Here is a 197,328-nt window from a genome sequence, read left to right on the forward strand (position 1 = left end):
GCGGTTCTTCGCGAAGGTCGCAACAATCTCGAACACCACGCCGATGTAGGGCAGGAAGATCACGTATACCGCCGGGTGCGAATAAAACCAGAACAGGTTCTGGTAGATCAGGACATCACCGCCCTGCGAGGGATCGAAGAAGTGCGTGCCAAGGTACTTGTCGAAGGTGATCAGCGTGACGGCCGACCCCAGAACCGGCACGAAGATGAGCTGCAGCACGAAGGCACCGAGCGTACACCAGACGAAGATGTTCAGGTTGCTCCACTTCAGACCGGGGGCGCGCATGAAAGCCACCGTGGTGAGAAAGTTCACGCCGCCCAGTATCGAGGCGAAGCCCAGCACCAGCACGGTGAAGGTATAGAGCGCCGTGTTTCCGGTTGTGATCGTCGAGTAGGGCGGATAAGCGGTCCACATGATGTCCGGCGGGTCCGGCACCAGGAAAGTGAAGAGAGCGAGGATCACGCCCAGGTAGAACAGCCAGACCGAAAGCGCATTGATCCGCGGGAAGGCCACGTCCTTCGCACCGATCATCAGCGGGATGCAGTAGTTGGCGAAGAAGCCGGTCAGTGCCGGGATCTGGAAACCGAGGATCATCACGGCCCCGTGCGTGTAGAGCCACACGTTGTAGGTCGTAGGATCCGCCGTGATGGTTGGACCGAGCGTCGTGAGTTCGATGCGCATCAGCAGCGCTGCGATACCGGCCACGGCAAACGCGGCGATCGACCCGATCAGGTACAGGATGCCGACCCGCTTGTGGTCGGTCGTGAAGATCCATTCCTTGATGTTGACGCTCACTGTTGCTCTCCGTGAATTGGATCCGAGGTGGCAGCAGATGCCAGCCTGGTGGCTTGCTGCTCGAGCCAGGCGTCGAACTCGGCCGGTGGCAGGACGATGATCTTCCCCGACATGTACGAATGCATGACGCCGCAGAATTCCGCGCAGGTGACGATGTGCTCACCGGGTTCCTTCGGATAGAACCAGAGATAGGTCACCCGGCCGGGCATGGAGTCTTCCTTGACGCGGAAGTCCGGGATGAAGTGGCTGTGTATGGTGTCTCGGCTGGTCATGCGCAGGAGCACCGGCTTGCCCGCCGGGACGCGCAGCTCGTTCTGCGTGTGCACGCCGTTGGCGTAGGTGTAATCCCAACTGTACATCCCGGATTCGAGCTTCACCTCCAGGCGGTCTGCGGGCACGTCGCGATACTTGTTCCACAGCGTCCAGCCCTTGGCGCCCACGTAGAAATCGTCGGCGAGGAAGGCGAACGCAGGGATGACTGCCCAGCCGACCGCGGCGGCTACGCTCAAGCCGATGGCCGTGCCGGTCTGACCCGGCTTCTTCGCGCGGTACTTGAGGAGGAACCAGGCAATGATCAGCGCGAAGACGATGCCGATCACCGAAATGTCCACGAGCACCATGTGCCAGAGCCGATCCCAGCCGTCGGCCGGATCCTTGATCGGGCCGGTGGCAGTGGCAGGTTCGTTCGCTAGCACCCGCACGCTCAGAATGGTGGCCGTCACCCCCCATGTCGCGGCAATCGTCCGGATACGCCATCCGGGCGCGTTGTATTCAGATCGCATTCGCAGGTCTCCTGGCAAGTTTTCTGCGGTATCCGAGCAATCCTGCGCCCATCAGACCAAGCCCGAACAGCAGGGACCCGAGTCCCGCGAGCAGTGCGTAGTTGGGCTGATAGCGACCCTCGGAGTAGTTGTAGCTGAAGCATGCCCCCGTAATCATGTCGAACATGGCGGAGGCGGATCCGCTGATACGCCCCCAGTCCGCATCGATCAGGGCGAGCTCGATGGTCCTGGCATCCAGTTGCGTGCCGTAGATGTAGCGCGCCACGCGTCCCTCGGGGGTCAGGAACACCAGTACGTTGGGGTGCAGAAACGTCTTGTCGATACGCGACCAGAAGTACCGGAATCCGATGGTGCCGGCAAATCGCTGCTGTGCGTCGGGCGCCGCATCGTCCAGGACCGCGAATCGCCACCCTGCCCGTAACGAAGGGCTGAGTTCCCTCATGGTGTCCGCGAACTGCCGTGCCGCGAGGTCGGTGTCCTTCGGGTCGAAGGAGACGGTGAGAACCCGGTAGTGGCTGCCCGATTGAAAGCGCTCGAGCTGCGCGAGCGCCCCGGCGAGGTTCTGGTTCACGGTCGGACACGAACCGTCGCAGCCGTAGTAGGACAGAACCAGAATCAGGGGCTTGCCCAGCATATCGCCCAGAAAGAACCGCTTGCCGTCCTCGCCCAGCAGTGCGGTTTCACGCGCCAGCGGCTGACCGAGAAAGCGTGTTTCATCGATCTTCATGATCGCGGGATCGATGCTGGTGCGGACGTTGGCTTCGGGCGGTGTCCCGACCGCGTGGGCAAACCCCGCCAGCAGGAGGGTGAGCAACGCAGTCGGAAGGCGCATGACGTGAGACCAGTGCCTGGGTAGGTTGACGACGACTACCAGAAATAGACCTGGGTGACGACGAAGAACCAGATGATGTCGACGAAGTGCCAGTACAGCCCGGCCGTACGCCAGAAGCCGATTGAAGGATTCCCTGCCAGCGCCGACGGCAGCCCGGCCAGGAAGATCGACAGGCCCACGATCACGTGGCCACCGTGGAAGCCGGTGATCGAGAAGAAAGCCGTACCGAATACGTTGGTGGAGATGTTGAACCCCTCGTGCATGAGATGGTTCCACTCATAACCGGACATGCCCAGGAAGCTTGCGCCGAGCACGATCGTCAGGATCAGCCAGGTGCGGAACCCGGCCTTGTCGCCCTTGTGCAGCAGACTCTCCGCGTAGTGGATCGTGAAGGAAGACGACACGAGCGCCGCCGTCATCACCAGCGGCAGGCCCTTGGAAATGACGGGCGTGTTTTCCGGTGGCCAGTCAGGTGCGTGCAGCCGCATGAACCAGTACGACACGAAGAACGAGACGAAGATCATCGCCTCCGCGAGGATGAACCATCCCATCGCGCCGTAGGAAAGGCCTTCACCGTGCCCCATTGCCTCGCTGGTCCAGCCAGCCACCGAGGCGATCACGAGCACCACGCCCACACCGAGCGCGATGGTTGCCGCCAACGGCAGGTGGTAGACGAACCAGAAACCGAAGGCGAACACCAACGCGAGAATGCCCATGCTCACCGCAAAGGGCCAAACGCTCCACTCCCAGTGCTCTGCGTGTGGATCCGTGTCGCCGTGCACCGCGCCCGCAACTTTCGACATTCGACACGCCTCCTCGGATGCGCCACCCGGGTTCCTGCCAGGCGGCGGCCTTGTTATCTCGGGTAGCGGCAAGGCAGCGATGGGCGCCGCCTCAACACCCCGGGTTTATTCATCCCTTGGGCGATCCTAACAGCGCTTGCCACCGCTAGACAATGGTCGTGACGTCCATGGTCGTGACGTCCAGACCGGCAGCCCGACTAGCGGTGATATGCCGGCGAAAGCTCGCGCACCGCCTCGACCAGCACACGCACGTGCTCGGGGTCGATTTCCGGCGTCACGCCGTGACCGAGATTGAACACATGGCCGCTGCCCGGGCCGTAGGAGTCGAGCAGCGCAGCCACTTCCGCACGGATGCGCTCGGGCGGAGCGCGCAGGATCGCCGGGTCCATGTTGCCCTGCAGCGCAACGCGACCACCGGTCTGACGGCGCGCGGCACCAAGGTCGGCGGTCCAGTCGAGACCGACGCAATCACAACCGCTGGCGACGATGTCCTCGATCCAGCCACCGCCGCCCTTCGTGAACAGGATCACCGGTACATCACGGCCGGCTCCGGCACGCAGGCCCGCGATGATCTGCGTCATGTACTGCAGTGAAAATTCGCGGTACGCCGCGTGCCCGAGCACGCCTCCCCAAGTATCGAACAGTTGCACGACCTGCGCGCCGGCACGGATCTGCGCATCGAGATAGGCGATGACCGCGCGCGCCAGCAACGCCAGCAACCGGTGCATGGACTGCGGATCGGTGAAAGCCAGCGTCTTGATGCGCGCGAAATCGCGCGTCGAACCGCCTTCCACCATATAGGTCGCGAGCGTCCACGGGCTGCCCGAGAAGCCGATCAGCGGAACGCGCCCGTCGAGTGCGCGCGAAATCGTACGCACCGCGTCGATCACGTAGCCGACGTCGCGCTCCGCATCGAGTTCGGGCAGTGCGGCAATGTCGGCGGCACTGCGTACCGGGCGATGGAAACGCGGCCCTTCACCCGCCTCGAAATACAGCCCGAGGCCGAGTGCGTCGGGCACGGTGAGAATATCGGAAAACAGGATCGCCGCATCGAGGTCGAAGCGCTCGAGTGGCTGCAGCGTCACCTCGCACGCAAGCTCCGGACTGCGGAACAATTCGACGATGCCCCCGGCGTGCGCCCGTGTCGCGCGGTACTCCGGCAGGTAGCGGCCCGCCTGGCGCATGATCCAGACCGGCGTGCGGTCCACTGGCTGGCGGCGCAGCACGCGCAGCAGCCGATCGTTCCTGAGTTCTGCCATGGTCACCTCGATCTGGCTGGAGGACGCGATTGCGGGAGAAAGGCCATCGTGACAACGGCCTCCCGATGCAACGGGAGCGCGATTCTAGCGATGCTCGGCGGAGCTCACAAATCGCCATCCGCTCTCAACGCGAACGCCCGGCACGAATCTCGCGCTGCACGGCATCGACTCGACGCACCCAGGGCGCCTGGCCGCCGAGCTGCGCCGTGATTTCGCGGGCGGCACGCTGCGCGCTCACTTGGTCCGGATAATCGCCATGCACCAATGCGTACCAGCGGCGACCCTGGCTCAGCTTGCTGTAGCGGCGCAGCGGCAACGACTGGCGCGCTGCGAAACGCTGCAGCTTCTGCAGATCGTCGGCGGCCATGAGCTGCAGCAGGTAATGCGAACCGTCGAGCGACAGCAGGTACTCTTCGTCTGTGTCCGCAGACGCTGCCGCGGGTGGCGCAGCGACCACCGCCGGTGCGACTGCCGTTCGCGGTGCGCCGGCACCCGCCTGCGGTGGTGCGCCGACGGGTGCAGTTGGCGCTGATTCCGGCTCTGGCCCTGGCTCCGGTTCTGGCTCTGGAGCGGGTACTGGCGCCGGTGCCGACGTCCGTGACGCCGCCACGTCGGCGCCGGCAGGCTCTGCAGACTCCGGCGCAGCGACCTGCGCCGCAGCCTCCTGCTTCACACCGACATCTGCAATCGGGGGCGCGTCCCCGCGTACGGTCGCTGCTGCATCGGTCGTGATTTCGCGGACACCCCCGCTGCGCGATTGTTCCGCCATCGCGTCGTCCTTGCCGAACAGGTTCCAGACATAGAGTCCGCCGAGAAGCAGCAGCGTGACCACGACCACGCCCAGATGCCACAGCGGCAGCGACGCCAGCGGTCGCTGCTCGACTTCGAGTTCGTCGATCAGCAGCTGGCGCGCCAGTGCATCGATGCGCCCCGGCATTCCGCCCGACAGACGATGGATATCCTCGAGCTCGGCGGCGTTGAACGGTGGCTCGGACTCCAGACCCGCGGTCTTCAGACGGTAGTGCAGGTAGGCGTGGGATTCGTCACGCTCGAGCGGCGCGAGTTCGATCAGGTGAACCATGACCGTGGCCGGCAGCGCGGCACGCAACGTCGTCGACCACGACTCTTCGGCGAAAAGGATCAGGCGCAGGCGCCCCGAAGTCTGCGCGAGCAGTGGTGCCAGCAGCGCCAGCGCATCCGCATGCAGGTGCTGCGCGTCGTCGAACACCAGCCAGCACAGCACACCCTCGCCGCGACACTGTTCGCAGAACGACGCAAGGCGCTGCAGGCCGTGCGCAAGGTCCGGGTCCGCGACCATGGGCAGGCCGAAGCCGGCGAGCACGCGGCGCAGCAACTGCTCGGGACCGTCGAGCAGCGCCGTCTCGACCACCGCGCAGCGTGTGTCGGCGCCGCACTGCGCAACAAAATGCGCCAACGTGGCTGACTTGCCCGCTCCGGCAGCACCGGCGACCAGCAGCACGCTGTCACCAAAACGCGCAAGGTGCTGCAATTGTTCAACGATTTCCTGGCGACCGCCGCCGGGGTAGAAAAGCCCCTGCACGCCGCCCTCGGCAAAAGGATCCCGGTCGAGTCCGTAGTGCAGGTACCAGTCGGCGTCTTCCATGCTGCCGCTTCGTGTCAGGACCGTGCGCCGCGCACGACGTCGCTCACCACCCCGACCAGCACCTCGAACGGGAAATCCGCCGACACCACTGCTTCTCCCAGCGCACGCAGCAGCACCAGACGCAGCTTGCCCGCCGCCACCTTCTTGTCGACGGCCATCAACGCCAGGAATTCCTCGACATCGAGTCCTGCAGGCGCCTCCACCGGCAAGCCGGCCGCCTGCAGCAGCTCCCTCACCGCCGCCACATCCGCACGCGGGATCCAGCCGAGTCGTGCCGACATCTCGCTCGCCATCACCATGCCGATCGCAACCGCCTCGCCGTGCAGCAGGCTCGTGTACCCGGTCGCCGTCTCGATCGCGTGTCCGAAGGTATGACCGAAGTTCAGCAGCGCGCGCGCCCCCTGCTCACGCTCATCGGCTGCGACGACGCGTGCCTTGGCGGCACACGAACGACGAACCGCCTCCACCAGTGCTGCCTTGTCGCGCGCTCGCAACGCAGCCATCGCGCCGCGCTGCCAATCGAGGAACGGGCGGTCGCCGATCAGTCCGTACTTGATCACCTCGGCGAGTCCGGCCGCCAGTTCACGTTCAGGCAATGTTGCCAGCGTGTCGATGTCGGCAATCACGCCGCACGGCTGATGGAACGCACCGATCATGTTCTTGCCACGTGCATGATTGATTCCGGTCTTGCCTCCCACGGACGAATCCACCTGCGCGAGCAGGGTGGTCGGCAACTGCATGAACGGCACGCCGCGCTGATACGTCGCCGCCGCGAAACCCGTGATATCGCCGATCACGCCACCGCCGAGCGCGATCAGCGTGGTGTGGCGATCGCAGCGCGCTTCGAGCAGCGCATCCCAGATCGACGCCAGCGCCGCGAGATTCTTGTGCTGTTCACCGTCGGGCAGGATCTTCACCAGCGCCAGTCGTTCACCGAGCGCGGCGCGCACACGCTCCAGATACAGCGGCGCGACGGTCGTGTTGCTGATCAGCGCGATCCGCCCCTGCGGCACGTGACGCAACAGCAGCGTGGCGTCGGCAAGCAGGCCCGAGCCGATATAGATGGGATAACTGCGCGCGCCCAGGCCGACTTCGAGGATTTCTGCAGGCATGTGTGTCGCTGGCGCCCCTGATCGTGCTGCGCGCCGATGCGGTGCGCCGGAGGCGTCCAGCTTAACGGTGAAAGCGTCGCCTCACCAGCACACCGGCCAGCGCGCGCAGCGCGGCCATCACTCGTCGCGCACACCCAGGAATTCGAGTATTTCACGCACTACCGAGCGGGCGCCGCGGCCGTCGGTGCGCACGACCAGATCGGCAACCTCGCGATACAGCGGATCGCGCACTGCAAGCAATGCGCTCAGCACCGTCTCGCGGTCGCCGGCACGCAGCAGCGGTCGCTTGCGATCGCGTCGCGTGCGCGCGAGCTGCTGGCGCACCGAGGTTTCCAGATAGACCACGCTGCCCATTGCGGCGAGCAGGCGACGATTTTCCTCACGCATCACCGCACCACCGCCCGTGGCGATCACCGCAGAGCGCGCCCCGGTCAGTTCACGGATGATCGCGGTTTCGCGATCACGGAAGCCCTGCTCGCCCTCGACGTCGAAGATCCACGCAATCGTGGCGCCCGAACGCTCCTCGACCAGGGTGTCAGTATCGTGAAAGCCCACGCCGAGTGCATCGGCCAGGGAACGGCCGATGGTGCTCTTGCCGGCCCCCATGGGGCCGACGAGCACCACCGTACCCGGATACGCCATCGACGGGCGATCGATCAGTCGAGCAACTTCTCGCTGAGGATGCGCGGCGTGATGAAGATCAGCGTCTCGTTCTTGTTCGACTGGACCACGTCCTTGCGGAACAGCTTGCCGATGTACGGAATGTCTCCGAGCAGCGGCGTCTTGGTTTCGGCCGTGATCTCGTTGGTCTTGAACACGCCACCAAGCACCACCGTCTCACCGTTGCCGACCAGCACCTCGGTGTTCAGCTCCGTGGTATCGATGGTCGGGATCTGGGAGCCGAACTCGCCATTGATCAGCTCGCCGATCGAGTCCTGGTTGATCACCAGCTTCATCAGCACACGGCCGTCCGGGGTGATGTTCGGCGTCACGTCGAGCCTGAGCACCGCGTCCTTGAATTCGACCGTGGTCTCACCCGAGGCCGCCGACTTCAGGTACGGAATCTCCTTGCCCTGTTCGATCGTCGCCTGGCGCTTGTCGCCGGTGATCACCTTCGGCTGCGAGACGATCTCGCCACGGCCCGAGGCCTCCATTGCCGAGAGTTCGGCGTTCAGCAACAGGTTGTTGTTGGTGAAGCCGATCGCAATCGAACTCGTTCCCTGGCCGGTCACGCCGAGGTCGACCGCCAGCGCATCCGGAAACGTGAGCTCGGGGTTCGGGTCATCCAGCTGATCGAGGGTCTTCATGCTGCCACCCGCAGTAACCCTGTGCTGATTGCCCTGGTGCAAGCCCCCGCCACCCCACTGCACGCCGAGCTGGCGCGAGAAGTCGGCAGAAGCGACCACGATCCGCGCCTCGATCAGCACCTGGCGGATCGGCACGTCGATCAGCTTGATCAGCCGGCGCAGCTCCTCGAGCTTCTCGGCGGTTTCGGTGACCATCAGCGAGTTGGTCCGCTCGTCGACGATCACCTTGCCGCGTGGCGACAGGATGCTCGCTTCCCCCTGCCGGTCACGGTAACCCTCACGACCCTGCTGCGTTTGCGATGCGCCGGTGGCAACGTTCTGGTTGGTGCCGCGATTGCCGAACAGCTTGAACAGGTCCTGCGCGCTCGCGTACTTGATCCGGATGAATTCGGTCTGCAGCGGAGCGAGTTCCTCGATCTGACGGTTGGTCTCGATCTCCTGGCGCTCGCGCTCGGCGATCTCTGCCGCAGGCGCCACCATCAGCACGTTGCCGATGCGACGCTTGTCGAGCCCCTTCGTCTTGAGGATCAGATCGAGCGCCTGATCCCACGGCACATTCTGCAGGCGCAGCGTGATGCGCCCACCGACCGTGTCGCTCGCAACCAGGTTCAGCTCGGTGAAGTCGGCGATCAACTGCAGGACCGCACGCACCTCGATGTCCTGGAAGTTCAGCGACAGCTTCTCGCCGGTGAACTCGAAATCCTTCTTCTTCTCTTCGACTTCCTGGCGCGTCAGCGGCTTCACTGCCACGACATAGGTGGTATCGGCCTGATAGGCCAGGTAGTCGTACTCGCCGCCGACCTTGATGCCGACATTGGTCTGCGCGCCCGATTGCGCGACGTCGACCATCTGCACCGGCGTGGCGAAGTCGACGACGTCGTAGCGTCGCTGCAATTCGACCGGCACCGTCGTGTCGAAAAACGACACCTTGATCATATTGCCCTCGAGGCGCACATCGACGTCGGTGTGCGGATTGGCGAGCTGCAATTCGATGCGACCCTCGCCATTGGCACCACGGCGGAAATTGAAGTCGGTGATGCCTGACGCTGCCGCCTGCGTGCGCGCCGGTACGGCATGCGCTTCCCCGCCGCTACCGCTCTGCGCGAGGTACTGCGCCGGCTGATTGCCACCGACACTGACCACCAGCTCGTCACCACTGACCGTGGCCTCGTACGGCATTACCTGGACCAGGTTCACGATGACCCGTGTGCGCCCGCCAGCCTCGACGACCACCACGCTCTGCGCGTTGTCGAAGGCGAGCGTGTGTTTCTTCTGCGCGAGCCGGCTGGACACCCCCGGCAGATCGAGCGCGATGCGCGCCGGCTTGTCGATCGTGTAGGACTGCGGCGCGGGCGGCGTGCCGTCGAACTTCATGCGGATCTCGAACTTGCCACCCGGCAGCGCGTTGAATCCGATATCGGTCATGGATACCGGCGCGGCCAGCGCGGAAAGCGCAGGCAGCAACAACGCCAGCAGCAGTGCGACGGGGGCCTGCCACCAGCCGCGGACCGTAGCGGTAACGCGAGGCGATCTGAGTTTTACGCTGTCCATACTGTCTCCGCGCTCTACTGTTCTGTCAGCTTTATCGTTCGGGGGCGTTCGATCCATCCACCGACGCCATTGGGCACGATCTCGACCACCGAGACTTCGGTCGCTGCGACGGTGACGATCTTGCCGTGGTTCCTGCCCAGGTAATTGCCCGTCGTGACGCGATGGACTCCGCCTTCCTCGTCCCGGATCAGCACCCAGAGGGTCCCCTTCTGTTCCAGCGTGCCCACCATCGCCAGCCCCTCGATGTTGAAGCGCTCGAGGAACTCGCGTGCACGCAGCAGATCCGGTTTCACCACCTTGCCGGTCTGCAGCGTCGCCGTTTCCTTCGCGCTCAGCGGCACGTCGAATGGTGCACGCAGCGACTGCGCCGAATAGGTGAACGACTGGTACGGCTTGAACGCGGGAATGGGTTCGATCGCCCCCGCCGGGCGCGCCTGCACTTCGGCCATGTACGCGTCCAGATCGGAGAAATCCCCGCCGCAGCCGCCCAGCAGAGCGGCCCAGAACACAAGGCTTGCTGTTCGCTTGACGCCCATCATTCTTCGCCCTTGTAGCGGTACGTCCTGGCCTGGATCTGCATGGTCAACTGCCCCGCGTTGCCACCGGGGGCGATCGTGAAATCATGCAGGGTCACGATTCTCGGCAGCCCGGCCACACCGCTCGCGAAGCCTCCGAGATCGTGGTAGGCGCCCTTGACATTGATATTGATGGGAAGCTCCACGTAGAACTCGGCCGCACGCTCGCCCTCGAGGGCGATGCTGTTGAACGTGAGTCCGGCGTCGACGCCCTTCTCGGTGATGTCCTCGAGCAGTCCCGGCACCTCGGTGTCCTTCGGCAACTGGCTGAGCAGTGCACCGAACTGCTCCTCCATCTCGGCGAGTTGCGCGCGCAGCGCGTCGAGATTCGCCACCTGGAACGCCTTCATGCGGAACTCTTCGCGCAGCTGGGTCTCACTCTGGCGTGTCGCCTCGTACTGCGCCTGCATGTCCTTCAGGTGGTAGTTGTAGCCGAGGAAGCACACCAGTCCGAACGCCACCACCCACACGATGATCTTCACCGCCACCGGCCAGGCGCCGATGTTGTCCAGCGTGAGTTCGGACAGATTGACTTCCCTGAGCGCCTTCAGCGAATCAGCCAGTGCCATGTGCCTATTCTCCCGTCTCGCCCTGGCCTTCACCCTTGGCGGCACCCGGCGTGCTGACCTGGACCGTCAGTTCGAAATCGTTTGCCTGGTCACCAAACCGCGGATTCGCCGTCACGGCTTTCAACGCCGGGGCGCTGAACCACTCCGACGCATCGAGCCGTCGCATCAGGCTGGACACGCGGTTGTTCGATTCCGCCGTGCCGCGGATCGTGATGGTCTGCCCCTTGCGCTCCATACCACGGAAAAAGACCCCATCGGGCAGGGTCCGCACGATCTCGTCGAAGATGTGCACGATCAGCGGCCGCGTTCCCTGCAGATCCTGGATCACCTTCATGCGGTCGAGAAGCTGGTTGCGCCGCGTATGCAGGTCCTTGATCTCCGCGACCTGCTTGTCCAGTTCGCGGATATGCGAGCGCAGGTACTCGTTGCGCTCGTTCTGGTGGGTGATCCGGCCATCGATCACGATATGCCCGAGCACCGCCACCAGCACGCCGACGGCGACGACCGCGCCGAGCACGGCCAGGAACTCCTTGCGCAGCCGCTCGCGCCGCTGCTCGCGCCAGGGCAGGAGGTTGATCTTTGCCATCAGTCAAAGCTCCTCATCGCGAGCCCGCAGGCGATCATCATCGCCGGCGCATCGTTGGCGAGCGCCGCGGCGTTCACGCGCGAGGACACACCCATGCCGCGGAACGGATTGGCAACCGTGGTCGGCGTGCCGAGTCTGTCTTCGACCGCCTGCGCAAGACCCGTGAGTGCGGCCACGCCACCCGCGAGCACGACGTGGTCCACATCGTTGAACTGCGTCGAAGAAAAGAAGAATTGCAGCGATCGCGTCACCTGCTGGATCACGGCGTCACGGAAAGGTTCGAGCACTTCGTGATCATAGTCGGCAGGCAAGCCGCCCTGCTTCTTCGCGAGCCCGGCTTCCTGCACGCTGAGACCATACCGCCGCTGGATTTCCTCGGTGAGCTGCTTGCCGCCGAAGAGCTGTTCGCGTGTGTAGATCGTCTGCCCACCGCTCAGCACGCTGAGCGTGGTCATCGTCGCACCGATGTCGACGACCGCAACCGTGTAGTCCTCATCGAGGCCGAGCTGAGCTTCGAGCAGACCGAACGCACGCTCCATCGCGTAGATTTCCACGTCGACCACGCGCGGCTGCAATTCGGCGGCCTCGATCACCTCGACCCGCGAATCGACGTTTTCGCGGCGGCACGCGGCAAGCAACACCTCGACCTGCCCCGGACCGCGCTCGGACGAACCCTGCACCTCGAAATCGATCGCGACTTCGTCGAGCGGGTAAGGAATATATTGATCGGCTTCGACGCTGATCTGGGCTTCCATCGCGTCGTCGGACAGCCCTTCGCTCATCTCGATCACTTTCGTGATCACCGCCGACCCCGCGACAGCGACCGCGACATCACGCGTCTTCGTCTTCGCGCGCGCGACCACGTCGCGCAGGCACTGCGCTACCGTATCGACCTCGGCAATGTTCTTCTCGACCACCGAGTTCGGCGGCATCGGCTGCACCGCGTAACTCTCGACCGTGTAGCGGTCACCACTGCGGCTCAGCTCGATCAACTTCACCGAGGTCGAGCTGACATCGATCCCCAGAACCGGTGGCGTCTTCCGTCTGAATAGGCCTATCACGTTGTTTTTCCTGGTGAATCCTTTACCTTGCCGACCTTTGAAGGCCTCGTCGGGAGCAGGCAGGATTAAGCGTAGTAGAAAACTGTGATAAAAAAAGAAAATCCATATAATTGCCTGCGTCCCGCACCATCCGTGTTTCAGAACCCTTCGTGTCAGCACAACCATTCGCTTCGATTCTAGTCCGGTGCTGGCAGATCTCCAGGCCGCTGATCGTTCTTGCCGCTGCAGCAGTGATGGCGATCACGGGTTCGTTGCTCTACCTTGCGCCGCGGTTGCCGTCGATCGAGTCGCTGCGCGATTTCCGTTTCCAGGAGCCCCTGCGCGTCTACACCCGCGACGGAGCGCTGATCGGCGAGTTCGGCGAAATGCGCTCCACCCCGGTGCACTACGAACAAGTCCCGCAAGTCCTGTTGCAGGCCGTGCTCGCTGCCGAGGATGACCGCTTCCTGCACCACCGAGGTGTCGATCTGCAGAGCCTGGCCCGCGCTGCGTGGGAGCTGGCGACCACGCGCAGCATCCAGTCCGGTGGCAGCACGATCACGATGCAGGTGGCGCGCAACTATTTCCTGAGCCGTGAGCAGACGTTCGTGCGCAAGTTCAACGAGATCCTGCTCGCGATCCAGATCGAGCGCGAACTGAGCAAGCAGCAGATCCTCGAGCTCTACCTGAACAAGATTTTCCTCGGGCATCGTGCGTACGGGGTACAGGCCGCCGCACAGGTCTACTACGGGCGTCCCATCGACCAGCTCACGCTCGATGAGGCAGCGCTGATCGCCGGGCTGCCGAAGGCGCCCTCGGCGCTCAATCCGATCGACGACCCGCAGCGCTCGCGCGAACGACGCGACTGGGTCCTCGGGCGCATGCTCGCGCTCGGTTACATCGACGCCGAGGCGCACGCGGCGGCAGTGGCAGCACCGATCACCGCGCGCTACCACGGCGCCCGCATCGAACTGCCGGCCCAATACGCCGCCGAGATGGTGCGTGCCGAAATGATCGCGCGCTACGGGCTGCAGGCCTACAGCGACGGGTACGTGGTGCACACGACGATCGACGGTACGCTGCAGCGCCAGGCCCAGCAGGCCGTGCAGAACGGGCTGCTCGCCTACGACCGCCGCCACGGTTTCCGCGGCCCCGAACTGCGCCTTGCGGGCACCTCGACGCAGGAATGGTTGCCGCAGCTCGCGCGCCTGCGCGCGGTCGGCAGCCTGCAACCGGCCGTCGTGACACACGTTGGCGCACACCAGATCGAGGTGCTGACCACCAGCGAGACCATCAGCATCGGCTGGGAACGCGGCCTTGCGAACGCGCGCCGTTATATCGACCCGGATCGCCGTGGCCCGCCGCCGACAACCGCCAGCGAGCTGGTTGCGCCGGGCGATGTGGTACGCATCGTGGCGGACGAGGCCGGCTGGCGACTCGCCCAGTTACCGGCCGTGCAGGCGGCACTGGTATCGCTGGACATGAACGACGGCGCCGTGCGTGCACTGGTTGGCGGGCTCGACTTCGAGCAAAGCAAGTTCAACCGCGTCGCGCAGGCGCGGCGCCAGCCCGGGTCGAACATCAAGCCCTTCATCTACGCGGCGGCCATGGAAAACGGCTTTACCCCGGCGACCGTGATCAATGACGCACCGATAGTGTTCAACGACCCGGGACTGGCGAAGGTGTGGCGACCGGAAAACGATTCCGGCAAGTTCTACGGTCCCACGAGCCTGCGCACCGCACTGGTCAATTCACGCAACCTGGTATCGATCCGGCTGTTGCAGCAACTCGGCGTACAGCGAGCGATCGACTACCTCGTGCGACTCGGTTTCGAGCGTGCGGACCTGGTCCCCGATCTGTCGCTCGCGCTCGGCACGCCGAGCGTCACTCCGTTGCGTCTGGTCGCCGCGTACGCGGTCATCGCCAACGGCGGGTATCGCGTCGAACCGTACCTGATCGCCGAAGTACAACACGTCAATGGCGACGTGCTGTGGCATGCCGCGCCGGCACGCGCCTGCGCTGACTGCACGCCAGCCGCACCGGTCGAAGCCCGGGAAGCTGCCTCGCTGGAGGAACTGCTGAACGAAGACGCGACGAAGGCGCAACCGGCAACGGCGCGGCAGGTGATGGACCCGCGCGTGGCGTTCATGATCGACAGCATCCTGAAGGACGCCGTGAAACACGGTACCGGCAGGCGGGCGCTGGAACTGGCACGCGCCGACGTGGCCGGCAAGACCGGCACGACCAACGGCCCGACCGACGCCTGGTTTTCGGGTTATGCCGGGGAGCTCGTCACCACCGCATGGATCGGTTTCGACGAGAACACGCCACTGGGTCACCAGGAATTCGGCGGCTCGGCCGCGCTGCCGGTATGGGTGGACTTCATGCGCGAGGCCACGCACTCCATGCCGCTGCACGTGCGTCCACTGCCGGTCGGACTGGTGAATGTGCGCATCGACCCCGCAACGGGCCTGCTGGCGGCGCCGGGTCAGCGCGATGCGGTATTCGAACTGTTTCCGCTGGAGAACGTACCTTCGGTGACGCCCGACGGCGACAATTTCCTGCGCGACGAATACAACACGCTCGATATCTTCTGATCAGTCGAGCACCACCAGCGACGCCGGGTGACGCAGCGCCATCGTCCACGATGGATGGGCCACCGCGCTACGCCCGGATGCATCCCGCCACACGAGCCAGCCACGGAACTCCACCTCCCGACCACGCAGGCGCTGCAGGGCCGGCAGATCGAAATACCCCTGGTCGGCACGAGCGATTCGCAGCGCCACCCGATCCTCGATCTCCAGCCACCAGGCCGAGCGGCTGCGACCCAGCGCGCTGACGCGCCCGCGCAGCAGGCGAAAGCCGCTTTCACCGCTGCGCAACGCGGATACCGCGTGCGGAGCAAACTCGCCGCTGCCCCATAACCCGCTACCGGCACTGCGTGCACGCCGTTCGCTGGCACTCAGACACTCGAGTTGGCGCAGATCGGGAGGCAGCGCGATATGGCGCGCCAGTCCCGCCGCAAGCAGCGCGCCCTCGAGGCTGGCGCCATCGGCACGCCAGACGTGCGCGAGCGTGCGCCCGTACCGGTCGTGGCGCACCTCGCCGACCACCAGCATGATCCGGGAGCCGCCCAGGAAACGGCTTGCGAAACGCCGCGCGCTGACAGCCCCGGGCTCGGCGTGCCCGCTGCGGTCATGCAATTCGGGAGCGTTGACGCCGATCAGACGTACGCGCCGCCCGTCGGCAAGCCGCAGCGTATCGCCATCGACCACCGCTTCGACGCGCGCCGTCTCGGTCGCGGCAAAGGGTACGCAGGACGGGGAGGCGGTGTTGGCTGCCACCGCCCACGACAGCAGCGCGCCGACCAGTACGATCAGCGCGTGCGCAGGCAGGAGGGCAGATGCGGCGCGGAACCGGAGCATTCCGCTGCCGACGGGAATCAGCCGGGCTTGCGTGTACCGAAGCGCTTCTTGAAGCGGTCGATACGACCACCCGTGTCCAGCACCTTCTGCTTGCCGGAATAGAACGGATGGCACTTCGAGCACACGTCGATGTTCAGGTCCCGCACCAGCGTCGAACGGGTCGTGATCACATTGCCGCAACTGCAGCTTGCGGTCACCTTGTCGTATGCGGGATGGATGTCGGCTTTCATGGTGTCACCTTGTCGCGCCGGCGCCTGCCTCCGCCGGTACCGGAGGGGAATCGCCACGCTCGTGAAACGAAAAGAGCGCGGCATACTAAGCACTCGCCCCGTCGATGGCAAGGCAAGAACGAACGCCCTGTGGAAAAACCCCCGTACCCCTTGCTGGACGCGCCGGGCGGCTGCGCCTACGCTGCGCGCATGCCTGCCGATTCCGTCCTGCGCATCGCAGTACCGGCGCCGTTGCGCCAGTTGCTGGATTACCTGCCGCCCTCCGGCATCAACCCCGCGCTGCTCGCACCGGGCATGCGCGTGGTGGTGCCGCTGGGTGCGCGTCGCGTGCTTGGCGTGATCGCCTCGATCCGCGAACGCAGCGAACTCGAGCCCGCGAAGCTGCGTCGCGCTCTCGCACTGCCCGACCGGCAAGCGGTGCTGTCGGCCGAACTGCTGCAGTTGTGCCTGTTTGCTGCCCGCTACTACCACGCACCGCCGGGTGAGGCACTCGTGAACACGCTCCCGGTGGCGCTGCGCACGTTGCGCGCACCGGCTGCCCGCAGCGCACGGCGCTGGAGCCTCACCAGCGCTGCGCATGGCCTTGGCCCGGGCGCGCTGGCAAACGCGCCGCGACAGGCAGCAGCCGTCGAATTCCTGCGTGAACACCACCCAGCCAGCGATGCCGAACTGCGTGCAGCAGACATCGAGTCCACGACGATGCGCGCACTCGCCGCCAAGGCGCTGGTGGTGGCGACTCACGACGAAGCCATGCCGGGCGTGACTGCGACGGGGACGACTGGCCCCGTGGAAACACAGCCGCCACACGCCAACACCGCGCTGGCGCTAAATGCTGCGCAGCAGGCGGCAGTGGACGCACTGGAGACGACTCACGGACGCTACGCCTGCTGGCTGCTCGAGGGCGTGACCGGCAGCGGCAAGACCGAGGTCTACCTGCGCTTCATCGAGCGCGTACTCGCGGCACAACGCCAGGCGCTGGTGCTGGTTCCCGAGATCGGGCTCACGCCGCAGACGCGCCGGCGCTTCGAGGCGCGCTTCGGCAGCGGCGTTGCGGTGCTGCACTCCGGGCTCGGTGATCGCGAACGGTTCGCAACCTGGCAGCGCTGTGCCGAAGGCTCTGCACGCGTGCTGATCGGCACACGCTCGGCCCTGTTCAGCCCGTTGCCCGCGCTCGGCGCCATCATCGTCGACGAAGAACACGACGCATCGTTCAAGCAACACGAGGGTTTCCGCTATTCCGCGCGCGACCTGGCGATCGTGCGCGCCCGGCAGCAGCAGATCCCGATCGTACTCGGCTCGGCGACACCTTCGACCGAAAGCCTGGCCAATTGCGCTGCCGGCCGCTTCCGGCATCTGCTGCTGTCCGACCGCGCCGGCGCCGCCACGGCGCCGACACTGCGCCTGATCGACGTACGCGGGCAGACGCTCGATGGCGGCATGTGCCCCGAGCTGACGGCGCGCATCGCCGCCGAACTCACGACCGGGAACCAGGTGCTGGTATTCCTGAACCGCCGCGGCTGGGCGCCGCTGCTCAATTGCATCGACTGCGGGTGGATGGCCGAATGCCGTGACTGCGACGCCCGGCTGACGCTGCACCGCGCCGAGCGGCTGCTGTGCTGCCACCATTGCGAGCGGCGCTTGCCGGTGCCGGTAGTGTGTCCTCACTGTCGCAGTGCGCGCCTGCTGGCGCAGGGCGCCGGCACGGAACGCGCGGAGCACACGCTGCAACGCCTGTTTCCGTCGGTTCCGATCCGGCGCATCGATCGCAGCACGATGCAGGCTCGCGACGCGATGGAACGCCTGGGGCACGAAATCGATCGTGGCGAGCCGTGCATCCTCGTCGGCACCCAGATGCTCGCGAAGGGCCACCACTTTCCGCGTGTCACGCTGGTCGCGATCCTGGACCTGGATGGCGGCCTGTTCAGCCCGGATTTTCGCGCAGCCGAGCGTACCGGCCAGTTGCTGATCCAGGTTGCGGGACGCGCAGGACGCGCCGAACTCCCTGGCGAGGTGCTGGTACAGACCCTCCATCCGCAACATCCGTGGCTGACCCGTCTGCTCGAGGGTGGCTATCGGGCGTTCATCGACCCGCTGCTCGTCGAACGCCGCACACACGGACTCCCGCCGTACACGCATCTCGCGCTGATCGGCGCCGAAGGGCGTAACGAACAGGCGACGCTGCGCATGCTGCAGGAGATACGCGCAGACGTGTCGCGCACCCACCCCGGCGTCGATGCAATCGGCCCCCTGCCCGCGATGCGGCCACGCCGGGCCGGGCTGTACCGCCTGCAACTGCTGCTGAGGCATGCGCAACGCACACCGCTGCATGCAGCCCTGGACACCGCGTGCACACTGCTCGAGTCGCGCCGTTACGGCAGCGTCGCACGCTGGCACATCGACGTCGACCCGCAGGACGGGGCATGATGAACGGCGCCGGAAGTTTGGCAAGCAGGCGCGCGATCCTGATAATACGCACTCCCGCGTCACGGGGAGGTCTTCCGCCCGGAAGCCTGCTGACGCCCGCACGGTGCAGATCCACCCATGGCCCATGATTTTGCCAAACAGCGCGCCGCGCGCGACGGACGTTCCGGCAAGAGCACGTCCGCACCATGGACGTGGTTGCTGAGCGGTGTCGTGATCGGGGGTGCATTCAGCTTCCTCGCCTACCTGGCGATGCTGAAACCCCCGGCTCCGGCTCCGGCGCCCGCACCCGGACAGGCAGGCACCGGCGCTCCCACCGCTGCCGCATCACAGCCAGCGCAGGCGCCGGAAGAACCGGAAGAAGCAAAGCCGGCGCAGAAATCCGAGCCAGCCACCTCGGCACGACCTCAGTTCGACTTCTACGACATCCTGCGTGACAACCACGCTGCACCCACGACGACGCGAGGTGCTGCGACGGATGCCCGCAGCACGGATGGCGCGCAACCGGTCGAGGTTCCCGAGCCGGCACCGGCGCCTGCGGCGACAGCCCCGGTCACACCGACAGCGCCCCCCGCTCGAACGCCTGCGACCCCACCGCCCGCACCAGTCGAGACAGCACCTGCCAGCGCACAGCCGGCCGCGCTGGTGCTGCAGGCAGGCGCATTCAGCCGCGCGGCCGACGCCGACCGCCGGCGCGGCGAGCTACTGCTGCTCGGTTACGATGCAAAGGTCGAGACCGTGCGCCTCCCGGACGGGCAGACGCGCTACCGCGTCCAGGTCGGGCCGTTCACGGATCCACAGGGACTGGCCCACGCGCGTCGCGCCCTGCGCGACGTCGGCATCGAAACGCTGTGATACCGTCAGGAAGCACAACGTCCCCTTGAAATCCGGGAATCGTGGCAGCATATCGCGATGACGCATCCGATCCGGATGCATGCAGACCAGGCCCAGGGAGCACAGCGTGGAGCAATTCAGGGGAACCACCATTCTGTCGGTGCGTCGCCACGGCAAGGTCGTGATCGGGGGCGATGGCCAGGTCTCGCTGGGGCAGACGATCATGAAGTCCAACGCACGCAAGGTACGCCGTCTGCACGGTGGCAGCGTGATCGCCGGCTTCGCCGGCGGGACCGCCGATGCGTTCACGCTGTTCGAGCGCTTCGAAGCGCAACTCGAACGGCATCAGGGTCAGTTGGTACGCGCCGCGGTCGAACTGGCGAAGGCCTGGCGCACCGACCGCGCACTGCGTCGGCTCGAGGCGTTGCTGGCCGTGGCCGACGCCACCAGCTCGTTGATCATCAGCGGCAACGGTGACGTGATCGAACCCGAGGACAGCCTGATCGCGATCGGCTCCGGCGGACCCTACGCCCAGGCGGCTGCACGCGCGCTGCTCGCGCACAGCGACCTCCCTGCCCGCACGATCGTCGAAAGCGCACTCGGCATCGCCGCCGACATCTGCATCTACACGAACCACAACCGCACGATCGAAGAACTCGATGCCGCCGGCTGAACGCCAAGCGATCCGGCACGTGTGCACAGCCACGGTGATCCCGCCATGTCTGCCATGACACCTCGCGAAATCGTCCACGAACTCGACCGCCACATCGTCGGCCAACAGGCCGCGAAGCGCGCCGTGGCCGTGGCGCTGCGCAACCGCTGGCGCCGGATGCAGCTCGACCCGGCGCTCGCCGTCGAGATCACACCGAAGAACATTCTGATGATCGGACCCACCGGGGTCGGCAAGACCGAGATCGCCCGCCGCCTCGCACGGCTGGCAAATGCGCCGTTCCTGAAGATCGAGGCAACCAAGTTCACCGAGGTCGGCTACGTGGGCCGTGACGTCGAATCCATCGTGCGCGACCTCGTCGACGTGGCGATGAAGATGCATCGCGAGGCCGAGATCGAACGCGTACGCCCGCGCGCGCTCGACGCGGCCGAGGAACGCATCCTCGACGCGCTGCTGCCGCCGGCGCGCCAGACCCCCGGCGCCGAACGTGAACGTGACTCCGCAGCACGCCAGGTATTCCGCAAGAAACTGCGCGAAGGCGAGCTCGACGAGCGCGAGATCGATATCGATGTCGCTGCCACGCAGGTGGGAGTGGAGATCATGGCGCCGCCCGGGATGGAGGAGATGACGAACCAGTTGCAGGGCCTGTTCCAGAAGCTGTCGACGAGCCGCAGCAAGACGCGTCGGCTCAGCGTGCGCGCAGCGCTGAAGATGGTCGAGGACGAGGAAGCAGCGAAACTCGTCAACGAGGACGAACTGAAGCGCCACGCGCTCGACTCCGTCGAGCAGAACGGCATCGTGTTCATCGACGAGCTCGACAAGATCGCACGCCGCTCCGAATACCAGGGCGCCGACGTCTCGCGCGAAGGCGTGCAACGCGATTTGCTGCCGCTGATCGAAGGCTGCACGGTCAGCACCCGCCACGGCATGGTGCGCACGGACCACGTGCTGTTCATCGCGTCGGGGGCGTTTCATCTCGCCAAGCCGTCGGATCTGATCCCCGAACTGCAGGGCCGCCTGCCGATTCGCGTCGAACTCGACGCACTGGGGCCGGATGACTTCGAACGCATCCTGACCGAACCGCACGCCTCGCTCACCGAGCAGTACCGCGCACTGTTCGCCACCGAGAACCTGCACGTCGAGTTCAGCCCCGATGGCATCCGGCGCATCGCCGAAGTCGCGTGGGAAGTCAACGAACGCACGGAGAACATCGGCGCACGACGCCTGCACACGGTGATGGAGCGGCTGCTCGAGGACGCGTCCTTCAGTGCGGCCGACCGCGGCACCGGCGCGGCCGGCGAGAGGCTCGTCGTCGACGCTGCCTACGTCGATGCGCAGCTCGGTGAACTCGCGCGTGATGAGGATTTGAGCCGCTTTATCCTGTAAGCTAGCCGCCCACCCGGAACGTCAGAGACCCGCCGCCGGCATGAACGCGCAGACCAAGGTTCCCGTCTCCGTCCGCCTGCACCGCGCATCACGCATGCTGGAGCTTGGCTACGGCAACGACGAGACCTACAGCCTGAGCTGCGAGTTCCTGCGCGTGCAGTCCCCGTCGGCCGAGGTGCGCGGTCACGGGCCTGGACAGGAAACGCTGCAGAGCGGCAAGCGACTGGTGACCATCGAACGCATCGAAACCGTCGGCAACTACGCGTTGCAGTTCCATTTCTCCGATGGGCACGACTCCGGGATCTACTCGTGGGACTACCTGTACAGCCTGTGCCGCGACCAGCAGCGCCTGTGGGCCGACTACCTCGCACGCATGGCGCTCGCCGGCGCATCACGCGAGCCTGCCGGTCCGGTGCTGATCGCGAGACAGTAGGCCGGTTCGTCCACGGAGATCCTCATGAGCGAGCAACGCACCACGGATTTCGGCTACCGCCAGGTGCCCGAAGAGGAAAAGACACGCCTGGTAGGTGGCGTGTTCGACTCGGTAGCCACGCGCTACGACCTGATGAACGACCTGATGTCGGGCGGCATCCACCGCATCTGGAAGCGCGTGACGATCGAACTGAGTGGCGTACGCGAAGGCCATCGCGTGCTGGACGTCGCCGGCGGGACCGGTGATCTCAGCTCGCGCTTCGCGCGGATCGTCGGTCCCAACGGCCGGGTGGTGCTCTCGGACATCAACGAATCGATGCTGCGCGTCGGTCGCGACAAGCTGATCGACTCCGGAACCATCGCCAACCTCGAGTTTGTGCTCGCCGACGCCGAAAGGCTGCCGTTCGCCGAGCGCAGCTTCGACTGCGTCACGATCGCCTTCGGCCTGCGCAACGTCACCCACAAGGAACGTGCGCTCGAGTCGATGCTGCGCGTGCTGCGCCCCGGTGGGCGACTGCTGGTGCTGGAATTCTCCAAACCGACCAATGAACTGCTCGGCAAGCTCTACGACGCCTACTCGTTCGGCGTGCTGCCGCGACTCGGCAGGCTCGTCACCGGTGATGCGGACAGCTACCGCTATCTCGCCGAGTCGATCCGCATGCACCCCGACCAGGACGCGATGCGCGACATGATGGAAGACGCCGGCTTCGAGCGCTGCGACTACCACAACATGACCGGGGGCATCGTCGCGATCCATCGGGGCTTCAGGGCGGGCATGTGAGCGTTTCCACGCTGAACGTGGCTGCACTGGCGGCGCTCGAACGCGCGCTGGACGCTGCGCTGACGCTTGCTCCGGCGACGCGCGACGAGCTTGCAGGACTCTCCGGCAAGGTGTTCGGCGTGCGCGTCAGCGTGCCGGCGCTGAGCGTCTTCATCGCGCCCGACGACGCCGGAGTGCGCTTGCTCGCATACCACGAAGGCACGAACGCGTGCACCGTAAGCGGCGCAGGATCGGATTTCGTGGCGCTCGCAGGCGCTGCCGACAAGGCGGCCGCACTGGTCAACGGCAACCTGCGCATCGAGGGTGACAGCGGCGCACTGATCACACTCGCGCGGTTGCTCGCAGGAATCGAGATCGACTGGGAACGCCACCTTGCGCTGCTCATCGGTGATGTACCGGCACACCAGTTCGGACGCGCCGTGCGCGCATCGGCCCGCTGGGGGCGCGATGCCCACGCGGCGCTGCTGCGTCATGCCGGCGAGTTCATGCACGAGGAAGCACGCCTGGCGCCGTCGCGCGCCGAGACCGACGATTTCGCCACCGATGTGCAGACGCTCGCACAGCGCGCGGCACGTGTGGAAAACACCCTGCGGCGCATCGGACGGCGCATCGACGCACTCGCAGCACAGCGCCCGCCGCTCAGCGGATGAGTGCCGATGTCACGCCTGAGCCGACTCGCACGCATCATCCAGGTCTGCCGTCGTCACCGCCTCGACACCTTCCTCGACAGCGAGCAGTTGCCCGAGGGCTGGCAACGGTTCCTGCGCTGGCTTCCGGTGCGCTGGCGCCCTGAGCCTGTCGAACCACGCGCGCTGCGGTTGCGCCGCGCACTCGAGGAGCTCGGGCCGATCTTCATCAAGTTCGGCCAGTTGCTGTCGACCCGTCGCGACCTGATCCCGAGCGATCTTGCCGACGAACTGAGCCGGCTGCAGGACAATGTGCCGCCCTTTGCGGCGAGCGAGGCGCGCGCGATCGTCGAGCGTGCGCTCGGCAAGCCGGTGAACGAACTGTTCGCGTGCTTCGAGGCCGAGCCGCTCGCGTCGGCATCGGTCGCGCAGGTACACGCAGCCACGCTGTTCGATGGCCGCGAAGTCGTCGTGAAAGTGGTCCGTCCGGGCATCGAGCGCACGATCCGACAGGACGTGCGGCTCCTGTATGCGCTGGCACGCCTCGTGCGCCGCTTCCATCCGGACGGACGACGACTGCGCCCGCTCGATGTGGTGCGCGACTATGAACAGATCGTGCTCGACGAACTCGACCTGCAGCGCGAGGCTGCCAACACCTCGCAACTGCGGCGCAACTTCCTCGACTCGGACCTGCTGTACGTACCCGAAGTGCACTGGGACTACACGCGACGCAACGTGTTCGTGATGGAACGCATACACGGCATTCCGGTATCCGATATCGAGGCACTGCACCGTGCCGGTGTCGACATGAAGGAGCTTGCCGAGCGCGGCGTGCGCATCTTCTTCACACAGGTGTTTCGCGACAGCCTGTTTCATGCCGACATGCATCCGGGCAACATCTTCGTCGACGTCAGCAACCCTGCGAAGCCGCGCTACATCGGCATCGACTGCGCGATCATGGGCAGTCTCAGCGACTTCGACCAGTACTATCTCGCGCGCAACCTGCTTGGCATCTTCCAGCGCCGTTACCGCGAGGTGGCCGAACTGCACGTCGAGTGCGGCTGGGTGCCGCCACAGACACGCGTGCACGATTTCGAGGCGGCGATCCGCAGCGCCTGTGAACCGATCTTCGGCAAGCCACTGGGGGAGATCGGCTTTGCGCAGCTGCTGGTCTACCTGTTCCAGACTGCTCGGCGCTTCGACATGGAAATCCAGCCCTCGCTGGTGCTGCTGCAGAAAACCTTGCTGCACATCGAGGGGCTGGGGCGTCAGCTCTACCCCGATCTCGACCTGTGGGAAACCGCCAAGCCGTTCCTCGAGCAGTGGGTGAGCGAACGCTACTCGCCGCGCGGCCTGATCGAGCGGCTGCAAAAGCGTGCCCCGCACTGGCTGGAACTTCTGCCCGAAGGCCCGGAGCGCCTGCTCGAGTTGCTGCGTCGCGCCACATCGCCACCCGATGCACCGCGCGCGACGGTGGCTCCCGCAGCGTCACCACCGTGGCATCGCGGACAACTGCTGGCGGGCATCGCGGGCCTGCTGCTGGTGGAGCCGCGGTTCGCAAGCGTGGCCCCGCTCGACTGGCATCCGGCAGCCTGGGTGTTCGTGGCGCTGGCGATCTACGCACTCTCGCGCAGGAACATTTCATGAGCGCACGTGTAATCGTCACGCGAACGGCTCCGTGCCATAATCGCCAGCCATGATGCAGACACGCTTCGATCCGACCACGGCAGTGCGCTGGGACGAACGCGGGCTCGCTCCCGCGATCGTGCAGGATGTGCACAGCGGGCGGGTTCTGATGCTCGCCTGGATGAACGCCGAGTCGCTGCGCCTGACCATCGGCGAAGGCCGTGCGGTATTCTGGTCACGTTCGCGCGGCAAGCTCTGGCGCAAGGGCGAAAGCTCGGGGCATGTGCAGCGGCTGCACGATCTCCGTCTCGACTGCGATGGCGACACACTGCTGCTCAGCGTCGAGCAGGACGGTGGCATCGCCTGCCATACCGGGCGCACGAGCTGCTTTTACCGGCGCCTCGCTCCCGGTGGCTGGGAGGATGCAGATCCGGTACTGCGTGACCCGCAGGCAATCTACGGAGACGGCCATGAGTGACGTGCTGGATCGTCTCGACGCGGTGATCACCGAGCGCCTGCAGAGCGCGGACCCGACGACTTCCTACGTCGCCAGCCTGCACCATGGCGGGATCGACCGCATCCTGAAGAAAATCGCCGAGGAAAGCGGCGAGACCCTGCTGGCAGCGAAGAACCTCGCCGCCGGCGGTGACCGGCAGGCGCTCGTCGGCGAAACGGCAGATCTGTGGTTCCATTGCCTGATCATGCTGGCAGCGCTCGATCTGCGCAGCCGCGACGTGCTCGAGGAACTCGAACGTCGCTTCGATCTTTCCGGACTGGCCGAAAAGGCATCACGACGGCACCCGCTGCAAAGCAGCAACTCCGCAACCTAGAGGACGAAGTATATGGGCCTGGGCGGTATCAGCATCTGGCAACTGTTGATCATCCTGGTGATCATCGTACTGCTGTTCGGAACCAAGCGACTGGGGTCGCTGGGTTCCGACCTGGGATCGGCGATCCGCGGCTTCCGCAAGGCGATGCAGGACGAGCCGAAACCGGAGGACAAGCGCCTGACCGAGGACGAGGCGCACAAGTCCGACGTGATCCAGGGCGAGGCCCGGCGCACGGAAGAGAAGCACTGAGGCGCAGCCGGTGTTCGAGATCGGCTTTTCCGAACTGCTGCTGGTGGCAGTGATCGGCCTGCTGGTGCTCGGCCCCGAGCGACTGCCGACGGCGATACGCACGGCTTCGCTGTGGATCGGGCGCATCCGGCGTCAGTTTCACGAGATCAAGACCGAAGTCGAGCGCGAAATCGGCGCTGACGAGATACGCGCCCAGTTGCGCAACGAAGCGATCATGGACGAGCTGCGCCAGTCGCGCGACGCACTCCAGTCCTCGGTGCACGAACTCGGCTCCGACGTCACCGCAACGAGCACACCGCCAACCCTGCCGACGGCAACGACGACTGCGGCGAGCACGCCGGCGACCGACGGCGACGGCAAATCGGCATGAGCGCACGCCTGCCTCCTCCGTCGCCGTCCGACGACGCCGAGATGCCGCTGATCGCGCACCTGACCGAACTGCGTCAGCGCCTGATCCGCGCGCTGTTCGCCGTACTGCTGACATTCGCTTCGCTGGTGTATTTCGCCAAGGACATCTACCACTTCGTGTCCGAACCGCTGCGGCGCTTCCTCCCGGAAGGCTCGACGATGATCGCCACCGAGGTCGCCTCGCCGTTCCTGGCGCCTTTCAAGCTCACGCTGATCGTCGCCGCACTGCTCGCGATGCCGTATGTGCTGTACCAGGCCTGGGCCTTCATTGCACCGGGCATGTACAGGCACGAGAAGCGTTTCGCGCTGCCGCTGCTGGTGTCCAGCATCGTGCTGTTCTATTCGGGCGTTGCGTTCGCGTACTACTTGGTCTGCCCGATGGTGTTCGGCTTCTTCACCCATATCAGCCCCGAAGGCGTATCGGTGATGACGGACATCAACCATTACCTCGATTTCGTGCTGACCTTGTTCTTCGCTTTCGGCTTTGCGTTCGAGGTACCCGTGGCTACCGTGTTGCTGGTCTGGGCCGGCATCACGACGCCGCAGGCGTTGACGGACAAGCGGCCCTACGTGATCGTCGGCTGCTTCGTCGTCGGCATGCTGCTCACACCGCCCGACGTGTTTTCGCAAACGATGCTCGCGGTGCCGATGTGGGGACTGTTCGAGATCGGCATCGTCGCGAGTCGCCTGCTGCTCGCGGAGAAGGCACGTACGGCCGCTAGCTCTGCAGAAGAAAAGTGACCGGACCATCGTTGCACAGGCTGACCTGCATGTTGGCGCCGAACTCGCCGCAGACGACCGGTCGGTGACGCTCGCGCAAGACTTCCAGCATCCGCTCGTAAAGCCGGCGCGCCAGCTCCGGCTCTGCCGCCGTACTGAACCCGGGACGCAAGCCGCGCGTCGTATCCGCCGCCAGCGTGAACTGCGAGACAAGCAGCAGCCCGCCCGCGGCGGCACGCAGATCGAGATTCATGCGCCCGGCCGCATCGGGAAACACCCGGTAAGCCAGCAGCCGCGCCGCGAGCGCGTCGGCGCGCCCCTCGTCGTCGTTGCGCTCCACGCCAAGAAACACCAGCAAGCCGCGATCTATACGCGCGACCTCCGTGTCGTCGACTGCGACCGCAGCCCAGCACACCCGCTGGATCAGTGCCCGCATCTGCCGCCCTTCAGCCTGCGGATTCGATCGTGGCGATCTCGCGCGTGGCACGCACCAGCGCATCGATGATCCCGGGTTCCGCAGCCGAATGCCCGGCATCGCGCACGATGCGCAGTTGCGCCTTGGGCCACGCGGCGTGCAGCGCAAACGCGTTGTCGACCGGACAGATCATGTCGTAACGCCCGTGCACGACGTAGCCCGGAACGTCCGCGATGCGCCAGGCATCGCGCAGCAGTTGTCCGTCGTCCAGGAATCCGCCGTTGACGAAATAGTGCGACTCGATGCGCGCAAGGGAGAGCGCCACGTGCGGATCCGAAAAACGGTCGATCACGTCGTGGTTGGGTCGCAGTGTCGCGCACTGCGCTTCCCACAGCGCCCATGCCTTCGCCGCGGACATGCGCGCAATCTCGTTCGTACCGGTCAGCAGGCGATGGTACGCGTGGACCAGTTCATGGCGCTCAGCCGCAGGCACATGTTCGACGTATTCCTGCCAATGATCGGGGAAGACCCGACTGGCACCCTCCTGGTAGAACCAATCCAGGTCCTCGCGCCGGCACAGGAAGATGCCGCGCAGCACCAGCGCGATCACCCGCAGGGGAAACGCCTCGGCATACGCCAGGCCAAGCGTGCTGCCCCAGGAACCGCCGAACAGCACCCAGCGCTCGATGCCGAGAAAACTGCGGATCGATTCGATATCACGGATCAGCGCTGCCGTGTCGTTGCCGGCCAGCTCACCGTGCGGGGTCGAGGATCCCGCACCGCGCTGATCGAACAGCACGATGCGGTAACGCGCCGGATCGAAAAAACAGCGGTTCGATGCCTGACAGCCCGCGCCAGGACCACCATGCACGAACAGCACCGGGATACCATCAGGATTGCCGCTTTCCTCGAGATGAAGCTCGTGTGGCGGATCCACCGCCAGACGGTGCACCGCATACGGCCTGATTTCGGGATAGAGCGTCAACATGGCGACCGTTCCGCATGACGGCAAGGCTGGCCATTCTACGCTGGCGACCGCTGGCGCGCTCGTCGATGCGACCCGCGATCGAGCACATTTGCCATGCCCTCCTCTTCAGAGGCTATCGCAAAACCCCTTGAGCGTTCACATGATCTGCGCGTGGCGCCTCGTGATGTTTTGTGACAGCCTCTTCAGGCGAGCAGAGCGGCGATATGCCGCGCCTGGGTTCGCAGACGCTGTCTTTCGATACGGCGAAACAAGCGGCTCGGCGGGTCGCGCTCCGCCAGCAACGCTCCCCAGCGGCGCATCACCTCGAGGAACTGGAACAGCAGGAAAGTCTGCTCATCGGGCGGCAGCAGCCGCTGGTCATAATGCGCCGTGAACGCCGACCAGTCGTCGTGCGCACAACCGCACACACCGAGCAGGCGCGCTCCCGCCGGCGCGTAGCGATGTGCAAACAGATAGACGAGCATGCGATTCACGTCGACGACCAACGGGCTGGCACGCCGTGCGAGGAAGTCGATTCCGTAAGCCCGCTCACCGGCAAGCAGCAGGTTGTACGGAGTGAAGTCGCCGTGCACCGCGCCGTGCGCAACCGCCACACCGCGCAATGAGTCGACACGCTGCACGAGCAGTGCGAAACAGGTGTCGAAATCCCGTAGCCGCTGCCCGGCAGGAATGGCTGCGGCACGGTGTTCGACCCGCTGCAACGCAGCGTCCACATCGACCTGCTGCATCGCAATCGCGCCGCGCGAGTGAAACCACGCAAGCCAGCGTGCGCTGCGTGCGAGTACTGCCTCACGCGACAGGTGCAGGCGCGCCGGACCATAGAGCACGCGCTGCAGCTCCACGCCCTCTATCCACTCCATGAGCACGGCGGGGCGTGCCTCGAGCAGCGCAAACGGCGCCGCTACGCGCATGCTGCCGGCCTCGGCATGGTATCTGGCGAGTGCGGTATACGACCTGCGTGCATGACGCAGCGGAGCCTCGCGATCGAGGAACACCTTGACGGCAGCGTCGCACGGAAGCGCGGACGAGCGTATCCGGTAGATGCGCGCGCTGCGCCTGACACGCGGGCGCCCCAGCGCGACCCAATCGCCGGGCGCACCGGTCGTCCGGCAGTACTCGTCCATGACCTGGTGCAACAATGGATCCAAGCGATGCTCCTGCGGCCTCGCGTGGCCGGTGCAAGCCGGCAGCCGCAACGGCATCATTGTGCGTGCGCGCACCGCCGGCGCAAGCGCCGGCTGCGGGCTCGCTCAGACCGCTTCCCTGTGCCGCCCTGCACGCCGGCGGTCGACCTCCTTCAGCAGCTTCTTGCGCAGCCGCACGTTCTGCGGCGTGACCTCGACCAGTTCGTCGTCGTCGATGAAGTCCAGCGCCTGCTCGAGCGACATGCGGATCGGCGGCGTCAGCAGGATGTTCTCGTCGGAACCGGCAGCACGGATGTTGGTGAGCTGCTTGCCCTTGGTCGGGTTCACGGCGAGGTCGTTGTCGCGGCTGTGGATGCCGATCAGCTGGCCCTCGTAGACCTCGACGTTAGGCCCGATGAACAGCCGTCCGCGCTCCTGCAGGCTGAACAGCGCGTAGCCGAGCGCCTTGCCCGGGACCATCGAGACGAGCACGCCGTTCTGGCGCGCCGCGACCTCGCCGGCCTTCACCGGGCCGTAATGGTCGAAGATGCTGTTCAGCACGCCCGTGCCCGAGGTCATGGTCAGGAACTGGTTGCGAAAGCCGATGATCCCGCGCGAGGGAATCATGTACTCGAGGCGCACGCGTCCCTTGCCGTCCGGCACCATGTCGCGCAGCTCGCCGCGGCGCTTGCCGATCTCTTCCATGATCGCGCCCTGGTGGGTCTCCTCGCAGTCGATCAGCAGCGACTCGTAAGGCTCCTGCTCGATGCCGTCGATCACGCGCCGGATCACTTCGGGACGCGAAACGCCCATCTCGTAACCCTCACGGCGCATCTTCTCGATCAGCACCGAGAGGTGCAGCTCGCCGCGCCCGGAGACAACGAAGCGGTCCGGCGTGCTGCCGTCCTGCACGCGCAGCGCCACGTCGGACAGCAGCTCGCGCTCGAGGCGGTCACGGATGTTGCGGCTGGTCACGAACTGGCCTTCGCGGCCTGCGAACGGCGAGTCGTTGACCTGGAAGGTCATGCTCACGGTGGGCTGGTCGATGGTCAGCGCGGGCAGCGCCTCCGGCGTGGCCGGGTCGCACAGCGTCGAGGAGATCTTCAGGTTCTCGATGCCGGTGATGCTCACGATGTCGCCCGCCTCGCCCTCGGCGATCTCTGCCTTCTCGAGGCCCGTCTGGCCCAGCACCGCATTGATGCGGGCGTTGCGGCGTGTGCCATCGGCCTCGATCACCGCCACCTGCATGCCCGGGCGCGCCACGCCACGCTTCACGCGGCCGATGCCGATCACGCCGACATAGCTCGAATAGTCGAGCGCGCAGATCTGCATCTGGAACGGCCCGTCGATGTCCGCCGGCGGCGGCGGCACCCGCTCGATGATCAGGTCGAGCAGCGGCGCCATGTCCTCGGCGAGCTGGTCGGGTTCCGGACCCGCCACGCCGTTCAGCGCCGAAGCGTAGATCACCGGGAAGTCGAGCTGCTCCTCGGTCGCACCCAGACGATCGAACAGATCGAACACCTGGTCCATCACCCAGTGCGGGCGCGCACCCGGACGATCGACCTTGTTCACGACGACGATCGGGTTGAGGCCGGCCTCGAAGGCCTTGCGCGTCACGAAGCGCGTCTGCGGCATCGGACCGTCAACCGCGTCGACCAGCAGCAGCACGCTGTCGACCATCGACAGGATGCGCTCCACCTCGCCACCGAAGTCGGCGTGTCCGGGTGTATCGACGATGTTGATCCGGTAGCCCTTCCAGTCGATCGCGGTATTCTTCGCGAGGATCGTGATGCCGCGCTCGCGTTCCTGATCGCCGGAGTCCATGATGCGCTCCTTGCCGGCGTCGCGCCGTCCGAGGGTGCCGCATTGCTGGAACAGTCGGTCGACCAGCGTGGTCTTGCCATGATCGACGTGGGCGATGATGGCGATATTGCGCAAGCGTTCCCGCACTGGAGACCTCGACGGATGGAATGGCAAGGAAAAAGGGCCGCGCATTGTATCGCCAATCGCGCCAAGACGATGCGGTGATTAATGCCGACCGGGAACTGCGGTGGCACCCTGGCCGGCACCATGCACCCCAATTCATCCTCAAACTCAAACCCCGGGCGATGAGCCCACCGAGATTCGTACGGAGGAAACCATGTCGGAACAGACGCTGAGGCTGATCGAGGAAAACGAGGTGAAATGGATCGATCTGCGGTTCACCGACACCCGGGGCAAGGAGCAGCACCTCACGATTCCGGCCAGCGAGGCGAGCGAGGAATTCTTCGAGGAAGGCAAGATGTTCGACGGCAGCTCGATGGCGGGCTGGAAGGCGATCGACGCCTCCGACATGATGCTGATGCCCGATGACAGCAGCGCGGTCCTCGACCCGTTCTTCGAAGAATCCACGCTGATCGTGCGCTGCAACATCCTGGAGCCCGACACCCGCCAGGCGTATAACCGCGACCCGCGTTCGATCGCGACGCGTGCCGAGGAGTACATGCGCGCGACCGGCATCGCCGACAGCGCGCTGTTCGGTCCGGAACCCGAATTCTTCGTGTTCGACGACGTGAAGTGGCATGCGGACATCAGCGGCGCGATGTACGCGATCCATTCGGAGGAAGCGGCGTGGGCGTCCAGGCAGAACCTGGACGGCGGCAACACCGGGCACCGCCCCGGCGTCAAGGGGGGCTACTTTCCGGTGCCACCGGTGGATTCGCTGCACGACCTGCGCGCCGCGATGTGCCGCGCCATGGAAAAAATGGGCCTGCAGATCGAGGTGCATCACCACGAGGTAGGCACGGCAGGCCAGTGCGAGATCGGCGTCGGACCCGCCGCGATCGTGCGCAAGGCCGACGAGGTGCAGATCCTCAAGTACTGCGTGCACAACGTCGCCCACGCCTACGGCAAGACCGCGACCTTCATGCCGAAGCCGCTGGTAGGTGACAATGGCTCGGGCATGCATGTGAACCTGTCGCTCGCCAAGGGCGGCAAGAACCTGATGGCCGGCGATGGCTACGGAGGCCTGAGCGAAACCGCGCTGTACATGATCGGCGGCATCATCAAGCACGCACGCGCGGTGAATGCGTTCACGAACCCCGGAACCAACTCCTACAAGCGCCTGGTGCCGGGCTACGAAGCACCGGTGATGCTGGCCTACTCGGCGCGCAATCGCTCGGCATCGATCCGCATCCCCGCAGTATCGAGCGCCAAGGCACGACGCATCGAAGTACGCTTCCCGGACCCGAGCGCGAACCCGTACCTGGCCTTTGCCGCACTGCTGATGGCAGCACTCGACGGCATCCAGAACAAGATCCACCCGGGCGATGCGCTCGACAAGAATCTCTACGATCTGCCGCCGGAAGAGGCCGCACAGGTACCGACCGTGGCGCACAGTCTCGAAATGGCGCTGGCGGCCCTGAACGCCGATCGTACGTTCCTGACGGCCGGCGGCGTATTCGACGACGACATGATCGATGCCTACCTCGAAGTGCGTCAGGAGGATGTCAATCGCCTGCGCATGACCACGCACCCGGTCGAGTTCGACATGTACTACAGCGTCTGACGGAGTCCCGCCATGAACACCTGCCCCGCCGTCGTGCGACTGCTGCTGCTCGTGCTCGCGGCGGCGATCACCGTCCCCTCGTTTGGCGCCGACGGCGGCATCTATCGCAGCCGCGACGCCCAGGGCAACGTGATCTTCAGCGATCGCAAGGACGAGGCATCGGAACCGGTGCGGCTGCCACCGACCAACACCGTACCCGAAGTGTCAACGCCCGCGACGTCGCCAGACCCCGCCCGGGATCAGGATGTGCCGGCCACGCCTGCCTACGAAACACTCGCGATCACGGCCCCGCTCGACGGCGAGACGATCGTTCACCCGATCGGCTATGTCGCAGTCACCGTCGCCGTCGAACCGCCGCTGCAGGCGCGGCACAGCCTGCGCCTGCTGCTCGACGGCGAACCGGCCGGCATCCCGCAACACGGCTCGCTGGAGCTGAGCGGGCTCACGCGCGGGGAACACACACTGCACCTGCTCGTCGTCGATGATGACGGCGCCGTGGTGCAGGAATCCGCCGCCGTCACCGTGACCGTCGAGCGCCCGGGACGCCAGCCGGCAGCACGGCGTCGACCGGTTCGCCCGCCGAGCGATTGATGCTCGATGTAATCCTCTACCAGCCCGAGATTCCGCCAAACACCGGCAACGTGATCCGGCTGTGCGCGAACACCGGTTGCCGGCTCCATCTGATCGAACCGCTGGGTTTCACGCTCGACGATGCCCGCCTGCGCCGGGCCGGGCTGGATTACCACGAATGGGTCAGGCTGCGCACCTGGCAAAACCTCGACGCCTGGCGCGACGCGCACCCGCAGAGCCGCCTGTTCGCGTGCAGCACGCGTGGCAGCACACGCTACGATCAGGCAGACATCGGTATGGATGATGCGATTCTGTTCGGCCCCGAAACCCGCGGCCTGCCGCAGCATCTGCTCGACACGCTGGCACCGGAGCAGCTGCTACGCCTGCCGATGCGTCCCGGCAACCGCAGCCTGAACCTCTCGAACAGCGTCGCCGTGGTGGTATTCGAGGCATGGCGTCGCAACGGTTTCACCGGTAGCGACTGAAGGCTGCGACGCCAGTGCTCCGTCGGCTCAGTTGACCGCGGGTGCTGCGCCGCCCTGCTGCTCCTGCTCCTGCTGCATGAGTGCCTGCTGGTACAGCGCATCGAAGTTCACCGGTGCCAGCATGAGGGGAGGGAAGCTGCCGCGTACGACCAGGTTGTCGATCGCCTCGCGCGCGTACGGGAACAGGATGTTCGGGCACACCGTCGCCAGCACCTGGCGCAGTTGCGGCTCCGCAATGCCGTTGACGTAGAAGATGCCAGCCTGCTGCACCTCGGCGAGGAATGCCGTCTTTTCCTCGATCGCAGCCGTGATCGACAGCGTCAGTATCACTTCGAAATTGTTGTCGTCGATACGGGTCTGCTTCGTGTTCATCTCGAGGTTCACGCGCGGCTTCCACTGCTGGCGGAACACCTCATGGCCTTGCGGCGTCTCGAACGATACGTCCTTTATATAGATGCGCTGCAGCGCGAACTGCTGCTGGGCCTGTTCGGTCATCGACTCTTCCTCTCGGTGGTATGGTGCATCGTGCCTTTTCTTCACTCTTCATTCATCGCTGCGCGTTGCGGCAAGCAGCGGTTCGAGCAGTCCCTGGCGGTGCAGCTCGTCCATGTCGTCGAAACCACCGATGTGGCGGTTGCCGACCCAGATCTGCGGAACCGTGCGCCGGCCGGCGCGCCGCTCCATCTCTGCGCGCAGCGCCGCATCCGCACCGACGTCGATGTCTTCGTAGTCCACGCCAAGTCGCCCCAGCAGTTCGCGTGCGGCGATGCAGTACGGGCACGAGCGCGTCGTGTATATCGTCACATGAGCCATATGTTCAGGACCGCACCAGTGGCAATTGCTGGTTCTGCCACTCGGTGATGCCGCCACCGAGCTTGAATACCCTGCCAAAACCGCTCTGCCTCAATGCCTTCGACGCGTCGGTCGCCGACTGCCCGTACTTGCAGACCAGCACGAGCGGCTTGTCACGATGGCATTCGAGTTCGGCGATGCGCTCGGCGAACTTCGCCGCCGGCACGCTGATGCTGTCGACGATATGCCCCTGGCGAAAGTCTGCGGTCTCGCGCAGATCGACCACCACGCCTTCGTGCTGATTGACCAGCATGGTCAGTTGCGCCGGGGAAATGCTCGGGCCACCCCGACGCCGCTCATGGTTCATGAGCAGGAACATCAGCAGGATGACCAGGGTAAACAGATACCAGCGGGCGCCGACGAATTCGATGAACAGTTCCATGGAGACCCCGGCGAAGTGCGCTCCGTCGTGCGAAACGCCCCGTAAACGAAGCGCCGAAGTATACACGCCGACCCCATGCCGACCAAGCGCGAGCGTGCGGCCCGGCACCTATGGTGCCCCGTGCGCGCTTGATGCAAACTGCCGGGCACAACGCCATCACCTGCCCTCGTTGCAGTACCTCACGCACCATGAAGCATCCCGTACTCGCCTGGCAGCACCGCCTCCTGCCCGCCGTGCTGCTCGGCTTTGGCCTCGCGCTCGGCAGCGCCGTCAGCAACGCGCAGCTCGATGACGCCGATTCCACCGCCGATGAACCACAGCAGAGCGGCGAGCTGCCGCTCACGGAACTGCGCGTGTTCGTCGACGTGTTCGAGCAGATCCGCAAGTCCTACGTCGAAGAGGTGGACGACCGCACGCTGCTGGAGAACGCCATCAAGGGCATGCTGAACGGGCTCGACCCGCACTCGGCGTACCTCGACGAGCAAGCGTTCGAGGACCTGCGCGAGACCACGACCGGCGAATTCGGCGGTGTCGGGCTCGAAGTCGCCGGTGACGAAACCGGCTTCGTGCGCGTGATCACCCCGATCGACGACACCCCGGCACAGGCAGCAGGAATCGAGAGTGGTGACCTGATCGTCGAGATCGACGGCAAGAGCGTGAAGGGAATCGGCATCAACGAGGCGATCACGAAGATGCGGGGAGCCAAAGGCTCGAAAATCGCACTGACGCTGATGCGCGAAGGTCGCAGCGCCCCGCTCACGGTCACGCTGACGCGCGACCTGATCCGCGTGCAGAGCGTGCGCGGACGCTTTCTCGAACCCGGCTTTGCCTATCTGCGCATCGCGCAGTTCCAGAACGAGACCGGCGCCGATCTGCACGCGACGATCACGCGCCTGAAGAAGGAAGGCGTGGTGCGTGGCGCCATCCTGGACCTGCGCAACAATCCGGGTGGTGTGCTGCAGTCCTCGGTCGAAGTCGCCGACGCGTTCCTCGACGACGGCCTCATCGTCTATACGGAAGGCCGTGTCGACAACGCCCGTTCGCGTTTCAGCGCCAGCCCCGGTGACGACCTCGACGGGACCCCCCTCGTCGTGCTGATCAACGGCGGCTCTGCATCGGCCTCGGAGATCGTCGCCGGAGCGCTGCAGGACCAGCACCGCGCGATCATCGTCGGCACCGACAGCTTCGGCAAGGGATCGGTACAGACCGTACTGCCGCTCAGCGAGAAACGTGCGATCAAACTGACCACGGCGCGCTACTTCACGCCGTCCGGACGTTCGATCCAGGCACAGGGAATCACTCCCGATATCGTCGTCGAGCGAGCCCAGGTCACCGCGATTGCGGCTGCACCGCGCGTCAGCGAGGCCGACCTGGCGCGCCACCTGCGCAACGGCAACGGCAAGGAGGACAAGGGGCGCAGCGCGCGTGCCAGCGACCCCGCCGTCAGCGATCTGCGCGCGCAGGACAACCAGCTCTACGAGGCGCTGCACCTGCTGAAAGGCATCGTGCTCTCGCGCGGCGCACGTGACTCGGCGGCGAGAGAGCAGTCACGCGCGACCGGTTCGTCATCGCACGACCAATATGGATCACGAATCCCTGCCGGATGATTGACACGACTCGAAAGTTCGTGCGAACGTGACCTCCAGAATCGGAGCGCATCGCGAAAGACCAGGATCAGAAACGCGCTCGCAGATCGGTTACGGATGCAAGGCATGGACACGAATCGCAATGGCGAGTCCGGAACGGTACCCATTCGTACCGACAGGTTCTTCGCCGTCAACAGCGCCTGGTACTTCGCAACGCGCGAAGGCGCCTCGATCGGTCCTTTCGAAACCAAGCACGAGGCTGTCGGGGGGTTGCAGGACTTCCTCGATTTCATCCAGCTCGCCGAACCGCAGGTGCTGTCCACGTTCTACGCGTCGCTGCACTCCGCTGCCAGCAGACGCGCGCACTAGCGGCAACGCATCAGAGCCTCACCTCGACCCCATGCGCGGCCAGGTACGCCTTGGCCTCGCCGACCGTGAATTCCCCGAAATGGAAGATGCTGGCAGCAAGCACCGCGTCGGCATGCCCCTCGACGATGCCATCGACCAGATGTTGCAGGGTGCCGACTCCGCCTGAAGCGATCACCGGTACCGATACCGCGTCGCTGACCGCACGCGTCAGCGCCAGATCGAAACCGTCACGGGTACCGTCGCGATCCATGCTGGTGAGCAGGATCTCGCCGGCGCCCAGCGCGACCATGCGCCGCGCCCACTCGATCGCGTCGAGGCCGGTCGGGCGACGCCCGCCGTGCGTGAAGATCTCCCAGCGCAGCGGTTCCCCGTGAGCACTCACTTGCTTTGCATCGATTGCCACGACGATGCATTGCGAGCCGAAACGCGCTGCCGCTTCCTGCACGAATTCCGGGCGCCTGATCGCGGCGGTATTGATCCCGACCTTGTCGGCGCCGGCGTTCAGCAGGTTGCGGATATCGCCGAGTTCGCGGATCCCGCCGCCGACGGTGAGCGGAATGAATACCTCGCTCGCGATGCGTTCGACGACTGCGAGTGTGGTCCCGCGCTGCTCGTGGCTGGCGGTGATGTCGAGGAACGTGAGTTCGTCCGCGCCCTGTTCGTTGTAGCGGCGCGCGATTTCCACCGGATCGCCCGCGTCACGGATATCGACGAAGCGCACGCCCTTCACCACGCGCCCGCGGTCCACGTCGAGGCACGGGATGATCCGCTTGGCCAGTCCCATCTCAGTCAGCTCCTGTATTCGCATCGCACCACGCCTGGGCGCTCGCCAGATCCAGCGTACCCTCGTACAGCGCCCGCCCGCTGATCGCACCGACGATACCGCTGCCGCCCTCGCGCGCCAGCAGGCGGATGTCCTCGATCGTGGTCACGCCCCCCGAGGCGATCACCGGAATGCCGCCGGCTTCGGCCAGCCGGCGCGTGGCGCCGATGTTGAGCCCCTGCATCATGCCGTCGCGGTCGATATCGGTGTAGACGATCGCCGCCACCCCGGCAGCAGCGAAACGCCGTGCCAGATCGACCGCAGCGACACGCGACACCTCGGCCCAGCCGTCGGTCGCGACCATGCCGTCACGCGCATCGATACCGACGATCACACGCTGCGGGAAGTCGCGGCACAGCGCGGCGACGAAGTCCGGGTCGCGGACCGCGAGCGTACCGACGATCACCCAGCGCACGCCGGCCTCCAGGTAACTGGCTGCAATCTCACGCGAGCGGATACCGCCACCGATCTGTACCGGCAGGTCGGGAAACGCCCGGGTGATCGCGCGCACCGCGTCGCCGTTGACCGGCTCACCGGCAAAGGCGCCGTTCAGGTCGACGAGATGCAAGCGCCGCGCACCTTCACGCACCCAGCGCGCTGCCATCGCGACCGGGTCGTCGCCGAATACCGTCGAGTCGTCCATGCGCCCCTGGCGCAGGCGCACGCACTTGCCGTCCTTCAGGTCGATGGCGGGGATGATCAGCATGCGCTCTCCCTGGTGCGCCCGTCCCAGGCGACGAAGTTCGCGAGCAGTTGCAGGCCCGCCGTATGGCTTTTTTCCGGATGGAACTGCACCGCAAACAGATTCCCGCGCGCCAGTGCCGCCGCGAAATCCACTCCGTAGCGGCAGTTGCCTGCGACCATCGCGCGCTGCGTGGCCTCGACGTAGTAGCTGTGCACGAAATAGAACCGCGCGTGTTCCGGGATCCCGCGCCACAGCGGATGCGCTGCCTGGCGCACCCCGTTCCACCCCATGTGCGGCACCTTCAGCCGCTGGCCCTGTGCGTCGTGCAGTTCCTGCCCGAAGTGTCGCACACGCCCGGACAGGATACCCAGGCAACGGGTGCCGCCGTTCTCCTCGCTGCTGTCCATCAGAGCCTGCATGCCGGCGCAGATCGCGAGCAACGGCTTCTCGTCAGCAGCACGGCGCAACGGTTCGAGCAGACCCCGGCGCGCCAGCCCGTCCATGCAGTCACGGATCGCGCCCACACCCGGAAACACCACGCGCTCGGCGCCGTCGATCAGCGCCGGATCAGCGCTGACGACGATATCGGCGTCGGGCGCCACGCACGCCAGCGCCTTCGCGACCGAGTGCAGATTGCCCATGCCATAGTCGACCACCACGACTCGCTGCATCGAGGTGGCCTACAACAGTCCCTTGGTCGACGGCAGCGCACCGCCGGCACGAGGATCGGTGGCGACCGCCATGCGCAGCGCGCGACCGAAGGCCTTGAACACCGTCTCCGCCTGGTGGTGCGCGTTCAGCCCTCGCAGGTTGTCGATGTGCAGCGTCACCGCGGCGTGATTCACGAAGCCCTGGAAAAACTCGCGGCAGAGGTCGACGTCGAACTCGCCGATGCGCGCGCGCGTGAACGGCACGTCGAACGCGAGTCCGGGACGGCCCGACAGATCGACCACCACCCGCGACAACGCCTCGTCGAGCGGCACGTAGGCGTGCCCGTAGCGCACCAGCCCGGCCTTGTTGCCCAGCGCCCTTGCAAAGGCCTGCCCGAGCGTGATGCCCACGTCCTCCGCCGTGTGGTGGTCATCGATGTGCAGATCGCCTTCGGCCTGTACCGTGAGATCGAACAGGCCGTGACGCGCGATCTGGTCGAGCATGTGATCCAGAAACGGGATACCGGAAGCAAGATCGGCCCGCCCCGTACCGTCGAGGTTCACGCGCACGAAGATCTTCGTTTCCAGGGTATCGCGCTGGACTTCCGCACTGCGCTCGCTCATGTCGGCTGCTCCCGGGCCAGTGGCCGGCAAATGGAGGCGGGATTATAGGGAAGCTGCCCCGGCTTTTCAGCCGGACGATTCCGCTACAATCCAGCAGCACCAACCGGCCGGCACGGATCCACAATCTATGAAAGCGCTGCTGAAATGGTCTGCAATCGGCATTGCCACACTGCTCGTGGTCGGCGTCGGCGCCACCTTCGTACTGCGCGCGCTGGTCGACGAGGAGCGACTGCGCACCACGCTGCTGGAGCTGATCAATGCCCGCATCGACGGCGAACTGCGCATCGAAGGGCCGCTGCAGGTCGCCGTATGGCCCACGCTCTCGCTGGCGGCGAAGGATATTCATCTGGTCACGCCGCGCGGCGCCACCCAGGAGCTTGCCAGCGCACGCGAACTGCGCCTCGGCGTGGCGCTGCTGCCACTGCTCAGCGAGGAGCTGCAGGTGCACGAACTGCGCCTGGCCGGGCTGCGACTGGCCGCAGATTGCGATCGCAGCGGACGCTGCAACTGGGCCGCCCTCGGCGGAACAGGCGCCAACAGCAGCACAGCAGCAGGCACCAGCGCCGGTGATGCCGCCGCAGCCCCGCTTGCGCTCGGCATCGAACGCATCCACATCGACGATGCCGAGCTCGGCTACCGCGATGAACGCGACGGCACGCACGTCGAGGTCACGGGACTCACGCTGACCGGTGACGACATCAATTCGCACGGCGAACCGTTCCGGCTGCGCGGCGAAGCGACGATCCGCAGCGGCACCCCAGCGCGCGAGTTCGTGTTGAACGTGCAGACGGCAGCCAAGATGGACGGCCAGGCGCACACGGTCGCGCTCAGCGATGCACTGCTGCGACTGATTCCTGCGGGAGCGCCCGCGCTCGAACTCAAGCTGCCCGCGGCGCTGCTCGACCTCGACGCCAGCACGCTCAAGGCAGCGCAGCTCGGCCTGAGCGGGACGGGTCTCGATGCCAGCGCCTCGCTGGACGCGGGCTGGGGCACGCAGCAGGGCGCGCGGGCACGCGGCAAGCTCGAACTGCAGCGCCTCGACCTGCCCGCGCTGCTCGGCGCCCTCGGCAGCAGCCTGCCGCCGACGGTGAACGCCGCCGCGCTCACGAAAGTCACGCTGTCCGCCGACTACGCGTACGACTCGGCAAGCCTCGCGCTGGACACACTGGCACTCACCGCCGGCGAGTTCCACGCCAACGGGCGCGTGCGTCTGGGACTCGGCGAGAAGCTGCGCGTCGATGCGACGCTCGACAGCCCGCAACTCGACGTCGACTACTTCCTGCCGCCGGCAGAGCCAACCGCCGCCAAGCAGGCGAAATCGGCGGCCGACAGCGGCGACGGCGATCTGAGCGGCGTCGGCGCCCTGCTCGCGATCGACGGCAGCATCGAAGCACGCATCGGCCACCTGAAGCGCGCACCGCTCGAACTCGACACGCTGCAGGCACGGCTCGCACTCGGCCCCGGCAAGGCGCGACTCGAACGCCTGCAGGCCGGGCTGTACGGCGGCAAGCTGGACGCGAACGGGGAACTGGTCGCACAGGACGCTGGCGCCAGGATGAACGTGGCCGCCACGCTCGCCGGGGTAGACCTCGAACGGCTGCTCGCGCAGACGGCCGACACCCACCGCTTCAGCGGGCGTGTCGACGGTTCGCTGAAATTCGCTGCAAACGGTGCGAGCACGGCCGCGCTGCTCGCCTCGCTGGCCGGGCCGCTCGAGCTCACGATCGCCGATCCGGTGATCAAGGATCTCAGCGTCGAGGAAACGATCTGCAAGGCGGCAGCGACGATCAACCGGGAAAGCCTCAGCGCCCACTTCGAGCCGGTGACGCGCCTGCAGAGCGTCCGTACCACACTCGATTTCCACGACGGCGTGGGACAGTTCCGCGAACTCGGGCTGCTGCTGCCGAACATGCGCATGAACGGCCAGGGCAGCGTCGACCTGCCGCGCCAGCGCCTCGACGTGCACCTCGACGTGCGGGTCACGAACGACCTGGCCGAACGCGACCCGGCGTGCCGCATGAGCCGCAAGATGCTGGCGATCGACTGGCCGCTGCGCTGCGCCGGCTCCTTCGACGAGGAGCCGAAGAAATGGTGCGGCATCGACCAGGACGGCATCGCGAAGATCGCCGGTCAGATCGCGACCGAAAAGGTGCGGGAAAAGGTCGAGGACAAGCTGCGCGACAAGCTCAAGGGCAAGCTCGGCAACTTCCTGAACCGTGACTGACACCCTGCCCGACGCCGACACGGCGGCGCACTTCGCGGCGCGCCTGCTCGCCTGGCACGACACGCACGGCCGCCACGACCTGCCGTGGCAGCGCGACCTCGACCCCTACCGCGTGTGGATATCGGAGATCATGCTGCAGCAGACGCAGGTGAGCACCGTCATCCCGTACTACGGGCGCTTCATGCAACGCTTCCCCACCCTGCGCGCGCTGGCCGAAGCACCGGAGGACGAGTTGCTGCACCACTGGACCGGGCTCGGCTACTACGCGCGAGCGCGCAACCTGCATGCTGCCGCGCGCATCGTCTGCGAACGGCACGGCGGCGAGCTCCCGCAGACGGTCGACGAACTCGCGGCGCTGCCCGGCATCGGCCGCTCCACGGCGGGCGCCATCTGTGCGATCGCGCACGGCATGCGCACGCCGATCCTCGACGGCAACGTGAAGCGTGTGCTGCTGCGCCAGTTCGCGATCGCCGAGGATCCGGCATCCGCCGCAACGCAGCGCACGCTATGGACTCTGGCCGCGCGGCTCACGCCTGCCGCTCGCAGCGGCACCTACACGCAGGCGATCATGGACCTGGGCGCGACCGTATGCACTCGCACGCGCCCGGCGTGTGCGCTGTGCCCGCTGGCAAGCACCTGCCTCGCCCACCTGCACGACGATCCGGCACGCTTCCCGCTGCGCAAGCCCCGCCACCCCGCCCCCGAGCGTCACTGTCAATTGCTGCTGATCCGTGACGCCAGCGGTGCAGTGCTGCTCGAGAAGCGCCCGCCGCACGGCATCTGGGGCGGTTTGTGGAGCTTTCCGGAAGTCGCTGCGCACGAGGATCCCGCCCTCGCCTGCGACCGCATCGTGCGCGTCACGCCGCTCGCCACGCACCGCGGCACGCCGTTTCGCCACACCTTCAGCCATTTCCGCCTGGTAGCCACGCCGGTATTCCTGGACGTACCCGCCGTGCCCGCGCACGTGCTGGAAGACGATCGCCTGATCTGGTACAAGCCGGGCGGTGCGAACCTCGGTTTCGCGGCACCGGTCAAGCGCCTGCTCGATGCGTTGCACGAAGCCACCGATACCAGCCCATGGAGCGAGCAATGAGCCGTAGCGTGTTCTGCCGCAAGTACCAGCGCGAGATGGAAGGACTGGCGCAGCCGCCGTTCCCCGGGCCTCGCGGCCAGACGCTGTTCGAGACGGTGTCACGCCAGGCGTGGCAGGAGTGGATGACGTACCAGACGATGCTGGTCAACGAAAGGCGCCTGAACCTGATGGATCGCGGCACCCGTGCCTTCCTCGAAGAGGAGATGGAGAAGTTCTTCGACAACCGGGAAGTGGCGCGTGTCGAGGGCTATGTGTCACCTGCGCCGCAGCAGGGATGATCGGCACCGACGACGTCCTGCACCAATGCCTTCCTTGACGCCCGGCGCGGCCACCGAGTTAAATACGCGCCTCTTCCGCTGCCCAGATAGCTCAGTTGGTAGAGCAGAGGACTGAAAATCCTCGTGTCGCTGGTTCGATTCCGGCTCTGGGCACCACTCATTCACGCCCAACCGTTCCCGGTTGGGCGTTTTCGTTTGCGGGCGACCGCCGGTTACGGGCGACCGCCGGTCGCCCCTACGGGTGCCCATCGCCTTGGCGGTCAGCCTGCTCGTAGCGGACAATTTCAACCACCAGGTAGCGAACGGTTTTGGAGAGTTTGATGCACGGCGGGCTGCGTCCCTCGCTACGCCACTTTGCAAGGTCTTCATGCTGACGCTCCAGCGCAGGGCGAGTTCGGTTTCGGTGAAGGCAGGTTCGGTCAACATGGCAATCCTTTCGTCGTTGGCGTCGGTCATTACGGCGACGAACGCGAAGGAAGCCAAGCGGAACCCGCACACCACACGGGGTTCCGGGCCATCACCAGCAACGCCGAGCACACCCGAGGCGCCAACGAGCTGATCGACGTCCTGCGCACCTACATCACGTGAGGGCAGCATGCACACCGAGAACCCTTCCAACCGGATACACGTCCACGTCTTCGACAACGGCAACGAGGCCGCCGAGCGCAGCACCCGGGTGGTGATGTGGATCACCGCCATCACGATGGTGGTTGAAATTGCCGCCGGCTGGTGGTTCAACTCGATGGCCCTGCTGGCCGATGGCTGGCACATGAGTTCTCACGCGGTAGCCATCGGCCTTTCGGCTTTCGCCTACGCCACCGCCCGACGGTACGCCCAGGACCCCCGTTTTGCCTTTGGTACGTGGAAGATCGAGATTCTGGGCGGCTTTGCCAGTGCCATTTTCTTGCTGGGGGTGGCGGCAATGATGCTGGTCGGCTCGGTGGAGCGAATCGTCTCGCCACAACCCATCCAGTACCAGGAAGCCATCGTGATTGCGGTCCTCGGGTTGGTGGTGAATATCGTCTGCGCACGGATTCTCGGCAAGGCACACCACCCCGATCACGGGCATTCCCATGGACAGGACGGTCATGGAAGCCACGGCCACAGCCACGATCATCACCATGATCTCAACCTGGAATCGGCCTACCTGCACGTGATCGCCGATGCAGCCACTTCGGTGCTGGCCATCGCGGCACTGCTCGGTGGCTGGATTTTCGGTTGGTCATGGCTCGACCCTCTCATGGGCATCGTCGGCGCCGTGCTGGTCGCGGTCTGGGCGAAGGGACTGATCGCCGACACGGGCAAGGTGCTGCTCGACCGGGAAATGGATCACCCGGTGGTCAACGACATTCGGGAAGTGGTGGAAACGGGGCCAGAGGCGGGAGACACCCGGATCACCGACTTGCACGTCTGGCGCGTGGGGAAGAAGGCCTACTCGTGCGCGTTGACGGTAGTGACTCACGACCGTGCGCTGACTCCAGACGTCGTGCGCGAACGCCTTTCGGTACACGAGGAGATCGTGCATTCGACCATCGAGATTCACCACTGCACCGAGGTGTCGGCCACGGCGGTGGCGGTAATGACGTGAAGGCGTCGGCGATGCGGAACTGCACGGTCAGAGCCCTTGCGTCAGTTCGACCAGATCTTGCGGCAACACATCCATACCGAGGAGCGTTTGCCGGTCGGACGCCGTCATTCGCGGTGCGATTGCGGCAAACTCGATCCGCCAGTCTGCATAACGAGGGTGTGCGGCAAGGAAGCTTTCCGCACTGCTGCGCAGCCCGGAGATCGACCCGACCAGCCTCGGCTGCTATCCATGGCGGTTCCTCAGCGGAACTTAAGGTAAAACATTTTACGTTATCTGCTGGAATCTCATACCTATTTGAATATATTGATATTTCTTGTGATTGTTACACCCTGAACACCTTCATCACTTCGTCGCCCAGGTGGTTGATGACCTTCACCGCGATGCGCCCCGACGCGGGCTTGTCGAACGGGCGCGAGGTGTCCGAGTTCAACGAGGCCCACGCCTCGGCGTCGATCTCGGCCTTCAAGGTGGTTTTCAGCGCCTTGTAGGGGTCGTTCGCGCCGAGGAAGCAGGCGTGGCGGCGATGGAAGCGTCCATTTCCTTTTGGCGGGCGATGCGCTGCTGCCACCAGTCGGTGTGCGCCTGCTTCGCCGCGTCTGGCCACTTGGCGTCCGCCTCGCGCGGGATCTCCCATTCCTGCCATTCGAGAGTGGATGTGGGTCGGGCTTCAGCCCGACTGTCACTGTGGAGTGTCGGGTTAAAACCCGACCTACCCAGCGCGGCGTTCAGTTGTTTGCGCAGGGTTTCCAGCGTGGGCTGGAACTTGTCCCAGATGACGTCGATCTCGGCGTTGCGGGTCCAGATCACGATTGCGCCGCTCCATCGCCACGCGCACGGGTGCCTGCTCGGCCTTGGCCAGCACGGCCTGGTATTCCGCCGTGGGGATGTTCTTGCGGGTGGCTTCGTCGTGCTTGAGGGCTTCGACGCCGAGTGGAGTTTTGGTTTTCCTGGTGGCCATTTTCAGTTTCGTCTCGAAGTTGCAATTCAGGGCTGCGAAATTTCAGGTTCGCCGGCCAGAATGCGAAACAGCGGGATGTTTATGTAGTAGTTGGAGCGGCCGACCTTGCGCTTGCTCAGGAAGCCATCGGCGGTCAACACATCGAGATAACGGGTGGCGGTGAGGCGGCTGACCTTCAAGTCGCGTTGCAGGAACTCGATCTTGGTGTAGGGGTGGGAAAACAGGTTGTTGATCAGGTCCTGGCTGTAGAACTTGTGCCCGGCGCGGATGCGGTGCTTGTAGTCCATCATCGCGGCCTTGATGGCCTGGATGGTAAGGATGCCGTCGGCAGCCGTGCGCTCCACCGCGCCCAGCAGGTAGAGCACCCAGTCTTCCCAGCGATCCTGTTCGCGCACCGATTGCAGCAGGCGGTAGTAGTCGACCTTGCTGCCCACGATGGCGCGGCTGAGATACAGCACCGGAATGTCCAGCAAACCCTGCTTGACCAGATACAGCACGTTGACGATGCGCCCGGTGCGGCCGTTGCCGTCGTAGAACGGGTGGATGCTCTCGAACTGGTGGTGGATCAGCGCCATCTTGATGAGCGGGTCGGCATCGAGCAGGGCGTCGTCGTTGATGAAACGCTCCAGGTCGGACATCAGGCCAGCCAAGGCTTCGGGCGATGGCGGGGTGTAGACCACATGCCCGGCGCTGCTCTTCAGCACCGTGCCGGGCAGCTTGCGGTAGCCGGCGCGGTTCCTTTCCAGCGCCGCCTGGATCTGGCCGATGTGGTTGCCGGTGAGCAGGCCGGTGCTACGAACCTGTTCGAAGCCCACGCGCAGGGCGTGGTTGTAGCGGGCCACTTCCTTGGCAGCGGGTGTCGTGGTTCGATCCAGCGCGACTTCGCGGAACAGCTCATCGTGGGTAGTGATGATGTTCTCGATCTCGGAGCTGTCCTTGGCTTCCCGCAAGGCCAGGGTGTTGAGCAGGATGCCCTGATTGGGCATGGAGGCCGCCACGCCCTTGAACTCGGCCAGCCGCCTGTGGGCGGACACCAGCCGCTTGAGAATGGCCGGCGTCTCGAAGCGGGCCGAGCCCAGGGTTTCGAGCGCTGGCAGGGCGGACATGTTCATGAAAGAGTGGTTTCGTTAACTAGTCAGGCCATACTTGCATACATTTTGCCTGTTTTCTATGCATGTTTTGGTGACCTGCATAGAAAGCCGCATATTCAGAACCGCACTCCGACCAGCATCTTCTCGAACTCCGCTGCCACCTTCCTGGCAAAGTCGTCCTGCATCTCGTACACGTCGGTGAACTCGGCGAAGGCCCAGCGCCCGTATTTGCCGGCCGCGTTCACGCCGGGTACCCAGTAGGTGTCCATGGTCATCTTCTTCACCACCGCATCCTCGCGCCGGTAGCCCTTCACTTCGACGATCAGGTGCAGGGGATCGTCCGCGCCGTGGCCGTCGTCGAGCTGGACGATGAAGTCGGGGATGTATTTGCGCATCCTCGTAGCCCTCGATGTCGACCTGCCGGTAGAGCACCCGGCCGCAGAGCTTCAGGAATTTGGGCCCCATCCCCTCGCTGCGCCAGCGTTCCAGGGTGGCCTCGCTGATGCACCAGCGTGCGGCCAGTTGTTTTTGATTGAGGTGAACGACGTCCATCTTGGTCTCCTTCCGAATGAGTTGGCAGGAGTCCATGAAGGCGCTGTTCCGCCCAGGAGCCAAGTGATACGTAGGCGTCGACTATTCGCCGTAGAAGTTGCGGAGATTGAAGAGCAGATTCGCCGCACTCAGAATGCCGTGTGCCGCTATCACTGGACTGCTGCCGCCCTTGCCAGTGATTCCTGCATCCGCTGCGATTCTTTCTGCGCCTCAGCCAGGAGCTGCTCCCAATCATCGGGCGGATGGCTGCTTTCCAGCATCTTGCGGAACACCCGGTAGGCGTCGTCGCTACTTTCGCAGGCGCGTTTCGTATCTTCGTCATTCACCCATGCGTAGACGATCACCTTGCTTGGTGCGTGGTAGCGGAAAAATAGTCGGTACTGCTGGAAGAACTTGGCCCGAAACCAGTGCTTGTGATTGTCACCGAGCGTCCCACCCTGGCGGTATTCCGGTCGCGTCGGATCTTGCGGGATGACATCGAACGCCAGTTTGGTGATCGCGGCTAGCCGTTTGCTGGCGTTCTTTTTTACGTACCCGACCGGGTCCTTCTGCTTCAGGGTCTCTACCTGCCGCGCCAGCGCTTCGATCTGCGCCAGGAACAGTGGATGGGCGAAGACCGTCCAGCCATGAATGACCAACGGCTCAGGCTTCCCTGCGCTCATTCATCGTCTTCCGGCAGGGCGGCATCGAGATCGACATCGACGCCGCCGACCAGCGCCTGGATGCGTTGGACGAGGCCGGCATCCACAGCTTGCAGCCGCTCGGGATGGCGAGTGATGTCGGCGGCCAGGAAGCCGAGGAACTGACCGAGCACCGGGTCGTCACCGTCCGATGCTTCGACGCGCGTCAGCACCACCTCTCCGCTGGGGCGAATGGTGTAGTGGATCTTGTCGCGCTTGCCCAGCTTGAGGGCACGACGCACGGTTTCCGGCACCGTGGTCTGGTAGCGATCGGTGAGTGTGGATTCGACTTCGAGGGTCGCAGCCATGGCAGTCTCCTGCGGATCTGGGTTGATGCCTGAATAGTAATGCAGTCGCATTGTCTTGCCAATGCAGTTGCATTGCCTTCAAGAACACCCGGCTCGAATAGGTGTAAATGGGTGTGCTTTTGGTCGGGACGACGGACGCGGGTTCGATTCCCAAACCGGAATTGAACTGGCGCCGGAAAGCAGGCGAGGTTGAGTGGCCTTTCCGGGCACCAATCAGCGCGAAAAACCCGCTTGATCGTCCACGGCTGAGGCCGTACCGGCAGACTTTTCGATCCGGTTCGCACAAGTTCGCAGCAGCCCGCAGCGCTTCGATTGCGTACTTTCAGATAGTCGTTTGATGCGGGGTACCATCCCACCAGGGTCAGGGTGTCGCGATCAGCTTCTGCCACGGAGGCGCCCGTGCAGGCGTCGAATCCGGATTGCCAAGTCTTGCAAATTCTCCCGCATTATAGTGATGCCGGCTGCCCGAGATCGCTCTGCAAGGAAATGGCGCGGACGACACCTTCGCACCGGTGGGACGCCGTGAATGCATCCCTGCAGGCTCGAGTGCCGCATCCCTGCGGCACACCAGACCCTTTGACATGGGTATCGACTCGAACAATAATGCGAACGATTCGCGTTAACGTAGTTGTTCCGTCTGCTGCTTTCCTCTTTGGCGAGCCGGTTCCCTCCGCACCCTGACCACGACTGCCCGCGCGCGACAGCGACTCCCCCACCCCCCCTGGATCGACGAGGACCGAATCGATGCGCCACCCGGCCGTGACGAAGATTTTTTCGATGAGCGGCGCCCGCCGCCCGGCGCGACTGGCGCTGGCGATCGCGGCCAGCGTCCTGCCGGCGACGCTACTGGCGCAAACGGTCGAGTTCGAACTCCCGCCGATGCACGTGACCGCCAAGGGCTACGCCGCCGACGAGAACCAGACGCCCATATCCACCACGTCGATCGAGCGTGACCAATTGCTGCAGCGCAATGCACAGAACCTCGGCGACGCCTTGCGCGGCGAACCCGGGCTTGCGATCGCCAGTGATGGCGCGCAGGGGCAGAACCCGGTCATCCGCGGCCTGAAGAAGGAAAGCGTGGTGCTGCTGGTCGACGGCATGCGGCTGAATTCCGCGCAACCGGCAGGCGCCGTCGGCTCGTTCATGTCGCTCGGCCTGGCCGAACGCGTCGAGGTGGTCAAGGGGCCGGCATCGGTGCTGTACGGCACCGGCGCACTCGGCGGGGTGGTGAACGTGCTGTTGCCACAGGCTCGCTTCGAACCCGGCTCGGAAGTCTCCACGATCGCCAGTTGGGACAGCGCCAGCCGTGGCGTGCGCGGCACCGGACTGCTGAACGCCTCGAGCGGCGACCACGCGCTGATGCTGGGTGCTTCGCTGGCGCGCATCGAGGACTATCGCGCGCCAGATGGGCGGGTGCGGCGCACCGGTTACGATTCGGACAGCTTCATCGGCCAGTACCGCCTGCGCATCGACGCCGCGCAGCAGTTGCGCGTATCGCTGCAACAGCATGTCGATGAAGACGTGTGGTATCCGGGCTCGACCAAACCGTTTACCCATCCGATGCCGGGAGTTGCCGCCGCAGTGGCCAGCACCACCATCCACTCGCCACGGCAGACCCGCGAACTGGCAGAGCTCGGCTACAGCTACCAGGGCTCCGGCGAACGCCCGCTGAACCTTGACCTGCGCGTCTACCGGCAGGAAATGGAGCGCACCATCTACGCCTGGTCGAACCGCTTGCTGCGCGACATCACGACGACCCGGGTGAGCTTCAGCACCGACGGGTTCGATGCGCGCGGCGACTGGCAGGCGCACGCGCAACACCTCGTTTCGTTCGGCACCAACCTGTGGCAGATGGACGCCTCCCCAAAGCGCCTCAACGCCATACCGCCGAACAGCACCAACTTCCAGCGCACCGACCCGTTTACGGACGGGCGCATCCGCGCGCTTGGCGTCTACGTACAGGATGACATGCACTTTGGCCGCCTCGACGTCCTTGCTGCACTGCGTCACGACACGGTCAAGGGTGACGCCGACTCCATCGCCAACTCGGCCAACCCGCTCGGCCCGCGCCGGAGCACCGACCTGGACCGGCGCGACAACGCCTTTTCCGGCAGCCTGGGTGCCGTCTATGAGGTTTCATCGCTGTTGCGACCCTACGCCAACCTGTCACGCGGCTTTCGCGCCGGCGAGATGCGCGAGCGTTACGAATCGTCGCCGCGCGGTGACGGCTATTTCTACGTCGGCAACCCGCAGACCAAACCGGAGATCGCCACCCAGATCGAAATCGGCCTGAAGGGACAGAACGAGGCATTCGCTTACGAACTGGCACTGTGGCGCAATCGCATCACGGACTACATGTCGGGCCTCGACATCTCCGGCACCCCCCGCGCCGCCGCCCTGTGCGGGCCGAACGCCGGCGCCTGCAAGGAAACGGTGAACATCAGCAAGGTGACCCTGCATGGCTTCGAAGCGCAAGCGCGCTGGGAAGTCACCCCGGACCACACGCTGAAGGCGAACCTGTCGCTGGTACGCGGCAGGAACGATGCGCTGCACGAACCGCTGTTCCAGATGCCTGCCGATGAACTCGGTCTCGGCTGGGAAGGCCACGTCGCACCGGGCTGGACACTGGATGCCAGCGCGCGCTTCGTGCGCCGGCAGAACCGGCTGGCAACGGTTTTCTCGCGTGGCAGCGAGAACCGCACGAGCGGCTACGCCACCTTCGATATGGGAGCCAACTGGCGTTACGCGCAGAACCAGTCGCTGCACATCGGCGCCAAAAACCTGTTCGACCGGTCGTATCATGAGCACCTGACCGAGGGAATCAGCGGCCAGGAAATCGATATGCCCGGACGCGGCCTGGTGCTCGCGTGGAAAGGAGACTTCTGATGTTCCAGCTTCGCCGCCTCGTCACCGCCAGCCTGCTGCTGCTCGCTGCGCTGCCTTCCGTCGGCGCACTGGCTGCCGGCGGGCGAGTGCCGAAGCTCGTGCTCGCCGGCCCGTTTGCGGCGGTCTCGTATCCGCTCATCCACATCGTCGAGAGCGGCGCACTGAAGGACCTCGCCGACGAGGCCGAATTCCGCGTCTGGAAGAACCCGGACCAGTTGCGCGCGATGGCCGTCGACACCCGATCCGGCGTCGACTTCATCGCGATGCCGTCGAACGTCGCGGCCAACCTCTACAACCGCGGCGTGAAGCTGCGCCTGATCAACGTCTCCACCTGGGGCGTGCTGTGGCTGGTCTCGCGCGATCCGAACCTGAAGACGCTGGAAGACTTCAGGGGCAAGGAAGTGGTGATGCCGTTTCGCGCCGACATGCCGGACATCGTGTTCCAGACGCTCGCGGCCAAGGCAGGGCTGGACGCACGCCACGATTTCACGCTGCGCTACGTCGCCTCCCCGATGGACGCCATGCAACTGCTGATCATGCGCCGTGCCGACCACGCCGTACTCGCCGAGCCGGGCGTCTCGATGGCGTTGCGCAAGACCCACTCGTTCCCGATCAGCATCATCGCGCCGGAGCTGTACCGCAGCGTCGACCTGCAGCAGGAGTGGGGACGCCTGTTCGACCGCCCGGCACGCATCCCGCAGGCCGGCGTAGTCGCGATGGGCCGGGTGCTCGACAACCCGGTATTGATCGAGCGTATCCAGAAGGCCTACGCGGATTCGCTCGCCTGGTGCGAGGCCGACCCCGACGCCTGCGGCGTCATGGCAGTGAAATATGCAGACATCCTCACGCCGGAGGCGATTGCCGATTCGGTGCGCACCGACCAGACCGCCTTCGTGACGGCACGCGACGCGCGGCCCGAACTCGAGTTCTTCTACAGCCAGCTCGCTGCGCGCCAGCCGGCGCTGATCGGCGGCAAGCTGCCGCCCGCCGACTTCTACCACGGCGCAGGCGACGACGGGAAATGAGTGGTCGCAGGTCGGCACGGCGGACCATCCGATGAGCCTGCTCCGAGCCTGGCTCGCCGGCCTGCCCGCCTACGTCTGGAGCGGCTGGGGCGCCGTCGCCAGCCTGCTGCTGCTGGTCGCGGCGTGGGAAGCGGGCAGCGCGGTCTACGGTCCGCTGATCCTGCCCGACCCTGCGACCACCTTCGTGACCCTCGTCGAGCTCACGAAAAACGGCACTGCGTGGCCGGAAATCGCCGTTACCACGCGCCGTGCGCTGAGTGGACTGGCGCTCGCGGTCAGCACCGGCAGCCTGCTCGGGCTTGCGGCCGGGGTCTCGATGACCGCATCGATGATGGCGCGCCCGCTGGTCACCGTGCTGCTCGGCACCCCGCCGATCGCCTGGCTGGTGCTGGCGATGCTGTGGTTCGGCACCGGCGACGGCACGCCGGTGTTCACGGTCTTCATCGCCTGCTTTCCGATCGTCTTCGTCGGCGCCCTGCAGGGAGCACGCACGCTCGACCTGCATCTCCGGGACATGGCGCTGGTGTTCCGGCTACCGCTTCGCATGAAGATCCTCGATCTGTACCTGCCGCACGTGGTGTCGTACCTGTTTCCGGCGTGGATCACCGCGCTCGGCACGGCGTGGAAGGTCGTCGTGATGGCCGAACTGCTGTCGTCGAACGACGGTGTGGGCGCGGCACTGGCGGTGAGTCGCGCCCAGCTCGACACCGCCGCGACGCTGGCCTGGGTGGGCGCGGTCGTCGGGCTGCTGCTCGCGGTCGAGTACCTGGTGCTCGAGCCAATCAAGCGCGAAGTCGAACGTTGGCGCGAAGTGCCGCATGAACCTGCCTGAACTGCGCCTGAGCGGCGTGGCGCACGCCTACGCGATCCGCAAGGTCATCGAGAACGTCGACCTGCAACTGCCGGCGGGGCGCGTGCTCGCGCTGGTCGGCCCCTCCGGTTGCGGCAAGACCACGCTGCTGCACCTCGCGGCCGGGCTGCTGACCCTGCGCACCGGTACGATCAGCAGCGGCTTTCGCAACCCGGCGGTGATGTTCCAGCAGCCGCGCCTGCTGCCGTGGAAAACGACCCGCGACAACATCGCGCTCGGCCTGAAGGCAGCAGGACTGGCGCGCGCCGAGTGCAGCAGCCGTGCGCTGGCGATGGGGCGGGCGGTCGGACTCGACGCCGAGGCGCTCGGCCAGTTTCCGCACGCGCTCTCCGGCGGCATGCAGAGCCGCGCCGCACTGGCGCGTGCGCTGGTGCTGGAACCGGACCTGCTCCTGATGGACGAACCCTTCTCGGCGCTCGACATAGGCCTGAAGGCACAGTTGCACCGTCTGCTGCTCGACCACCAGGCGCGACGCAACCTGGCGGTGCTGATGATCACGCACGACCTGATGGAAGCAGTGCGCCTGGCCGACAGCGTGCTCGTGATGGCGAGCGATCCGGGGCGGATCGCCGAGCGCATCGGAATCGATACCCCGGCGCTCGCACGCGACGACGCCTTCGTCCACCGCACCACGGCGGAACTGCTGCAGTCGCAGGTGGTGCGCGCGTGTTTCGGTCTCGAAGCCGCCCCGCAAGCCACCGTTGCCGGCACCCGCTCCGGGGTGGTGTGCACGTGAAGGCGGGGTTGCTGCAGGATCATCCGCTATGGCTGTGCGGCTTTCGCCCGTTCTTCCTGCTGGCAGCCGCCGGCATTCCGCTCTTCATCGCGCTGTGGCTGGGCTTCCTGCTGTTCGGCCTGCCGCTGCCGGCAGTGGCGGGTGGCCCCTTCGTCTGGCATGCGCACGAGTTGATCTTCGGCGTGGCACTTGCGGCCGTCACCGGCTTTGCCTTGACGGCGATCCCCGAATTCACGGCTACGCCCGATTTCAGCCGCCGCGCCGTGCAGCGCCTCGTCGTGCTGTGGCTGCTCGGTCGCGTCGGCTTCTGGAGCAGCGGACTGCTTGGCCTGCCTGCACTGTTGCTGGCAGCGAGCGCTCACCTCGGCTTGCTGGGCTACCTCGGCCTCCTGCTGCTGGCGCGCCTGTGGCGCGATCCGGGCCGGCGCCATCTGTCGTTCGCGTGGTCGATCGCTGCGCTGATCGGCTGTGTCACCGGCTTCTACGCCGCAGCGGTTGCCGGCACCGATCCGTTGCGTTGGCTGCACGCGACGCTCGGCGTGCTGATGATCCTGATCGTCGTTGCGCTCAGCCGCATCTCGATGCGCATCGTCAACGCCGCGATCGAGGAGCGGGCCGGCAACACGGAAGCCGGCGACGAATACCGCGCGCGTCCGCCACGGCGCAACCTCGCGATCGTCTGCATCGGCCTGCACACGGCGGTCGGGCTGCTCGTACCCGAGGCGCGCATCGGCGGCTGGCTCGCGCTCGCGAGCGCGGCAGCCCTGTTCAACCTGCTGAACGACTGGCATGTGGGACGGGCGCTGTGGCGCCGCTGGCCGCTGATGCTCTACGCCATCTACCTCTTCATGGCTGCGGGCTACGCGCTGATGGGCTGCGCGATCATTCTGGACGGCAACTACTTCAGCGCCGGGCGCCACCTTGCCGCGCTCGGCGCAATGGGGCTCGCGATCCATGCCGTGCTGTGCATCGCTGGCCGCCAGCACTGTGGCTACCCGCTCGATGAGCGCTCGTGGGTACCGATCGGCGCCTGGCTGATCGGCCTCGGTGCGCTCGCACGTGCGGCCACCGTGCTGCCCGGCGCACCGACCGGCTTTTTGTTCGGTCTTGCCGGTCTCGCCTGGGGCGGAGCCTTCGTCAGCTATCTATGGCATATGGCGCCGCTGCTGCTCGGCCCGCGCCCCGACGGCGGCAGCGGCTGCGAGGGCGTCATTTCCGCCGGCGACGTGGCAAACTGAGCCGGCCGTACAAGCGATCTGCATACACGACACATTTGCCCGGAGAAGACGCCATGAGTCATGAAAAGCCCCTGAGTGAACTCGTGAAGCCTGACTGGATCAGCGCCCCCGACTGGCAGGCGACGCTGGAGAAGGTCGGGTCACTGGAGCGCATCCGCGCCGACGCGCGGGCGCACGTCGCGACCTACCTGGCGACCAACGGCGAGGACGGTTACCACCAGGAGCTCGCACCGCTCCCGTGCCTGCTGATCACGACGATCGGCCACCAGAGTGGCAAGCAGGCGATCACGGCGCTGAACTTCCTGCTGCTGGACCGGAAGTACTACGTGGTCGGCTCGCTTGCCGGTATCGGGACCGACCCGGTGTGGGCGAGGAACCTGAAGCACACGCCGCAGGCGTGGGTGCAGGTGAAGGACCAACGCTGGGAGGCCGATGTTCACCAGCTCGATGACGCGGAACGCGCGGTGATCTGGCCGACGCTGGTGAAGACGATGCCGCTGTGGGAAGTATTCCAGCAGCGCACGGACCGGCCGTTCCCGGTGTTTGCCCTCAGCCCGAAGGCGAACCAGGGCTGAGACGGGTTCACGCAACGCAGCAGCAGCCTACACGGTCGGAGCGCGCGGGCCAGATGAACACCAGCGAAGACGCACTGAGGGACCTGCTCGACGAGCAGGCGATCCGCAAGGTGGTGTTGCGCTACTGTCGCGGCATCGACCGCCTCGACCGTGAGCTGGTCAGGAGCTGCTATCACGACGACGCCACCGACGAGCACGGCAGCTTTTGCGGCAGCGTGGACGAGTTCATGAGCTGGGCCTTTCGCGTCGCGGCGCGCTACGAGATGACGATGCATTTCATCGGCAATCTTCTGGTCGAACTCGGCCCGCCCCACGGGAACGGCCAGCGCACGGCGCGCGCCGAAAGCTACGGCGTCGCGCACCACCGCCGCAGCGGCGGTCCGCCCGAGCACAATCTGCTGGTCGGCTTTCGCTACATCGACCGCTTCGAGAAACGCGCCGACGGGGTATGGCGCATCGCACGCCGCGTATGCACCACCGAGTGGGTACGCCGTGACGACGAATCGGCGTGGTGGCCGATCCCGCCGGGCATGCGCACGGGCCGGCGCGACCGCAGCGACCCGGTCTACGAAGCGATCGACTGATCCGCGCCGAGGGCCACACCGCGCAACAGGCGCAGCCCGTTGAACACGACAATCAGGCTGGCGCCCATGTCGGCGAATACCGCCATCCACATCGTCGCGCTGCCGAACACTGCAAGCAGCAGGAACACCAGCTTGATCCCGAGCGCGAGCGCGATGTTCTGCCACAGGACCACGCGGGCACGGCGGGACAGGCGGATCATTTCCGGGATGCGGCGCAGGTCGTCGTTCATGATCACGATGTCCGCTGCTTCCATCGCGGTATCCGTACCGGCTGCGCCCATCGCGATACCGATATCGGCCTGCGCGAGCGCCGGGGCGTCGTTGATGCCGTCGCCAGCCATCGCGACCACGCCGAAGGACTGCTGCATCGCGCGGATCGCGGCCAGCTTGTCGGTAGGCAGCAGGTTGGCGCGCACGTCGTCGATGCCCGCCTCGGCGGCGATGGTGCGCGCCGTGGTCTCGTTGTCACCGCTCAGCATGAAGCTGCGCACGCCGAGCGCGTGCAGCTCGGCCAGCGCGGTGCGCGAGCTTTGCTTGATGCGATCGGCGACCGCGAAGATCGCGAGCACCTGCGTCCGCGATGCCAGCATCGTCACCGTCCTGCCCTGGCGTTCGTGCTCGGCCAGTCGTGCCTCGATGGCCGCGCCGCACAGCCCGCGCTCCTCGATCAGGCGGTGGTTGCCGAGCACGAGTCGCTGTCCGTCGGTCTGCGCTTCGATCCCGCGCCCGGCAAGCGCCGTGAAGCCGCTCAGCTCACCGTTGCCGGCCTGCGTGTCCGCAGCGATCGCACGCGACACCGGGTGGTCGGAATGCCCGGCAAGGACGCGTGCCCAGTACATCACGGTGGGCTCGGGAAACGGCGACGGCAGGTACTCGCTCGCGACCAGGCGCGGGCGGCCTTCGGTGATCGTGCCGGTCTTGTCGAGCGCAACGGCACGAATGCGATGCGCGCTTTCCAGATACACGCCGCCCTTCACGAGCACGCCGCGGCGCGCAGCCGCGGCCAGGCCGCTGACGATGGTGACCGGTGTCGCGATCACCAGCGCGCACGGGCAGGCGATGACCAGCAGCACCAGCGCCTTGTAGAGCGCCAGCATCCAGCTCCAGCCGACCAGCCACGGCGTCAGCACGGCGACGAGCACCGCGAAGGCGAACACCAGCGGCGTGTAGACCGCCGCAAAGCGGTCGACGAACTGCTGGGTAGGCGCACGCGCGCCCTGCGCCTGCTCGACCGCGTGGATGATGCGCGCGAGCAGGGTGTTGCCGCTTGCGGCGGTCACCCGCAGCTCGAGCGTGCCAGTTTCGTTGATCGTGCCGGCGAACACATCGTCGCCTGGCGCCTTGTCGACCGGCAGGCTCTCGCCGGTGACCGGCGCCTGGTTCACGCTGGCGTTGCCCGCGAGCACGACACCATCGAGCGGGATACGCGCACCCGGCCTGACACGCACCACCGCGTCGACCGGCACCTGTGCGGCCGCAACGCTCATCCAGCTACCGTCCGCCTGCTTCGACTCAGCGGTCTCGGGCGCAAGATCGAGCAGACCCTTGATCGCATTGCGCGCACGATCGACGGCCCGCGCCTCGATCAGCTCCGCGATCGCGTAGAGCGCCATCACCATCGCCGCCTCCGGCCACTCACCGATCAGCAGCGCCCCGCTTACCGCAACCGACATCAGCGCGTTGATGTTCAGCCGCCCGCGCAACAGCGCGCTGACGCCCTTGCGATACGTCGAGAAGCCCGACAGCGCGATGGCACTGACCGCGAGCGCCAGCGTCAGCACGCGCGCGACGCCACCCGCGGGCACCAGCAACACGACGGCTTCGGCGCATCCGGCCAGCAGCACTGCCAGCACGAGCCGCAACTTCTCGCGGCTCGGTCCTGCGTCGGTGGCAGCCACCGTGCCGGCAGATCCGGACAGCGCCTGCGGATCGAAGCCGGCCTTGCGTATCAGCGCGAGGATGGTCGGCAGCGCAGCAGCATCCGCATCGATGCGCAGCGTGCGCTGGCCGAGGTCGAAATGCAGCGCCCTCAGCCCGTCCACTCCCGCGACGGCAAGCCGGATTTCGGACTCCTCCGCCGCACAGTCCATCGTCTCGATCCGGTAGCCAGGCAGCGTACGGCCGTTTGCGTGAACCGCTCGGTCAGACTCCATCGGCGCCTCCCGTGGCACGCGCGTGGTCGCTCATACGCCGGAGCCGCTCGTGCCGCGACGCATCGCCGACGGCACGCATCCGGTCCAGGATTTGAAGGCGCGCGAAAAGGTGACGGTGTCGCTGAAACCCAGCCGGGCAGCGATCTCACCGAGCGGCAACGAACGATCCCGCAGCAGGTCGAGCGCGAGCTCGTGCCGGCAGCGCTCCTTCAGTTGCCTGAGCGTGGTGCCTTCCTCGTTCAGTCGGCGCTTCAGCGTCGCACTGCTCAAACCCAACTGGCGGGCGATCCAGTTGGCATCGGGCGGCCGGTTCCCCTGCGCCAGTGCCGTGGCGAGCAGCTTGCGCACCCACGCGGAAGCGGGCGCAACGCTCGAGCGCCCGGCGCCGAGGTCGAACGGAAACGCCGTGCGCAGCAGTTCGTCGAGCTCGGCAGCACTGCGCACCACCGGCAACGCCAGATAGCGCGCGGGAAAGCTGAACGTGTTGTCTTGCGCGCCGTACTCGATGTCCCACGGCAGCAGCCACGATACGAGCTGCTGGTCCAGCACCGGACCGTAGCAGACCTTCACCGCAAGCGGCTCCAGATCCTTGCCCACCAACCAGCCGCCCAGCCGTGCAAAGCTCGACAACCCCGTGAAGACGCCGAAGATCATGTGCTCATCGCCGGGTATGTAGGCGGTATGCAGGCAGAACTCCGCAGTCGAACGCTCGGTACGCAACGACAGCGCGCCGGCTCCACCGTCGAACAGGGCATAGAAGTCGATTGCACGTTCGATGGCCTGGCCGAGCGTCGCGCTGCTGATCATGCAGTAGCACATCATGCGAAACTCGGACGGCCCCATCGGATGACGGCCGACGCGGCGCGCTTCGTTGCGCTCGAGCCGGTTCAGGCATTCACCGTAGACCGCCACGAACTGCGCATGGGAAACGTGCAGGCTGCTGCATGCTTTCAGATCAAGGATGCCTGCCCGGCGCAGGATCTCGTCCACATCGCCGCCGAGCTGGCCCACGACACGCAGCACGCTGCGCAGCAGCAGGCCTGCGGGCGGTGTGTGCGCTGATGCGAGCGGATTTCCGTTCATGGGCTGAATGGTGCGGCTCGATGCCGCCCATTCTAGCCCAGCCGGCAGCGACTGCTACGGCCGGGCTACCGGACCAGGACTCACCTCAACACCCCATCGCTCAACAGACGCACGAATTCCTGGTCATCCATGTTCAGGATCTCTCGGCAGATCTGTTCCGTGTGTTCTCCGAACGATGGTCCGTAGATCTGAGTGACGGGGGTGCGCGACAACTTCAGCGGCCAACCGAAATACAGGCTGTTGCCATAGCCCGGCTTGTCCAGTACGGAGTAGAACCCTCTCTCCCTGACGTGCGGATCAGATTCGACGATGTCACGGTCGTTCTTGACGACGCCGGCCGGAATGCCGGCATCCTGCAACAACTGCATCAACTCTTCGGCCGCATGCCCCACGGTCCACCGAGAGATTTGCCCATCCAGCTCATCCTCGTTTTCCTTCCTTCCTGTCAACGAATCGTATCGGGCATGGCGAACCCACTCGGGGTTCCCCATCACGCGTTTCAACGCATCCCATTGCCGGTCGGTCAATACGGCAATGGCGCACCAGCGATTTTCGCCGCGGCACGCATACACGCCATGTGGTGCGGCATCGGGTGAACGATTTCCCTGCTTGCCCCTGACGCAACCATTTGCCGAGTATTCGAGCAACGGCAGGGCAAGCAGCGTCGTTGCCACTTCGTGCTGCGACAGATCGATGTACTGCCCCTCGCCGGTCCTCTCACGGTGATCAAGCGCAGAAAGAATCGCCAAGGTGCTGAACCAGGGCGCTGTTGCATCGGAGTAGGCGTTGTGTGGTGGTACCGAGATGCGATCGGGCCAACCCGTGAGGTAGGTAAACCCCCCGCGCGCCTGCTGCTCGACACCGAAACCGATCATCTCTGCCAGTGGTCCGGTTTGCCCGAAGCTGCTGGAGCTGATCATGATGATCGATGGGTTGATCTTGCGCAGTTCTTCGTAATCGAGCCCGAAGCTCTTCATGACACCCACGCTGAAATTCTCGGCAACGACATCCGCCCAGCTCACAAGTTTCCTGGCGATCTCCCGTCCTTCCTCCTTCGACAGGTCAAGATTCATCGCCCGTTTGCTGCTGTTCATCGCGATGGCAAAGTAACCGCCGTCCGCCGTACTCACGTTGTTCTTGTACGGCCCTACGGTTCGCAGGTTATCGATTGCTGCAAGGCTCTCGACCTTGATGACATCCGCGCCGAAATCTGCCAGGTACGTCGTGCTCAACGGGCCGGCAAGAATCCTGGAGAAATCCAGCACCTTCAGGCCTGCCAGCGCAGCGTGGATCCTTGCTCCCGATGCCGCATCGCCAGGCAATCGAGTTCGTGCGTTTCCAGCGTCAGCACGACGTGGCATCGAAGCGATTTCAAGGCGAATCTCGGCCGAGTGCTCTCCAGCTCGAGGGGCAGCCTTCGGCACAGCGCACGGGGTCGCACCAAGCTTGAACGGCGCCCCCGGGTGGAGCAGGCTGCGACCGAGTGCGGGATACCCGACATCAAGCAGGAAATTCCTGGATATCAGTTGTGGATCCCGGGCAATGTCCGCAATGCTGTTGACCGGAGCCAATGCAAAGCGCCTTCTCAGCGCCTCGTCTGCAAGTTCCTGCTTGCTGTGTTTCGCAAAGAAGGCCAGAAAGGCTGCTTCGATACCTTCCAGTTCCTCCGGCGTGATCTTGAGAACGTCGAGTCGGCTCCAGTCGATGTCCACCAGATGCCCTGCATCACCCTTTTCGTCCATCCAGTCAACGAGCCGCTTGACCAGCCGGCCCAGCACGCCGCCGTAGACGCTGAACATCACTTCACCGTCCAGGCAGGGCCAGACCACCAACGGCGCAACCTTGGGTGAAAACCGCTGGCGGTTTCCGCTGCGCTCGGTAACCATCCGGGTGTGGTACCACCATGAAGGCGATGCCATGCCCAGTCGCATCACCGCTTCATGCGCCGATACGTCGACATGCTGTCCTTCGTCGATCCGGTTTCTCGCCTGCAGGGCCAGCAAGGTACCGACCGCTCCATGCAGTCCGGCCTGGAGCCAGACCTGGTCGACCCCCATGCGCAAGGGCGCACGGTCCATGTATCCGCACTGGTTCATGATTCCGCCCAGCGCCCAGAGAACCAGGTCCGAGGCATGCAGGTCGCGGAAAGGTCCCGTCTGCCCGAACGGCGTGATCGAGACGAAGATGAGGCCGGGGTTCAGCTCGCTCAAGGCCTCGTATCCGAGCCCCAGGCCGTCGAGATACCCGACTGGATACGATTCAATGAAAAAGTCGGCTGTTGCAACCAGTTGCTTCAGTTCTTCACGTCCGGACGGCGACTCGATATCGAGGGTGATGCTTCTTTTTCCCGCATTGAGCGAATACCACAGGAGGCTCTTTTCAAGAGCCCGGGTGTCCTGCACCAAAGGCGCCGATTGACGCACGATATCGCCCGCCGGCGGTTCGACCTTGATGATATCGGCCCCGAGATCAGCCAGAAGCCGTCCGCAAAACATCCCGGTCTGGCCGCTGAGATCGAGGCCACGGTACGGGAGCAGGGGGCCTGTTCTGTTATGCATCGATGTCTCAAACCTCTTTTCTCGAACGCCGGAGACCGATTTCCTGGCTCTGACAATCCCCGCCGCCTCGACAGGCAAACAAGAACGATCCGGGTGCAAAGCGCAGCTTAGCAGACTATTGCAATGACAATATATTTTTCATGTTTATCGATTTGACGAGACTGCACCGGCAGATCCACCCGGCCGACGACACAATCATCTTGGAACTACCGTTCGGCAAGAAAACGCCGAGCTGGCAGGGGGCACACGACTAGTTCATCCACTTGCCGTTGCTTTGCATGGTGACGGAACGGCAGGTCGCCACCAGTTTTCGTGCATAACCCTGAATTTCTTCGGTTCCCAGCGAATCTCCGAAACCGGTCAGATAGATCACGTAACTCACTTCGCCATGTGGATTGAAAATCGGTGCCGACAACATCCGCACCGGATAACGGCTTCCGCTCTTCGGGTACAGGAGGTAGTGGTCTTCAATGCCGAGTTTGTCGATGAGACTGGTCAGGCGCTCCCTGTCGCTGGGCGAGGACATTGAAAACGACACCTCTCGCACGGCTTCTCCGAGCTGGATCGGCAAGGCGGTTTCAAGATAGACAGCGTAGCCGTCCTTCCTGATGACGGAGAGGAGTTCATCGTACCTGGCTCGTTCGGCCTTGGTCACCTTGTGAGGAAGTTTCTTCAACCATTGCTCGATCTTGTCGTTACTCGACCACGCCATGAACAAGGCTCCCAGGGGCGGGATCAATGGAACATGCTGGCCCACGCCCATGCTTGGCGCAGTGGAACGGTAACGACCATATCGCGCCAACCCCACCATGTCCTTTCCCATGCGTGCTGTCACCATCGCATCGAGATTGTTTTCTGCCGAGAGCTTGGCCGCTTCCTCTCTGGCTATGCCAATGGCCGGATGCCGCTCCAGCGCGGCCTGGCCGGTGGCAACCAGTGCCGGCCCCAGCGAGTAGGTCTTGTGGGTCGGATGCCTTACGAGATACCCGCTTTCCGTCAACGTATTCAGGATCGCATGGCACGACGCGATATTCACTTCAAGCCGCTGCACCAGCTCCGAGAGAGTGAATTCATGACCGGGCTGATTCGCAATGAAATTGAGTATATCGATTGCGCGTGTTGCCGATAGCGCAGGTCTAGCCATGCTTCTTCACTTCCCATGTACACGGAGCGGAGCAGGCAGATCCAGCAGCAGCACAAGACCGATTGCCAGCAATACCAATGTACCGCCAACAAGAAATGCGATCTGGTAACTGCCCAGTCGATCGTAGACGAATGCGCCCAGCAGCGGACCAAGCGCCGGGCCCAGCACGGTAAAAACCGCAGCGATGCCCATGATTCCACCGAGAAACCGTGTTCCGAACAGCCCACCTATGATGCGTGGATTTTGCGGGATGACCCCTCCGTAGGCAAATCCGAACATGACCGCAAAAAGATACAGCATCCATGCGTGACTTATGGCGGGCAAGATGAAAAGCGCCAGCGAAGCCAACAGCATGCTGTAAGTCAGCGCACGCCTCGTCCCGATCCGATCAGAGGCAGCCCCCATGACAAGGCGGCCAAGTGCATTGGATGCAGCTGCAACACCGAGGGCCAGCGCAGCGACGGATTCGGCAATTCCGACGTCCGTTGCATAGGGGACCATATGAATCTGGGCCATCATGATGCCGGAGAACATCAGGATCACCGACAGGTTGTAGATCCAGAACGCCGGACTGCACAACGCCTGCTTGACCGTGTGGTTTCGAGCGCCGCTCGCAGCCACATGCGCTGCGTGAACGGATGTGGCGCCGACAGCCTGTTCGCCAGACAGCATGGCCTCTTCGCCGAAGGCTTGCAGCCCCATCTCTGAGGGATCCTTCTTCATCAGGAGCCCCATGGCCAGGATCACACAGGCCGCACCCAACCCGGCGATCTCGAAAGTTTCGCGCCAACCGTATGCTGTTATCCAATGCTGCGTCAGCGGCGAAAGGATCATGCCTCCCAGGCCTCCGGCGGAAAAAACGAGGCCAAGCGCAAGACCACGGCGCTGTACGAACCAGCGCGGGATCGTGGCCATCAACGGCACAATCAGGAAGGCAACGCCCAGCCCACCCAGGATGCTGTAGGCAAGGTAGAACTGTCGCAGATTCTCTACCTTGGCCGCACAAAAAAGACCGAGGCCAAGCAACAAGCCCCCAGCCAGGCTGGTGACACGTGGACCGAAGCGATCAACCGCAAATCCCGCCACGATGGACATGGCACCCACGATCATCATGAACAGGCCGAATGCACCCGTTACCTCGCTGCGAAGCCAGCCGAATTGCTGGGCCAGCGGCTTCACGAACACGCCGAAACAGATGGTTGGCCACAGAGCGATGGCATAGATGAGCGCGGCGGCCAGAACGATGACCCAGCCGTAAAAGAACGCTGCCTTGTCTCCTGGTGGGACGGAAGAGGTATTCATCTCAAGCGAAGAAGGCAGCCGTCATTTCGTTCAGTCCGGCGCCTTCGGGACTGACCATGAGTTCGATGAGCGTGGGCTTGCGCAAGCCGATCATCTCCTCCAGCGCCGGCTTGATCGCCGCTGCGTCGCTGATGCGCCTGGCAATCAGCCCGAAGCCCTCGGCCAGCGCGGCAAAGCTCAGCTCGCCAATGTCGTACACGGCACAATCGGCTCCATCCATCGGGGCGCCGACCGCCTGCCCGTAGTAGCCGAAGAGGCCTCTCATCGAGCCGAAACCACCATTGTTGAAGACCACGAACACAATCGGTACCTGGTACCTGGCGGCGCTCCACAGGGCCTGGATGCAAAACATGGCACCACCATCGCCAAGCAACGCGACGATCGCCTGGTCGGGACGCCCCATGGCGACTCCAAGTGCAGCCGGCACGCCCCATCCCAGGGAATCGACGCAGGTGAAGTAACTGCCTGGCTCACGAAATCCGATCACCTTGGGCAATTGTCCGTAGAACGATGCCAACTCGTCGACCACAGCAGCATTCCCGGGCAGCGCGGCAGCGATCTCCCTGAACGCTGCGCCCCAATGGACGGGCACCAATCCCGGATCGGCATTCAGGCAGCTCTCGACAAAGTCCTTTCGCTGCTGATGCTCTTCCCTCAACTGCGCCATTCGCTCGACATGCCTTGCCTTGTCAAGCAGCGGCTCGACGGCTTTGCGCAACTGGGCCAGTGCGAGCTTCGGATTCGCGAGCAAGGCGACTTCCGTCGGACAAAACCTGGCAAGTGCACAGGCATCGAGATCGATCTGGATGACACGCGTTGCCGGCGGCACGACCGGCGAATCTGCCTGGTCGTCAAACTTGAATACATCGCTACCGATTTCCAGCAAGACATCGGCAGATGTCGCCACACGGCGAATGGCATGGCTCTGCTGGAAGAGCAGCCCACGATACAGGGGATGATCACTGGGGAAGATCAGTTTGGTTTCATTGCCCGTGTACACAGGCGCAGCCAACACTTCGGCCAATGCGACCAGCTCGGACACCGCATCCGTATCAGCCACGGCGTGACCGGCAACTATCACCGGATTTCTTGCGGAGGCCAGCAGCCCGGCCACATGCTCCAGTGACCCGGCGGACAGGCCGGTATCCATTGTTACGCGCCGACCATGCGCAGGAAATGACTGGTGCGCCACGACCTGGCATTGCACTCCGTGCGGGATGGAGAGCACAACCGGACCTGTTGGCGCGGTGCACGCTTCCTTGATTGCCCGATTCACGGCCACCGCCACGTCGTTTGCGCGCGTCACGCGCCAGCGTGCCTTGGTGACCTGGCTCACCATGGGGCGCACGTCGACATCCATGTAACGCTCGTTCCAGTCGAGCGAGGCATCCGTCTGTCCGACGATGACGAGAATCCGGCTTCCGGCGGCGTAAGCATTGTGCAGGTTTCCCATCGTGTTCGACAGGCCGCCGGTCGAATGCACGACTACGACGGCGAGCCTTCCGGTTGCCCGCGAATAGCCGTCTGCCATACCCAGCGCAGCAGATTCGTGCGTGGCATGCACGAAGGTCATGTCAGGCGCTCGTCTCAATGCGTGCAACAGCGGTACGTTCGTGATGCCGCAAACACCGAAAACGCGATCGACGCCCTCTTCGCGAAGCATGCTCCACACGGCATCGGCACAACTCATCTCTACGGTCGTTTCTCCGTCATTCATGCCTGCGTCCTCGCTCCCGGTCTGCTGCGTCTCAAGGAGTCAAATCCAGCTTTGCTCCGCATGTCATCACGGTTGCGAATGGGCAAAGCTGGCACCACGTTCCACTACCTCGCGCTCGAAATTCTCGATGACCACCCAGCGCACCATGCGACGAAACAGCTCGATGCCATCATGCGGATAGCCCTCGGCCTCATACGTCGCGCAGCCCAGCGTGGTAAGACGCTGCGCACCCTGCAGGGCACATCGGTCACGGATTCGTTCCTTGAGGGATTCCGGATAGACGCCGATGGTCTGGGTATCGATGGTCACCCACTGGAGGGCATCCTCGATCCTGTTCACCGGCACCAGGTTGACGACCCGGCCATTCAATTCGTCCTTGAACGGAACCGGTTCGCTTCGTCGTGAAATGACGACACCGCCCTCGGATTGCTCGACACCGATGACACCGTAACGGGCGTCATGGCGTATCCCATCGATATCAGCGCGGAGTTGAGCGGGAAAATCGGGGCTGCAGGAACTGAACTGGGATGGCAGCGCCTGGATCGCCGCATGCACGAGCGCACCCAAGCGCTCTAGCCGCTCCACCCCCACCGCATCCACGCCACTTTCGACATAGACCACCCGGGCATTGAGACATGCAGCCTGGTTCAACAGGCCTACGTCCTTGGCGATCTGTTCCGCAACATAATTCATGGACTCCTGCGACTCGAAAGCCTCGCTGCCGATCATCGAACCGCTGACCTTGGGATCGAGCGCGATGAGATCCAGCCCCGGCACGAGGTACTTGCGGACCTGGCGCATCGAGCTCGGACCGCCCCAGGCCAGGATCTTCTCGATGTTGCGTGGCGTGTACAGATGCTCCTCGACACCCGCATCCCCTCCTTTCCAGTAGCCCACCGTGTAGTGCCTGGTAATCGGATGCGTGGGCGCCATCTCGATCATGGTCAAGCCCAGGGCCGTCGCAGTGAACGGGTCGTTGGATGGGAACTTGACGATGTTGTCGCACCGCAGGATGGATCCGTGCATCAGACCGAAGGCAGCGGCTGCAGGGGAGTTGCCCGGGTTGAGGTGCACCGTCCGAGCGCCGAATGCGCGCACCTGGACTTCCCGATCGGCAAACTGGCGGCTCTCCCAGCCATCGAGGCATTCGATGCCCATCATCTTGTCGATCGCCTCCTCTATGGAGGCTCGATTGAAGGCAACGCTCAGTCCGTTGTACATCTGAGCCAGGATCTCCCTGGACTGGACGTTGGCTGCAAGATACATCTCCATGGCCTGACGAAGATGCGCATTCGTGTCCAGCCGGAGCCGCGCCCCGAGTTCTTCGAGATAGTCGAGGACATCCGCGACGGACAGCCGGTACATGTCCTCCATCTCGGCCGGATTGCGCAAGACGATCCGGTCGATGAACCGCTTTACATCAGGCGTCCGGAAGGACACGCCACCTCGCCGGCCCTGGAAAGGCACCATGTGATCGCGTATGACCTCGCCGCGAACAATCAGGGGGATGTCGTACTCTGTCACGCTCGCATGCTCCTTGATCAAGCCTGAGAAATGGTTGCAAGCATCTCACGCTTACATCTATAGAAAACTTTATTGCTATATCAATACATGGTATGGTCGCAACCTGATAGCGTCAAGTCACCCCATCAGGGGTCATGCACAACATGTTCACCCGCTGACGCAGCGTAACGGATCGGATACATCGGCATACCAAAGCTCGTTTCCTGTCACGCGGCCCTGGAGTTGAAGCGACAATCATGGCTACGCAAGTCGATCCGCAAACCGCTCGCGCCTATAAAACGCGGTTTCTCGAAAACCCCGCGAATTTCCTTGATTACCCGATCGACGTCGTCTTTTCGCTAGACCCGGCAGAGCTGGACGCAATGCATCTTCGACATGCGAAGGACAGGTTCGCCTTCGGCGTCGAACACATTGCCATGGTGCGCCAACTGGCAACGCAGAACGAGGTCTCCGGCATCGACTCCTTCGACGACCTCCTGCCTCTGCTGTACAGCCAGGACACCTTCAAGAGCTATCCTCAATCCTGGCTCGAGACCGGAGATTTCAACCGCCTGAACAGATGGCTCGGGAAGCTGTGTGCCATCGATCTGCGCAACGTCGACGCATCGTCCTGCTCTCTCATCGAAGACTGGATAAAGGTTCTGGCCAGCGAATCCGGCGTCGACCTTCTCATTTCGGCTGGCGCCGACGGGAAGGCCGCATTCCTGCCACGCACCCGTGACGAGTGGGGAGTGATGCATCGCGTCACCCTCTGGAACTTCCAGTCATCCATGACGGGAAGGAACGGAGAGTCCCTTGCCTTGCGGGTCGGGGTAGACAAGGCGCCACTGATACATCCCGGTGCGCGCGGCGGCGCACGCAGCTGGGGACGCTTCCTCGACTTCTACGAACAGACCTTCGGTACCGGTCTTGTCGATGCGCCGCTCGGTTACAACGACTCCGATCTGCTCAGCCTTGCCGGTCGCATACGCGAAGCCAGCAAGAAGGGCGAAGCGGGTTCGCTGCAGATCAATCCGGAGTTGCTGGCGCGCAAGGATGAAATTGCCCGCATCAATGCGGACAAGCCACGGCGCATGGAAGCCCTGATGCAACGCCTGGGCAACGACTACCGAGGTCGCCGCATCATCTGTTACAGCAGCATGCAGATGCTCCACGATCTGGCAACGCGCCTGCGCGACCAGCACATCACGGGGGCCTTCGCTCCCGACTCGTTTTTTTTCTGCGGAGGCGGATTCGCCGATGGCAAGGAGCCAGCCAACTGGAAACAGCAGGCAGCCGCGGTGCTGGGCATACCAGAAACCTCGATTCACGTAGGCTACGGCATGCAGGAAGGTCTTTGGGCAACGAATCAGTGTCCGGCAGGCAGGTTCCACGTCCCGGTCACCGTCATCCCGTTCGTTCTCGACGAAACGAACAATCAGCCGCTGCCCCGTACCGGCAGGCAGACAGGAAGGTTCGCCTTCTTCGACCTGCTGCCCACTACCTCGTGGGGCGGTTACATCAGCAGTGACCGGGTCACCATTTCATGGGATCGACACTGCGACTGTGGTCGCATGGGCGCCTTTCTCGACGCAGACATCAGCAAGGTACCCGAAAGGCAGGACGACAAGATCGGCTGTGCCGGCACGTCCGGGGCTCTGGAAGACGCCACCGATTTCCTGCTCCGTACGTGATCAATAAATTCCGCGGGTATCGACATGACCAAGTACCGGATCCCCATCATTGCACGAGGCCAGGTCATCGATGACTACGAAGTCATCTGTCACGGCCGGTATGGCGCCGATTTCGCGTGCCCCGACCCGAACAAGTACCTGTCAAGAATCCTGTTGCCTTCACGCCGCGCAATGGAACCTCTCTACCAACTGTCGTTGGACGAGGTCGTCAGCTACTTGCTGGAACTGGGAAAGCATCTGAAGACAGCGACCAATCCGCACCTGCAATGGGCTCTTGAACTTGCCAGGGCTTTCAACGATGTGCCACCGCACATGGTCCGGAACGCCATGGACAGTTTTCAGGATCGATTCCTGTCTCGCTCGACTCTCGAAGGGATGATCGATACGGTAGGACGCGAGCATCTCGACGGTTGGCAACGTCACGAACGTGACTCGGGACGCATCTCCTACATCCGTGCCTTCGGGGTGCCCACGGCACACGTGATTGCCGGCAATGGCCCATCTGTCGCCATGATGACGCTGGTGCGCAACGCTCTCATCCGCGGCTACGCCATCGTAAAGATCCCCTCGAACGAACTGGGCACCGCCGTTGCCCTCGCACGCACGGCAATCGACATGGCTCCTGACCACCCTCTGACCAAGGCATTCAGTGCTGTTTACTGGCGCGGGGGCGACGACGCTTTCGAATCCCGCCTGTACCACCCCAGGAATGTCGAGCGCATCGTCGCATGGGGCGGCTTCGCATCGGTCACGCATATCGCCAAATACGTACGCCCCGGCATCGATCTCGTGACCTTCGACCCGAAGATCAGTCGTTCCGTACTGGGACCAGGCACGTTCGCCTCGGATGCCAGCATGAGTGAAGCGGCCATGCGCCTGGCCGACGATGTCGGCAATGGCAACCAGAACGGGTGCACCAATTGCCGGGTGTCCTACGCCATAAACGATGGAAGCTCTGATTTCCTGGACAAGGTGAAGCGTTTCGGCCAGATGGTGTTCGATGAAATCCAGCGACTGCCTCACGAGGTGAGCAGCCCCGCCATTCACATGGACCCGGGGTTTCAGTCGAAAGTAGCGGCTTTGGCGATGCTCGACGACGATTATCACGTCGTCGGTGGTGACAAACGCGGAGGCGTGATCGTCTCGATCGAAGGCGACCAGGTGGATTTTGCCGACGAACTCAAGTATCGGACACTGAACATCGTCCCCGTGAAGGATTACGACGCCATGCTTCGCTTTGTCACGCGCGACGTACAGACCGTAGGCGTGTATCCAGAAAGCGTGCGCGATGAGCTTCGCACGGTCCTGGCTCTCCATGGCGTACAGCGAATCACATCCCTCGGGTTCATGCGCGAATACGACGCGGCAATTGATCCACACGATGGGAACGAAGCCTTGCGAAAGATGTGTACCTGGGTCGTTGCCGAGGATTGCATCACGAACCACGCCCCCGCACTCTGGCGCAAGGCAGGCAGCACGGGCTGAAAGATCGATGAACACGAACATCTTCGCTCATGTGCACGCCCCAGGCGATCTCTTGCTGCATCCACAGGTCGATCCCGGGTTCCTGATTCGCCGCGACGTCGAGGAATTCCAGCTGACAGCCGCCAGGCTCCGGCTGCAAAGCCATGCCGAACGCATCCCCGCCGTGAGCGAATTGCTGGCCGGCAAGGACCCCATGTCCTTCACCCGCATCGACGATTTCATTGCCGTGCTCTTCGAGGAAGACATCTACAAAAGCTACGACCCGACGTGGATCGACGACGGCGAATTCGACAAGATGACCCGCTGGCTGGATCGACTCAGCACACACGATCTTTCCAGGGTCGAGACCCATGACTGTGACAGTCTTACCGCGTGGTGTCGGCGCCTCGACGAACAGGCGGGCATCTTCATCTGCCATTCGTCGGGAACCAGCGGCACCCTGAGCTTCGTTCCTCGTTCGCAGCGCGATCGCGATCTGGCGGTCGATCATGTGGTGTGGTACAGCCATCCGTTGTTCAAGCCGAACCAACGCAATGACGTAACGTATTTTTGCATGCAGGCACGGCGTCAGTACCGCATCACTCAACCCATCTATGATGGACTGGAGGAGCGGTTCCAGATCAATCCAGTGGAAGCACTGACCGATTTCCTCAGTCCAGAGTTCTTCATCACCCAAGGCAAGCTACGCAAGGCGGCCTCAGCCGGCACGATGGACGAGTGCCTGAAAAGAAACCTCATCGTGGCAGCCCATCGCGAGGAAGTGGAACGCTACCAGCAGAACCTGCCGCACCTCATCAAGCGCTGGACCGAAAATCTCATTGAGAACTACCGCGGGCGGCAAATTTTTTTCCAGGGCTCATTCGACAAGGCCTGGCAGATCACTCAGCTCTTCAGCAAGATGGGTGTCACCTGTGCCTTCGCCCCTGAGTCCAGGTTTTCCCTGTTTGGCGGAGTCAAGGACGGCAGTCAGCTACCGGATGACTGGCAGGATCAGTTCCGGCGCGTAACCGGGGTGTCCGAAGACAATCTGATCTTCGGTTGGGGCATGTCCGAGATGACGGGAGCACTATTGCGCTGCTCCCATGGCATGTTTCATTTCATGATCCAGATCATCCCCTTCCTGCTCGAACCGGGAACTCGCGTCCCGCTTCCGCGCCAGGGAACCCAGACCGGCCAGTTGGCCATTCTCGAACTCGTCTCGGAAGATTGCTGGGGCGGCATGATCAGCGGCGACCGTGGCACCATCCACTGGGACAAGACCTGTGCCTGCGGGCGTGACGGCCCCTTGCTCGACCCGCAAAGCATCGGACGCCTGTAGCGCAGATCACACGGTCAACAGCGGCGCCACGGAAGCTGCGAAGCACTGGATCTGTTCGATGCATTCCTGCGTTGACCGGGAGCGGAAGCGCACCTGGAGATGATTCACTCCCATGCTCACCAGTCCTCGCAACGATTCCGCGATTTGCTCGGCATGACCGATCAGCGATCCAGCGGGAAGCTCCCATCCAGGATCGTTGCGACTGGATTCGATTATGTGCATCGGCTCAACGATCGTGCCGATATCCAGCCACGAGTCGTTCCTGAACTCGCGGCGCAACTCGCGAATCCGCTGGATCTGCTCATGAAGAGCACTTCTCGGTGTCCCTTGCGGCAGCCAACCATCGCCATAGGCCGCAACCCGACGCAGTGCCGCCGGACTCGATCCGCCGATCCACACCGGCGGTCTTGGTTCCTGTACCGCTCGCGGGCCAATATGCATGCCCGAGAAACTCCAGCAGGAACCCTCGTGGGTGGCAGCCTCTGCTTCGAGACATTGCATCAACGCCTCGATTGCTTCGTCGCCCCGCTTGCCTCGTTGCGCGAAGCTGCCCGGACCGTTCAACACGTCGAACTCTTCCGCCACATGCCCGACGCCAACGCCGATGACGAGTCGTCCGTGCGACAGCCGGTCCAGTGTGCTGAACTCCTTGGCAGCGCGCAGCGGATGCCGCTGAGAGAGCGTCACGACATGTGACAGCAGTCTCGTGCGCTTCGTAAAACCTGCCAACCACCCCAGCGTTGCGATGGTGTCATACCAGACGGAGCCCATGGCGTCGACCAGTCGTGCAGGAATGGCCGTGTGATCGCAGACGCCCAGGTAGAAGCAACCGGCTGCATCGGCGGCTACCGCAATGGCAGCCATGTCGTCCACGGAGGCATGCTTCTCCCACTCCGAAACGTATAGAGTCGACTGGCTCTGGATGGGAAGCTGCATCCCCCACGCCACTGTGCCGGGAGGAACTATCCGTATGGAGCGCGAAAGACCAGGGGGCTTCACCAAGATGAAGCCCTCGTCAAGACCTGTAGCCACATCGCAATATCATCAGGCCAGAAGAAGCGCATCCCGAATCAGAACTTGTATTTGAAATTCACTCCGTATGCGCGGCTGTCACCAAGCTCGGCCAGCCAGCCGAAGGCCCCGTCGCGCGCGAGTTCAAAGGATGAAATGTAATCCTTGTCCGTGAGGTTTTTCCCCCAGAGCGACAGAGACCAGGCACCGTCGACAGACGTGAGGCCTGCGCTCGCGTTGACGAGCGTGTAGTCATCCATGACGGTCCGTCGATCCAGCGTGCTCGAGCCCTGCGTCTCGTCGCGATACATGACTTCTCCCCGCAGGAACCACTTGAGGTTCGTGTTGCTGATCGGCACCTCATAGAGGCCTGCGAGGTTCCAGGTCCATGGGCTGTTGCCATTGATGCGCTTACCCGACAGATCCTGCGTGCAACGCGGGTGTCCGACTTTCTGGTCATCGTTGCACTCGGCGTACTTGAAGTCGTCGAATTTGGCATCGATGTAGGCCAGCGAACCCTCGAGAGTGAAGTTGTCGTTGACCATCCAAGTGAACTCCCCCTCCACGCCGGGTATGTGGACGGACGCAGCGTTCTGTATGTAGCTCGTTCCGCCGACCGGATCCGGGCTGTTGACCTGGAAGTCCTTGTATTTCGTATAAAAGACACTGGCGGCCCAGCGCAGGCGCCGATCGAAGGACAGGCCCTTCACGCCAATCTCAAAATTGTCTACCGTCTCCTCGTCGAACTTCGGCAACCTCGAACTCAGGGTGTTGTGTCCACCGGCCTTGAACCCCCGGTCATAGCCACCATACAGGTTGACCTCGTCGCTGATCTTGTACGCAACCTTTGCCGTACCGCTCACCGATGTCCACTTGTCCTTTTGTGCGGGTACGGCACGGGACGGAACCGCGCCAAAGGCACCGACATTGATCAGGTTGTCGACGCGGTCGTCCTTTTCGACTTCCGAATAGCGCAACCCCGCAGTCAGCGTCCAGCGATCGTCGAACTGGTAGATGTTATGGGTGAAAATCGCATGATCCGTGCCGCGCCGATCACCGAAGGACTGCAGCGGTGTGCTGCGCGCCGGCGATTTCGTCAGGATGTTGGTGATCGACCGCAGCTTCGTGTCCTCGTAGAAGGCACCGATGATCGACGACAGGGATTCACCGTCATAGGTGAGTCTCAGCTCCTGGGTGAGTGATTTGTCGTCCACATAGCCCAAGAAAGAGAACGTACCGAACAAGCCCCTGGAGGTGTTGTTGACGCCACCGGGACGACCACCCTTGTCACTGTCTCTGCTGAACTTCTGGTGTCCGGTAATCGATACCAGAGACCATGCATCATTGATTTTCCACGACACGCGCAGCGCAGCGTTGGTGGTCGTCTGATCATGCCCATTACCAGCGTCCGCCTGCGCCTTTCTGTCGAAGACGCGGATGGGGAGCAGCTGGGTGTGCGTCGCCGCAGCGAACCCTAGCGTGGACGTACCATAGGACGTCTGTTCTTTCATCATGTCTCTGACTTTAACCTGGTGCCGCTCTACCGTGAGAATCGCCTCTGCATCATCCCCGATTCGCTGCAGAACACGCAGCCGCCCACCCCAGGTATCCGTCTCTCCCTGCTTGCTGGTGACGACGTTCTTGATTTCGCTCTCTCTGGTCGTCCAGTAACCACTGAACCGCGCTGCCGTGGCACTTCCCAGTGGAAGGTTCACTGCCCCGCGGTATTCCTGCAGATCGAAATTCCCGACGTTGAGATCCAGATTTCCCTCGATCCCATCCGTACTGGGTTTTATCGTGTGAATGGCGATGGCTCCGGAAGCCACTTCCTTGCCGAACAGCGTGGCCTGGGGGCCCTTGAGCACTTCGATCCGGTCGATATCCGAGAAATTCGTGAACGCATTGTCGATGCGGCTCAGAGGCACATCATCAACGAATATGCCGACGGAGGGCCTGATTCCTTCGATGTACTTGGTGACCCCGATTCCCCTCACATATATGGTGGAACCAAGACCACCAGCTGGGCCGTCAATCGCGACACCCGGGGTGAGCTTGCCCAGTTCGCTGAAATTCATGATATTGGCGGCGCTGAGCTGATCACCGGAGAGAACCGACACGAAAATCGGTACGTCCTGGATGCGCTGTTCACGTTTCTGGGCCGTGACGACAATTTCTTCGAGTTCGGGGGCAGCCATCACCGACTGCTGACCGCTTGAAAGAACGGCGGCGGCGATTCCGAGTGTCAGCAAGGAAGGCCTCTTGAATCGACGGGCTGACGAAGTCGCGCGGCAGTTGTCATGGCTCATGTTGCTTACCCCTGTTTTGTTCTTGCTTGCAGTTGAAGCGCTGAAATGCCCACTGCGCATGGGCGATGGCACGCTCGTGATCTCACGGGATTCGTATTCTTTATATAAATATTGCAATGTCGATGACCGTATCATCGTCACTCGCTCGTGTCAAGAGACTCTCGCTTGACAAGCAGCAACCTGCCCGCTCCAATCACTTGCACCGCACCAATCACACCATCGGCCCGAGCCATCGACGTGAGTAAGTTGTTCGCGAGCAAGGCACGTCGGGCTTTGATGGCCGTGATGGGCATCGCCTCGTCGCTTTTCCTCCTGTCATGGGCGAATGCGAACGACGGCGCATGGAAGGCTCCGGCAGATCGGTCAGAAGCCGATTGGAGCATGCATGGAAACGCATCTGACGCCACTCACTACAGTCCGCTCGGGCAAATCGACCAGACAAACGTGCATCGCCTGGGATTGCTCTGGTACTACGACATCCCCCCGGTGGTCAGCGTCCAGGCCGCACCGCTCGCCATCGACGGCGTGCTGTATTTCGCCACGGGCTACAGCGTCATCCATGCGATGAATGCCCGTACCGGCAAGCTGCTCTGGAGGTACGACCCCGAGGTCTACAAGTTCGCGGGATCAAGCGCCATGCGTGCGGCCTGGGGGATACGCGGCATCGCCTGCCTTGACGGCAAGATCTACACCGGGACACACGATGGCAGGCTCATTGCGCTCGATGCCGAAACCGGAAAGCTTGCCTGGAGCGTCCAGACGACGACGCCGAATGACGGCCGCTACATCACCGGTGCGCCGCTGGTATTCAAGGACACCGTGATCATCGGCCATGCCGGAGCCGATTACGCGCCCATTCGAGGTTACGTGACGGCCTATGATGCCAGGACCGGCGAGCTTCGCTGGCGCTTCTATACAGTCCCCGGGGAACCGGGCAAGAAGGATGGTGCGGCATCCGATGCAGTTCTCGAGAAATTGGCGCAACCCACCTGGCACGGGGAATGGTGGAGGTTCGGCGGCGGAGGCACGGTATGGAACGCCATGACCTACGACCGGAAATTCAACCAGGTCTATCTCGGCACCGGAAACGGTTTTCCATGGAACCAGAAGATCAGGAGCCCTGGCGGAGGGGACAACCTGTTCCTGGCGTCGATCGTCGCACTCGATGCAGATTCTGGCGAATACCGCTGGCATTACCAGGTCAACCCAGGCGAAACCTGGGACTACAACGCTGCGATGGACATGGAACTGGCGGAGCTGGTCATCGATGGACGCCAGAGATCCGTGCTGCTGCAAGCGCCCAAGAACGGTTTCTTCTACGTCATCGACCGCAAAAACGGCGAACTCCTGTCCGCCGAAAAAATAGCCCGGGTGAACTGGGCCACATCGATCGATCTGAAATCCGGTCGTCCGGTCGAAAATCCCGAAGCGCGCTACGCCGATGGCAAGACTTTCGTCCTCTACCCATCCCAACAGGGAGCACACAACATCCAGACGATGTCATTCAACCCTGGCACCGGACTCGCCTACATACCGGTGCTCGAATTCGGCATGCCATTCGTTGACCCGCCAGACGGTCTCGACAACTGGACGCCCAAGCCGAATTGGGTGCTGAACGGCGGGGTTGGCAGTGCCGCAGGCGTTCGGTTCGATCCGCCCATTTCCGGCCTGCTTGCGTGGAACCCAGCGACACAGCAGGAGATCTGGAGGAAATCAGGGTGGCCCGGCATGTTTCACGGCGGAACGATCACCACAGCGGGGAACCTGGTTTTTCAGGGGCGTGCCGATGGCAGCTTCTTCGCCTATGCCGCAGATTCCGGCAAGGAACTCTGGCGTTTCGACGCCCAGGCGGGAATCGTCTCCCAGCCGATCAGCTATCAGGTGGACGGCCGTCAGTTCATCACCCTGATCGTGGGCTATCGTGGCTTCGGCGGACCAAGCGGCTATCAACCCGAATGGGACTACTACACGCAACAGCGACGCGTACTCACGTTTGCCCTCGATGCACCGCTGTCGCTTCCGCCGCAGGATCGCCGCGTGCGCGAGTTCATCGACGCGCCGTCATTCACGGTTGAGGGGAGCAAGGCAATAGCCGGCGCTTCGGTGTTCGCAACATATTGTGCGCGCTGCCATGGGGCGAATGCCCAATCCGGTGGTGCGGCGCCGGACTTGAGGAAATCATTGCGCGTAGCGGATTTCGCTGCCATCAAGACGGTCGTGCACGGTGGTGCGTTGCTGCCTCGAGGCATGCCGCAATTTGCCGAGTTCAATGATTCCCGGATCGAGGAACTGCAACACTTCATCATTCGCGAAGCCCGCAGCGTCAAAAGCGACGCCCGTTCCGGAAAATGACGCTTCAGCCAAATTCTTGCAACGTCGCCGGTCCCTTCCGCGTATTCCCGATGGCCAAGCAATGCCTTTACTGCGGCCGGGCTGCCGGACGCTCGTTGCCCTCGATGCTGTAGGCGACCACGTAGTCGCCGATCGTCGTCTGCATGAACGCATGGCCGCCGGCGGCGATCACCACGTACTGCTTGCCGGTGCGCGGCGAGACGTAGCTCATCGGCGTTGCCTGCCCACCGGCAGGCAGTCTTGCCTTCCAGATTTCCTTGCCACTGCCGAGATCGAAGGCGCGCAGATAATTGTCCATCGCCGCACCGATGAACACGAGGCCACCCGCGGTGATCAGCGGGCCGCCCTGGCTGAAGACCCCGGGAACCGGGATTCCCAGCGGCGCATGGTCTTCCGTCGTTCCAAGCGGGCGATCCCACAGGATCCTGTGGTTCCTGTAATCGATTGCTGCCAGCTTGCCCCACGGGGGTGCATTGCACGGCACGCCGAACGGAGAGCCGAAGGGACGTTCGGTGCGAACCGCGTAGGGCGTGCCCTTCATCGGCGAGAACGCCGCGGTTCCTTCGACCACGATGCCGTCCGACTTGGGAGCTTCCGCCCGGGGTATGAGCTGGAAGGTAGCAGCCATGTACGACGTGGGCACGACCAGGATGCCGCGCGCCGGATCGACCGCCAGGCTACCCCAGTTCATGAACCCGTTGTTGCCCGGATAGACCAGGCTTCTTTGCAGCGAAGGCGGCGTGAAGCGACCCAGGTAACGCAGCTTGCGGTACTCGATCCGGCACCACATCTGGTCGAGCGGGGTACCGCCCCACATATCCTCCTCGCGGATCGGCGGCGGCACCAGGCTCGGGAACGCGAGCGAGACCGGCTGGGTCGGGGAATAGCGTTCGCCCTCGACGTCGCCGGCGGGGAACGGATGCTCTTCGACGGGGCCGATCGGGTTGCCATTCCTGCGGTCCAGCACGAAGATCTCGCCCTGCTTGGTCGCCTGGATCAGCGCCGGGACCAGCTCTCCGTCGAGCGGCAGATCGACCAGCACGGGCTGGGATGCGACGTCGTAGTCCCACAGATCGTGGTGCACCGTCTGGAAGGACCAGTGCACCTTGCCGGTATTCACGTCGAGCGCGACCACGGAACTGCTGTAGCGCTCCATTTCCGGAGTACGGTGCGCACCGTAGTAATCCGGCGGAGCGTTGCCGGTCGGGATATAGACCAGGCCGAGCTTCTCGTCGGCGCTGAACAGGCTCCACGCGTTCGGCGAACCGCGCACATAGGTATCGCCGGGCTCAGGCTCGGCGTTGGGATCCGCCCGCCCCGCGTCCCAGCTCCACACCTGGCGACCACTCAGCACGTCGAACGCTCTCACCACACCGGAAGGCTCGTCGGTCGCCATGTTGTCGAGCACGAAACTGCCGACCACCGCGATATCGCCGACGACGATCGCCGGCGAGGTCGTGAAGTGGATGCCGCCCTTCACGTCACCAAGCCCGGTGCGAAGCGAAACCTCGCCCCCCGAGCCGAAGTCCGCACACAGACTTCCCGTCCTTGCATCGAGCGCAATCATGCGTCCGTCGATCGTTGCCACGAGAATGCGGCTGGCACAGCTCGCGAGCCCTGCCGTACTGCTGGAGTGGTGATACGAGACACCACGGCACGCCTGGGTATAGACCCCGGTAGTATCGACCTCGGGGTCATGGCGCCAGCGCTCGGCACCGGTGTCCGCATCCAGCGCAATCACGATATTGCGCGGCGTGCACAGATACAGCGTGTCACCCACCTGCAGCGGTGTGGCTTCGAACATCTGCGGTGCAGAACCACGTCCGTTGCTTCCCGGCAGATCACCACTGCGGTAGGTCCAGGCGACTTTCAGCTCGGATACGTTCTGCGTGGTGATCTGCGACGCAGCCGAGAAACGTGTGCCGGCCTTGTTGCTGCCGTAGTCGGCCCAGTCCGCAGCCGGCCCGGAAGCTGCATCGGGTGGCACGCTCGCGGGAACGCCGCTCGTGTCGTTGCGAAGCAGCAGCACGGCACCGCCAAGCACCACCACCGCGGCCGTGATCGTGAACGCGACGTGCCGGCGCATCCACGGCAGCAACATCAGCACCAGGAAACCGAACGGCATGCCGAGGCGAGGCAGCAGCAACCAGAACGCTGCGCCGACCTCGGCCAGCGCCCAGACGATCGTCGCGATGAAATACCCCGCGTAGATCCATACACCCAGCGAGCGACCACGACAGATCAGGACGCCTGCGACCAGGTGGGCAAGGCCCGCGGGCAGGTAGTAGGCCGAGCCGCCCAGAGAAAGCAGACGACCACCACCGACGACGAGCAGGATGCCGACGATCACCAGCACGCTGCCCAAGGCACAGCGCAGCAGGCGTTGCAGCCCTGTCACGGTGCGTGTATCCGTCGAATCGAATGCCTGCGGCCGGGATTGCGTAGCCATGCTTGTTTTTCTCCCCCGCCCTGCGGCGGTGTCTGCCTCACTCTATCTCGGCATCGACGCACGCCTGTCGTGCCGAAAGCCCGCCATCGACCGGCAGGATCGCACCGTTCACGTAGGAACTGTCTGCACCCGCGAGGAACAGCACCGCGGATGCGATTTCATCCGGTGATCCGCAGCGCGAATACGCCTCGATCGCGGCGCGTGTCCTGCGCCCGCCGGGAGTCGTATCGAACCATTCGAGCAGTGGCTTGGTGGCGGCATTCGGGAGCACGCAATTGACCCGTACTCCGGCCTTGAAGTTCTCCAGTGCCGCGGTCTGCGTGAGGCTGATCACGCCCGCCTTCGCGGCACCGTAGACGCCGAGACCAGGTGCGCCGCCGACTCCGGCTGCCGACCCGATATTGATGATGGAGCCGCTCTTCTGGTTACGCATCGGCCCCAGCGCCGCGCGGATGCCGTAGAAGGTCGACGACAGGCAGGCGTCCAGCACGTGATGCCAATCCTTGTCGCCGAGTTCACGCAGGAAGCCGGGCACCGTGAAGCCGACGTTGTTCACGAGGATGTCGAGACGACCGAAGCGGCGCACCGTTTCGGTCACCATCGCATCGATCCGGGCCGAGGACTTCACGTCGCAGGCCCAGGGAACGGCACGCGGTCCGAGCGCGTGGGCAACGCCTCGGGCCTTCTCTTCGTCGATATCGCAAACGACGACCGTGGCCCCCTCCGCGACAAAGCGCCTGGCTATGGCCTCGCCGATGCCGCCTGTACCGCCGGCACCGGTGACGATCGCGATCTGATTCTCCAGACGCATCACGAGTCCTCCTCTTGGCTTGATGCGGGCCGCAGCGCAGCCCGCACCATCACCGTCACGCTCAGGCAGCCCGCACCGTCACGCTCAGAAGGTTATACGCGCATCGATACCGTAGCGGCGCGGCTCGAGCCAGTACTTGCCTGCGAACCCGAGATCACCAAAGTCGATGCCGTCACCCACGTTGTCGTGATTGGTCAGGTTGTCACCCCAGACGCCAAGCTCCCATGTGCCCATGTCGCCCAGCTGCATGTCTCCCAGCGACACGCGTGCACTGAGGTTCTTGCGGCCCGGATCGTGGATGTCCCGGTTGAACGGCGTGTCCCGATCGACCGCAAACATATACCGCTCCGAGCTCTGGGCATAATCCAGGCGCGCAGTCAGCTCTCCGAACGACAGGCGCGGGAACACGTATTCCGCACCGAGGTGCCAGTTGCTCTTCGTCAACTGCACGAAGCGCGCCTCGTTCGAAATGTCGATCACCTGGTTCGTGTTCCGGTCACGATACATGTACTTCTTGTACTCGGGATCGGTGTAACCCCAGTCGGCGGTCAGCGTGAGGCTGTCGGTCACTGCGGCCGCCAGCTCGAACTCGAAGCCCTGGAATTGCGCCTTGCCTGCGTTGACGACGGTCGCAGCCGAACCTGACGTGTTGGCCAGGAACTGTGATACCTGCATATCGTCGTAGTCGGTGCGGTACACGGCCAGGTTGGCACGCACTCGCTGGTCCCACCACTCGGTCTTCAGGCCCGCTTCGTAGGCTGTTGCCTTCTCGGCGCCGAAACTCGCTGGCATTGCTGCACGCGGCGAAAAACCACCGGCCTTGTAACCCGTCGACACGCGGGCATAACCCATGATGTCGTCCGTGAACTGGTAGTTGGCCGACAGCAGCCACGAGGTGTTGCTGAAATTCTTGCTCGGCTTCTGGGTGAAACTGCTCGACCAGAAACTCTTCTCGTCCTCCGTGTAGCGTGCACCGAGCGAGATCTCGAGCTTGTCGTTGAGGATCATCGGCCTGTAACTGACCTGACCGAAAGCCGCCTTCGACTTGGTCGCGCCGCCAAAGGCCGACAGCGGATACAGGTTTATCCCTGCGCCCCCGGGAGGGGTAAGAAAGCTCGGAAGCACATACGTGAGCCGCTGCCGGTTGTGCTCGGCGGCTTTTTCCTTGAAGTAGAACACGCCGGCGACGTACTTCCAGCGCTCGGTGCTGCCGAGGATCTGCAGCTCCTCCGAAAACTGATGCTGGTTCTGGGGCGCGTTGTTACAGTTGTACGGTCCGTTCAGGTCCGCGACGCCCGTCGACTGATAGGCAAAGTATGCATCCAGGTAGCCCGTCTCGCCGCGCATGACGCCGTTGCCGGTCAGCGCGCAGATCGTGTCCTGCTCGAAGGTGCGGTACGCCGTGATCGACTTCAGCGACAAGGCATCGTTCAGCGCATACTCCAGCGTGAGTCCGGTGCCTTTCACTTCGCCCTTGCTGTAGAAGCGGCCATCGAATGGCGCCTGCTCGCCGCTGTTCAACCGCTTCGGCGTGATCACGAACGGCGCCCCACCATGACTCGGCGAGTTGCCGTAGTAATTGCGCACGTCGGGGGTGGCGGCAACCATCTGGAAGAACACCGGGCTGCCCTTGCGCTTGCCGTAATCAAACGACAGATCGGCGGTAAAGCGGTCCGTGAAATCACCGTGCAGACCAACCCAGATCGAATCGGCCTTCAACGAACCGGGATCCTCCTTGTTGCTGGCCAGACGGTTGTTGAAATAGCCGTCGCGCTCGCGGTGCATGTACGCGATCGTTGCCTTGATCGGGGAGCTCCCCAGCAGACCGGTATCGACGCGCGCGCGCGCGTACCAGTCGTTGAAACGCCCGTAGCCCGCCTTCAGATCGGCGCCGGATTCGTCGGTCGGCTTCTTGGTCACGAGCTGTACCGCGCCACCGGTCGTATTGCGACCGAACAGCGTTCCCTGCGGCCCGCGCAGCACCTCGATGCGCTCGAGGTCCACCAGGTCGAACAGCGCTCCCGCCGTGCGCGCGATATAGACGCCGTCCATATAGATACCTACGCCGGCTTCGGCGTTTGCCGCCGGCTCGTTCTGGCCGATGCCACGGATATAGACCTGTGCGGCATTCAGGCTGCTGGTCTGCTGCGTGATCATCACGTTCGGAACCAGTTGCCCCAGCTTGGTGGCATCCACCACATTCAGCTTGTCGAGCAGATTGCCCGAGAGCGCCGTCACGGCGACCGGGATCTGTTGCAGCGACTCTTCCTGGCGCCGCGCCGTCACGGTGATTTCCTCGAGTCCGGCAGAGCGGTGCTCGGTCTGCGCGCTGGCTTCGGGAACCAGGCAGACGGCGGAGAGCATCGCCACGCTGCTGATGAGCTTCGAAAGGGTTCGCACCTTGGCCATGGGTGTACGCCTCCTGGGCGGTTGTTGCTTGTAGTTCGGGCAAAACGGAGAACTTTCTGATATTGGGTGCAATGCCCGCCTGCGGCAACTACAGAACGGCTCACTCACCCGCATGAATCAGCTCAATTTCAAATCCTTGCTGCACGCGTCCCGGATGGCATGATGCATTCCGCAAGGCAGGCTGTACGGAGAGAACGAAGATGAGCGATCCGGGAAATGCATCGGTCAACCACCCGCTGCTGCTTGCCGGCGTACCCGGCTGGGATGCGACGGTCGATGTGCTGATCGTCGGCTACGGCGCTGCCGGCGCCTGTGCCGCACTGGAGGCGGCGCGCGCGGGAGCCGAGGTCTGCATCGTCGAGGCAAGCGGCACATACGGCGGTGCCTCGGCGCTGTCTTCCGGCGAAATCTACGCCGGCGGCGGGGGCGGCACCCCGATCCAGCGCGCGGCGGGTTACGAAGACGCCAGCGACGACATGTACCGCTACCTGATGATGGCGGGAGGTCCGGATGCCGATACAGCCAAGGTACGCCTTTACGTCGACCGCAGCCTCGAGCACTTCGACTGGATGCAACAGCAGGGCGTCCCGTTCAAGAACTCGCATATCCGCGAGCGGATCCTCGAACCCGCAACCGATGACTGCCTGGTATGGAGCGGCAGCGAGGAAGCCTGGCCATTCTCGGCGCACGCCAGGCCCTGCCCGCGCGGTTTCATGCCACAGTGGACCGGCGGCAGCACCGGCAGACAGATGATGGACGTACTTGCCGCACGCGTGGCGGAGCTGCCGATCGATGTGCACCTTGAAACACGCTGCACGGCACTGGTGGTCGACCCGAGTGGCAGGGTTTGCGGCATCGCCGCGCGCAGCACGGGGCGCACGGTGTTCCTGCAGGCACGGCGCGGCGTGATCCTGTGCGCAGGCGGCTTCATCATGAACCAGGATATGGTCAGGCAGCACGCACCACTCGCGCTGCGTGCCAACCGGCCAATCGGCGCGCTCGACGACGGCTCGGGAATCCTGCTCGGGCAAAGCGTCGGCGGACACGCAATCCACATGGACGAGATATTCGCAACGCTGCCGCAGTACCCACCGGAGCAGAACATCCACGGCATCTTCATCGACGGGCACGGACAGCGATTCATCAACGAGGACTGCTACCACGGCCGCGTCACCCAATACATGCTGCGCCGTAGCGGTACCCGTTTCTGGCTGCTGCTGGACCAGTCAAGCTACGTGGAGCAGCCGTTCCAGGAGTTCTTCAGGATCGGGATCGGCGCAACCGGCGAAACCTGGGCCGAAGTCGAAGCCGAACTCGCGCTGCCGGCAGGCGCGCTGACGGGGACGGTCGACTTCTACAACCGCCATGCAGCCGAAGGTCGCGATCCGCTGTTTCACAAGGTCACTCGCTGGCTGCGCCCGCTGGTGCAGCCGCCGTTCGTGGCACTCGACTTTCGCATCGATCACGCACTGTGCTCCACCTTCACGCTGGGTGGACTCGACACCCTGCCGGGAGGCGACGTGCTCGATGCCGCACGCAAACCGGTTCCCGGACTGTTTGCCGCAGGGCGCACTGCCTGCGGCATCCCGCGCTGGGGCGAGGGCTACAGCTCGGGAATGTCGATCGGCGACGCCACGTTCTTCGGACGCATGGCGGGGCAGTCGGCAGCCATTGCGCAGTAGCCGTAAACACGACGCTCTTGATCAGCAACGACAAAAGTACGGCTGCTCGCCATTCTGTCTGCTCGCCATTCTTCCGGAAACCGCGACTCTGTGTTGCAATCCCGAATGAATCCGCATGCGTCCCATCCACCCCGATCGACGACGCGTGGAAAGTGGAGAATCGAATGCCAGCAAGCTCCGCCATCAGGATCGACACCGGGCGTCAGCGCGAGGTGTTGCGGGCACTGCGCGAGGTGCTGCCCGCGCACTGCCTGCTGCATCGCGAGGAGGACACGCGCCCCTACGAATGCGACGGGCTGACGCTGCAGCGGCGGCTGCCGATGGTCGTGGCCTTGCCGGAAAGCGAGGGACAGGTCGCGCAGGTGCTGCGCAGCTGCCACACACTGGGCGTACCGGTGGTGCCACGCGGGGCAGGCACGGGGCTGTCGGGCGGCTGCACTCCGCTAGCGGATGGGGTTCTGCTGTCCACGGCGAAACTCAACCGCATCCTGCAGATCGACCCGCTGGCGCGCATTGCCCGCGTGCAGCCCGGCGTGCGCAATCTGGCGGTTTCCGAAGCCGCCGCGCCACACGGGCTCTACTACGCTCCGGACCCATCCAGCCAGATCGCGTGCACCATCGGCGGCAACGTCGCCGAAAACGCCGGCGGCGTGCACTGCCTGAAATACGGCCTGACCGTGCACAACGTACTGCGCGTGCGCGGCCTGACCATGGAAGGTGAATGCGTCGAATTCGGCTCGGAGGCACTCGACGCGCCGGGGCTCGAGCTGCTGGCGCTGCTCGTCGGCTCCGAGGGAATGCTGGTCGTGATCACCGAGGTCAGCGTGAAGCTGCTGCCGCGACCGCAGCTTGCGCGCTGCGTGATGGCGAGCTTCGATAATGTGTCCAGCGCCGGCGACGGCGTTGCCGCGATCATCGCCGCCGGGCTGATCCCGGCCGGACTGGAAATGATGGACCAGCCGGCTGCGCGGATGGTCGAGCCGTTCGTGAACGCTGGCTACGACCTCGAGGCGGCAGCGATCCTGCTGGTCGAGGCCGACGGCACACCCGAGGAAGTCGACGACGAGATCGCGCAGATCATGCAGGTGCTCCGGCAGGCCGGAGCCACCCGTATCGCGGTCTCGGACTCGGAGGCCGAACGCCTGAAGTTCTGGGCCGGACGCAAGGCGGCGTTCCCGGCAGCCGGTCGCGTATCGCCGGCGTATTACTGCATGGACGGCACCATCCCGCGCCGGCGCCTTGGCGAGATGCTCGCAGCCATCCAGCAGATGGAACAGAAGTACGTCCTGCGCTGCCCGAATGTCTTCCACGCCGGCGACGGGAACCTGCACCCGCTGATCCTGTTCGACGACAACGACCCCGACCAGCGCCAACGCGCGGAAGCCTTCGGCGTCGAGATCCTCGAGCTGAGCGTCGCGCTCGGCGGCACCATCACCGGCGAGCACGGCGTGGGGCTCGAGAAGATCACGCAGATGTGCACCCAGTTCGCTCCGGAGGCGCTCGCGCGATTCCACGGGATCAAGCACGCCTTCGACCCGTCAGGGCTGCTGAACCCGGACAAGGCGATTCCCACGCTGCACCGCTGCGCCGAGTACGGACGCATGAAGGTGGTCGGCGGCAGACTGCCGTTCCCGGAGCTGGAGCGTTTCTGATGGACGCCACCGCCGCAATACTGCAACAACAGGTGCGCGAGGCGATGCACGCGGGGACGCCACTGCACATCCGTGCCGGCGGCAGCAAGGACTTCTACGGCAACGCCTGCAGCGGCGAGCTGCTCGACCCGTGCAGCCACGCCGGCATCGTGGCCTACGAACCCTCCGAACTCGTGATCACCGCCCGTGCCGGCACCCCGCTGGCCGAACTCGAGGCAACACTCGACGCAAGCAACCAGATGCTCGCGTTCGAACCTCCGCACTTCGGTACGGGGGCAACCGTTGGCGGCTGCGTGGCCGCCGGACTGTCCGGGCCACGGCGCGCCAGCGCCGGAGCAGTGCGCGATTTCGTGCTCGGCGCAAGACTGCTTTCGGGCGGGGCGGAGATCGCAGCATTCGGCGGCACCGTGATGAAGAACGTGGCCGGCTACGACGTATCGCGGCTGCTCGTCGGCAGCCTCGGCGTGCTCGGAGTCGTCCTCGAGGTATCGCTGAAGGTGACGCCGAAGCCGGCGACGGAAGCAACGCTTCGCTTCGACATGGACCAGCACAGCGCGCTGCAGCGCATGAACGTCTGGGGCGGGCAGCCATTGCCGGTGTCGGCAACCGCCTGGAACGGTGCAACGGGCACCGGAACCGGCATCCTGCACGTGCGCCTGTCCGGTGCACGTGCCGCGGTTGCCGCAGCCTGTTCGCGACTGGGCGGTGAACGTCTCGACGAAGCTGATGCCGCGTGTTTCTGGCACGCGCTGCGCGAACACGGCGACCCGTACTTTGCGGGCGATGCGCCACTGTGGCGGCTCGGCCTGCCTGCGACGGCTGCACCGGTCGGGCTCGATGGCCCGCAACTGATCGAATGGGGTGGTGCGCAGCGCTGGCTGCGCACGCATGCAGCCGCTGCCGAGGTGCGCGAACAGGCACGCGCACGCGGCGGCCACGCCACGCTGTTTCGCGGCAGCACGGACGAACACGGCGTGTTCACGCCACTCGCTGCACCCATCGCGGCGATTCACCGACGGCTCAAGGCCGAATTCGATCCGGCCGGGATACTGAACCCGGGCCGCCTGTATCCGGGGCTCTGACGATGCAGACGGAGCTGGCGGATTTCATGAAGGACACGCCCGACGGCGAAGAGGCAGCGGCGATCATCGGCCGATGCGTGCACTGCGGTTTCTGCAACGCGACCTGCCCGAGCTACCAGTTGCTTGGCGATGAACTCGACGGGCCGCGCGGGCGCATCTACCTGATCAAGCAGGTACTCGAAGGCAGCACGCCGAGCGCATCCACCCGACTGCATCTCGATCGCTGCCTGGGTTGCCGCGCCTGCGAGACGACCTGCCCATCCGGGGTGCAGTACGGACGCCTGCTCGATATCGGCAGGAGTGCGGTTGCACAACGGACTCGCCGCCCGGCAGGGCAGGCAGCGCTGCGCTGGCTGTTGCGCACCGGCCTCAGCAGCCGCCTCTTCGCCCCGGCACTTGCGCTCGGACGCGTCCTGCGTCCGCTGCTGCCTGCGGTGCTGCGCGACCACATACCGCTCGCACGCGCTCCCGGTGCGTGGCCAGCGCGCCCACATTCGCGCCGGATGCTGCTGCTCGCCGGCTGCGTGCAACCCGCCATGCTGCCGAACATCAACGCGGCGACTGCACGCGTCCTCGACGCACTCGGCGTCCAGCTCGTGGTGCCGCCGCACGCCGGTTGCTGCGGTGCGCTGCACCAGCACCTCGATGATCCCGTCGGTGCTCAGCGCATGGCTCGGCGCAACATCGACGCGTGGTGGCCACACATCGAGTCGGGCTGCGAAGCGATCCTGGTGAACGCGAGTGGCTGCGGAGCACATGTAACCGAATACGCGCACCTGCTGCGCCACGATCCCGGCTACGCTGAGCGGGCACGGCGCGTGAGCACGCTGGCGAAGGATCCGTGCGAGGTGCTGCCCGCACTGCTGGCAATGCGGCCGATCCGCCAGCCACGGCAGCGACCACGCGTGACGTTTCACCCACCGTGTACGCTGCAGCACGGCCTGAAGATCCGGGGAGCCGTCGAAACCATGCTGACGGCGCTCGGATGCGAACTGCTGCCGTACGCGGAAACGCATCTGTGCTGCGGCGCGGCCGGCACCTATTCGCTGACCCAGCCCGAAATTGCCGATGCCCTGCGCGAGCGCAAGCTGATGCACCTGGGCAACGCGGCACCGGAGCTGATCCTGTCGACAAACGTGGGCTGCATCGCACACCTGCAGGCCGGCACGAAGACACCGGTGAGACACTGGATCGAATGGCTGGACGACAACATCAAGGAGATCTGCCCATGACCCTGAGCGACACCGACCGGATCGAACTGCAAGCGCTGCTGATGCGCTACACACATATCCTCGACTACGGCAACGTCGATGATCTGGACACGATCTGGACTGCGGACAGCGAGTTCCAGGTCGACGAGCCACCGTTTCATATGCAGGGGCTCGACCAGATCAAGCAGACCCTGCGTGGAACCCGGAACACGTTCCCGCACGTACGCCATGTGGTGAGCAACTGCTACGTCGACGCGCAGGGCGACGACGCCTGCGTGATGGCCTATCTGCAGATCGTGGATACACGGGAAATGAAAGCGACGGTGTTTGCGCGCTACATCGACCGCTGTGTCCGGACGCCGCAGGGCTGGCGTATCCGCAGCCGCCATTGCATCAGTGGCTGAGGCTGCGTCCCGCACTCGCATCGCACACCCGGAAACAGGCTCCAGCGGGAGGTTTGATCGTGACGCAACTCGTCATCCGTTTCGACATGCGCAATCCGCAGCCCGGCACGCCCAAGGCGGCGCTCTACGAGGCCGCTCTCGACATGGCGGTCTGGGCAGACCGCGCGGGTTTCGACATCCTCGAGGTTAGCGAGCACCACGGCGCGGAGGACGGCTACATTCCATCACCGGTGGTGCTTGCGGCGGCCTTCGCGGCACGCACGAAGAAAATCCGCATCCGCCTCACGATGGTCACGCTGCCGTTCAACCACCCGCTGCGCATCGCCGAAGACATCGCCGTGCTCGACATCATCAGCAACGGGCGCGTTCAGGCAGGCTTCGCAGGTGGCTACGTGCCGCGCGAGTTCACGATGTTCGGCGTCGAGCGCGCCCGACGCGGGCTGATCGTCGAGCGCAGCGTGGAAACCATCAAACGCGCGTGGACCGGCGAACCCTTCGAATTCGAAGGCAGACGCGTGTGCGTGCGACCCACGCCGGTGCAACAGCCACACCCGCCGATCTGGCTCGGCGGCTCATCGCCGGCAGCAGCAAGGCGCGCCGCACGCATCGCGGATCATTTCTACACCACCGAACAGGCGTTATTCGATATCTACCGCCAGACCGCGATCGAGCTGGGCAAGACCGATCCGGGCCCCTGGGCGAACATCGGCAGCGGCTTCTTCCTGGTAGCCGATGACCCCGAGGCCGAGGCGCGCCGCATGGCGCCGTACATCCTGCACGAGTGCAACTCCTACGGCCGCTGGGTGGCCACCGAAAACCCCGAAGCGCAATTCCAGTACCACGAAGTGACCGACGTCGCGCCGCTGCTGCAGAGTGGCCTCTATCCGATCCTGCGTCCCGAAGCAGCGCTCGCCGAAATCGAGCGCCGCGGCCCCAATGGAGCGATCAGCCTGCACCCGCTGATCAGTGGTCTGCCACCCGAAATCGGCTGGGAGCAGCTCGAATATTTCGAGCGGTGGGTGATGCCGCGTATCGGGTGATTCAGGCAGGTCCAGGCTTGCTAAAACCGCTTGCCTGGTCACCTTCAGAACGAAATCCGATTGTCATTGGCCTACAGCCTGCCGGCGCCTTTTTTCAGTCAGACAGAGTGCACCGAAGATCGCGAATAACACGATTGGAGCGATGACCACCGCCTGGAAGGACCGTTCCGCCGCAAACGCAAGGACCCGTTGCAGTTCCGGTCCTGGCACCAGCATAGCGAATGCAGCCTCCCCGCCAGCGGCTTCGAGTTTTGCCCGATCATAAATTCTGCCAATCCAAGGCAGCACGAAATAGATCGCCATTGCCCCCGCAAAACCAACGATGCCAATGCTCCATGAACCACCGCGCGGATAACGCCGCGCTACTGCTGCCAGCATGGTCGGCCACATGAAGGAAACGCCCAGCGCCCACGATGTTGCAGCAGCAAGCGCGGCGAGAGGTGTCGATGCGATGCTCAGTAGATAGAGTCCGACCGCGGCGGGAACCGTAGAAATCCACAGAAGCCCCATATCGGAGAAGCGATGCTCAAGTGCACCTGCAAAATGACGCATGACGAACATGATCGACGCCACATAGGCCAACACCAAAATGCCCGGCATACCAACAGTCTGCGTCAACGCGATATCGACCCATGATCCAGGAGCGAGCTCTGCCGATGCGGTCAGGAACATGATGGCGAAGAATATCCAGAAAGTCGGTCGCTTGAACGGCTCCGCCAGCATCTCCTTGAAAGGCACGCCGAGAACGGTACTTTCTGTCGGTGGAAAGTCCTGGGTCATGGCCCACACGCCAAACACAATCGCCGGCACAATAATCAAAGCGATCGAAGCTCGCCAATCGAGTCCAAGATTTTCAAGGAACAGCAGGCCAACCAGACCTCCAAACACGATCCCCGCCGGCCACCAGGCATGAAGGCGATTGAGCTGGCCTGTCTTGTCATCGGGATACAGGGCTGCAGTAATCGGATTGATTGTCGCCTCCGTGGCCCCCCAACCGAAACCACAGACGATCATCCCACTCGTGAGCATGCCATAGACCGCCGAGATACCCTGCACAGAAGGAGAAAGCAGAATCAGGAGTGGTCCAACGATAAAGCAGACCGAGGCGAACAGGATCGTACGCTTCGCACCGAACACGTCCAGCAAAGGGCTGATCACGAGCAGTGACAAGGCAAAGCCAAGAAAGGAATTCCCCAGTGCCGCTGCGATCATCTCCCCCGAACGGAGAGGGGCCGCCTGGTCAAGCAACGCCACCTTGATTGCGCCGGATACGCCGGTACGTATCGAAAATGACAAGGCAGCAGTAAACAGGGCCAAGACGCAAATCCAGAAAAGGGATCTGCGGTTCAGATACTCTTTTGTCATTTTTCTTGCCCCTTCCTGTTCCTCTATCGCCTTGCGCCCAGGAGTTCTCCGACCAGCACATCATCCACGTCGACGGATGCGAAATCGTCAAACGCCCTGTCGGCCTTGCGAATCATGTGACGTGTGATGAACGAAGCCCCTTCAGCCGCACCTTGTTCTGGATGCTTGAGCGCGCATTCCCACTCCAAAACTGCCCATCCGGCATAGCCGTACTGTGTCAGCTTTGAAAAGATTGCGCCGAAATCAATTTGTCCGTCGCCCAGCGAACGGAAGCGCCCTGGGCGGTCAACCCAGTCGGCATAGGAGCCATAGATTCCCGCTCGCCCGTTCGGACGGAATTCGGCATCCTTTACATGGAAAGCACGGATTCGCTGGTGATAGATATCGATGAAGGCGAGGTAGTCCAGCTGTTGCAGCATGAAGTGCGAAGGATCGTAGAGGATGTTCGCACGAGAATGCTGGCCGACCGCGTCCAGGAAGCGCTCGAAGGTGACGCCATCGTGCAGGTCTTCACCGGCATGCAGCTCGTAGCACAGATCAACGCCATTCTCCTCGAACGCATCGAGGATCGGCCGCCAGCGCCGCCCCAGTTCGGCAAACCCTTCCACCACCAAACCTGGCGGCCGCTGGGGCCAAGGGTAAACCAGATGCCACATCAGCGCGCCGGAGAAGGTGACGTGCGAGCGACAACCAAACCTCCGACTCGCCACTGCCGCCAGCTTGAGCTGTTCAATTGCCCAATCCTGCCGTGCCACTGGATCCCCACGATGCTGCTGTGGTGCAAATCCGTCAAACAGCCTGTCGTACGCGGGATGAACCGCGACAAGCTGCCCCTGCATGTGGGTCGAAAGTTCCGTCACCTCGACTCCGTTGGCAGCGCAGACGCCCTTGATTTCGTCGACATAGTCCTGGCTTTCCGCCGCCTTGGCGAGATCAATCAGGCGGCTGTCGGTCGTGGGGATTTGTACACCCTTGTAACCGTGCCCAGCAGCCCATTTCGTGATCATATCGAGTGAATTGAAAGGCGCTTCGTCACCGGTGAACTGGGCAAGGAAAATGGCTGGTCCCTTCATCATTGCGAAACTCCCTCGGCGAGGGTGACGTTTACCCGGACTCCGCCCCGCTCACTAGAGGCTACGCACGCTTCGATGAAAGCCATCCCGGCCAATGCATCGTCAATCGTCAAGCCCGACCTGTCTGCCCGAAGATCTCCGCGAACCCGTTCGCCAAAGACCCGATAGATATTGGCAAATGCTTCCAGGTACCCTTCTGGATGACCACCAGGCGTGCGCTGCAAGGCGATGATACCGGCCGGCAAGTAGCCTCGATCTGAACCTGCATGCCAGATTTCATCTGGGCGTCCTCGACGCTTGAGCATCAATTTGGTGGGCTCTTCCTGACACCAATGCAATCCCGCCTCATCACAGTAAATCGCGACGGAAAGGTCATTCATATCGCCGACGCAGACCTGGCTGGCAACCATCGTTCCCTTGCCACCTCCGCTCAGACGGAACATGGCCGCTCCATCATCGTCGATAGAGCGTCCGGACAGCATCGTCAGTTCGGCACAAAGTGAGGTGATCCGCTCGCCAGTGACAAATTCCACGAGATTGGCGGCATGCGTTCCGATATCCCCGAACGCACCCGACACGCCAGCGTGTGCAGGACTCATCCGCCACTGCGCCTGCTTGTTGTTCTCCATATCCAAAATTTGCGAAAGCCAGTCTTGCGTATACCTCACGATGACGCGGCGTACCGAGCCAACTGAGCCTCCTGCAATCATTTCACGAGCCAGCCTCACCATTGGATAACCCGTGTAGGTGTAGGTGACCGCGATCAGTCGACCCGTTCGCCGAGCCGCTTCCGCAATGGCGACTGCGTTTTCCATGGAATCCGCCAGCGGCTTGTCGAGAATGACATCAAACCCTGCCTCCATCGCTGCTATCGCCGGTGGCGCATGCATATGGTTCGGAGTGACGATGGCCACCGCTTCCATCCGCTCGCCGGCAGGCAGAGCAACCTCGCGTTCGAGCATCTCGATCCACGAGCCATAATTGCGATTTTCTGCCAAGCCGATGTCTTTGCCCGAGATCCTGGCCTTATCCGGCGTGGACGAAAGCGCGCCTGCGACCAATCGCCAATTACCCGCAACTGCTGCCGCCGTACGGTGCACGCTCCCGATGAAAGCGTCACGCCCACCGCCAATCATCCCGTATCTGATAGGTTCCATGGCCTCATGTTCTCGTTATTGCTCAACTTCCGGCTACGATTGTCAAGTCGCCGCCACAACCTCCGCGCTGTCCCGCTCTGCTACAGTAATCCCAGCGCCCCACGGCCGTATAGTCCGGCTCCGCCGATTCCCGGAGGCATCTGAGACTGCCGACTGAAGTATTCTGCTTCACAATACAAGCTCCCGTTTTCAGATCAGGATCGAAAGCACATCCAATCTGGCACACCTGAACGAAGTACCGCGACGCCTCACGCTCACGATGCGTCAGAGCTTCCCGCTGCGCAAAAACTCAACAGCGTAATGCGCTGCACGCGCCGAGAGTGCCATATACGTGAGAGACGGGTTTTGCGTCCCCGTCGACGTCATTGCGGACCCATCTGTTATGAAGAGATTCGGGACATCGTGGGCCTGGTTATACTGATTAAGAACAGAATCCTTTGGATTTCTTCCCATTCGGGCGGTCCCCATTTCATGAACCGATCCTTCCAAAGTGTCCGCACTTCCGACAAGCGAGACGATTCGGGCGCCCGCCGCCTCCATCATTTCCTTTGCATCTGCCTTTGCAGCCTCCATGAGCTGAAATTCGTTTTGCCCTGGCTGCCATACAATGTGAGGTATTGCCATTCCCCATTTATCCCTTCGGGTAGAATGGCGAGAGACCCGATTTTCCAAGTTCGGCAGCATCTCCAGACGAGCACCAAGGGACAGCATCCATGGGCCTGGCTTCCGAAGAATATCCTTTGCTGCTTCTCCGATTCCGATATTACTGAATCTGCCGCGCTCCCAGGTTGAACGCCATGCAACTCCCTGAAAAGCAAAACCTCTGTGGTAGGGTTCCCGAGTATCGATATTTCGATATTGCGGAATGTAAATGCCCGTCGGCTTGCGGCCTCGATAGTAGCGGTCGTCCAGGCCGGGATAAATTGCCGTCGCCGATACTCCGCCGACATGATCCATAAAGTTTCGCCCGACCATCCCGGAGCTATTCGCCAACCCGCTGGGCCATGCGTCCGTGGCGGAATTGAGCAATATCATCGTCGTTGGGATCGTCGAAGCGCAAAGAAAAATAACTCTCGCCTCGTATTTCCTCCCAATTCCAGTCTTGGCGTCCATCGCCTGAACTCCAGTCACTCGCCCGGCTTTGGAGTCATATATGAGGCTATGTGCAATCGTATCAGTCGCTGTCACGAGATTGCCGGTTCTTCTAGCGGCCGGCAGAGTGGAACTGAGACTGCAAAAGTATGCGCCAAGCGAACAACCGCGAGAACAGAACGAGCGCATTTGGCACTGTGCGCGCCCAAGCTCTGCGTGCTGCGGGAGCGCCTTGGACAGGTTCGCAGTCCGCCCGACGATGACCTTTCGCTCCGGGAATACCGCCGATACCTTGTCCCTGAAGTCCGCCTCACAGTCACTCATGGCCATCGGCGGAAGGAACTTGCCATCGGGCAACTGCGCCAGCCCTTCATACGACCCCGAAACACCTGCAAATTCTTCCACGTGGTCGTACCAGGGCGCAAGGTCCCCATACCGAATGGGCCAGTCCACGCCATACCCGTCCTTCAAGTTGGCGCCAAAATCGTAGTCACTCAATCGGAAGGACGCACGGCCCCACATGATGGATCTGCCGCCCAGCTGATACCCGCGTATCCAGTTGAATGGCTTTCCGGGCGGCGTGGAGTACGGGTGTTCGCTGTCCTTCACCCAGAACTTCTTCGTAGCTGCACAAAATGCATAAACGGTACTCTGAATGGGATAGTCGTTCCTCCTTTCGTCCTCTGGCACCTGATTGGCGTTCGACAACTCCCATGGCGAAAGGTCGTCGGTATAATCACGAGCGTCGACGTGGGATCCCCTCTCGATAAGGAGGGTTTTGAGACCGCGTTCAGTAAGCTCCTTTGCCGCCCAACCGCCGCTTATGCCGGATCCGATCACGATGGCATCAAACATTGCGCACAATTCTCCTCAGAAGGTCTCTCCCCATTCTGTCAGCATGTCCCATGCAGATGCGCGCACGCCCGAATTCAGCTCGAGCGAAGCTTCCCACGCGCCGGGAGAGTGCTCATAGACGAGCTCCTCCGTAGCTCCGGCTTCCGACATGTAGTACAAGGCGAAGATCATCCCCTTGAACATCTGGTAACCGCTTTCGGATCGATGCATATTGTCGTACGCGGTCAGAATATGCCGCTGATCGACAGAATCAATTTCTGCAATACTGTTCCCATGCTTACTAAAGGCATACATATCGATTTCATCAACAATTCTCATCATCTTGGCTTCCGTGTCCTTGGAAGCCCATGTTCGCAACAGCGCTTCAAGCCGACTCGGCACCCCAGCATCGAGCGCTCCAGGAGTATCGGTCCTGGGTATCATGGTGTCACATATAGCAGCAATCGAGTCCTTTTGATTCGCATCAAGAAACCTCGATTCTTCACTGCGTTGTCGGCCTTCTGGAAAACCGCTCGCCATGCTGGCCCAGGTTGCCAGCAATGAACCCTTCAAGATTGTGCGACGTTTGATTCCCACTGTGCCGTGTATAAGCCCCACGCTACAGCCCCCTTGCCGCCAGGATGGGCACAATATAATCGTGGGCCACCTTTGCAGAATCGAGTGGCGAAATCGGGTAGGGTGGTTCCTGCTCAAAATAAATATGCTGCACTGCTGACGTCCCGAGCGCATCCGCCACCGCGCCCCAATCCATAATCCCTTGACCAACATCTACCCCATGGAGCCCCGATTCACGTGTCGTGGCAGTAGCACCGAAATCCTTAAGGTGCACCTGAGTAATCCGACGCCCGTATTTGCGTAAAAGGTGAGCAGGATCGAACCCGGCTGCCGCAGCCCACCCTATATCGAGCTCGAAGTCGACAACTGCTTCGTCGGTTTCCGACATCAGCAAATCATAAGCATTGCGACCGTCGGGCAGATCGATCATTTCATAGCCATGATTATGATAGCTTAGACGCAGACCGGCATCCGCGAGAATGGCGCCGGATCGATTCAATCGATTTGCAAATTCCATCCACCGCTCGAGCGGTAGCGCCTTCACCGCCAGGGGCAGAAGCTGACCCAGCAGCTTGTAATCACTTTTCTCTTGTCGCTTGAGCGCAGCAAGTACCTCATTTTTATTCGATGGGATGTATGGAACAAGCTCCGACACTGGATATGCCGAAACAACGACATTCCGTACACCGATGCTGCGCGCGTATGCAATCAGTCCTTCTGGATCCGAAAGTGATGGAATTTCACCTGAGGAAGGGTCAAAACCGGTTGTCATGCTGGGGCACACGAAACCCGTCTTGTCCAGCACATTCCGAAAGCCCTGCACGGATAGACTTTCAATCGGGCCCTCGATTTCGCGGTATCCCATGACGAACAGCTGATTCAGGACCTCAATCAAGTTGGATACCGGCACATCGAGAAGCACGTATTTTTCAATTCCCAGTCTTTGCGACAGCGGCGCCTTTCCCCCTGAGTTCCGACTCGTCGATGCGTTGCCCACCGCATTCATGCTCACCGCAACCCCGGTCAATCCAAGTCCGAGTACTGCTTGCCGCCTTGATAGTGCCACTGGGATCCTCCATTATTGCGCGGAAAGAACTCGATCAGGGCAAACACCTGCGTCAAAAGCCATATCGAACGGTCAGACCCGCCTCCCGTCTTTCAGTTGCGGAAGTAAGGGAATATCCCGTGCTAGGCCCCAGTCCAAGTTGCGACTGAACTAGAGACGGTACGGCAATGTCTGCCTGCTTTGTTAGTATCGTTTTCTGATCAAAAACATTATTTATGTAGATTCCGATGTCCCACTGAGTTCCGGGATCACGCAAACCGGCGTAGAGATTGGTGATCGTATAGGCGTCCGCCTCAAATCCCGGCGATGCAAATTGGTTCTTTGGCGTATATGTCACGAGGGCGCGAAAATAGGCATCCAGATCATCTGAAACGTTCCAATCTTTTTCCGCCTGTACCGAGGCGTACCAGTCCGCATTACGGGAAAAGCTGCCTTTTGTGGTGCATAGCGCGATCGGGACACCTGCCGCGGCAAATCCATCAAGGGTGGGTGCTCCGTTATCAGCGACGCCGTCAAAATTCGCGTCATTACAAGGAAGAACGGCGCCAGCCAGGCGGCTACGCGCATAGCTGAGAGAGCCGCCGACAGAGAAGTTGCGCGAAGACTTGTATGTAAAATCGAAATCCAGACCATAAATCTTGCCGTCGGCATTTGCTTGCATTCCATTCGCGTTAGATGCAACCGACAACGGGAGGGCCGTATCGTTGACATAGGATATAAACGGCACCTGGTAAATGAAATTATCAAACTTCTGGTGAAACAAGGAGAGATTGAGTGCAAGTTGGCCATCAAGAAGCACCGTCTTCACACCAAATTCCACGTTATTCGATTCTTCCGGGTCCAGATTCGCATATTTTGTTACTCGCGGATCATTGGACTGAATGGCTGGATTATTAGCCCCCGGTCGCCAGCTGTGGCCATAGCTGACGTATGTCGTAACGTCATCATTAATATGGTGCGTAAGGGACGCTTGATACACCAACGGATGATATGTCTTATCAAAGTCGGGACCCATTGAGATGGGAAAGTCGGGAAGCGGCAGGTCACACTGCCCTGGACGATGCGTTGACGGAAATGCTGGACCTCCACCGGCGCTGGGCACATAAGAGCACATGCTATCGGGCACACCGGTGGCGACAACTCCGTTGATCACGGATCCTGACTGCCTGATCAACACGTCGTATTCCATATAGCGGATGCCAAGAAATACATCTGTTTTATCAGTTAAATGAACAGTCGCATTTCCATATATCGCCTTTTCCTCCCTTTCGATCGGGATATCTGCCTTTGTGCTATACCGATAATACGGATCGAACTGGTCCAAACCCAGATTTGGGCGAACTCCGAAGGCGCCAGGCAAAAAAGCTGCCGGAAGCATGGTTGCTGTAAAAGCCTTTTCACGCCTGTAATAGGCGCCAAGACCGTAATCCAGAGAATCGCGATATGACGCTTGCAACCTGAGTTCCTGCGTGACTACTTCTGCTGTAGTCGTGATGCGCCGCATTTTTTCCGGCGCAATCCAGAGATTGGACGACTCCCCATCTGTATAGGATGCGCCATAATCGTCTGCCTTGGTTTTTCCGTAGGACCCGACGTATATCAGTCGGTAGTCATCGTTTATATCCCAGCTAAAATCCCCAATCCAGTGCTTAAACCATTGCGCTCTTATGTGCGGTGTATGACTGACCGATCGGCGATCTCTTGTGGCAATTGCCGGTCCGTTGAAATTGGCCGGCATCCCAGGACCACTATATCCCGGCCCGGCAATCCACGGAAATTCATCGCGATCCGCTGAAAAGTGCTGATACATCAGATTGATCTTGATATTGTCCAGCGGCTGCGCGTAGCTCGCAACTCTCCAGCTATCCGTGTGATCATGAGATTTCTTTGAAGTGGTGATACTTTTCACGCCAGCTCCATCTCCATGATCGGTGATGCCGGCGAAGCGCAGAGCGAACTTGTTTTCAATGATGGGAAGGTTAAGGGCCGCCTCTGCCCTTCGCCTGCTGCGTGTCGATGCATTAAGACTGACGCGTCCCTCGGTTGCAGAGGGATCCGGACGCTTTGTGGTCACCGTGATTGCACCCGATGAAGCGGGCTCGCCCCGAAGAGTTCCTTGTGGTCCGCGCAAGACCTCTATTTGTTGGATGTCATAGGCCGCCTGATACATGAGGGTCGGGGTGACCGGAACCTCGTTAAGATAGGTCTGCACCGTCGGTAGCGCCGTACTGCTATCCGGTTTTGCCGCACCACGCAATGCGACGGTGGGATCACCCATACCGGGACGTGGCTTGAAGGTCAGACCAGGGGTGATCGCCGCCAGATCCGAACCATTGAATAGATTAAAGCTTTGGAGATCGGAATCCGTAATGGCTTTGATCGCCATGGGCACATCCTGCAAACGCTCATCTCTTCGTCGGGCGGTGACCACGATTTCCTCTAGGCGATCGGAAAGCAAGGGTGACGGAGATGGGCCAGGCTGATTCGCGTCCTGCGCGAATGCGCCGTTCACAGCCACGCCTGCAACAAGTGTTGACGCATAAGCGAGAGGCCGGAGTTTGCGCGACGTGCAGCTCTTCTTTTTCATGAACCAGAATCTCCGTTTTAGCTTCAATGGCTCTACACCTGATATCGCGTTGGCATTTATCGCAACCTGGATGCATGCGTCGGCAATCAAGGCTTCGAGCCCGCTTGTGACACTATACCTACCCGACAGCGCCTTCAGTTGCACTGTCGACACATCTTCATACGAAAACAACAGCTGGATGTTCGCCTGTTTCGCAAAGAGCACCAGCGCCTTGTCTGCGGTCGACGGAGGGATATCGAAATCAAATTCAGCCTCCTCACCATGAGCCGCCGCCATGAACAGCAACGTCAGGGTCAACACCGAAATGACTGTGGCCCACGCCCCGCCGCCTGTTGACAAGGCGGGGCGACTGCCAAGGCGCCATGCTTTGCGTTCGGCTTTTTTTGGCGCCAATACTGATGACACATCAGACATGGAAATCCACCATCCCATCCCGAGAAACTTCCTTCGACTCACGCACGCGCAGCGCAGGTGCCACCCAAAGGGTCAGTGAGCCGTGCCGTCCGGGGACTCGTGAAGAGAAAGCACGATCAGATCGTCTGCGATCCGGCGATGCTTGATGCCAAAGCCGGTGTCCAGTGCCTCGAGGAATGGCTCGATGTCGCCAATGTCGAAGTACCCTCCGATCCGGATCCGGGCAATGGCGGGATCGACGATTTCGAGACGCTGATTGGTGTAGCGCCCCACATCCTTCACGACCTCTGCCAGGGTCTGCCCGTCGAAGGCCCATTTGCCGCCCTTCCATGCGACGCGGCGGTCGAGTTGGGCCTCCGACAAGCGCCGCCGGGTCTCGATGCGTTCTGCATAACGCGTGAAATCGCCGGCACGCAGGGCCTGTGCATTCGATTTCGTGCTGTCGGGGCGGGCGACGCTGACACCAACCACACCTTCAGCCACGGCCACTTCCACGTCCTCATCCCGGATGCGCACGTTGAAGCTGGTACCAACCGCGCGGACCACCCCCTTGCCGGCGTAGACCACGAAGGGCACACGTGGATCCGGCGCGACGTCGAAGTAGACCTCGCCCGTGTTCAGATAAACCGATCGCTCGCGCGCATCGATATGCACACGCACTTCGCTGCGCGTGTTGAGGACAAGTTTCGATCCGTCGCCGAGCAGAACCTGGGACTGTTCGCCAGTACGGGTCTGATACACGGATTCAACGACCTTGTGGGCCGCAAGCCACGGCAGGAAATCCGGCTTGGTGACCGTCAAGACGGCGACGAGCAACACGCCCACAAGGCCCAGCGGTGCGGCCCATTGCCATGGCGCCCACGTCTTGCGTGGGGGCTCCGGTGACGGATTTTGCTGCAGCGGAATGACTTGTGCCAGCAATGCCAGGCAGTCGACCTGCTTCCAGGTCTGGGCCAGATATTCGAAGGCGGCTGCATGGTCTGCATCCTCTGCAAGCCAGGCTTGCAGACGCGCCTTCTCGTCATCGCACAGATCGTCGCTATCGACGCGCACCACCCACGCGGCGGCCTGCTCCTCGATCCGGCGTTTCCTGTGGATTGGAATGACGTTCTGCATCGCGGTCACTTCAGCTTCGAGCTGCGCTCGGCACCATACCCGACTTCATCAACCTGAATCGCGCGCAGTTGTTGCACACAGCGCGCCAGTGCTTTGGCCAAGTGCTTTTCGACCGTGCTGACGCTGATATCGAGGCGCAGTGCCACCTCCTGCTGCGAGAACCCGTACACCTTGCGCAGAACCAGAACCTGACGGCATTGCGGCGGCAAGGACGCCGCCACGCGACAGAACAGCTCGAAGTGCCGTTGCGCCATCACACGCGCCTCGGGTCCGACTTCACTATCATCCATGACATCCAGGGCGGCCGAATCCTCCAGTGAGTCTTCCATCTGATTGAATTTGCGCGCCCTGAGGTTGAACGCGAGGTTGCGGGCCGTTCGATAGAGATAGGCCTGGGGGTAGCGGATCTCGCCCTTGGCGGCTGCCTCGAGCACGCGGACGAAGCTCTCCTGTGCGACGTCCTCGGCATCTTCCGCTCGACCCAGATAGCGACCGAGGTAGCGTCGAAGGCGCCCGCGCAATCTGCCGATTTCCAGATTATTGAACATGTGTGCAGCCCTCGGACGGAGGCGGGGTCAATGTAGCACCATTTGGATGCTCACAGCCGCGGCGACAGGGGCGAGCGCCGGAAGGGCGACCGCCGGAAGGGCGACCGCCGGAAGGGCGACCGCCGGAAGGGCGACCGCCGGAAGGGCGACCGCCGGAAGGGCGACCGCCGGTCGCCCGTACAACCCCGTGCATTTCGATGCCGTAGGGGCCGACCGGCCGGTCGCCCGTGCATTCGCATCCCGTGGGTCGGGCTACCCATGGATGCCGTTGCGCCGCGCCCCCTAGGGTGCGATCAGCCTGCTGAAGCCACTCGCCTGGTCATAGGCATGAGCAAGCTGCAGGATCTCCAGGTCGCCACCATATTTCCCGAGAATCTGCAGCCCCATGGCACGGTTGGCCGAGTCAAACCCGGCGGGGACAACCCCGATCGGCAGCGCGGAAAGCGTCCCGATGCCGGCCACCTCCATCCACCGGTGGTATGTATCCATCGCATGGCCGGCAATCTCTTTCGGCCAATGCACGCTGGCCGCAAACGGAAAGACCTGGGCCGTGGGCAAGACGAGGAAATCGAACTGCTCGAGCAAGGCCCGGACCGCCTGGTACCAGGCGCTGCGAGTCGTTGCTGCCTGCGCCACATCGAGGCCGCTCAGGGCGAGTCCGGTTTCGATTTCCCAGATGGCTTCCGGCTTTATCTTGTCCCGCATCTGCGGCTGCTGATACATGCGCGCAAACCCGGAAGAGATGGCATGGCTGCGCATTGCCAACCAACTCCGCCACAGGGCCGGCATGTCAAAATCCGTCGTTGCCTCCTCAACGATGCAGCCGATATTCCGGAAATGCTGCAGAGCGTTTTCGCAGAGGCCGATGACGCCTGCCTCCATCGGCAGGTAGCCGTTGAAGTCACCGAGAAACCCTATCTGGGTCCCCTTGAACTCGCGTGCGAGCTTTACCGTGAAATCCACGGGCGCTTCGTTGATTGAGAGGGGAACGCGATCATCCGGGCCTGCCATCACGGACAACAGCAGCGCAACATCCGCAACGGTTCGCCCCATGGGCCCCTCTGTCGCCAGCTGCGAGAAAAAGACCTCGCTCGACGGCCAGTAGGGCACCCTGCCAAACGACGGACGCAACGAATAGATATTGTTCCAGCCTGCCGGGTTGCGTAGCGACCCCATCATGTCGCTGCCATCTGCGACGGGTAACAACCTCTGCGCCAGGGCAGTTGCGGCCCCTCCGCTGCTGCCTCCCGCCGTGAGCTTGCGGTTCCAGGCATTGCGAGTCGTACCAAACAGGCTGTTGTAGGTTTGCGAACCCAGTCCAAACTCAGGCATGTTTGTTCGCCCGACAAATATCGCCCCCGCAGCCCGCAGACGTGCGGCAAGCAAGCCGTCGTCCTTCGGTATGTTGTTCTTGAACAGAACCGACCCGAGTGTCGTGCGCATGCCGGCAACCTGTACGGCGTCCTTTGGCGCCATCGGCAGCCCGTGCAGGGGGCCAACCTCCTCCCCGCGCCGAAGCGCTGCGTCGGCCTTCTCTGCCAGAGCAAGCAGCTCCTCCGGGGACTCGAGCGAAACAATGGCGTTGAACGCCGGGTTCACCGCGTCGATTCGCGCGAGAAATGCCGTCATCACCTCCCGGCAGGACACTTTCCCCGCTCGGATGGCGTCCCGCAGTTCGATGGCAGACATCTCTGTAATGGGGTCTGCAACAGGATGGGCTCCATCGGCTGATACCCGGGTCGCCGCCAATGCTGCGGCACCGGTGGCTGCCGCCCTCAGCACGGTACGTCGGCTCACTGTCATGTGCTCTTGATCCATGTTGACGTTCATCCCGCAGGCGCTCCTCGGTTGTCGTACCGCAGTTGCATGTGACGCCGGTGTTCGGCCAGGTCCTTGGCGCGCTGGTCCGGCCCCACCGTGGGCGTATCCTTGGGCGGTTTCGTGTACGGCACGGTGAGCTTGACCTTTTGCGCCGCCGGGTGCCTTTCGGGATCGAACACCTTTTCCTTCATCCCGTCAAACCGCATCAGGATCCACATCAGGATCACACCGCGCTGGCGACCAGCGGCAGGGGCGACTGCGGAAAGGGACGACCGGACGGAAGGGCAACCGCCAGAGAGGGCGACCGCCAGGAAGGGCGACCGCGGGTCGCCCGTACGGTTGTGATGCCGGGGGAGGGCGACCGCGGGTCGCCCGTACGGTTGCGATGCTGCGGTAGGGGCGACCGGCGGTCGCCCGTACATTTCCGGCGGTCGCCCGTACAGTTCTGTAGAATTCATCCGCATTGCATGGGGACCGGCGCACAGATGGACGACAACGAATCCCGGCTGGTCGAAAGGCTGAGCACCGGACGCGCGTGGGAGGAATTCTGTGACGGGCTGAAGCGCGCGGGCAGCGTCGTCCTCGGCAACGCGCTCGCGAACACCTCACTCGACCGCGCCGAAGGCTACCGCTACCTGAGCCGGCTCGCGCGGCTTGCACTGGAGAAGTTCGTCGAGAGCAACGACCCGCGCACGCCGCGCTTCTACCAGTTGAGCCGGGAGGACGCGAAGATCGGCGCCGACAACCCCGACGCGTATTACCAGAACGCGTGCCTGAGCGGGGAGTACGAATACCGCCTGCGGGGCAAGCGCAATTCGGTGTTCTATCTCGGGATCGGCAGCTACGCCGGAAACTTCGGCAGCTCGGCTCCGTCGGGGCGAACCGGCTACATCGAGGGCGAGGAACTCGTCGTCGCGGACGATGGCAGTTTCGAGATCATCCTCAGCACCAGACCCCAGCACGGCAACTGGCTGCCGATGGAGCCGAACACCTCGTCGCTGATCGTTCGCCAGTTCTTCCTCGACAAGGCGAACGAGAAGGCAGCCGAGCTGCACCTGGAGCGCATCGATGGCGATGCACGGGCCCAGCCGCTGGCGCCTGTGGATCTCGCGAAGGCGCTGCAGGACAGTACGGCCTTCGTGAAGGGCACGGCCGAGCTGTTTGCCGGCTGGGTGCGCATCTTCGTCGAGCGCCCCAACGAGCTGAACCTGCTGCCGATCGAGAAGCGCGAGGCGGCGCACATGGATCCGAACCAGCCGTTCTTCTACCACGGCTACTGGTCGCTGGCACCCGACGAGGCGCTGCTGGTGTCCGCGACGGAACCCGAGTGCCGCTACTGGAACTTCCAGTTGAACAACATCTGGATGGAATCGCTCGATTATCGCCATCACCGGATCACGCTGAACAAACACAGCGTGACGAAGGATCCCGCCGGCCGGTTCACGATCGTGGTCGCCCACGCCGACCCCGGCGTCGCGAACTGGATCGACACCGCCGGACACACACACGGGACGATGGGCCTGCGCTGGAACGGGGTCGCCAACCCACCGCGTCCCGACTGTCGGGTCGTGAAGCTCGCCGAAATCACCGGCAACAGGGGGAGGTGCGACGGGGAATGACGCACACCGCATCGACCGTGGATGCCATGCTGGCCGAAGCAAGGAAGCGCACCGGGTTCGACGACTTCGGCGACGATGACTTCCTGCAGCCGCTCGGCGTGCTGCTGCGCTCGATCGAGGACGAGGCACACCTCGGCACGGCGGGTCGGCGCTCGCTCGAGGAGCGGATCGTCGGCCTGCTCGCCAACCGACTGCGCGTGCAGCACTGGTTGCAGCGTCATCCCGCGATAGGCGCAGAACGGCTCGCTGCGCCGCTGGTGATCGTCGGCTTCCCCCGGACCGGCACCACGATGCTGCAGCGGCTGCTGGCCAGTGACCCACGTTCGACCGCGTTGCTGTGGTGGGAGTCACGCAACCCCGCACCCTTCGACGGCTGGTCTCCGGCGCTCGCGGCCAGCGGTATGGACGCACGGATCGTCGACGCCAGGAAGCAGACCGCCGCGATGCTGGAGGCGAACCCGGATCTCGCAGCGGTTCACCCCTTCGACGCAGAAGCTCCGGACGAGGACGCGATGCTGCTCGAGCACAGCGTGCGCTCCACGGCGCCGGCAGCGCTGGCGCACGTGCCGACGTATCTGCACTGGCACAACACGCACGACAACAGCGCCGCGTATCGCTATCTGAAGCAGATGCTGCAGTTCATCCAGTGGCAGAAGCGCCTGCGCGGTGAGCGCATCGGGCGCTGGGTCCTGAAGGCGCCCGAGCACATGGCGCATGTCCGGCATCTGTTCGAGCAGTTTCCGGACGCGACCGTGATCCAGCCGCACCGCGACCCGGTCGATATCTATCCCTCGCTGGCGAGCATGATCTTCCAGTTGCGGCGCCTGGCGAGCAACGATGCAACCGCTGCCGAAGCCGCCGAGTACGTGCGCGCTTCATCGAAGCACCGCATCGCCCGGTTGATGGAAGCGCGGCGCGAGCTGCCGGCGACACGCTTCGTCGATATCTGGTACCGGGACGCGATGTCGGATCCGCTCGGCCAGGTCGAACCTATCTACGAGAGAGCGGGAATCGAGCTGACCGACGACGCGAGACAGCATATGCACGACTGGCTGCGCGCGAACCATCGCGAGCAGCGGCCGACGCACGAGTACCGCCTCGACCAGTTCGGTTTCGATGCGGACCGGATCCGCGAGGAACTGGCCGAATACCTGCAAACCTTCGTGATACCGCTCAGCCGCGGTAGTATCGGCACAACGCACCACGACCGGAGAACGCCATGAGGAACCTTGTCGGCACCGCAGCGCTTGCGGTGGCGCTGGCCGTCTGCGGCTGGTTCGTCGGTCACGGTTTCGAGCGTGGACACAACCCGCGCCACGTCACCGTGAAAGGCGTCTCCGAGCGCGAGGTGAAAGCCGATCTCGCGCTGTGGCCGTTGCGCTTCGTGCAGGCCGGTGACGAACTCGCCCAGGTGCAGGCCGCGATCCAGAAGGACGACACCACCGTCAGCGCCTTCCTCGCGCGCCATGGGCTCGACGACAGACAGGTGGCATTCCGTGATCTCGAAGTCACCGATCGCGCCGCGCAATCCTGGGCCTCCGACAACTACCCCTCGCGCTACATCATCTCGCGCACGGTGATGGTGCGCACCGCCGCAGTGGATACGGTATACCAGGCGGCGCAAGCCACCGGTGAGCTGGTCGATGCCGGCGTGGTGCTGGACACGCAGAACAACAACACTCCCACGTATCTGTACAACGGCCTGAACGAGCTGAAGCCGGCGATGATTGCCGAAGCGACCCGCAGCGCACGCGAGGCAGCGGATCAGTTCGCGCGCGATTCCGGCGCCCGCCTCGGCGGCATCGTCACCGCCAACCAGGGCGTGTTCCAGATCCTTGCGCGCGACAAGGCGCCGATGCTGCAGGAAGAGCGTCAGATCGCCAAGACCGTGCGCGTGGTCGCGACGATCGACTACGCGCTCGAGGATTGAGCGTCGCCCGAGGCAGACCGGAACCGCCGTCGCTGCGGTTCAACCGATCTGCTGCAGCGTCGCCAGGCCGTCGGCGTATTCCCAGTAGCCGCGCAGCGCCTTCAGCTTGCCGTGTGTGTCGACGCGGTACGTGAACACACCGTCGACGATCTGCCGGTAACGCTTGCCGTCGAAATCCAGTTCGATCGTCAGGCGCACCACGTTCGCGCACTCGTTGCCGGCCGCGGTGAACGACTCACGAATATCGATATCGATCGTCGAGTTGGCGATATTGCGGTCCCAGAACGCCTCGCGCGCGGCCGCTGTGTTCCAGCCCTTGCCCTCGGGATCCAGATCGGACTTGCCGATCGGATCCTCGATGATGCCATCCTCGGCGAACATGCCGAGCCAGGCGTTCCTGTCGTGGCTGCGTACATACTCGCGCGACTGCAGCGAGATCTGGTAGGCGCGATTGTTCTTGTCCATCGCAGGGCTCTCCTCGAGTGGTGTGCAGGCGGCATTGTAGCCGCGAATCCCGGCGCTACGGGCGCATGCGGCCCCTCGTGAAGAATCCGTCATCGCAATTGGTGCATATTAGAGTTGTCTTTTGACTCGAAGCCGCGCACCATCTGCGCACCTCAACCACGAGTGGACGATGCACCATGGCCTGCGATCATTCGGACCCTTCCGCAATCTACCCGTTCGACGCCCGCGGCGTCGCCAAGCGCTTCCGTCATGCCGCCATCTTCGGCGCGCTCGATGCGCTGACGCCGGGCGAGACGATGCGTTTCTGCAATGACCACGACCCGCTGCCGCTGCTGCACCAGATCGACCAGCGCTACGGGCCACACGTCGACATCCAGTACCGTCAGCGCGTTCCCGGCGAGATCGTGATCGATTTCATGCGCAAGTGATGCGCTCACGACCGGGTGCCGTTCAGCGCACCCGGTCGTCCTCGTTCGCACCGTCGCTGCCTGCACCCAGATAGCGGCGCACATTGCTCAGCACTCCCGTGCTCACCTGCCGCAGGCGGGGGCGTTCGGCTTCACTCCACGGAATCACGCGGCATGCCGCCATCGCGCGCAGGCCCAGCCGCGCAGTCAGGATGCCGGCTCCTATGCCCTGCGCCGCTCCCGTCGACAGCTTGGCCATCACGCCGGCGCCCATCACCTGCGTGCCCACCTCCGCCGCGACCTCGGCAGCACCGGCCAGTGCCATGTTGCGCAGAATCACGCGCAGCAGCCGGATGCGGCCCCAGTAACCCGCGTCCACGCCGTAGGCACGGGCGACATCCTCGACCAGGCGCAACTGGCGCCAGAGCACGAACAGCATGTCGATCAGCGGAAACCGGCTCAACGCGACCATCACGGTCACATCGCCCGCGTGCACGACCACCCGCTCGAGTGCGCGCGCGTCGGTTTCGGCGAGCACGGTCTGCCCATAGAGCGCCAGCACTTCACGATCGTTGTGGGTCTGGCTGAGCGAATCACGCCACCGGCGGAACGATTCGCGTCCGGTATCTCCGCTCAGCGTGGCGAGGCGCGTGCAGAACGCGACTCCTTCGCTGACGCCGTGGTGGCCGAGCAGGAACTGCGCCCGCTGCTGCAGCTCGTCGCGCCCGCGCAGCCGCCCGAGCGTACGCCAGAAGCGCCACAGTGCACTGCCTGCAGTGGCGAGCAGCAACAGCACCACCAGCGTCCAGCCAGCACCGAGCAGTGGTGACTCCTGCATCAGCCGCCACAGCTCGAAGCCCGTCTGCACCAGCAGCAACAGCGCCGCAAGGCCGATCGCGGTCGCGAACAGGGCAGCGCGCAGCCGCGTCCGCTTGCCCTGCTGCTGCAGCGGCGCCTCCATCCCGGCTTGCGCCGGATCGTCTGCGACCGGCTCCAGCCTGAGGCGGACCTGCGCAGACGCCGGTGCGGCAGCGGCTTCGTCGAGCGGGTCGAGTTCGGTGCGTCGGTCCTGCATCTGCTTTTCCTCGCCGTGCGCTACTGCAGCCGGTCACCCAGCAGGTACTCGAGCACGGCATCGAGGCGGATATGCGGCATCGTGCGCATCGAATCCATCGCCGGCGGTCTGAAACTGTCGAACGGTTCGCCACGTTCGCGCCACCAGCGCTCATCGGGAACGTCGGCGGGAACCGCCCCTGGACGCACGAACAGGGCGCGGCCATCGAGGGCGTGCCCGCGGATTCCCGCCAGCGTCCTGCCTTCGGCACGCCCGCTCGCGACCTCGGTCGCCTGCACCGACGCGATCGCCATGCAGTCGGTGGTCACGCCCTCGAAGCGTGCCACCAGTTGCGAGTCGCGCACCAGATGTTGCAGCAACGACACCAGGTTCGCGTGCTGATCGGGCGTGACGTGATCCGCCTTGCTGGCCGCGAACAGGATGCGATCGATGCGCGGGGCAAACAGACGCGACAGCAGATTGCCCTTGCCGTAGGCGAAACTCTCCATGATGCGATGCAGCGCCTGCTGCATGTCGCGGAAGCATTCGGGTCCACGGTTCAGCGCCTGCAGGCAGTCGACGAGCACGATCTGGCGATCGAAGCCGGCGAAGTGGCGCCGGTAGAAACCGCGTACCAGGTGTCTCTTGTACTGCTCGTAGCGGTGTTCGAAGGTGTGGAAGATGCCGCCTTCGGCGGCCTTGCCCTGCGGCATGGCCCATGCCCACGGCACGAACTGCAGCATCGGCGCCCCTGCGTGCTCACCGGGCAGCAGAAAGCGCCCGGGTTGCAGCAGACTGAGGCCCAGCCGCTCACGACAGGCGTGCAGATAAGCGGTGTACGCACGCGCCACCCCGGCTGCCGCCTCCTCGACGAAGGGTGCGTCGGGCGCAGGCGCCCAGTCGAGCCACGCTGCCGCAAGTTCGCGCCGCTGCGATCCGGGCGCGAGCGTTGCCGTCACCTGCGCGCTCCAGGTGCGGTAATCCAGCGTCAGCAACGGCAGGTCGAGCAGCCATTCACCCGGGTAATCGACGATGTCCAGGTACAACGTGCCCTTCTCGCGCGCGAAGCGGCCACTCGGTCGATAGCGGATCTCGAGGCGGATCTCGGATACGCCGCGCGTCGACTCGGGCCACGCCGGTGGATCGGCGTACAGACGCTCGAGTGCGGCACCGTACGCAAACGAGGGGATATGGGCGTTGGTCTGCGGCACGCGGCGCACACCGAGCAGCCGGCCGCGCCGCTGTGCCTGCCACAGCGGCAGCCGCGAGTCGGCGGCGCTGGCGTTTTCGAGCTGGTTGACCAGCGCCGTGATGAACGCCGTCTTGCCGCTCTGCGACAGGCCGGTGACGGCGAGCCGCAACTGCCGATCGAGCGCGCGATCGAGCAGATCACCGGCCGCGCCGCCAACCGTCGCCAGGGTGTTTGTCAACGAGACCATCGGGATTCCGGCTGCAAGGTCGGTGCCATCGTAAAGCAACTGTCGGCATGAATGCCGACCTACGCCCGTTCCCAACCGTAGGTCGGATTTTAATCCGACAATCCACGTAGGTCGGGTTTCAACCCGACAACCCCGTCGGCATGAATGCCGACCTACATGGCGCAATGCCAGGTCGTGTGGGTCGGATTTCAATCCGACAATCCCGTCGGCATGAATGCCGACCTACATGGCGCGATGCCAGGTCGTGTGGGTCGGGTTTCAACCCGACACGTCGGCATGAATGCCGACCTATTGCCAGGGGGAAACCAGGACCTTGCAATCGGGCGCGTTGCCTGCGTGCAGCGCGCTGAACTTTGCCGGCATCGCATCCATGCCGATACGGTCGGTCACGATTGCGCGCGGTCCGCGTTCACCGGCGGCGAGCAGATCGGCGATGTACTGGAAGTCGGCGCGTTCGTAGCACATCGAGAACAGCAGCCGCACCTCCTTCATCAGCGGCACCACCGGCACGAAGCCGTCCTGGCCCATGCAGAACCCCAGCGAGATCACGGTGCCGAGCGGCTTCACGAAACCGAAGGCATCCGCGATCGCACCGGGAACGCCTACCGCCTCGAACACCACATCGGGAGCCCCGCCAAGCGCATCGCATACCGCTTCCTGCGGATTCGCGACTTCCTGCTGGGCAATGAAATGCGTGGCGCCGAGCGCACGCGCGATCGGCTCGCGACGCGCGGAGCGCGCCATCACCGCGATCGGGCCGGCACCGAGGCGGCGCGCCCAGTACGCCGTGAGCACACCGATCGGGCCGGCACCGGTGACCAGCACGCGCGCGCCTATAGGCAGCTCCGCCTTGCGCACGCCCTGCAGCCCGACCGCGAGCGGCTCGATCAGCGCGCCGTCGTCGTCGCTGACTTCCGGCTGCAACCGTATGCATTCACGGGCGCCGGCACGCGAGTATTGGGCGAACCCCGAGATCACGTCGATGCGCCCCTCGGGGCAGTGGTGCGGCTTTCCCGCGAGGCAGTACATGCAACGGCCACAGCCACGAAACGGCATCGGTGCCACGCGATCCCCCACACGCAGCCAGTCGACGTTGGCGCCCACCGCCATCACCTCGCCGCAGAACTCGTGGCCGAGAATCGACCCTTCTGCCGCTGCGTAGCTGTCGCTGTAGGCCGTGTGCAGATCGCTGCCGCAGATGCCGACGCGATCGACGCGCAGCACCACCTCGTCGGCCTCGGGCGAGGGATCCGGCACCTCATCGATGCGCAACCCCAGATGTGGTCCCTTGCTGACTGCCGCCTTCATCGATTCCTGCCTCCGCTTGCCTTGTGTCTGCCGTTCGGGTTCAGTCGCCGCTCGCGAGGCCGTAACGCTGCATGTATCCCGCGAAACGTTCGTGCACCATCGCACGCGTCAGACCGAACTGTTCCAGCGTGTATTCGTGCCGCCCGTGCTTGTGTTGCGCGTTGTTGGCCGCCCATTCCTGCATCGCTGCACGCGCAGCGTCGCTCAACTCCAGCCCGAAGTGCGTGTAGATGCGCTCCACCACGGCCAGCGGTGCGCGCTGGAAATCGCGGAATCGTACGTCGAGGAAGCGCTCGGGGCGGCTCGCACGTACTTCATCGGAACGCTCCGCAGACCAGGCCCAGATCTCGAGCTCACGCGGACCGATCAGCGTCGCGTCCACCTCACACGCGTGGAAGAAGCGCCGTGCCGGGTGGATCACGCTGCACACCGACGGGATCGTCGCTGCCGGGTCGCGATGGGTCTGCACCACGCAGGCATCCGGAAACACCGCAAACAGCGCGTCCATGTGCGTGATGTGACCGGGATTCTTCAGCAGCCAGCGCTGGTGCGGTGCGTTCGCACCGATCAGGCGCAGATTGTCGGCAAAACGACGATAGCTCGGCGTCTCGTCGCGCCCCCACCACCAGCGGTCGTAGCTCGGCAGGCCGAAACCGGTCGACGGATAGTGGCTGACGAAACTCTGCGCCAGCAGGTTCAGGCATTCGTCGACCTCGTCCGCTTCCACCTCGTGCGAGATGCGCAGCTCCGGCACTGCCTCGAGGAAGGCTTCCTGCGCGGCAACGGCGTTGCGAAACTCGGCGACCTCATTCCATTGCTCACGCGAAGGGCGTGGCATCGGCGTGCCGATCAGCCACTGTTCGAGCCCCTGGAACTGCGGATCCATCGACAGCAGCTTGTGCAGCGCCGTGGTGCCGGTGCGCGGCAGTCCGGTCACGACCAGCGGTGCGCGGATCGGCTGGGCAAGGCACTGCGGATTGCGCTTCCAGCCGGCTTCGGAATACAGGCGGCTGATCAGGAGGCCAACGATCGGCCCTGCGAGTCGCAGCACATTGTCGGCACTCAGTTCGATATCGCGGGTGATGGCATCGCGCAGCACGCCGAGCGCGTCCTCGAAGCCGCTGCCGAAATCGTCGAGCCCGGTCGCCGCGCTGGCCTGCGCCAGCAACTCGGCTACGGTCGGGAAATGAACGACGCCCATCCCCATGATTCACCAGCGCCGGCGCAGTTGCGCCCCGAGCCGGCGCAGGCGCAACTGCTCGGCGCGCTCGGCCGGGCTCACCGTCGGCGTGTCCGGGGGGAGATGGCGGCGCAGCTCGGCGAACGGCACCGGCGTCAGCGTCGGCATCGGCAGCGAATCGGCCGCGTACCAGCGCCCGATCAGCATGCCGAACATGGTGCCCGCCGGATCCAGCCAGTTCGGCACGCCAGGGTCTTCGAGCGCGATCACCGCACGGAAGCGTCCGTCGCTGTCCAGACGCGCCTGGTGCCCGTTCAGACTGCTCTGCCGGTAGACGAACTCGACGGCATTCCAGAATTCGTCGTTGAGCTGCACGTTCCAGTAGAGCTGGCGTGCAGGCAGCACGGTCTCGAGGATCAGTGCCTGGCCAGGCTCGAGACGGAACATGCCCTGCCAGTACACCTGTACCGGTATGTTGCCGCCGATGTCGGTCATTTCGAGACGGTTGATGACACCGCGGCGGATCACGTCGTTCTGGTAATTCAGCCATTGGCGTGACAGGCGTTCGGTGAAACCGCCGAGCAGCGCACGCAGCTGGCGATCGATCGTCGCGATGTCCTGGCGCGGTTTCAGCGGATCGCCGCCGACCCGCTCGATCGCAAGCCGCCCGGCCTCTTCCCCGGCCCAGTCGTAGGAGCGCTGGCGCACCATGATGAAGTCCGCTTCCGGATGCAGCGCCAACCAGTCGCCGCTGTGGCCCGGCGGGCGTTCGGTGCTGAGGATCACGTCGATCTCGCCGTTCGGACCCAGCGTCAGATCGTCCGCGTCGTGGTAGCTGAAGTTCTTCCCTGGCCCGTCGCCCATGCCCATCATGTTTGCGCCGACCGAGAGCGTCAGCAGCTTCACGGTGCCACGCCGACCGGTGATGCGATACGTCGCGTCGCCGCGAACCGGCGCCAGCAGGTAGGTATCGTCGGGATTGGGCTGCAGCAGGTAGACCGAATTCAGGAACGGTGCCCAGTCCGGATGGTCGGGGCTCGACTGGAAATACAGGAAGTAGCCGAGCGAGAGGTTCATCAGGAACTGGCGGTACTGCTCCGCCCGCAGCTGCTCGCTGTGCGGATCGACGGTGAGATCGATGAGCCGTGCGGCGGGTTTCAGCAGATCGACGTACTCGGCCCATGGCAGCAGTGGTGAACTCATGATTCAGCCTCCTCGGGGGTGCGCGGTTTCTGTCGGTATTCAGCAGGTCGGGCAGGGTTCGATGGGCAGTCCGCGCGCGAGCCAGCCGGGCCCAGCCGAACTGCCGGCCATGCCCTCGACGACGTTGTAGACATGAGAGAAGCCGTTGCGCTCGAGCAGGCGCTCGGCCGCTGCCGAGCGGCGTCCGGTGCGACAGATCACTGCCACGGGACGGCTGCGGTCCCCGTCGACCAGTGCGAGCACGTCCGCGACGAAGCCGCGTTCACCCTGCGGATGCTCGGTCACGCTGATGCGTGCCGCGCCAGGTGCGATTCCGGTCTGTTTCCACTCCGCCGGCGTACGCACGTCGACCAGCACGACGCGCTGCTCGCGCACCGCCTCCAGTGCCTGGTCGGCACTCATGTCCTCGGCACCGACATTCACGCTGGCTGTCAGCAACAACGCCTGCAGCAACAGGAACCACCGTGCCTTCATCGCAAATCCTCCGCTGACGGTACGCCGCGCTTTTCCCCGGCGGCGCAGGATCCTATGATGCGCCGGTTTGCACACCCGTTTCAAACCCGGACAGCGGAGACCAGCCGACCCCATGACCGACTATACGAAGATCCTGCTCGAAGAATCCGAAATGCCGACGCGCTGGTACAACGTCGTCGCCGACCTGCCTGCACCGCCACCCCCTCCGTTGCATCCGGGTACGCTGCAACCGGCAACCGCGGACGACTTTGCGGCGCTGTTTCCTCGCGCGCTGATCGAGCAGGAAATGAGCACCCAACGCTACATCGACATTCCGGGCGAGGTGCTCGACGTCTACCGTCTGTGGCGCCCCAGCCCGCTGTTTCGCGCGCGCCGCCTGGAAAAGCTGCTCGATACGCCGGCGAAGATCTTCTACAAATACGAGGGTGTGAGCCCGGCCGGCTCGCACAAGCCGAATACCGCCGTACCGCAGGTCTGGTACAACGCGCAGGAAGGCATCCGCAAGCTCACCACCGAAACCGGTGCCGGCCAGTGGGGCAGCTCGCTCGCGTTTGCATGCGCACAGTTCGGGCTCGACTGCGAGATCTGGCAGGTTGCCGCCTCGTATCGCAGCAAGCCCTACCGCCGCACGATGATGGAAATCTGGGGCGGCAAGGTGCATCCCAGTCCGTCGACCGTGACCGAGTTCGGCCGCTCGCTGCTGGCACAGGATCCCGACCACCCCGGCTCGCTCGGCATCGCGATCTCCGAAGCGGTCAGCGAGGCCGTCCACGACCCGCTCACCCGCTATGCACTCGGCAGCGTGCTGAACCACGTGCTGCTGCACCAGACGATCATCGGTGAGGAAACGCTGCTGCAACTGGCGAAGATCGGCGAGACCCCCGACGTGCTGGTCGGCTGCACCGGCGGCGGCTCGAACTTCGGCGGGCTGGCATTCCCGTTCCTGCGCGAGAAGCTCGCCGGGCGCATGAATCCGGTGATCCGCTGCGTGGAGCCGACCGCGTGCCCGACGCTGACGCGCGGCGAGTATCGCTACGACTTCGGCGATACGGCAGGGCTGACACCGCTGATGAAGATGCACACGCTCGGCCATGCGTTCATCCCCGAACCCATACACGCCGGAGGACTGCGCTACCACGGCATGGCGCCACTGGTATCGCACGTGCTCGAGCTGGGTCTGGTCGAGGCGATCGCGATCCCGCAGACCGAATGCTTCGAAGGCGCGATCCGTTTCGCGCGTACCGAGGGCATCGTGCCCGCGCCGGAACCCACGCACGCCATTGCCGCCGCGATCCGCGAGGCACTTGCCTGCCGCGAGAGCGGCGAACCGAAGACGATCCTGACCGCGCTGTGCGGCCACGGACACCTCGATCTGGCGTCCTACGAGAAGTTCCTGCGCGGCGAGATGCAGGATCTCGAACTCAGCGACGCCATGCTCGCCGACGCGCTGCGCGGGGTACCGCAGGTCGGCTGAAGGCGACACTCACAAGGGTGTCGCAAAACATGACGAGGCGCGTGGCGACGCCTTCGCATCGGGGGGCGTGTGCCGCAGGGATGCGGCACTCGAGCCTGCAGGGATGCATTTACGGCGTCTCACCGGTGCGAAGGCGTCGTCACGCTCCGGTCATGCCAATACGCGAAGAGCTATTGCGACAGCCTCTCACAGGTCGAGGACGAGGTCGGAGACCGGCTCGGCGCAGCAGATCAGTGCCTCGCCGGGCTTCGGCACGACTTCAGCGTCGGTGTATTTCACCTCGCCTTCGATGATGCGCGTGCTGCACGCAAGGCACGAACCGAAGCGACAGCCGTAATCGGCCGGGATCCCCGACTGCTCGGCAATCTCGAGCAGCGTGGGATCGCCTTGCGTCCATTGCGCCTCGACACCGGAGCGCTCGAAACGGACCGACCAGGTCCTGGCGTCGGCGTTCGCCGCCCGTTCGCCGACCGCGTCGCTGCGAACGGTACTGAAGAACTTCTCGCTGTGGATCCGTTCTGGCGCGATCCCCGTCCCGGCGACCATGTCGCGCACGCACGCGGTGAACGACTCCGTTCCGCAAATGAACACCTCGACGCCCGCCATGCCGGCAAGCGGCGCCAGACGCTGCGCGTCGATTCGCTCGCAAGACTGGTAATCCACACCCCGCACGTCTGCAGCTTGCGGGTTGCGGTAGATCGTGTGCGCACGGAAATCGGCAAGCCCCTGCCCCAGCTCGCGGATCGCGTCCTTGAACACATGGGTCCGGGAGTCGCGGGTGGCGTGCAGCCAGAAGATGCGCCGAGCCGGGTTCGCTTCGGCGACGCGCTGCAGCATGGCAAACAGAGGGGTAGCACCGATGCCGTTGCTGATCAGCGCCAGCGGCGCGTCGGCTTCCGGCACGACGAAGAAGCGTCCGCTCGGCCAGCGCACATCGAGCTCGTCGCCGACCTCGACCGAGTCGAGCAGGTAGCTGGAAGCGATGCCGATGCGCTTCACCGTGATCGCGTAATCCGCACCATCCGAAAACCACGATCCGCTGCTGAGCGAATAGCTGCGCATCAGCGGGCGGCCGAGCCCGACCGGCGCGAGACGCAGGATCAGATGCTGCCCGGGAAGGAAGGGAAAGGCCGTACCAGGAGGCATCCGCAGACCGAATGTGACCGTGTCCGCCGTCTCGCGTCGCTTGCCGACCACACGCGCCTGGTAGAACGCCGGCAGCGGCGGCGGCTCCGCCACGTTACCGCTGGCGATGTCTGCCGGCAGCGGGGTCGATACATACGCCATCGCGCTGTGGCGTGGCCTTCTTTCCAGGAAGACCTCGTCGCCCACGGAAATCGTGCCGGGCTTGCGCACATGGCAATAGGCACCGAACTTCAGTTGCGCGGCGCGGTTCAGCACGAAACCCATCTGCGGCTCCGCCCGCAGCCCCCGCTGCGCCTGCGACGGCATCAGGCAGCGCACGGTCTCCTGCCCGCAGTTCAGGACCACGTCACCGATCAGCATGTCGAAGCCGGTCCAGTCGAGCTCGGGAAAGCCGTCCGCCACGACGCCTTCGATATAAAAATTCGGGCGGAAGCGACGCGCCGTGACGTCGAGGCCCGGACGGCAACCCGCCAGCGTCGCAAGCGATGCGGACGTCACGTAATGGAGCGCGTAGGCATCCTTGTACGAACCTCGGGGCGAGAAGTAATACTGCAGCTCAGCGATCATCTCCTGCTCGTAGGCAGAGAAATCCGGATACGGATCGTCCGGCCTCAGGCCCATCCGCTGCTTGGTGATCTCCGGCGTGAACGGCTGGCGCAGGCGGTAGTGCGCCTCCTCCGAGGGCGGCAACAACGGCCACAGCTCGAGCGGCTGACCAGCGATCGCGGATATCGCCGCATTCGCCGACGCATCGCCCGTCATCAGTACCCGACCGTCCGGCAACGTGATCTCGGCGTGCACCACCCCGTAACCGGGAGCCGGCTCCTGCCTGTAACGGGCACCGATGGTCAGCAGCGAGGTGAACACCTTGCAGTTCACGAGTTCATTGCTGCGACTGTTCTTCAATGCCCAGCGCCGGTCACCGACGATTCCGGTTGCGTCGAGCACCGCCGTCTCCAGCGCCTCGCCTGCCAGCGACTTGACCGGATATCTCCACAACCCGCCGATCCTGCCGATCGATTCCATGCTCACCTCCGTGCCGGATGCGATGCTGCCGCAATCATCCGCAGTCTTCTTGTACTCGACAGACCGGCCGGTGCATGATTCGGGCCGTGCGTGCAGGACACGCCCTGCCTTCCTGCAACCTCGCCGGCAACCCGCAGTCTTCGCATCCGATGCTAACCGATCTCGTCAAACGCCTGCTTTCCCCTGCCGCGAAGGTTCCGTACACGCAACGGACACCTGAAATCGCCTGCAGCTTTTCTCCCCTGATCGTTCCCGATCCAGACTGGCAGGATCCGTGGTTCGATGCGCACTTCCACGGCGTCGCCACGCGGATCTGCACTGACAATATGCTGCCAGACTACCGCAAGGACGCAACGATCCTCGATTTCGGCTGTGGCGACGGCATCAACTCCGCAGGCGTAGCGACGCGTACCGCAGCAAGCGTGATCGGCGTCGACATCACCCGCGCCTTCGATACCCTGCACGATACGCTTCGACAGAAGAACATCGGCCATCCGCCGAACCTGTCGTTCGTGCAGTCACGGCCGGGCTGCCCGCTGCCATTTCCCGACGACCACTTCGATCTCGTCTGTTCGTGGTCGGTATTCGAGCACGTCACCGACGTCTCCTCGGTACTTGTCGATCTGCTGCGTGTCACCAGACCCGGCGGCGCTCTGTACGTCCAGATCGAGCCGCTGTTCCACGGCCCGTACGGATCGCACCTGCGTCGACTCGTGGATCAGCCATGGGCACATCTGCTGATGGACGAAGAGACGTTCCTGGACATGGCGAGATCGGCGCACGACAACGTGGCGGCACCGGAGCAGGACATCCTGTACCGCAACAACGAATTCGAACGGGTGAAGAACTACCTTCTCGGGGAATACCGGTCCCTGAACAGGATCACGGCAGAGGAGTTGCTGCAGGCGATCGCCGATGCCGGCTTCTCGATCGAGTCCGGCATCATCATCAAGGTGGGCAATCTCACGCCGCCGCAGCGGCTCGTCGAGCAATACGGCAGCGAGCTGTTGCTGACCAACGAGATCCTGGTCTGCGCCCGCAAGCGCTGAGCGCAGACCGCTCGCGGCTCAGCCGTAGACAGGAAAGCGCCGGCAGATTGCCAGCACCTTCGCGCGCACCTCGGTGATCACCCGATCGCTGCTGCCGTCTTCCAGCGAGGCCAGCACATCGCACATCCAGTGCGTGAGCTCCACCGTCTCGGCGATGCCGAAACCGCGGGTGGTGATCGCGGGCGTACCCACACGCAGTCCGCTGGTCACCGCGGGCGGGCGCGGGTCGTTCGGCACGGCGTTCTTGTTCACCGTGATGTGCGCCTCGCCAAGCACTTCGTCGGCGTCCTTGCCGGTGTAGGACTTACCGATCAGGTTCACCAGCATCAGGTGGTTGTCGGTGCCACCGGAGACTATGTCGATGCCGCGCTCGATGAACGTGCGCGCCATCGCGCGTGCGTTGTCCACCACCTGCTGCTGGTAGACGCGGAACCCGGGTTCCAGTGCTTCCTTGAAGCTGACCGCCTTGGCGGCGATCACGTGCATCAGCGGCCCCCCCTGGCCACCGGGGAATACCGCCGAGTTGAACTTCTTCGTCAGCTCGTCGTTGCGTCGCGCGAGGATCATCCCGCCACGCGGGCCGCGCAGTGTCTTGTGCGTGGTCGTGGTCACCGCGTCGGCGTACGGCACCGGATTCGGATAGAGGCCGACTGCAACCAGCCCGGCTACGTGTGCCATGTCGACCAGCAGGTAGGCTCCCACCTTGTCGGCGATCGCGCGAAAGCGCGCCCAGTCCATCACGCGCGAGTACGCGGAGAAGCCGGCCACGATCATCCGCGGGCGGTGCTCCAGCGCCAGCCGCTCGACTTCGGCGTAGTCCACCTCGCCGGTCGCGGCGTCGAGACCGTATTGCACCGCGTGGTAGAGCTTGCCGGAGAAATTCGGCTTTGCGCCGTGCGTCAGGTGCCCACCGTGCGCGAGGCTCATCCCGAGGATGGTGTCGCCCGGCTGGCACAGCGCCAGGTACACGGCGTTGTTCGCCTGCGACCCCGAATGCGGTTGCACGTTGGCAAAATCGGCGCCGAAGAGCTGCTTCGCACGCTCGATCGCAAGTTCCTCGGCGCGGTCGACAAATTCACAGCCGCCGTAGTAACGCTTGTGCGGGTAGCCTTCGGCGTACTTGTTCGTCAGCACGGTGCCCTGCATCTGCATCACGCGCGGGCTGCAGTAGTTCTCCGAGGCGATCAGCTCGATGTGCTCTTCCTGTCGCCGCTCCTCGTGACAGATCGCGTCCCACAGTTCGGAATCATAGTCAGCGACACTGAGATGGCGGTCGAACATGGCGTCTCCTCCGGGACAAGGCCCCTGCGATGGTCGGAAAAGCCGCGCATTCTACCCGATCTCACCAGGCCGGGCGGGGTTCAGAAGCCGAACAATTCCCCCAGCACCGATCCGATATCGACGTCGATCAGTCGATAACCTGTCGGCACCTCGAACAGGCCTGGCTGCTGTGCGCCCACCCGCAGATCCCGCAGCTCCAGCTCGATCAGCCGCGTGCGCCCGGCGCGGTCGGTGACCGGGAAACGCTCCTTCACGTGCACGCCGGCCGCGTTCTGCCAGAAGTGACCCTCGTGACGGGTTCCGTCGCGGGTCTGGAACAGCGCTCGATACTTCATTGCACTCTGCCCGCCGACGGCCTCCTCACCCAGCGGCTCGGCTTCGACGATGCGCACGTTTGCGGGTGTATCCATGCGCGAGACGTCGGCTTCGGCGTAAACCATCATCAGCGGCACCAACTGCCAGGCAACATTGCGGTCGCTGCGCAGGATCAGCGTCAGCTCGACGCCAGCGACGTCGGTCACGATGCGCTCCTGCAGCCGCGTGTGGTTCACGTGGGTGACGAACTCGCGCCCGTCGATGCGCACGATCCGCGTCGCCGACCACGAAGCGCCATCGAGCAGTGCGTACGCAGGCGCGCCCAGCACTGCCCCCAGCCAGAACAACAAGACGTACAGCGGCGTCAAGGGCTGTCGCAAAAGCCCTTCGAACATCGACATGACCGGCGCGTGGCGAGGCCTTTGCACCGGTGGGACACCGCAAATGCATCCCTGCAGGCTCGAGTGCCGCATCCCTGCGGCACACGCCCCCCGATGCAAAGGCCTCGCCACACGCCTCGCCATCTGTTGCGACATGTTCTTCATCCCCGCCTCCGGAACCACACCAGCAGCGGGTCGAGTATACGGAGGCGCACCCGCGGCTTCGCGTGACTGTGCAATCGTGCCATGCGTGCGTGCCATGCGTGTTGCGTGCCATGCGTGTTTGCCAAGTGCCCGGCTCTGGGGTAACTTCGCCGCCCCATTGATATTCCCGGCGGACGGACACGAGATGGCGCAATACGTGTACACGATGAATCGGGTCGGCAAGGTCGTGCCGCCCAAGCGCGAGATCCTGAAGGACATCTCGCTGTCGTTCTTCCCCGGCGCCAAGATCGGCGTGCTCGGCGTGAACGGTTCGGGCAAGTCGACGCTGCTGCGCATCATGGCCGGCGTGGATACGGACATCATCGGCGAGGCGCGCGCGCAACCCGGCATCCGCATCGGCTACCTGCCGCAGGAACCCGAGCTCGACCCGGCCAAGAGCGTGCGCGAGGAAGTCGAGGGCGGGCTCGGCGAGGTCATGGAAGCGAAGCAGAAGCTCGAAGAGATCTACGCCGCCTACGCGGAGCCGGATGCCGACTTCGACAAGCTCGCCGAGCAGCAGGCGAAGTACGAAGCGATCATCGCAGCAGCCGGCTCCGACGCCGAAACGCAGATGGAGATCGCGGCCGACGCACTGCGACTGCCAGCGTGGGACGCGGAAATCGGCAAGCTCTCCGGTGGCGAAAGGCGTCGCGTGGCGCTGTGCAGGCTGCTGCTGTCGAAGCCCGACATGCTGCTGCTCGACGAACCAACCAACCACCTCGACGCCGAATCGGTCGAGTGGCTGGAGCAGTTCCTGCAGCGCTTCCCCGGTACCGTGGTCGCGATCACCCACGATCGCTACTTCCTCGACAACGCCGCCGAATGGATCCTCGAGCTCGACCGCGGCCACGGCATTCCGTGGAAGGGCAACTACACCTCGTGGCTCGAGCAGAAGGAAGCACGACTGGCGCAGGAGGCCAGGTCGGAGGCTGCACGCATCAAGACCATGAAACAGGAGCTCGAGTGGGTGCGCAGCAACCCGAAGGCGCGCCAGGCCAAGAGCAAGGCGCGCCTGAACCGCTTCGAGGAGCTCTCGAACCTCGACTACCAGAAGCGCAACGAAACGCAGGAAATCTTCATCCCGCCGGGAGAGCGTCTCGGCGAGCTGGTGATCGAGTTCGACCAGGTCGGCAAGGCCTTCGGCGACAGGCTGCTGATGGACGGGCTCAGCTTCAGCGTGCCGCAGGGAGCGATCGTCGGCATCATCGGCCCCAACGGCGCCGGCAAGTCGACGCTGTTCCGCATGATCATGGGCGGCGAGCAGCCCGACAGCGGCTCGATCCGCGTCGGCCCTACAGTCAAGCTCGCCTCGGTCGACCAGTCACGCGAAGGCCTGGCAAACGACAAGAGCGTGTTCGAAGCGATTTCCGGTGGCGCGGACATCCTGACCGTCGGCAAGTTCCAGATGCCGAGCCGCGCCTATCTCGGGCGCTTCAACTTCAAGGGTGCCGACCAGCAGAAGATCGTCGGTAACCTGTCGGGCGGCGAGCGCGGACGGCTGCACCTGGCGAAGACGCTGATTGCCGGCGGCAACGTGTTGCTGCTCGACGAACCGTCGAACGACCTCGACGTCGAGACGCTGCGTGCGCTGGAAGACGCCCTGCTCGAGTTCGCCGGCTGCGTGCTGGTGATCAGCCACGATCGCTGGTTCCTCGACCGCATCGCGACGCACATTCTCGCTGCCGAAGGCGACTCGCAGTGGACCTTCTTTGCGGGCAATTACCAGGAATACGAGGCAGACAAGAAGAAGCGACTCGGCGAGGAAGGCGCGAAACCGAAGCGGATCCGCTACAGGCCGATCGCGCGCTGAGTCTCTGCTGCACCCCGCGTAGGTCGGGTTTCAACCCATGTAGGTCGGGTTTCAACCCGACAGGTGCCCGATCGGAGGCATACATCGTCGGCATGAATGCCGACCTACGCCCAACGCATGAATGCCGACCTACGCCCAACGCATGAATGCCGACCTACACCCAACGCATGAATGCCGACCTACACCCAACGCATGAATGCCGGCCTGCGCCCAACGCGCGAATGCCGGCCTACGGGGCCGTACTCCACGGCATGATCGGCACGGTGGAGATCGAATTCTGCGGCGAACCCTCGATCAGCCGATCCGAATAGCTGAGGTAGACCAGCGTATTGTTCGGCCGGTCGAAGAAACGCACCACCTGCAGCCGCTTGAACACCAGCGAGCGGCTCTCCCGGAACACATCCTCGCCGTCCTCCAGCTTGCCGCGGATCGTGATCGGACCGACCTGGCGGCATGCGATCGCTGCATCCGACGTGTCCTCGGCAAGACCAACGGCACCCTTCACACCACCGGTCACGGCACGGCTGACGTGACACACAACACCATCGACCTTCGGATCACGAAAGGATTCGATACAGATCTTGTCGTTGGGTCCGACCCACTTGAACACGGTCGACACGCACCCGACCTCGTCGGCATGCACCCCGCAGGCCAAAGCCGCAAGGACGAGCACCCCGACACTCCGACACGGCTTCATCGAAACTCCGTTACGCATCGTGCCCACCCCATTCAGTTTACTGGTTCTGCGCCACGGGCCTCGCGCAGCGCCGACTCGATCCGCAGCGGGTTGAAGCCCTGGATCCGTCGCGTACCGATCACGACCACCGGCACCCCGTGCGCACCGCTGGCATAGAACGCCTCGCGCGTCTCGACGGTCGCGTTCACATTGTGCTCGGTGTACTCGATGCCACGCGCCTGCAGGTATTTGCGCAGCATCTTGCAGTAGGTGCACGACGGCGTGGTGTAGATCTCGACGAGCGGCTGTGCCCCCTGCTCGACGGTGGCGGGCGCTTCGGTCGGCGCAGTGCTGGCATCCGCCGGCGATACCGGCATCAGCAGCACAAGCAATGCCGAGAGGAGCAGACAGCCTGCCCCTGTACACACGAATCCTTGGCTTGAAAAAACAGGTTTCATGGATGGATCAGCTCATCCTCGGGTTCCCGCAGCACTACTGCCTGGCGCATAATGTGTATATATAAACGCTGGAGTACACACCATGCGAACCAACATTGTAATTGACGACGAGCTCATGAAGGACACCCTTCGGGTCACGGGGCTGAGGACCAAGCGGGAGGTAGTCGAGCTCGGTCTTCGTACCATCCTTCGTCTCGACCAGCAAGCGCAGGTGCGCAGGCTACGGGGCAAGCTTGCGTGGGAGGGCGACCTCGAGGCCATGAGAACAGACAAGTGATTCTGGTTGACTCCAGCGTGTGGATCGACTTCTTTCGGGGAAAATCGAATCCACAAGTCGAACGCCTGGACGCCTTGCTCGGGAATGAGCCTCTAGCCATTGGCGACCTCATACTAACCGAGGTCCTCCAGGGTTTCACATCTGATCGAGATTTTAACGAAGCACGAAAGATGCTGGATGCGTTCACACTCGTGAAATTGGGCGGAAAGGACATTGCCATTGAAGCAGCGCGAAATTTCCGTCTGCTCCGCGCTCAAGGCATAACGGTTCGGAAGACGATAGACACGATCATCGCGACGCGCTGCATCGTTAGCGGCTATTCGCTGCTGCACTCCGACCGCGATTTCGATGCATTCGCAGAACACATCGGGCTCAGGGTAGTTTCCTTGAAAACCTGACCCTGGTCAGACCCGACACGATTCATTCCCATGCTGATGGCGGCGTCTTCAAGGGGTGTCGGCGAATAAAGTTCTCCAGCTCCCACCACTGAAGGTGGAGATCACAAAGTATCTGTTGAGCGACTCCCGCCTCCCGCGTTTGCCGTTCGCCGAATCGCGACGATACTATGCAGCAGAGTCCTGTAGTCCCGCTGATCGAGGAGAACGCGCGCAATGAGCGATTTCGTTTCGTATTCCCGGATCGAGAACGAACTGGCACCAGGGCTGCGCAACAGCCTGAACCATGCCGAATCGGTGGGCGACGTGAAGAACTTCTTCAACTACACCGTGCGGGAGCTGCTCGAGCGAACGCTCGGCGACGATATCGGCCTCGAGTACGAGGACATCACGCTCGCCAGCGACGGCGAGACTTTCACGGTCAGTGAGCGCCTGCGCAGTCACAGCGCGTTCGCGAACGCAACACAGTCATCGGACCTGAACGCGATCCTCGGCCGTTTTGCGCTGGCTGCCCAACATCGGCTGCGCCATCTCGAAGGACATCCGGAACGCACGAACGCGAAGATCCGCGGCTAGCGCGCATGGCAGCGCGCCTCACAGCGCCGCCAGCGCCTCGGACAATCGCGTCACGCCGACGATCTCCATGCCGTCGATCGGCTTGCGCGGCACGTTGGCCAGCGGGACGATCGCGCGCGTGAACCCGTGCTTGGCGGCTTCCGCCAGTCGTTCGCCGCCGCTGGGAACGGGGCGGATCTCGCCGGCGAGGCCGACTTCACCGAAGCTGACCAGGCCGGCGTCGATGCGCCGATCGCGGTAGCTGGAGACGATCGCGAGCAGCAGCGCAAGGTCAGCAGCAGTCTCGCCGACCTTGATGCCACCGACGACGTTCGCGAACACGTCCTGGTCACCGAGCTGCATGCCGCCGTGACGGTGCAGCACCGCGAGCAACAGTGCGAGCCGGTTCTGGTCCACACCGACCGCCACACGGCGCGGATTCGCACCGAGGCTGTCGTCGACCAGCGCCTGGATTTCGACCAGCAGCGGTCGTGTCCCCTCCCAGACCACCATCACGACGCTGCCCGGGGCGATGTCGGTGCCGCGCGAGAGAAAGATGGCCGAAGGGTTGCGCACTTCGCGCATGCCACGATCGGTCATCGCGAACACGCCGAGCTCGTTCACCGCGCCAAAGCGGTTCTTGCCCGCACGCAGCGCCCGAAAGCGGCTGTCGCCTTCCTCCTCGAGCATGATCGAGCAGTCGATGATGTGCTCCAGCACCTTGGGTCCGGCGAGCGTGCCGTCCTTCGTGACGTGTCCGACGAGGAACAGCGCGCTGCCGGCAGACTTCGCAAACCGGGTGAAACGGGTCGCACTTTCGCGCACCTGCGATACGCCGCCGGGCGCCGACGGCACATCGTCACAGTGCACGACCTGTACCGAATCGACCACCATCACGCGCGGCGCGAACTGCGCCGTCACCTCGAGGATCGCCTCGACGCTGGTCTCGGCAAGCATGCGCAGGCGGTCGGTCGGCAACCCCAGTCGGTGCGCTCGCAGCGCAACCTGTTGCAGCGACTCTTCGCCCGTCACGTAGAGCGCATCCATCTGTTGCGACAACGCGCACATCACCTGCAGCAGCAGCGTACTCTTGCCGGCACCAGGCTGGCCGCCGATCAGATTCACCGACCCGGGCACGATGCCGCCGCCCAGCACGCGGTCGAACTCGACGTAGCCGGTCGAGAAACGTGGGACCTCGGCGAGGTCGATCTGATCCAGCGTCTGCAGCGCCGTCACATCACCCGCATAACCGCCGCGGCGCGTTGCGGTGCCGCGCGGCGCACCGGGCTCGACGAACTGGGTCATGGTGTTCCAGGCGCCGCAATCCGGGCATTGTCCGGCCCACTTGGCCTGCTCCGAACCGCAATCCTGGCACACATAGACGACTCTGGACTTTGCCACACCCGATCCTTACGCTTGGTGCCCATTCATTCTCCGGCGGTCGATTGTGGCAGGGCAAACGCCCCGGCACTACGCCCCCGGACCCGGCAGTTCCCAGAAGATCCCATGGCAGCGAGTCTGATCCAGGAACGGGCTCTCGTCGTCTCACCGACGCTGGCAGCGACGATCGGCCTCGAAGAGGCGGTGATGCTGGCGCTGTTGCACGACGCAGCTCAGTTTGCGCCGCGGCGCGGGCCGTGGTGCGAAATCGACAAGGCAGAGCTGCTGCGCCTGCTGCCGTTCTGGGGCGAGCGCGATTGTCAGCGCATCAGTGCCAGTCTGCGCGACAAGGGCGTGCTTGCGATCGACTCACCACCGCTCGAGCAGAGCGCCTGCCTGCGATTCGCGCTCGATGCGCCTGCGCAAGCGACGACGCACCGTGCAGGCACCACGGCTCCCGCCAGGGCACCCGGCAAGGCACCGATCGCCACACGCTGGCGGCCCGACGAACAGTTGCTGCGTCAGCTCGCGCTGCACGGGATTCCTTCGGTGTTCATCGAGAGCGAGCTCGACGACTTCGTGGCCTACTGGTCCGAGCGCGGAGAACCCGCATTCGCGTGGAACGCAAAGTTCCGCTCGCAGGTGATACGACGCTGGCGGGAGCAGGAGTCGCGCGACGCCGCACGCGAAAGCGGTCCGCAACCGATCGGCCAGGACTGGGAACCCGGGCCCGATGCACTCGAGATCCTGCTTCGCGCCGGTGTGAGTCGCCATTTCATCGAGGATGCGGTACCGGAATTCGTTTTGTACTGGACCGAACGCGGCGAGGCGGCACGCACCTGGAACTCGCGCTTCGTATCGCACGTGAAGCGCCAGTGGGCACGCTACAGCGCGACCATGGACCTCGACAGCGAGCCGCGGCGACTGCCGGCCGACTGGCAGCCGTCGGCCGATGTCTGGGACATCCTGCGCATGGCCAACATCGACAGCGCGTTCGCACGCACGCTGCTGCCCGAGTTCCAGATGTTCTGGACCGACGCCGGCGAAGCGCATCCTTCCTGGAACAGCAAGTTCCTGCAGCACGTGAAGTATCATTGGGCACGCAGCCACCGGGCAGCGAGCACCGCGGAGCACAGGCATGGAACACGGCAAGGATCTGGCGGAACGGGCACTACGCGATCTCGAAGCATCGTCGAAGACCTCACGGACCGCAGCTGGGCCGACTGAGGCGCGCCGCGATCAGGCGCAGGTCGATGCAATCAATCAGGTCTTCGCGCTGTTTCGCCTGAACTACCACAATCAGTACTACAGCGCCTACGGCGACGCCACGCAACTCAACCAGATCAAGCGTCTGTGGCTGGACAGCCTGGCGCAGTTCAGCACGGAAACGATACTGCTCGGCGCGCGGCGCTGCATCGAGACCTCGGAATACCTGCCCACGCTGGCGCGCATGCGCGAATGCTGCAACGACGCGCGCATGGCAGCCCAGGGCCTGCCCGACGCACGCAGTGCGTACCACGAGGCCTGCCTGGCCGGCGAACCGCGCCACGCGCAGCGCTGGAGTCATCCGGCCGTGTATCACGCGGGACGCGAAACCGGCTGGTTCCTGCTCGCATCCACACCGGAGCGCAAGGCGTTTCCGCTGTTCGAGAGCAACTATCAGGCGATCTGCGAACGGCTCGCCAACGGCGAAGTGCTGGAATTGCCGGCCCCGGCGACCGCCGCGACACGCGCGCCGGCACCGCCTTCGCCCGAAGCGCAGCACGACCATCTCGAGCAGCTGCGACGGCAGACCGGAATCGGCTGAAGGCACGCGCACACCCCGGCGTCTCGAAGATCATTTTTTACCCGCACAGGAGGACTTCAACATGACCGGCAACGCCTTTTCGATTCGCGGCCGTACTGCACTCATCACCGGCGCCTCGCGCGGCATCGGACTCGCGATCGCCGAACTGTTCGCCGACGAGGGCGCAGAGGTCGTACTGGTCGCGCGCAAGCAGGAATCGCTGGACGAAGCGGCTGCGGCGATCCGCGCGCGCGGAGGCAAGGCGCATGCGATCGCCTCGCACATGGGCAAGAGCGAGGACATCCAGCACCTGGTCGCCGCACTCGACGAACGCGGACTCGCGATCGATATCCTGGTCAACAACGCCGGCATCAGCCCGCCGCACACCGAATCCTTCGCCGACACGCCGGAATCGCTGTGGGACAAGATCATGGACGTGAACCTGAAGGGTCCGTTCCTGCTGAGCGGTGCGATCGGCAAGCGCATGGTCGCACGCGGCAAGGGCAGCATCATCAACATCAGCACGACATCGGCGCTGATGTCGCAGCCCGAGATCGGCGCGTACTGCGTGTCGAAGGCCGGCCTGAATACCGTGACGCGCTGCTTCGCGCGCGAGTTCGGCCCGCACGGTGTGCGCGTGAACGCGATCTCTGCGGGCGTCATCAGAACCGTGATGGGCGATCACACGCTGAACGACCCAGGGCGCTACGCCGACATGATGAAGATCAACCCGCTGAAGCGTGCCGGCCTGCCCGAGGAAGTGGCGAACGCGGTGCTGTTCTTCGCCAGCGACGCGTCGAGCTACTCGACCGGGACGATCTTCCAGGTCGACGGCGGCGTGCTGAGCTGAGCGCGGACACAGACGCCGATGAACACGCACCACACCGTCACCGACATCTTCCGTTCCCGCGCAGAAGACGGGCACGTCGCACTGCGCCATGGCGACCAGCAGTGGAGCTACCGCGAGCTGATCGCTGCTGGCGCCGAACGCGCTGCGTTCCTGCTCGCCAACCGCCGCGCGGGCCCGTTCCACGTCGGCATCCTGCTCGACAACGTGCCCGAGTTCCCGCTCTGGCTCACCGGCTGCATTCTGGCCGGCGCGACCATGGTGGGTCTGAACCCGACCCGCCGGGGTGCCGACCTCGCGCGCGACATCACGCACACCGACTGCCAGTTCGTGATCAGCGCAGAAGCGTACCGCGCCGAGCTTGCGGGCCTGCGTGATGCGATCGGCAGCGCTCGCATCGTCGACATCGACTCCGGGGAGCATGCCGCGCTGCTCGCGCCATTCGCAGGCGCAGCGCTGCCCGCGGTCACGGTGAACCCGAGCGATACCTTCGCGCTGATCTTCACCTCCGGTTCGAGCGGGGCGCCGAAGGCGTGCATCTGTTCGCATGGGCGTGTTGCGGCGCTCGCCACGCTGGTGTCGCAGTTCTTCGGTTTCGGCCGGGATTGCGTGAGCTATGTATCGATGCCGTGGTTCCACAACGCCGCAATCAGCATGGGCTGGCTGCCCACGGTGGTCGGCACGGGGACAACCATCATCCGCAGGTTCAGCGTCTCGGGCTTCCTGCCGGATGTGCGCCGTTACGGTGTCACGCATTTCAACTACGTGGGCAAGCCGCTCGCGTACCTGTTGACCGCTCCCGAGCAGGCCAACGACCACGACAACTCGCTGCGCATGGTGTTCGGCAACGAAGGAGCGATCGCGGACCAGGAGAATTTCGCCAGGCGCTTCGGCTGCACCGTGATCGACGGTTACGGTTCTACCGAAGGCGGCATCTCGATCGCGCGCACACCGGACATGCCGCGCGGCTGCCTCGGCGTATCGCAACAGCCCGGGGTGAAGGTGCTGAACCCCGAAACCGGCGCGGAATGCCCGCGGGCGCGCTTCGACACCGACGGCAGGCTGCTGAACCCGAATGACGCGATCGGTGAACTTGCCAACGTCGATGGCGCACAAGGCTTCGAGGGTTACTGGAACAACCCCGAGGCCAACCATCGTCGTGTACACGACGGCGTGTTCTGGACCGGAGACCTCGCGTACCGCGACGAGCAGGGTTATTTCTGGTTTGCCGGTCGTGACGACGACTGGTTGCGCGTGGACGGTGAGAACATCGCGTCGGCACAGATCGAGCAGGCCCTGTTCCGCCATCCCGACGTCGTGCTTGCAGGCGTCTACGCGGTGCCCGACGACGTGGTCGGTGACCGCGTGATGGCTGCGCTGCAACTGCGCCCCGGTGCCCGTTTCGACGTCGCGGAGTTCGAACGCTTCCTTGCCGCGCAGACCGACTTCGGCACCAAATGGATGCCGGCGTTCGTGCGCGTGATGCAGGAGATCCCGGTCACTGCCACCGCCAAGGTGATGCGCAGGCAGTTACGCGAGCAGCGCTGGCATACCGATGATCCGCTGTGGTGGAAGCCACGCATGGACGAGCCGTACCGGCGCATGAGCGCAGAAGATGTTGCAGCCTGGGAAGCGCGCTTCGCACCGGGGACGCTGACGCGCCTGTAGGTCGGATTTCAATCCGACGGTGTTGTGGGTCGGGTTTCAGCCCGACCGGGGCCGGCACAATCCCTGTCGGCATGAATGCCGACCCACATTTCCGTCGGCACGAATGCCGAGCCACGTAGGTCGGGTTTCAACCCGACAGGTGTGGCGATTCCCGTCGGCATGAATGCCGACCCACGCAAAAAAGGAGCTGGTTGCAGTGAGTGGAGCACTCGATACGGAACAGATGATCGAATACATGCGCCTGCGTGCGGGGGCGTTCATGCGCATCCTCGACGGCAGCGTGGAAGCGATCGATCAGCAGCGCGGCTGGGCACGGCTGCGCTGGTATCCGACCGAAGCATGCTGCCATTCGGGAACGATCGTGCAGGGCGGTTTCGTGACCTCGATGCTCGATGCGGCGATGGCACACGCGATCACGGCGAAGGTCGGCGTCGGCATGATGGCGCCGACGCTGGAACTGAAGGTGTCGTTCTTCAGGGTCTGCAGCCCCGGGGTGTGCTTCAGCGAAGGCCGCGTGGTGCACAGCACGCGTTCGATCGTATTTGCCGAGGCAGACCTGACCGACGCGGACGGCACGCCGATCGCACGTGCTTCGGCCACCTGCAAGGTGGCGCCGCTGAAGGGCTGAACCGCACCGGCACACTGCCTCTGTCCGAGGCAAAGTGCGGTGCGGCGGGTGCGGCGGGAAGGCGGGCCTCAGCCGCGCAGGTCGCCGGCACGGCCCGCGCGCAGGCGATCGAGCGCGGGGTCGAGACGGCGCGAACGCACGATCTGCGGTGCACGCACCAGATAGAACAGGCTCGCAAAACCGCTCCAGACATGGACCAGCCGGGTGAACGGGAACACCAGGAATACGGTCATCCCCAGAAACATGTGCGCCTTGAATACCCAGCCCACGTCGGCCAGCAGCGGAACGGCGCCGCCACGGAACGTCACGACGCGCTGAGCCCATCCAGCCAGTTTGAGCATCGTGCTGCCATCGAGATGCTGGGCGGAAAGCGGGATGGTGGCCAACCCGAGCAGCAGTTGCAGCCACAGCAGCACGGCGATCAGGATGTCACCGGGGCGCGATGCGGCACGGATGCGCTCGTCGAACAACCTCCGCTGCAACAGCAGCGTCAACCCGATGAAGCCCAGCGTGCCGGCGATTCCACCCGAAACCATCGCCAGCAGCTGCTTTGCACCGCTGCTGATGAAGGGTTCGTAGATGAAGTGCGGTGTCAGCATGCCGACCAGGTGGCCGAAGAACAGGAACAGCACGCCGATGTGGAACAGGTTGTTCGCCAGGCGCAACTGCCCGCGTCGCAGCAACTCCGAGGAATCGCTCTTCCACGTGTACTGGTCACGGTCGAAGCGGATCAGGCTGCCGACCAGAAAGACGGCCATGCAGATATACGGATAGATTCCAAACAGCAGGTAATCGAGAGCGTTCATGACGGGGCTCCGTTGCTGGAAACAGGTACGGCGACGCGCTGCGGCTCGCCAACCAATCGAACCGGGTCGGCGGAAGCGACCGGCTGTGGTCGTGCGCGATACGGCGTGCAGCCGTCGAAGGCGGGCGGCTCTTCCCACAATGCATCGAGTGCGGGCTCTGGAGCCGACTCCACGGCAGTCGGCTCCTCACCGGCAAGCTCGACGATCGCCGCGATCGCCGACGCGTACGGCGACTCCAGGCGACGCAGCGCGCTGTGGATCGCATTGAGGATATGGGTCAGCTCGCCAAGGAACCCGCGCGTCTGCGTTGCCGGCTGGGTCGAGGCAAATTCGAGCACTGCCGGCAGGTAATCGGGCAACTCGCCTGGCGCGAGCAGCAGCCCCGCCTGTTCGTAGCTGTGGCGCAGATCGACCAGTGCCGGACCGCGCTCGCGCGAGTCTCCGTGCACATGCTCGAACAGGTGCAACGAGCAGGCACGGGAGGAATCGAACACCCTCACGTACTCTGCTTCGGCATCGAGCGGGTCGCTGTCCGCAAGGCTCCTTGCCAGCCGATCGAGTTCCGCGAGGCGATCGTCCGACAGCGGAGCACCCGCCCGGCGCGCGGCATGCAGCGTTGCACGCAGCTCCGGCAGCGCCTGGCGCAATTCGCCGTCCGGGTAATCGATCAGGCGTGCAAGGGCGCGCAACGCAGCGCCCGCAGCACGATCCGGAGCCTGGGCAAAGGCATTCATGGGCACACTCCTCACTCGACCAGCTTCACGGGAATCGTGCGGCGGCGACCGCTTCCGAACAGGCTGGCTTCGCTGCTGCCGTCCGAGCAGCCGTTGCCGAAGCTGAAGCCACAGCCGCCACGCAGCTCGAACGCGTTCTCGGCGTACTCGCGATGCGTCGAAGGAATCACGAAGCGGTCCTCGTAGTTCGCGATTGCGAGCAGTCGGTACATGCTCTCGGCCTCTGCCTCGTCGAGTCCGACCTGCGCCAGCACCGTCGCATCGGGCGCGCCATCCACGTGACGCGAGCGTTGCCACGCGCGCATCGCGAGCATGCGTTCCAGCGCAGAAATCACCGGTGCCGGATCGCCTGCGGTCAGCAGGTTCGCGAGGTACTGCACCGGGATGCGCAGCTCGTTGACGTCGGGAATCACGCCCTTGGTGGCGAGCTGCCCGGCAGCAGCCGCCGCAGTGATCGGCGACAGCGGCGGCACGTACCAGACCATCGGCAGCGTGCGGTATTCGGGATGCAGCGGCAGCGCAATCTTCCAATCGACCGCCATGCGGTAGACCGGACTCGAGCGCGCCGCTTCCAGCCACGCTTCGGGCACGCCGTCGCGGCGCGCCGCGGCGATCACCTGCGGGTCCGAGGGATCGAGGAAGACGCCGAGCTGCGCCGGGTAGAGATCCTTTTCGTCGGCAACGGCCGCTGCCTCGGCGATGCGATCGGCGTCGTAGAGCAACACGCCGAGATAACGGATGCGGCCAACACAGGTCTCCGAACACACGGTGGGCATACCCGCTTCGATGCGCGGGTAGCAGAAGGTGCACTTCTCGGCCTTGCCGGACTTCCAGTTGTAATAGATCTTCTTGTACGGACAGCCGGACACACACATGCGCCAACCACGGCACTTGTCCTGGTCGATCAGGACCACGCCGTCTTCCTCGCGCTTGTAGATCGAACCCGAGGGACAGCTCGCGACGCACGCCGGGTTCAGGCAGTGCTCGCAAAGCCGCGGCAGATACATCATGAAGGTGTTTTCGAACTCGCCGTACATCTGCTTCTGTACCTGCTCGAAGTTCGTGTCTGCGGAGCGGCTGGCGAACTCACCACCGAGGATTTCCTCCCAGTTCGGCCCCCATTCGATCTTCTCCATGCGCTGGCCGGTGATCAGGCTGCGCGGGCGTGCCGTTGGTGCTGCACTCATTTCGGGTGCCGAGTGCAGGTGTTCGTAATCGAAGGTGAACGGTTCGTAGTAGTCGTCGATCTCCGGCATGTTCGGGTTCGAGAAGATGCGCGACAGCAGCTTCAGTTTGCCGCCCTGGCGCAACTCCAGACTGCCGTCCTCACGAAGCACCCAGCCACCCTGCCACTGTTGCTGGTCCTCCCAGTGCTTGGGGTAGCCGATCCCCGGCTTGCTCTCGACGTTGTTGAACCACGCGTACTCCACGCCGGGACGACTGGTCCAGACGTTCTTGCACGTCACCGAGCAGGTATGACAGCCGATGCACTTGTCGAGGTTCAGCACCATGCCGATCTGCGCGCGTACTTTCATCGGGTCATCTCCTGTGCAGGGGGCACGTTCACACTGGTACCGGCCGGCGTATCCAGCCAGTCCACCTTTGCCATGCGGCGCACGACGACAAACTCGTCGCGGTTGGTGCCGATCGTGCCGTAGTAGTTGAAGCCGTAGCTGAGCTGTGCGTAACCGCCGATCATGTGCGTCGGCTTCAGCACCACGCGCGTGACCGAGTTGTGGATGCCGCCACGCGCTCCGGTGATTTCCGAGCCGGGCGTGTTGATGATCTTCTCCTGCGCGTGGTACATCATGACCATGCCGGGCTTGACGCGCTGGCTGACTACCGCGCGCGCAGCGATGGCCCCGTTCAGGTTGAACAGCTCGATCCAGTCGTTGTCGACGATTCCGGCACGGCGTGCGTCGTCTTCGGACATCCACACACACGGGCCACCGCGGCTCAGCGTCAGCATCAGCAGGTTGTCCGTGTACGTCGAGTGGATACCCCACTTCTGGTGCGGCGTGATGAAGTTCAGCACCACTTCCGGGTTGCCGTTCGAGCGCACGCCATGGATACCGGCAGTGGCCTTCAGATCCACCGGCGGGCGATAGCTCGCCAGCCCCTCGCCGAATGCGAGCATCCACGGGTGGTCCTGGTAGAACTGCTGGCGACCGCTCAGCGTGCGCCACGGAATCAGCTCGTGCACGTTGGTGTAGCCGGCGTTGTAGGACACGTGCTCCGACTCCAGCCCGCTCCAGGTCGGCGAGCTGATGATCTTGCGGGGCTGCGCCTGGATATCGCGAAAACGGATCTTCTCGTCCTCGCGCGGCAGCGCGAGGTGCGTATGGTCACGCCCGGTCTGGCGACCGAGTGCGGCCCATGCCTTCACGGCGACGTGGCCATTGGTTTCGGGTGCCAGCATCAGCACCGTCTCGGCGGCGTCGATGTCGGTCAGGATGCGCGGCATGCCCTGCGTTGCACCTTCTTCGCGAACCGTACCGTTCAGCGCTGCGAGGGCATCGACTTCGTCGCGGGTATTCCACGCGATTCCCTTGCCGCCGTTGCCGATGCGCTGCATCAGCGGTCCGAGCGCCGTGAACTGCCTGTATACGTTCGGATAGTCGCGCTCGACGACGCCGATCTGCGGCGCCGTGCGCCCGGGAACGAGCGGCACTTCACCGCGTTTCCAGTCTCGCACCTCGAGCGCCTGCCCGAGTTCGCCCGGTGAATCATGCATCAGCGGCGTCAGCACCACCTCGCGCTCCAGACCGAGGTGCCCCTGGCACACCTCGCTGAACGCACGCGCGAAGCCCTTGTAGATTTCCCAGTCACTGCGTGCCTCCCACGCCGGGTCGACCGCGGTCGACAGCGGGTGGATGAACGGGTGCATGTCGCTGGTATTGAGGTCGTTCTTCTCGTACCAGGTGGCGGTTGGCAGCACGATATCGGAGTACAGACAGGTGGTGCTCATACGGAAGTCGAGCGTTACCAGCAGGTCGAGCTTGCCTTCGGGTGCCTGCTCGTGCCAAACCACCTCGGCCGGCCGTGCGTCGTCGGCGCCGAGGTCGCGCCCCTGCACGCCGTGCGATGTACCGAGCAGATGCTTCAGGAAGTACTCGTGACCCTTGCCGCTCGAGCCGAGCAGGTTCGAGCGCCACACGAACATGTTGCGCGGCCAGTTGTCCGGATGATCCGGATCCTCGCAGCTCATGCGCAGCGTACCGTCGGCGAGTGCATCGGTGACGTACTGCACTGCATCCTTGCCGGCAGCCTGCGCATCGCGCACGAGCTCGAGCGGATTCCGCTGCAACTGCGGCGCCGATGGCAGCCAGCCCATGCGCTCGGCGCGCACGTTGTAGTCGATCATGCTGCCGCCGAAGGCGCTGCGGTCAGCGAGCGGCGACAGCACCTCGTCGACCGCGAGCTTCTCGTAGCGCCACTGGTCGGTATGCGCGTAGAAAAAGCTGGTCGAGTTCATCTGCCGCGGCGGGCGGATCCAGTCGAGTGCGAACGCCAGTGCGGTCCAGCCGGTCTGCGGCCTGAGCTTTTCCTGCCCGACGTAATGTGACCAGCCGCCACCCGATTTGCCGATGCAACCGCAGAGCATCAGCATGTTGATGACGCTGCGGTAGTTCATGTCGGAGTGGTACCAGTGGTTCATGCCGGCACCGATGATCACCATCGAACGCCCCTTGGTACGCTCGGCGTTGTCCGCAAACTCGCGTGCAATCGCAATCACCTGCGCGCGAGGCACGCCGGTTATCTTCTCCTGCCATGCGGGCGTATAGGGTGCGTCCGCGTCGTAGTCGGGCCGCGCGGCCTCGCCACCGTCGCCACGCGCAACACCGTAGTTCGCGGCCAGCAGGTCGAACACCGTGGCAACCACGAGCTCCGGGGCAGCAGCGGCGGGATCGAGCGCGATGCGCTGCACCGGCACCTCGCGCACGACGATCTCGTCACCCGGGTTATTGTCGAAATGCGGTGTCTGGATGCCGCCGAAGTACGGGAAGCCGATGCGCTGCAACTCCGCTGCCTGACCGCCTTCGGTCACCGACAGGCGCAGGCGCACCTCGTTGCCACCCCCCGCTTCCTTCGCCTCCAGGTTCCACTGCCCGGCATCCGGACGTCCGTCCGGGCCCCAGCGGAAGCCGATGGCACCGTTCGGTACGACGACCTTGCCGTCGGCGTCGCAGGCCAGCGTCTTCCACTCGGGGTTGTTGCTCTGGCCGAGCTGTCCGACCAGGTCCGACGCGCGCAGATAGCGATCGGGCACCAGCAGCGGCTTGCCGTCCGGACCCGTGCGCTGCTTCAGCACCACCAGCATCGGCAGGTCGGTGAAGCGGCGTGCGTAGTCGTCGAAATACGCGCTGCGGCGCTCGAAGTAGAACTCACTGAGAATCACGTGCCCCATCGCCATCGCAACGGCTGCATCGGTTCCCTGGCGCGGGTGCAGCCACGAATCGGCAAGCTTCGCGACCTCGGAATAATCGGGCGTGATCGCAACCGTCTTGGTACCGCGGTAGCGCACCTCGGTGAAGAAGTGCGCATCCGGGGTACGCGTCTGCGGCACGTTGGATCCCCACGCGATGATGTAGCCGCTGTTGTACCAGTCGGCCGATTCGGGAACGTCGGTCTGCTCACCCCAGATCTGCGGGCTCGACGGCGGCAGGTCGCAGTACCAGTCGTAGAAGCTCATGCAGACGCCACCGATCAGGCTCAGGTAACGGCTGCCGGCGGCATAGCTGACCATCGACATCGCCGGGATCGGTGAAAAGCCGACGACGCGATCCGGTCCGTGGCGGCGGATCGTGTACACGTTGGCAGCCGCAACGAGCTCGTTGACCTCGTCCCAGCTCGCGCGCACGAAGCCGCCCATGCCACGCCGGCTCTGGTAGTCGCGTCGCTTCGCCTCATCGGTGGCGATCGCCGCCCACGCGGCCACCGGATCCAGCGTGCGGCGCGCCTCGCGCCAGTGACGCAGCAGCCGTGCGCGCACCATCGGATACTTCACCCGGTTGGCGCTGTAGAGGTACCACGAATAGCTCGCACCGCGCGCACAGCCGCGCGGCTCGTGGTTCGGCATCTCGGGGCGCGTGCGCGGATAGTCGGTCTGCTGCGTCTCCCACGTCACCAGCCCGCCCTTGACGTGGATCTTCCACGAGCAGGACCCGGTGCAGTTCACGCCGTGCGTGGAGCGCACCACCTTGTCGTGCGCCCAACGGTTGCGGTACGCATCCTCCCAGGTACGGTCCTCGCCGGTGGTAGTCCCGTGCCCGTCTGCAAAGCTCTCGCGACGACGGGAAAAATACTTCAGGCGATCGAGAAAATGGCTCATGTCCTTGTCTCCACGAAATCACGCCACTGCAACAGGTCGCTCAGCACGGGCGTGCTGCGCCACGCCGCGAATAGAACAACCAGGTCAACACCACGCACACCAGGTAAAAGCCGATGAAGGTCCACAGCGCGGCATGCGGACTGCCGGTCAGCGCAATCGAACTGCCGTAGCTCTTCGGGATGAAGAATCCGCCGTAGGCACCGATCGCACCACTGAAGCCGAGCACCGCGGCGGCCTGGCGGTTGCCATCCCTGACCGCGCTCTCCTGCGCCTCGCTGCCACGCCCACGCGCCGCCTCGGTGCACTCGTCCATGAAGATCACCGGGATCATCCTGAACGTCGACCCGTTGCCCACGCCGGTCGCGATGAACAGCAGCATGAACGCCAGGAAGAAGCCGGTGAGGTTGCCGGTCGCGCCCTCGACTCCCGGCGTGGGCAGGAAATGCAGCGCAAGCCACACCCCCACGATCATCACCGCGAAGTTCCAGAAGGTCACACGGGCCCCGCCGATCCGATCCGACAACCAGCCACCGACAGGGCGCGCGACCGCACCGGCAAATGGTCCCATCCACGCGAACTCGAGGGGATCCACTCCGGGAAACTGGCTCTTGATCAGCAGCGGAAAACCCGCCGAAAAGCCGATGAACGACCCGAAGGTACCGATATAGAGCCAGCACATGATCCAGGTGTGGCGATTGCGGAAGATCACGGCCTGATCGACGAACGAGGCTCGCGCATCGGCAATGTCGTGCATCATCAGGAAAGCGAGCAGCGCAACGATCAGGATCGGCGCGACCCACAGGAAGCCGGCGTTCTGCAGCCAGATGTGCACCGTCTCGCCGTCTGGCAGTTCGATGATTTTCGGATCGCCGCCGAACCAGCCGAACACACCAGCGCCGATCACCAGCGGCACCATGAACTGCACCGACGATACGCCGAGGTTGCCAAGGCCTGCATTCAGGCCGAGCGCCGAACCCTTGCGCTCCTTCGGGAAGAAAAAGCTGATGTTTGCCATCGACGAGGAGAAGTTGCCTCCGCCGAGTCCGCACGCCGCGGCCAGCAGCAGCATCACCCAGTAGGGAGTCTGCGGATCCTGCACCGCCACGCCGATGCCGATGCATGGCAGCAGCAGCAACAGCGTGGAAATCACGGTCCAGCGCCGTCCGCCGACCATCGACACGATGAAGGAATAGAAGATCCGCAATGTGGCGCCCGACAGCGCCGGCAGCGCCGTCAGCCAGAACAACTGGTCGGTGGTGTACGCGAAGCCGGCCGCAGGCAGCTTCGTCACCACGGCGCTCCACACCATCCACACCGCAAACGCGAGAAACAGCGCCGGGATCGAGATCCAGAGATTGCGATTTGCTATCGCTCGCCCCTGGGTCTCCCAGAACGCCCGATCTTCGGGTGTCCAGACGCGCAGCACATGTCTGGACGGGTTGCTGTCGATCATTGCCTGCTCCCGTTGGGTGATGAGGCCAGGCCTGCGCCACGCAGACTGAAGCTCGATGCGTGTCTGCCCATGACCTCGGTCTTGCGTACCTCGGTGAAGTACATCCAGATCAGCGACATCCAGACGACGCCGTAAAGGAACATGAAGGCGCTGGAACGCACCCCGGTGAAGTCGAGCAATGCGCCGAAGATGATCGGCAGGATGAAGCCGCCGAGCCCGCCGGCAAGGCCGACCACCCCCGAGATCACGCCGATGTTGTGCGGATAGTCGTCGGAGATGTACTTGAACACCGACGCCTTGCCGAAGGCCCACGCAATGCCGAGCACGAACATCAGGATCGAGAATGGCCAGATGCCGAGCCCGAGATGGAAGCTGCGCGGCCCGTCGACGGTGGTGATCGTGAAGTCGGTTTGCGGATAGCTGAGGATGAACAGGCAGATCCAGCTCACCCACAGCACCCACCAGGTGACCTGGTGTGCGCCATAACGGTCGGATAGCCAGCCGCCGATTGCGCGCAACACCCCGCCCGGCAGCGAGAAGCAGGCTGCGAGCAGCGCCGCGGCACGGATATCCAGGCCAAACTCACCGACGTAGTACTGCACCATCCACAGGCTGAGCGCGACGTAGCCACCAAAGACGATCGAGTAGAACTGGCAGAGCTTCCACACCTTCGGATCACGCAACACCGTCAACTGCTCGCGCCAGGTCACACCGGAGTCGACCCGGTGTGCGGGATCGGAGTACGAAAACATCCAGAACAGGACGGCGGTCACCAGCATCACCACCGCGTAGGTCTGCGGCACCAGGGTCCAGCCGAAGGCAACCACGATCGCAGGAGCAACGAACTTGTTCACCGCGGCGCCGGAATTGCCGGCGCCGTAGATTCCCATCGCGAAGCCCTGGCGTTCGCGCGCAAACCAGCGTGCGACGTAGGGTGTGCCGACCGAGAACGAGCCGCCGGCCAGACCGACGAACAGACCGAGCACGAGGAACTGCCACAATTCGGTGGCGTAACCGATCAGCCAGATCGGCACCACGCACAGCATCATCAGGATGAACAGCACGATGCGCCCGCCGAAGCGATCGGTCCACATGCCGAGCGGCACGCGCACCAGCGAACCGGTCAGCACCGGAGTTGCCGCCAGCAGCCCGAACTCGGTCGCATTCAATCCCAGAGCGTCGCGGATCGGGATACCGATCACGCCGAACATCATCCAGACCATGAAGCACACCGTGAAAGCGAGCGTGCTCACGATCAGCACCGAAAGCGCCTGTGCATTCCTGTTCATCTGCGCCCCCCAATCGATGTGCCGACTGTAGGTGGCCGCGTCACGCCGCGGCATCCGCCGGCAGGGATGGGTCAGGCAAGGCAGAAGGAGGATGCGGCATCGTCCGAAGGAACTATGCCCATCGGCGGCGCGTCATCGTGACTCGACGGCGCAAGCTGACTGTTGGAGCAAGCAGCTCCCACGGGAGCGAGAGGAAATGGACGCCATGTTCTGGTCATCCGGCAGCATGCGTGCTATACGGCAAGTTGCCGCGAAAAAACACGGCGAACTTGCGAACCTGATCGAAAGGAAAGACGAGCAGGATGTTGTTTTTCATGACTTTGGATTCTGGAGATTTTTTATCAGTGTTTGGATGGCGCTCGAAGTCGCTGCGTGCTAGATGGATGAGTGCCGTGTTACAACACGGACGATTCCCGTCCACTCACTGTTAGTTTCGCTCCGCTTTTCGTGCAGAAGACAAAGTTGATGCTGTTCAGCGCGCAGGCGTTGTTGCACCAGAAAGCGCTCGCCGTGATTTCGCCGAGTCGTGGTTCAAACCGAGCGGCTATCGGCCAACGGTGATATGCACCAGTTTTGGGGCATTTGCCGTTGTCAGCCGCTGACGTCAGTTGTTCCGCGCGCGACGGAGTCTGAGCCAGGCTTGTGTGCGTTTGGAGATATCGCAACGGGGCTTGCAAGCGTGTGGCCGCGCGCGGCAGAGTAAGGCTGGATAGCGCGCTGTGCGTGAAGTTTGGAAAGTCGAAACTAACCCATCGCTGCAGGCACGACGGCCCTGTCGGGCCGCGGCCTGAGCTCAAACGTTATGCGCTCTTGTGGCCGCGCAGCCTGATTCATGTGAAAATCTACGCCATTCTTCCTAGTCGGCACCCAATCTCCATGAAATCCCCGAAGTTTGACCGTTCTAAGCATGTGTACCGAAACGATGCGTTCGCCGAATTGGTAAAGGACGCAGTTCGTTTCTTCAACGGGACCCCGGTTCATACGCTGCCTCCCCCAGAAGAATTTTTTGGAACGGGGGTATATGCGTTGTATTACACGGGCAAGAATCCGCAATACAAAAAGTACGCAGACCTAAATCGGCTGGCTTACAGCCATCCAATTTATGTTGGCAAGGCTGTGCCAAAAGGCTGGCGGCAATCGCGAATCTCAGATGGCGAGGGGGTGCAGTCGAAGGAACTGTATACGCGGTTGCGCGAGCATTCGAGGAGTATTACGCAGGGTGCCGGCTTAGAGCTTAAGGATTTCTCCAGCCGTTTCGTAATCTTCGAAAAAGAAGGCTCCGATATGATCGGAACCATTGAGGCTGCGCTAATTAAGTTAAACCGGCCGCTTTGGAATACCGCTGTTGATGGGTTTGGCAATCATGATCCCGGTAGTGGGCGCTATGAGCAGGCCAAGTCAGATTGGGATGTCATCCATCCTGGTCGATCTTGGGCAGAAAAATGTAATGGCCGTCCTACAGACAAGCGCACGATTCTCAGCAATATTGAGCGTCATCTTAAAAGTCTCGGGTGATTGCAATGCGTTCTTTGGAAGTGTTCTCGGGGGCCGGCGGCCTCGCAAAGGGCCTTGAGCAAGCGGGCTTCGAGCACTCTGCTTTTGTAGAGTTCAACAAGCATGCATGTGCATCACTCTCAGAGAACTTCACGCCAGAGAGAGTTTTCTTTGGAGACATAAGAGATTTTGATTTGGGTAGCGTGGGGTCTGTTGATGTTGTTGCAGGTGGCCCGCCGTGTCAGCCGTTCTCTCTTGGTGGCAAGCACAAAGCAGATCAAGATGATCGAGACATGTTTCCTTATGCCATTAGAGCAATTGAGTTCCTTACGCCTAAGGCCTTTGTTTTTGAGAACGTAAAGGGCCTGCTTAGGCCAAGTTTCGCTGAGTATTTTGAATACATTATTCTTCGCCTTACTTATCCGGGCTTCTCAGCGAAGCCAAAGATGGCGTGGCAAGATCATCTGGCGCAACTTAGAGCGGCGAACAAGTTCGCGTACGCCGGCGTTAAGTATGACGTTCAATATAAACTCATAAACGCTGCGGACTATGGCGTTCCTCAAACCCGCGAGCGTGTGGTTATCGTTGGAATTCGTTCAGACCTTAAGAAAACATGGTCCTTCCCGGCTGCAACACACTCGGAAGATCGGCTGCTTTGGGAAATGCATGTGTCGGGAGAGTACTGGCGGCGGCACCGAGTGGCGCTTGCAAAGCGCCCCAGCATCGAACCGTCCATGCAAGAGCGGATCGCGCGCATCAACGAGCGTTATGGGCTCTTTGAGCCCGAACTTCTACCTTGGAAAACTGTGCGAGACGCGCTCCATGACGTTCCTGATCCACGGAGCAAGCATGGCATTGCAGACCACATCTTTAAGGATGGGGCGCGTAGTTACGCTGGCCACACTGGCAGTGATTATGACTGGCCTTCAAAGACCATTAAGGCCGGAGGCCATGGCGTGCCGGGCGGGGAGAACATGATCCGCTACGCGGATGAAAGCATTCGCTACTTCACCGTCTTTGAAGCAAAACGCATCCAAACCTTCCCGGATGATTTCATTATCAAAGGTGCGTGGGGCGAGGCAATGCGTCAAATTGGCAACGCCGTCCCGGTTGCTCTAGGTGAAGTCTTTGGCACCCATCTTTGGTCGCTGCTCTCGAAAAAATATTCCGCTGCTAAGGCGTCTGCCAAGTAATTGGCAATTAGTTTGAGTGTTCGCGCATAACGAATAGGGATAGGTCGCGCGCAGCCGCGACCTGATCCCGGGTTGAACAAGCCCGTGCCCTGGAGTGGCGAACGCTTTTTTATAGGGGAAAGCTTTTCGGACGTGTGAGGGCATCGTTGCCCGATCAGGCGGATGATTTTCACCAGACGAACGCGGCCCGCACCCGCGAGCGCAGCGTGTCTTGCCTGTCTGGATCCATCAGTGGCGCGAGGTCCTCCTCGGGAGTGGATTGCCGGCGAGCACACCACGCTCTCCGGGCCAGCGGATCATGTGTAAGCGGTCAAACGACGCCGTTATATCTTTCCGCAGGCGAGTATGGATTTCATGGGATCGTGGGCGAAGCGTGCCTTCCATTCTCGCGGCGTGAGCTCGACCGCCCGACTCGCCGGATGCACGCTGATGCGCTGCAGCACATCGACCAGGTAGGTGTAAGGATCCACGCCCTGTAGGCGGCAACTCACCAGCAGGCTCTGGATAACCGCTACCCGCTCGGCACCGACCTCGGTCCAACAGAAGAGCCAATTGCGCCGTCCCATTGGAACCGCCCGCAGGCTGCGCTCCAGGTGGTTGGTGTCGATCGGCACATCCGGATCCGACAAGAACACCCGCAGGCTCGTCACCCGCGCCTTCGCGTACTGGATCGCCTTGGCGAGCGGGTTACTCGGCAACAGATCCATGCGGTGGCACTGGTCGTCACACCAGTGCCAGAAGCGGTCGACGATCGGCTCGCTGTGCTGTGTTCGGTAAGCGAGCTTGTGTTCCCGGTCCAGGTTCTGTTCCCGGATGATCTGCTCGTGCCGGTACAGCGCGGCAATCATCGCCAGCGCCTCGGCCGCCGCCTGCGGTTCGGCATCCTGTGCCTGCTCGAAGCCTCGGCGGCAATGCGCCCAACAACTCGCGTGGGTAACGCCACCTTTGCGTGCCGCATAGGCGCTGTAGGCGGCGTAGCCGTCCGAGAGCAGCGTTCCCCGGAAGTCCGGCCCCAGGATTTTCTCGACATGGTGGTGCGCCCGGGTCGGCGCGTAGTGGAAGACGATCTCGTCGTCCTCGCCGTAGATCGGCCAGAGGTAGGCTGGCGCATCTTGCCCTGCTTCTCGCGTCCGCCTTGATCGGGGTCTCGTCCATCGCCACCACCGATCCGATCCGAGGAGGATGTGGGCGTGCTGGGCCGCTGCGATGGGGCGCAGCAGATCGATGGCCCGTCCGCTCCAGTTGCTGAGGCTGGTACGGCTCAGCTGGATGCCGCACTGGGCGATCCGCTGGTGCTGGCGATACAGCGGCAGGTGGTAGCAGAACTTGTCGACGAGCATTCCGGCCAGCAGGCTCACATCGGCCACGCAGCGCTCGAGCACGCTTGCCGGTGCCGGGGTGCTGACGATGCGCTGCTCTTCGACCAGCTTCCGGTCTGGTAGTGGTACTCGATGATCCCGTAGCTGCCCGGGCGTTGCGCCGCGGCGGTAGCTGACGCGCTCGGAGACCAGCTCGCGCCGATCCTCGGGTACGGCAGCAATCGCTGGATCGACGATGGTGACCACGTCGCGGGTGACATCCGGGCCAAAGCGCAATCCTGAGTCGTTCACCGCCGCATCGCGCACCTTGCGCTGGCGCGTGTAGGTGATCGACTGCTCGGGAGGCGGTGGGGATTTCTGCGGAGGTTCAAGCACACCGAGCGCATCGAGCAGGTTGCCCTGTACGGCGGGATCGATGACCAGTTGCTTTTCGCTCTTCTGCCCGAAGAGCTGGCGCTTGAACCAGTCGAGCTGCTGCTTCAGCGTTGCAATCTCGGCGCCGTACTGCTGCTTCAGCGTGCCGAGTTCCGTGCCAAACTTCTGCGTCATCGCGACCATCTGCACCGTAAGTTGCGCATTGGTTTGTTCGAGTTCGGCGATGCGCGAAGCGGTGTTCAAGGGCGGAAAATACTGCAGGAAAACCGTGCCGCCATTGTACCGGAATGCCCCTGCTCATGCCGCTGTTCGGTAGCGTTTTCGCTGCCTTTTTATCTCGACGTCGACGCCTTCGAGCAGCGCCAGAAACTCGGTGGCGCACAGCGCACGTTTCACGCGTCCATCGCGTGTCATCAGGCGGGCAAAGTGTCCGCGCTCGAGTCGCTTCGACCAGATCCAGTAGCCGCCCGTCTCGAAGCCGAGCACCTTGATCTGCGTGGCGCGGCGGTTGAGAAACGCGAACCATTGGCTGCTACTGCCCAGCGGGTCTTCTCCCAGGTGTTGCTTCACCCGCGCCGACAACCCATCGAACGAGCAGCGCATGTCGGTGGGCTCCAGACACAGCCAGATGCGCGATGCGCTGCTGACGCTCAGCATGGCGCGTCCCGGCGCAGCCGCAGCACAACGCCTGCGCCCAAATCAAGCTCTACTTCCCATGCGGGTGCGGCCGGTGACGCCTCGGTCTTGTCGACTATCGGTGCGGTCAATTCGACAAACAGCGCTTCAGGCCGAACACCAACAGCGTCAACAACCCGTGCTCCGCGCAGCTTGCGCCGCCACAGCTCGAAGGTGCTCTTCGCCAGGCCGTGGCGGGTGCAGAACGCCTGCTGCGAAACACCGCTTGCCTCGAACTCGCTGATCAACGCGCGCCACCGTGCCGCGCTGTGACGCGCATACTTGCGCACAGAACCTGAACCCGTCGATGCCGAACCCATGGCGATACTCCTCCAACACCACTTCGTTGAAGCAGAGCATCGCGAAGGTTCAGACGGCATAACAGAACGGCGTGGTTTGGACGGTTACCGCCTGATGGCGATGCTCGAGGGCTGCGCAGAGCTCACGCTCGAGCGGCTGAACGAGGCCACGCAGGCCTGGGTCGAGATGGAGTACAACCGCCGTTCTCACAGCGAACTCGGCTGTTCTCCGCTGGCACGCTACGGCGACGGCACCGATGTCGGACGCGAGTGCCCCGGGAGCGAGCGGCTGCGCCAGGCGTTTCGCACCGAAGCCGTGCGCACCCAGCGGCGCTCCGACGGCACGTTCTCGCTCGAAGGCACACGCTTCGAGGTGCCCTCGCGCTACCGCCACCTCGCACGGCTCACGGTGCGCTACGCGCGCTGGGACCTGCGCACGGTCGAGCTGATCGATCCGCTGAGCGGGACGCCGATCTGTGCGCCCTACCCGCTGGACAAGACGGCTCACGCCAGCGCCGCGAGGCGCCTGCACGCAGTGCGCACGCCTCCGGTACCCGTGCTGCCCGACCCGCCGGCGCACAGCCCCATGGCGCCGCTGTTGCGCGCGCTCATGGTCGAGTATGCCGCCACCGGGCTGCCCCCGGCCTACGTGCCCCTGTCCAACGACGCACCCCTTGCCGAGGATCCGCTGCGATGAACAAGCAACTGCTCGCCCTTTATGGTCTGAAGTGGAATCCCTTCTCGCCCGAACTGCCCACCGAGGCGCTGCGCCTCACGCCGGCGGTGGAGAACTTCGCCTGGCGTATCGAGCACGCGCTCGTGCGCGAAGGCGGCTTCGCGCTGATCAGCGGCGATGTCGGTACGGGCAAGAGCGTGGCGCTGCGTCTGATCGCCGAGCGCCTCGCCCCCGTGCCGGATCTGACCGTTGCCGCACTCACGCACCCGAGCGCCAACCTCGCCGACTTCTACCGCGAGCTCGGTGATCTGTTCGCCGTGGAGCTGCGCCCGCACAACCGCTGGTTGAACGAAGCCGCTTCGCGGCAGGAACAAGACGAGAAGAACGAGACGCCAAAACCGGGAAACTTCTCCGGCACCCCCAGGCCCGGGTGTGCATCACCAAAGGAGAAGCGACATGGATTCATCGGAGCAAACCCGTTTTGACGCACTGTACGCGAAGCATCTTAGAGCACTGAAGCTTCAAGGCAAGGCAGCGAAGACGATCGATGGTTACGCACGAGTGCTGCGCCGGGTAGCCGCACACTTCGATCGCTGTCCGGATCGACTGGACGCGGAAGACTTCAAGTCCTACTTCGCCTCGCTGATCGACGAGCGATCGTGGAGCCTGGTGAAGATCGAACGCTGCGGACTGCAGTTCTTCTACGAACACGTCCTGGAGCGGGAGTGGCCGTGGGTGGGCATGCTCAAGCCGCCGGTGGTGCACGCGCTGCCCGATGTGCTCAGCGTCGACGAGGTCGCACAGATCATCCGGGCGAGTCGCGAGCGGCGCTACCGGACGTTCTGGCTGACGACCTACAGCCTGGGCCTGCGTCTGGGCGAAGCGCTGCGGTTGCGGATCGGTGATATCGACAGCGCCCGTGCCCAGGTCCATATCCGCAGCGGCAAGGGGCACAAGGACCGCTTCGTGGTGCTGCCGGCACTGACCCTGCAGTGCCTGCGCCGCTACTGGCGTGATCATCGCCACCATGAGCTGTTGTTTCCAGGGCGTGCTGGACCGCAGGGTATTCCGGCTGCCACCTTCATGGATCGCGGCAGCACCCAGAAGGCGTTTGCCCGTGTCGTGGCCGACTGCGGCATCCGCAAGCGGGTGTCGATCCACAGTCTTCGCCATGCCTACGCCACCCACCTCATCGAAGTCGGCCTGAATCTGCGCGGTGTGCAGGAACTGCTCGGTCATGCCTGCCCGAAAACCACGGCGCGCTATGTGCACATGACGGACAAGTGCCGTGATGATCGCCGCGTGCTGATCGACGGCTTGATGGGCGAGTTGCACCAGCGTCTGCGGGAGGCTCGGTCATGACCCAAGCCCTCGCCCCCCCTGCGTCTGGCCGAGGTGTTCGACGCCGGACACGCCGCCCTGATGGCGCGCTACGGAGCGCGCCTGCACCCCCGACAACACCAGGCGATGGCCGCCATCCGGGGCTGCCGAAGCGGTGAGCTCGGTGAACTGCACTGGCGCTGTCCCGACTGCAGTGCACGACACCACACGCCCCGCTCCTGTGGTCATCGCAGCTGCCCGGCCTGCCAGAACCACTGCACCTCGCAGTGGCTCGATCGGCAACGCCGTAAGCTCCTGCCCGTGGACTACTTCATGGTGACCTTTACCTTGCCGGCACCCTTGCGTGCCGCCGCGCAGGCGTACCCCGAAACCGTCTATGCCGCCTTGTTTCGCGCCGCCTCGCAGACCCTCAACGGTTTCGCGACGCGAAAGCTCAAGGCGGAACTCGGCCAATGCGCGGTACTGCACACCCACAACCGTCGTCTCGATCTGCACCCGCACGTGCACGTCATCGTGCCCGGAGGCGCAATCGATGCGCGGCGCCGGCAGTGGCGAAAACTCTCCGGGCGTTACCTCTTCAACGCCTTTGCCCTGGCCCGGGTGTTCCGCGCCCGTATGCTGCAGGCCCTGCAGCTCGCCGGCGTGCCGATCCCTGTCGGCCTGCCGCCGAAATGGGTGGTCGACTGTCGCCGTGTCGGTCGTGGCGAGCCGGCATTGCAGTACCTCTCGCGCTACCTCTATCGGGGTGTCATCCGCGAGCGCGACCTCCTCGACTACGACCGCCTCGCCGGCACCGTCACCTTCCGCTACCGTGACGCCAAGACCCGCCAGCCCGCACAGCGCACCCTGCCCATCGCCGAGTTCCTGTGGCGCGTGCTCGCCCACGTCCTGCCGACCGGATTCCGTCGTGTGCGCGAGTACGGATTCCTGCACTGCCGAGCCAGGCGACGCCTCGTTCTCGTGCAACTCGTCTTGCATGTGCTGGTCCAGGCGGCAACGTTGCGACCACGCCCACCGCTGTGTTGCATGCGCTGCCATACCCCGATGATCGTCGTCGCCGTCACCAAACGCCGCAGACCCGACGGCTGAGGCAACGTTCGCGGATCGCCACATGATCCGCTGGCCCGGAGAGCGTGGCGTGCTCGCCGGCAATCCACTCCCGAGGAGGACCTCGCGCCACCGATGGATCCAGCCAGGCAAGACGTGCTGCGCTCGCGGGTGCGGGCCGCGTTCGCCTGGTGAAAATCATTCCGCCTGATCGGGCAACGACGCCCTCACGCGTCTGAAAAGCTTTCCCCTATAAAAAGCGTTCGCCACTCCGGGGCACGGGCTTGTTCAACCCGGGATCAGGTCGCGGCTGCGCGCGACCTATCCCTATTCGATGGGCTTCAAGGCGCTGCGTACCCGCTGGATCGCCCATCTGGAGAGCACGCGGCTTCGCCCCGTGCTGCTGATCGACGAGGCGCAACAGGTCGCCCCGCTCGTGCTCTCGGAGTTGCGCCTGCTCGCCTCGGCGCACTTCGACTCGCGCAGCCTGCTGAGCGTCGTGCTCGCCGGCGACCAGCGTCTGAACGAGTTGCTGCGCCGCGACGAACTCCTGCTGCTCGGTTCGCGCATCCGCGCACGCCTCTCGCTGGAGTACGCCAGCCGCGAGGAACTGCTGGCCTGCCTGAAGCACCTGCTCGCAAGCGCCGGCGCCCCGCTCTGATGACACCCGAGCTGATGCACACCGTCTGCGACCACGCCATGGGTAACTACCGTGCGCTCACCACCATGGCCGCGGAACTGCTCGCCGCCGCCGCGCAGCGCGAGCTCGTCCAGCTCGACGAGAAGCTGTACCTCGCGGTGTTCACGCCCCGGGGCAATCCGCCGGCACGCGCCGCACCCGGCTCACCAGCGCTTGAGCCGGCAACCATGAAATCGTCCCGGCACCACCCCATCGAATTCCCGAGCAGCTCAGCGACGAGGGCGCGGCACACATCCTCGACTTCCTCTACGAGGTGATCCGCGCCTTCGAGTCGCGCTACTTCGTGCAGATCCGTCGCCACCATCGCCACACCGCCGCTGAGTACGCCGCCCAGCGCGCCGAGCGCACCCAGCTCGAACTGCCCTCACAATCCCCGACGAGCCGTCCGACCCGGTCTTCTGAGCCATCGTCAGACCGTCGCCACAGCGCCTCGCAGCCGCCGGGCGCTGCGGTTGCGTCGCACCCAAAACGCGGTCGACACCGGCAGCGCCAATGCCGGACACCTCGCAATATCACATCACGGCTGCAGACCATCAGAAAGCGTGATCAGCTCGCCATCGATTACCGTGGTCATGCTCAGGTTACGGACGACTTGCGGGTTCCTCCGGGTAATCGGCTCGAAGCGCTGAGGGGCAGAAGATCTGGCCAGTACAGCATTCGTATCAACGATCAATGGCGCGTCTGTTTTCGTTGGGCCGACTCAGGTGTCGAAGACGTCGAGATCGTGGATTACCACTGAGGTGATGTTGTCATGAGCAAGCTCGATCCCATTACTCCCGGCAAACTTCTCTTGGAGGAGTTCCTAGCGCCTATGGGGATCAGCCAGTACCGCCTGGCGAAGGAAGTCGATGTGCCGGCGCAGCGCATCAGCGAAATCGTTTCTGGCAAGCGCGCCATTACTGCGGATACGGACTTGCGGCTGTGCCGTTTCTTCGGTCTTTCCAGCGGCTACTGGTTGCGTGCGCAGGCCGCGCACGATACGGAGGTTGCCGAGAGGGAACTCGGCCCGGTTCTGAAGCGGATCAAACCATGGGCAGCAAATGCGACCGAACAACACGGCGCAGCGGACGCCTCTTCGAGGCGCCGCTGACCGCCATCGTTAGCCCCGCTTCAAATACCGGTAATGAGCAAGTCGAGAGCAGCAATAATTTCGTCACGCTTCGAAGAAAGATCGATCGCCTTCGCTCCAAGCATCTTCTTCGGAACGCCGGCCAGTTGCGGCGTCACCATGACGTACTGCTTACCTTCAATCTCAAAGACTGGAGTCAACGTTTCGAGGATCTTTCCTTTCATCGCAGCTACTGAGTAGAGGGGCGCCACAACTCGCGTGGCCAGATCTTCAATCAGATCGCTTTGAACGTTGAGCAGATAAGGAACGGTGCTCTTGGTGTCAGGGTTGGCGTTCTTGTGAACGGAAAATTGCGTCATCAGAAGTTCCGCAGTCCGTCGCTGAATACGCCGTGCTTCTCTACGTGGTCGTTATAGGCGTCAATCGAGGCCTTATTGTCGGCTAGCCATTTGGCCTTCTGTTTCTCCCGCAGGGCATTGGCCAGAGCCTGCTCCAGGGTGGCGGACAGGTTTATGTCCAATTCCTTGGCTTTGGTGAGCAAGTCCCCGTTAACGCTGAGATTTGCAGGTCGCTTGGGGGCATGGGTATCGTAGGTCGGCACCATAGCGGGCTCCCTCTGGGGTTTGTATGCGCATACGATATACGCATATCAAGGCGCAAGCCAGTGTGGTGGCGGGGCTAACGAATAGGTGAGCCTGACCAGACTACCCTCCGCGCTGCGCGCTCCGGCGGCGGCTCATGCACGCCGTTAGGGTTGCTTGGCAAGTGCTTGCGCCAGCGTCATCGCGATCGCCGGGAATTCCTTGAGTATCTTCTTGTCGGCAGTAACGAGTTTCGCGTTCAGGCGCTTTGCCAGCGCAACAAACTCACAGTCGTACGCAGAGCACTCGCTGGATTCCACCAGCCTCAGGACGTCGAGGGAGGGAACTTCATATTCCGAATCTGCGTAAGCGGTCAAACGACGCCGTTATATCTTTCCGTAGGCGAGTATGGATTTCATGGGATCGTGGGCGAAGCGTGCCTTCCACTCGCGTGGCGTGAGCTCGACCGCCCGACTCGCCGGATGTTCGCTGATGCGCTGCAGTACATCGACCAGGTAGGTGTAGGGGTCAACGCCCTGTAGGCGGCAACTCACCAGCAGGCTCTGGATAACCGCTACCCGCTCGGCACCGACCTCGGTCCAACAGAAGAGCCAATTGCGCCGTCCCATTGGAACCGCCCGCAGGCTGCGCTCCAGGTGATTGGTGTCGATCGGCACATCCGGATCCGACAAGAACACCCGCAGACTCGTCACACGCGCTTTTGCGTACTGGATCGCCTTGGCGAGCGGGTTACTCGGCAACAGATCCATGCGGTGGCACTGGTCGTCACACCAGTGCCAGAAGCGGTCGACGATCGGCTCGCTGTGCTGTGTTCGGTAAGCGAGCTGGTGTTCCCGGTCCAGGTTCTGTTCCCGGATGATCTGCTCGTGCCGGTACAGCGCGGCGATCATCGCCAGCGCTTCGGCCGCCGCCTGGGGTTCGGCATCCTGTGCCTGCTCAAAGCCTCGGCGGCAATGCGCCCAGCAACTCGCGTGGGTGACGCCACCCTTGCGTGCCGCATAGGCGCTGTAGGCAGCGTAGCCGTCCGAGAGCAGCGTTCCCCGGAAGTCCGGACCCAGGATCTTCTCGACATGGTGGTGCGCCCGGGTCGGGGCGTAGTGGAAGACGATCTCGTCGTCCTCGCCGTAGATCGGCCAGAGGTAGGCCTGGCGCATCTTGCCCTGCTTCTCGCGTCCCGCCTTGATCGGGGTCTCGTCCATCGCCACCACCGATCCACTGAGGATGTGGGCGTGCTGGGCCGCTGCGATGGGGCGCAGCAGATCGATGGCCCGTCCGCTCCAGTTGCTGAGGCTGGTGCGGCTCAGCTGGATGCCGCACTGGGCGATCCGCTGGTGCTGGCGATACAGCGGCAGGTGGTAGCAGAACTTGTCGACGAGCATTCCGGCCAGCAGGCTCACATCGGCCACGCAGCGCTCGAGCACGCTTGCCGGTGCCGGGGTGCTGACGATGCGCTGCTCTTCGACCAGCTTCCAGGTCTGGTAGTGGTACTCGATGATCCCGTAGCTACCCGGGCGTTGCGCCAGGCGGTAGCTGACGCGCTCGGAGACCAGCACGCGCCGCTCCTCGGGTACGCCAGCAATCGCCGGATCGACGATGGTGACCACGTCGCGGGTGACATCCGGACCAAAGCGCAGTCCCGAGTCGTTCACCGCCGCATCGCGCACCTTGCGCCGGCGCGTGTAGGTAATCGACTGCTCGGGAGGCGGTGGGGACTTCTGCGGAGGTTCAAGCACGCCGAGTGCATCGAGCAGGTTGCCCTGCACGGCAGGATCGATGCTCAGCTGCTTCTCGCTCTTCTGCCCGAAGAGCTGACGCTTGAACCAGTCGAGCTGCTGCTTCAGCGCTGCGATCTCGGCGCCGTACTGTTGCTTCAGTGTGCTGAGATCCGCGCCAAATTTCTGCGTCATCGCGGCCATCCGCACCGTGAGTTGCGCATTGGTGTGTTCGAGTTCGGCGATGCGCGAAGCGGTGTTCAAGGGCGGAAAATACTGCAGGAAAACCGTGCCGCCATTGTACCGGAATGCCCCTGTTGTTCATGCCGCTGTTCGGTAGCGTTTTCGCTGCCTTTTTATCTCGACGTCGACGCCTTCGAGCAGCGCCAGAAACTCGGTGGCGCACAGCGCGCGTTTCACGCGTCCATCACGTGTCATCAGGCGTGCAAAGTGTCCGCGCTCGAGTCGTTTCGACCAGATCCAGTAGCCGCCCGCCTCGAAGCCGAGCACCTTGATCTGCGTGGCGCGACGGTTGAGAAACGCGAACCATTGGCTGCCACCCAGTGGGTCTTCTCCCGGTGTTGCTTCACCCGCGCCGACAACCCATCGAACGAGCAGCGCATGTCGGTGGGCTCCAGACACAGCCAGATGCGCGATGCGCTGCTGACGCTCAGCATGGCGCGCGCCCGGCGCAGCCGCAGCACCACGCCTGCGCCCAAATCAAGCTCTACTTCCCATGCGGGTGCGGGCTGGTGACGCCTCGGTCTTGTCGACTATCGGTGCGGTCAATTCGACAAACAGCGCTTCGGGCCGAACGCCCGCCACATCAGCGTTTCGGGTTTCGCGTAGCTTGCGCCGCCACAGCTCGAAGGTGCTCTTCGCCAGGCCGTGGCGGGTGCAGAACGTCCGCTGCGAAACGCCGCTCGCCTCGAACTCGCTGATCAGCACGCGCCACTGTGCCGCGCTGTGGCGCGCATACTTGCGCACGGAATCTGAACCCGTCGATACCGAACCCATGGCGATACTCCTCCAACACCACTTCGTTGAAGCAGAGCATCGCGAAGGTTCAGACGGGATAACAGAACGGCTTCGTTTGGCCGGTTACGAATCTGCGAGCAGAGTCTCGGCTTCAGTTTGAATGGAATAGGCGTGCTCGAAGGAAAGCAGCTCCTTTCTTATATATAGCGCAAGCACATTGCGCAGCTCGCTGCGCCAAAGTGCGGGGGCGGCCCAATGAGGTTCCTTTGCCAGCAGCTGCTCTGCCTCGGCGCTGAGGTCTGAGGGCAGGTAGAGGTAGGCAATGATGTTGCTATCAACAACGATCACGGGCGGCCTTCATCTATGGCCTCGAGAATATCGGCCGCTTTGAACTTCTTGCCCTTGAGGCTCTCCCGAATCTGCCGAGCGCGGGCCATATGCTCCTCATTGCTGGCCTTGGAAGGCAGCAAGACCCGCTCCAGGCAGGCTATGGCTTCGCTGTTAATGCTCCGGTGGTGGGCATCGGCAGCCTGCTTGAGGCTGTCGTAGATCTCATCGGGTATGTTCTTGAGGGTAATGGTTGCACCCATAGCGGCTTACCTTGGAACCATATTGGAACCAATATGGTATCTCTGGGCGCCGGGCGGAGCAACCCTAACGAATAGGGATAGGTCGCGCGCCGCCGCGACCTGAGCCCGGGTTAGGGCCGCTCTACGCGTCGTTCCGTATGCTTCTTGGTATTCTTGATGAAGTTGGCGTCGAAGGTCTTGAGCGTGTCCTGATCCTTGCTTAGTGCAAGATGAAACGCATCGGCAAAGTCGAATCCCACCTCGTGCCAGGCAATGACCTGGGCAATGAGCGTGCCGTCGCTAACTGTCACGTTTTGTAGGCCACATACGCGCCGGAATGCGGTGCATATGTCTGCTGGGGTTAAGTCGAAGGCGGCGCGTAATACCCACTCGGTTTCCAGCAGCACGGTGTCCGGAATGAAGATGTCTTCGGAAGCGAAGAGTTTGTGGCTGGCTTTGCTCTGGATCGCGTTGTCGCTGACCAGCAGCCGTACCAGTACATTGGTATCAATTGCCATCACGCCACTTACTCCGCATGTCGTGAGCCAATGCTGCCGCAATTTCCTCGTCCGTCTTCGGGGATACCTTATCTTTGAACATGCCAAAGACCTCGGAGAGGTCCGAGGGGGCAAAAGTGGCCTTGGGCTTAAGCAGGAGGCCGTCCCCGGTGTCTATCACCATGAGTTCAAGGCCGGGCTCCCAGTGATGGGTGCTCCGGAAGGCCTTGGGTATGATCACTTGGCCTTTGCTGGAGAGTTTAGTGGTTTCCATAAGGGCGCCCTAAAAGTAAGACGAAGGTAAGATTATGCCTGCGGGGCCTGCCTGTCAAATCGAGCAGGCTGCCCTGACAAATAGGGATAGCCCGCGCGCAACCGCGACCTGATCCCGGATTGAACAAGCCCGTGCCCCGGAGTGCCGGGCCAAAGGTTTTCCAGTCCGGCAAGCCTTGGCGGCAGGCTATGCGGCCGCTGTCATGTGCCGGCGGTGGACGAGATCGAACAGAACCCCGGCCACGATCAGCAGCACGATGGCTTCCACCACCTGCACGCCCAGCAGCAGCCAGGTCGCGCCTTCCACGCCGACGAAGAACTGCATGTTGGGCAGCACGACGAACAGTCCGCCCCACAGGCCCCACCAGATCGCCTTGCCGACGCCGCCGGCCGGATAGAGCCGCATGAACAACCACAGGAACATGGTGATCTGGACCAGGTAGGTCAGGAACAGGAAGGGCATCAGCGCGGCCATTTCCGCGCTGGAGCGCTGCGGGTAGCCTTCGTACAGATTGGGCACGGCCACTGCGTGAAACGCCACATCGGCCACGAAGAGGATCACGGCCAAAATCACGCTCGTCACCAGAAACCGCACCGTCAGCTTGTTCATGGATTTCCCCTCATCGATGCCGCTTTCGTGCAGTTGGTATTTGTATACGTGCTGATCCGTAATGCAAGCAATCGCCATTTGCCGCTGCTGTCTTCGCTGTTCACCCGCGCGCCGACGTGCGCCATGTGTTTCTTCTTTGGTGATGCATACCCCGGGATGAAGCGCTCGCGCGGGTCCGTGCCCGACTGACGTGACCTACTGGATCCACCCTGAGGCTGAGGCCGAACTGGGTGATGCCGTCAGACATACACTCACTGTAATCCGTGCTCGGTGGCAATCACGGCCGCCTGTACCCGCGACGCGACGTCGAGCTTGCGCAGCACGTGCTGGACGTGGATCTTCACCGTCGTTTCGGCAATGCCCAGCTCGCGTGCAATGACCTTGTTGCTGTCGCCTCGAGCAATGCCTCGCAGGATATCGCGCTCGCGCGCGGACAGCGCATCGAGCGGCGAGGTCGGCGCCGGATTTTGCTGCAACACCGTGTCCGTTTGACGCACTGCCGACACCAGCTTGGTGGTCATCTCCGTGGCGATCACACTCTCGCCCGCCATCGCACGCCGTATCGCATCGCCGAGTACGTCACCATCGATCGTCTTCAGCAGATAACCACAGGCACCACCGCGCAGCGCATCCAGCAGGTCCTGCTCGTCCTCGCTGACGGTGAGCATCAGGATCCTCGCGGCGGGCGCCGCCTCGCGCAGAGCGGGCAGTGCGTCGACCCCGCGCACTCCGGGCAGGTGATTGTCGAGCAGCACCAGGTCCGGCTGCTGCTCGGCTGCGCGCAGCAGTGCATGACTCACGTCCGCCTCGTCGCCGATCACGAGGAACCCGGGTTCACGCGCGAGCAGCGCAGTGAGTCCACGGCGGAACAAGGTGTGGTCATCGACCACGAGGATGCGGATCGGCGTAGCCGTCTCGTTCATGTCTGTGCCTCTGTCGTAGCAGGCGGGCCGATGGAATCCGCATCAGTTGTCTTGTCCACCGCTCCCGCCAAAGGCAAGTCGAGCCTGACCCGCGTTCCCTTCCCGCACCACGAGTCGACCGCAAGTTCCGCCCCGATGCGTGCGGCCCGTTCGGCCATGATGCGCAGCCCCACGTGCGTGGCATCGGCAGGCAGCGCGTCGACAGCAACCGCTCCGTCGGCAAAGCCGATGCCGTCGTCGCTGATCTCGAAGCACCAGGCGGGCTGCTTCCACACCTCGACGCGCACCCTGCTCGCGCGCGCGTGCTTGCGCACGTTGGACAGTGCTTCCTGCACGATATGCAGCACCTGGATCTGCACATCCGGCGGCAGCGGCATCGCGTGTCCATGAACGCGCAGCTCGCCATGCAGACCGCTCTGATGCTCGAACTTGCCGAGCGTCGTCTGCAGCGCCGTTTCGATGCCACCGGCATCAGCGCGGGTACGGAAGTGCAGCAGCAACTCGCGCACATCACCGTAGCTCTCCCGAACCCCGGTATCGATATCGGCAAGAACGGCAGCTATGCGTCCGGCATCTCCCGCCGCCAGTGCATCGCGCATCAGCTGCACCTGGATCTTCAGGTACGCGAGCGACTGTGCGATCGAGTCGTGCAACTCGCGTGCAATGAAGCCGCGCTCCTCGGCGACTGCGGCTTCCTTCGCGAGTGCAGCCAGACGGATGTTTTCCAGCCCGGCAGCAAGGTGCGCGGCCAGCGCTTCGAGCAGCGAACGCTCGGCAACGGACAGTGCGGTCCGGCTGCGGAAAAACAGATCGAGTTCGCCGCTGGTGTGCTGGTGCACACGCACCGGCACCGTTACCGCAGTCGCGAAACCGGCCTGGCGGCAGTGCTGCAGGCAGCTCGCAGGCAAGGCGTCGAGCGCGACCAGACGCAGCTCCGGTTCCCGCACACCCTGGCTCGACGCCGACACGCCGCATGCGCATTCGCCTTCGGCCAGCGTGCTCTCGGCGGCGATCATCGCCTGCGGCAAACCTTCCCAGGCGAGCGGCACGTAGTGACCACGTCCGGTGTCGTACCAGCGCAGCAGCGCCCCGTCCGCACGCGTCAGACGCAGCACGCAGCGCACGAAGCCGTGCGCCAGCTCCTCCGTAGACGCGGCATCGGCAACGATCGCGGCGACTTCATACAGGGCTTCGAGCCGCTCGTGCTTCTCCTCCAGCTCGGCGGTCTTCTCGTGCACCCGGGTCTCGAGATTGTCGTATACGGATTGCAGGTGCTCCGCCATACCGTTGAAGCCCTCGGCCAGGGCTCCGAACTCGTCACGACTCGCGCACCCGACCCGAGCCCCCAGATCACCCTGCTGCACGCGCCGCACGGCGCGCGCCAGCGCACTCACCGGCTCCAGCACGAACACGTAGCCGGTGTAGACGAGCGTTGCACTCGCCAGCACGGCAAACGCCAGCAGCGCCATCTGCACGAGGTGCATGATCGCGGTCCAGCGCGACATATGCCTTTCGATCGCACGCACCAGTGCGTCGATATGGTCGGTAAAGCGCGCGGTATCCTGTTCCAGCGCGGTCGCGCTGGCCTGGAGGCTCTGCGGGGTACCCCACCGCACCCGGAAATCCGCCCACTCCGCTTCAACCGCCGTGAAGCGCTCGCGCACCCGTGCATCCCACGGCACGAACAACGGGCGATGCGTATCGCCGACCCGCAACAGCTCGATGCTGGCATCGAACTCCGTTACGTACTGCCGCAGCAGCGTCGCATCGCCGGCGTCCACGGCACGCGCCATGCGGTTGATCTGCATGCGCAGGCGACCCGCCTCATTGACCGCGGCCGCGCCACCATCGAGCTGCCACGACACCCAGAGGGTCACTCCGATCGAGACCCCCGTGAAGACCAGAAACGGCAGCAGCACCAGCGCGAGCTTCAGCCCGAGACTCCATTGACGCTGGTCCGTGTCCACCACGGCGTGTGCTTCTTCAGCCAAGAGCTTTCCTCGACGCGACGCCGATCGGCAGCAGATCCATCAGGGTTCCCGGCCGACCGTCATGACCGCGGGATTATGCCCGCCATGGGCTGCTGGACGCGAGCCGCGCCCTCTATACTGCCGGCCGTCCGGCTGCCCGAAGCCGGCATCCCGGCATCCATGACCGACCAGGACACACCATGCAGCCGCCGACACGCGCTCCGAGTGCCGCCTACGCCAACTACGTGCTCGCCCTGTTGAGCCTGGTCTATGTGATGAACTTCATCGACCGGCAGATCCTGGCCATGCTGATCGAGCCGATCAAACAGGAATTCGGCGTTTCGGATACGGCACTCGGGTTGCTGTCGGGCTTTGCGTTCGCGTTCCTGTACACGCTTGCGGGAATCCCGATCGCGCGCTGGGCAGACCGCAGCTCGCGTACCCGCGTCATCACGCTGGCACTCACCATATGGAGCGTGATGACCGCTGCCTGCGGCCTGGCACGCAACTTCATCGAACTGGCTCTGCTGCGGGTACTGGTCGGCATCGGCGAGGCCGGCGGCAACCCGCCGTCGCATTCGTTGATCGCCGATTATTTTCCGCCACACCGGCGCGCCACGGCGCTATCGATATTTGCATGGGGTGTCTATGTGGGGTCTGCCATCGCGTTCCTCGCCGGCGGTTACCTGGTTGCCCACTACAGCTGGCGTACCGCATTCATGGTCGTCGGTGCGCCGGGCCTGTTGCTCGCGGTGGTGGTTGCACTGACGGTGCGCGAACCCGCACGTGGCGCCTCGGAACAACGCAGCGCCCCGCAGGCGCAGCCGCCGCTCGGTGAGGTGTTGCGCCATCTGCTGGCGCAGCGTTCGTTCATGTTCATCGTGCTCGGTGCGTCGATCCAGTCGCTTTCGGGCTATGGAGTGCTGACCTGGGGACCCACGTTTCTGTACCGCGTCCACGCGATGCCGTGGACCGAGATCGGCGTGTGGCTCGGCTGGATCATCGGTGTCGCGGGCTGCGCCGGAGCCTACGCCGGTGGCCGGCTCGCGGATCGCTTCGGCGCACGTGACGCCGCGTGGTACATGCGCCTGCCGGCGCTGCAGTCCTTGCTCGGCGTGCCGTTCGTGCTCGGTTTTGCACTGCTGCCGGCACAGCGTGACTCGATGCTGGCGTTCATCCCGTTCTATGCGCTGGGCGCCATGTACGTGGGGCCGATGTTCTCGATGGTGCAGGGGCTGGTGCCGCTGCGCATGCGTGCCACGGCTTCCGCGCTGCTGCTGTTCGTCGTGAACCTGATCGGACTCGGACTCGGGCCGCTGTCGGTCGGGCTGCTGAACGACTACGTGTTCGCCGCCGAGCACGGTGCGCTGGCGATCCGCTACTCGATGCTCGTGATCGGCGTGCTCGGCGGTGCGGCCAGCCTGCTGTTCTGGCAGGCATCACGTACGCTGGCCGCGGACCTCGCCCGCCAGCACGACTGAGTTCGCGCGCGGCACCGCCGCTTGCGGCGGCAGCGTGAGCCGCCGCGACCAGTCCTCGACCACGCCGCTCTCGAGCCGACGCGATGCAAGCAGGCGCCAGCCCTCGGACAGAACGGCGAGGTCGGCGATCGTCGCGAGCAGCACCCGGTTCAGGCAGTCGTGATACAGCACGTGCTGCAGCCGCGCCAGCGTCCACTCGGGATGCGGACGATCGTGCAGCTCGAGGCAATCGCCTGCGGCAATCGTGCCGGGCTGCAGCACCCGGTAGTACCAGCCCGTCAGCCCGCTGTCCTGCACACGCTCGGCCATGGCTGGCAGATCGAAGCGCAGATCGAGCTTCCAGCACGGCTGGCGACCCTGCGAAACCTGCAGGACGGCGCCTCCGAGCCGGTACACGTCGCCAACGCAGACCACGTCCTCGGTCATACCGAGAGTGACCAGGTTCTCGCCGAAGCCTCCTGCAACGAAACGCTCCGCTCGCTCCGGCAGCAGCGCACGCCAGCGCGCGTAATGCTCCAGCGCGTAGTGGTGCAGAGCCTTGTCGGGGCCGCCGTGATGGCGGGTGTCGGCCTGTCGATCTGCCCGCAAGCCGTTCACATCGGCGTAGCCATCGCGAACCGGCTGCTTGTCGATTGCGCTGCGTGCCTCACCGGAACCCAGCGGTGCGACGATTCCTGCGCGCAGCTCCCGCAGCACGATCCCTGCGCTCACGGCGCTGCCCCGGTTTCGGGCCACTCGGTAGATTCGGCGATTTTCACTACGGGACCCCATGCATGACGGCGGCATCGACATGATCGACATGATAGAGGCATGCGAGCCGTGGCGCGCTTCCCGTTTCTGCTTCTGTAGTCGGCATGTGGTCAGCGCTGTCGCAAGCCTGCGGCTTTGCTAGACTGCCTCTCGCATCGACAGACGAGGCGTACGGGTCTTGCGCCGACGAGCGCACCGCCCACCGGAGTTTTGCAGCGCAAGGCGAAACGCGAGGAGACCCGCGGCAGATGAGCACCACCGGCGTCGCCAGAGCGCAACCGACCTCGAGCGTCTCGTGGCGTGAGCATGTGCGCGCACACCCGCTGGTTGCCGGCGGACTTGCGATCGGCGTACTCGCCGTGTGCTTCCTGCTGGCGGAGAGTCTGGTCTCACTGAACGAAGGCGGGCCTTCCCGCGCGCTGGTGCTTGCCCTGTACGGCGGGACTGCCGGCTTCCTCACGACGGCCCTCGGCGCGTTGCCTGCGCTTTTGCTGCGCACCATGCCGCAGCGCCTCGCCGACACACTGATGGGAATGGCCGCCGGCATGATGCTGGCGGCAACCGCATTCTCGCTGCTGCTGCCCGGTATCGACGCCGGCACCCACATCCTGGGCAATGCACCGCTGGGCGCCTGCATCGTGGTGTTCGGCATGGCACTCGGCGTGCTGCTGATGCTGGGCCTGGAGCAGTTCACGCCGCACGAGCACGAGTCCACCGGACCCTGCGGCCCCGGGTATGCACGCTATCCGCGGATGTGGCTGTTCGTGTTCGCGATCGCGCTGCACAACCTGCCCGAAGGCATGGCGATCGGCGTGGCATTCTCACAGGGCAGCCTGCAGACCGGCTTGCCGCTCGCGGTTGCGATCGCGCTGCAGGATATTCCCGAGGGGCTCGCGGTGGCTCTTGCACTGCGCAGCGTCGGACTCCGCCCGGCACGCGCGGTGATGCTGGCAGCGCTGAGCGGCGTGCCCGAACCGCTCGGCGCGCTGATCGGCCTGGGCTTGGCAAGCGGTTTTCCGCTCGCCTACCCGATCGGGATGGGCCTGGCCGCCGGTGCGATGCTGTTCGTGATCTCGCACGAAGTGATTCCCGAAACCCACCGCAATGGCCACCAGACCCCCGCCACACTCGGACTGATGGTGGGCTTCGCCGTCATGATGGTGCTCGACACCACCCTTGGCTGAAGCTGCTGCGGCCATCGCACGGCAGCAGGCCGTCTGCGCGCACGCTGCCCTCAGTCGAAGGGTACCGGGCGCGGGGTCGCGTCCTCCGACGGCGGCAGGATCGGCAACAGCAGGCGAGGCTGCTCGCCGGTCAGCGTCTTCAGGAACGCCACGATGCTCGCATTCTCCGTCGCGCTGAACGTACGCCCCAGTTGCAGCCGCCCCATGATATCGACCGCCGCGCCGAGCGTATTCGCAGCACCGTCATGGAAGTACGGGTAGGTCAGTTCGACGTTGCGCAGGGTCGGCACCTTGAAGCTGAAGCGGTCGGAGTCCTTGCCGGTGACTGCCGAGCGTCCTTCTGCGTCCACCGCTGCCTTGTACGGTGCGACGACGCCCATTTTCTGGAACGAATTGCCGCCGACCGCCTCGCCGTTATGGCAGGCGATGCAGCCGCTTTCCTTGAACAGCTTGTAACCTGCCAGTTCCTGCTCGCTGAGCGCGCTCGCATCGCCCAGCAGCCACTGGTCGAAGCGCGAGTCCGGTGTCACCAGCGTCTTCTCGAACTCGGCGATCGCCTGCGTCACCTCGTCGATCGTGATCTTGTCGGTGCCGAACACCTGCCTGAATTCACGCACATAACCCGGAATCGACGCCAGTACGCTGACAGTGAGCTGGTGTGTGAACGCCATCTCCTTGGGGTTGGCGATCGGGCCACCCGCCTGTTCCTTGAGATCCGCTGCACGCCCATCCCAGAACTGTGCGACGTTCAGGCTCGAGTTCAGCACGGTCGGCGCGTTGATCGGCCCGCGCTGCCAGTTGTGCCCGATCGAGGTCGGGATGTTGTCGGTCCCGCCCATCGACAGGTTGTGGCAGGAATTGCAGGAAATGAACCCCGAACGCGACAGACGCGGGTCGAAGTACAGTTTCTTGCCGAGTTCGCTGAGCCCCAGATCGATATTGCGCGCCGGCTTGACCGGCTGGATGGGCTCACTGGCATAGCTGACGCCCTGCGCCAGCATCGCGCAGAACAGGGCGACACCCGCCGTGGCTTTCGAGTACTTCATGCTGTCGTCTCCTCATGACTTGATCATCTGGCAGCGATTGTCCACATCGGGACCCGACGATGCCAGAGCTTCGGATAACCGTCGCGCGAGCGCTTCAGAGTGCTGTCGCAATACACTGCGAAACATGAGGCAATGCCTTCACACCGGCGGGACGCCGTAAATGCCTCCCTGCAGGCTCGAGCGCAGCCTCCCTGCGGCGCACGCCCCCGATGCGACGGCATCTCGCCGCACGCTTGCGGCATCGACGATCGGGCGCTGTTTCGACTGCCTTTTCAGCCTCGTTGCCACGGGATGATCGCAGCCAGGCCGTCCTCGTCGATCACGCGCATGCGCACCCCGTAAACGGGCTCCAGTATCGCCGGCTGCAGCACCTCGCGCGCTGCTCCGCAAGCGATCACGGCACCGTGGTGAAGCAGCAGCACCCGATCACAGAAGCGTGCCGCCAGGCTCAGATCGTGCAACACCACCGCAACGGCGGTACCCCGCACGGCCCGCTCGGCGAGCAGTTCCATCGCGTGCAACTGGTGATACACATCGAGCGCCGCCACCGGTTCGTCGGCGAGCAGGATCAGCGGCTCGGCTGCCAGCAGCCGGGCGATCATCACACGCGTACGTTCACCGCCGGAGAGCTCGTTGACCAGGCGATGCTGCAGATCCTCGACTTCGGCATCCAGCAGCGCCGTGGCAACCGCCTCTGGGCCCGCCTCGTCGACGCTGAACCAGCCGTGCTGCCAGGGCAACCTTCCCAGCTCGACTACCGTACGCACATCGAGCGGCCAGTGCAGCGGCGCGGACTGCGGCAGATACCCGATGCGCCGACCGCGTTCTACGGCCGGCCATGCCTGGAGCTCCCGGCCATCGAGACGCACGCTGCCGCCGGCGGGATGCAGCAGCCCGGCCATCACACGCAACAGCGTACTCTTGCCCGCCCCGTTGGGACCGATGACGCCGAGCACTTCGCCTGCCGCGAGTTCGCACGACACGCCGGCCAGCACGGCTCGCAAGCCGAGGTGCACACGCACATCGTCGACGATCAGCGCACTCACGTCAGGCGTCCGCGCGCACCGAGCACGATCGCCAGAAACACCGGCGCGCCAAGCAACGAGGTGACCACGCCCAGCTTCAGCTCGCTGGCGCCGGGAAGGCGTTGCACCAGCACATCCGCCAGCAGCACCAGCAAGGCGCCACCAAGCGCACTCGGCACCAGCAAGCGCCCTGGCCGGTGCCCGACCAGCGGGCGCAGCACGTGCGGAACGACCAGGCCGACGAATGAAATCGTACCGCTGATCGCAACGGCGGCACCCACACCGATCGCAACCCCTCCCATCACTCGCCACGGCAGCGAACGGGCCCCGAAACCGAGCGTATGCGCGGTGTCTTCACCGAGGCTCAGCGCTTCCAGATAGCGGCGCGTCGACACCAGCGACACCACGGCGATCAGCATGAACGGCAGGCAGAACACCAGTTCGGCAAAGCTGCGGTTGGCCACCGAACCCATCAGCCAGTAGACGATCTCGTGCAACGCGTAGGGGCTGGGTGCGAGATTGAGGGCCAGCGCGATCGCGGCTGCAGCGAAGGCGTTCAGCGCCACGCCGGCAAGGATCAGCGTGGCAACCCGTGCGTGGTCACCGACCAGCACACGCAACAGCGCGAGAGCCGCGACTGCACCGACGATTCCGGCTGCCGGCAGCAGCAGCGAATGCTGTGGCACCAGCCCGAAATAGAGCACCAGCACGGCGCCGAGCGCGGCACAACTCGATGCACCCACCAAACCCGGCTCCGCAAGGGGGTTGCGCAGCATGCCCTGCAGCGCCGCACCGGCAATGCCGAGCGTCGCGCCGACTGCCAGCGCGGCGAGCGCACGCGGCAAACGAATCTCGCGCAGGATCAGCAGCGCCGTCGATTCCCGGCCGGCAACCCAGTCACCGAGTGCCGGCGACAGCAAGGCACCCGCCGAACCGGTATCGAGTGCCAGCAGGCCTGCGAGCACCAGTGCCACCGAGAGCGCAGGCAACAATGACCGTTCTGCCAGCACGCGCATCGCCGCTCAGCTCCCGGGACCCTGCGCGAGCAGCGTGGCGAGCGCGCTCTCGTGCCGCCCCAATGCTGGCTGGGTGCGCGCACTCGCACCGCGATAGCGGCGCAGGTACCACAGCAGCCCGAGCAGGCGGTACAACACGCGGGCACGGAACAGGCGCTCGATCGCGGCATCACCGATCGTCCCGTAGGCGAGCAGCAGACGTTCGCGGTCGAGCGTGCTGAAGTTGCACTCTTCCGCCAGCGTCGCGAGATCGACGAAAGGGTCACCGCGGGCAGCGTATTCCCAGTCGATGAAACGCAGTTCGCCGTCGGCCTCGAGCACGTTCTGCGCGGTCAGGTCATGGTGGCACAATGCGTCGCGGTAATTGCCGAAACGGTACTGCTCGAGCACATGGCGGGCTGCTGCAAGCCAGCGTCGCGCACGCAGCCAGCCACGCGCCTCCGCAGTGTGCAGCTCGCGGGCATAGATGCGGATCCGGTCGGCGATATTCACCGAAGGTACGTCCAGCTTCTGCCGATGCAACAGCTGCAATGCCACCGCAAGCCGATCGATGGTGTCGCCGGCGCCGAGCCCCTCGATGCGTAACGGCCGGCCTTCGATATACGCGGTCACCAGCGTCCCGCACGCAGGATTGCAATAGACGACCTCCGGCCCGAGCGCGATGCGTGCGGCGCGATCGAGCACGCGCCGCTCCACCTGACGATCGACACCGAGCTGTGCGGCCGCCTTTTCCGGAAAGCGTGCAACGTAGCGTCGTCCGGCATGGCGGATCAGGAAACTGCGGTTGCTGTGTCCGGAGCTGAACACCGCCTCGACTTCCGGCCGCTCGTCACCGTCCCCGGGACACCACTCGTCGAACAGATCGACCAGACGGCGCGGCAGAGTATGCTGCGGTTTGCTCACGATGATGACGTTGCCACTGGAAGTACCCGAACACGACGATCACAAGATAGACCACAAACAACAGCGCGGTGAGATGCAGTCCACGGTCCAGATACAGGTACAGCGAAACGGAATCCACCACCAGCCAGTACAGCCAGTTCTCGAGCAGCTTCTGCGCAACCATCCAGGTCGTGAGTACCGCCCCCCAGGTCGTGAAGGAGTCGAGGTACGGCAGCCGCCCCAGCCCGAACGCCGTCAATGCGCTGCCGGACAGCACCGAAGCACCGAGCAATACCGCCACGGCCAGCAGATGATTGCGCCAGGGCCAGGTGCGGATCGAAGGCGCCTGGTCACCCGTGGCCTTGCCACCACGCCAGTGCCACCAGCCATACACCGCCATGCCGAGGTAATAGACCTGCAGCGCCGACTCCATCGGCAACCCGACGTGCCAGAACAGGAACAGGTAGATCAGCGTGCTGCAAAACGCGGCGTACCAGCACCACAGGCTTTCGCGCATCGCAAGCAGCAGGTACGCAACACCGAGCACCACCGCGAGCGCTTCCCAGGCATGGCGGGCCGTCCAGAACGCCTCCACCCGCGCGCCTCAGGAGCCCAGGCGCACGTCGCCGGCGATGATCTTCGCCACCAGCACCGACTTGCCCCAGGTGGCCACGCTGTGCTCGAACTCCTGCGCCAGAACCGTGAGTACGTGCGTGCTCTCACCGAAAAGCTGGGTCGACAGCACACCGCGCGTCACTTCGATGCCTTCGCGCAACTGCACGCGGTGAATGAAATCGATGACGATCGGGATGAACTCTTCCTGCAGCGGATAGAGACTGATATCGACGGAGACCTGCATCTCATTTTCCTCTTTCGAAGTGATAGGCGACGCTGACGCCGGCCACACGCGGTGGACCGAACTGCCAGTACGGTTCGTTCACGTAGAACTTGCGCGGATCATTGCCGAAGTAGAAGCCGTGCACCGCGTAGTCCTTGTCGAGTGCGTTGCGCACCCAGGCACCGACCTCGAGAGACTCGCCACGCCAGCCGGCACCCAGGTGCAGCAGGCCGAACGCATCGCTCTTCTGATCGTCGGAATCGGAAAGGTAGTAAGCATCCTTGCCCTCGCATTCGAATCGAAGATACGCGTGCTGCAGCACGACGAGCTCTGCGCCCACGCGGAATTGCCACTTCGGCGCCTGCGCCTGCGCGCGGCCACTGCGATCGACGAAGCCGCGATCGGGGTCGTTGGCCACGAAACCGTCGATCCTGGTCTCGAGCAGGCCGAGCGAAGCGTCGATGCGCAGGCGCTGCGTGGCCTGCCAGTCCAGCGTCGACTCGAAACCGTAATTGCTGCCAGTGCCCGCATTGTCGATATAGCCTACGAACTGCTGTCCCTCGATGTACCACGCCTTCAGTTGCACGTCGCGCCGGTCCATGTAGAACAGCGCAACCGCCAGGCGCAATCCAGCGTCGGGGCGCGAGTATTTCCAGCCAATCTCGTAATTGTCGAGCGTCTCGGCGGCGTATTCGCTGCGCGTGGCGAGAAAGTCCAGGATCGTCGGGTCCAACCCGGCCTTGCGTGCCTTGCCGATCGCCTCGCCGTTCACGCCGCCAGCCTTGTAGCCGCGCGCAACCAGTGCGTACAGCATGGCATTCGCGCCCACGTCGTACTGCGCTGCGAGCTGCCCGCCACGCAGCCAGTCTGCCGGCCTTTCACGCAAGCCGAGCGAGTCCCGATAGCGTGCCTCGAAGCGCTGCACACGCAGACCGGCATTCAAGCTCAGTCGCTCGCTCGCCTGCCACTCGATCTCGCCGTATGCAGCGAGATGACCGCTGCGGTAGTCGCTGTTGAACTCTCCCGGCCCGTCGAGATCCCAGTCGTAAAACTCGCGCTCGAGTCCTGTGTCGCGCCGCGTGGCGTACACGCCGGCGACCCAGCCGAGCGCGCCCGGATGCCCTACGAGGCGCAGATCGAGACTGCGCGCTTCGGCTGTACGCAGGTAACGATCACTCGATGCGTACTCCCAGCCTTCGCATGCACTGCCATCGCACAGCCCGGGGTACGACCAGTCCTCGTCGTACGCGTAGTCGCTGCCGGTATCCATCCAGGTCGCGAGCAATTGCACGTCGAAGGCGGTTGCGCCACGCCACTGCGCACTGAACGCAGCCGCACTGCTGCGCTGGTAGTCGCGCCCTGGTTGATCGGACAGTGTGTGACGGTTGTTGTCGAGCGACCAGGCGTCATAGCCATTGTGCGCATCGACGTGCAACGCCGTCAGCCCAAGCTCCAGCATATCGCTCGCCTGCCAGACGAGCCGCGCGCGCAGCGTGTCTTCGTCGATGCGGGCGGTGTCGTCGCGCCGCAGGTAATCGTTCCTGGTGTAGCCGTCGCTGCGGTTGCGATGCAACGCGAGCCGCCCCTGCAGATCGGAGGTCAGACTGCCGCTGATCACCGCACCCAGCGTACTGCCGCCGTAGTCCGATACGCCGGCCTCGATGCGTGCGAGGGGTGTATGCGTCGGTGCCGCAGAGCGCAGATTGACCAGCCCCGCGAGTGCGCTGGCGCCGAAGGCGCTGCCCTGTGGACCACGCAGGATCTCCACCTGCTCGACGTCGAACAGCGTGCCGGCGTTGCCCAGCCCGCTGAAGTCGATGCCGTCGATGTACAACCCCACCGAGGGGTCGACCGGATCGACGAACTGGCTGCGCTCGCCGATGCCGCGGATCTGCACGAATCGCCCACGCGAAGCCCCGGCGCTGTAGTTCACGTTCGGCGCCGCGTTCAGCAACTCCTCGAAATGCCGCGCCTGCCGTTCCCGGATCAGCGCGGCGGGCAACACGCTGACGCTGGCGGCCACCGTATCCTGCGACTTCGGCAGCAGGCGTGCGCTAACCACGACCTCCTCGATGCGCTCCGCCGTTGCTGCGACGGACACGGAGACCACGCTCCACTGTGAAAGCACCAACAGCGCGCACACGACGCGCGGTGAAACAAAGGCACGATGCATCCGTGACCTCCCTGGCAGGAGATCCGGACCGGCTCTATGGATACGTGGACACGCAACGGAAGATGCGCACATTCCCATCCCTTCGCCGGCATTATCCGGATCAGGTTCAAGGGGTTCACCGGACCATTCCGGTGTCTCAGGCGTGACCCACCCCCAGGAGGCCCGGAGTATAACCCGGGTTTCCGGCGAACGGCGCGGGTTTTTCCGCCGGATGTTTTCCCAGCAGATCTACGAACGCACGCCGAGCCGGTCCATCAGCTCTGCCAGCCGCTCGATCTCGGCGAGATCGGCGGTGACCGGAACGAACATGATCTCGTCGACGTCGAGCGCATGATAGTCGTCGATCACACGACGCACAGCGTCTGCACTGGAACGCGTCATCGAACCGGCAACCAGGTTTGCCACGTTCTCGTCGGCGATCTTCAGATAGTCGTGCACGTACTGGCGCAGACGCGGCGCCGCAGCATCGGCCAGCGAGTGCCAGAACCCGGCCATGCGGTAGGGCCGGTCCGCGCGTCCTGCGGACTCCCACGACGCGTCAGCCATCTGCAGCATGTTCGCGACCTCGTGCTTTTCGCCGTTCATCGAGAATGCGTACACACCCTGCGCCCACTCGGCGGCGCGGCGCATGCTCTTGGGTCCCATCGCGCCAGCCAGAATCGGCGGCCCACCGGGCTGCACCGGCACCGGACCGACGGGGTCGGCACCCTCGAACGGCGGCACTCCGGCCCAGATGCGGCGCATCTCGGCGACCTGCGCGTCCATGCGTTCGTGGCGATGTGTAAACGTCGCACCCACTGCACGGTAGTCCTTCTCGCGCCCGCCGACACCGACCGTCACCGTGACGCGCCCGCCGGATACCACGTCGAGCGTGGCGATCTCCTTCGCCGCCCACACGGCCGAGTGCATCGGCAGCACGTACAGGGACGGCACGATGCGCACGCGCGTGGTCAGTGCGGCGGCTGCGCCGAGCAGGATGCGCATATCGCAGGTAGGGCCGGTGATGCGCTCCCCGCACGACAGGCTGTCCCACGGCCCGGCGTCGATCGCCCGGCACCAGGCGAGCAGCGTATCGCGATCGTAATCACGCTTCATGTATGGCAGGCAGACGCCGTAGCGCATCGCTGATCCTCCGTTGAAGTGGCGCGCGTCGATGATATCCGCCAGCCGCAGCGCCGTCTGCGTCCACGCAGGCGCTGCCGCGTTGATTTGTGATTGCGGGCAAGCTACTGTCGCGCCGTTCATCCCGCCCCGCAGGTCCATCGCCGTGTCCGCACCACGCAAGCCCCGCAATTTCGAGAAGGCGCTGGCCGAACTCGAAGCGCTCGTCGAACGACTGGAGCACGGTGACCTCAGCCTGGAAGAATCCCTGAAGGCCTTCGAGGCCGGCGTACGGCTGACGCAGGAGTGCCAACAGGCCTTGACGCAGGCGCGCCAGCGGGTGCAGTTGTTGACGGCACAGGACGGCGCCATGCACGCCGAAGCGTTTGGCGACGACAGGGACGTGGATCTGGGCGCGGAACGAGGCGACGTTGACGCAGACGACGATGGCTGACGTCCCCCGGCACGACGATCCGCTGCACGCTTACCGCCAACGTGCCGAAGCGGCGCTGGCGGCACTTTTCGACACCGCCCTGATCGGCAGCGGCGATCGACGACTGCACGCTGCAATGCGTTACAGCCTGCTTGCTGGCGGCAAGCGGCTGCGCCCGGTGCTGGTCTATGCCGCAGGCGACGCACTCGGCGGCAGCCGTGTCAGCGCCGCCGACACCGACCGCGTCGCCTGCGCGATCGAGTGCATCCACACCTACTCGCTGATCCACGACGACCTGCCGGCGATGGACGACGATGATCTGCGCCGCGGAGTTCCGACCTGTCATCGCGCCTTCGACGAGGCCACCGCGATCCTCGCCGGTGACGCATTGCAGGCGTTGGCCTTCGAACTGCTGTGCGCTCTCGAAGCGACCGACGACACACTGGCGCTGGCGCTGGTCGCAACGCTGGCACGCGCGAGTGGCAGCCGGGGCATGGTCGGCGGTCAGGCGATCGACATCGCCCACGTCGGGCGAGCGATCGATGCTGTCACGCTGGCGTCCATGCACGAACTCAAGACCGGGGCGCTGATCGGTGCCGCGTTGCACATGGGAGCGCTGCTCGGCGGAGCACGCGGCGCGGCGTTCGAAGCGATCGATGCTTACGCACGCGCACTGGGACTCGCATTCCAGGTGCAGGACGACGTTCTGGACGCCTGCGGCAGCGCGGCTGCACTCGGCAAGACACCCGGCTCCGATGCGGCGCGCACCAAGCCAACCTATGTCACCCTGCTCGGCGAGAGCGGAGCGCGTGCATTTGCGCACGAACTGTGCGCACAGGCGCTGGCCGCACTGACACCACTCGGCGCACAGGCCACACCGCTGGCGGACATTGCACGTTTCGTCGTCGAACGCGACCGCTGAGCGGCGCGCGACACCCTCTGCAGGCACACCACGCGACGCGATCGGTTAGAATTGCCACCCTTCCCGGCCCGTGCTGGCCGGTCCATGCGCAGGAAGCTCGCAGGCATGAAACTCTTCCAGGAAATCCCCGTGTCGCGTCCGTCCACGCCACTGCTCGACCGTGTGGATTTTCCATACGATCTGCGCGCGCTCGACGAAGCGGATCTGCGCCAGCTCGCAGACGAGCTGCGCGAGTACCTGCTCTATGCAGTGGGTCACACCGGGGGACATTTCGGAGCCGGTCTCGGCGTGGTGGAGCTCAGCGTTGCACTGCACTACGTGTTCGACACACCGCGTGATCGACTGGTGTGGGACGTGGGGCATCAGAGCTATCCGCACAAGATCCTGACCGGTCGGCGCGAGGAGATGCTGACGATCCGCCAGGCCGGCGGACTCGCCGCATTCAACAATCGCGCCGAGAGCGAGTACGACTGTTTCGGTGTCGGACACTCGAGCACCAGCATCAGCGCCGCACTCGGCATGGCGCTCGCGGCACGCGCACGCGGCGAAAGCCGCAGGGCGGTGGCCATCATCGGCGACGGTGCGATGACCGCCGGCATGGCGTTCGAAGCGTTGAATCATGCTTCACACACCGGCGCCGACCTGCTGGTGATCCTGAACGACAACCAGATGTCGATCTCGCGTAACGAAGGCGGGCTGGCGTCGGCCTTCGCGCGTCTGTGGGCCAGCCCCATCTACAACAACATGCGCGAGGGCGGCAAACGTGTACTGTCGCGGCTGCCGGGCCCTGCGCTGGAAATTGCGCGACGTACCGAAGAACACATGAAGGGAATGGTGGCCCCGGGAACGCTGTTCGAGGAACTGGGGTTCAACTATATCGGGCCGATCGACGGTCACGACCTGCCGTTGCTGGTCAGCACGCTGGGCAACGTGAGCGAGCTGAAGGGTGCCCAGTTACTGCACGTGATGACCGTCAAGGGCAAGGGCTTCGCGCCAGCCGAACGCGACCCGGTCGGCTACCATGCCATCGACAAGATCGATCCTTCACCACGTGTCGCGGGCGCCCGACCACGCGCGGTACGACCGAAGTACCAGGACGTCTTTGGTGCCTGGCTGTGCGACATGGCCGAACGCGACCGCCGCCTGATCGGCATCACGCCCGCCATGTGCGAGGGTTCGGGCATGGGGGCGTTCGCGCGGCGTTTTCCGGAGCGTTTCCACGATGTGGCGATTGCCGAGCAGCACGCCGTCACGCTGGCAGCCGGGCTCGCCTGTGAAGGCATGAAACCCGTCGTCGCGATCTACTCGACGTTCCTGCAACGCGCGTACGACCAACTGATCCACGACGTCGCGCTGCAGAACCTCGATGTACTGTTTGCGATCGACCGCGCCGGGCTGGTCGGCGAGGACGGTCCCACTCACGCCGGCAGCTTCGATCTCGGCTATCTTCGCTGTGTGCCGAACATGGTGGTGATGGCACCATCCGACGAGAACGAGACCCGCCAGTTGCTGTCGACGGGTTTCCTGCACGACGGGCCGGCTGCGGTGCGCTACCCGCGCGGCTACGGCCCAGGAACCACGATCGAACCGGCACTGGACGCACTGCCCATCGGCAAGGGTGTGGTGCGCCGGCACGGCCGCGAGGTCGCCATGCTCGCGTTCGGCTCGATGGTCGCGCCGGCGCTTGCCGCCGCCGCCGCACTCGACGCCACCGTGGTCGACATGCGCTTCGTGAAGCCGCTGGACCAGGCCCTGATCCTCGAACTCGCCGCCAGCCATGCGCTGCTGGTCAGCATCGAAGAGAACGCGATCGCCGGCGGAGCGGGCAGCGCAGTCGGCGAGTTCCTCACCGCGCACGACATCACGCTGCCGCTGCTCATGCTCGGTTTGCCGGACCGCTTCCTCGAGCATGGCAAGCCGGCGGCGATGCTGCACGACGCAGGGCTGGACGCCGAGGGAATCGAGGCAGCGGTACGCGCGCGTCTTGCCGCATCGCGGCAGGGCAGCCTGCAAGCCTCTGCCTGAAGTCTGCTTTCGCTTCAGCCGCCCGGGTCTTCCTGCATCCAGTGACCGAGCTTGCCTGCCTTGGTTTCGAGATAGCGCACGTTGTGCGGATTCTGGCCGGTGCGGATCGCAATACGCTCGACGACCCTGACGCCCATGTCCTCGATCGCGGCCACCTTGCGCGGATTGTTCGTCATCAGACGCAGTGCCGTGATACGCAAGTGGCGCAACATCTCCCGACAAATGCCGTAATCACGCATGTCGGCACCAAAGCCGAGCTTTTCGTTGGCCTCGACCGTGTCGGCGCCCTCGTCCTGCAGATGATAGGCGCGGATCTTGTTCAGCAGGCCAATGCCGCGCCCCTCCTGACGCAGGTAGAGCAACGCGCCGCGTCCTTCACGCGCGATCCGTTCGAGCGCGGTGCGCAACTGCGCTCCGCAATCACAGCGCATGCTGAACAGCGCATCGCCAGTCAGGCATTCGGAATGGATACGTGCGAGCACCGGCTCACCGTCGGCGACATCGCCCATCGTCAGTACGATGTGCTCCTTTTCGTTTTCGATGTCCTCGAAGCCGTGCATGTCGAACACGCCCCACGGCGTGGGCAGGCGCGACGAGGCGATGTAGCGGATGGACACTGCACGCGGCTCCGGCCGACAGAAAGGGGGGCGATTCTAGCAGTCAACCGCCGCGTGCCGCCAACGACGAACGGCCAACGACGAACGGCAAACGACGACGGATCATTTCTCGCCGAGATACAGCACTCCGTCCGCCTCGCGCAGCGTGACCCGTCCCAGCCACGACATGCCGAGCAGCACATCCGCCGGATAGTCACCCTCGATGACCGCCGCCGCGACGTTGCGCACCACGATTCCCGAGACCTCGACCCGATCGAGCAGCACCGACCAGGCAGGCACCACGCCAGCGGCGGTCTGCACCGAACTGGTCGTGCCGTGCAGCCGGTAGTCGATACCGAGACGACGCGCCTCGCGGGAGTTCATCGCAATCACGCTGGCGCCGGTGTCTACCAGCATCCGTGTCTGACGCCCGTTCACGGTAGCAGGGACCGCATACTGGTGACGCTCGCTGCGCGCGATCGCGACCTCGCGCCGCGCAGGTGCCACGAATCCACCCGTTCCACTGCGTCCCGGAGCGAGCGTCACGCGCCGACCCCCGACCTCGACCAGCGCCTCGCGTGCATTCGCCGCCAGCAGCTTCACGCCCTCGGGCGAGGTCTCACCCACGCGCAGCATACGTTGCGCACCGTCGATGGCGAGCAGTGCGCGCCCCTCGAACAACGCGCTGGCGACGATGTCCGTCTGGGCATCGCCAGCGGCTGCGCCCAACGCAAGCCATGCCGCGAGCAGGCATGCCGCCGGTCCGTGCCTGTAAGCTGATGCCCGCATCGTGCTCATGCGCCCGTGAAGTGCCGGTAGCCTGCACGCTGCGGCACGAAGCCTGCGGCGCGCACCCCCGCTCCCTGCTCGACGCGGCCGATGCGCGTGCACGCCAGTCCAAGCTCGTTCGCCATGGCCATGATTTCAGCCGCACGTGTCGGCGCCACCGTAAAACACAGCTCATAGTCGTCACCCCCGCCCAGCGCCAGCGAAAGCGCATCGTCACGGTCAGCGAGCTGAGCCAGCTCCGCTGCCAGCGGCAACCGGGCAGGCTCTACCACGATCGCGACACCACTGCGCTCGGCGATGTGTCCGGCGTCTGCAAGCAGGCCATCGGACACATCGATCGCCGCACTCGCCACGCCGCGCAACGCCGCACCCAGCGCAAGGCGTGGCTCGGGTTGCAGAAACACGCGCGCCGCGGCCGTCTCCACACTGCCTGCAAGGATGTGTCGCAGGCCGAGCGCCGCGAGCCCCGGCTGCCCGCTGACCCACAGTTCATCACCGGCACACGCACCGTCGCGACGCAACGCGCTGCCCGCCGGCACGGTTCCATGCACCTGCACCGTGATCGACAGCGGACCTCGGGTGGTATCACCGCCGACCAGCGCAATGCCGAAGCGCCGAGCGAAAGCCGCGAGCGCACCGCTGAAGGCAGCCAGCCAGGGCTCGTCCACCTCGGGCAGAGTCAACGCGAGCGTGAACCACGCCGGGCGCGCACCCATTGCAGCCAGATCACTGAGATTCACCGCGAGTGCACGCTGTGCCAGATGGGCCGGATCGAAGTCCGCCGGAAAGTGCACGCCAGCAACCAGCGTGTCGACCGAGATCAGCAGATCCTCGGCCGCAGGCACGCGCACGATGGCGCAATCGTCACCGATGCCGAGCACGACACCGGCGGCAGCAGGAACCGCAAAGCGTTCAGCAGCGAAGTAGCGCGCAATCAGCTCGAACTCGCCGAGCGCCACGTCTGTCTCCCTCAGCGCGTGCGCGCGCTTTCCGCCGCGCGCAGATCACGTGCGACCCGGTCGAGAACGGCATTCACGAAACGGTGGCTCTCGGTGGCGCCGAACTTCTTCGCCAGCGCCACCGCCTCGTTCAGCACCACGCGGTACGGAACGTCAGGCCGCCAGGCGAGTTCCCACGTGGCGATGCGCAGCACGGCGCGCTCCACCGGCCCCAGTTTTTCCAGCTCGATGTCGAGATGCGGTTCAAAGGCGGATTCCAGCTCCGCGAGGCGGGCCGGAACACCATGCAGGATTTCGTGGAAATAGTCGCAATCAGCGCCGCGAAAGTCGAAATCCTCGCTGAACTGACGCTCGATGTCGCTCAACGCATTGGCGCTGATCGCCCACTGGTACAGCGCCTGTACCGCATAGTGGCGCGCCTTGCGGCGTGCAGCGGCAAGCTGGCGTCGTTGCTGCTCCGGTGCGCTGTCAGTCAACGGGACGGTCTCCGCGAGAGCCTCACAGGCGGGCCAGCAGGCTGACCATTTCGAGGGCAGACAAGGCGGCCTCCTCACCCTTGTTGCCGGCCTTGGTGCCAGCACGTTCGATGGCCTGTTCGATGGTATCGACGGTCAGCACACCGAACGCAACCGGAACGCCGGTCTGCAGCGACACCGTCGCGATTCCCTTGGTGCACTCTCCGGCAACGTGCTCGAAGTGCGGGGTTCCACCACGGATCACCGCGCCAAGCGCCACGACCGCATCGTAGTTGCCGCTGCGGGCGACCTTCTGTACCACCAGCGGCAGCTCGAAGGCGCCCGGTGCGCGCACCAGCGTGATCCGCTCGGCTGCCACACCGTGGCGGCGCAGCGTATCCAGCGCGCCGGCGATCAGACTCTCGACCACGAAACTGTTGAAGCGGCTCGCCACCAGCGCAAACCGTGCCTGTCCCGGCGCGAACACGCCTTCCACCGTCCTGATCGCGTCCATTTGCCTGCCTTGCCGTGGGTATGCGAAAAGAGCGCCAATTCTGCCATCAAAAGCGCATGCCGACCATCAACGATAACGGCGCGGATCAATAGTCGAGATGCTCGACGATCTCGAGTCCGAAACCCGAAATTGCGCTGTAGCGCATTGGTGGGCCCATCAACCGGATCCTGCCGACGCCGAGCTGGCGCAGGATCTGCGAACCGACACCGACCACGCTCAGCGCATTGCGCGTGCGCACCAACCCGCCCACGGCACTTTCGCCAAGTGCAACCTCCACACTGGCGAGCAACTGTTCTCCGGTTTCCGGCTGCGCGAGCAGCACCAGCACCCCGCTGCCTTCGCGCTCGATGCGCTCGAGGCAGCGCGCTGCGTTCCAGTCACGCGCCCTGCCCGGCACATCGGTACCCAGCACATCGCGCAGTGCCGCCGTCTGCTGCACGCGCACCAGCGTCGCCGCATGCGCATCGATCTGCCCACGCGCCAGTGCAAGATGGACCTGACCGTCCTCGACATCGCGAAACACATGCAGACGGAACAGTCCCCGGGCCGTCTGCACATCACCCTCACGGATGCGCTGCACGGTAGTCTCGTGGTTCAGGCGGAACTGGATCAATCCGGCGATGGTCCCGACGCGCAATCCATGACGGCGTGCAAATGCAAACAATGCCTCACCGGTCGCCAGCGTGCCGTCGCCGTTCAGCACATCGACCATCACCGCTGCCGGTTCGAAGCCTGCGAGTCGCGCCAGATCACAGCCGCCCTCGGTGTGACCGGCACGCTTCAGCACGCCGCCAGGCTCGGCGCGCAACGGAAACACATGCCCGGGCTGCACCACGTCGCGCGGCTGCGCGCCGCGAGCAACGGCGACGCGAATCGTATGGGCGCGGTCGGCAGCCGAAATTCCGGTGCTGATACCCTCCGCCGCTTCGATCGATGCCGTGAACCGGCTCGCAAACGGGCCTGGCGAACCGCCAACCATCGGTGGCAACTGCAACTGCGCGCAGCGCTCGGCGCTCAGTCCCAGGCACACCAGGCCGCGCGCCTGGCGCACCATGAAGTTGATCTTGTCGGCGCCGATATCCTCCGCCGGCGCGAGCAGCACCCCGCCGAGTCGATCGTCGTCGTCGTCGACCAGCACCACCATCTCGCCACGGCGAAAGCTGTCGATCAATTCCTGTGTGGTATCGAACTTCATGATGCGTCAAAACCGTTGCGCCGCAGGAATTCACGGCTGATGCCAGTCACGGCCGGTCGTGCCGCCGCATCGCCGAGCAACAGGCGCTCGAGGTAGCGCGCGATCACGTCCACCTCGAGATTCACGCGCGTTCCTGCCCGGTAGTTGCCAAAAATCGTCTCACTGGCTGTGACCGGAATGATGTTGAGGTCGAAGTCGACACCGTCGACCGCGTTCACGGTCAGACTGACGCCATCGACGCAGACCGACCCCTTGTGCGCGATGTAGCGCGCGAGCGCCTGCGGCGCACGCACGCGATAGCGTGTCGAGCGCCCATCTGACTGCAGCGACACGACTTCCCCGACGCCATCGACATGACCGCTGACGATATGGCCGCCGAGCCGCTCCCCGACGGCCATTGCCTTCTCGAGGTTCACGCGCGAGCCGGTCGCCAGCGAACCCAGCGTGGTGTGCGCAAGCGTCTCCAGCGAAACGTCGGCCGAGTACCAGTCGTCGCCGCAATCGACGACAGTGAGGCAGACGCCGTTGGTGGCGATGCTGTCGCCATGACGCACATCCTGCATCCCGAGCTGGCCGCTGCCGACATGCAGACGCACATCACCACCGCGACGCTCGATCCTGCGCAGCTCTCCGATCGCCTGGATGATTCCCGTGAACATCCGAACTCCTGCCTCGCCCAAATGAATCCGCTGCCGCCCGCATCAGGCTGCTTGTGCAGCCACGCTGGCGGTGATCCGCCAGTCGTCACCGACTGCACTGACATCACTGATATGCAGCACCACCTTCTCGCCCATTGTGGTCAATGGCAGCTCGAACAGCGCTCGTGCCGAGCTGCCGAGCAGCGCCGGTGCGACGTAGAACACCAGCTCGTCGGCCAGCCCCGCACGCAGCACTGCGCCGGCAAGCGCCGCACCCGCCTCGATCAACACCTCGTTGCATTGCGCTGCCGCCAGGTATTCGAGCAGCGCGCGCAGATCGACCCGCCCGTCTTCGCCGGGAAGATGCAACAGCCTCGCGCCTGCGGCGGTGAGCGCTCCCTCTCGGACCGTGTCGGTACCGGCGGTGACGACGATGGCCTCGCCGGGCGGTCCGAGCAACCGTGCCGAGATGGGCGTGCGGGCCTGCGAGTCCACAACCACGCGCAGCGGCTGACGTGGCGCCTGCTCTTCGCCAGGATTCATGGCCAGACGCACGTCGAGGCGCGGGTCATCGTGCAGTACCGTACCGATGCCGGTGATGACCGCGCAACTGCGCGCGCGCAAGCGCTGCACGTCGGCACGCGCAGCCACACCGGTGATCCACTTGCTGCTGCCGTCGGCCATCGCAGTACGCCCATCGAGGCTCATCGCCAACTTGATCCGTACCCACGGCAAACCAGTCGTCATGCGCTTGAAGAACCCGGGATTCAGCGCGCGGGCCTCGCGTTCCAGCAAGCCACACTCCACCGTGACCCCAGCGGCACGCAGCAAGGCGATGCCGTCGCCGGCAACCAGCGGGTTGGGATCGCGCGTGGCAACGACGACCCTCGCCACCCCGGATGCGAGCAACGCTTCGGCGCACGGCGGCGTACGCCCATGATGGCTGCAGGGTTCCAGCGACACGTAGGCCGTGGCACCGGCAGGCGATTCGTGCGCCGCCCGCAGCGCCGCGACTTCCGCGTGCTCCTCACCGGCGCGGCGATGGAAGCCGCTCGCGATCACGTGCTCGCCGCGCGCGATCACGCAGCCGACGCGCGGATTCGGTGCCGTCGTGTACAGGCCACGACGCGCCAGCCCGATCGCGTGCGCCATGTGGCGGATATCGATGCTCGTCTGCACGTCCACGCCGGCAATCACCCCGCCGTGCCAGCAGAGCCTGCGTCCTGCTCCTCGGCCAGGCGTTCGATCTCGGCGCGGAATTCATTCAGGTCCTGGAAGCTGCGGTAGACCGACGCGAAACGCACGAAAGCCACGTGGTCGACCGCCTTCAACTGGCGCATCACCTCTTCCCCGACCACGCGCGAAGGCACCTCACGCTCACCGGTAGCGATCAGCGCGTGCTTGATCCGGCTCAGCATCTGTTCCACACGCTCGACGCTCACCGGGCGCTTTTCGATTGCGCGCACTATCCCCTGGCGCAGCTTGTCCTCGTGGAACGGTTCACGCACCCCGCTCTGCTTGATGATCCGCGGCAGCATCAACTCGGCGGTCTCGTAGGTCGTGAAGCGCTCGGAACAGCCGAGACATTCGCGGCGCCGACGCACCTGATCGCCATCGGCAACCAGCCGCGAGTCGATGACCTTGGTGTCGGCTGCGGAGCAGAACGGACAGCGCATGAACGGGAAAGTACGGATGGTGGCGAGGCGCGCATGGTAGCACAGCAAGCGTGAACGGCCGGAGCACGAGACTGGACGGCGTCCGCATGATCCAGCCCTGCATGATCCAGACGATGCCAACCGTTCAGCGCTTGCGGTAGACTCGGCAAAAACCACACTATCGAGAGGTGTTCAGCGTGAGCACGAAGAACGGCGACAGTCACAAGACCGTGTTCATCACCGGTGCCGCCGGAGGGCTTGGCGCGAGCACGGCCCGCTACCTGGCCGAGCACGACTGGATGGTATTTGCCGCAGACTACGATGCGAAGGCGCTCGAGGAGCTCGAGAACGAAACGAACATCTATCCGCTGCGCGTCGATGTCACCGACGCCCAGAGCTGCGAGGCGGCTCGGCGCAAGGTGGCGTCCATGTGCCGCGGACTCGACGGCATCGTGAACTTCGCCGGGATTCTCGCCGTCGGTTCATTGGTCGAAATCGACCCGGAGACGGTGCGCCGCGTGCTCGAGGTCAACGTGATGGGCACGGTAAGAGTGAACCACGCGCTGTTTCGCCACGTGCTCGCACGCAAGGGACGGATCGTGAATATCAGTTCGGAAACGGGCTGGCAGACGGCGATGCCATTCAATGGGCCCTACGCGATGAGCAAGCACGCGATCGAGGCCTACTCCGACGCGCTGCGTCGCGAGCTGATGTTTCTCGACATCCCCGTGATCAAGATCCAGCCCGGGCCGTTTCGCACCGGCATGGTGGCGAGCATCGAAGAGAATTTCGATCGCGTCACGAAGTCATCGAAATACTTCAAGGGCCTGCTGAACAACCTGAAGAAGGCGACCGTCAAGGAACAGGACAAGGCGCACGATCCGCTGCTGCTCGCTCGCACGGTCCATGACGCGCTGACCGACCGCTGGCCACGGGCTGCGTACTCGGTGAAGCCGGATCCGCAGCGCATCGCCTTGAACAAGCTGCCGGAGTGGTCGATCGATCAGGTGCTGAAGCGGCTCCTGCGCAACTGAGCAGGGATATCATTTGCGCCCGCGCAGCCGATCCGTATGCTGTGGCGCTCCGATCGACCAGGGTTCGCCAGAGGAACAGGGAATGGACGTGCGCAGGCTCACTGACGCCATCGCGGTCACCTCGCAGATTTCCGTGCCGGATGTCGCCGAGGCTGCGCGCCTCGGGTTTCGCACGCTGATCAACAACCGTCCGGACGGCGAGGATCCCGGTCAACCCTCGGCCCGCGAGATCGAGGCCGCGGCGCGTGCGGCGGGACTGGAGTACCACCATCTGCCGGTGACCATGGGTGCGCTCGGTGCGCGGGACGCACGCGCGTTCACCGCGCTCCTCACCCAGGCTCACGCACCGGTACTCGCCTTCTGCCGCAGCGGGACACGCTCGGCAATGCTGTGGGCGCTGACACGCGCCGGATACGGGGACACGGAACAGGTGATCTCCGTGGCTGCACGCGCTGGTTACGACCTGACTGGTCTGCGCCCTGTGCTCGAACACGGCATCTAGGTGCGCACGCCCGCGCTGCACGAGCGTGTTAGGATGCCGTGACAGCGACACGCAGAGGAGGCGAACCGATGCAAGGCGACAGACAGGTCATCCAGCACCTCAACAGGGCGCTCCGACAGGAGCTGACCGCAATCAACCAGTATTTCCTGCACGCCCGGATGTACCGCAACTGGGGACTCGCGCAGCTCGCCGACCACGAATACCACGAGTCGATCGACGAAATGAAGCACGCCGATCTGCTGGTACAGCGCATCCTGTTCCTCGAGGGACTGCCGAATCTGCAGGACCTCGGGACGCTGCGTATCGGCGAGAACACACGCGAGATCCTCGAAGCGGATCTCGCGCTGGAACTGGAGGCGGTCCCGCCGCTGCGCGAGGCGATCACGTACTGCGAATCCGTGCGCGACTTCATCAGCCGCCAGTTGTTCGCGGACATCCTCGAGGCAGAGGAAGAACACATCGACTGGATCGAAACGCAACTCGGACTGATCCAGCAGATCGGCATCGAGAACTATCTGCAATCGAAGATGTAAACGACGACGGGAGCTTCCGCATCGGTAGTTGTTGGTATTGCGAATCTATCTCATTTGAGATAACGTTCATCGCATCAGCCACCTCCATCGATAGTGGGAGCAGTGCGATGTATGTCTGCATCTGCAACAGCGTGACCGATCGCGACATCGCCAAGGCGGTGCACAACGGTGCGCGGACACTGGCGCACCTCGAATCCACGCTTGGCGTTGGAACCCGTTGCGGTCGCTGCCGCAACAAGGCGAGTGACTGTCTGCGTCGCCTGCAGCAGCAACAGGCGGCTCCCGCCGCTGCCCCCAGCGGGCTGGCATTCGCGCTGTCTGCCTGATGGCAGTGTGCCGACGACCCGTGGACGAACGGCAGGTACCGGCACGAACATGGCGCTGAAGCGCCCCACCTGGCCCACCGGGCAGGTGGTCGTCCTGGAGCACACGTCAAAGGTCCTCGCTGGCAATCCGCTCGGTGATCCGCACGCACGCCTGCTGCACGTGTGGCTGCCTCCGCAGTATCTTGCGGGCGCAGCGCACCGCCGCTTTCCGGTACTGTTCGATCTCGCGGGCTATCTCGGTTCGGGGCCAGGGCATCTGGCGTGGCGCGGTTTCGAGGAAAACCTCGCGGAACGAGCGGCACGACTGGTCCACGAGCGGCGCATGAAGCCGGCAATCCTGGTGTTTCCCGACTGCTTCACCGCGCTCGGCGGCAACCAGTACATCAATTCCTCGGCGATAGGCCGCTACGCCGATTACCTGACGCGCGAACTCGTGCCCTTCGTCGACCGCGAATTCCGCAGCATCGCCAGCCGCGATGGTCGCGGCTGTTTCGGCAAGTCCTCTGGCGGCTACGGCGCGATGGTGCATGCGATGAAGTATCCGCACTGCTGGGGTGCGGTTGCGAACCATTCAGGCGATGCGTACTTCGATTTCCTGTATCGCAGCGACTGGCCCAATACGCTAGACGAGCTCGCGCGTTTTCGCCAGCCTGCGCTCGAACCCGGCGCATGGCGCCCTGCTCCGGCGCATGCGGCACCGGGCACCGACGACGGGCGCGTGCGACGTTTCCTCGAACATGTCTGGCAGAAGCAGCGACTCGAGTCACGCGAATCGATGTGCCTGATGAACCTCGCGATGGCCGCAAGCTACGACCCCGACCCGCAGGCACCGAACGGATTTCGCGTGCCGTTCGACCTCGAAACCGGCGCGCTGCTGCCACAACGCTGGAGGCGCTGGCTTGCACACGATCCCGTACACATGGTTGCGCGCTACAGCGCGAACCTGAAGACACTGCGCGGCCTGTTCATCGACTGTGGCTGGCGCGATCAGTTCCACATCCATTACGGCTGTCGCCAGCTCGCGAGTGCGCTCGAACAGCACGGCGTCGACCACGTCTACGAGGAATTCGACGGCACGCATTCGGGCATCGACCATCGCCTCGAACGCAGCCTGCCGTTCCTGAGCCACGTGCTCGGCTGAAGGCTACGTGGCCGGTCTGATCGACTACCGCGCGCGATCGGCCATCAGCGCCGACTCCGGCCACTCCGGCGCACAACCCCGGCGCGACGCCCCGGGGTCCGGTGCTCGGGCGGCAACTCCGGCCCGGCCCTGACTGCGGCCAGCAATTCAGCGAACGAACCGTCCAGGCAGGACTCGTAGAACCCCGGATCCGGCATCATGTCGCGGCAACTCTGGAACGAGATCGCGATCTGCCCGGCATAGCTGGTCACGACCTGGAACAATCCGATGCTGTCCAGACACGGCCCGACACCGTAGGCACGCAGCAGGCGCGCACCCGCCATGTAGAGCGGCACCTGTGCACCCGGCACATTGGTCACGATGGTGTTGAAGATCGGGCGTGTGGCACCGAGCAGACCCGTCGCCGTGGCAGCGCGCAAGCCGAGCGCAGCCATCCGCGCCGGCATGCGATTGGTCCAGTCCGTGAGCAACCTCGCCCCGACCGCCCTGATATAAGCCTTCGATGCAACCGCCGCCTCGTGCACCTGAAGCAGCCGCTCGAGCGGGTCTGCGATATCGGTACGCAGTGCAATGCTCATCATCGAGACACGGTTGCCGCCGGCTCCCCGCTCCCCCTCCTCGCGCACATTGACCGGGGTGCCGGCAACCAGACTCTTCTGCGGTAACTCGGTCTTGTCGAGCAGGTAGCGGCGCATGGCTCCCGAGACGACCGCCAGCATCACGTCGTTCACCGTCGCGCCGTCGATGCTGTCCTTGATCTCGGCGACCTCGCGCAGCGACATCGTGATGGCGCCGAACACCCGATGCGCCGATACGTGGCCGTTGAAGCGCGTGCATTCCTTGCGGCCCAGCGATTGCAGGCGACGCTCGCGCAACCCCTCGCGCACGCGCAGCCAGGCCGGGACCGAACGGCCCAGCATCTCGATCACGCCGATCGGCTGGTGCACGAGGCTGCGCCCGAGCAGGCGCAGCACATCGAACTCGTCACCGGCATCGCGTTTCGGGTGCGGCGAGCGGGGTTCCTGCGCCTGCGCGGCCTGCGGGCGCGGCTCGAGATCATGCAGGGCGGCGACGATATCGACTCCCGACGCCCCGTCGATCGCCGCATGGTGAACCTTCAGGAACAGCGCAAAGCTGCCTGGCGGCAGGCCTTCGACGTTGTCCAGCCCTTCGATCACGTACGCCTCCCAGAGCGGATGCGCGCGATCGAGCGCACGCGAATGCAGTCGTGCGATCTGGATGCAGAACTGGCGCCAGTCTCCCGGCTTCGGCAATGCGATGTGCCGCACGTGGAATTCGATGTCGGGATCTTCCGCGTCGGTCCAGAACGGGTGATCGATGTGCAACGGCACCTGCACGAGCTTGCGGGTGAACACCGGCGAACGATCGCTGCGCTCGCGGAACATGCGCAGGATATCCTTGAATCGTACCAGGCCACCGCGCGCGGTCGCCGGATCGTAGATGAGCACCGTGCCGATATGCATCGGCGCATTGTCGGTTTCCGCGTACAGGAACATCGCATCCTGACCGCTCAACTGCTGCATGAGACGTCTCCGCAAGCGATGTCATATGGCTCAATGTACCGCGAATCGGGTTGTGCGGTGATGCGCCCCGATCGGGGCATCAGCCCCCCGTCTGTTCGTCGTCGAGCATCTCGAGTTCGAGCTTGAAGCCACCACCGGGACCCGGCGCGGAGCGCGAGGCCGGCGTCGCCGGCGACACCGGGTCCGAATGGCGCGAGAGATCCCCTCCAGAGCGGTCGAGCTTGATGCGCAGGCGTACGTCGTTCTGCGAATCGGCGTTGCGGATCGCCTCTTCATCGCTGATCCGACCCTGCTTGTAGAGCGAGAACAGCGCGGAATCGAAGGTCTGCATCCCCAGCGCCTCCGACTTCGCCATGATCTCCTTGATACTGTCGAACTCGCCCTTGATGACCAGCTCCTCGATCGTCTTGGTGCCGAGCAGTACCTCGACCGCTGCGCAGCGTTTGCCGTCGACGGTACGTACCAGCCGCTGGGAAACGAAGGCGCGCAGGTTCTGGCCCAGATTCATCAGCAGTTGTGCGCGCCGCTCCTCGGGAAACAGGTTCACGATCCGTTCGAGCGCCTGGTTGGCGTTGTTCGCGTGCAGCGTCGAGATCGCGAGGTGCCCGGTTTCGGCAAAGGCGAGCGCGTGCTCCATCGTTTCACGGTTGCGCACCTCGCCGATCAGGATCACGTCGGGAGCCTGGCGCAGCGTGTTCACGAGTGCGCTCTGGAAGCTGCGCGTATCCACCCCGACCTCGCGCTGGTTCACGATGCACTTCTTGTGTCTGTGCACGTACTCGATCGGATCCTCGATCGTGATGATATGCCCGCCACTGGTGCTGTTGCGGTGATCGATCAGCGCAGCCAGCGAAGTCGATTTGCCCGAGCCGGTGCCACCGACGAACAGGATCAGGCCGCGCTTGGACATCACCACTTCCTTCAGCACCGGTGGCAAGCCGAGATCGTCGAAGCGCGGAATGTCGATCGTGATGTTGCGCGCGACGATCGAAACCTCGTTGCGCTGGCGGAAGATGTTGATGCGAAAACGCCCCACGGATGGAACGGAGATCGCCAGATTCATCTCGAGCTCCTGCGCGAACTGTCGACGCTGCTCGTCGTCGAGGATCGCGTCGGCAATCGCTGCAATCTCACCCGGTCGCATCGACTCGCTGGCGAGGGGCTTCAGGATTCCCTGGAACTTTGCGCAGGGCGGCGCGCCGGTGCTGAGATAGAGATCGGATCCGTCATTGCTGGCCAGGACCCGCAGGTATTCCTCGAACGTCACGACTCGCACCCTCCGCGCTTGCAGGAACGTCAGCAAGCATAGTCAGGCACTCGCGTCTGCGCGAACGTACACGTTCCGTTTTTACCGCAATCACGGCCGCCCGCAGCAAAGCCCTCAGGCAGACGCTCCACGCTCCTGTGACCAGGCGAACGCCTTCACGGCCCGCAGGATCTGGCGGATCGTGATCTGCCCGATCAGCCTGCCGTCATCGTCGATCACCGGCTGACGGCGGATCTTGCGCGCGAGCATCTCCGTCGCGATATCAACGATGTTGTCGCTGAGCTTCGCAACATGGAGGTTGCTGTTCAGGAGCGCGATAAATACAGGGTGAAAGCGCGATAAATGAGGCGGAAGAGCCCGGAAGAAGCCGGATTTAGCCGGCCAGAATGCAAAGAGTTTGCACGGGGCTGGGAAGTGGGCGCAAGGGTTGCCAGGAAGCGTCTGGCGAGGGCGGCTGAAGGTGTGCTTCGGACCTCATGAAGGCTCGTCGAACAGCTTACCCCGACCACTGTCGGGGTCGCGCAGGTGGCGCCGCGCGCGGATCTGGCGGATCCGCTCCTCGGAGAGCCTGTACTGTCGTGCGAGTTGCGGGGCGGTTTTACCAGCGTCCAGCAGGCGGAGGATATCGCGGTCGCGTGGCGCCAACCGGTAGCCCTGGTCGAGGGGGATGTAGATGCGCAGGCCGGCGTACTCGTAGCACATCATATCCGCCACCGCGCAGCCGATCTGCTCGGCAACTTCGGGAGGCACGCCGAGGCTGAGGGCCGCGCGCTGGGCAGCCTCTGCGACCTCGGCGAGGAACTCATGCCGGAGGGTGTCGGTGACGTCCATCACACGGCGCCCGGCTTCGGTGGATTGAGGTAGCCGGACCGGCTGCGCTCAGCGTGCCGGCGGATATCGTACTCGAGCGCGGCGATAATCTTGCCCAGCGCCTGACCGTCACAGAACTCCAGCCGCTCAACCTTGCAGATCCGCCTGGCCAGCGCGTGAGCGTACTCCCACGCACGCCCTTGGTCGGCCAGCAGCGCCTCGATCTTAGCCATGCGAGCGCGCCTCACAGCTTGCGGGTTCTTGGGCCGGCCCTTCCACTGCGGGACCGGCTGACCGAGCTTCAAACGCAACTCGGCGGCAACGGCATCGAGCTGCGCCTGGTTGCAGTCCCCAGCGCTGCGCACGGCTGGCCCGTGGGCGCGGGAAACCCGCTCGACCAGGTCGCGGTACGTATCGTCATCCAGCCCGAGCCTGCGACGCATTGCCTGGATGGCCTTGATAGCGGCGAGCCGCCGCTGTGCCGGATTCATGCCTCCTCCCCTAGCTCGCCCCCTTGCGTGGCCTTGCGCCATATCACATTGCAGTCGAAGTACCGCACGTACGCGTAGTCCCCACGCTCCGTTACCGGGTCGACTCCCCTCAGTGGTGCTGTGATCTCGATGACCACGGAATCCGGTTGGATGCGCACGCGCGTGGCGTGGAAACCGGACGCACTCAGCTGCAGCAGGCAGACCCGGCAGGCATTGATGCCCGCGAACAAGGCGATGTTCGGAAACTTCGTGCCTCTCATACCTGCAGCGCCGCGATATCGAGCGCGACCGGAGCCCAGTTGTCGCTGCTGCCCACGCGCTCGTAGATACGGATGTAGGGTTTCGTGCTGGCAACACCCACGCTGTCAATGATCGCCTGCATTGCAGCCGCCCACTCGGGGTCGTCCTTGATCTGGAGCTTCGTCAACCGCAGCACACGCCCGGTGTTGACCTTGCCCTTCTTGTCGACCTGGAACGCATCGAGCACCAGCGCGCGCAGCTTGCTATCAGAATCGCGCGACCAGCGCAGGATGCACTTGTCGACCAGCTGCTTGGCCACCTGCAGGCGCTCGTCGAACTCCATGAAGTCAGACATGCTGCGCACCACCCGGTAGCGGCCGTCGAAGCTGCTGAGCGTCACATTGCCCTTCTCGCCGCCGAGTTCGGCCCCGTACGCCTCGGCCGAGAGCTGCACGAACGCCGCAATGTCGTTCGTCGTGCAACTCTTGAATTGGATCATTGCAGTCTGCAGCACACGTGCCTTGGCGACGATGTCGCGCACCAACTCGTCACGTGCGAGGTCGATCGGCGCGATCTGCTCAACGGGTACCAGGTGGCCCTGGGCATTCTGCATGTAACCGTCGGGGATGTTCATCAGGGACGCCTCCCGTGGATTATTCTGAAAGTCAGCTTCTTCTCTTTCCTCCATGCCATGCGCTCCGCCGCACCTTCGGCTCGCAACTCCTCTTCCCGTGCCAGCGCACGGGCATAGCTGGTACAGAATGCGAGCGTCGTGCGCCCGTGCAGCACCCGCCACATGCCGCCGACGGCACGGATCTGCAGAATTGGTGCGGATTCCGAGCCATGCCGGCCACCATTCCGGAGCATGTGGTTGGTGACCAGCTGCAGCTCCAGTTCAGTCACGCGGCGCTCGGCGCAGTCGACGCGCAGGCGCTGGCGTTGGGCTTCGGCCGCCTCGGTATCGCGCTCGGCGTGCGCCCGTTTCAGCTGCTCGGTGTAGTGCTCCAGCGCGTGGGCATGGTGCACAGCCCAGTAGGTGCTGTAGTCGGTGTTCATGCGGTTTTCCTCCCCGGCTCCACCTGTGCAGCGTCGTGTGCAGGAACGTCCAGCCAGTGCTCATCGGCCATCGCGCTGAGCAACTGTTCGCACAACCGGCGCTGCAATGGTGTCGGCTGTGTGAGCGGCTCGCCGTCGCCGGTTGTGCGGGCGGCGTCGTACAGATGGGCGGCGATGTCGCCGCGGCTGCCGGGAGCACAAACGACCAGCGCATTGAGCGCCTGGCGGAATGTCTCCAGCGGGTGCGGTTGCAGGGTGATGTGTTCGATATGCATGGCATTTCTCCGGGGTATACGGCCAGTTGCCGGGCAGACGACTTCATGTCTTCCCAGGTTGCCGCTCGTCCGTGTAGTCGAGCGCCAGCTCGTGCGCGGCGTACCAGCGCGAGGAGGCGCACGCCTCCTGCAGCTCGGCGTGTCGGCCCGTCCAGATCGCCCGCAATCCGGTGCGCGACTCCAGGAGCGCTATCGACTGCTGGTTGTGCAGCAGCGTGGGGTGTGGGTAGATGCGGGCGCTCATGGCGTGCGGCCCTCCGCCTGCGCCAGCGCCGCGCCCACCTGGGCGAGCAGCGAGCAGGTCGCACCCAGGTACTCCGCGTCCAGATCGACGATCACGTGCCCGTCCGGTGTCGTCACGCAGCCGATGTACTCGTGGATCTCGCGCAGCAAGTGCACCTCGCAGGCCTGCAGGGCGGTGCGCATCACGCGGCCGGCGCCGAACAGCTGCGCGTTGGCGCGGCTCGCCGGGCCGCCGTACGCCACGCCGATCACCTCGGCAGGCGCGCTGCCGGCGAGGATGTGCGTTTGCTTGTACGTCATGCCCGGCACTTCGGGCTCGGGTCTCCAGGGGCCTGCAGAGGGCTCGCTCATGGTGTCGTTCTCCCGTTGCATCAGGGCTCGATCAAACGCCGCGTACCACGTCCGCGGTCACCCGCGGTGCGCGCACCTGGGCGGCGAGATTCATCGCCGCGGCCAACACGTTGTGCACGGCCTGCGGGTAGAGCAGGCTCATGCCGCGCTGCTTGCTGCTGGCCAGGCGCTCGCGCAGTGCACTGATGGCGCTCGCCTCGATCACGCGCGCCATCGGCACGCCCGCGCGATCGAATCGATGTTGCAGGTAGTCGTCGAGGTTGTTGTCCAGCGGCGGCAGCGTCAGGATCTCGATGCGCTGCACGACTTCACGCACGTGCGGGTTCGCCTCGCTCAGCTTCAGCGCCAGCTCCGGCTGCCCCAGCAGCGCAATGCCCAGCACCTTGCGCAGCCCGTCCTTGATCTCGAGCAGGCGCTTCAGGTGGTTGAGCGTCGCGGTCGGGAGGGCGTGCGCCTCCTCGATCACGACCAGGTGCTTGAACCCAGCGCGGTGGCTCTCGATCAGCGTCTGCTTGAGCTGGCGGTCGCGCGCCTCACGGCTCGATTTCAGCGGCGCGGTCGGCGCCACCGTCGCCATGATCGCGGCGGTGATGTCCTGCACGCGCAGTGGGCGGCCCTTGGCCTCGGTTTCAGCCATCGACAGTACCGACGGCTCGATCACGTGCACATCGCGGCCCTCGCGGCGCAGCCGGTCGATCAGCTCCTCGCGCAGCGTGCTCTTGCCGGAACCGCTCTCGCCGATGATGGCCAGGAAGCGGCTGTGCAGCGCCGTGCCGAACAGCGCCTCGCGCACGTAGCGGATGTCGTCCGACAGGAACACGTCGGCGATGTCCTGGACATCCTCGAACGGATCGGCCGGCAGGCTGAAATGCCGCAACGCGTCGGGGTCGGGGCGGTACTTGCGCAGTAACATGTCGTCGATCTCCTCGGTAGGCATCTCGTGCCGGGGTTGGTCAGGAGCCGCCGGGGTGCTGCCCGGCGGCTCCACTTCGTCTTCGTCCACTTCCCACGCCGCATCGTCGATGCCGTGCGCGCGCAGGAAGTCCGTGATGGCTGCGCGCACCTGGTCCGGGTTGCGGCGAACCGGGAACTGGTGCCGATGGATCAGGCTGCCGAGCGCTGACGGGCAGATGCCCAGGTGACGGGCCAGCGCGCGCTGGGACGTGCACGCATCGCGCAACAGGGACATCAGGCGCAGGCTCATCCGCCGATCCTCCGCGGAGTCGCGAGCGGCGAGAGCTGCCGCGCGATGGCCTCGATCTCTTCTTCTGTAGCCCCATTCGGCCAGCCCTCGACCAGTGCCGCGTAGTGCGTGGCACTCCAGCCGGGGAAGCTCCGTCTCAGCCGCTGCGCCAGCTCCACATGCCCGAGCACGGACGCGATGTAAACCGGGCGTTGGTAGGGGCGGTCTGCGAACTGCGCCGCCACCTGCACGTCGGGGATCTCCACCTCGAGCGGCGTGCCGCGGCGTGGCACGAACGGGATCTCCGGCGCCTCGGTCAGCGACTTGTACGGGTCGATGCGCCCGCCGAACGGCGTGGCCTTCGTCTTGCGGTTCGCCGCCGCCTCGGCATCGGTTGCCGCGTCCATCACCAGGCGTTCGACGCGCTTGCGGTTCGTGTCCGCGGGCGTGTCCGCGGGCGGCGCATAACTGCCGATCGGCACCGCCGTCGTGGCAAAGCCGTAGGCGTCGTAGGTCAGCGGCTCCAGCGTGAACCACGTGTCGCGGCCATCGGCGGCGTTGGTGTAGAGCGCGCGCGCCCCGTATTCGCCGCCAAATGCATTGCGGGTAACGGTGAGCTTGTCCCCGACGATCACGCCGGGCACGCCCGAGACGTCGTACTCGTGGCCGAGGAATCTGATGCGCAGCAGCGGGCTCACCAGGCGCTGCTCTGGAGCGTGCGACGCCAGACGCAGGCACTCCTCGACGGACGGCGGAAGGCGCAGCTGCTCGGCGGTGATCGTCATCCACGCCTGGTAACGGCTGGAGCCGTGCCGCGTGTGCTTGGCGCTCGCGTTGTAGTGACGCATCCAGTGCCAGGCGGCGGCGTTCAGCTCGGCGAGGCTGTCCGGGCGCTGGAAGCGCACGCGGAACTCGAACAGGCGCTCGATGATGTCGTTGGTCTTCTCCACCTGTCCCTTCGCCCAGGGCTGCCCGGGCTGGTTGACCCAGACATCGATGCCGAGCGCCGCGCAGAGACTCTGGAACAGCGCGCCGGTGTTGGCGCTGCCGGGATCCACCATCACGACCTTCGGCACGCCGCAAAACGGGTCTGCGAGGCCGCGGCGCTGGATTGCGTGGATGAAGGTGCGGCAGAGATTCGCGCCGGATTCTGCCCCCAGCACGTACTCAACATAAAAGGCACCGCTCGCGTGGTCCGTGAACACGTAGCGCCACACGCGGTCGTTCTCGATGCGCTTCAGGTTCTTCGGCTTGTTCTTGTTGAACTCGGCCACCGGCATCACGTGCACGCCGGCGTCGCGGCGCAGGTAGTACAGCACGCACAGACTCGGGTCGATCTGCCACACCTGGTTCGGGTGCTCGCTCGCGAGCTGGACTTTCGGCGCCGGGGCGTTCAGCTGCGCGGGGTGCAGGCGGTGGCGTCGCAGCGCGCGCGCGGCGCTGCTGGTGCTGAGCCGGCGCACCTCGCCCGTCTCCGGGTCGATCGATTCGCCCTGGATCTCGCCGTTGTCGCGCATCATCTCGATCGCCGCCTCGAAGCTGCCGAGCTGCTTGGCGTTCTGCCGCTGAATATCGCCCATCGTCCCGGCGAGCGTTTCCAGCTCCTGCAGCGCCCACGCTGTTTTGCCCGCATCGCTGCGCCGACGCCGCGGCGCGCGCACCAGGCGGCGCAGTTGCGGGCTCACGTGCCGGTACACGGTCTGCACGCTGCACTGCCACTGCTCGGCGTAGTGCGCGGCCACCGCGCCCTTGCCGCCGTGCCCGGCCTGCAGGAACGCTTTCACCGCCTCCGCGAGTTGCGTCGCGCTCGGTTGCATGGGCGATCAGTCCTCGTGTTTCATCCAGGCCGCGGCGGGGGACCACTCGGCGCTGTGCTTGTCGTCAATCACCGGCGCCATGACGCCGTCGCTGTCGCGCAGCGTCCGCAGCGTGTTGATGAGGTCCGCGATGATGCCGCCCACTTGGGCGCGCACATTGACGGTGTCCCGCGCATGGCGCTCTTCGTGTGTGACCAGCGCGATCAGTGCGCCGGACAGGCCGGCTTCCTCGCTGCCGAGCCCGATGACATTGCGCACGGCTTGGGCGCGCTCGCGTGCCGCCTCCAGCAGCTGCTCGAGCTGTTCGTCAGGCGTCGCGCGCTTCCATGCGTGGCGGGCCTTGTCGGCGCGCTCCTCGGCGCGGTTCAGTTGCTCGCTCAGGCGCGCGATGTTCTTGTCCTTCGCGTCGACGGTGGCGCGCGATTCCTCCAGCTCTTTTGCCTGCTTCGCCGCGAGCGTCACCAACTGGCCGGTCACCGCCTCGCGGTCGGCACCAGCCTCCAGCGCCTGGCGGATCACGACCTGGTCATCGGCGGGCAGGGCCTTCAGGGCGTTGTAGTCGCGCTGGCCCAGGCCGATGCGCTCGGCGGCTTCGTAGAGGTCGGCGCCGAGCAGGTCGAGGTTGCTGGCGATCTGACGGCAGCGCCGGGCGCTCTTGCCCAGGAATGTCTCGCAAAATTCGTCCAACGAGGAAACGTGTTTCCGCGTACCGTCAGCTGCTTGGTAGGCCAATCCAACGTAACTGTTTGATTTCACGATCTCCGAGTACGCCTCGGCGATGATCCTCGAGGAAACGGTTTCCGCGACAAGCGCCGCCTGGATGCGGCCTGCATACATCGCGGAGGTGGCCCAGCCGACAGCTGTCTCGGTCGTCACGATGCCCCCCGCCTCGTGGGCGGCGATCAGTTCCTGCTGGCGCCCCGCCAGCAGCTCGCGGTCGAGTTGCGGGCCGGCCGGCTCGGGTGCCGGCAGGGGCTGGCGGCCGCGCTTGGCGGGGGTGGCTTCGGGCTTCTTGAACATCGGGTGCTCCTTGGGGTCAGTCGGATTGCCGCGAGTAGCGGTTCTTGAAGTCGGCCAGTGCGCGGTCCTCGCGCGCCACCTCGTTGGCGTGCGCGATGGCGATCTGGACGATGCGGGGAGCGAGGCGCCAGTGACCGGGCGCGAGCGCGTTCTGCTCGACCAGGCCATCGGCC

195 protein-coding genes, 1 tRNA gene, 4 pseudogenes and 1 riboswitch (1 of these 201 running past the window's edge) are annotated in these 197,328 nt (G+C 64.2%); of the genes and pseudogenes, 76 read left to right on the forward strand and 124 right to left on the reverse strand.

Features of this window, described 5'->3' with window-relative positions:
- The 13 genes from H7A12_15520 to H7A12_15580 all read right to left on the reverse strand — a co-directional run.
- Nucleotides 1-795: the 5' portion of a cbb3-type cytochrome c oxidase subunit I gene (locus H7A12_15520; protein MCP5322192.1), read on the reverse strand. 786 nt of this gene lie to the left of the window's left edge; the window shows 795 of its 1,581 coding nt (coding positions 1-795); its start codon is at nt 793-795; the stop codon falls past the left edge of the window.
- Nucleotides 792-1,577 carry a cytochrome c oxidase subunit II gene (gene coxB, locus H7A12_15525; GenBank protein ID MCP5322193.1) on the reverse strand — a complete coding sequence of 262 codons (786 nt, stop codon included), beginning with the start codon at nt 1,575-1,577 and terminating at the stop codon, nt 792-794. The genes H7A12_15520 and coxB overlap by 4 nt, the downstream gene beginning before the upstream one ends.
- Entirely contained in the window at nt 1,567-2,409 is an 843-nt protein-coding gene (locus H7A12_15530) for an SCO family protein (GenBank protein ID MCP5322194.1), read from the reverse strand. Before H7A12_15530 ends, coxB begins: the two co-directional genes overlap by 11 nt.
- 35 nt (nt 2,410-2,444) lie before the next feature.
- Nucleotides 2,445-3,212 carry a heme-copper oxidase subunit III gene (locus H7A12_15535; GenBank protein MCP5322195.1) on the reverse strand — a complete coding sequence of 256 codons (768 nt, stop codon included), beginning with the start codon at nt 3,210-3,212 and terminating at the stop codon, nt 2,445-2,447.
- A gap of 197 nt (nt 3,213-3,409) precedes the next feature.
- The gene (hemE, locus tag H7A12_15540) at nt 3,410-4,471 is read right to left on the reverse strand and encodes a uroporphyrinogen decarboxylase (GenBank protein MCP5322196.1); all 1,062 of its coding nucleotides are present in this window, start codon (nt 4,469-4,471) and stop codon (nt 3,410-3,412) included.
- Nucleotides 4,472-4,595: 124 nt separating this feature from the next.
- Nucleotides 4,596-6,095 carry an AAA family ATPase gene (locus tag H7A12_15545; GenBank protein MCP5322197.1) on the reverse strand — a complete coding sequence of 500 codons (1,500 nt, stop codon included), beginning with the start codon at nt 6,093-6,095 and terminating at the stop codon, nt 4,596-4,598.
- Between the two features lie 14 nt (nt 6,096-6,109).
- A complete protein-coding gene (gene aroB, locus H7A12_15550; protein MCP5322198.1) occupies nt 6,110-7,207 on the reverse strand; it encodes a 3-dehydroquinate synthase in 1,098 nt (365 codons plus the stop codon).
- 117 nt (nt 7,208-7,324) lie between these two features.
- Nucleotides 7,325-7,849, reverse strand: coding sequence for a shikimate kinase AroK (gene aroK / locus H7A12_15555; GenBank protein ID MCP5322199.1), 525 nt, complete (start codon nt 7,847-7,849; stop codon nt 7,325-7,327).
- Nucleotides 7,850-7,863: 14 nt separating this feature from the next.
- The gene (locus H7A12_15560; GenBank protein ID MCP5322200.1) at nt 7,864-10,065 is read right to left on the reverse strand and encodes a type IV pilus secretin PilQ; all 2,202 of its coding nucleotides are present in this window, start codon (nt 10,063-10,065) and stop codon (nt 7,864-7,866) included.
- 14 nt (nt 10,066-10,079) lie between these two features.
- Nucleotides 10,080-10,601: a pilus assembly protein PilP gene (locus tag H7A12_15565; protein MCP5322201.1), complete on the reverse strand. Its 522-nt coding sequence runs from the start codon at nt 10,599-10,601 to the stop codon at nt 10,080-10,082.
- Nucleotides 10,601-11,209 carry a type 4a pilus biogenesis protein PilO gene (gene pilO / locus H7A12_15570; GenBank protein ID MCP5322202.1) on the reverse strand — a complete coding sequence of 203 codons (609 nt, stop codon included), beginning with the start codon at nt 11,207-11,209 and terminating at the stop codon, nt 10,601-10,603. The genes H7A12_15565 and pilO overlap by 1 nt, the downstream gene beginning before the upstream one ends.
- A 4-nt stretch (nt 11,210-11,213) precedes the next feature.
- Nucleotides 11,214-11,795: a PilN domain-containing protein gene (locus H7A12_15575; GenBank protein ID MCP5322203.1), complete on the reverse strand. Its 582-nt coding sequence runs from the start codon at nt 11,793-11,795 to the stop codon at nt 11,214-11,216.
- Nucleotides 11,795-12,856, reverse strand: coding sequence for a pilus assembly protein PilM (locus H7A12_15580; protein ID MCP5322204.1), 1,062 nt, complete (start codon nt 12,854-12,856; stop codon nt 11,795-11,797). The genes H7A12_15575 and H7A12_15580 overlap by 1 nt, the downstream gene beginning before the upstream one ends.
- A 233-nt stretch (nt 12,857-13,089) precedes the next feature.
- Between H7A12_15580 and H7A12_15585 the strand changes: the two genes are divergently transcribed.
- The gene (locus H7A12_15585; GenBank protein MCP5322205.1) at nt 13,090-15,432 is read left to right on the forward strand and encodes a penicillin-binding protein 1A; all 2,343 of its coding nucleotides are present in this window, start codon (nt 13,090-13,092) and stop codon (nt 15,430-15,432) included.
- Here the strand turns inward: H7A12_15585 and H7A12_15590 are convergent, their stop codons facing one another.
- Both H7A12_15590 and rpmE read right to left on the reverse strand, forming a co-directional pair.
- On the reverse strand, nt 15,433-16,260 hold the full coding sequence (locus tag H7A12_15590) for a thermonuclease family protein (GenBank protein ID MCP5322206.1): 828 nt from the start codon (nt 16,258-16,260) through the stop codon (nt 15,433-15,435).
- Between the two features lie 17 nt (nt 16,261-16,277).
- Entirely contained in the window at nt 16,278-16,490 is a 213-nt protein-coding gene (rpmE, locus tag H7A12_15595) for a 50S ribosomal protein L31 (protein ID MCP5322207.1), read from the reverse strand.
- Nucleotides 16,491-16,619: 129 nt separating this feature from the next.
- On the opposite strand from rpmE, the gene H7A12_15600 reads away from it, so the two are divergent.
- The 13 genes from H7A12_15600 to tatC all read left to right on the forward strand — a co-directional run bounded on the left by H7A12_15600 (nt 16,620) and on the right by tatC (nt 27,494).
- Nucleotides 16,620-18,914: a primosomal protein N' gene (locus H7A12_15600; protein MCP5322208.1), complete on the forward strand. Its 2,295-nt coding sequence runs from the start codon at nt 16,620-16,622 to the stop codon at nt 18,912-18,914.
- Between the two features lie 117 nt (nt 18,915-19,031).
- Nucleotides 19,032-19,766: an SPOR domain-containing protein gene (locus tag H7A12_15605; GenBank protein ID MCP5322209.1), complete on the forward strand. Its 735-nt coding sequence runs from the start codon at nt 19,032-19,034 to the stop codon at nt 19,764-19,766.
- A 106-nt stretch (nt 19,767-19,872) separates the two neighbouring features.
- Nucleotides 19,873-20,418: an ATP-dependent protease subunit HslV gene (hslV, locus tag H7A12_15610; protein MCP5322210.1), complete on the forward strand. Its 546-nt coding sequence runs from the start codon at nt 19,873-19,875 to the stop codon at nt 20,416-20,418.
- A 45-nt stretch (nt 20,419-20,463) separates the two neighbouring features.
- On the forward strand, nt 20,464-21,801 hold the full coding sequence (gene hslU, locus H7A12_15615) for an ATP-dependent protease ATPase subunit HslU (protein ID MCP5322211.1): 1,338 nt from the start codon (nt 20,464-20,466) through the stop codon (nt 21,799-21,801).
- 40 nt (nt 21,802-21,841) lie between these two features.
- A complete protein-coding gene (locus H7A12_15620) occupies nt 21,842-22,234 on the forward strand; it encodes a DUF971 domain-containing protein (GenBank protein ID MCP5322212.1) in 393 nt (130 codons plus the stop codon).
- A 24-nt stretch (nt 22,235-22,258) separates the two neighbouring features.
- Nucleotides 22,259-23,014 carry a bifunctional demethylmenaquinone methyltransferase/2-methoxy-6-polyprenyl-1,4-benzoquinol methylase UbiE gene (gene ubiE / locus H7A12_15625; GenBank protein ID MCP5322213.1) on the forward strand — a complete coding sequence of 252 codons (756 nt, stop codon included), beginning with the start codon at nt 22,259-22,261 and terminating at the stop codon, nt 23,012-23,014.
- Entirely contained in the window at nt 23,011-23,664 is a 654-nt protein-coding gene (locus tag H7A12_15630; protein MCP5322214.1) for an SCP2 sterol-binding domain-containing protein, read from the forward strand. Before ubiE ends, H7A12_15630 begins: the two co-directional genes overlap by 4 nt.
- Nucleotides 23,665-25,287: a ubiquinone biosynthesis regulatory protein kinase UbiB gene (gene ubiB / locus H7A12_15635; GenBank protein MCP5322215.1), complete on the forward strand. Its 1,623-nt coding sequence runs from the start codon at nt 23,665-23,667 to the stop codon at nt 25,285-25,287.
- 52 nt (nt 25,288-25,339) lie between these two features.
- Entirely contained in the window at nt 25,340-25,744 is a 405-nt protein-coding gene (hisI, locus tag H7A12_15640) for a phosphoribosyl-AMP cyclohydrolase (GenBank protein MCP5322216.1), read from the forward strand.
- Entirely contained in the window at nt 25,737-26,096 is a 360-nt protein-coding gene (locus H7A12_15645) for a phosphoribosyl-ATP diphosphatase (GenBank protein MCP5322217.1), read from the forward strand. Before hisI ends, H7A12_15645 begins: the two co-directional genes overlap by 8 nt.
- Before the next feature lie 12 nt (nt 26,097-26,108).
- Complete coding sequence (gene tatA, locus H7A12_15650; protein ID MCP5322218.1) at nt 26,109-26,345, forward strand: twin-arginine translocase TatA/TatE family subunit; 237 nt, start codon at nt 26,109-26,111, stop codon at nt 26,343-26,345.
- 10 nt (nt 26,346-26,355) lie between these two features.
- Nucleotides 26,356-26,715: a twin-arginine translocase subunit TatB gene (tatB, locus tag H7A12_15655; GenBank protein ID MCP5322219.1), complete on the forward strand. Its 360-nt coding sequence runs from the start codon at nt 26,356-26,358 to the stop codon at nt 26,713-26,715.
- Nucleotides 26,712-27,494, forward strand: a complete 783-nt coding sequence (tatC, locus tag H7A12_15660) for a twin-arginine translocase subunit TatC (protein MCP5322220.1) — start codon at nt 26,712-26,714, stop codon at nt 27,492-27,494. Before tatB ends, tatC begins: the two co-directional genes overlap by 4 nt.
- Here the strand turns inward: tatC and H7A12_15665 are convergent.
- From H7A12_15665 to typA, 4 genes are all read right to left on the reverse strand, one after another.
- A complete protein-coding gene (locus tag H7A12_15665) occupies nt 27,472-27,909 on the reverse strand; it encodes a D-tyrosyl-tRNA(Tyr) deacylase (protein MCP5322221.1) in 438 nt (145 codons plus the stop codon). The genes tatC and H7A12_15665 overlap by 23 nt on opposite strands.
- A 10-nt stretch (nt 27,910-27,919) precedes the next feature.
- Nucleotides 27,920-28,876: a prolyl aminopeptidase gene (pip, locus tag H7A12_15670; GenBank protein MCP5322222.1), complete on the reverse strand. Its 957-nt coding sequence runs from the start codon at nt 28,874-28,876 to the stop codon at nt 27,920-27,922.
- 182 nt (nt 28,877-29,058) lie between these two features.
- Nucleotides 29,059-30,024: a hypothetical protein gene (locus H7A12_15675; GenBank protein ID MCP5322223.1), complete on the reverse strand. Its 966-nt coding sequence runs from the start codon at nt 30,022-30,024 to the stop codon at nt 29,059-29,061.
- A 102-nt stretch (nt 30,025-30,126) separates the two neighbouring features.
- Complete coding sequence (gene typA / locus H7A12_15680) at nt 30,127-31,950, reverse strand: translational GTPase TypA (GenBank protein MCP5322224.1); 1,824 nt, start codon at nt 31,948-31,950, stop codon at nt 30,127-30,129.
- 190 nt (nt 31,951-32,140) lie between these two features.
- Here typA and glnA point away from each other — a divergent pair, with 190 nt between their 5' ends.
- From glnA to H7A12_15695, 3 genes are read left to right on the forward strand one after another with little or no spacing between them, the layout of a single operon-like run.
- Complete coding sequence (gene glnA / locus H7A12_15685; protein MCP5322225.1) at nt 32,141-33,547, forward strand: glutamate--ammonia ligase; 1,407 nt, start codon at nt 32,141-32,143, stop codon at nt 33,545-33,547.
- Between the two features lie 12 nt (nt 33,548-33,559).
- Nucleotides 33,560-34,138 carry a DUF4124 domain-containing protein gene (locus H7A12_15690; GenBank protein MCP5322226.1) on the forward strand — a complete coding sequence of 193 codons (579 nt, stop codon included), beginning with the start codon at nt 33,560-33,562 and terminating at the stop codon, nt 34,136-34,138.
- The gene (locus H7A12_15695) at nt 34,138-34,602 is read left to right on the forward strand and encodes a tRNA (cytidine(34)-2'-O)-methyltransferase (GenBank protein ID MCP5322227.1); all 465 of its coding nucleotides are present in this window, start codon (nt 34,138-34,140) and stop codon (nt 34,600-34,602) included. Before H7A12_15690 ends, H7A12_15695 begins: the two co-directional genes overlap by 1 nt.
- Nucleotides 34,603-34,629: 27 nt before the next feature.
- On the opposite strand, the gene secB is transcribed toward H7A12_15695, so the two are convergent.
- From secB to H7A12_15710, 3 genes are read right to left on the reverse strand one after another with little or no spacing between them, the layout of a single operon-like run.
- Nucleotides 34,630-35,097 carry a protein-export chaperone SecB gene (gene secB / locus H7A12_15700; GenBank protein ID MCP5322228.1) on the reverse strand — a complete coding sequence of 156 codons (468 nt, stop codon included), beginning with the start codon at nt 35,095-35,097 and terminating at the stop codon, nt 34,630-34,632.
- 48 nt (nt 35,098-35,145) lie between these two features.
- The gene (gene grxC / locus H7A12_15705) at nt 35,146-35,415 is read right to left on the reverse strand and encodes a glutaredoxin 3 (GenBank protein MCP5322229.1); all 270 of its coding nucleotides are present in this window, start codon (nt 35,413-35,415) and stop codon (nt 35,146-35,148) included.
- A gap of 4 nt (nt 35,416-35,419) precedes the next feature.
- Nucleotides 35,420-35,836 carry a rhodanese-like domain-containing protein gene (locus tag H7A12_15710; protein MCP5322230.1) on the reverse strand — a complete coding sequence of 139 codons (417 nt, stop codon included), beginning with the start codon at nt 35,834-35,836 and terminating at the stop codon, nt 35,420-35,422.
- 188 nt (nt 35,837-36,024) lie between these two features.
- Between H7A12_15710 and H7A12_15715 the strand changes: the two genes are divergently transcribed.
- Both H7A12_15715 and H7A12_15720 read left to right on the forward strand, forming a co-directional pair.
- The gene (locus H7A12_15715; protein ID MCP5322231.1) at nt 36,025-37,443 is read left to right on the forward strand and encodes a S41 family peptidase; all 1,419 of its coding nucleotides are present in this window, start codon (nt 36,025-36,027) and stop codon (nt 37,441-37,443) included.
- Nucleotides 37,444-37,548: 105 nt separating this feature from the next.
- Complete coding sequence (locus tag H7A12_15720; GenBank protein ID MCP5322232.1) at nt 37,549-37,791, forward strand: hypothetical protein; 243 nt, start codon at nt 37,549-37,551, stop codon at nt 37,789-37,791.
- Nucleotides 37,792-37,801: 10 nt separating this feature from the next.
- On the opposite strand, the gene hisF is transcribed toward H7A12_15720, so the two are convergent.
- The 4 genes from hisF to hisB are packed head-to-tail and all read right to left on the reverse strand — an operon-like array spanning nt 37,802 to nt 40,573.
- The gene (hisF, locus tag H7A12_15725) at nt 37,802-38,575 is read right to left on the reverse strand and encodes an imidazole glycerol phosphate synthase subunit HisF (GenBank protein MCP5322233.1); all 774 of its coding nucleotides are present in this window, start codon (nt 38,573-38,575) and stop codon (nt 37,802-37,804) included.
- Between the two features lies 1 nt (nt 38,576).
- Complete coding sequence (gene hisA / locus H7A12_15730; protein ID MCP5322234.1) at nt 38,577-39,320, reverse strand: 1-(5-phosphoribosyl)-5-[(5-phosphoribosylamino)methylideneamino]imidazole-4-carboxamide isomerase; 744 nt, start codon at nt 39,318-39,320, stop codon at nt 38,577-38,579.
- Nucleotides 39,314-39,970, reverse strand: coding sequence for an imidazole glycerol phosphate synthase subunit HisH (gene hisH / locus H7A12_15735; GenBank protein ID MCP5322235.1), 657 nt, complete (start codon nt 39,968-39,970; stop codon nt 39,314-39,316). The genes hisA and hisH overlap by 7 nt, the downstream gene beginning before the upstream one ends.
- A 9-nt stretch (nt 39,971-39,979) precedes the next feature.
- Nucleotides 39,980-40,573, reverse strand: a complete 594-nt coding sequence (gene hisB / locus H7A12_15740; protein MCP5322236.1) for an imidazoleglycerol-phosphate dehydratase HisB — start codon at nt 40,571-40,573, stop codon at nt 39,980-39,982.
- Between the two features lie 127 nt (nt 40,574-40,700).
- Between hisB and H7A12_15745 the strand changes: the two genes are divergently transcribed.
- The 5 genes from H7A12_15745 (at nt 40,701) to dmeF (ending at nt 45,756) form a co-directional block, all read left to right on the forward strand.
- Nucleotides 40,701-42,797 (forward strand): AsmA family protein, encoded by a 2,097-nt coding sequence (locus H7A12_15745; protein MCP5322237.1) that lies wholly within the window; start codon nt 40,701-40,703, stop codon nt 42,795-42,797.
- 4 nt (nt 42,798-42,801) lie between these two features.
- On the forward strand, nt 42,802-43,890 hold the full coding sequence (gene mutY / locus H7A12_15750) for an A/G-specific adenine glycosylase (protein ID MCP5322238.1): 1,089 nt from the start codon (nt 42,802-42,804) through the stop codon (nt 43,888-43,890).
- Nucleotides 43,887-44,168 (forward strand): oxidative damage protection protein, encoded by a 282-nt coding sequence (locus H7A12_15755; protein MCP5322239.1) that lies wholly within the window; start codon nt 43,887-43,889, stop codon nt 44,166-44,168. Before mutY ends, H7A12_15755 begins: the two co-directional genes overlap by 4 nt.
- 80 nt (nt 44,169-44,248) lie before the next feature.
- Nucleotides 44,249-44,324 (forward strand) — tRNA-Phe (locus H7A12_15760).
- 439 nt (nt 44,325-44,763) lie between these two features.
- Nucleotides 44,764-45,756 (forward strand): CDF family Co(II)/Ni(II) efflux transporter DmeF, encoded by a 993-nt coding sequence (gene dmeF / locus H7A12_15765; protein MCP5322240.1) that lies wholly within the window; start codon nt 44,764-44,766, stop codon nt 45,754-45,756.
- A 322-nt stretch (nt 45,757-46,078) separates the two neighbouring features.
- Here the strand turns inward: dmeF and H7A12_15770 are convergent.
- The 7 genes and pseudogenes from H7A12_15770 to H7A12_15800 form a co-directional block, all read right to left on the reverse strand.
- Nucleotides 46,079-46,276: pseudogene (locus H7A12_15770) on the reverse strand (modification methylase).
- Nucleotides 46,231-46,563 carry a hypothetical protein gene (locus tag H7A12_15775; GenBank protein MCP5322241.1) on the reverse strand — a complete coding sequence of 111 codons (333 nt, stop codon included), beginning with the start codon at nt 46,561-46,563 and terminating at the stop codon, nt 46,231-46,233. The pseudogene H7A12_15770 and the gene H7A12_15775 overlap by 46 nt, the downstream one beginning before the upstream one ends.
- A complete protein-coding gene (locus H7A12_15780; protein MCP5322242.1) occupies nt 46,466-46,714 on the reverse strand; it encodes a hypothetical protein in 249 nt (82 codons plus the stop codon). The genes H7A12_15775 and H7A12_15780 overlap by 98 nt, the downstream gene beginning before the upstream one ends.
- 26 nt (nt 46,715-46,740) lie before the next feature.
- Complete coding sequence (locus tag H7A12_15785; protein MCP5322243.1) at nt 46,741-47,826, reverse strand: Fic family protein; 1,086 nt, start codon at nt 47,824-47,826, stop codon at nt 46,741-46,743.
- Nucleotides 47,827-47,921: 95 nt separating this feature from the next.
- Nucleotides 47,922-48,197 (reverse strand): annotated as a pseudogene (locus H7A12_15790) (hypothetical protein).
- Nucleotides 48,198-48,506: 309 nt separating this feature from the next.
- Nucleotides 48,507-49,019 (reverse strand): type II toxin-antitoxin system YhaV family toxin, encoded by a 513-nt coding sequence (locus H7A12_15795; protein ID MCP5322244.1) that lies wholly within the window; start codon nt 49,017-49,019, stop codon nt 48,507-48,509.
- Entirely contained in the window at nt 49,016-49,345 is a 330-nt protein-coding gene (locus H7A12_15800) for a type II toxin-antitoxin system PrlF family antitoxin (GenBank protein MCP5322245.1), read from the reverse strand. The genes H7A12_15795 and H7A12_15800 overlap by 4 nt, the downstream gene beginning before the upstream one ends.
- 777 nt (nt 49,346-50,122) lie before the next feature.
- Between H7A12_15800 and H7A12_15805 the strand changes: the two genes are divergently transcribed.
- Genes H7A12_15805 through H7A12_15835 form a run of 7 tightly spaced genes read left to right on the forward strand, consistent with a single transcriptional unit; the run spans nt 50,123 to nt 57,260 of the window.
- On the forward strand, nt 50,123-52,231 hold the full coding sequence (locus H7A12_15805) for a TonB-dependent receptor (GenBank protein MCP5322246.1): 2,109 nt from the start codon (nt 50,123-50,125) through the stop codon (nt 52,229-52,231).
- A 38-nt stretch (nt 52,232-52,269) separates the two neighbouring features.
- A complete protein-coding gene (locus H7A12_15810; protein MCP5322247.1) occupies nt 52,270-53,256 on the forward strand; it encodes an ABC transporter substrate-binding protein in 987 nt (328 codons plus the stop codon).
- Nucleotides 53,257-53,287: 31 nt separating this feature from the next.
- Nucleotides 53,288-54,088 (forward strand): ABC transporter permease subunit, encoded by an 801-nt coding sequence (locus tag H7A12_15815; GenBank protein ID MCP5322248.1) that lies wholly within the window; start codon nt 53,288-53,290, stop codon nt 54,086-54,088.
- The gene (locus tag H7A12_15820) at nt 54,081-54,863 is read left to right on the forward strand and encodes an ATP-binding cassette domain-containing protein (protein MCP5322249.1); all 783 of its coding nucleotides are present in this window, start codon (nt 54,081-54,083) and stop codon (nt 54,861-54,863) included. The genes H7A12_15815 and H7A12_15820 overlap by 8 nt, the downstream gene beginning before the upstream one ends.
- Nucleotides 54,854-56,101 (forward strand): NnrS family protein, encoded by a 1,248-nt coding sequence (locus H7A12_15825; protein ID MCP5322250.1) that lies wholly within the window; start codon nt 54,854-54,856, stop codon nt 56,099-56,101. Before H7A12_15820 ends, H7A12_15825 begins: the two co-directional genes overlap by 10 nt.
- A gap of 53 nt (nt 56,102-56,154) precedes the next feature.
- On the forward strand, nt 56,155-56,676 hold the full coding sequence (locus H7A12_15830) for a nitroreductase family deazaflavin-dependent oxidoreductase (protein ID MCP5322251.1): 522 nt from the start codon (nt 56,155-56,157) through the stop codon (nt 56,674-56,676).
- Between the two features lie 53 nt (nt 56,677-56,729).
- The gene (locus tag H7A12_15835) at nt 56,730-57,260 is read left to right on the forward strand and encodes a nuclear transport factor 2 family protein (GenBank protein ID MCP5322252.1); all 531 of its coding nucleotides are present in this window, start codon (nt 56,730-56,732) and stop codon (nt 57,258-57,260) included.
- Here H7A12_15835 and H7A12_15840 read toward each other — a convergent pair.
- The 7 genes from H7A12_15840 to H7A12_15870 form a co-directional block, all read right to left on the reverse strand.
- Nucleotides 57,242-59,413 (reverse strand): cation-translocating P-type ATPase, encoded by a 2,172-nt coding sequence (locus H7A12_15840; protein ID MCP5322253.1) that lies wholly within the window; start codon nt 59,411-59,413, stop codon nt 57,242-57,244. The genes H7A12_15835 and H7A12_15840 overlap by 19 nt on opposite strands.
- A gap of 30 nt (nt 59,414-59,443) precedes the next feature.
- Nucleotides 59,444-60,496 carry an AraC family transcriptional regulator ligand-binding domain-containing protein gene (locus H7A12_15845; GenBank protein ID MCP5322254.1) on the reverse strand — a complete coding sequence of 351 codons (1,053 nt, stop codon included), beginning with the start codon at nt 60,494-60,496 and terminating at the stop codon, nt 59,444-59,446.
- A gap of 80 nt (nt 60,497-60,576) precedes the next feature.
- Nucleotides 60,577-63,054, reverse strand: a complete 2,478-nt coding sequence (locus H7A12_15850) for a CoA transferase (protein ID MCP5322255.1) — start codon at nt 63,052-63,054, stop codon at nt 60,577-60,579.
- A gap of 250 nt (nt 63,055-63,304) precedes the next feature.
- A complete protein-coding gene (locus tag H7A12_15855) occupies nt 63,305-64,198 on the reverse strand; it encodes a helix-turn-helix domain-containing protein (protein MCP5322256.1) in 894 nt (297 codons plus the stop codon).
- Between the two features lie 6 nt (nt 64,199-64,204).
- Complete coding sequence (locus H7A12_15860; protein ID MCP5322257.1) at nt 64,205-65,500, reverse strand: MFS transporter; 1,296 nt, start codon at nt 65,498-65,500, stop codon at nt 64,205-64,207.
- A 1-nt stretch (nt 65,501) separates the two neighbouring features.
- Nucleotides 65,502-67,217 carry a thiamine pyrophosphate-binding protein gene (locus H7A12_15865; GenBank protein MCP5322258.1) on the reverse strand — a complete coding sequence of 572 codons (1,716 nt, stop codon included), beginning with the start codon at nt 67,215-67,217 and terminating at the stop codon, nt 65,502-65,504.
- 66 nt (nt 67,218-67,283) lie between these two features.
- The gene (locus H7A12_15870; GenBank protein MCP5322259.1) at nt 67,284-68,741 is read right to left on the reverse strand and encodes a long-chain-fatty-acyl-CoA reductase; all 1,458 of its coding nucleotides are present in this window, start codon (nt 68,739-68,741) and stop codon (nt 67,284-67,286) included.
- A 236-nt stretch (nt 68,742-68,977) separates the two neighbouring features.
- On the opposite strand from H7A12_15870, the gene H7A12_15875 reads away from it, so the two are divergent.
- From H7A12_15875 to H7A12_15885, 3 genes are read left to right on the forward strand one after another with little or no spacing between them, the layout of a single operon-like run.
- Nucleotides 68,978-70,414, forward strand: coding sequence for a hypothetical protein (locus H7A12_15875; protein ID MCP5322260.1), 1,437 nt, complete (start codon nt 68,978-68,980; stop codon nt 70,412-70,414).
- A gap of 24 nt (nt 70,415-70,438) precedes the next feature.
- Entirely contained in the window at nt 70,439-71,899 is a 1,461-nt protein-coding gene (locus H7A12_15880; protein ID MCP5322261.1) for a long-chain-fatty-acyl-CoA reductase, read from the forward strand.
- A 7-nt stretch (nt 71,900-71,906) separates the two neighbouring features.
- On the forward strand, nt 71,907-73,217 hold the full coding sequence (locus tag H7A12_15885) for a hypothetical protein (GenBank protein MCP5322262.1): 1,311 nt from the start codon (nt 71,907-71,909) through the stop codon (nt 73,215-73,217).
- 6 nt (nt 73,218-73,223) lie between these two features.
- Here H7A12_15885 and H7A12_15890 read toward each other — a convergent pair whose 3' ends face one another.
- Together H7A12_15890 and H7A12_15895 are read right to left on the reverse strand one after the other, a co-directional pair.
- Nucleotides 73,224-74,153, reverse strand: coding sequence for a TIGR03619 family F420-dependent LLM class oxidoreductase (locus H7A12_15890; GenBank protein MCP5322263.1), 930 nt, complete (start codon nt 74,151-74,153; stop codon nt 73,224-73,226).
- A gap of 134 nt (nt 74,154-74,287) precedes the next feature.
- Nucleotides 74,288-76,534, reverse strand: a complete 2,247-nt coding sequence (locus H7A12_15895; protein MCP5322264.1) for a TonB-dependent receptor — start codon at nt 76,532-76,534, stop codon at nt 74,288-74,290.
- Between the two features lie 237 nt (nt 76,535-76,771).
- Between H7A12_15895 and H7A12_15900 the strand changes: the two genes are divergently transcribed.
- Complete coding sequence (locus tag H7A12_15900) at nt 76,772-78,886, forward strand: PQQ-dependent dehydrogenase, methanol/ethanol family (GenBank protein ID MCP5322265.1); 2,115 nt, start codon at nt 76,772-76,774, stop codon at nt 78,884-78,886.
- A 67-nt stretch (nt 78,887-78,953) separates the two neighbouring features.
- Here the strand turns inward: H7A12_15900 and H7A12_15905 are convergent, their stop codons facing one another.
- The 3 genes from H7A12_15905 to H7A12_15915 all read right to left on the reverse strand — a co-directional run bounded on the left by H7A12_15905 (nt 78,954) and on the right by H7A12_15915 (nt 84,510).
- Nucleotides 78,954-81,335: a membrane-bound PQQ-dependent dehydrogenase, glucose/quinate/shikimate family gene (locus H7A12_15905; GenBank protein MCP5322266.1), complete on the reverse strand. Its 2,382-nt coding sequence runs from the start codon at nt 81,333-81,335 to the stop codon at nt 78,954-78,956.
- A 37-nt stretch (nt 81,336-81,372) separates the two neighbouring features.
- Complete coding sequence (locus tag H7A12_15910) at nt 81,373-82,146, reverse strand: SDR family oxidoreductase (protein ID MCP5322267.1); 774 nt, start codon at nt 82,144-82,146, stop codon at nt 81,373-81,375.
- Between the two features lie 84 nt (nt 82,147-82,230).
- A complete protein-coding gene (locus H7A12_15915) occupies nt 82,231-84,510 on the reverse strand; it encodes a TonB-dependent receptor (GenBank protein MCP5322268.1) in 2,280 nt (759 codons plus the stop codon).
- A 245-nt stretch (nt 84,511-84,755) separates the two neighbouring features.
- Here H7A12_15915 and H7A12_15920 point away from each other — a divergent pair, with 245 nt between their 5' ends.
- The 6 genes from H7A12_15920 (at nt 84,756) to H7A12_15945 (ending at nt 91,626) form a co-directional block, all read left to right on the forward strand.
- Complete coding sequence (locus H7A12_15920; protein MCP5322269.1) at nt 84,756-86,237, forward strand: FAD-dependent oxidoreductase; 1,482 nt, start codon at nt 84,756-84,758, stop codon at nt 86,235-86,237.
- A 164-nt stretch (nt 86,238-86,401) separates the two neighbouring features.
- Nucleotides 86,402-87,889, forward strand: a complete 1,488-nt coding sequence (locus H7A12_15925; GenBank protein ID MCP5322270.1) for an FAD-binding protein — start codon at nt 86,402-86,404, stop codon at nt 87,887-87,889.
- On the forward strand, nt 87,889-88,971 hold the full coding sequence (glcE, locus tag H7A12_15930; protein MCP5322271.1) for a glycolate oxidase subunit GlcE: 1,083 nt from the start codon (nt 87,889-87,891) through the stop codon (nt 88,969-88,971). Before H7A12_15925 ends, glcE begins: the two co-directional genes overlap by 1 nt.
- Nucleotides 88,972-88,973: 2 nt before the next feature.
- The gene (glcF, locus tag H7A12_15935; GenBank protein MCP5322272.1) at nt 88,974-90,203 is read left to right on the forward strand and encodes a glycolate oxidase subunit GlcF; all 1,230 of its coding nucleotides are present in this window, start codon (nt 88,974-88,976) and stop codon (nt 90,201-90,203) included.
- Nucleotides 90,200-90,586 carry a nuclear transport factor 2 family protein gene (locus H7A12_15940; protein ID MCP5322273.1) on the forward strand — a complete coding sequence of 129 codons (387 nt, stop codon included), beginning with the start codon at nt 90,200-90,202 and terminating at the stop codon, nt 90,584-90,586. Before glcF ends, H7A12_15940 begins: the two co-directional genes overlap by 4 nt.
- 59 nt (nt 90,587-90,645) lie before the next feature.
- Nucleotides 90,646-91,626: an LLM class flavin-dependent oxidoreductase gene (locus H7A12_15945; protein MCP5322274.1), complete on the forward strand. Its 981-nt coding sequence runs from the start codon at nt 90,646-90,648 to the stop codon at nt 91,624-91,626.
- Nucleotides 91,627-91,689: 63 nt separating this feature from the next.
- On the opposite strand, the gene H7A12_15950 is transcribed toward H7A12_15945, so the two are convergent.
- The 11 genes from H7A12_15950 to H7A12_16000 all read right to left on the reverse strand — a co-directional run bounded on the left by H7A12_15950 (nt 91,690) and on the right by H7A12_16000 (nt 105,493).
- Nucleotides 91,690-92,991 carry an MFS transporter gene (locus H7A12_15950; GenBank protein ID MCP5322275.1) on the reverse strand — a complete coding sequence of 434 codons (1,302 nt, stop codon included), beginning with the start codon at nt 92,989-92,991 and terminating at the stop codon, nt 91,690-91,692.
- A gap of 23 nt (nt 92,992-93,014) precedes the next feature.
- Nucleotides 93,015-94,064 carry a sugar phosphate isomerase/epimerase gene (locus H7A12_15955; protein MCP5322276.1) on the reverse strand — a complete coding sequence of 350 codons (1,050 nt, stop codon included), beginning with the start codon at nt 94,062-94,064 and terminating at the stop codon, nt 93,015-93,017.
- On the reverse strand, nt 94,064-95,221 hold the full coding sequence (locus H7A12_15960) for a Gfo/Idh/MocA family oxidoreductase (GenBank protein MCP5322277.1): 1,158 nt from the start codon (nt 95,219-95,221) through the stop codon (nt 94,064-94,066). Before H7A12_15960 ends, H7A12_15955 begins: the two co-directional genes overlap by 1 nt.
- Nucleotides 95,222-95,485: 264 nt before the next feature.
- On the reverse strand, nt 95,486-97,168 hold the full coding sequence (locus H7A12_15965) for a GMC family oxidoreductase (protein ID MCP5322278.1): 1,683 nt from the start codon (nt 97,166-97,168) through the stop codon (nt 95,486-95,488).
- Nucleotides 97,169-97,183: 15 nt separating this feature from the next.
- Nucleotides 97,184-97,708 carry a gluconate 2-dehydrogenase subunit 3 family protein gene (locus H7A12_15970; GenBank protein ID MCP5322279.1) on the reverse strand — a complete coding sequence of 175 codons (525 nt, stop codon included), beginning with the start codon at nt 97,706-97,708 and terminating at the stop codon, nt 97,184-97,186.
- A gap of 58 nt (nt 97,709-97,766) precedes the next feature.
- Nucleotides 97,767-98,729 carry a TIM barrel protein gene (locus tag H7A12_15975; protein MCP5322280.1) on the reverse strand — a complete coding sequence of 321 codons (963 nt, stop codon included), beginning with the start codon at nt 98,727-98,729 and terminating at the stop codon, nt 97,767-97,769.
- Between the two features lie 112 nt (nt 98,730-98,841).
- Nucleotides 98,842-101,790: a TonB-dependent receptor gene (locus H7A12_15980; protein ID MCP5322281.1), complete on the reverse strand. Its 2,949-nt coding sequence runs from the start codon at nt 101,788-101,790 to the stop codon at nt 98,842-98,844.
- Between the two features lie 72 nt (nt 101,791-101,862).
- Nucleotides 101,863-102,915: a FecR domain-containing protein gene (locus H7A12_15985; GenBank protein ID MCP5322282.1), complete on the reverse strand. Its 1,053-nt coding sequence runs from the start codon at nt 102,913-102,915 to the stop codon at nt 101,863-101,865.
- Nucleotides 102,912-103,454: a sigma-70 family RNA polymerase sigma factor gene (locus tag H7A12_15990; protein ID MCP5322283.1), complete on the reverse strand. Its 543-nt coding sequence runs from the start codon at nt 103,452-103,454 to the stop codon at nt 102,912-102,914. Before H7A12_15990 ends, H7A12_15985 begins: the two co-directional genes overlap by 4 nt.
- A 282-nt stretch (nt 103,455-103,736) precedes the next feature.
- Entirely contained in the window at nt 103,737-105,257 is a 1,521-nt protein-coding gene (locus H7A12_15995; protein MCP5322284.1) for an amidase, read from the reverse strand.
- 23 nt (nt 105,258-105,280) lie between these two features.
- Nucleotides 105,281-105,493 carry a hypothetical protein gene (locus tag H7A12_16000; GenBank protein MCP5322285.1) on the reverse strand — a complete coding sequence of 71 codons (213 nt, stop codon included), beginning with the start codon at nt 105,491-105,493 and terminating at the stop codon, nt 105,281-105,283.
- 267 nt (nt 105,494-105,760) lie between these two features.
- Here H7A12_16000 and H7A12_16005 point away from each other — a divergent pair, with 267 nt between their 5' ends.
- Genes H7A12_16005 through H7A12_16015 form a run of 3 tightly spaced genes read left to right on the forward strand, consistent with a single transcriptional unit; the run spans nt 105,761 to nt 108,824 of the window.
- Complete coding sequence (locus tag H7A12_16005) at nt 105,761-106,894, forward strand: DUF1214 domain-containing protein (protein ID MCP5322286.1); 1,134 nt, start codon at nt 105,761-105,763, stop codon at nt 106,892-106,894.
- Nucleotides 106,891-108,117: a sulfotransferase gene (locus H7A12_16010; GenBank protein MCP5322287.1), complete on the forward strand. Its 1,227-nt coding sequence runs from the start codon at nt 106,891-106,893 to the stop codon at nt 108,115-108,117. Before H7A12_16005 ends, H7A12_16010 begins: the two co-directional genes overlap by 4 nt.
- Nucleotides 108,114-108,824 carry an SIMPL domain-containing protein gene (locus tag H7A12_16015; GenBank protein ID MCP5322288.1) on the forward strand — a complete coding sequence of 237 codons (711 nt, stop codon included), beginning with the start codon at nt 108,114-108,116 and terminating at the stop codon, nt 108,822-108,824. The genes H7A12_16010 and H7A12_16015 overlap by 4 nt, the downstream gene beginning before the upstream one ends.
- Nucleotides 108,825-108,863: 39 nt before the next feature.
- Here H7A12_16015 and H7A12_16020 read toward each other — a convergent pair whose 3' ends face one another.
- On the reverse strand, nt 108,864-109,289 hold the full coding sequence (locus H7A12_16020) for a nuclear transport factor 2 family protein (GenBank protein ID MCP5322289.1): 426 nt from the start codon (nt 109,287-109,289) through the stop codon (nt 108,864-108,866).
- A 176-nt stretch (nt 109,290-109,465) separates the two neighbouring features.
- On the opposite strand from H7A12_16020, the gene H7A12_16025 reads away from it, so the two are divergent.
- Entirely contained in the window at nt 109,466-109,717 is a 252-nt protein-coding gene (locus H7A12_16025; GenBank protein ID MCP5322290.1) for a DUF2249 domain-containing protein, read from the forward strand.
- A 22-nt stretch (nt 109,718-109,739) separates the two neighbouring features.
- On the opposite strand, the gene H7A12_16030 is transcribed toward H7A12_16025, so the two are convergent.
- The 6 genes from H7A12_16030 to H7A12_16055 form a co-directional block, all read right to left on the reverse strand.
- Entirely contained in the window at nt 109,740-110,771 is a 1,032-nt protein-coding gene (locus H7A12_16030; protein ID MCP5322291.1) for a TIGR01620 family protein, read from the reverse strand.
- Between the two features lie 20 nt (nt 110,772-110,791).
- The gene (locus H7A12_16035) at nt 110,792-112,189 is read right to left on the reverse strand and encodes a YcjX family protein (GenBank protein MCP5322292.1); all 1,398 of its coding nucleotides are present in this window, start codon (nt 112,187-112,189) and stop codon (nt 110,792-110,794) included.
- 288 nt (nt 112,190-112,477) lie between these two features.
- The gene (locus H7A12_16040; protein ID MCP5322293.1) at nt 112,478-113,497 is read right to left on the reverse strand and encodes an alcohol dehydrogenase catalytic domain-containing protein; all 1,020 of its coding nucleotides are present in this window, start codon (nt 113,495-113,497) and stop codon (nt 112,478-112,480) included.
- A gap of 40 nt (nt 113,498-113,537) precedes the next feature.
- Nucleotides 113,538-114,698, reverse strand: a complete 1,161-nt coding sequence (locus tag H7A12_16045; GenBank protein ID MCP5322294.1) for a sulfotransferase — start codon at nt 114,696-114,698, stop codon at nt 113,538-113,540.
- Between the two features lie 9 nt (nt 114,699-114,707).
- Complete coding sequence (locus H7A12_16050; GenBank protein ID MCP5322295.1) at nt 114,708-115,880, reverse strand: DUF1214 domain-containing protein; 1,173 nt, start codon at nt 115,878-115,880, stop codon at nt 114,708-114,710.
- 39 nt (nt 115,881-115,919) lie between these two features.
- Nucleotides 115,920-116,354 (reverse strand): rhodanese-like domain-containing protein, encoded by a 435-nt coding sequence (locus H7A12_16055; protein MCP5322296.1) that lies wholly within the window; start codon nt 116,352-116,354, stop codon nt 115,920-115,922.
- Between the two features lie 112 nt (nt 116,355-116,466).
- Between H7A12_16055 and H7A12_16060 the strand changes: the two genes are divergently transcribed.
- Complete coding sequence (locus tag H7A12_16060; GenBank protein ID MCP5322297.1) at nt 116,467-117,828, forward strand: TrpB-like pyridoxal phosphate-dependent enzyme; 1,362 nt, start codon at nt 116,467-116,469, stop codon at nt 117,826-117,828.
- Between the two features lie 186 nt (nt 117,829-118,014).
- On the opposite strand, the gene H7A12_16065 is transcribed toward H7A12_16060, so the two are convergent.
- Nucleotides 118,015-120,000, reverse strand: coding sequence for an MOSC domain-containing protein (locus H7A12_16065; GenBank protein ID MCP5322298.1), 1,986 nt, complete (start codon nt 119,998-120,000; stop codon nt 118,015-118,017).
- A gap of 149 nt (nt 120,001-120,149) precedes the next feature.
- Here H7A12_16065 and H7A12_16070 point away from each other — a divergent pair, with 149 nt between their 5' ends.
- Entirely contained in the window at nt 120,150-121,049 is a 900-nt protein-coding gene (locus H7A12_16070; GenBank protein ID MCP5322299.1) for a class I SAM-dependent methyltransferase, read from the forward strand.
- A gap of 18 nt (nt 121,050-121,067) precedes the next feature.
- Here H7A12_16070 and H7A12_16075 read toward each other — a convergent pair whose 3' ends face one another.
- Both H7A12_16075 and H7A12_16080 read right to left on the reverse strand, forming a co-directional pair.
- Nucleotides 121,068-122,330, reverse strand: a complete 1,263-nt coding sequence (locus H7A12_16075) for a serine hydroxymethyltransferase (protein MCP5322300.1) — start codon at nt 122,328-122,330, stop codon at nt 121,068-121,070.
- Nucleotides 122,331-122,410: 80 nt separating this feature from the next.
- Nucleotides 122,411-123,040 (reverse strand): hypothetical protein, encoded by a 630-nt coding sequence (locus H7A12_16080; protein ID MCP5322301.1) that lies wholly within the window; start codon nt 123,038-123,040, stop codon nt 122,411-122,413.
- 334 nt (nt 123,041-123,374) lie between these two features.
- On the opposite strand from H7A12_16080, the gene ettA reads away from it, so the two are divergent.
- A complete protein-coding gene (gene ettA, locus H7A12_16085; protein MCP5322302.1) occupies nt 123,375-125,039 on the forward strand; it encodes an energy-dependent translational throttle protein EttA in 1,665 nt (554 codons plus the stop codon).
- Between the two features lie 229 nt (nt 125,040-125,268).
- Here ettA and H7A12_16090 read toward each other — a convergent pair whose 3' ends face one another.
- The gene (locus H7A12_16090; protein MCP5322303.1) at nt 125,269-125,736 is read right to left on the reverse strand and encodes a CreA family protein; all 468 of its coding nucleotides are present in this window, start codon (nt 125,734-125,736) and stop codon (nt 125,269-125,271) included.
- 32 nt (nt 125,737-125,768) lie between these two features.
- Nucleotides 125,769-126,143, reverse strand: coding sequence for a glutaredoxin family protein (locus H7A12_16095; GenBank protein ID MCP5322304.1), 375 nt, complete (start codon nt 126,141-126,143; stop codon nt 125,769-125,771).
- Nucleotides 126,144-126,255: 112 nt separating this feature from the next.
- Here H7A12_16095 and H7A12_16100 point away from each other — a divergent pair, with 112 nt between their 5' ends.
- The 3 genes from H7A12_16100 to H7A12_16110 all read left to right on the forward strand — a co-directional run bounded on the left by H7A12_16100 (nt 126,256) and on the right by H7A12_16110 (nt 127,421).
- The gene (locus tag H7A12_16100; GenBank protein ID MCP5322305.1) at nt 126,256-126,450 is read left to right on the forward strand and encodes a type II toxin-antitoxin system VapB family antitoxin; all 195 of its coding nucleotides are present in this window, start codon (nt 126,256-126,258) and stop codon (nt 126,448-126,450) included.
- The gene (locus tag H7A12_16105) at nt 126,447-126,848 is read left to right on the forward strand and encodes a PIN domain nuclease (protein MCP5322306.1); all 402 of its coding nucleotides are present in this window, start codon (nt 126,447-126,449) and stop codon (nt 126,846-126,848) included. The genes H7A12_16100 and H7A12_16105 overlap by 4 nt, the downstream gene beginning before the upstream one ends.
- 213 nt (nt 126,849-127,061) lie before the next feature.
- Nucleotides 127,062-127,421: a hypothetical protein gene (locus H7A12_16110; protein ID MCP5322307.1), complete on the forward strand. Its 360-nt coding sequence runs from the start codon at nt 127,062-127,064 to the stop codon at nt 127,419-127,421.
- A gap of 18 nt (nt 127,422-127,439) precedes the next feature.
- On the opposite strand, the gene radA is transcribed toward H7A12_16110, so the two are convergent.
- Complete coding sequence (radA, locus tag H7A12_16115; protein MCP5322308.1) at nt 127,440-128,801, reverse strand: DNA repair protein RadA; 1,362 nt, start codon at nt 128,799-128,801, stop codon at nt 127,440-127,442.
- Nucleotides 128,802-128,906: 105 nt separating this feature from the next.
- Between radA and H7A12_16120 the strand changes: the two genes are divergently transcribed.
- The 5 genes from H7A12_16120 to H7A12_16140 all read left to right on the forward strand — a co-directional run bounded on the left by H7A12_16120 (nt 128,907) and on the right by H7A12_16140 (nt 133,709).
- Nucleotides 128,907-130,007: a hypothetical protein gene (locus H7A12_16120; GenBank protein MCP5322309.1), complete on the forward strand. Its 1,101-nt coding sequence runs from the start codon at nt 128,907-128,909 to the stop codon at nt 130,005-130,007.
- Nucleotides 129,919-130,587 carry a hypothetical protein gene (locus tag H7A12_16125; protein MCP5322310.1) on the forward strand — a complete coding sequence of 223 codons (669 nt, stop codon included), beginning with the start codon at nt 129,919-129,921 and terminating at the stop codon, nt 130,585-130,587. Before H7A12_16120 ends, H7A12_16125 begins: the two co-directional genes overlap by 89 nt.
- 61 nt (nt 130,588-130,648) lie before the next feature.
- Entirely contained in the window at nt 130,649-131,416 is a 768-nt protein-coding gene (locus H7A12_16130) for an SDR family oxidoreductase (protein ID MCP5322311.1), read from the forward strand.
- Nucleotides 131,417-131,434: 18 nt separating this feature from the next.
- Nucleotides 131,435-133,081, forward strand: coding sequence for an AMP-binding protein (locus H7A12_16135; GenBank protein MCP5322312.1), 1,647 nt, complete (start codon nt 131,435-131,437; stop codon nt 133,079-133,081).
- A 196-nt stretch (nt 133,082-133,277) separates the two neighbouring features.
- On the forward strand, nt 133,278-133,709 hold the full coding sequence (locus H7A12_16140; protein MCP5322313.1) for a PaaI family thioesterase: 432 nt from the start codon (nt 133,278-133,280) through the stop codon (nt 133,707-133,709).
- Between the two features lie 68 nt (nt 133,710-133,777).
- Here the strand turns inward: H7A12_16140 and narI are convergent, their stop codons facing one another.
- Genes narI through H7A12_16170 form a run of 6 tightly spaced genes read right to left on the reverse strand, consistent with a single transcriptional unit; the run spans nt 133,778 to nt 143,323 of the window.
- Entirely contained in the window at nt 133,778-134,515 is a 738-nt protein-coding gene (gene narI / locus H7A12_16145) for a respiratory nitrate reductase subunit gamma (GenBank protein MCP5322314.1), read from the reverse strand.
- Nucleotides 134,512-135,249 (reverse strand): nitrate reductase molybdenum cofactor assembly chaperone, encoded by a 738-nt coding sequence (gene narJ, locus H7A12_16150; protein ID MCP5322315.1) that lies wholly within the window; start codon nt 135,247-135,249, stop codon nt 134,512-134,514. The genes narI and narJ overlap by 4 nt, the downstream gene beginning before the upstream one ends.
- A gap of 11 nt (nt 135,250-135,260) precedes the next feature.
- The gene (narH, locus tag H7A12_16155; protein ID MCP5322316.1) at nt 135,261-136,784 is read right to left on the reverse strand and encodes a nitrate reductase subunit beta; all 1,524 of its coding nucleotides are present in this window, start codon (nt 136,782-136,784) and stop codon (nt 135,261-135,263) included.
- A complete protein-coding gene (locus tag H7A12_16160) occupies nt 136,781-140,581 on the reverse strand; it encodes a nitrate reductase subunit alpha (GenBank protein MCP5322317.1) in 3,801 nt (1,266 codons plus the stop codon). Before H7A12_16160 ends, narH begins: the two co-directional genes overlap by 4 nt.
- Before the next feature lie 40 nt (nt 140,582-140,621).
- Nucleotides 140,622-142,034 (reverse strand): NarK family nitrate/nitrite MFS transporter, encoded by a 1,413-nt coding sequence (locus H7A12_16165; protein ID MCP5322318.1) that lies wholly within the window; start codon nt 142,032-142,034, stop codon nt 140,622-140,624.
- A complete protein-coding gene (locus tag H7A12_16170) occupies nt 142,031-143,323 on the reverse strand; it encodes a NarK/NasA family nitrate transporter (protein ID MCP5322319.1) in 1,293 nt (430 codons plus the stop codon). The genes H7A12_16165 and H7A12_16170 overlap by 4 nt, the downstream gene beginning before the upstream one ends.
- A gap of 196 nt (nt 143,324-143,519) precedes the next feature.
- Between H7A12_16170 and H7A12_16175 the strand changes: the two genes are divergently transcribed.
- The 3 genes from H7A12_16175 to dcm all read left to right on the forward strand — a co-directional run bounded on the left by H7A12_16175 (nt 143,520) and on the right by dcm (nt 146,010).
- Nucleotides 143,520-143,702, forward strand: coding sequence for a hypothetical protein (locus H7A12_16175; protein MCP5322320.1), 183 nt, complete (start codon nt 143,520-143,522; stop codon nt 143,700-143,702).
- Between the two features lie 497 nt (nt 143,703-144,199).
- The gene (locus tag H7A12_16180; protein ID MCP5322321.1) at nt 144,200-144,838 is read left to right on the forward strand and encodes an Eco29kI family restriction endonuclease; all 639 of its coding nucleotides are present in this window, start codon (nt 144,200-144,202) and stop codon (nt 144,836-144,838) included.
- 5 nt (nt 144,839-144,843) lie between these two features.
- Nucleotides 144,844-146,010: a DNA (cytosine-5-)-methyltransferase gene (dcm, locus tag H7A12_16185; protein MCP5322322.1), complete on the forward strand. Its 1,167-nt coding sequence runs from the start codon at nt 144,844-144,846 to the stop codon at nt 146,008-146,010.
- A 323-nt stretch (nt 146,011-146,333) separates the two neighbouring features.
- Here dcm and H7A12_16190 read toward each other — a convergent pair whose 3' ends face one another.
- From H7A12_16190 to H7A12_16200, 3 genes are read right to left on the reverse strand one after another with little or no spacing between them, the layout of a single operon-like run.
- Nucleotides 146,334-147,947 (reverse strand): IS66 family transposase, encoded by a 1,614-nt coding sequence (locus tag H7A12_16190; GenBank protein ID MCP5322323.1) that lies wholly within the window; start codon nt 147,945-147,947, stop codon nt 146,334-146,336.
- Between the two features lie 54 nt (nt 147,948-148,001).
- Complete coding sequence (gene tnpB / locus H7A12_16195; GenBank protein MCP5322324.1) at nt 148,002-148,361, reverse strand: IS66 family insertion sequence element accessory protein TnpB; 360 nt, start codon at nt 148,359-148,361, stop codon at nt 148,002-148,004.
- Nucleotides 148,355-148,699, reverse strand: coding sequence for an IS66 family insertion sequence element accessory protein TnpB (locus tag H7A12_16200; GenBank protein ID MCP5322325.1), 345 nt, complete (start codon nt 148,697-148,699; stop codon nt 148,355-148,357). Before H7A12_16200 ends, tnpB begins: the two co-directional genes overlap by 7 nt.
- A 94-nt stretch (nt 148,700-148,793) precedes the next feature.
- On the opposite strand from H7A12_16200, the gene H7A12_16205 reads away from it, so the two are divergent.
- The 7 genes and pseudogenes from H7A12_16205 to H7A12_16235 all read left to right on the forward strand — a co-directional run bounded on the left by H7A12_16205 (nt 148,794) and on the right by H7A12_16235 (nt 153,532).
- Nucleotides 148,794-149,375, forward strand: a complete 582-nt coding sequence (locus H7A12_16205) for a hypothetical protein (GenBank protein ID MCP5322326.1) — start codon at nt 148,794-148,796, stop codon at nt 149,373-149,375.
- A pseudogene (locus tag H7A12_16210) lies at nt 149,372-149,698 on the forward strand (general secretion pathway protein GspA). The gene H7A12_16205 and the pseudogene H7A12_16210 overlap by 4 nt, the downstream one beginning before the upstream one ends.
- Before the next feature lie 112 nt (nt 149,699-149,810).
- A complete protein-coding gene (locus H7A12_16215) occupies nt 149,811-150,716 on the forward strand; it encodes a site-specific integrase (protein MCP5322327.1) in 906 nt (301 codons plus the stop codon).
- Nucleotides 150,717-150,734: 18 nt separating this feature from the next.
- The gene (locus H7A12_16220; protein MCP5322328.1) at nt 150,735-151,784 is read left to right on the forward strand and encodes a transposase; all 1,050 of its coding nucleotides are present in this window, start codon (nt 150,735-150,737) and stop codon (nt 151,782-151,784) included.
- A 292-nt stretch (nt 151,785-152,076) separates the two neighbouring features.
- A pseudogene (locus H7A12_16225) lies at nt 152,077-152,699 on the forward strand (ATPase).
- A gap of 254 nt (nt 152,700-152,953) precedes the next feature.
- Nucleotides 152,954-153,181, forward strand: coding sequence for a type II toxin-antitoxin system RelE/ParE family toxin (locus H7A12_16230; GenBank protein MCP5322329.1), 228 nt, complete (start codon nt 152,954-152,956; stop codon nt 153,179-153,181).
- Between the two features lie 12 nt (nt 153,182-153,193).
- The gene (locus tag H7A12_16235; protein ID MCP5322330.1) at nt 153,194-153,532 is read left to right on the forward strand and encodes a HigA family addiction module antidote protein; all 339 of its coding nucleotides are present in this window, start codon (nt 153,194-153,196) and stop codon (nt 153,530-153,532) included.
- Nucleotides 153,533-153,552: 20 nt separating this feature from the next.
- On the opposite strand, the gene H7A12_16240 is transcribed toward H7A12_16235, so the two are convergent.
- The 13 genes from H7A12_16240 to H7A12_16300 form a co-directional block, all read right to left on the reverse strand.
- Nucleotides 153,553-153,870 (reverse strand): CcdB family protein, encoded by a 318-nt coding sequence (locus tag H7A12_16240; protein ID MCP5322331.1) that lies wholly within the window; start codon nt 153,868-153,870, stop codon nt 153,553-153,555.
- Complete coding sequence (locus H7A12_16245; protein MCP5322332.1) at nt 153,870-154,115, reverse strand: type II toxin-antitoxin system CcdA family antitoxin; 246 nt, start codon at nt 154,113-154,115, stop codon at nt 153,870-153,872. Before H7A12_16245 ends, H7A12_16240 begins: the two co-directional genes overlap by 1 nt.
- A 144-nt stretch (nt 154,116-154,259) precedes the next feature.
- On the reverse strand, nt 154,260-154,412 hold the full coding sequence (locus tag H7A12_16250; protein MCP5322333.1) for a hypothetical protein: 153 nt from the start codon (nt 154,410-154,412) through the stop codon (nt 154,260-154,262).
- A 66-nt stretch (nt 154,413-154,478) separates the two neighbouring features.
- The gene (locus H7A12_16255) at nt 154,479-155,954 is read right to left on the reverse strand and encodes an IS66 family transposase (protein MCP5322334.1); all 1,476 of its coding nucleotides are present in this window, start codon (nt 155,952-155,954) and stop codon (nt 154,479-154,481) included.
- Nucleotides 155,955-156,146: 192 nt separating this feature from the next.
- Nucleotides 156,147-156,467, reverse strand: coding sequence for an IS66 family insertion sequence element accessory protein TnpB (locus H7A12_16260; GenBank protein ID MCP5322335.1), 321 nt, complete (start codon nt 156,465-156,467; stop codon nt 156,147-156,149).
- Between the two features lie 78 nt (nt 156,468-156,545).
- Nucleotides 156,546-156,842 carry a hypothetical protein gene (locus H7A12_16265; protein ID MCP5322336.1) on the reverse strand — a complete coding sequence of 99 codons (297 nt, stop codon included), beginning with the start codon at nt 156,840-156,842 and terminating at the stop codon, nt 156,546-156,548.
- Nucleotides 156,843-156,926: 84 nt separating this feature from the next.
- The gene (locus tag H7A12_16270) at nt 156,927-157,151 is read right to left on the reverse strand and encodes a PIN domain-containing protein (GenBank protein MCP5322337.1); all 225 of its coding nucleotides are present in this window, start codon (nt 157,149-157,151) and stop codon (nt 156,927-156,929) included.
- Nucleotides 157,148-157,393, reverse strand: coding sequence for an Arc family DNA-binding protein (locus H7A12_16275; protein MCP5322338.1), 246 nt, complete (start codon nt 157,391-157,393; stop codon nt 157,148-157,150). Before H7A12_16275 ends, H7A12_16270 begins: the two co-directional genes overlap by 4 nt.
- Before the next feature lie 110 nt (nt 157,394-157,503).
- A complete protein-coding gene (locus H7A12_16280; protein MCP5322339.1) occupies nt 157,504-157,893 on the reverse strand; it encodes a type II toxin-antitoxin system VapC family toxin in 390 nt (129 codons plus the stop codon).
- Nucleotides 157,880-158,143, reverse strand: a complete 264-nt coding sequence (locus H7A12_16285) for an AbrB/MazE/SpoVT family DNA-binding domain-containing protein (GenBank protein MCP5322340.1) — start codon at nt 158,141-158,143, stop codon at nt 157,880-157,882. Before H7A12_16285 ends, H7A12_16280 begins: the two co-directional genes overlap by 14 nt.
- A 186-nt stretch (nt 158,144-158,329) precedes the next feature.
- On the reverse strand, nt 158,330-158,752 hold the full coding sequence (locus tag H7A12_16290; GenBank protein MCP5322341.1) for a hypothetical protein: 423 nt from the start codon (nt 158,750-158,752) through the stop codon (nt 158,330-158,332).
- Between the two features lie 251 nt (nt 158,753-159,003).
- The gene (locus H7A12_16295) at nt 159,004-159,675 is read right to left on the reverse strand and encodes a response regulator (GenBank protein ID MCP5322342.1); all 672 of its coding nucleotides are present in this window, start codon (nt 159,673-159,675) and stop codon (nt 159,004-159,006) included.
- Entirely contained in the window at nt 159,672-161,642 is a 1,971-nt protein-coding gene (locus H7A12_16300; GenBank protein MCP5322343.1) for a type IV pili methyl-accepting chemotaxis transducer N-terminal domain-containing protein, read from the reverse strand. Before H7A12_16300 ends, H7A12_16295 begins: the two co-directional genes overlap by 4 nt.
- Before the next feature lie 203 nt (nt 161,643-161,845).
- On the opposite strand from H7A12_16300, the gene H7A12_16305 reads away from it, so the two are divergent.
- Complete coding sequence (locus H7A12_16305) at nt 161,846-163,126, forward strand: MFS transporter (protein ID MCP5322344.1); 1,281 nt, start codon at nt 161,846-161,848, stop codon at nt 163,124-163,126.
- Here H7A12_16305 and H7A12_16310 read toward each other — a convergent pair.
- Nucleotides 163,085-163,897 (reverse strand): MOSC domain-containing protein, encoded by an 813-nt coding sequence (locus H7A12_16310; protein MCP5322345.1) that lies wholly within the window; start codon nt 163,895-163,897, stop codon nt 163,085-163,087. The genes H7A12_16305 and H7A12_16310 overlap by 42 nt on opposite strands.
- Nucleotides 163,898-164,124: 227 nt before the next feature.
- Here H7A12_16310 and H7A12_16315 point away from each other — a divergent pair, with 227 nt between their 5' ends.
- Nucleotides 164,125-165,060 carry a ZIP family metal transporter gene (locus H7A12_16315; protein MCP5322346.1) on the forward strand — a complete coding sequence of 312 codons (936 nt, stop codon included), beginning with the start codon at nt 164,125-164,127 and terminating at the stop codon, nt 165,058-165,060.
- A 50-nt stretch (nt 165,061-165,110) separates the two neighbouring features.
- Here the strand turns inward: H7A12_16315 and H7A12_16320 are convergent, their stop codons facing one another.
- The 8 genes from H7A12_16320 to H7A12_16355 all read right to left on the reverse strand — a co-directional run bounded on the left by H7A12_16320 (nt 165,111) and on the right by H7A12_16355 (nt 173,162).
- Entirely contained in the window at nt 165,111-166,106 is a 996-nt protein-coding gene (locus H7A12_16320; GenBank protein ID MCP5322347.1) for a cytochrome-c peroxidase, read from the reverse strand.
- A gap of 272 nt (nt 166,107-166,378) precedes the next feature.
- The gene (locus H7A12_16325) at nt 166,379-167,152 is read right to left on the reverse strand and encodes an ABC transporter ATP-binding protein (protein ID MCP5322348.1); all 774 of its coding nucleotides are present in this window, start codon (nt 167,150-167,152) and stop codon (nt 166,379-166,381) included.
- Nucleotides 167,149-168,147 (reverse strand): iron ABC transporter permease, encoded by a 999-nt coding sequence (locus H7A12_16330; GenBank protein MCP5322349.1) that lies wholly within the window; start codon nt 168,145-168,147, stop codon nt 167,149-167,151. Before H7A12_16330 ends, H7A12_16325 begins: the two co-directional genes overlap by 4 nt.
- Before the next feature lie 6 nt (nt 168,148-168,153).
- The gene (locus H7A12_16335; GenBank protein ID MCP5322350.1) at nt 168,154-169,050 is read right to left on the reverse strand and encodes a phosphotransferase family protein; all 897 of its coding nucleotides are present in this window, start codon (nt 169,048-169,050) and stop codon (nt 168,154-168,156) included.
- Complete coding sequence (locus H7A12_16340; protein ID MCP5322351.1) at nt 168,977-169,624, reverse strand: nicotinamide mononucleotide transporter; 648 nt, start codon at nt 169,622-169,624, stop codon at nt 168,977-168,979. Before H7A12_16340 ends, H7A12_16335 begins: the two co-directional genes overlap by 74 nt.
- A 9-nt stretch (nt 169,625-169,633) precedes the next feature.
- On the reverse strand, nt 169,634-169,888 hold the full coding sequence (locus tag H7A12_16345; protein ID MCP5322352.1) for a hypothetical protein: 255 nt from the start codon (nt 169,886-169,888) through the stop codon (nt 169,634-169,636).
- 1 nt (nt 169,889) lies between these two features.
- The gene (locus H7A12_16350; protein MCP5322353.1) at nt 169,890-172,040 is read right to left on the reverse strand and encodes a TonB-dependent receptor; all 2,151 of its coding nucleotides are present in this window, start codon (nt 172,038-172,040) and stop codon (nt 169,890-169,892) included.
- 59 nt (nt 172,041-172,099) lie between these two features.
- Nucleotides 172,100-172,205: riboswitch (TPP riboswitch) on the reverse strand.
- A gap of 63 nt (nt 172,206-172,268) precedes the next feature.
- The gene (locus tag H7A12_16355; GenBank protein ID MCP5322354.1) at nt 172,269-173,162 is read right to left on the reverse strand and encodes an LLM class flavin-dependent oxidoreductase; all 894 of its coding nucleotides are present in this window, start codon (nt 173,160-173,162) and stop codon (nt 172,269-172,271) included.
- A 31-nt stretch (nt 173,163-173,193) separates the two neighbouring features.
- On the opposite strand from H7A12_16355, the gene H7A12_16360 reads away from it, so the two are divergent.
- From H7A12_16360 to dxs, 3 genes are all read left to right on the forward strand, one after another.
- Complete coding sequence (locus tag H7A12_16360; GenBank protein MCP5322355.1) at nt 173,194-173,595, forward strand: exodeoxyribonuclease VII small subunit; 402 nt, start codon at nt 173,194-173,196, stop codon at nt 173,593-173,595.
- On the forward strand, nt 173,588-174,496 hold the full coding sequence (locus H7A12_16365) for a polyprenyl synthetase family protein (GenBank protein MCP5322356.1): 909 nt from the start codon (nt 173,588-173,590) through the stop codon (nt 174,494-174,496). Before H7A12_16360 ends, H7A12_16365 begins: the two co-directional genes overlap by 8 nt.
- A 105-nt stretch (nt 174,497-174,601) precedes the next feature.
- Nucleotides 174,602-176,521: a 1-deoxy-D-xylulose-5-phosphate synthase gene (gene dxs, locus H7A12_16370; protein ID MCP5322357.1), complete on the forward strand. Its 1,920-nt coding sequence runs from the start codon at nt 174,602-174,604 to the stop codon at nt 176,519-176,521.
- Between the two features lie 14 nt (nt 176,522-176,535).
- Here the strand turns inward: dxs and ribA are convergent, their stop codons facing one another.
- The 9 genes from ribA to nrdR all read right to left on the reverse strand — a co-directional run bounded on the left by ribA (nt 176,536) and on the right by nrdR (nt 183,343).
- A complete protein-coding gene (gene ribA / locus H7A12_16375) occupies nt 176,536-177,138 on the reverse strand; it encodes a GTP cyclohydrolase II (protein MCP5322358.1) in 603 nt (200 codons plus the stop codon).
- Nucleotides 177,139-177,240: 102 nt separating this feature from the next.
- Nucleotides 177,241-177,906: a TIGR02281 family clan AA aspartic protease gene (locus H7A12_16380; GenBank protein ID MCP5322359.1), complete on the reverse strand. Its 666-nt coding sequence runs from the start codon at nt 177,904-177,906 to the stop codon at nt 177,241-177,243.
- Between the two features lie 5 nt (nt 177,907-177,911).
- A complete protein-coding gene (thiL, locus tag H7A12_16385) occupies nt 177,912-178,865 on the reverse strand; it encodes a thiamine-phosphate kinase (protein MCP5322360.1) in 954 nt (317 codons plus the stop codon).
- 11 nt (nt 178,866-178,876) lie between these two features.
- Complete coding sequence (nusB, locus tag H7A12_16390; protein MCP5322361.1) at nt 178,877-179,341, reverse strand: transcription antitermination factor NusB; 465 nt, start codon at nt 179,339-179,341, stop codon at nt 178,877-178,879.
- A 22-nt stretch (nt 179,342-179,363) separates the two neighbouring features.
- Complete coding sequence (ribE, locus tag H7A12_16395) at nt 179,364-179,834, reverse strand: 6,7-dimethyl-8-ribityllumazine synthase (protein MCP5322362.1); 471 nt, start codon at nt 179,832-179,834, stop codon at nt 179,364-179,366.
- An 85-nt stretch (nt 179,835-179,919) separates the two neighbouring features.
- The gene (gene ribB / locus H7A12_16400) at nt 179,920-181,029 is read right to left on the reverse strand and encodes a 3,4-dihydroxy-2-butanone-4-phosphate synthase (protein MCP5322363.1); all 1,110 of its coding nucleotides are present in this window, start codon (nt 181,027-181,029) and stop codon (nt 179,920-179,922) included.
- Nucleotides 181,026-181,688: a riboflavin synthase gene (locus H7A12_16405; protein MCP5322364.1), complete on the reverse strand. Its 663-nt coding sequence runs from the start codon at nt 181,686-181,688 to the stop codon at nt 181,026-181,028. The genes ribB and H7A12_16405 overlap by 4 nt, the downstream gene beginning before the upstream one ends.
- A gap of 42 nt (nt 181,689-181,730) precedes the next feature.
- On the reverse strand, nt 181,731-182,819 hold the full coding sequence (gene ribD / locus H7A12_16410; GenBank protein ID MCP5322365.1) for a bifunctional diaminohydroxyphosphoribosylaminopyrimidine deaminase/5-amino-6-(5-phosphoribosylamino)uracil reductase RibD: 1,089 nt from the start codon (nt 182,817-182,819) through the stop codon (nt 181,731-181,733).
- Nucleotides 182,820-182,860: 41 nt separating this feature from the next.
- Nucleotides 182,861-183,343 (reverse strand): transcriptional regulator NrdR, encoded by a 483-nt coding sequence (gene nrdR / locus H7A12_16415; protein ID MCP5322366.1) that lies wholly within the window; start codon nt 183,341-183,343, stop codon nt 182,861-182,863.
- A gap of 176 nt (nt 183,344-183,519) precedes the next feature.
- On the opposite strand from nrdR, the gene H7A12_16420 reads away from it, so the two are divergent.
- The 5 genes from H7A12_16420 (at nt 183,520) to H7A12_16440 (ending at nt 186,858) form a co-directional block, all read left to right on the forward strand.
- Nucleotides 183,520-184,356 carry an SDR family NAD(P)-dependent oxidoreductase gene (locus H7A12_16420; protein MCP5322367.1) on the forward strand — a complete coding sequence of 279 codons (837 nt, stop codon included), beginning with the start codon at nt 183,520-183,522 and terminating at the stop codon, nt 184,354-184,356.
- Nucleotides 184,357-184,438: 82 nt separating this feature from the next.
- A complete protein-coding gene (locus H7A12_16425) occupies nt 184,439-184,858 on the forward strand; it encodes a TIGR01244 family phosphatase (protein MCP5322368.1) in 420 nt (139 codons plus the stop codon).
- Between the two features lie 68 nt (nt 184,859-184,926).
- On the forward strand, nt 184,927-185,391 hold the full coding sequence (bfr, locus tag H7A12_16430; protein MCP5322369.1) for a bacterioferritin: 465 nt from the start codon (nt 184,927-184,929) through the stop codon (nt 185,389-185,391).
- 107 nt (nt 185,392-185,498) lie between these two features.
- Nucleotides 185,499-185,717, forward strand: a complete 219-nt coding sequence (locus H7A12_16435; GenBank protein ID MCP5322370.1) for a (2Fe-2S)-binding protein — start codon at nt 185,499-185,501, stop codon at nt 185,715-185,717.
- 49 nt (nt 185,718-185,766) lie between these two features.
- Nucleotides 185,767-186,858, forward strand: a complete 1,092-nt coding sequence (locus H7A12_16440; protein ID MCP5322371.1) for an enterochelin esterase — start codon at nt 185,767-185,769, stop codon at nt 186,856-186,858.
- 44 nt (nt 186,859-186,902) lie between these two features.
- Here the strand turns inward: H7A12_16440 and H7A12_16445 are convergent, their stop codons facing one another.
- From H7A12_16445 to H7A12_16515, 15 genes are all read right to left on the reverse strand, one after another.
- Nucleotides 186,903-188,402: a wax ester/triacylglycerol synthase family O-acyltransferase gene (locus H7A12_16445; protein MCP5322372.1), complete on the reverse strand. Its 1,500-nt coding sequence runs from the start codon at nt 188,400-188,402 to the stop codon at nt 186,903-186,905.
- 79 nt (nt 188,403-188,481) lie between these two features.
- Nucleotides 188,482-189,669: a PilT/PilU family type 4a pilus ATPase gene (locus tag H7A12_16450; GenBank protein ID MCP5322373.1), complete on the reverse strand. Its 1,188-nt coding sequence runs from the start codon at nt 189,667-189,669 to the stop codon at nt 188,482-188,484.
- 114 nt (nt 189,670-189,783) lie between these two features.
- Complete coding sequence (locus H7A12_16455; GenBank protein MCP5322374.1) at nt 189,784-189,987, reverse strand: CBS domain-containing protein; 204 nt, start codon at nt 189,985-189,987, stop codon at nt 189,784-189,786.
- A 156-nt stretch (nt 189,988-190,143) separates the two neighbouring features.
- Complete coding sequence (locus H7A12_16460) at nt 190,144-190,500, reverse strand: hypothetical protein (GenBank protein MCP5322375.1); 357 nt, start codon at nt 190,498-190,500, stop codon at nt 190,144-190,146.
- Complete coding sequence (locus H7A12_16465) at nt 190,500-190,970, reverse strand: regulatory protein GemA (GenBank protein MCP5322376.1); 471 nt, start codon at nt 190,968-190,970, stop codon at nt 190,500-190,502. Before H7A12_16465 ends, H7A12_16460 begins: the two co-directional genes overlap by 1 nt.
- Nucleotides 190,967-191,230, reverse strand: coding sequence for a hypothetical protein (locus H7A12_16470; GenBank protein MCP5322377.1), 264 nt, complete (start codon nt 191,228-191,230; stop codon nt 190,967-190,969). The genes H7A12_16465 and H7A12_16470 overlap by 4 nt, the downstream gene beginning before the upstream one ends.
- Entirely contained in the window at nt 191,227-191,844 is a 618-nt protein-coding gene (locus tag H7A12_16475) for a DUF3164 family protein (GenBank protein ID MCP5322378.1), read from the reverse strand. Before H7A12_16475 ends, H7A12_16470 begins: the two co-directional genes overlap by 4 nt.
- Nucleotides 191,844-192,266 carry a hypothetical protein gene (locus H7A12_16480; protein ID MCP5322379.1) on the reverse strand — a complete coding sequence of 141 codons (423 nt, stop codon included), beginning with the start codon at nt 192,264-192,266 and terminating at the stop codon, nt 191,844-191,846. The genes H7A12_16475 and H7A12_16480 overlap by 1 nt, the downstream gene beginning before the upstream one ends.
- Nucleotides 192,263-192,541 carry a hypothetical protein gene (locus H7A12_16485; GenBank protein ID MCP5322380.1) on the reverse strand — a complete coding sequence of 93 codons (279 nt, stop codon included), beginning with the start codon at nt 192,539-192,541 and terminating at the stop codon, nt 192,263-192,265. The genes H7A12_16480 and H7A12_16485 overlap by 4 nt, the downstream gene beginning before the upstream one ends.
- Nucleotides 192,542-192,584: 43 nt before the next feature.
- A complete protein-coding gene (locus tag H7A12_16490) occupies nt 192,585-192,785 on the reverse strand; it encodes a hypothetical protein (protein ID MCP5322381.1) in 201 nt (66 codons plus the stop codon).
- Nucleotides 192,782-193,135, reverse strand: coding sequence for a hypothetical protein (locus H7A12_16495; protein ID MCP5322382.1), 354 nt, complete (start codon nt 193,133-193,135; stop codon nt 192,782-192,784). Before H7A12_16495 ends, H7A12_16490 begins: the two co-directional genes overlap by 4 nt.
- 31 nt (nt 193,136-193,166) lie before the next feature.
- Nucleotides 193,167-194,339, reverse strand: a complete 1,173-nt coding sequence (locus H7A12_16500; GenBank protein MCP5322383.1) for an AAA family ATPase — start codon at nt 194,337-194,339, stop codon at nt 193,167-193,169.
- On the reverse strand, nt 194,336-196,135 hold the full coding sequence (locus H7A12_16505; protein ID MCP5322384.1) for a transposase family protein: 1,800 nt from the start codon (nt 196,133-196,135) through the stop codon (nt 194,336-194,338). Before H7A12_16505 ends, H7A12_16500 begins: the two co-directional genes overlap by 4 nt.
- A 6-nt stretch (nt 196,136-196,141) precedes the next feature.
- Nucleotides 196,142-197,155, reverse strand: coding sequence for a hypothetical protein (locus H7A12_16510; protein ID MCP5322385.1), 1,014 nt, complete (start codon nt 197,153-197,155; stop codon nt 196,142-196,144).
- Between the two features lie 16 nt (nt 197,156-197,171).
- On the reverse strand, nt 197,172-197,328 hold a 157-nt coding region (locus H7A12_16515; protein ID MCP5322386.1), incomplete at its 5' end, for a hypothetical protein.

It is taken from the genome of Pseudomonadales bacterium, from assembly GCA_024234165.1.
Taxonomy (GTDB): domain Bacteria; phylum Pseudomonadota; class Gammaproteobacteria; order Pseudomonadales; family UBA5518; genus UBA5518.

Bases quoted from the DNA above. Each gene is read 5' to 3' on its own strand.
- coxB (MCP5322193.1), bottom strand. From the start codon at position 1,577: ATGCGATCTGAATACAACGCGCCCGGATGGCGTATCCGGACGATTGCC.
- H7A12_15530 (MCP5322194.1), bottom strand. From the start codon at position 2,409: ATGCGCCTTCCGACTGCGTTGCTCACCCTCCTGCTGGCGGGGTTTGCC.
- H7A12_15535 (MCP5322195.1), bottom strand. From the start codon at position 3,212: ATGTCGAAAGTTGCGGGCGCGGTGCACGGCGACACGGATCCACACGCA.
- hemE (MCP5322196.1), bottom strand. From the start codon at position 4,471: ATGGCAGAACTCAGGAACGATCGGCTGCTGCGCGTGCTGCGCCGCCAG.
- H7A12_15545 (MCP5322197.1), bottom strand. From the start codon at position 6,095: ATGGAAGACGCCGACTGGTACCTGCACTACGGACTCGACCGGGATCCT.
- aroB (MCP5322198.1), bottom strand. From the start codon at position 7,207: ATGCCTGCAGAAATCCTCGAAGTCGGCCTGGGCGCGCGCAGTTATCCC.
- aroK (MCP5322199.1), bottom strand. From the start codon at position 7,849: ATGGCGTATCCGGGTACGGTGGTGCTCGTCGGCCCCATGGGGGCCGGC.
- H7A12_15560 (MCP5322200.1), bottom strand. From the start codon at position 10,065: ATGGACAGCGTAAAACTCAGATCGCCTCGCGTTACCGCTACGGTCCGC.
- H7A12_15565 (MCP5322201.1), bottom strand. From the start codon at position 10,601: ATGGGCGTCAAGCGAACAGCAAGCCTTGTGTTCTGGGCCGCTCTGCTG.
- pilO (MCP5322202.1), bottom strand. From the start codon at position 11,209: ATGGCACTGGCTGATTCGCTGAAGGCGCTCAGGGAAGTCAATCTGTCC.
- H7A12_15575 (MCP5322203.1), bottom strand. From the start codon at position 11,795: ATGGCAAAGATCAACCTCCTGCCCTGGCGCGAGCAGCGGCGCGAGCGG.
- H7A12_15585 (MCP5322205.1), top strand. From the start codon at position 13,090: ATGGCGATCACGGGTTCGTTGCTCTACCTTGCGCCGCGGTTGCCGTCG.
- H7A12_15590 (MCP5322206.1), bottom strand. From the start codon at position 16,260: ATGCTCCGGTTCCGCGCCGCATCTGCCCTCCTGCCTGCGCACGCGCTG.
- rpmE (MCP5322207.1), bottom strand. From the start codon at position 16,490: ATGAAAGCCGACATCCATCCCGCATACGACAAGGTGACCGCAAGCTGC.
- H7A12_15605 (MCP5322209.1), top strand. From the start codon at position 19,032: ATGGCCCATGATTTTGCCAAACAGCGCGCCGCGCGCGACGGACGTTCC.
- hslU (MCP5322211.1), top strand. From the start codon at position 20,464: ATGTCTGCCATGACACCTCGCGAAATCGTCCACGAACTCGACCGCCAC.
- H7A12_15620 (MCP5322212.1), top strand. From the start codon at position 21,842: ATGAACGCGCAGACCAAGGTTCCCGTCTCCGTCCGCCTGCACCGCGCA.
- ubiE (MCP5322213.1), top strand. From the start codon at position 22,259: ATGAGCGAGCAACGCACCACGGATTTCGGCTACCGCCAGGTGCCCGAA.
- hisI (MCP5322216.1), top strand. From the start codon at position 25,340: ATGCAGACACGCTTCGATCCGACCACGGCAGTGCGCTGGGACGAACGC.
- H7A12_15645 (MCP5322217.1), top strand. From the start codon at position 25,737: ATGAGTGACGTGCTGGATCGTCTCGACGCGGTGATCACCGAGCGCCTG.
- tatA (MCP5322218.1), top strand. From the start codon at position 26,109: ATGGGCCTGGGCGGTATCAGCATCTGGCAACTGTTGATCATCCTGGTG.
- tatC (MCP5322220.1), top strand. From the start codon at position 26,712: ATGAGCGCACGCCTGCCTCCTCCGTCGCCGTCCGACGACGCCGAGATG.
- H7A12_15665 (MCP5322221.1), bottom strand. From the start codon at position 27,909: ATGCGGGCACTGATCCAGCGGGTGTGCTGGGCTGCGGTCGCAGTCGAC.
- pip (MCP5322222.1), bottom strand. From the start codon at position 28,876: ATGTTGACGCTCTATCCCGAAATCAGGCCGTATGCGGTGCACCGTCTG.
- glnA (MCP5322225.1), top strand. From the start codon at position 32,141: ATGTCGGAACAGACGCTGAGGCTGATCGAGGAAAACGAGGTGAAATGG.
- H7A12_15690 (MCP5322226.1), top strand. From the start codon at position 33,560: ATGAACACCTGCCCCGCCGTCGTGCGACTGCTGCTGCTCGTGCTCGCG.
- H7A12_15695 (MCP5322227.1), top strand. From the start codon at position 34,138: ATGCTCGATGTAATCCTCTACCAGCCCGAGATTCCGCCAAACACCGGC.
- secB (MCP5322228.1), bottom strand. From the start codon at position 35,097: ATGACCGAACAGGCCCAGCAGCAGTTCGCGCTGCAGCGCATCTATATA.
- grxC (MCP5322229.1), bottom strand. From the start codon at position 35,415: ATGGCTCATGTGACGATATACACGACGCGCTCGTGCCCGTACTGCATC.
- H7A12_15710 (MCP5322230.1), bottom strand. From the start codon at position 35,836: ATGGAACTGTTCATCGAATTCGTCGGCGCCCGCTGGTATCTGTTTACC.
- H7A12_15715 (MCP5322231.1), top strand. From the start codon at position 36,025: ATGAAGCATCCCGTACTCGCCTGGCAGCACCGCCTCCTGCCCGCCGTG.
- H7A12_15720 (MCP5322232.1), top strand. From the start codon at position 37,549: ATGGACACGAATCGCAATGGCGAGTCCGGAACGGTACCCATTCGTACC.
- hisF (MCP5322233.1), bottom strand. From the start codon at position 38,575: ATGGGACTGGCCAAGCGGATCATCCCGTGCCTCGACGTGGACCGCGGG.
- hisA (MCP5322234.1), bottom strand. From the start codon at position 39,320: ATGCTGATCATCCCCGCCATCGACCTGAAGGACGGCAAGTGCGTGCGC.
- hisH (MCP5322235.1), bottom strand. From the start codon at position 39,970: ATGCAGCGAGTCGTGGTGGTCGACTATGGCATGGGCAATCTGCACTCG.
- hisB (MCP5322236.1), bottom strand. From the start codon at position 40,573: ATGAGCGAGCGCAGTGCGGAAGTCCAGCGCGATACCCTGGAAACGAAG.
- H7A12_15745 (MCP5322237.1), top strand. From the start codon at position 40,701: ATGAAAGCGCTGCTGAAATGGTCTGCAATCGGCATTGCCACACTGCTC.
- H7A12_15755 (MCP5322239.1), top strand. From the start codon at position 43,887: ATGAGCCGTAGCGTGTTCTGCCGCAAGTACCAGCGCGAGATGGAAGGA.
- dmeF (MCP5322240.1), top strand. From the start codon at position 44,764: ATGCACACCGAGAACCCTTCCAACCGGATACACGTCCACGTCTTCGAC.
- H7A12_15780 (MCP5322242.1), bottom strand. From the start codon at position 46,714: ATGGCCACCAGGAAAACCAAAACTCCACTCGGCGTCGAAGCCCTCAAG.
- H7A12_15785 (MCP5322243.1), bottom strand. From the start codon at position 47,826: ATGAACATGTCCGCCCTGCCAGCGCTCGAAACCCTGGGCTCGGCCCGC.
- H7A12_15795 (MCP5322244.1), bottom strand. From the start codon at position 49,019: ATGAGCGCAGGGAAGCCTGAGCCGTTGGTCATTCATGGCTGGACGGTC.
- H7A12_15800 (MCP5322245.1), bottom strand. From the start codon at position 49,345: ATGGCTGCGACCCTCGAAGTCGAATCCACACTCACCGATCGCTACCAG.
- H7A12_15805 (MCP5322246.1), top strand. From the start codon at position 50,123: ATGAGCGGCGCCCGCCGCCCGGCGCGACTGGCGCTGGCGATCGCGGCC.
- H7A12_15815 (MCP5322248.1), top strand. From the start codon at position 53,288: ATGAGCCTGCTCCGAGCCTGGCTCGCCGGCCTGCCCGCCTACGTCTGG.
- H7A12_15830 (MCP5322251.1), top strand. From the start codon at position 56,155: ATGAGTCATGAAAAGCCCCTGAGTGAACTCGTGAAGCCTGACTGGATC.
- H7A12_15835 (MCP5322252.1), top strand. From the start codon at position 56,730: ATGAACACCAGCGAAGACGCACTGAGGGACCTGCTCGACGAGCAGGCG.
- H7A12_15840 (MCP5322253.1), bottom strand. From the start codon at position 59,413: ATGGAGTCTGACCGAGCGGTTCACGCAAACGGCCGTACGCTGCCTGGC.
- H7A12_15845 (MCP5322254.1), bottom strand. From the start codon at position 60,496: ATGAACGGAAATCCGCTCGCATCAGCGCACACACCGCCCGCAGGCCTG.
- H7A12_15850 (MCP5322255.1), bottom strand. From the start codon at position 63,054: ATGCATAACAGAACAGGCCCCCTGCTCCCGTACCGTGGCCTCGATCTC.
- H7A12_15855 (MCP5322256.1), bottom strand. From the start codon at position 64,198: ATGGCTAGACCTGCGCTATCGGCAACACGCGCAATCGATATACTCAAT.
- H7A12_15860 (MCP5322257.1), bottom strand. From the start codon at position 65,500: ATGAATACCTCTTCCGTCCCACCAGGAGACAAGGCAGCGTTCTTTTAC.
- H7A12_15865 (MCP5322258.1), bottom strand. From the start codon at position 67,217: ATGAATGACGGAGAAACGACCGTAGAGATGAGTTGTGCCGATGCCGTG.
- H7A12_15875 (MCP5322260.1), top strand. From the start codon at position 68,978: ATGGCTACGCAAGTCGATCCGCAAACCGCTCGCGCCTATAAAACGCGG.
- H7A12_15880 (MCP5322261.1), top strand. From the start codon at position 70,439: ATGACCAAGTACCGGATCCCCATCATTGCACGAGGCCAGGTCATCGAT.
- H7A12_15885 (MCP5322262.1), top strand. From the start codon at position 71,907: ATGAACACGAACATCTTCGCTCATGTGCACGCCCCAGGCGATCTCTTG.
- H7A12_15890 (MCP5322263.1), bottom strand. From the start codon at position 74,153: ATGCAGCTTCCCATCCAGAGCCAGTCGACTCTATACGTTTCGGAGTGG.
- H7A12_15895 (MCP5322264.1), bottom strand. From the start codon at position 76,534: ATGAGCCATGACAACTGCCGCGCGACTTCGTCAGCCCGTCGATTCAAG.
- H7A12_15905 (MCP5322266.1), bottom strand. From the start codon at position 81,335: ATGGCTACGCAATCCCGGCCGCAGGCATTCGATTCGACGGATACACGC.
- H7A12_15910 (MCP5322267.1), bottom strand. From the start codon at position 82,146: ATGCGTCTGGAGAATCAGATCGCGATCGTCACCGGTGCCGGCGGTACA.
- H7A12_15915 (MCP5322268.1), bottom strand. From the start codon at position 84,510: ATGCTCTCCGCCGTCTGCCTGGTTCCCGAAGCCAGCGCGCAGACCGAG.
- H7A12_15920 (MCP5322269.1), top strand. From the start codon at position 84,756: ATGAGCGATCCGGGAAATGCATCGGTCAACCACCCGCTGCTGCTTGCC.
- H7A12_15925 (MCP5322270.1), top strand. From the start codon at position 86,402: ATGCCAGCAAGCTCCGCCATCAGGATCGACACCGGGCGTCAGCGCGAG.
- glcE (MCP5322271.1), top strand. From the start codon at position 87,889: ATGGACGCCACCGCCGCAATACTGCAACAACAGGTGCGCGAGGCGATG.
- glcF (MCP5322272.1), top strand. From the start codon at position 88,974: ATGCAGACGGAGCTGGCGGATTTCATGAAGGACACGCCCGACGGCGAA.
- H7A12_15940 (MCP5322273.1), top strand. From the start codon at position 90,200: ATGACCCTGAGCGACACCGACCGGATCGAACTGCAAGCGCTGCTGATG.
- H7A12_15950 (MCP5322275.1), bottom strand. From the start codon at position 92,991: ATGACAAAAGAGTATCTGAACCGCAGATCCCTTTTCTGGATTTGCGTC.
- H7A12_15955 (MCP5322276.1), bottom strand. From the start codon at position 94,064: ATGAAGGGACCAGCCATTTTCCTTGCCCAGTTCACCGGTGACGAAGCG.
- H7A12_15960 (MCP5322277.1), bottom strand. From the start codon at position 95,221: ATGGAACCTATCAGATACGGGATGATTGGCGGTGGGCGTGACGCTTTC.
- H7A12_15965 (MCP5322278.1), bottom strand. From the start codon at position 97,168: ATGTTTGATGCCATCGTGATCGGATCCGGCATAAGCGGCGGTTGGGCG.
- H7A12_15975 (MCP5322280.1), bottom strand. From the start codon at position 98,729: ATGAATGCGGTGGGCAACGCATCGACGAGTCGGAACTCAGGGGGAAAG.
- H7A12_15980 (MCP5322281.1), bottom strand. From the start codon at position 101,790: ATGTCTGATGTGTCATCAGTATTGGCGCCAAAAAAAGCCGAACGCAAA.
- H7A12_15990 (MCP5322283.1), bottom strand. From the start codon at position 103,454: ATGTTCAATAATCTGGAAATCGGCAGATTGCGCGGGCGCCTTCGACGC.
- H7A12_15995 (MCP5322284.1), bottom strand. From the start codon at position 105,257: ATGACAGTGAGCCGACGTACCGTGCTGAGGGCGGCAGCCACCGGTGCC.
- H7A12_16000 (MCP5322285.1), bottom strand. From the start codon at position 105,493: ATGTGGATCCTGATGCGGTTTGACGGGATGAAGGAAAAGGTGTTCGAT.
- H7A12_16005 (MCP5322286.1), top strand. From the start codon at position 105,761: ATGGACGACAACGAATCCCGGCTGGTCGAAAGGCTGAGCACCGGACGC.
- H7A12_16010 (MCP5322287.1), top strand. From the start codon at position 106,891: ATGACGCACACCGCATCGACCGTGGATGCCATGCTGGCCGAAGCAAGG.
- H7A12_16015 (MCP5322288.1), top strand. From the start codon at position 108,114: ATGAGGAACCTTGTCGGCACCGCAGCGCTTGCGGTGGCGCTGGCCGTC.
- H7A12_16020 (MCP5322289.1), bottom strand. From the start codon at position 109,289: ATGGACAAGAACAATCGCGCCTACCAGATCTCGCTGCAGTCGCGCGAG.
- H7A12_16025 (MCP5322290.1), top strand. From the start codon at position 109,466: ATGGCCTGCGATCATTCGGACCCTTCCGCAATCTACCCGTTCGACGCC.
- H7A12_16030 (MCP5322291.1), bottom strand. From the start codon at position 110,771: ATGCAGGACCGACGCACCGAACTCGACCCGCTCGACGAAGCCGCTGCC.
- H7A12_16035 (MCP5322292.1), bottom strand. From the start codon at position 112,189: ATGGTCTCGTTGACAAACACCCTGGCGACGGTTGGCGGCGCGGCCGGT.
- H7A12_16040 (MCP5322293.1), bottom strand. From the start codon at position 113,497: ATGAAGGCGGCAGTCAGCAAGGGACCACATCTGGGGTTGCGCATCGAT.
- H7A12_16045 (MCP5322294.1), bottom strand. From the start codon at position 114,698: ATGGGCGTCGTTCATTTCCCGACCGTAGCCGAGTTGCTGGCGCAGGCC.
- H7A12_16050 (MCP5322295.1), bottom strand. From the start codon at position 115,880: ATGAGTTCACCACTGCTGCCATGGGCCGAGTACGTCGATCTGCTGAAA.
- H7A12_16055 (MCP5322296.1), bottom strand. From the start codon at position 116,354: ATGAAGGCACGGTGGTTCCTGTTGCTGCAGGCGTTGTTGCTGACAGCC.
- H7A12_16060 (MCP5322297.1), top strand. From the start codon at position 116,467: ATGACCGACTATACGAAGATCCTGCTCGAAGAATCCGAAATGCCGACG.
- H7A12_16065 (MCP5322298.1), bottom strand. From the start codon at position 120,000: ATGGAATCGATCGGCAGGATCGGCGGGTTGTGGAGATATCCGGTCAAG.
- H7A12_16070 (MCP5322299.1), top strand. From the start codon at position 120,150: ATGCTAACCGATCTCGTCAAACGCCTGCTTTCCCCTGCCGCGAAGGTT.
- H7A12_16075 (MCP5322300.1), bottom strand. From the start codon at position 122,330: ATGTTCGACCGCCATCTCAGTGTCGCTGACTATGATTCCGAACTGTGG.
- H7A12_16080 (MCP5322301.1), bottom strand. From the start codon at position 123,040: ATGTTCGAAGGGCTTTTGCGACAGCCCTTGACGCCGCTGTACGTCTTG.
- ettA (MCP5322302.1), top strand. From the start codon at position 123,375: ATGGCGCAATACGTGTACACGATGAATCGGGTCGGCAAGGTCGTGCCG.
- H7A12_16090 (MCP5322303.1), bottom strand. From the start codon at position 125,736: ATGAAGCCGTGTCGGAGTGTCGGGGTGCTCGTCCTTGCGGCTTTGGCC.
- H7A12_16100 (MCP5322305.1), top strand. From the start codon at position 126,256: ATGCGAACCAACATTGTAATTGACGACGAGCTCATGAAGGACACCCTT.
- H7A12_16110 (MCP5322307.1), top strand. From the start codon at position 127,062: ATGAGCGATTTCGTTTCGTATTCCCGGATCGAGAACGAACTGGCACCA.
- H7A12_16120 (MCP5322309.1), top strand. From the start codon at position 128,907: ATGGCAGCGAGTCTGATCCAGGAACGGGCTCTCGTCGTCTCACCGACG.
- H7A12_16125 (MCP5322310.1), top strand. From the start codon at position 129,919: ATGGAACACGGCAAGGATCTGGCGGAACGGGCACTACGCGATCTCGAA.
- H7A12_16130 (MCP5322311.1), top strand. From the start codon at position 130,649: ATGACCGGCAACGCCTTTTCGATTCGCGGCCGTACTGCACTCATCACC.
- H7A12_16135 (MCP5322312.1), top strand. From the start codon at position 131,435: ATGAACACGCACCACACCGTCACCGACATCTTCCGTTCCCGCGCAGAA.
- narI (MCP5322314.1), bottom strand. From the start codon at position 134,515: ATGAACGCTCTCGATTACCTGCTGTTTGGAATCTATCCGTATATCTGC.
- narJ (MCP5322315.1), bottom strand. From the start codon at position 135,249: ATGAATGCCTTTGCCCAGGCTCCGGATCGTGCTGCGGGCGCTGCGTTG.
- narH (MCP5322316.1), bottom strand. From the start codon at position 136,784: ATGAAAGTACGCGCGCAGATCGGCATGGTGCTGAACCTCGACAAGTGC.
- H7A12_16160 (MCP5322317.1), bottom strand. From the start codon at position 140,581: ATGAGCCATTTTCTCGATCGCCTGAAGTATTTTTCCCGTCGTCGCGAG.
- H7A12_16165 (MCP5322318.1), bottom strand. From the start codon at position 142,034: ATGATCGACAGCAACCCGTCCAGACATGTGCTGCGCGTCTGGACACCC.
- H7A12_16170 (MCP5322319.1), bottom strand. From the start codon at position 143,323: ATGAACAGGAATGCACAGGCGCTTTCGGTGCTGATCGTGAGCACGCTC.
- H7A12_16175 (MCP5322320.1), top strand. From the start codon at position 143,520: ATGGACGCCATGTTCTGGTCATCCGGCAGCATGCGTGCTATACGGCAA.
- H7A12_16180 (MCP5322321.1), top strand. From the start codon at position 144,200: ATGAAATCCCCGAAGTTTGACCGTTCTAAGCATGTGTACCGAAACGAT.
- dcm (MCP5322322.1), top strand. From the start codon at position 144,844: ATGCGTTCTTTGGAAGTGTTCTCGGGGGCCGGCGGCCTCGCAAAGGGC.
- tnpB (MCP5322324.1), bottom strand. From the start codon at position 148,361: ATGCTGAGCGTCAGCAGCGCATCGCGCATCTGGCTGTGTCTGGAGCCC.
- H7A12_16200 (MCP5322325.1), bottom strand. From the start codon at position 148,699: ATGGGTTCGGCATCGACGGGTTCAGGTTCTGTGCGCAAGTATGCGCGT.
- H7A12_16205 (MCP5322326.1), top strand. From the start codon at position 148,794: ATGGCGATGCTCGAGGGCTGCGCAGAGCTCACGCTCGAGCGGCTGAAC.
- H7A12_16215 (MCP5322327.1), top strand. From the start codon at position 149,811: ATGGATTCATCGGAGCAAACCCGTTTTGACGCACTGTACGCGAAGCAT.
- H7A12_16235 (MCP5322330.1), top strand. From the start codon at position 153,194: ATGAGCAAGCTCGATCCCATTACTCCCGGCAAACTTCTCTTGGAGGAG.
- H7A12_16240 (MCP5322331.1), bottom strand. From the start codon at position 153,870: ATGACGCAATTTTCCGTTCACAAGAACGCCAACCCTGACACCAAGAGC.
- H7A12_16245 (MCP5322332.1), bottom strand. From the start codon at position 154,115: ATGGTGCCGACCTACGATACCCATGCCCCCAAGCGACCTGCAAATCTC.
- H7A12_16265 (MCP5322336.1), bottom strand. From the start codon at position 156,842: ATGGGTTCGGTATCGACGGGTTCAGATTCCGTGCGCAAGTATGCGCGC.
- H7A12_16275 (MCP5322338.1), bottom strand. From the start codon at position 157,393: ATGGGTGCAACCATTACCCTCAAGAACATACCCGATGAGATCTACGAC.
- H7A12_16285 (MCP5322340.1), bottom strand. From the start codon at position 158,143: ATGGAAACCACTAAACTCTCCAGCAAAGGCCAAGTGATCATACCCAAG.
- H7A12_16290 (MCP5322341.1), bottom strand. From the start codon at position 158,752: ATGAACAAGCTGACGGTGCGGTTTCTGGTGACGAGCGTGATTTTGGCC.
- H7A12_16295 (MCP5322342.1), bottom strand. From the start codon at position 159,675: ATGAACGAGACGGCTACGCCGATCCGCATCCTCGTGGTCGATGACCAC.
- H7A12_16305 (MCP5322344.1), top strand. From the start codon at position 161,846: ATGCAGCCGCCGACACGCGCTCCGAGTGCCGCCTACGCCAACTACGTG.
- H7A12_16310 (MCP5322345.1), bottom strand. From the start codon at position 163,897: ATGGGGTCCCGTAGTGAAAATCGCCGAATCTACCGAGTGGCCCGAAAC.
- H7A12_16315 (MCP5322346.1), top strand. From the start codon at position 164,125: ATGAGCACCACCGGCGTCGCCAGAGCGCAACCGACCTCGAGCGTCTCG.
- H7A12_16320 (MCP5322347.1), bottom strand. From the start codon at position 166,106: ATGAAGTACTCGAAAGCCACGGCGGGTGTCGCCCTGTTCTGCGCGATG.
- H7A12_16330 (MCP5322349.1), bottom strand. From the start codon at position 168,147: ATGCGCGTGCTGGCAGAACGGTCATTGTTGCCTGCGCTCTCGGTGGCA.
- H7A12_16345 (MCP5322352.1), bottom strand. From the start codon at position 169,888: ATGCAGGTCTCCGTCGATATCAGTCTCTATCCGCTGCAGGAAGAGTTC.
- H7A12_16350 (MCP5322353.1), bottom strand. From the start codon at position 172,040: ATGCATCGTGCCTTTGTTTCACCGCGCGTCGTGTGCGCGCTGTTGGTG.
- H7A12_16355 (MCP5322354.1), bottom strand. From the start codon at position 173,162: ATGCGCTACGGCGTCTGCCTGCCATACATGAAGCGTGATTACGATCGC.
- H7A12_16360 (MCP5322355.1), top strand. From the start codon at position 173,194: ATGATATCCGCCAGCCGCAGCGCCGTCTGCGTCCACGCAGGCGCTGCC.
- H7A12_16365 (MCP5322356.1), top strand. From the start codon at position 173,588: ATGGCTGACGTCCCCCGGCACGACGATCCGCTGCACGCTTACCGCCAA.
- dxs (MCP5322357.1), top strand. From the start codon at position 174,602: ATGAAACTCTTCCAGGAAATCCCCGTGTCGCGTCCGTCCACGCCACTG.
- H7A12_16380 (MCP5322359.1), bottom strand. From the start codon at position 177,906: ATGCGGGCATCAGCTTACAGGCACGGACCGGCGGCATGCCTGCTCGCG.
- ribE (MCP5322362.1), bottom strand. From the start codon at position 179,834: ATGGACGCGATCAGGACGGTGGAAGGCGTGTTCGCGCCGGGACAGGCA.
- ribB (MCP5322363.1), bottom strand. From the start codon at position 181,029: ATGAAGTTCGATACCACACAGGAATTGATCGACAGCTTTCGCCGTGGC.
- H7A12_16405 (MCP5322364.1), bottom strand. From the start codon at position 181,688: ATGTTCACGGGAATCATCCAGGCGATCGGAGAGCTGCGCAGGATCGAG.
- ribD (MCP5322365.1), bottom strand. From the start codon at position 182,819: ATGGCGCACGCGATCGGGCTGGCGCGTCGTGGCCTGTACACGACGGCA.
- nrdR (MCP5322366.1), bottom strand. From the start codon at position 183,343: ATGCGCTGTCCGTTCTGCTCCGCAGCCGACACCAAGGTCATCGACTCG.
- H7A12_16425 (MCP5322368.1), top strand. From the start codon at position 184,439: ATGGACGTGCGCAGGCTCACTGACGCCATCGCGGTCACCTCGCAGATT.
- bfr (MCP5322369.1), top strand. From the start codon at position 184,927: ATGCAAGGCGACAGACAGGTCATCCAGCACCTCAACAGGGCGCTCCGA.
- H7A12_16435 (MCP5322370.1), top strand. From the start codon at position 185,499: ATGTATGTCTGCATCTGCAACAGCGTGACCGATCGCGACATCGCCAAG.
- H7A12_16440 (MCP5322371.1), top strand. From the start codon at position 185,767: ATGGCGCTGAAGCGCCCCACCTGGCCCACCGGGCAGGTGGTCGTCCTG.
- H7A12_16445 (MCP5322372.1), bottom strand. From the start codon at position 188,402: ATGCAGCAGTTGAGCGGTCAGGATGCGATGTTCCTGTACGCGGAAACC.
- H7A12_16460 (MCP5322375.1), bottom strand. From the start codon at position 190,500: ATGGACGTCACCGACACCCTCCGGCATGAGTTCCTCGCCGAGGTCGCA.
- H7A12_16465 (MCP5322376.1), bottom strand. From the start codon at position 190,970: ATGAATCCGGCACAGCGGCGGCTCGCCGCTATCAAGGCCATCCAGGCA.
- H7A12_16470 (MCP5322377.1), bottom strand. From the start codon at position 191,230: ATGAGAGGCACGAAGTTTCCGAACATCGCCTTGTTCGCGGGCATCAAT.
- H7A12_16475 (MCP5322378.1), bottom strand. From the start codon at position 191,844: ATGAACATCCCCGACGGTTACATGCAGAATGCCCAGGGCCACCTGGTA.
- H7A12_16480 (MCP5322379.1), bottom strand. From the start codon at position 192,266: ATGAACACCGACTACAGCACCTACTGGGCTGTGCACCATGCCCACGCG.
- H7A12_16485 (MCP5322380.1), bottom strand. From the start codon at position 192,541: ATGCATATCGAACACATCACCCTGCAACCGCACCCGCTGGAGACATTC.
- H7A12_16490 (MCP5322381.1), bottom strand. From the start codon at position 192,785: ATGAGCGCCCGCATCTACCCACACCCCACGCTGCTGCACAACCAGCAG.
- H7A12_16495 (MCP5322382.1), bottom strand. From the start codon at position 193,135: ATGAGCGAGCCCTCTGCAGGCCCCTGGAGACCCGAGCCCGAAGTGCCG.
- H7A12_16500 (MCP5322383.1), bottom strand. From the start codon at position 194,339: ATGAGCCTGCGCCTGATGTCCCTGTTGCGCGATGCGTGCACGTCCCAG.
- H7A12_16505 (MCP5322384.1), bottom strand. From the start codon at position 196,135: ATGCAACCGAGCGCGACGCAACTCGCGGAGGCGGTGAAAGCGTTCCTG.
- H7A12_16510 (MCP5322385.1), bottom strand. From the start codon at position 197,155: ATGTTCAAGAAGCCCGAAGCCACCCCCGCCAAGCGCGGCCGCCAGCCC.